This is a genomic window from Actinosynnema sp. NPDC023587 (assembly GCF_040640215.1).
Taxonomy (GTDB): domain Bacteria; phylum Actinomycetota; class Actinomycetes; order Mycobacteriales; family Pseudonocardiaceae; genus Actinosynnema.
On record NZ_JBFABG010000008.1, the window covers coordinates 115,343 to 346,028 of the forward strand.

203 protein-coding genes, 11 pseudogenes and 2 CRISPR repeat arrays (1 of these 216 only partly in view) are annotated in these 230,686 nt (G+C 70.8%); of the genes and pseudogenes, 89 read left to right on the forward strand and 125 right to left on the reverse strand.

Features of this window, described 5'->3' with window-relative positions; translation table 11 throughout:
* Positions 1-297, forward strand: partial view of a glycosyltransferase family 9 protein gene (locus AB0G01_RS21895; RefSeq protein ID WP_360948266.1) — the end only. Its footprint begins 567 nt before the window's first position; only the last 297 of its 864 coding nucleotides appear in the window; its start codon lies off the left edge, out of view; its stop codon occupies positions 295-297.
* A 43-nt stretch (positions 298-340) separates the two neighbouring features.
* Here the strand turns inward: AB0G01_RS21895 and AB0G01_RS21900 are convergent, their stop codons facing one another.
* From AB0G01_RS21900 to AB0G01_RS21930, 7 genes are read right to left on the reverse strand one after another with little or no spacing between them, the layout of a single operon-like run.
* Positions 341-1,642, reverse strand: a complete 1,302-nt coding sequence (locus AB0G01_RS21900) for an aldehyde dehydrogenase family protein (RefSeq protein WP_360948268.1) — start codon at positions 1,640-1,642, stop codon at positions 341-343.
* The gene (locus AB0G01_RS21905) at positions 1,639-2,319 is read right to left on the reverse strand and encodes an SDR family oxidoreductase (RefSeq protein ID WP_360948270.1); all 681 of its coding nucleotides are present in this window, start codon (positions 2,317-2,319) and stop codon (positions 1,639-1,641) included. The genes AB0G01_RS21900 and AB0G01_RS21905 overlap by 4 nt, the downstream gene beginning before the upstream one ends.
* Complete coding sequence (rfaE2, locus tag AB0G01_RS21910; RefSeq protein WP_360948272.1) at positions 2,319-3,623, reverse strand: D-glycero-beta-D-manno-heptose 1-phosphate adenylyltransferase; 1,305 nt, start codon at positions 3,621-3,623, stop codon at positions 2,319-2,321. Before rfaE2 ends, AB0G01_RS21905 begins: the two co-directional genes overlap by 1 nt.
* Positions 3,620-4,195 carry an SIS domain-containing protein gene (locus AB0G01_RS21915; protein ID WP_360948274.1) on the reverse strand — a complete coding sequence of 192 codons (576 nt, stop codon included), beginning with the start codon at positions 4,193-4,195 and terminating at the stop codon, positions 3,620-3,622. The genes rfaE2 and AB0G01_RS21915 overlap by 4 nt, the downstream gene beginning before the upstream one ends.
* Positions 4,192-5,406, reverse strand: a complete 1,215-nt coding sequence (locus tag AB0G01_RS21920; protein ID WP_360948276.1) for a glycosyltransferase — start codon at positions 5,404-5,406, stop codon at positions 4,192-4,194. The genes AB0G01_RS21915 and AB0G01_RS21920 overlap by 4 nt, the downstream gene beginning before the upstream one ends.
* Positions 5,403-6,278, reverse strand: a complete 876-nt coding sequence (locus AB0G01_RS21925; RefSeq protein ID WP_360948278.1) for a glycosyltransferase — start codon at positions 6,276-6,278, stop codon at positions 5,403-5,405. The genes AB0G01_RS21920 and AB0G01_RS21925 overlap by 4 nt, the downstream gene beginning before the upstream one ends.
* Positions 6,275-7,264: a glycosyltransferase family 9 protein gene (locus tag AB0G01_RS21930; protein WP_360948280.1), complete on the reverse strand. Its 990-nt coding sequence runs from the start codon at positions 7,262-7,264 to the stop codon at positions 6,275-6,277. Before AB0G01_RS21930 ends, AB0G01_RS21925 begins: the two co-directional genes overlap by 4 nt.
* 130 nt (positions 7,265-7,394) lie before the next feature.
* Between AB0G01_RS21930 and AB0G01_RS21935 the strand changes: the two genes are divergently transcribed.
* On the forward strand, positions 7,395-7,916 hold the full coding sequence (locus AB0G01_RS21935) for an HAD-IIIA family hydrolase (RefSeq protein WP_360948282.1): 522 nt from the start codon (positions 7,395-7,397) through the stop codon (positions 7,914-7,916).
* 15 nt (positions 7,917-7,931) lie between these two features.
* Here the strand turns inward: AB0G01_RS21935 and AB0G01_RS21940 are convergent, their stop codons facing one another.
* The 3 genes from AB0G01_RS21940 to AB0G01_RS21950 form a co-directional block, all read right to left on the reverse strand.
* Positions 7,932-8,825 carry an SDR family oxidoreductase gene (locus AB0G01_RS21940; protein WP_360948284.1) on the reverse strand — a complete coding sequence of 298 codons (894 nt, stop codon included), beginning with the start codon at positions 8,823-8,825 and terminating at the stop codon, positions 7,932-7,934.
* A gap of 301 nt (positions 8,826-9,126) precedes the next feature.
* The gene (locus AB0G01_RS21945; protein ID WP_360948286.1) at positions 9,127-9,771 is read right to left on the reverse strand and encodes a DUF6766 family protein; all 645 of its coding nucleotides are present in this window, start codon (positions 9,769-9,771) and stop codon (positions 9,127-9,129) included.
* A 305-nt stretch (positions 9,772-10,076) separates the two neighbouring features.
* On the reverse strand, positions 10,077-10,487 hold the full coding sequence (locus tag AB0G01_RS21950; protein ID WP_360948288.1) for a hypothetical protein: 411 nt from the start codon (positions 10,485-10,487) through the stop codon (positions 10,077-10,079).
* A 282-nt stretch (positions 10,488-10,769) separates the two neighbouring features.
* On the opposite strand from AB0G01_RS21950, the gene AB0G01_RS21955 reads away from it, so the two are divergent.
* Together AB0G01_RS21955 and AB0G01_RS21960 are read left to right on the forward strand one after the other, a co-directional pair.
* Complete coding sequence (locus AB0G01_RS21955; protein ID WP_360948290.1) at positions 10,770-11,414, forward strand: dihydrofolate reductase family protein; 645 nt, start codon at positions 10,770-10,772, stop codon at positions 11,412-11,414.
* 303 nt (positions 11,415-11,717) lie between these two features.
* A complete protein-coding gene (locus AB0G01_RS21960; RefSeq protein WP_360948292.1) occupies positions 11,718-11,954 on the forward strand; it encodes a hypothetical protein in 237 nt (78 codons plus the stop codon).
* A gap of 225 nt (positions 11,955-12,179) precedes the next feature.
* On the opposite strand, the gene AB0G01_RS21965 is transcribed toward AB0G01_RS21960, so the two are convergent.
* Entirely contained in the window at positions 12,180-13,331 is a 1,152-nt protein-coding gene (locus AB0G01_RS21965; protein ID WP_360948294.1) for a glutamate--cysteine ligase, read from the reverse strand.
* Between the two features lie 272 nt (positions 13,332-13,603).
* Between AB0G01_RS21965 and AB0G01_RS21970 the strand changes: the two genes are divergently transcribed.
* The 3 genes from AB0G01_RS21970 (at position 13,604) to AB0G01_RS21980 (ending at position 16,220) form a co-directional block, all read left to right on the forward strand.
* Complete coding sequence (locus AB0G01_RS21970) at positions 13,604-14,170, forward strand: dihydrofolate reductase family protein (protein WP_360948296.1); 567 nt, start codon at positions 13,604-13,606, stop codon at positions 14,168-14,170.
* Positions 14,171-14,346: 176 nt separating this feature from the next.
* Positions 14,347-15,552, forward strand: coding sequence for a DUF6357 family protein (locus AB0G01_RS21975; protein ID WP_360948298.1), 1,206 nt, complete (start codon positions 14,347-14,349; stop codon positions 15,550-15,552).
* Positions 15,549-16,220, forward strand: coding sequence for a hypothetical protein (locus AB0G01_RS21980; protein WP_360948300.1), 672 nt, complete (start codon positions 15,549-15,551; stop codon positions 16,218-16,220). Before AB0G01_RS21975 ends, AB0G01_RS21980 begins: the two co-directional genes overlap by 4 nt.
* A 45-nt stretch (positions 16,221-16,265) precedes the next feature.
* Here AB0G01_RS21980 and AB0G01_RS21985 read toward each other — a convergent pair whose 3' ends face one another.
* From AB0G01_RS21985 to AB0G01_RS22010, 6 genes are all read right to left on the reverse strand, one after another.
* A complete protein-coding gene (locus tag AB0G01_RS21985; protein WP_360948302.1) occupies positions 16,266-18,566 on the reverse strand; it encodes an excinuclease ABC subunit UvrA in 2,301 nt (766 codons plus the stop codon).
* Between the two features lie 149 nt (positions 18,567-18,715).
* Positions 18,716-19,654 carry an aminoglycoside phosphotransferase family protein gene (locus AB0G01_RS21990; protein ID WP_360948304.1) on the reverse strand — a complete coding sequence of 313 codons (939 nt, stop codon included), beginning with the start codon at positions 19,652-19,654 and terminating at the stop codon, positions 18,716-18,718.
* Positions 19,655-19,817: 163 nt separating this feature from the next.
* Positions 19,818-20,684, reverse strand: coding sequence for a hypothetical protein (locus AB0G01_RS21995; protein ID WP_360948306.1), 867 nt, complete (start codon positions 20,682-20,684; stop codon positions 19,818-19,820).
* A complete protein-coding gene (locus AB0G01_RS22000) occupies positions 20,684-21,037 on the reverse strand; it encodes a type VII secretion target (RefSeq protein WP_360948308.1) in 354 nt (117 codons plus the stop codon). The genes AB0G01_RS21995 and AB0G01_RS22000 overlap by 1 nt, the downstream gene beginning before the upstream one ends.
* A 10-nt stretch (positions 21,038-21,047) precedes the next feature.
* Positions 21,048-21,602, reverse strand: coding sequence for a YbaB/EbfC family nucleoid-associated protein (locus AB0G01_RS22005; RefSeq protein WP_360948310.1), 555 nt, complete (start codon positions 21,600-21,602; stop codon positions 21,048-21,050).
* 114 nt (positions 21,603-21,716) lie between these two features.
* Complete coding sequence (locus AB0G01_RS22010; RefSeq protein WP_360948312.1) at positions 21,717-22,571, reverse strand: hypothetical protein; 855 nt, start codon at positions 22,569-22,571, stop codon at positions 21,717-21,719.
* 346 nt (positions 22,572-22,917) lie between these two features.
* Here AB0G01_RS22010 and AB0G01_RS22015 point away from each other — a divergent pair, with 346 nt between their 5' ends.
* Complete coding sequence (locus tag AB0G01_RS22015; protein WP_360948314.1) at positions 22,918-23,541, forward strand: hypothetical protein; 624 nt, start codon at positions 22,918-22,920, stop codon at positions 23,539-23,541.
* A 24-nt stretch (positions 23,542-23,565) separates the two neighbouring features.
* Here the strand turns inward: AB0G01_RS22015 and AB0G01_RS22020 are convergent, their stop codons facing one another.
* Both AB0G01_RS22020 and AB0G01_RS22025 read right to left on the reverse strand, forming a co-directional pair.
* Positions 23,566-24,498, reverse strand: coding sequence for a hypothetical protein (locus AB0G01_RS22020; protein WP_360948316.1), 933 nt, complete (start codon positions 24,496-24,498; stop codon positions 23,566-23,568).
* Positions 24,491-25,084, reverse strand: coding sequence for a hypothetical protein (locus AB0G01_RS22025; RefSeq protein ID WP_360948318.1), 594 nt, complete (start codon positions 25,082-25,084; stop codon positions 24,491-24,493). The genes AB0G01_RS22020 and AB0G01_RS22025 overlap by 8 nt, the downstream gene beginning before the upstream one ends.
* A gap of 559 nt (positions 25,085-25,643) precedes the next feature.
* Here AB0G01_RS22025 and AB0G01_RS22030 point away from each other — a divergent pair.
* Positions 25,644-26,764 (forward strand): annotated as a pseudogene (locus AB0G01_RS22030) (amidase family protein).
* A gap of 140 nt (positions 26,765-26,904) precedes the next feature.
* On the opposite strand, the gene AB0G01_RS22035 reads toward AB0G01_RS22030, so the two are convergent.
* The 4 genes from AB0G01_RS22035 to AB0G01_RS22050 form a co-directional block, all read right to left on the reverse strand.
* Positions 26,905-27,285 (reverse strand): hypothetical protein, encoded by a 381-nt coding sequence (locus AB0G01_RS22035; protein ID WP_360948320.1) that lies wholly within the window; start codon positions 27,283-27,285, stop codon positions 26,905-26,907.
* 284 nt (positions 27,286-27,569) lie between these two features.
* Positions 27,570-28,064 (reverse strand): DUF3558 family protein, encoded by a 495-nt coding sequence (locus AB0G01_RS22040; RefSeq protein WP_360948322.1) that lies wholly within the window; start codon positions 28,062-28,064, stop codon positions 27,570-27,572.
* A gap of 221 nt (positions 28,065-28,285) precedes the next feature.
* Positions 28,286-28,756, reverse strand: a complete 471-nt coding sequence (locus AB0G01_RS22045; RefSeq protein WP_360948324.1) for a hypothetical protein — start codon at positions 28,754-28,756, stop codon at positions 28,286-28,288.
* A 420-nt stretch (positions 28,757-29,176) separates the two neighbouring features.
* Positions 29,177-29,299 carry a hypothetical protein gene (locus tag AB0G01_RS22050; RefSeq protein WP_360948326.1) on the reverse strand — a complete coding sequence of 41 codons (123 nt, stop codon included), beginning with the start codon at positions 29,297-29,299 and terminating at the stop codon, positions 29,177-29,179.
* A gap of 729 nt (positions 29,300-30,028) precedes the next feature.
* Here AB0G01_RS22050 and AB0G01_RS22055 point away from each other — a divergent pair.
* Positions 30,029-31,549 carry an alpha/beta hydrolase gene (locus tag AB0G01_RS22055; protein ID WP_360948328.1) on the forward strand — a complete coding sequence of 507 codons (1,521 nt, stop codon included), beginning with the start codon at positions 30,029-30,031 and terminating at the stop codon, positions 31,547-31,549.
* Between the two features lie 84 nt (positions 31,550-31,633).
* On the opposite strand, the gene hemA is transcribed toward AB0G01_RS22055, so the two are convergent.
* From hemA to AB0G01_RS22070, 3 genes are read right to left on the reverse strand one after another with little or no spacing between them, the layout of a single operon-like run.
* On the reverse strand, positions 31,634-32,842 hold the full coding sequence (hemA, locus tag AB0G01_RS22060; RefSeq protein WP_360948708.1) for a 5-aminolevulinate synthase: 1,209 nt from the start codon (positions 32,840-32,842) through the stop codon (positions 31,634-31,636).
* Between the two features lie 53 nt (positions 32,843-32,895).
* A complete protein-coding gene (locus AB0G01_RS22065; RefSeq protein WP_360948330.1) occupies positions 32,896-34,431 on the reverse strand; it encodes a long-chain fatty acid--CoA ligase in 1,536 nt (511 codons plus the stop codon).
* Positions 34,428-35,927 carry an AMP-binding protein gene (locus AB0G01_RS22070; RefSeq protein WP_360948332.1) on the reverse strand — a complete coding sequence of 500 codons (1,500 nt, stop codon included), beginning with the start codon at positions 35,925-35,927 and terminating at the stop codon, positions 34,428-34,430. The genes AB0G01_RS22065 and AB0G01_RS22070 overlap by 4 nt, the downstream gene beginning before the upstream one ends.
* 412 nt (positions 35,928-36,339) lie before the next feature.
* Between AB0G01_RS22070 and AB0G01_RS22075 the strand changes: the two genes are divergently transcribed.
* Together AB0G01_RS22075 and AB0G01_RS22080 are read left to right on the forward strand one after the other, a co-directional pair.
* The gene (locus AB0G01_RS22075; protein WP_360948334.1) at positions 36,340-37,575 is read left to right on the forward strand and encodes a cytochrome P450; all 1,236 of its coding nucleotides are present in this window, start codon (positions 36,340-36,342) and stop codon (positions 37,573-37,575) included.
* An 83-nt stretch (positions 37,576-37,658) separates the two neighbouring features.
* Positions 37,659-39,320: a carbamoyltransferase N-terminal domain-containing protein gene (locus AB0G01_RS22080; protein WP_360948336.1), complete on the forward strand. Its 1,662-nt coding sequence runs from the start codon at positions 37,659-37,661 to the stop codon at positions 39,318-39,320.
* 45 nt (positions 39,321-39,365) lie between these two features.
* Here AB0G01_RS22080 and AB0G01_RS22085 read toward each other — a convergent pair whose 3' ends face one another.
* From AB0G01_RS22085 to AB0G01_RS22105, 5 genes are all read right to left on the reverse strand, one after another.
* The gene (locus AB0G01_RS22085) at positions 39,366-40,304 is read right to left on the reverse strand and encodes a diiron oxygenase (RefSeq protein WP_360948338.1); all 939 of its coding nucleotides are present in this window, start codon (positions 40,302-40,304) and stop codon (positions 39,366-39,368) included.
* Between the two features lie 64 nt (positions 40,305-40,368).
* Positions 40,369-42,474 carry an aminodeoxychorismate synthase component I gene (pabB, locus tag AB0G01_RS22090; RefSeq protein WP_360948340.1) on the reverse strand — a complete coding sequence of 702 codons (2,106 nt, stop codon included), beginning with the start codon at positions 42,472-42,474 and terminating at the stop codon, positions 40,369-40,371.
* A complete protein-coding gene (locus AB0G01_RS22095; RefSeq protein ID WP_360948342.1) occupies positions 42,471-43,319 on the reverse strand; it encodes an arylamine N-acetyltransferase in 849 nt (282 codons plus the stop codon). The genes pabB and AB0G01_RS22095 overlap by 4 nt, the downstream gene beginning before the upstream one ends.
* Entirely contained in the window at positions 43,316-44,212 is an 897-nt protein-coding gene (locus AB0G01_RS22100) for a UbiA family prenyltransferase (RefSeq protein ID WP_360948344.1), read from the reverse strand. The genes AB0G01_RS22095 and AB0G01_RS22100 overlap by 4 nt, the downstream gene beginning before the upstream one ends.
* Before the next feature lie 10 nt (positions 44,213-44,222).
* A complete protein-coding gene (locus AB0G01_RS22105; RefSeq protein WP_360948346.1) occupies positions 44,223-45,395 on the reverse strand; it encodes a cytochrome P450 in 1,173 nt (390 codons plus the stop codon).
* 419 nt (positions 45,396-45,814) lie between these two features.
* Here AB0G01_RS22105 and AB0G01_RS22110 point away from each other — a divergent pair, with 419 nt between their 5' ends.
* The gene (locus AB0G01_RS22110; RefSeq protein WP_360948348.1) at positions 45,815-47,062 is read left to right on the forward strand and encodes a cytochrome P450; all 1,248 of its coding nucleotides are present in this window, start codon (positions 45,815-45,817) and stop codon (positions 47,060-47,062) included.
* Positions 47,063-47,135: 73 nt separating this feature from the next.
* Here AB0G01_RS22110 and AB0G01_RS22115 read toward each other — a convergent pair whose 3' ends face one another.
* The 4 genes from AB0G01_RS22115 to AB0G01_RS22130 form a co-directional block, all read right to left on the reverse strand.
* Positions 47,136-47,966, reverse strand: coding sequence for a methyltransferase domain-containing protein (locus tag AB0G01_RS22115; protein ID WP_360948350.1), 831 nt, complete (start codon positions 47,964-47,966; stop codon positions 47,136-47,138).
* Between the two features lie 185 nt (positions 47,967-48,151).
* Positions 48,152-49,060, reverse strand: a complete 909-nt coding sequence (locus AB0G01_RS22120; RefSeq protein ID WP_360948352.1) for a methyltransferase domain-containing protein — start codon at positions 49,058-49,060, stop codon at positions 48,152-48,154.
* 110 nt (positions 49,061-49,170) lie between these two features.
* Positions 49,171-49,554: a LuxR C-terminal-related transcriptional regulator gene (locus AB0G01_RS22125; RefSeq protein ID WP_360948354.1), complete on the reverse strand. Its 384-nt coding sequence runs from the start codon at positions 49,552-49,554 to the stop codon at positions 49,171-49,173.
* Positions 49,555-49,927: 373 nt separating this feature from the next.
* Entirely contained in the window at positions 49,928-50,482 is a 555-nt protein-coding gene (locus AB0G01_RS22130) for an EF-hand domain-containing protein (RefSeq protein WP_360948356.1), read from the reverse strand.
* 1,068 nt (positions 50,483-51,550) lie between these two features.
* Here AB0G01_RS22130 and AB0G01_RS22135 point away from each other — a divergent pair.
* A complete protein-coding gene (locus AB0G01_RS22135; RefSeq protein ID WP_360948358.1) occupies positions 51,551-51,724 on the forward strand; it encodes a CsbD family protein in 174 nt (57 codons plus the stop codon).
* A gap of 102 nt (positions 51,725-51,826) precedes the next feature.
* Here AB0G01_RS22135 and AB0G01_RS22140 read toward each other — a convergent pair whose 3' ends face one another.
* From AB0G01_RS22140 to AB0G01_RS22150, 3 genes are read right to left on the reverse strand one after another with little or no spacing between them, the layout of a single operon-like run.
* Positions 51,827-52,072: an acyl carrier protein gene (locus AB0G01_RS22140; protein WP_360948360.1), complete on the reverse strand. Its 246-nt coding sequence runs from the start codon at positions 52,070-52,072 to the stop codon at positions 51,827-51,829.
* Positions 52,065-53,738, reverse strand: coding sequence for a fatty acyl-AMP ligase (locus AB0G01_RS22145; protein WP_360948362.1), 1,674 nt, complete (start codon positions 53,736-53,738; stop codon positions 52,065-52,067). Before AB0G01_RS22145 ends, AB0G01_RS22140 begins: the two co-directional genes overlap by 8 nt.
* Positions 53,735-54,793: an SDR family oxidoreductase gene (locus AB0G01_RS22150; protein ID WP_360948364.1), complete on the reverse strand. Its 1,059-nt coding sequence runs from the start codon at positions 54,791-54,793 to the stop codon at positions 53,735-53,737. The genes AB0G01_RS22145 and AB0G01_RS22150 overlap by 4 nt, the downstream gene beginning before the upstream one ends.
* Positions 54,794-54,876: 83 nt before the next feature.
* Here AB0G01_RS22150 and AB0G01_RS22155 point away from each other — a divergent pair, with 83 nt between their 5' ends.
* A complete protein-coding gene (locus AB0G01_RS22155) occupies positions 54,877-55,434 on the forward strand; it encodes a hypothetical protein (RefSeq protein ID WP_360948366.1) in 558 nt (185 codons plus the stop codon).
* Positions 55,435-55,656: 222 nt separating this feature from the next.
* Here the strand turns inward: AB0G01_RS22155 and AB0G01_RS22160 are convergent, their stop codons facing one another.
* A complete protein-coding gene (locus AB0G01_RS22160) occupies positions 55,657-56,310 on the reverse strand; it encodes a response regulator transcription factor (protein WP_360948368.1) in 654 nt (217 codons plus the stop codon).
* Positions 56,307-57,425 (reverse strand): histidine kinase, encoded by a 1,119-nt coding sequence (locus AB0G01_RS22165; protein WP_360948370.1) that lies wholly within the window; start codon positions 57,423-57,425, stop codon positions 56,307-56,309. Before AB0G01_RS22165 ends, AB0G01_RS22160 begins: the two co-directional genes overlap by 4 nt.
* Before the next feature lie 186 nt (positions 57,426-57,611).
* On the opposite strand from AB0G01_RS22165, the gene AB0G01_RS22170 reads away from it, so the two are divergent.
* Positions 57,612-58,307: a DUF2306 domain-containing protein gene (locus AB0G01_RS22170; RefSeq protein ID WP_360948372.1), complete on the forward strand. Its 696-nt coding sequence runs from the start codon at positions 57,612-57,614 to the stop codon at positions 58,305-58,307.
* A gap of 63 nt (positions 58,308-58,370) precedes the next feature.
* On the opposite strand, the gene AB0G01_RS22175 is transcribed toward AB0G01_RS22170, so the two are convergent.
* Both AB0G01_RS22175 and AB0G01_RS22180 read right to left on the reverse strand, forming a co-directional pair.
* Positions 58,371-58,820, reverse strand: a complete 450-nt coding sequence (locus AB0G01_RS22175) for a hypothetical protein (protein ID WP_360948374.1) — start codon at positions 58,818-58,820, stop codon at positions 58,371-58,373.
* A 112-nt stretch (positions 58,821-58,932) separates the two neighbouring features.
* Positions 58,933-59,409 carry a DUF6098 family protein gene (locus AB0G01_RS22180; RefSeq protein WP_360948376.1) on the reverse strand — a complete coding sequence of 159 codons (477 nt, stop codon included), beginning with the start codon at positions 59,407-59,409 and terminating at the stop codon, positions 58,933-58,935.
* A gap of 204 nt (positions 59,410-59,613) precedes the next feature.
* Here AB0G01_RS22180 and AB0G01_RS22185 point away from each other — a divergent pair, with 204 nt between their 5' ends.
* From AB0G01_RS22185 to AB0G01_RS22195, 3 genes are all read left to right on the forward strand, one after another.
* Positions 59,614-62,118 (forward strand): nitrate reductase, encoded by a 2,505-nt coding sequence (locus AB0G01_RS22185; protein ID WP_360948378.1) that lies wholly within the window; start codon positions 59,614-59,616, stop codon positions 62,116-62,118.
* A gap of 3 nt (positions 62,119-62,121) precedes the next feature.
* Complete coding sequence (locus tag AB0G01_RS22190) at positions 62,122-62,580, forward strand: hypothetical protein (RefSeq protein WP_360948380.1); 459 nt, start codon at positions 62,122-62,124, stop codon at positions 62,578-62,580.
* A gap of 315 nt (positions 62,581-62,895) precedes the next feature.
* Positions 62,896-63,486 carry a hypothetical protein gene (locus tag AB0G01_RS22195; RefSeq protein WP_360948382.1) on the forward strand — a complete coding sequence of 197 codons (591 nt, stop codon included), beginning with the start codon at positions 62,896-62,898 and terminating at the stop codon, positions 63,484-63,486.
* A 128-nt stretch (positions 63,487-63,614) separates the two neighbouring features.
* Here AB0G01_RS22195 and AB0G01_RS22200 read toward each other — a convergent pair whose 3' ends face one another.
* Both AB0G01_RS22200 and AB0G01_RS22205 read right to left on the reverse strand, forming a co-directional pair.
* Complete coding sequence (locus AB0G01_RS22200; RefSeq protein WP_360948384.1) at positions 63,615-64,166, reverse strand: EF-hand domain-containing protein; 552 nt, start codon at positions 64,164-64,166, stop codon at positions 63,615-63,617.
* A 141-nt stretch (positions 64,167-64,307) separates the two neighbouring features.
* Complete coding sequence (locus AB0G01_RS22205; RefSeq protein ID WP_360948386.1) at positions 64,308-66,611, reverse strand: molybdopterin-dependent oxidoreductase; 2,304 nt, start codon at positions 66,609-66,611, stop codon at positions 64,308-64,310.
* A gap of 676 nt (positions 66,612-67,287) precedes the next feature.
* On the opposite strand from AB0G01_RS22205, the gene AB0G01_RS22210 reads away from it, so the two are divergent.
* From AB0G01_RS22210 to AB0G01_RS22220, 3 genes are all read left to right on the forward strand, one after another.
* Positions 67,288-68,787: an IMP dehydrogenase gene (locus tag AB0G01_RS22210; protein ID WP_360948388.1), complete on the forward strand. Its 1,500-nt coding sequence runs from the start codon at positions 67,288-67,290 to the stop codon at positions 68,785-68,787.
* A gap of 169 nt (positions 68,788-68,956) precedes the next feature.
* Positions 68,957-69,325 (forward strand): hypothetical protein, encoded by a 369-nt coding sequence (locus tag AB0G01_RS22215; RefSeq protein ID WP_360948390.1) that lies wholly within the window; start codon positions 68,957-68,959, stop codon positions 69,323-69,325.
* A gap of 33 nt (positions 69,326-69,358) precedes the next feature.
* Complete coding sequence (locus AB0G01_RS22220) at positions 69,359-70,582, forward strand: serine hydrolase domain-containing protein (RefSeq protein WP_360948392.1); 1,224 nt, start codon at positions 69,359-69,361, stop codon at positions 70,580-70,582.
* A 138-nt stretch (positions 70,583-70,720) separates the two neighbouring features.
* On the opposite strand, the gene AB0G01_RS22225 is transcribed toward AB0G01_RS22220, so the two are convergent.
* The 7 genes from AB0G01_RS22225 to ctaD form a co-directional block, all read right to left on the reverse strand.
* Entirely contained in the window at positions 70,721-71,311 is a 591-nt protein-coding gene (locus tag AB0G01_RS22225) for a TetR family transcriptional regulator (RefSeq protein WP_360948394.1), read from the reverse strand.
* The gene (locus AB0G01_RS22230; RefSeq protein WP_360948396.1) at positions 71,308-72,696 is read right to left on the reverse strand and encodes an FAD-dependent monooxygenase; all 1,389 of its coding nucleotides are present in this window, start codon (positions 72,694-72,696) and stop codon (positions 71,308-71,310) included. Before AB0G01_RS22230 ends, AB0G01_RS22225 begins: the two co-directional genes overlap by 4 nt.
* Before the next feature lie 27 nt (positions 72,697-72,723).
* Entirely contained in the window at positions 72,724-74,019 is a 1,296-nt protein-coding gene (gene nhaA, locus AB0G01_RS22235) for a Na+/H+ antiporter NhaA (RefSeq protein ID WP_360948398.1), read from the reverse strand.
* A gap of 565 nt (positions 74,020-74,584) precedes the next feature.
* Positions 74,585-75,727: a glutamate--cysteine ligase gene (locus AB0G01_RS22240; RefSeq protein ID WP_360948400.1), complete on the reverse strand. Its 1,143-nt coding sequence runs from the start codon at positions 75,725-75,727 to the stop codon at positions 74,585-74,587.
* A 317-nt stretch (positions 75,728-76,044) separates the two neighbouring features.
* Positions 76,045-76,800, reverse strand: a complete 756-nt coding sequence (locus tag AB0G01_RS22245) for a GAF and ANTAR domain-containing protein (protein ID WP_360948402.1) — start codon at positions 76,798-76,800, stop codon at positions 76,045-76,047.
* Between the two features lie 305 nt (positions 76,801-77,105).
* Positions 77,106-77,375, reverse strand: coding sequence for a DUF3040 domain-containing protein (locus AB0G01_RS22250; protein ID WP_360948404.1), 270 nt, complete (start codon positions 77,373-77,375; stop codon positions 77,106-77,108).
* 18 nt (positions 77,376-77,393) lie between these two features.
* Entirely contained in the window at positions 77,394-79,157 is a 1,764-nt protein-coding gene (gene ctaD, locus AB0G01_RS22255; RefSeq protein ID WP_360948406.1) for a cytochrome c oxidase subunit I, read from the reverse strand.
* A gap of 290 nt (positions 79,158-79,447) precedes the next feature.
* Between ctaD and AB0G01_RS22260 the strand changes: the two genes are divergently transcribed.
* Positions 79,448-79,708, forward strand: coding sequence for a hypothetical protein (locus tag AB0G01_RS22260; RefSeq protein ID WP_360948408.1), 261 nt, complete (start codon positions 79,448-79,450; stop codon positions 79,706-79,708).
* Between the two features lie 160 nt (positions 79,709-79,868).
* Here the strand turns inward: AB0G01_RS22260 and AB0G01_RS22265 are convergent, their stop codons facing one another.
* The 3 genes from AB0G01_RS22265 to AB0G01_RS22275 form a co-directional block, all read right to left on the reverse strand.
* Entirely contained in the window at positions 79,869-80,030 is a 162-nt protein-coding gene (locus tag AB0G01_RS22265; protein WP_360948410.1) for a hypothetical protein, read from the reverse strand.
* Positions 80,031-80,484: 454 nt separating this feature from the next.
* Complete coding sequence (locus AB0G01_RS22270) at positions 80,485-81,876, reverse strand: M20/M25/M40 family metallo-hydrolase (protein ID WP_360948412.1); 1,392 nt, start codon at positions 81,874-81,876, stop codon at positions 80,485-80,487.
* 169 nt (positions 81,877-82,045) lie between these two features.
* Positions 82,046-82,579 carry a hypothetical protein gene (locus AB0G01_RS22275; protein ID WP_360948414.1) on the reverse strand — a complete coding sequence of 178 codons (534 nt, stop codon included), beginning with the start codon at positions 82,577-82,579 and terminating at the stop codon, positions 82,046-82,048.
* A 204-nt stretch (positions 82,580-82,783) separates the two neighbouring features.
* Between AB0G01_RS22275 and AB0G01_RS22280 the strand changes: the two genes are divergently transcribed.
* Positions 82,784-83,518 (forward strand): GAF and ANTAR domain-containing protein, encoded by a 735-nt coding sequence (locus tag AB0G01_RS22280; RefSeq protein ID WP_360948416.1) that lies wholly within the window; start codon positions 82,784-82,786, stop codon positions 83,516-83,518.
* 45 nt (positions 83,519-83,563) lie between these two features.
* Positions 83,564-84,319 carry a GAF and ANTAR domain-containing protein gene (locus AB0G01_RS22285; protein WP_360948418.1) on the forward strand — a complete coding sequence of 252 codons (756 nt, stop codon included), beginning with the start codon at positions 83,564-83,566 and terminating at the stop codon, positions 84,317-84,319.
* Here the strand turns inward: AB0G01_RS22285 and AB0G01_RS22290 are convergent.
* On the reverse strand, positions 84,316-84,576 hold the full coding sequence (locus AB0G01_RS22290; protein WP_360948420.1) for a hypothetical protein: 261 nt from the start codon (positions 84,574-84,576) through the stop codon (positions 84,316-84,318). The genes AB0G01_RS22285 and AB0G01_RS22290 overlap by 4 nt on opposite strands.
* 168 nt (positions 84,577-84,744) lie before the next feature.
* Positions 84,745-85,749, reverse strand: a complete 1,005-nt coding sequence (locus AB0G01_RS22295) for a glycosyltransferase (RefSeq protein WP_360948422.1) — start codon at positions 85,747-85,749, stop codon at positions 84,745-84,747.
* A gap of 288 nt (positions 85,750-86,037) precedes the next feature.
* Between AB0G01_RS22295 and AB0G01_RS22300 the strand changes: the two genes are divergently transcribed.
* A complete protein-coding gene (locus AB0G01_RS22300) occupies positions 86,038-87,105 on the forward strand; it encodes a YbdK family carboxylate-amine ligase (protein WP_360948424.1) in 1,068 nt (355 codons plus the stop codon).
* Positions 87,102-88,103, forward strand: a complete 1,002-nt coding sequence (locus AB0G01_RS22305) for an iron-containing redox enzyme family protein (protein ID WP_360948426.1) — start codon at positions 87,102-87,104, stop codon at positions 88,101-88,103. Before AB0G01_RS22300 ends, AB0G01_RS22305 begins: the two co-directional genes overlap by 4 nt.
* 3 nt (positions 88,104-88,106) lie before the next feature.
* Here AB0G01_RS22305 and AB0G01_RS22310 read toward each other — a convergent pair whose 3' ends face one another.
* Complete coding sequence (locus AB0G01_RS22310) at positions 88,107-88,301, reverse strand: CDGSH iron-sulfur domain-containing protein (RefSeq protein ID WP_360948428.1); 195 nt, start codon at positions 88,299-88,301, stop codon at positions 88,107-88,109.
* On the reverse strand, positions 88,285-88,932 hold the full coding sequence (locus AB0G01_RS22315) for a HemK2/MTQ2 family protein methyltransferase (protein ID WP_360948430.1): 648 nt from the start codon (positions 88,930-88,932) through the stop codon (positions 88,285-88,287). The genes AB0G01_RS22310 and AB0G01_RS22315 overlap by 17 nt, the downstream gene beginning before the upstream one ends.
* A 310-nt stretch (positions 88,933-89,242) precedes the next feature.
* Here AB0G01_RS22315 and AB0G01_RS22320 point away from each other — a divergent pair, with 310 nt between their 5' ends.
* On the forward strand, positions 89,243-89,608 hold the full coding sequence (locus AB0G01_RS22320; RefSeq protein ID WP_360948432.1) for an STAS domain-containing protein: 366 nt from the start codon (positions 89,243-89,245) through the stop codon (positions 89,606-89,608).
* A 108-nt stretch (positions 89,609-89,716) separates the two neighbouring features.
* Entirely contained in the window at positions 89,717-91,180 is a 1,464-nt protein-coding gene (locus tag AB0G01_RS22325; RefSeq protein WP_360948434.1) for an ornithine decarboxylase, read from the forward strand.
* Positions 91,181-91,298: 118 nt separating this feature from the next.
* On the opposite strand, the gene AB0G01_RS22330 is transcribed toward AB0G01_RS22325, so the two are convergent.
* Positions 91,299-92,117, reverse strand: coding sequence for a GAF and ANTAR domain-containing protein (locus AB0G01_RS22330; RefSeq protein WP_360948436.1), 819 nt, complete (start codon positions 92,115-92,117; stop codon positions 91,299-91,301).
* Positions 92,118-92,220: 103 nt separating this feature from the next.
* Here AB0G01_RS22330 and AB0G01_RS22335 point away from each other — a divergent pair, with 103 nt between their 5' ends.
* A complete protein-coding gene (locus AB0G01_RS22335; RefSeq protein WP_360948438.1) occupies positions 92,221-92,877 on the forward strand; it encodes an MBL fold metallo-hydrolase in 657 nt (218 codons plus the stop codon).
* Here AB0G01_RS22335 and AB0G01_RS22340 read toward each other — a convergent pair.
* Entirely contained in the window at positions 92,867-94,099 is a 1,233-nt protein-coding gene (locus tag AB0G01_RS22340; protein ID WP_360948440.1) for an Nramp family divalent metal transporter, read from the reverse strand. The two genes, AB0G01_RS22335 and AB0G01_RS22340, sit on opposite strands and share 11 nt — an antisense overlap.
* Positions 94,100-94,129: 30 nt before the next feature.
* Entirely contained in the window at positions 94,130-94,990 is an 861-nt protein-coding gene (locus AB0G01_RS22345; RefSeq protein ID WP_360948442.1) for a manganese catalase family protein, read from the reverse strand.
* 204 nt (positions 94,991-95,194) lie between these two features.
* Between AB0G01_RS22345 and AB0G01_RS22350 the strand changes: the two genes are divergently transcribed.
* Both AB0G01_RS22350 and AB0G01_RS22355 read left to right on the forward strand, forming a co-directional pair.
* Positions 95,195-95,896 carry a bacterial transcriptional activator domain-containing protein gene (locus tag AB0G01_RS22350; protein ID WP_360948444.1) on the forward strand — a complete coding sequence of 234 codons (702 nt, stop codon included), beginning with the start codon at positions 95,195-95,197 and terminating at the stop codon, positions 95,894-95,896.
* A complete protein-coding gene (locus AB0G01_RS22355; protein ID WP_360948446.1) occupies positions 95,896-96,108 on the forward strand; it encodes a hypothetical protein in 213 nt (70 codons plus the stop codon). Before AB0G01_RS22350 ends, AB0G01_RS22355 begins: the two co-directional genes overlap by 1 nt.
* 186 nt (positions 96,109-96,294) lie before the next feature.
* Here AB0G01_RS22355 and AB0G01_RS22360 read toward each other — a convergent pair whose 3' ends face one another.
* From AB0G01_RS22360 to cynS, 8 genes are all read right to left on the reverse strand, one after another.
* A complete protein-coding gene (locus AB0G01_RS22360) occupies positions 96,295-99,072 on the reverse strand; it encodes a hypothetical protein (protein ID WP_360948448.1) in 2,778 nt (925 codons plus the stop codon).
* Positions 99,069-100,760, reverse strand: a complete 1,692-nt coding sequence (locus tag AB0G01_RS22365; RefSeq protein ID WP_360948450.1) for a polyprenyl synthetase family protein — start codon at positions 100,758-100,760, stop codon at positions 99,069-99,071. Before AB0G01_RS22365 ends, AB0G01_RS22360 begins: the two co-directional genes overlap by 4 nt.
* Positions 100,753-101,712: a hypothetical protein gene (locus tag AB0G01_RS22370; RefSeq protein WP_360948452.1), complete on the reverse strand. Its 960-nt coding sequence runs from the start codon at positions 101,710-101,712 to the stop codon at positions 100,753-100,755. Before AB0G01_RS22370 ends, AB0G01_RS22365 begins: the two co-directional genes overlap by 8 nt.
* Positions 101,713-102,087: 375 nt before the next feature.
* The gene (locus AB0G01_RS22375) at positions 102,088-102,369 is read right to left on the reverse strand and encodes a hypothetical protein (protein ID WP_360948454.1); all 282 of its coding nucleotides are present in this window, start codon (positions 102,367-102,369) and stop codon (positions 102,088-102,090) included.
* Positions 102,360-102,662 carry a serine hydrolase gene (locus AB0G01_RS22380; RefSeq protein WP_360948456.1) on the reverse strand — a complete coding sequence of 101 codons (303 nt, stop codon included), beginning with the start codon at positions 102,660-102,662 and terminating at the stop codon, positions 102,360-102,362. Before AB0G01_RS22380 ends, AB0G01_RS22375 begins: the two co-directional genes overlap by 10 nt.
* Positions 102,663-102,826: 164 nt before the next feature.
* Positions 102,827-103,009, reverse strand: coding sequence for a hypothetical protein (locus AB0G01_RS22385; protein WP_360948458.1), 183 nt, complete (start codon positions 103,007-103,009; stop codon positions 102,827-102,829).
* Between the two features lie 169 nt (positions 103,010-103,178).
* Positions 103,179-103,367 (reverse strand): DUF4926 domain-containing protein, encoded by a 189-nt coding sequence (locus AB0G01_RS22390; protein ID WP_360948460.1) that lies wholly within the window; start codon positions 103,365-103,367, stop codon positions 103,179-103,181.
* A gap of 581 nt (positions 103,368-103,948) precedes the next feature.
* Entirely contained in the window at positions 103,949-104,398 is a 450-nt protein-coding gene (gene cynS / locus AB0G01_RS22395; RefSeq protein ID WP_360948462.1) for a cyanase, read from the reverse strand.
* A gap of 292 nt (positions 104,399-104,690) precedes the next feature.
* Between cynS and AB0G01_RS22400 the strand changes: the two genes are divergently transcribed.
* Together AB0G01_RS22400 and AB0G01_RS22405 are read left to right on the forward strand one after the other, a co-directional pair.
* Positions 104,691-105,014, forward strand: a complete 324-nt coding sequence (locus AB0G01_RS22400) for a hypothetical protein (protein ID WP_360948464.1) — start codon at positions 104,691-104,693, stop codon at positions 105,012-105,014.
* 222 nt (positions 105,015-105,236) lie between these two features.
* Positions 105,237-105,740, forward strand: a complete 504-nt coding sequence (locus AB0G01_RS22405) for a GyrI-like domain-containing protein (RefSeq protein ID WP_360948466.1) — start codon at positions 105,237-105,239, stop codon at positions 105,738-105,740.
* A 1,451-nt stretch (positions 105,741-107,191) separates the two neighbouring features.
* A CRISPR array of direct repeats spans positions 107,192-108,874; the repeat unit is 28 nt; unit sequence GTCTTCCCCGCGCGAGCGGGGGTGGTCC.
* A 57-nt stretch (positions 108,875-108,931) separates the two neighbouring features.
* On the opposite strand, the gene cas2e is transcribed toward AB0G01_RS22405, so the two are convergent.
* From cas2e to AB0G01_RS22450, 9 genes are all read right to left on the reverse strand, one after another.
* Positions 108,932-109,291 carry a type I-E CRISPR-associated endoribonuclease Cas2e gene (gene cas2e / locus AB0G01_RS22410; protein WP_360948468.1) on the reverse strand — a complete coding sequence of 120 codons (360 nt, stop codon included), beginning with the start codon at positions 109,289-109,291 and terminating at the stop codon, positions 108,932-108,934.
* Positions 109,288-110,268, reverse strand: coding sequence for a type I-E CRISPR-associated endonuclease Cas1e (cas1e, locus tag AB0G01_RS22415; protein WP_360948470.1), 981 nt, complete (start codon positions 110,266-110,268; stop codon positions 109,288-109,290). The genes cas2e and cas1e overlap by 4 nt, the downstream gene beginning before the upstream one ends.
* Positions 110,269-110,291: 23 nt before the next feature.
* Entirely contained in the window at positions 110,292-110,957 is a 666-nt protein-coding gene (gene cas6e / locus AB0G01_RS22420; protein ID WP_360948472.1) for a type I-E CRISPR-associated protein Cas6/Cse3/CasE, read from the reverse strand.
* Entirely contained in the window at positions 110,957-111,691 is a 735-nt protein-coding gene (gene cas5e / locus AB0G01_RS22425; protein ID WP_360948474.1) for a type I-E CRISPR-associated protein Cas5/CasD, read from the reverse strand. Before cas5e ends, cas6e begins: the two co-directional genes overlap by 1 nt.
* Positions 111,688-112,827: a type I-E CRISPR-associated protein Cas7/Cse4/CasC gene (gene cas7e, locus AB0G01_RS22430; RefSeq protein ID WP_360948476.1), complete on the reverse strand. Its 1,140-nt coding sequence runs from the start codon at positions 112,825-112,827 to the stop codon at positions 111,688-111,690. The genes cas5e and cas7e overlap by 4 nt, the downstream gene beginning before the upstream one ends.
* Before the next feature lie 30 nt (positions 112,828-112,857).
* A complete protein-coding gene (gene casB, locus AB0G01_RS22435; RefSeq protein ID WP_360948478.1) occupies positions 112,858-113,523 on the reverse strand; it encodes a type I-E CRISPR-associated protein Cse2/CasB in 666 nt (221 codons plus the stop codon).
* Entirely contained in the window at positions 113,520-115,172 is a 1,653-nt protein-coding gene (gene casA, locus AB0G01_RS22440) for a type I-E CRISPR-associated protein Cse1/CasA (protein ID WP_360948480.1), read from the reverse strand. The genes casB and casA overlap by 4 nt, the downstream gene beginning before the upstream one ends.
* Positions 115,159-117,972, reverse strand: coding sequence for a CRISPR-associated helicase Cas3' (gene cas3, locus AB0G01_RS22445; RefSeq protein ID WP_360948482.1), 2,814 nt, complete (start codon positions 117,970-117,972; stop codon positions 115,159-115,161). Before cas3 ends, casA begins: the two co-directional genes overlap by 14 nt.
* Positions 117,973-118,097: 125 nt before the next feature.
* Positions 118,098-118,361 carry a hypothetical protein gene (locus tag AB0G01_RS22450; RefSeq protein ID WP_360948484.1) on the reverse strand — a complete coding sequence of 88 codons (264 nt, stop codon included), beginning with the start codon at positions 118,359-118,361 and terminating at the stop codon, positions 118,098-118,100.
* Between the two features lie 608 nt (positions 118,362-118,969).
* A CRISPR array of direct repeats spans positions 118,970-120,831; the repeat unit is 28 nt; unit sequence GTCTTCCCCGCGCGAGCGGGGGTGGTCC.
* Between the two features lie 1,051 nt (positions 120,832-121,882).
* On the opposite strand from AB0G01_RS22450, the gene AB0G01_RS22455 reads away from it, so the two are divergent.
* Genes AB0G01_RS22455 through AB0G01_RS22530 form a run of 16 tightly spaced genes read left to right on the forward strand, consistent with a single transcriptional unit; the run spans position 121,883 to position 138,485 of the window.
* Positions 121,883-122,965, forward strand: a complete 1,083-nt coding sequence (locus tag AB0G01_RS22455; RefSeq protein ID WP_360948486.1) for a hypothetical protein — start codon at positions 121,883-121,885, stop codon at positions 122,963-122,965.
* Entirely contained in the window at positions 122,955-123,476 is a 522-nt protein-coding gene (locus AB0G01_RS22460) for a hypothetical protein (protein ID WP_360948488.1), read from the forward strand. Before AB0G01_RS22455 ends, AB0G01_RS22460 begins: the two co-directional genes overlap by 11 nt.
* The gene (locus AB0G01_RS22465) at positions 123,473-124,897 is read left to right on the forward strand and encodes a glycosyltransferase family 4 protein (RefSeq protein ID WP_360948490.1); all 1,425 of its coding nucleotides are present in this window, start codon (positions 123,473-123,475) and stop codon (positions 124,895-124,897) included. The genes AB0G01_RS22460 and AB0G01_RS22465 overlap by 4 nt, the downstream gene beginning before the upstream one ends.
* Positions 124,897-126,216 (forward strand): AAA family ATPase, encoded by a 1,320-nt coding sequence (locus AB0G01_RS22470; RefSeq protein WP_360948492.1) that lies wholly within the window; start codon positions 124,897-124,899, stop codon positions 126,214-126,216. The genes AB0G01_RS22465 and AB0G01_RS22470 overlap by 1 nt, the downstream gene beginning before the upstream one ends.
* 11 nt (positions 126,217-126,227) lie before the next feature.
* On the forward strand, positions 126,228-127,394 hold the full coding sequence (locus AB0G01_RS22475; protein WP_360948494.1) for a glycosyltransferase: 1,167 nt from the start codon (positions 126,228-126,230) through the stop codon (positions 127,392-127,394).
* Positions 127,394-128,653: a hypothetical protein gene (locus tag AB0G01_RS22480; protein WP_360948496.1), complete on the forward strand. Its 1,260-nt coding sequence runs from the start codon at positions 127,394-127,396 to the stop codon at positions 128,651-128,653. Before AB0G01_RS22475 ends, AB0G01_RS22480 begins: the two co-directional genes overlap by 1 nt.
* Positions 128,640-130,544, forward strand: a complete 1,905-nt coding sequence (locus AB0G01_RS22485) for a hypothetical protein (protein ID WP_360948498.1) — start codon at positions 128,640-128,642, stop codon at positions 130,542-130,544. The genes AB0G01_RS22480 and AB0G01_RS22485 overlap by 14 nt, the downstream gene beginning before the upstream one ends.
* Positions 130,541-131,095, forward strand: coding sequence for an NUDIX domain-containing protein (locus AB0G01_RS22490; protein ID WP_360948500.1), 555 nt, complete (start codon positions 130,541-130,543; stop codon positions 131,093-131,095). The genes AB0G01_RS22485 and AB0G01_RS22490 overlap by 4 nt, the downstream gene beginning before the upstream one ends.
* Positions 131,035-131,955, forward strand: a complete 921-nt coding sequence (locus AB0G01_RS22495; protein WP_360948502.1) for an ABC transporter ATP-binding protein — start codon at positions 131,035-131,037, stop codon at positions 131,953-131,955. Before AB0G01_RS22490 ends, AB0G01_RS22495 begins: the two co-directional genes overlap by 61 nt.
* A complete protein-coding gene (locus AB0G01_RS22500) occupies positions 131,952-132,740 on the forward strand; it encodes an ABC transporter permease (protein WP_360948504.1) in 789 nt (262 codons plus the stop codon). The genes AB0G01_RS22495 and AB0G01_RS22500 overlap by 4 nt, the downstream gene beginning before the upstream one ends.
* Entirely contained in the window at positions 132,737-133,636 is a 900-nt protein-coding gene (locus tag AB0G01_RS22505) for a class I SAM-dependent methyltransferase (RefSeq protein ID WP_360948506.1), read from the forward strand. Before AB0G01_RS22500 ends, AB0G01_RS22505 begins: the two co-directional genes overlap by 4 nt.
* The gene (locus AB0G01_RS22510) at positions 133,629-134,900 is read left to right on the forward strand and encodes an acyl-CoA dehydrogenase family protein (protein ID WP_360948508.1); all 1,272 of its coding nucleotides are present in this window, start codon (positions 133,629-133,631) and stop codon (positions 134,898-134,900) included. The genes AB0G01_RS22505 and AB0G01_RS22510 overlap by 8 nt, the downstream gene beginning before the upstream one ends.
* Positions 134,897-136,132, forward strand: coding sequence for an aminotransferase class III-fold pyridoxal phosphate-dependent enzyme (locus AB0G01_RS22515; RefSeq protein ID WP_360948510.1), 1,236 nt, complete (start codon positions 134,897-134,899; stop codon positions 136,130-136,132). The genes AB0G01_RS22510 and AB0G01_RS22515 overlap by 4 nt, the downstream gene beginning before the upstream one ends.
* 15 nt (positions 136,133-136,147) lie before the next feature.
* The gene (locus tag AB0G01_RS22520) at positions 136,148-136,612 is read left to right on the forward strand and encodes an SRPBCC family protein (protein WP_360948512.1); all 465 of its coding nucleotides are present in this window, start codon (positions 136,148-136,150) and stop codon (positions 136,610-136,612) included.
* The gene (locus AB0G01_RS22525; protein WP_360948514.1) at positions 136,609-137,619 is read left to right on the forward strand and encodes an SDR family oxidoreductase; all 1,011 of its coding nucleotides are present in this window, start codon (positions 136,609-136,611) and stop codon (positions 137,617-137,619) included. The genes AB0G01_RS22520 and AB0G01_RS22525 overlap by 4 nt, the downstream gene beginning before the upstream one ends.
* Complete coding sequence (locus AB0G01_RS22530; protein WP_360948516.1) at positions 137,616-138,485, forward strand: methyltransferase domain-containing protein; 870 nt, start codon at positions 137,616-137,618, stop codon at positions 138,483-138,485. Before AB0G01_RS22525 ends, AB0G01_RS22530 begins: the two co-directional genes overlap by 4 nt.
* 90 nt (positions 138,486-138,575) lie before the next feature.
* Here AB0G01_RS22530 and ppk2 read toward each other — a convergent pair whose 3' ends face one another.
* The 6 genes from ppk2 to AB0G01_RS22560 form a co-directional block, all read right to left on the reverse strand.
* A complete protein-coding gene (gene ppk2, locus AB0G01_RS22535) occupies positions 138,576-139,559 on the reverse strand; it encodes a polyphosphate kinase 2 (RefSeq protein ID WP_360948710.1) in 984 nt (327 codons plus the stop codon).
* 231 nt (positions 139,560-139,790) lie between these two features.
* Positions 139,791-141,065, reverse strand: coding sequence for a hypothetical protein (locus AB0G01_RS22540; protein WP_360948518.1), 1,275 nt, complete (start codon positions 141,063-141,065; stop codon positions 139,791-139,793).
* Positions 141,066-141,243: 178 nt separating this feature from the next.
* Positions 141,244-142,137 (reverse strand): SDR family NAD(P)-dependent oxidoreductase, encoded by an 894-nt coding sequence (locus tag AB0G01_RS22545; RefSeq protein ID WP_360948520.1) that lies wholly within the window; start codon positions 142,135-142,137, stop codon positions 141,244-141,246.
* The gene (locus AB0G01_RS22550) at positions 142,134-143,330 is read right to left on the reverse strand and encodes a zinc-dependent alcohol dehydrogenase (protein ID WP_360948522.1); all 1,197 of its coding nucleotides are present in this window, start codon (positions 143,328-143,330) and stop codon (positions 142,134-142,136) included. The genes AB0G01_RS22545 and AB0G01_RS22550 overlap by 4 nt, the downstream gene beginning before the upstream one ends.
* Positions 143,331-144,126: 796 nt before the next feature.
* Complete coding sequence (locus AB0G01_RS22555; protein ID WP_360948524.1) at positions 144,127-144,534, reverse strand: RidA family protein; 408 nt, start codon at positions 144,532-144,534, stop codon at positions 144,127-144,129.
* 492 nt (positions 144,535-145,026) lie between these two features.
* Positions 145,027-145,416 (reverse strand): HPF/RaiA family ribosome-associated protein, encoded by a 390-nt coding sequence (locus tag AB0G01_RS22560; RefSeq protein WP_360948526.1) that lies wholly within the window; start codon positions 145,414-145,416, stop codon positions 145,027-145,029.
* A gap of 415 nt (positions 145,417-145,831) precedes the next feature.
* Between AB0G01_RS22560 and AB0G01_RS22565 the strand changes: the two genes are divergently transcribed.
* The 4 genes from AB0G01_RS22565 (at position 145,832) to AB0G01_RS22580 (ending at position 147,835) form a co-directional block, all read left to right on the forward strand.
* The gene (locus AB0G01_RS22565) at positions 145,832-146,074 is read left to right on the forward strand and encodes a hypothetical protein (RefSeq protein ID WP_360948528.1); all 243 of its coding nucleotides are present in this window, start codon (positions 145,832-145,834) and stop codon (positions 146,072-146,074) included.
* A gap of 119 nt (positions 146,075-146,193) precedes the next feature.
* Complete coding sequence (locus tag AB0G01_RS22570) at positions 146,194-146,445, forward strand: hypothetical protein (protein ID WP_360948530.1); 252 nt, start codon at positions 146,194-146,196, stop codon at positions 146,443-146,445.
* Between the two features lie 320 nt (positions 146,446-146,765).
* Positions 146,766-147,035: a hypothetical protein gene (locus AB0G01_RS22575; RefSeq protein ID WP_360948532.1), complete on the forward strand. Its 270-nt coding sequence runs from the start codon at positions 146,766-146,768 to the stop codon at positions 147,033-147,035.
* A gap of 131 nt (positions 147,036-147,166) precedes the next feature.
* Entirely contained in the window at positions 147,167-147,835 is a 669-nt protein-coding gene (locus tag AB0G01_RS22580; RefSeq protein ID WP_360948534.1) for an SMI1/KNR4 family protein, read from the forward strand.
* Between the two features lie 352 nt (positions 147,836-148,187).
* Here the strand turns inward: AB0G01_RS22580 and AB0G01_RS22585 are convergent, their stop codons facing one another.
* Together AB0G01_RS22585 and AB0G01_RS22590 are read right to left on the reverse strand one after the other, a co-directional pair.
* Positions 148,188-148,550: a hypothetical protein gene (locus tag AB0G01_RS22585; protein WP_360948536.1), complete on the reverse strand. Its 363-nt coding sequence runs from the start codon at positions 148,548-148,550 to the stop codon at positions 148,188-148,190.
* A 106-nt stretch (positions 148,551-148,656) separates the two neighbouring features.
* Positions 148,657-148,935 carry a hypothetical protein gene (locus AB0G01_RS22590; protein ID WP_360948538.1) on the reverse strand — a complete coding sequence of 93 codons (279 nt, stop codon included), beginning with the start codon at positions 148,933-148,935 and terminating at the stop codon, positions 148,657-148,659.
* A 411-nt stretch (positions 148,936-149,346) separates the two neighbouring features.
* Between AB0G01_RS22590 and wrbA the strand changes: the two genes are divergently transcribed.
* Both wrbA and AB0G01_RS22600 read left to right on the forward strand, forming a co-directional pair.
* The gene (gene wrbA / locus AB0G01_RS22595; RefSeq protein ID WP_360948540.1) at positions 149,347-149,952 is read left to right on the forward strand and encodes an NAD(P)H:quinone oxidoreductase; all 606 of its coding nucleotides are present in this window, start codon (positions 149,347-149,349) and stop codon (positions 149,950-149,952) included.
* A 331-nt stretch (positions 149,953-150,283) separates the two neighbouring features.
* Positions 150,284-150,427: a hypothetical protein gene (locus AB0G01_RS22600; protein WP_360948542.1), complete on the forward strand. Its 144-nt coding sequence runs from the start codon at positions 150,284-150,286 to the stop codon at positions 150,425-150,427.
* A gap of 140 nt (positions 150,428-150,567) precedes the next feature.
* Here the strand turns inward: AB0G01_RS22600 and AB0G01_RS22605 are convergent, their stop codons facing one another.
* From AB0G01_RS22605 to AB0G01_RS22675, 15 genes are all read right to left on the reverse strand, one after another.
* Positions 150,568-150,717 carry a hypothetical protein gene (locus AB0G01_RS22605; protein WP_360948544.1) on the reverse strand — a complete coding sequence of 50 codons (150 nt, stop codon included), beginning with the start codon at positions 150,715-150,717 and terminating at the stop codon, positions 150,568-150,570.
* Positions 150,718-151,180: 463 nt separating this feature from the next.
* Positions 151,181-153,364: an MMPL family transporter gene (locus tag AB0G01_RS22610; protein ID WP_360948546.1), complete on the reverse strand. Its 2,184-nt coding sequence runs from the start codon at positions 153,362-153,364 to the stop codon at positions 151,181-151,183.
* Positions 153,365-153,432: 68 nt separating this feature from the next.
* On the reverse strand, positions 153,433-155,676 hold the full coding sequence (locus tag AB0G01_RS22615; protein ID WP_360948548.1) for an SDR family oxidoreductase: 2,244 nt from the start codon (positions 155,674-155,676) through the stop codon (positions 153,433-153,435).
* Positions 155,673-157,007, reverse strand: coding sequence for a cytochrome P450 (locus AB0G01_RS22620; protein ID WP_360948550.1), 1,335 nt, complete (start codon positions 157,005-157,007; stop codon positions 155,673-155,675). The genes AB0G01_RS22615 and AB0G01_RS22620 overlap by 4 nt, the downstream gene beginning before the upstream one ends.
* A 31-nt stretch (positions 157,008-157,038) precedes the next feature.
* Positions 157,039-158,037 carry a hypothetical protein gene (locus AB0G01_RS22625; protein ID WP_360948552.1) on the reverse strand — a complete coding sequence of 333 codons (999 nt, stop codon included), beginning with the start codon at positions 158,035-158,037 and terminating at the stop codon, positions 157,039-157,041.
* 10 nt (positions 158,038-158,047) lie between these two features.
* Entirely contained in the window at positions 158,048-158,800 is a 753-nt protein-coding gene (locus AB0G01_RS22630; protein WP_360948554.1) for an SDR family NAD(P)-dependent oxidoreductase, read from the reverse strand.
* A complete protein-coding gene (locus AB0G01_RS22635; RefSeq protein ID WP_360948556.1) occupies positions 158,797-159,711 on the reverse strand; it encodes a diacylglycerol kinase family protein in 915 nt (304 codons plus the stop codon). The genes AB0G01_RS22630 and AB0G01_RS22635 overlap by 4 nt, the downstream gene beginning before the upstream one ends.
* Positions 159,708-161,144, reverse strand: coding sequence for a DHA2 family efflux MFS transporter permease subunit (locus AB0G01_RS22640; protein ID WP_360948712.1), 1,437 nt, complete (start codon positions 161,142-161,144; stop codon positions 159,708-159,710). Before AB0G01_RS22640 ends, AB0G01_RS22635 begins: the two co-directional genes overlap by 4 nt.
* Complete coding sequence (locus tag AB0G01_RS22645) at positions 161,137-162,540, reverse strand: cytochrome P450 (protein ID WP_360948557.1); 1,404 nt, start codon at positions 162,538-162,540, stop codon at positions 161,137-161,139. Before AB0G01_RS22645 ends, AB0G01_RS22640 begins: the two co-directional genes overlap by 8 nt.
* Positions 162,537-165,146: an SDR family NAD(P)-dependent oxidoreductase gene (locus AB0G01_RS22650; protein WP_360948559.1), complete on the reverse strand. Its 2,610-nt coding sequence runs from the start codon at positions 165,144-165,146 to the stop codon at positions 162,537-162,539. The genes AB0G01_RS22645 and AB0G01_RS22650 overlap by 4 nt, the downstream gene beginning before the upstream one ends.
* Complete coding sequence (locus tag AB0G01_RS22655) at positions 165,143-168,145, reverse strand: SDR family oxidoreductase (protein ID WP_360948561.1); 3,003 nt, start codon at positions 168,143-168,145, stop codon at positions 165,143-165,145. Before AB0G01_RS22655 ends, AB0G01_RS22650 begins: the two co-directional genes overlap by 4 nt.
* Positions 168,142-169,584, reverse strand: a complete 1,443-nt coding sequence (locus AB0G01_RS22660; protein WP_360948563.1) for an acyltransferase domain-containing protein — start codon at positions 169,582-169,584, stop codon at positions 168,142-168,144. Before AB0G01_RS22660 ends, AB0G01_RS22655 begins: the two co-directional genes overlap by 4 nt.
* A gap of 596 nt (positions 169,585-170,180) precedes the next feature.
* On the reverse strand, positions 170,181-171,377 hold the full coding sequence (locus AB0G01_RS22665; RefSeq protein WP_360948565.1) for an RICIN domain-containing protein: 1,197 nt from the start codon (positions 171,375-171,377) through the stop codon (positions 170,181-170,183).
* A 1-nt stretch (position 171,378) separates the two neighbouring features.
* Complete coding sequence (locus AB0G01_RS22670) at positions 171,379-172,908, reverse strand: RICIN domain-containing protein (protein WP_360948567.1); 1,530 nt, start codon at positions 172,906-172,908, stop codon at positions 171,379-171,381.
* A 137-nt stretch (positions 172,909-173,045) separates the two neighbouring features.
* Entirely contained in the window at positions 173,046-174,569 is a 1,524-nt protein-coding gene (locus AB0G01_RS22675; RefSeq protein ID WP_360948569.1) for an RICIN domain-containing protein, read from the reverse strand.
* A 584-nt stretch (positions 174,570-175,153) separates the two neighbouring features.
* Between AB0G01_RS22675 and AB0G01_RS22680 the strand changes: the two genes are divergently transcribed.
* Positions 175,154-176,293, forward strand: coding sequence for a glycosyltransferase family 2 protein (locus AB0G01_RS22680; RefSeq protein ID WP_360948571.1), 1,140 nt, complete (start codon positions 175,154-175,156; stop codon positions 176,291-176,293).
* Here AB0G01_RS22680 and AB0G01_RS22685 read toward each other — a convergent pair.
* The 7 genes from AB0G01_RS22685 to AB0G01_RS22715 all read right to left on the reverse strand — a co-directional run bounded on the left by AB0G01_RS22685 (position 176,255) and on the right by AB0G01_RS22715 (position 184,611).
* Positions 176,255-177,355 (reverse strand): hypothetical protein, encoded by a 1,101-nt coding sequence (locus AB0G01_RS22685; protein ID WP_360948573.1) that lies wholly within the window; start codon positions 177,353-177,355, stop codon positions 176,255-176,257. The two genes, AB0G01_RS22680 and AB0G01_RS22685, sit on opposite strands and share 39 nt — an antisense overlap.
* Positions 177,356-177,635: 280 nt before the next feature.
* Positions 177,636-179,651, reverse strand: a complete 2,016-nt coding sequence (locus AB0G01_RS22690; RefSeq protein WP_360948575.1) for an ATP-binding cassette domain-containing protein — start codon at positions 179,649-179,651, stop codon at positions 177,636-177,638.
* Positions 179,648-180,490, reverse strand: coding sequence for a hypothetical protein (locus AB0G01_RS22695; RefSeq protein ID WP_360948577.1), 843 nt, complete (start codon positions 180,488-180,490; stop codon positions 179,648-179,650). The genes AB0G01_RS22690 and AB0G01_RS22695 overlap by 4 nt, the downstream gene beginning before the upstream one ends.
* Positions 180,487-182,664, reverse strand: a complete 2,178-nt coding sequence (locus AB0G01_RS22700) for a cysteine peptidase family C39 domain-containing protein (protein WP_360948579.1) — start codon at positions 182,662-182,664, stop codon at positions 180,487-180,489. Before AB0G01_RS22700 ends, AB0G01_RS22695 begins: the two co-directional genes overlap by 4 nt.
* Positions 182,661-183,413 carry an HlyD family efflux transporter periplasmic adaptor subunit gene (locus AB0G01_RS22705; protein ID WP_360948581.1) on the reverse strand — a complete coding sequence of 251 codons (753 nt, stop codon included), beginning with the start codon at positions 183,411-183,413 and terminating at the stop codon, positions 182,661-182,663. The genes AB0G01_RS22700 and AB0G01_RS22705 overlap by 4 nt, the downstream gene beginning before the upstream one ends.
* A gap of 142 nt (positions 183,414-183,555) precedes the next feature.
* Positions 183,556-183,693 carry a hypothetical protein gene (locus AB0G01_RS22710; protein WP_360948583.1) on the reverse strand — a complete coding sequence of 46 codons (138 nt, stop codon included), beginning with the start codon at positions 183,691-183,693 and terminating at the stop codon, positions 183,556-183,558.
* A 267-nt stretch (positions 183,694-183,960) separates the two neighbouring features.
* On the reverse strand, positions 183,961-184,611 hold the full coding sequence (locus AB0G01_RS22715; protein ID WP_360948585.1) for a TetR/AcrR family transcriptional regulator: 651 nt from the start codon (positions 184,609-184,611) through the stop codon (positions 183,961-183,963).
* A gap of 90 nt (positions 184,612-184,701) precedes the next feature.
* Here AB0G01_RS22715 and AB0G01_RS22720 point away from each other — a divergent pair, with 90 nt between their 5' ends.
* Both AB0G01_RS22720 and AB0G01_RS22725 read left to right on the forward strand, forming a co-directional pair.
* Positions 184,702-185,667: a 2-dehydropantoate 2-reductase N-terminal domain-containing protein gene (locus AB0G01_RS22720; RefSeq protein WP_360948587.1), complete on the forward strand. Its 966-nt coding sequence runs from the start codon at positions 184,702-184,704 to the stop codon at positions 185,665-185,667.
* Positions 185,668-185,799: 132 nt separating this feature from the next.
* Positions 185,800-186,271, forward strand: a pseudogene (locus AB0G01_RS22725) (cytochrome P450); the annotation flags it as partial.
* A gap of 205 nt (positions 186,272-186,476) precedes the next feature.
* Here the strand turns inward: AB0G01_RS22725 and AB0G01_RS22730 are convergent.
* Positions 186,477-186,851, reverse strand: a pseudogene (locus AB0G01_RS22730) (phosphotransferase); the annotation flags it as partial.
* Between the two features lie 243 nt (positions 186,852-187,094).
* Here AB0G01_RS22730 and AB0G01_RS22735 point away from each other — a divergent pair.
* From AB0G01_RS22735 to AB0G01_RS22745, 3 genes are all read left to right on the forward strand, one after another.
* A complete protein-coding gene (locus AB0G01_RS22735; protein ID WP_360948589.1) occupies positions 187,095-187,427 on the forward strand; it encodes a DUF4342 domain-containing protein in 333 nt (110 codons plus the stop codon).
* A gap of 117 nt (positions 187,428-187,544) precedes the next feature.
* The gene (locus AB0G01_RS22740) at positions 187,545-187,892 is read left to right on the forward strand and encodes a hypothetical protein (RefSeq protein WP_360948591.1); all 348 of its coding nucleotides are present in this window, start codon (positions 187,545-187,547) and stop codon (positions 187,890-187,892) included.
* A gap of 746 nt (positions 187,893-188,638) precedes the next feature.
* A complete protein-coding gene (locus AB0G01_RS22745) occupies positions 188,639-189,496 on the forward strand; it encodes an aminoglycoside phosphotransferase family protein (RefSeq protein ID WP_360948593.1) in 858 nt (285 codons plus the stop codon).
* Positions 189,497-189,741: 245 nt separating this feature from the next.
* Here AB0G01_RS22745 and AB0G01_RS22750 read toward each other — a convergent pair whose 3' ends face one another.
* From AB0G01_RS22750 to AB0G01_RS22760, 3 genes are all read right to left on the reverse strand, one after another.
* On the reverse strand, positions 189,742-190,989 hold the full coding sequence (locus AB0G01_RS22750) for an MFS transporter (RefSeq protein WP_360948595.1): 1,248 nt from the start codon (positions 190,987-190,989) through the stop codon (positions 189,742-189,744).
* 21 nt (positions 190,990-191,010) lie between these two features.
* Positions 191,011-191,364 (reverse strand): ClpX C4-type zinc finger protein, encoded by a 354-nt coding sequence (locus tag AB0G01_RS22755; RefSeq protein WP_360948597.1) that lies wholly within the window; start codon positions 191,362-191,364, stop codon positions 191,011-191,013.
* A 369-nt stretch (positions 191,365-191,733) separates the two neighbouring features.
* Entirely contained in the window at positions 191,734-192,648 is a 915-nt protein-coding gene (locus AB0G01_RS22760; RefSeq protein WP_360948599.1) for a zeta toxin family protein, read from the reverse strand.
* Positions 192,649-193,134: 486 nt separating this feature from the next.
* On the opposite strand from AB0G01_RS22760, the gene AB0G01_RS22765 reads away from it, so the two are divergent.
* The 3 genes from AB0G01_RS22765 (at position 193,135) to AB0G01_RS22775 (ending at position 196,181) form a co-directional block, all read left to right on the forward strand.
* Positions 193,135-193,653, forward strand: coding sequence for a GNAT family N-acetyltransferase (locus tag AB0G01_RS22765; RefSeq protein ID WP_360948601.1), 519 nt, complete (start codon positions 193,135-193,137; stop codon positions 193,651-193,653).
* A 246-nt stretch (positions 193,654-193,899) separates the two neighbouring features.
* Positions 193,900-194,718 (forward strand): hypothetical protein, encoded by an 819-nt coding sequence (locus AB0G01_RS22770; RefSeq protein WP_360948603.1) that lies wholly within the window; start codon positions 193,900-193,902, stop codon positions 194,716-194,718.
* 281 nt (positions 194,719-194,999) lie between these two features.
* Positions 195,000-196,181: a condensation protein gene (locus AB0G01_RS22775; protein WP_360948605.1), complete on the forward strand. Its 1,182-nt coding sequence runs from the start codon at positions 195,000-195,002 to the stop codon at positions 196,179-196,181.
* Here the strand turns inward: AB0G01_RS22775 and AB0G01_RS22780 are convergent.
* From AB0G01_RS22780 to AB0G01_RS22790, 3 genes and pseudogenes are all read right to left on the reverse strand, one after another.
* The gene (locus AB0G01_RS22780) at positions 196,176-196,802 is read right to left on the reverse strand and encodes a hypothetical protein (RefSeq protein ID WP_360948607.1); all 627 of its coding nucleotides are present in this window, start codon (positions 196,800-196,802) and stop codon (positions 196,176-196,178) included. The two genes, AB0G01_RS22775 and AB0G01_RS22780, sit on opposite strands and share 6 nt — an antisense overlap.
* A 43-nt stretch (positions 196,803-196,845) precedes the next feature.
* Positions 196,846-197,344: pseudogene (locus AB0G01_RS22785) on the reverse strand (transposase); the annotation flags it as partial.
* A gap of 158 nt (positions 197,345-197,502) precedes the next feature.
* Positions 197,503-198,138, reverse strand: coding sequence for a TetR/AcrR family transcriptional regulator (locus AB0G01_RS22790; RefSeq protein ID WP_360948609.1), 636 nt, complete (start codon positions 198,136-198,138; stop codon positions 197,503-197,505).
* A 111-nt stretch (positions 198,139-198,249) separates the two neighbouring features.
* Here AB0G01_RS22790 and AB0G01_RS22795 point away from each other — a divergent pair, with 111 nt between their 5' ends.
* A complete protein-coding gene (locus AB0G01_RS22795) occupies positions 198,250-199,032 on the forward strand; it encodes an SDR family oxidoreductase (protein WP_360948611.1) in 783 nt (260 codons plus the stop codon).
* Between the two features lie 219 nt (positions 199,033-199,251).
* On the opposite strand, the gene AB0G01_RS22800 is transcribed toward AB0G01_RS22795, so the two are convergent.
* Positions 199,252-199,443, reverse strand: a complete 192-nt coding sequence (locus AB0G01_RS22800; protein ID WP_360948613.1) for a hypothetical protein — start codon at positions 199,441-199,443, stop codon at positions 199,252-199,254.
* Positions 199,444-199,770: 327 nt separating this feature from the next.
* The gene (locus AB0G01_RS22805) at positions 199,771-200,196 is read right to left on the reverse strand and encodes a hypothetical protein (protein WP_360948615.1); all 426 of its coding nucleotides are present in this window, start codon (positions 200,194-200,196) and stop codon (positions 199,771-199,773) included.
* A gap of 49 nt (positions 200,197-200,245) precedes the next feature.
* On the opposite strand from AB0G01_RS22805, the gene AB0G01_RS22810 reads away from it, so the two are divergent.
* Positions 200,246-200,746, forward strand: coding sequence for a hypothetical protein (locus tag AB0G01_RS22810; RefSeq protein ID WP_360948617.1), 501 nt, complete (start codon positions 200,246-200,248; stop codon positions 200,744-200,746).
* 128 nt (positions 200,747-200,874) lie between these two features.
* On the opposite strand, the gene AB0G01_RS22815 is transcribed toward AB0G01_RS22810, so the two are convergent.
* Positions 200,875-203,079 carry a tetratricopeptide repeat protein gene (locus AB0G01_RS22815; protein ID WP_360948619.1) on the reverse strand — a complete coding sequence of 735 codons (2,205 nt, stop codon included), beginning with the start codon at positions 203,077-203,079 and terminating at the stop codon, positions 200,875-200,877.
* Between the two features lie 33 nt (positions 203,080-203,112).
* Positions 203,113-203,273, reverse strand: a pseudogene (locus tag AB0G01_RS22820) (IS256 family transposase); the annotation flags it as partial.
* Between the two features lie 226 nt (positions 203,274-203,499).
* Between AB0G01_RS22820 and AB0G01_RS22825 the strand changes: the two are divergent.
* Positions 203,500-203,742, forward strand: a pseudogene (locus AB0G01_RS22825) (transposase); the annotation flags it as partial.
* Between the two features lie 319 nt (positions 203,743-204,061).
* Here the strand turns inward: AB0G01_RS22825 and AB0G01_RS22830 are convergent.
* Positions 204,062-204,304, reverse strand: a pseudogene (locus AB0G01_RS22830) (IS5/IS1182 family transposase); the annotation flags it as partial.
* Positions 204,305-204,527: 223 nt separating this feature from the next.
* On the opposite strand from AB0G01_RS22830, the gene AB0G01_RS22835 reads away from it, so the two are divergent.
* On the forward strand, positions 204,528-204,800 hold the full coding sequence (locus tag AB0G01_RS22835; protein ID WP_360948620.1) for a hypothetical protein: 273 nt from the start codon (positions 204,528-204,530) through the stop codon (positions 204,798-204,800).
* 218 nt (positions 204,801-205,018) lie between these two features.
* Here the strand turns inward: AB0G01_RS22835 and AB0G01_RS22840 are convergent, their stop codons facing one another.
* Positions 205,019-205,405, reverse strand: a complete 387-nt coding sequence (locus AB0G01_RS22840) for an SH3 domain-containing protein (RefSeq protein ID WP_360948622.1) — start codon at positions 205,403-205,405, stop codon at positions 205,019-205,021.
* An 869-nt stretch (positions 205,406-206,274) separates the two neighbouring features.
* On the opposite strand from AB0G01_RS22840, the gene AB0G01_RS22845 reads away from it, so the two are divergent.
* From AB0G01_RS22845 to AB0G01_RS22855, 3 genes are read left to right on the forward strand one after another with little or no spacing between them, the layout of a single operon-like run.
* Positions 206,275-207,426, forward strand: a complete 1,152-nt coding sequence (locus AB0G01_RS22845; protein ID WP_360948624.1) for an ATP-binding protein — start codon at positions 206,275-206,277, stop codon at positions 207,424-207,426.
* Positions 207,419-208,546, forward strand: coding sequence for a hypothetical protein (locus AB0G01_RS22850; RefSeq protein WP_360948626.1), 1,128 nt, complete (start codon positions 207,419-207,421; stop codon positions 208,544-208,546). The genes AB0G01_RS22845 and AB0G01_RS22850 overlap by 8 nt, the downstream gene beginning before the upstream one ends.
* Positions 208,522-209,193, forward strand: a complete 672-nt coding sequence (locus AB0G01_RS22855) for a response regulator transcription factor (RefSeq protein ID WP_360948628.1) — start codon at positions 208,522-208,524, stop codon at positions 209,191-209,193. Before AB0G01_RS22850 ends, AB0G01_RS22855 begins: the two co-directional genes overlap by 25 nt.
* A gap of 44 nt (positions 209,194-209,237) precedes the next feature.
* On the opposite strand, the gene AB0G01_RS22860 is transcribed toward AB0G01_RS22855, so the two are convergent.
* A complete protein-coding gene (locus AB0G01_RS22860; RefSeq protein WP_360948630.1) occupies positions 209,238-209,474 on the reverse strand; it encodes a hypothetical protein in 237 nt (78 codons plus the stop codon).
* A gap of 73 nt (positions 209,475-209,547) precedes the next feature.
* On the opposite strand from AB0G01_RS22860, the pseudogene AB0G01_RS22865 reads away from it, so the two are divergent.
* The 3 genes and pseudogenes from AB0G01_RS22865 to AB0G01_RS22875 form a co-directional block, all read left to right on the forward strand.
* Positions 209,548-209,640, forward strand: a pseudogene (locus tag AB0G01_RS22865) (IS5/IS1182 family transposase); the annotation flags it as partial.
* 303 nt (positions 209,641-209,943) lie between these two features.
* Complete coding sequence (locus tag AB0G01_RS22870) at positions 209,944-212,313, forward strand: phosphoketolase family protein (protein ID WP_360948714.1); 2,370 nt, start codon at positions 209,944-209,946, stop codon at positions 212,311-212,313.
* Between the two features lie 50 nt (positions 212,314-212,363).
* Positions 212,364-212,552, forward strand: a complete 189-nt coding sequence (locus AB0G01_RS22875; RefSeq protein ID WP_360948632.1) for a hypothetical protein — start codon at positions 212,364-212,366, stop codon at positions 212,550-212,552.
* A 128-nt stretch (positions 212,553-212,680) separates the two neighbouring features.
* Here AB0G01_RS22875 and AB0G01_RS22880 read toward each other — a convergent pair whose 3' ends face one another.
* Complete coding sequence (locus tag AB0G01_RS22880) at positions 212,681-213,679, reverse strand: nitroreductase family protein (RefSeq protein ID WP_360948634.1); 999 nt, start codon at positions 213,677-213,679, stop codon at positions 212,681-212,683.
* Between the two features lie 149 nt (positions 213,680-213,828).
* Here AB0G01_RS22880 and AB0G01_RS22885 point away from each other — a divergent pair, with 149 nt between their 5' ends.
* Positions 213,829-215,535 carry a GAF domain-containing protein gene (locus AB0G01_RS22885; RefSeq protein WP_360948640.1) on the forward strand — a complete coding sequence of 569 codons (1,707 nt, stop codon included), beginning with the start codon at positions 213,829-213,831 and terminating at the stop codon, positions 215,533-215,535.
* Positions 215,536-215,538: 3 nt separating this feature from the next.
* On the opposite strand, the gene AB0G01_RS22890 is transcribed toward AB0G01_RS22885, so the two are convergent.
* The gene (locus tag AB0G01_RS22890; RefSeq protein ID WP_360948644.1) at positions 215,539-216,186 is read right to left on the reverse strand and encodes a response regulator transcription factor; all 648 of its coding nucleotides are present in this window, start codon (positions 216,184-216,186) and stop codon (positions 215,539-215,541) included.
* 184 nt (positions 216,187-216,370) lie between these two features.
* Between AB0G01_RS22890 and AB0G01_RS22895 the strand changes: the two are divergent.
* The 13 genes and pseudogenes from AB0G01_RS22895 to AB0G01_RS22955 all read left to right on the forward strand — a co-directional run.
* Positions 216,371-216,943, forward strand: a pseudogene (locus AB0G01_RS22895) (universal stress protein); the annotation flags it as partial.
* 133 nt (positions 216,944-217,076) lie between these two features.
* Positions 217,077-217,175, forward strand: a pseudogene (locus AB0G01_RS22900) (universal stress protein); the annotation flags it as partial.
* Positions 217,176-217,353: 178 nt separating this feature from the next.
* Positions 217,354-217,923, forward strand: coding sequence for a hypothetical protein (locus AB0G01_RS22905; RefSeq protein WP_360948646.1), 570 nt, complete (start codon positions 217,354-217,356; stop codon positions 217,921-217,923).
* A 212-nt stretch (positions 217,924-218,135) separates the two neighbouring features.
* Entirely contained in the window at positions 218,136-218,633 is a 498-nt protein-coding gene (locus tag AB0G01_RS22910; RefSeq protein ID WP_360948648.1) for a universal stress protein, read from the forward strand.
* 190 nt (positions 218,634-218,823) lie between these two features.
* Entirely contained in the window at positions 218,824-219,306 is a 483-nt protein-coding gene (locus tag AB0G01_RS22915) for a universal stress protein (protein ID WP_360948650.1), read from the forward strand.
* Entirely contained in the window at positions 219,287-221,854 is a 2,568-nt protein-coding gene (locus AB0G01_RS22920; RefSeq protein ID WP_360948652.1) for an HAD-IC family P-type ATPase, read from the forward strand. The genes AB0G01_RS22915 and AB0G01_RS22920 overlap by 20 nt, the downstream gene beginning before the upstream one ends.
* A 112-nt stretch (positions 221,855-221,966) precedes the next feature.
* Positions 221,967-222,851 carry a hypothetical protein gene (locus AB0G01_RS22925; RefSeq protein WP_360948716.1) on the forward strand — a complete coding sequence of 295 codons (885 nt, stop codon included), beginning with the start codon at positions 221,967-221,969 and terminating at the stop codon, positions 222,849-222,851.
* On the forward strand, positions 222,838-223,299 hold the full coding sequence (locus AB0G01_RS22930) for an ice-binding family protein (RefSeq protein WP_360948654.1): 462 nt from the start codon (positions 222,838-222,840) through the stop codon (positions 223,297-223,299). Before AB0G01_RS22925 ends, AB0G01_RS22930 begins: the two co-directional genes overlap by 14 nt.
* Before the next feature lie 567 nt (positions 223,300-223,866).
* Positions 223,867-225,201, forward strand: coding sequence for a hypothetical protein (locus AB0G01_RS22935; protein WP_360948656.1), 1,335 nt, complete (start codon positions 223,867-223,869; stop codon positions 225,199-225,201).
* Positions 225,202-225,333: 132 nt separating this feature from the next.
* A complete protein-coding gene (locus tag AB0G01_RS22940; protein WP_360948658.1) occupies positions 225,334-225,630 on the forward strand; it encodes a helix-turn-helix domain-containing protein in 297 nt (98 codons plus the stop codon).
* Positions 225,603-225,674: pseudogene (locus AB0G01_RS22945) on the forward strand (hypothetical protein); the annotation flags it as partial. The gene AB0G01_RS22940 and the pseudogene AB0G01_RS22945, both read left to right, overlap by 28 nt.
* A gap of 130 nt (positions 225,675-225,804) precedes the next feature.
* Positions 225,805-226,038, forward strand: coding sequence for a hypothetical protein (locus AB0G01_RS22950; RefSeq protein ID WP_360948660.1), 234 nt, complete (start codon positions 225,805-225,807; stop codon positions 226,036-226,038).
* Between the two features lie 403 nt (positions 226,039-226,441).
* The gene (locus tag AB0G01_RS22955; RefSeq protein WP_360948662.1) at positions 226,442-226,984 is read left to right on the forward strand and encodes a hypothetical protein; all 543 of its coding nucleotides are present in this window, start codon (positions 226,442-226,444) and stop codon (positions 226,982-226,984) included.
* Positions 226,985-227,073: 89 nt separating this feature from the next.
* Here the strand turns inward: AB0G01_RS22955 and fxsT are convergent, their stop codons facing one another.
* Positions 227,074-229,812 (reverse strand): FxSxx-COOH system tetratricopeptide repeat protein, encoded by a 2,739-nt coding sequence (fxsT, locus tag AB0G01_RS22960; protein WP_360948718.1) that lies wholly within the window; start codon positions 229,810-229,812, stop codon positions 227,074-227,076.
* Between the last annotated feature and the right edge of the window lie 874 nt (positions 229,813-230,686).

Consider the following 230,686-nt stretch of genomic DNA (forward strand, 5'->3'; position numbering starts at 1 on the left):
TCGTTCCTCGACCTGGTGGGCGGCGCGCGGGTGCTGGTGTGCGGCGACACGGGAGCGGCGCACGTGGCCACCGCGTACGGGACCCCGTCGGTGGTGCTGTTCGGGCCGGTGCCCCCGGCGCACTGGGGAGCGCGGTCCGGGCCGCACCGCGCCCTGTGGCACGGCCGCCGGGGCGACACCTTCGCCACCGAGACCGACCCCGGCCTGCTGGAGATCGACGTGGCCGAGGTCCTGGACGCGCTGGGCAGTGTTCCCTGGCGCACCTCGGTGGCACCGGAGCGGGCGACGTCGACCTGACGCTCCCCCGCCGTTCCGCGTGCGCACACCGGAGGGCGTGAGGTCACCCCGGCCGGCCCAGGTGCACGACCTTGGTGGTCGTCATCTCGTCCAGCAACTCCGGCCCGTAGCCGTACCCCGTCCCGGACGCCCGGCGCGGCTGGGCGGCACCGCCGGGCGCGCCACCGAAGACCGCGTTGACCTTCACCGTGCCGACCGGCAGCGCCCGCCACGCCCGCTGCGCGTGGGCCATCGACCCGGTCAGGACCGTCGCCGCCAAGCCGTAGTCGTCGTCGGCGGCCTCCGTCAACGCCTGGTCGAACGAGGACACCACGCGCACCGGGGCGACCGGGCCGAACGTCTCCTCGACCCACACCCGCATCTCCGGCGTGCAGGCGGTGAGCACGGTGGCCGGGTGCAGGCGGCCGACCGGCGGCCCGCCCTCCAGGAGAACGGCCCCGGCCGCGACCGCTTCCGCGACGTGCGCGTGCACGGCGGCCGTGTGGCGTTCGTCCACCAACGGCTGCGGATCGGCGGTCCACTCGCGGGCCAGGCCGCACAGCGCGTCGAGGAAGGGCTCCGCGACCGCCTCGTGCACGTAGATCCGCTCGACCGACGTGCACAGTTGGCCCGCGTTGGTGAACGCGCCGAGCGCGGCCTGGGCCGCCGCCCACCTGGGGTCGACGTCGGCGTCGACCAGCAACGGGTCGTTGCCGCCGTTCTCCAGCAGCAGCTTGGCGCGGGAGGACCCGGCGATCGCCCGGCCCGCCGCCGTCGACCCCACGTGCGCGACCACGTCGACGCCGGGATCGGCGACCAGCGCCGCACCGACGTCCCCGCCCCCGTCCACGGTCTGGAGCACGCCGGGAGGGAAGTGCGGTGCCAGCACCTCGCCCAGCAGCCGCCCGGTGCGCGGGCTCCGCTCGCTGGGCTTGTGCACCGCGGTGTTCCCGGTGACCAGCGCCGCGCCCAGCAGCCCGCAGGCGATGGCCACCGGGTCGTTCCACGGGGTGAGGGCCACCACGACGCCGCGCGGTTCGGGGATCGCGAAGTCGGCCGCGTCGGGCGAGCCGTGCAGCGCCCGGCCCCGGTGGACCGGGCCGAGCTCGGCGTACTGGGCCAGCGTGCCCGCCCCGGCCAGCACCCCGTCCCGCCCAGAGGACGCCGGCCGCCCGGTCTCCTCCTCCAGCACGGCGGCCAGCTCGTCGGCCCGGTCCTCGACGGCGGTCGCGGCGGCCTTCAGGGCGGCCCCGCGCTCGGCGGCCGGCGTCGCGCCCCAGGCCGCCTGGGCGTCCCGCGCGGTGCGCACGCCCACGTCGACCCCCCGGCGGCCGTGGTAAGTGGTCGACACCTCTTCGACGCTCACGGCCAGGAACCCTCTTCCGCGTGGGCGACGACCAGTTCCCGGATCTCGCACCCGGCCGGCTGCCGCAGGGCGAAGACGATGGCGTCGGCGACCCGCTCGGGCGGGTTGAGCCGGCTGTCGTCGGGCGGGCGGTACCGCTCCTCGCGGTCGTCGAAGAAGTGCGTGCGCATCCCGCCCGGGACGACCAGGGTGACCCCGGTGCGCCCGGCGGTCTCGGCGGCGAGCGCGCGGGTGAAGCCGACCACGCCGAACTTGGACGCGCAGTAGGCCGTCGCGTCGCTCACCGCCCTGATCCCCAGGGTGGACGCGATGGTGACCACCCGGCCGCCGTCGAGGTGCGGCAGCGCCGCGCGCACCACCGCCGCGGTGCCGAGCAGGTTGACCAGCACCACCCGGTCCCAGTCCGGCCCCGGCACGTCGACCAGCCGGCCGCACGAGTCCGTGCCGGCGGCCGTGACGACCGCGCGCAGCCCGCCGTTGCGCTCCGCGATGGCCGCCACGGCGCGTTCCGCCGCGCGGGTGTCGGACAGGTCCACCGCCTCGAAGTCGGCCACGTCGTCCGAGGTCGGTGCCGCCTTGTCGAGCACCAGCGGCACACCGCCCGCCGCCCGTGCGGCGCGCACCACCGCCGCGCCCAGCCCGGACGCCCCACCGGTCACCAGCACCTGTCCCAGCATCAAGTCCTCCTCGCCAAGATCCCCGTGGTGGACCGACCCCGGTGGTAGGGCACCACCACGGTCCGCCCGCCCCAACCGCGCACCAGCTCCGCTTCCGGCAGGGACTCGGCCGAGTAGTCCCCGCCCTTGACCCACACGTCCGGCCGCAGCTCCCGCAACGCCCGCTGCGGGGTGTCGTCGTCGAACACCCGGACCTCGTCCACGCAGTCCAAGGCGCGCAGCAGTTCCGCCCGGTCGTCCTGCCCGGTCACCGGGCGTCCCGGCCCCTTGAGCCGGCGCACCGAGGCGTCGGAGTTCAGGCACACCACCAGGCAGTCGCCCAGCGCCCGTGCGGCCGTGAGGGTGCGGACGTGGCCCGCGTGCAGCAGGTCGAAGCACCCACCGGTCGCCACCACGACCCCGCCACGCGCCCTCACCGCGTCCACTGTGGACAGCGCGTCGGATTTGTCCACAGTGGACACCCCATCGCGGAGTCCGTCCACCCCGCCCCGTGCCAGGAAGTCCGCCGCGGCGGCGACACCGGCCGCCACCGCGTCGTCCGGCGCGGCCCCGGCCGCCAGCCGTGCGGCGGCGGTGGCGGCGAACCGGTCCCCGGCCCCGCACGGGTCGGTCACCGTGATCTTCGGCGCGGGCACCACGACGGGCGTGCCGCCCTGGTGCAGCAGCACACCCCGGCACCCCATCGTCACCACCACCGCACGCGCGCGCCAGCGGTCCCGCAGCGCTTCGGCCGCGGCGTAGGGGTCGGAGGTGCCCGCGAACGCGGACGCTTCCGCCAGGTTCGGCGTGACCAACCGGGCGTCGGGCGTCGGGGCCGGGCCGCGCGGGTGCGGGTCCCACACCACCGGCCGGCGGGCCAGCACCGCCCGCAGCCGCCGGTCGCGCACCAGCCCCCGCCCGTAGTCCGAGACCAGCACGAAGTCGGCCGCCGCCACCGCGTCGAGCATCTCGTCGGTCACCTCGGGTCCGCCGGGACCGCCGCCCCGGTCGACCCGGGCCACCGACGTGCCACCGCTGCGCAACCGGGTCTTGACCGGCGTGGCCGAGGTCGAGCCGCCCAGGACGGCGGGCACCTCGACCAGGGCGCGCAACCGACGGCCGTCCTCGTCGTCGGCGACCGCGCCGACCAACGTCACGTCCAGGCCGTCCGCACGGGCGAAGGCCGCCGCGAGCGCCGCACCGCCCGCACGGGCGTGTTCGGCGGTCACGTCCAGCACCGGGGCGGGCGCGTCCGGGCACACCCGCGCCACGACGCCCTCCACGTCCACGTCGAGCAGCGCGTCACCGACCACGACCAGTTTCACGACGCCCTCCGCTCCGTCGCGCGCAGCGCGCTGTCGAATGCCTCGCACAGGGCGTGGACGGCGACCAGTTGCGACTCCTGCACGTGGCACGCCTCTCCCGGCAGCGCCAGCACGTCGTCGGCCAGGTCGGCCAGCGGGTTGGGCGCGGCACCGGTCAGCGCCCACACCAGCGCGCCCGCCTCCTGCCCGGCCTGCGCCGCGCGCACCAGGTTCGGGCTCCGGCCGCTGGTCGACAGCAGCACCAGCACGTCCCCCGGCCGGGCGTGCGCGCTCACCTGGCGGGCGAACACCTCCTGGTAGCCGTAGTCGTTGCCGATGGCGGTCAGGCTGGAGGTCTCGGCGCACAGCGCGATCGCGGAGAACGCGGCCCGGTCGTCCCGGTAGCGGCCGACGAGCTCGGCGGTCAGGTGTTGCGCCTCGGCGGCCGACCCGCCGTTGCCGGCCGCCAGCAGGCGGGCACCGCCGGCCAGCCGCCGGGCCAGGGTCGCACCCCACCGGGCGAGCAGCGGGGCCTGCGCGCGCAGCCCGGCCAACGACTCGGCCAGCCCGTCCAGGTGGGCTTCGACGCTCACCGCGCACCTCCCACGGCCAGGTCGACCGGTTGTCCCGCGCCCGCGAGCAGGTAGACCCGCTCGGTGTCCTGGGCGATCCGGTCCCACGTGTAGCGCGCCGCCACGCGATCGGTGCCGGCGATGCCGAACGCCTCGCGGCGGCTCAGGTCGGCCAGCAGCGAGTTCAACGCCTTGGCCAGCACCCGCCGGTCGCGCGGGGGGACCAGGACCCCGGTCACCCCGTCGATCACGGTGTCGGTCAGTCCGCCCACGGCGGTGGCCACGACGGGCACCCCGCACGCCATGGCCTCCAGCGGCACGATCCCGAACGGCTCGTACCACGGCACGCAGGCCACGACGTCGGCCGACCTGAGCAGGGCGGGCATCTCCGCACGCGACACGCGCCCCAGCGGCAGCACCCGGTCCCGCACCCCGCACCGCTCCGCGTGGGCCAGCAACCGCGTCGCCTCGGGGTCGTCGTCGAGCCGGTGCGCCTCCGGACCGCCCGCGATCACCAGCTCGGTGTCCGGGATCGACCGGAGTGCGCCGATCAGGTCACCGAAACCCTTGCGGGGGACGAGCCTGCCCACGGACACGATCCGCCTGCGGGTCTTCGGGGCGCGCAGCCCGTGCGGGGTGAACAGGGTCTGGTCGACGCCGCACGGCACCACCGAGATCCGGGACCGGCGGACGCCCATCCGCACCAGTTCGGCCATCTCGTCGCGGCAGGTGGCCAGCACCCGGTCCACGTCGCGCCCGAGCGCCCGCTCCAGGCCGACCCGTTGCGGCGGGCTGGTGTCGGCCGGGCCCTGGTGCCGGCGCTTGACCGCACCCAGCGCGTGGTAGGTCTGCACGACCGGCACGACCGCCGTCCGGGCCGCCGACAGCGCCACCACGCCGGACATCCAGAAGTGGCCGTGCGCCACGTCGGGCGGCTCGGCGCTCCACTCCGCTGACAGGAAGCGGGCGAAGTCGCCCAGGTAGGGCAGCAGTTCGTCCTTGGGCACCTGACGGGCCGGGCCGGCGGGCACGTGCACGACCTCGTACCCGTCGGCCGCGCGCACCCGCTCGGGCAGCTCCGGCGCGTCCCGCCGGGTGTAGACGGTGACGTCGTGGCGCAGCCTGGCCAGCGCCGCCGACAGCGCGGCGACGTGCACGTTCTGCCCGCCCGCGTCCACCTCGCCGAGCTCCGCCAAGGGGCTGGCGTGCTCGGACACCAGTGCGATCCTCATCCGCTCACCTCCGCCAAGATCCGGTCCCAGTGACCCAGGAACGCGTCGATCCCGTAGCGCTCCAGGGCGAATTCCCTGGCCAGCGCCCCCTTCTGCCGCGCCAGCGCCGGATCCGCCACCAGTTCGGCGACGCCGCGCACCAGCTCGTCCACGTCCGTCGAGAGCACCCCCGCCCCCGGCGGCACCGCGCGCACCGCCTCCGTGCAGGCCAGCGCCACCACCGGCATCCCCAGGTGCATCGCTTCGACCAAGGACAGCCCGAGCGACGTCCACCGCGCCGGGTGGACGTACACCCGGCGTCGGGCGAGTTCCCGGTGCAGGGTCGGCAGGTCGTGGTCGCCCAGGCCCCCCGGCAGTTGCCGCGTGCCCATGCCGAACACGTCGAGCGGCGCGACCTCGGCGAACCTCGGGAGCAGGTCGGTGCCCACCACCCGGCCACGGCGGACCGGTTCGTTCACCACGATCGCGGCGCGGGCGAGCTCGCCGGTGTACCGGTGGCCCGGGTCGACCACCCCGTGCTCGACGACCGTCGTGCGCGTGGTGCCGCAGTCCCACATCAGGTCGTTGAAGTGGGTGACCTGCACGATCAGGCCGACGCGCCCGGCGGCCGGGTGGACCAGGTTCGGCCGCTGCGGGGTGTTGTGCTCCAGGTAGACCACCGGCACGCCGGCCGGCACGAGATCGAGCTGGTCGACCTCCTGCACCACGGCCACGTGCGCCCGGTCCGCCGTCAAGCCGACCTCCCGGGCGTTCGGCCAGTCGCGGCCGAGCAGGCCCTTGCCCTCCGGCGGTCCCACCACGAGGTAGTCGTGCGGGCCTTGGACGAACGCGTGCGTCCACGACCCGTGCACGTGCCACAGCAACACCTTCACGCGCGCACCCCCTTCAGTTCCGCGACGGCCGCCACGACGGCGGCCGGGGTCACGTCGTCGAGGCACGGGTGGCCCGGCACCGGGCATTCCCGCGCCCTGGTGTCGCGGCACGGCGCGCGCTGGTCGCCCAGCAGGACGTGCCGGCCGTGCGGTGCCCACCTGGTCGCGGGCACCACCGGCGAGAACAGCGACACCACCGGCGTGCCGACGGCCGCCGCCAGGTGGGCGGGTCCGGTGTTGCCGACCACCACCGCGTCCGCGCCGCGCAGCACACCGGCGAGCTCGGCGAAGGTCGTGCGCCCACCCAAATCCTGTCCGTGCACACCGGCGACGTGCGCGGTCAGCGCCGTCTCCCGAGGTCCCCCGGTGACGAGCACGCGGTGCCCGGCCTCGGCCAACGCCGTCACGGCCCGTGCCCACCGGTCGGGTGACCACGTGCGGGCGGGCGCGGTCGCGCCGGGGTGCAGCACGACGTACGGGCCGGGCACGGACGATTCCGGCGCGTCCACGCGCAGCCGGCCGTCGTCACCCGGTGGCAGGGCGAAGCCGGCCGCCCGTGCCACCGACAGCGCGCGCTCGGCTTCAGGCACGTCCGGGTCGTCCCGCAGCCGAACGTCGAGCAGCGCACCGGCGTAGTCGGTGCAGCGCGCCACCACCTTCGGCACACCCGCCAGCTTGAGCAGCAGGGCCAGCGGCAGGGGGCTCTGGTGGAACGAGGTCAGCACCAGGGCCACGTCGGCGGCCAGGTCCACCAGCACCGCCCGCAGCCATTCCACGTGCTCCGGCGAGAACTCGCCGGCCGGGTGGGCGATCCACGGGCAGTGCCACCGGACCACGTGACCGACACCGGGCAGCAGCCCCGCCGCACGTTCGCCGCGGGGTCCACAAAGGAGCACCACGTCACCGGACGCCGCAGCGGCCCGGATCGCCGGTCCGGCGAGCAGCACATCACCGTCGTTGTCCAGCCGTGCGACAACGATCCTCACCGGAGTACGTCGAACCTCATGCTCCACATAGGAGTCTTAGCCCCCACAACCGCCGACAAACGGTCACCGGACAACAGTTTCTCCCCCGCACGGATGGTTTAGCACCGTGCAAGCGGGCTAGGACTAACGGGTGGCCTTCGACGCGGTTCTGTTCGACCGGGACGGCACCCTCGTCCGCGACGTCCCGTACAACGGCGATCCCCGCCTGGTCGAGCCGATGCCGGGAGCGCGCGAGCTGCTGGGCCGGCTCCGGGCGACCGGGGTGCGGACGGGGGTGGTGAGCAACCAGTCCGGCATCGCTCGCGGACTGCTCACCCGCGCCCAGGTCGACACCGTCAACGCGCGGGTGGAAGAACTGCTGGGCCGCTTCGGTTCCTGGCAGGTGTGCCCGCACGGGCCGGAGGACGGGTGCCCGTGCCGGAAACCGCGGCCCGCGCTGGTGCGGGCCGCGTGCGCGGCGCTGGGCGTGCCCCCGGAGCGGACCGCCGTGGTCGGCGACATCGAAGCGGACGTCCACGCCGCCTTGGCCGCCGGTGCGCACCCGATCCTGGTGCCCACACCGGCCACGAGGCGCGACGAGGTGGTCCGTGCGCCCGTGGTCGCGGCCGACCTGCGCGAGGTGATGGCGCTGCTCTTCGGTCGCGGTCGGTGAAGCCGACGCCGTGACTCACGGCATCGGCACGCCCCCGGTCACCGCCAACACCGCGCCGGACACGTAACTCGACTCCCCGGAGGCGAGGAACACGTAGGCGGGCGCGAGTTCGGCGGGCTGCGCGGCACGGCCCAGCGGGGTCTGCGCGCCGAACGAGTCAAGCTCCTCGGTGGGCATGGTCGCCGGGATCAGCGGTGTCCACACCGGTCCGGGCGCGACGGCGTTGACCCGGATCGCGCGATCCGCCAGGTCTTGCGCCAACCCCTTGGTGAACGTGACGATGCCACCTTTGGTGGTGGCGTAGTCGAGCAGGTTCGGCGACGGCTGGGACGCCTGGATCGACGCGGTGTTGACGATCGCCGCGCCCCTCGGCATGTGAGGGACGGACTCCTTGCAGAACCAGAACATCGCGTACAGGTTCGTCTTGAGCACCCGGTCGAACTGCGCGGTGGAGATGCCGGCCAACCCGTCGGCCTGGGACATCTGGTAGGCGGCGTTGTTCACCAGCAGGTCGATGCCGCCCAGTTCCGCCACCGCCCGCCGCACCACGTCCGCGCAGTGCGCTTCCCCGGTGATGTCCCCCGGCACCAGCACCGCCCGCCGGCCCGCCTCGCGCACCCACTCCGCGGTGAGCTCGGCATCCTCCTGCTCCTCCTCCAGGTAGGACAGGACGACGTCCGCGCCTTCCCGGGCGTACGCGATGGCCACCGCGCGCCCGATGCCGGAGTCCCCGCCGGTGATCACCGCGCGCCGGCCGGTCAGCTTGCCGGAGCCCCGGTACGAGTGCTCGCCGTGGTCCGGCTCGGGCTCCATCGCCCGGTCGGTGCCGGGGTGCTCCTGCGCGCGTCGGCGCTGGTCGTCCGGACGCGGGTACTCGTCCGGAGCGGTGGGGCTGTGCTGGTCGGCCATGGTCGGGCACCTCCCGGTAGAGAACATCTCCCCCAGCGTTCCCAGAAGCGGACAGGTCAACCCGATCCGGTCCCCGGCCCGCCGATCGGCGCGATCGCACGCCCGGAAGTGGCGTCCCGTGCGCCGTTCCAGACCTTCCCGCCGACGCCAGGACGTGCCCCGATCACGCTGGGCAACCAGCCGCCCGCCAAGCGGGCCCGTTCAGGCGACCCCCGTCTTGGTGGACATAGGGCCGGTACCCCACCCATCACGGCCTCACCTCGTAGCGGTGCTCACCTTGATGCGTTATGCGGAGATCCGATCAGGGGCCGGTTTTGCGGTGCGGTGCGGCGACCGGCTTGGACTGCGAGGAATTCTTCTCCCGCAGCACGATCGACAGCACCACCAGCACGCCCACCGAGAGGAACTCGCTCTGCCAGTTCTGCATCGACTGGAACCAGAAGTCGCTGCTCGCGAGGAACTCGCCGACCGAGACGGGCGGCTTGCCGAGCAGGGCCTGCTGATCGTTGTACGCGGCGGTGCCGCCCAGCAGGTGCAGCAGGAACGCCCCCGCGAACAGCCCGAGCAGCACGATCGACAGGCTGTGCTCGTAGAGGCGCAGCAGCAGCCCGCCACGGTGCACGGGTCCCGGCGCGTCCGGGTCGTCGCTGCCCTGGCGGGACAACTTCTCCTCGTCGGCGTCGAGCGGTTTGGACTCCGCCGAACCGCGCTGCACCAGCCAGGCCGTCAGCAGCGCGTAGGAGCCCATCTGGAGAAATTCCGACTCCCAGTTCTCGAACGTGGCTTCGACGAAGTCACCGCTGCCCAGGTAGGCCAGGTAGGACTGGGCCGGCTGCCCGTAGTCGGCCAGGTCCGCATTCTGCGCCTGCCAACCGAACACGCTCTGCAACACCAGGAACACCAGGAACGCGCCGAACATCACCAGCGCCAGTCCGTTGAGGGTCATCCACCGCCGCATACCCCGGCCCGTCCTTTCGCAAGGTGCACGCGCCGTTTTCCGGCGCGCGAACACCGGGCATACCACCGGGGCCACCACGCCAACCCCCATGTCCGCAGAGCAGCCAGTACGGCGCTCCGAACGTATTCGCCGGCGGGCATCGAAATCCGGCGATCGCCCTGTCGAACACGTCGCTGTTGTCCTGTTCGACCTGCTTCCCACTTCGACCGATTCCGGTCGACGGCCCTCGATCACGGCCGACGCGGAGCGATGCCCGACCGGTGAGGATCGACCGGCCGGGCACCGCACTGCTACTAGGCGTAGCCGGTCTGCCAGTCGTCGCAGTCGTCGAACCACGCCTCGGAGATGCAGGTGCGGAACTTGACCGCCCGGTTCTCACCGAAGTTGTGGTCGTACTTCACCGGCACGCCGACGGTCGCGACCCCGTAGTGCGTGCCGGTCTGCGCCTGACCGTTGACCTTGATGTACGCGTACTCCACGTACGGCACACCGTCGTGGTAGTTCGACTTCTTGGTGATGGTGAAGCTGTCGCCGTACGCGGTGAACTTCGTGCGCGCCACGAAGTGGCCATCGATCATCAGGTCGCTGTAGGCGTCCTGGCTGAGCGCGGTCACCGGTTGGGCCGAGGCGGTGCCGGCGACGCCGGCGACTGCGGCGGCCACGGCGAAGAGGACCGCCGCGATGCGTACCCCCGTGGTTTTCATGTGTTCTTCCCCCTGGATCTGTTCGTGGACAACGTTCTCATCGGATCAGGACTGGTCCCACTGTGGCGGGGTGGTCTCGAATGGATCTGGGACGAGTCTGGGATCGTCCTGACCCGCACCCACGACGCTTGACCGAGCAGTTCGCGGAAGTGCCGGTGATCGCTGAACATCACGTACCGCTGTACGACCAAGCTGTCGACTCCAGCCGGTTGCGTCAGGCAATCAGCCTAACTAGGGTGCCTTCGGCTGCGGTCCGCAGTCGGAATTGTCCTAGGGGGACACATGCCGCAATTGCTCAGGGTCCAGTGCTTCACCGTGTCGCGTGACGGGTTCGGTTCGGGCGAGGGGCAGACCTTGGAGCGGCCATTCGGCCACGCGGACCCCGCCACGATGTTCTCCTGGGCGGGTGCCACCGCGAGCTGGGCGAACCGCACCGAACCCGGCGGCACGCGCGGCCTGGACGACTACCTGACCCGCGACATGCGCCACGGCATCGGCGCGGAGATCATGGGGCGCAACAAGTTCAGCCCCCAGCGGGGCCCTTGGGAGAACCACGAGTGGCAGGGCTGGTGGGGCGACAACCCGCCGTTCCACACGCCGGTCTTCGTGCTCACGCACCACGAACGCCCGTCCTTCACGCTGGCCGACACCACGTTCCACTTCCTCGACACGACCCCGGCCGACGCGCTGGCACGCGCGAAGGAAGCCGCCGGCGGCCTGGACGTGCGCCTGGGCGGCGGGGTCACGACCATCCGCCAGTTCCTCGAAGCGGACCTGGTCGACACGATGCACGTCGCCGTCGCACCCGTCGACCTCGGCAGGGGCGAACGCCTGTGGGAGGACCACACCGAGCTCCTCGACCGCTTCCACCTGGAATCGTTGACCGGCCGCAGCGGAGTGACCCACCTGCTGTTCTGGAGGCGATGACCACCTTCTGACGACGGCTTCCGGCCCAGGGTGAACCCGCCTCACCTCCTGGCCGCATTCCATGCGGAACACCGTGATGCTGTTACCGCCGATGCCGCCGCTCCAGTCCACGCACTGCCCGTTGGCCGCGCGGTATACCGGACCCGCGTAGGTCCCGTAGTCCCCGATGTCCTGCTGCCACTCGGACTCGTTCGACCTCCGCAGCCACCCGCCCACCCAGCGGCCGACGCAACACCGGGCACGAGCATGTTGTCCGACAGGGGCTTACGGGAGCTGACAACACGTCCGAACAGGGCAGGACGCATGACGGGCACCTTCCGCGCGATGGCGGGCCGGTCCGGCCGGATTTCCCACACGACGTCGCACGAATGCGTTTCCGGCAGCCGGCTGCCCTCGTGGGAGACGACCCGCGAGTTCGTGCGGTCCTGCGGCGAGGGCGAAGCCGAGTGGCAGGAGCGGTTGCCCTTGGGCGGCGTGGCAGCGTTAAGGGCACCGGAGAGTTGCGTGACGACGGCTTTCACGACATGCATGGTGAAATGAAAAAAGGTGGACGACGTCGGCGAGCCGTTCTTCCCGTCGTCCCGTCCCCTCTACTTCCTGGCGCGGGTCCAAACCTGAGCGATCTGATTCCACCGCACCTCGGCAGGCCCCGTCGGAGAACATCCCACCACCAGAGGCGCAGGTCTTTCGCCTGCTGTTACGGAAACGCCGTGCGGCGCGACCAAGCCATGGCTCGGCCGCGCCGCACGGCGTGACGGTCCGGTCTCAGGACTTCGCGCGCAGGGCGGCGGGCATGGCCGAAGAGCTTTCAGCGCACCCGGTCAAGGTCTGCGCGGCCAGGTCGTGCACCGCTCCCGACACGTCGGCGTCGCGGAACGCCTGGTGCTGGCGGTCCGAGCCGGTGCCGTCCCGGTCCAGTGCCGCCAAGAGGCGTTCGACCAGCTCCAGGTCACCGCTCGCGCGCAGCGCGTCGTGCACCACCTCGCGGAGCCGGTCGACCAGCGGGCGCGCGGGTACCAGCCGACCCGAGTACACGTCGAGCGCCTGGCCGGCCAGACCGTCCCGGGCCGCGCGCCACGACGCCGCGCGCAGCCATTCCGCGGGGACCGGCGAGGCTCGCACGCCGCGGTGCAGATCGGCCAGGGCGGTGGTCACCAGCGCGCGGGTCAAGGCGGCCAGCAGGACGGCTTCGTCCGCCGTGGCGGCCACGTCGGAGACGCGGACCTCGACCGTGGGCAGCCGGGAGGACGGCCGGACGTCCCAGTACACCATCCGCTCGTCGCGGGCCGCGCCCGACTCCGTGAGCATGGCGGTGGTCCGCTCGTAGTGCTCCAGCGACTCGAAGTACGGCGGCGGACCGGCGGACGGCCAGCGCGACCACACCACCGAGCGCCAACTCGCGTAACCGGTGTCGCGCCCCTGCGCGTACCGCGAGTTCGCGGTGAGCAGGCTGAGCACGGGCAGCCACGGCCGGAGGTGGTTGCAGACCTGCAAGGCGATCTCCGGGTCCTCGACACCGACGTGCACGTGGCAGCCGCAGATGGACTGCTCCTCGGCCAGCAGTCGGTAGTCCTCGTGCAGGCGTTGGTACCGGAGGTCGTCGCTGAGCTCGGACCTCGGCCCGCCGAACGGGGGTGCGCCGATCGCCAGGAGTCGCGCCCCGGCCCGGCGGGCCGACTCCGCGGCGACCGAGCGCAGACCCCGCAGTTGCTCCAGCGCTTCGGTCATGTCGTGGCACACGGCGGTGTTCGTCTCGACCTGCGCGGCGGACAACTCGGTGTCGAGCACGACGCCGAAACCGTCTTTCGCGTACTCCGCGACCTGTTCTCCTTGTGCGACAGGCCGCCCGGTGTCCGGGTGGACAAGCAAGAACTCCTCTTCGACGCCGAACGTCGGTACCGTGTGGTGCGCGTCCATCAAGACCCTCCAGGCGACAGGGGTTCACGGAGTACCCGGTTTCGCGAAATCCAAGCCCATTCGCGCCGACCGGTCGTCCGCCGCACACCAGCGCCCCAGGTCCCCTCACCCAGCATGGCTCATTTCGGCGACCGAAGTGGACTCACCATCGACCGGCCCCGGGACGATGCTGAAAGAACGACCACCGATCTGCCCCCGAGCTGACCAGCGGTTCGACACCGATCGTCACGAAGTTGCGCCGAACTCGCCCCGGTTTGGCAGTCTGTACAGCTATGGGAACGCTGACCTATGGCTTGAACGTCTCAGTGGACGGTTACACCGCCGACGCGAACGGCGGTCTCGACTGGAGCACGCCGGACGACGAACTGCACCAGTACTGGAACGACCGGACCGGGGACGTCGCACTGTCGCTGTACGGGCGGAAGTTGTACGAGCTGATGTCGGCCCACTGGCCGACTGCCGGCGACGCACCCGACGTGTCCCCGGTGGAGGCCGAGTACGCGCGGCTGTGGCTCGCGATGCCGAAGGTGGTCTTCTCGCAGACCCTGGAGTCGGTCGACTGGAACTCCAGGGTGGAGCGGGGAGACGTGGTCGAGGTCGCGAAGAGGCTCAAGGCCGAGACCGAGGGCCTGATGGAGGTGGGCGGTGCCACGCTCGCCGCGCCCCTGATCAGGGCCGGCCTCGTGGACGAGTTCCACATCCTGGTCACGCCGGTCGCGATCGGCGGCGGCACGCCGTTCTTCCCGTCGCTGGACAGGTGGTTGACGCTGGAGCTGGTGGGGAACCGCACCTTCCGGTCGGGCGCGGTCCTGCTGCGCTACAAATCCGTGCGCGCCTAGGAGATGCCGACGAGGCTCGTCGGCGTCGATCGGCTCGACGTCCAGCCGGAACCCTCCACTCCGTCACCGGTGTGGGTCGGGCATCCTTTGAGGCGGCATGCCGCCCGCGAGACGCGTCACGACCGCGCCGGCGACGTCCAGGGAACAACCCGTGACCCGACACACCAGGGATGACAATGAGGCCGCTGACCTTCAACGACGACAAGGGCAACGAACTGGACTGGCTCCCGGGTGGCCCTCACTCCGCCTACGACGCGTTCCGGGAGTTCATCGACCGGCACCGCGCCGACGACAACGCGTCGTTCTTCGTCGAGGACGAGGAGAACGAAGAAGCGCTGTTGCTCATGTTCAATTCCGGGATCATCTGCCGGGCCAAGGGGGTGCAGGACTCGCGAAGCGAGTACTTCCTCGTCACGGACGGCGATGACTACAGCACCCTGACCGACAACTTCATCCTTGGCGGCTTCACCGCGCTCGATGACCACGGCCCTTGGCTGCCGGACATCGCCGCCCTGCTGCGCGCGCGACTGCGATACGAGTTCGACGAGTCGGTGTTGCGGCGCACCCACCCGCGCGAGTTGCGCCGTCGACTGGAGATCCTGACCCGCGTCGACGGGCGCGAACCCACGACCGCCGCCGGCACCACCCACTTCGGCTACGGCAACGGCGAGGGCGACACCGTCAACGCCTGGTTCACCGCAGACGGACGCGGCCTGGTCGTCACCTTCGACCACACCAGCCCACTCGACTGCTCCAACGACCCCCACGCCCAGGCCGCCCTCTACGACGGCGTACCGGCAGACCTCCTCCACCCGGCGAAAAACGCACCGGAAACCGACACCACGCGCAACGTCCCCCACCCCGACGGCGGCACCCTCGTCGCCGCCACCGGCATCTTCACCCTCTCCGGCCCCTGCGCCATGGCCGACGGCCTGGTCGCCCGGTTGCAGGAAGCCCAGACCACCCTTGAGGACATCAGGGTCGCCCACCCACTGGAGGACTTCCTCGCGACCGAGGACTTCACCCCCGCCACCGTCGCCCAAGCGGCACAGTGGTGGAGCGCCGAGGACATCGCGAAAGGCTTCGCCGCGACCAGCGCACTCGCCCAAGAGCAGTTCACGACCGCGCCACTCGACCAGGAGAAGCTGACCCGCTTCCGCCGGATCTGGGCGGACTCCGGGTGCAACGACCGCTGGGGGGTGCACTACGTCCTCCTCGACGGCTGGACGCTCGACGAGGTGGGCGACGCGCGCGACGAACTCCTGGCACTGGTCCGGTCGCTCGGACTTGAGATCGTCGACGCACCACCGGGAGCCGCCGACGGCGAGGTGTGGGTTCGCACCGACCCCCGCGTCGACGCCGAACTCAAGAACTGGTCGTGACCGGTCACGACGTCGAGGACGAGGTCATGGCGAAACCGAAGCGCACCAAGAGGAAGCGGCCTCCGGCAGCCGCTCCGCAGGAGACCTTCGCGAACGCGCTGGGGCGACCGGTCGACAGCGCCGAGGCCCGGGTGGTGATCGACGCGTTGGGCGGCGTCCACGAGGTCCGCCTCCTCCCCCACTCGACTTCGCGCTATGACCCCGACCTCGCGCGGACCGTCGCCTGGGACTTCCCCTCCGCACCTCCCGCGAACCGCTGGACGGCCACGCACATCGGCGTCCGGGACGACACCGTCGTGTGGATCACCGTGTCTGCGGCACTCGTCGACGGGGTGGCCGGCGACCGGGGAGTCTTCCTGCGGCTGCCCGAGGGCGATGAGGAGATCTTCCGTCCCCGGGGAGAGGACTGGAACCGGGCTCCCGCGATCGTCCGGCGCGGAGCGGCGTACCTGCTCGACCTCGACGTCGGGCAGGGCCACTGGGACGGCAACTACAAGTTCCCCCTCACACCGCGTCAGGCGAGGAGTGTGCGGGCGGACCCCCTGCTGTACCGCGAGGTGTGGGACGGCCTCGTCCGGATCTGCCAGTCCAGGCGCTTCTTCGACAACCCGGCGACGCTGCCCGACGACGCGCAGGCCGTCATCGACGCCCGCTGCGGACGCGGCTGACGGCTGACAGCCCGCCGACGCCGGAAGCCGGGACTTCCCCGGTCCTCAGTGCACTGCTCGCGTCGCCGCCGCGAGTGCCAGACCGGTGAGCGAGTCCTGTCGCGCGACGAGTTCGGCGGGCGTGCCCTCGAAGACGAGCCGACCGCCCTCGGACCCCGCGCCGGGACCGATGTCGATGACGTGGTCGGCGCGGGCGACCACGCGCATGTTGTGCTCGACCACGACGAAGGTCGCTCCCCGGTCGACGAGGTCGTCGAAGAGCGCGTTGATGGTGTCGACGTCGTCGGGGTGCAGCCCCGTGGTCGGCTCGTCGAGCACGATCCGGTCGGCCGGGTCGCGGCGCGGATCGTTGAGGTGCCGGGCCAGCAGCAGCCGTTGCTTCTCACCGCCGGAGAGGGTGTCGAGCGAGCGGCCCACGGCCATGTAGCCGAGCCCCGTGCGCCGCACCCAGGACATCGCGCTCGCGATCCCCGCGTGATCGGCGAACAGCGCCGCGACGTCGGCGGGCACGGCGGCGAGCACGTCCGCGATGGACATCCCGTCCAGCCGCGCCGACAGGGCGGTGTCGTTGAAGCGCAGCCCACCGCACTCGTCGCACGGTGTCGAGACGTCGTCGAGGAACGCCAGCTCGGTGGTGATGTGCCCCTTGCCCTTGCAGGTGGGACACGCGCCGCGACCGTTGAAGCTGAACCAAGAGGGGTCGAGCCCCGACGCCGCGCCGAACGCGCCGCGAACGGCGTCGGAAACACCCAGCACGGTCAACGACATCGACCGGACCCCGCCGCGCAGCGGCTCCTGGCCGACGACCGCGAAGTCCGGATGTTGTCGCGGCAGCTCGACCGTGGCGAATGAGCTCTTCCCGGACCCGGCGACACCGGTCACCGCCGTGAGCACGCCGAGCGGCACATCGACGTCGAACCCGGTCAGGTTGTGCGATCGGGCACCGGTCACCCGCACGACGCCGTGCGCCGTGCGCGGCTCCGGCCGCAGGTGCAGGGGCTCGGCGAGCAGCCGGCCGGTGATCGTCCCGCTGTCGCGCAGGTCGTGCGGCGTGCCCTCGAACTCGATCCGGCCACCGCCGGCACCGGCACCGGGGCCGAGGTCGACGACGTGGTCGGCGACGGCGATCACCTGCGGGTGGTGCTCCACGACGAGGATCGTGTTGCCGCGGTCGCGCAGTCGCTTCAGCAGCACGACCAAGCGCTGGATGTCGGCGGGGTGGAGCCCGGCGCTCGGCTCGTCGAAGACGTAGGTCACGTCGGTGAGCGCGCTGCCGAGGTGCCGCACGATCTTCACCCGCTGCGCCTCGCCGCCGGACAGCGTCGACGATTCGCGGTCGAGGGTGAGGTACCCGAGACCGACCGAGAGCAGGGCGTCCAGCACGTGGCGGATGCCGTTGAGCGCCGGGGCCACCCTCGGGTCCGCGAAGTCGTCGAGCAGGCCGCGCAGGTCCGAGACGGGCATCCGCACCCAGTCGACGATCGACCGCCCGTCGATCAGGCTCGCCCGCGCCGCCGCGTTCAGGCGCGCGCCCCGGCAGTCCGGGCACCGGTGCGTGGTGACCACCTGTTCGAGCTCGGCGCGGACCGAGGCCGACATCTTGGAGCGCCCCTGCTTGAAGTAGACGTCGCGCATCCGGGTGATCACGCCGTCGAAGAGCGCGCTCTTCGGGAACTCCGGGTCGGGGTGTTCGAGCTTGTGCCTGTCGGCGTAGAGGAAGAGCTCCCGCTCCTCCGGCGTGTAGTCCTTCAGCGGCTTCGACCGGTCGAACAGGCCGGCGTGGGCGAAGCGCTTCCACCGGTACACGCCCGGACGGAACATGCTGAAGCGCACCGGTCCCTCGTCGATGCTCTTCTCGGGGTCGATGAGCTCGTCGACGTCGATGTCGAAGACGGTGCCGAGCCCTTCGCAGGTCGGGCACATCCCGGAGGCGTCGTTGAACGAGTAGGCCGGCGAGTAGCCCGCCGACGGCTCGCCGATCCGGGAGAACACCAGCCGGAGCAGCGAGGCGAGATCGGTGGCGGTGGCGACGGTGGAGCGCGAGTTGCCGGTGAACCGGCGCTGGTCGATGAGGACGGTGAAGGTCAGGCCGTCCATCGCCTGCACGTCGGGCGCGGGCATCTGCGGCAGCCGGGCCCGGATGAACGTCGAGTAGGAGTCGTTCACGAGCCTCTGCGACTCCGCGGCGATCGTGTCGAGCACGAGCGACGACTTGCCGGAGCCGGACACCCCGGTGAACACGGTCAGCAGATGCTTGGGCACCTTGAGGGAGACGTCCCGGAGGTTGTTCGTGCGGGCTCCGGTGACGACGATCGGTGCGCTGCCGGCGGGATCGACTGAGGCCATGGCCGAACGCTACTGGTGTCGCCGGCAGGACGCCGGGTCTGGCGAGCGGATGCGGGCGACACGGCGCGGCGTAAGGCTGTTCGTCACGAACACCCGACACAGTGGGGTGACGTTGTCCCCGTTCTGTCATGCGGTGTAGCCAGGTCGTTCTACTTCGGGAAGACCTCTCCGGCCGACCAGGGCTCGGTGGCTCGCCAGGTCTCCAGCGACGAGGCCAAGCCGTCGACCAGTAGCGGGAGTTGCGGGGCCATCGCCAGGCAGGCGACCATTTGCAGGTCGCGCAGGCGTTCCATGGCACGCAGCACGGCGGTGTCGACCGCGCGCAGACCCAGGTCCGCCGCAGCGGCGTTGTAAGCCGCGATCGCCTCCTCGCCCGTGTGCGCGAGGTCCCACTCGATCGGAGCGACGCCGACGTGCTCGTAGTCGGAGTACAGCACGGCGTCGGCGGTCTCGATCAGGTTGTAGAACGGGGCGTCGCCGTGGACCACCTGAACGGGAACGCCGGGAAACGCCTGTGCGAAAGCAGAAGGCGATGCGACGACGGGCGAGAGAGCAGCCCACTCGGCGCGGGCGCGGGCCAGGTCCACGGTGGACAGGAGGTCGTCACGGCCCTCCAGATCGCCGAAAGCCAGGTCGACGTACCCCTGGATGCCCGGGAAGAAACTGGTCCCACCCGGGTACTCGGCCAAGATCGAGTGCAGGCGGGCGACGGCGGGCATCCGCTTCACCGCGTCGTAGTCGGTGGGCACCACGCCCTCGACCTTCTCCCAGAAGGTCATCGCGAACCCGTCGCGCTCGACGGGTTCCGCCGCGACGAGCCCGCTCGGGACCACGGTCGGCTCGCCGCGTGACGCCATCCACCTCGACACGTCCAGTTCCGTGCGCTGGAAACCCGCAGAGGTGGTACCGCGCGGCACCACCACCGGCACACGCGCGACGACCGGCGATGGTGCGAGGTCCACCACCACCGAGAAGACGTCGTACACGATCGTCGCCTCGGACGCGTCCAGCCCCAACTCCGTCGCAGCGGCGACAGCGGCGTCACGGGCACGTTGCGAGCGAGCGGCGCGCTCTTCCTCGGTGATCACGAACGCCACTCTAGAAGATCGTCACGTCGAGCACCTGGCCCGGACAGTCGTGCGGCCCGGCCTTCGCCATCGCGACGGCGCACGTCACAGCACAGGCCGACCGCCCCGTCCCTCCGGCTTGGAGCGGTTCCGCTCGCAGGGTCCAGCGGTAGCCCCGTCGAGATCACGCCGGTGCGGTCGCCTGGCTCTTCTTGAGCTCGTTGAGCGCGCGCCAGAACCCGTCGAACAGGTCGCGCAACTGGACCAGCCACGTCAACGCGCTCGCCAGCGCCTTGCCCAGGGCCTTGAGCATCGAGGCGACCGTCCGCACCACCTGGGCGATCTTCGTGGTGGCCTGCGCGATCACGACCGGCGCGGCTGCGCCGACGGTGCAGGCCAGCTCGATGGCCCAGCTCACCAGCGCGCCGGCGAGGGTCGCCAGCAGGTCCCGGATCGCGACCCGGATGCCGCCGACCACCTCGGCCATGGCCAGCGTGATCCCGGCGATGCCGTGCGCCCCGCCGGCCGCGCCCTTGGCGATGCCCGCGACGGCGTCGGCCTTGCGCAGGTAGCCTTCCGCCGCCCGCCCGGTCCACGAGGTCACGCCGCTCTTGGCCGCCTGCTCGAACTCCTCGCCGAGCTTGAGCACCTCCTGCTCGATGTTGGTCCAGGTCGCCGCGTAGCCCTTGACCATGTCCGGGTTGCCGGTCAACGCGTGCAGCGCGGCGCGGGCCGGTTCGACGTGTTCGAGCATCCAGGAGAACAACTGCCCGGCGACGTAGGCGATCGGGTCGACCGCCGCGCTCACCGCGTCCAGGGCGACGCCCGCCACGCCGGAGATGATCAGTCCCAGGTCGTTCTGGTCGATGCCCTGGGCGATCGTCCAGCCGGCTTCGAACGCGGTGATGCCCGTCATGAACCCGGTGCTCCCGGCGTTCGGGTCGGGTGCGCCCATGTTCTCCAGGGGGTTGAGGTCCTGGAGGTAGTTCTCGCGCAGGTCGGACCGCTGGTCGACCAGCGGGTTGTCGCTGGAGTTGTCCACGTCGACCACTACCGTCCCCCTCGGATCACCGGTGCGGAGGCGACGGCGTCCAACTGCGCCAGCAGCGCCTTCATCACGGCCTCGACCTTCGCCTCGGCCTCCTGGTAGGTCTTCGCGCAGTCGTCGAGCCCGCCCACCATGTCGTGCAGGAGGCTCGCGGTGTCGCCCAGCGTGTCCACACCGCGCTGCTGCGGTTCCTTGAGCAGGCTCGCGAATGGGCGGCACAGCAGCCCGTACGCGTCGTCCAAGCCCGCCACGTGGCTACCGGCGTCGGTCGCGGTGTCGGCGCGACCGGCGAAACCGTCCACCGTGGTCGCGTGGGTCGCCAACTCCTCGGAGTCGACGGTGAATCCATCGCTCATGTTCTCCGCCTCAGCGCAGGAAGGACCGGTCGTCCCAGCCGTCGTCGTCGGGTCGGTCGGGTCGGTCGGGTCGGTCGGGTCGGTCGGGTCGGGGTGCGGCGCGCGGAGCGGGTGGCGGCACGGGATTCTCGTCCTCCACGCCGCCGATCTTCATCTCCCGCGTCACCTCGTGGGCCGGCCCGGCGTCGTCGCCCGGCACGTCGGGGAAGCGCTGCTCGTACTGCGCGAAGATGCCCCGGGCCGGTTCGTCATCGGCGGGGACGGTGGCCGCGATGAGGTCCTGGACCCGTCGGCGCAACGTCGCCTGCGCGCGCTTCATGCACGTCATGATCTGCGCCGAGACCTGCGCCGGATCGAGACCCCGGGAACGCTCGCCGAGCGTGATCTCGGTGGGCACGCCGTTGCTGTCGACCGTCACCCGCACCGCGCCGTCCGGAGAGGACTCGGTCGCCGTCGTGGTGTCCATGCGCTGTTGCAACTCGGCGTACTGCCGAGCGCGCTGCTCCAGCCCCGAGGCCCACTTCTCCAGTTCCTCGGAGGCTTTCACGGGATCAGAGCTGATCACCGAACTCTCCTTCTGCCTTCGTCGCAGCCGCCGGATCGCGGTCCCGCCCACGGCACGCTAGTCGGCGATCGGGCGCGATACGGGCAGAACGGGGATTCTCTTCACCCAATCGGGTTATCGACGAGCCTGCGTGTGACGGGATGCCCAGGTCACGCGCTTGTGCACCAGTTGGGCGACCAGCGCCGCGTCGTGCACGGGGATCATCCACTCCCCGGAATCCGCGACCAGCACCACGGCCGGTCCTGGCTGCGCGTAGAGCTGCGTCCCGTCGGGCATCGTCATCCACGGGCGCAACTCGGGGTGCCCGGACAGGACCACGGGCCGGACCTCGCGCAACCGCCCGAACGGAACACCCCCGGCCACTCGCGGCCCGGAACCGCGCCCCCGGTGCAGGCGAGCGCCCCACTCGACGCCGTCCCGACCCACGGTCACCCGGGCGCTCACCAGGTCGGGAGTGGTGATCGCGAACCTCACCGACAGGGCGACGACGAACGGAGTGGCCCCGAGATCCGCGACCACGGGAACCATCAGCGCGCGCTGCGCCCGGTGCGCGACCAAGACGGCCACGCCGGCGGCGACCCAGCACACCGCGAACAACACGCCGGCGGACGCCCGTGCGAGTGTCGACGCCGCGTTGGCCGCCGCGCCGTAGCCCGGGATGCACCCCAGGAGCAACTGGCAGCCCACGCACAGCCCGACCGCCCCCGTCCAGCCGGGGGGTTCGAGCACAGCCCGGCGCAACCACCACGCCAGCGCACCCGCGATGCCCACCGCGACCACGGCTGACATCGCGGCCCACCAGCGCAATCCCGACAGCACGAAGAACACCAAACACACCACGGCGAGCAGGCCCGGCACCACCAAGGCCGCGATGGACAACAACCGGCGGACCCGGGACCAACGCCCGGCCAACACCGCTGCGGCCTGCGGGTCGTCCACCTGTGGAACGGTTCGGGGGATCAACGCCATACCGGCAGCCTATGGCCACCGAGCGCCGGTGAGGTACCGAACGCCGATCCTGTCCTCCTATCTCCTCGTACCTCCTGTGCCTTTCGTGCACGACCGTCGTCACGAGTCCTGTTCGACGATCGCCGCGACCTCGGTCCGCTTCACCCGACTCGCCCGAATGATCGCGTAAGGCCCACGGCAAGAACCGCAGCTCGCGCCGCCGACGAGAGATCGAAAATCGCTGGCGTGGATGCGCGATGATGAGTTGGCCTCGGCACCGGCCAGGTCGGCGCGAAGCGCGTACGCCACGTTGGCGCGGGGACTCGGACGACCTGGGCGCGGTGCCGACTCCGAACCGGACGCGGCGGTGGTCGCGCTGAAGCGCCTCGGTCCGGTCGAGCACGTCGAACTGCTCCGGACGGGCCTTGATGCCGATCTCGACACGCCGGTCCTGTGGCAGGCCACTCGCGTCCGACCGCTCGCCGCCGCAGTGGGCCGACTCGATCCAGCGCTGCCCGAGCACGACCGGCTCGGCACGCTCACCGACGGCACCCCACTGCCGCGAACGCTGCGCGCGCTCGTGCGCCGCCCGGAGATCGCACCGGCCTACGCCATGGAAGTGGTGGCGCGGGCGGTCCGCGCTGCCGTAGGCGCGCTGGTGGGCGATCACGCGCTGATCCGATCGGTCGCACGCCTGCCCTCGACCGAGCTGGTGTGCGTACTGGCGATCACCACCACCTGCGCAGAACAGTCCACACAGGACGACACCGTTCAGGTGGTGGCGGTGAGAAGTACGACGGTTCCCGGCTTCCCTGTCAGCGATCTGGCCGACGAGCACGGGCCGTGGCAGTCGGCGCTGACCGCAGCGAGCGAGCTCGGCGTGCCCGTAGAGCTGTTCTGGCAGCGCATCGCCGAACACGGGCTGCTCGTCCCGGCCGCGCTGTTGGGCAAAGCGGGCTGGCCGGCCCTCTGGCGTCGAGCGCACCGCTGAACAGAACGCCTCAAGAGGTAGGGGTCACGCACGCTTGCCCTTGGGCTGGACGACCTCGGTCCACTTCCACCAGGGGTAGTGGTACTCCCCGTACTCGACCTGGAACCGCTTGCCACAGTCACCGCACTCGCAGATGCGGTCAGGAACCCATCGCCCGTCGTTGGGTACCGTTTCCACGACCCGGACGTGCCCCCGGCGCTCTTCCTTCGCGGGATCGTAGAACTGGTGCGAGAGGTAGGCGGCGCAGAGGCAGGTGCCCTTGCCGAAGAGCTCGATCCGGTCGAGTACGTGATCCAGGTGGGAGCTGTTGGACGCGAGCGCGCCGCCGAGTTCCGCGTTCGCGGTCGCCTTCGCAATGGCCGGCAACGCCCGTGTCAGCGGTACCAGGCTCGCGGGATCACGGGTCGCGAAGACCGCCCACACCGCAGCGAGGATGCGGCTCTTGTCGCCGGAGAGGAAATCCGCGACGAGTGGCGACTGGAGCCATTCCTCCTTCTCGGCGGCCGGCTTGGCCAGCCACGGTGCCGGCAGCACGAGCACGGCGGCTCTGCTGGTCGCCGGCGCGGTGGCCGAGTTGTCGACCAGGATCACGGCGTTCTTCCCGTTCCGCCACAACGCCGCGTTGTCCGGACCGAGCGCTCGCACCAGGCTCGCGGGCGCGCTGCGCGGGTCGACCGGATCGGTGTCGTCGTCGGTGAAGAGCGTCGCGTCGAAGCGGTAGCGGACGACCCAGCGCTGGTCGGCCAGCTTGACGAGAGGCGTCGTCAGGGACGCCAGGGCCGCCGCGTCCGAGGTGGCACCGAGGGGAAGCACGTGCGCGTGGACGCCGGTCTGCCCGGCGAGCCCGTCGATCTCCCAATCCAGCGACTCGTCGCCGTCCGGCCACGGCAGGTCGACCATCTGCTCGATCACGGCCATCACCTGCTCGGGACGGGCGTCGATGACGTCGTCAGGCATCCGGCTGAACTCCGGGTTCACCGTCCGCGAGCAACTCTCGGTAGCGAGTGACGTGGTGCTCTGCCGGGGTCGGCGTCACCGTCGGCTCCGGGAGCTCGGCGGGATCGTCGGCGCTGATCGTGACGCCCTGCGACCGGCACCGCGCAATCACACCGGCATACCCGTCGTCGGCCCACTGGCCGTACTCGTCGCTCAGGGCTTCGCTGAGGTTGGCACCCCGGAGGAGCTGGAACTGGCCCTCGTTGTCGAGGCTGACAATGGGTGCGGCGGCGAGCGGGAGAGCGTTCGGACCACGCCAGTAGCCGAACGCCTGGCCTTCGTCCTGGTCCTCGGCAACCCACGTGATCAGCGCGGCCGTTTCCTCGATCGCCCGGGTGTTGGCGACGATATCGGGATTCGCGAGGTCGTCGGCCGTCAGGTAGCCGGTGTCCAACGCCGCCGGCTGCTCGTTCTCGGCGAGCAGGCGCAGGCCATCCGACCAGGGGTTCGACTCGCCCGCGTCCTGCCGGCGACGCCAGACGGCGAGGTCTTCGGGAACCATCGGCATGCCTTTCGTGGTGGTGTGCGGCTCTCCGGTGGAGCGCACCGCAGTCTCGCACGGTAACCGCCACCGAACCGAGGCGGGAAACGAGTCCGGCACCCCAGGTCGTGCACAATGGAGGCCGCCTGGAACGAACCGTGCGCACTCGGCAGTCAACCGGCAACTTTACGTTACCCCTCCAGGTCGTTGCCGTTATATTCGCCACTGAGATCAATCTCGACCAATCCAACCCCTCCGAGGGGGTGTCTCACCATTGTGGTGACGTCGACGCGCTGAAGAAATTGGACGTCGATTTCCACCCCAGCTCCGACCGGCCACCGCCAAGAGTTGTGGGACGCGTGACGGCATCACCGTGTGCAGGTGGCCGGAGCACGAGGTTCCTCGTAGATGGCGGAGCCCATGCGATGCGCCGTTGTGAACGGCGCGACGGGTCCGGGAGCGGAGGGGTTCGGTGCGCTCGTCGGCAAGGAAGTCGGTAAGCGGTGTGGTGGTGGGGGTGGCGGTCAGCCTGGTCGGGCCTCCGGCGGCACAGGCCGGTGCGCTATCCGACTCCGTGCTGGGTGCCCTCGTGGAACGGGTCACCGTGGTCGACCTGCAACGCGGGATGGACTCCGGGCTGTTCACCTCCCAGCAGTTGACCAGGGGTTTCCTGCGGCGCATCGAGAAGGTGAACGCGCGTATCCACGCGGTGGTCCGGGTCAACCCCGACGCCGTCGAGTCTGCGCGGCAGAGCGACGCCCAGCGCGGGATGCGGGGGCCGTTGGAAGGGATTCCAGTGCTGCTCAAGGACAACATGGACACCGCCGCCCGGCAGCCGACCACGGCGGGCTCCACCGCTCTGGCCGGGTCGAAACCCGCTCGGGACGCGTTCCCGGTGTCACGGCGACCCGCAACCCCTACGTGCTCGACCGCAGTCCCTGCGGTTCGTCCAGCGGTTCGGCCGCCGCCACTGCCGCGAGCCTGGCCGTGGTGACCATCGGCACCGACACCGACGGCTCCGTCCTGTGCCCGGCCGCCGCCACCTCCACCGTGGGCATCCGCCCCTCGCTGGGTTTGGTGAGCCGCAGCGGTGTCGTGCCTATCACCTCACGCCACGACACCCCCGGCCCCATCGCGCGCAACGTCACCGACGCCGCGCTCACGCTCCGGGCGATGCACGCGACCGACACCGCCGACCCCGACACCGCTCCCGCCGCCGGTGCGCTGCCCGCCGACCCGCGCGGCGTACTCACCCGCGATGCGTTGCGCGGCAAGCGAATCGGGGTGTGGCGCACCGGGCACACCGGCCTCGACCCCGACATCGACCGGGTCTTCGACGCTCCTGTGAGCAAGCTCCGCGACCTCGGTGCCACCGTCGTGGAAGGAGCCGACGTCCCGAACACCGACGACATGGCCGCGAAACACCTGCTGCCCGCCCTGTTGACGGAGTTCAAGCACGACCTCAACGCCTACCTCGCCGCCACTCCCGGCACCCACCCGAAAAACCTGACCGGTCTGATCGACTACGGCAGGCGGCACGCCGACGTCGAACTGGCCGAGTTCGGCCAGGACTTGTTCGAGCTCGCCGACCAGACCGACGGCGACACCACCGACCCCGCCTACCGCGCCCACCGCGACGCCGCCACCACCGAGGCCAGGAAGGGCATCGACGACGTGCCGGCCCGCCACCGCCTGGACGCCATCGTCACCCCCACCGACCCGCCCGCCCCAGCCCTCGAACAGTGACGGCCTGCCCCTGGGCCTGTCCTTCATCGGCACCCGCTTCACCGACGCCCACCTCCTCGGCTACGCCTACGCCTACGAACAGGCCACCCACGCCCGCAAGGCCCCGCGCTACCTGCCGACCACCCGCTGAACCCCGCTGGTCAGCAGTTCACCGTCGACCCTCCGTTGTTCAGCGCGGAGTTCGAAAGCCATCCTCGACTGCCGTTGCTCTTGACGGCCATGGTCCAGTACCGCCCGTCATTGCTGCGGCGGCACATGTACTCCACGGTTTCACCGGGCGACACGTGCGCGTTTTTCGGGCAGGCGAAGTCCGGGCCCGCGTACAGGTCCGCATCGACCTTCAACCGCCCGGCGCGGGAGTCCTTGTCCGAAAATCCCGGGCGGAAGCAATCCAGGGTGGTGCCCGCAGAGGCCACGGACGCCTCGGACGATCCGGAAGCGGCGGCCACCCCGGACCCTGGCGACAGAAGGGCTCCGGCGACGACGACCGCGACAGCCAGCAGGCAGTTCGACGATTTCACGGAATTCTCCTTCTGTTGTGCCGCACAGGTTTCGTCCCTCGACCCCGACAGGTCGTGGCGAACCTGCGCGGCCTGTCCTCACATGGTGGGCTCATCGAGGCGAGCGCACCCGTGGCGTCACCCGATGTCACCGCATTCGCACCTATCGGATGTCGTCACGCCTCGTAACGGCACGCTCCGCACTTCGCGCGAGGGGCGAGGCGTTCGCCGTCGCGGATGCGGCGGTGGAGGCTCAGGGGCGGCCATGGACACGACCGTGGTGGAGATGGGCAGCGCTGATCGAGCTAACGCACCCGGCTCTCGACCAGCGGGAGCAGCGGCTCCAGGTCGTCGCAGGACGTACCGGTGTTCGCCGGCACCGCGATCTGGACGTGGACGGTTGCCTTGTCGTGGAAGGAGATCAGTGCACCGCACGCCTCCGTGCCGGGAGCGGGCTTCTTCTCGACGAACCGGACCACCTTGCGGCCGTTGACATCGGCGTGATCGGACACCGTGTAGCTCGCGTTCGCGGACTCCGCGAACGTGGAAGCGAGCACGGACATCGTCGACACCGTCACGGAGCGCACCTTCGACCCGGAGTCGCCCTCGGCGGACCAGCGGCAGAGCCGCCACTCCCCGACCGGTGCCATTTCGACACCCCGACCCAGCCCCCGCCCGCTCGTCTCCTCGTCCACCAGCACCTGACACGGGTCGACCTTCGCGATGTCGACCGGTGGAGGTTCACTGGTCCCGCATGCCGTCAGAGCCGCCACGGCGATCACTACACCCAGGATTCGCACACCGACACGCTACCGTCACCACAGCAGCGGGTGGGCGAACTCTCGCGCGGCGTTCTGCGGGCTCTGCTCCTCCACGTCAAGGAACCGGAGTCGCCGGCACGCCTGTTGCCACTCGCCCGTTCTGTCGAGACACGCTGGCGGGGTTGTCATGCTGCCCCAGCGGGGTTGCCGGTGATCGCGACGCTGATCGCGTGATCCGCCTGCGGCAGAACGGCGGGGCCTCACACCAGATAGATGTTCCACTGCTGGTCCGCACGGTCCGGGTCGCACGGCGCGAGCTCCAGTTGACCCGCCGGCCCGGTGTGCGTGGCGCAGTCGCCGCCGCCCGCGTTCGCGAACAGGGACGGGGTGGAGTTCGGATCGCCGATCGGCCTCCGCTCCCACCGCTGGGCGTCCACGTCGTCGCACGATGCCTGCCACAGCGCGCCATCGGCGGCTGCCAGGCACTGTTCGCTCGCCGCGTTGCGGAACGTGTCCTCGTCCGGGTCCCAGTACCAGTGCTGGGACGGGTCGTCGGTGAAGTCGCCGAGCGTCACGGACGTCCCGCCGGCGGCTTCCCACACACCGGTCCCCACGTCGACGCTCGCGAGGAAGACCAGGTGCTCGGCCGCGTTCGCCGCAGTCGGCGCGGCGGCGAGCAGGGTGGCGGCGAAAACAGCGGTGGTGGCTGCGGCGAGCGTGCGGTGTGCCATGTGCGGTGCTCCCGTCCTCGTTCGGTTCCTGCGCGAACTCAGCGCGTCCTGAGTATGTGCGCGGCCTCCGACGGGTGGCCATCGCCCATCCCCCGACCGTGACGGGAAACCACCTGCTTGGCCTACCAACGACCTGATCGACGGGGAGGCCGGTGGACCATCGGACTACCGGAGCTGCCGTGTCCCGCCGAAGAAATCAGCCAATCCGAACGACTCGGCATTCCGCTGTCAGCCCCGAGGCCGACTTGCCGCCACAGCTCAGCGAGCCGGCCACCTACGGCTCGCTGAGCGTGGACCTGAGTTCACCACCAGTCTCGCCGGAAACCTGACGAGAGTCGATCACCGTGATCGTGTGCCGGGAACGGGAAGTCGTTCTCCCTGCACTGCTCGGTATGGATGTTCTGGTCGTGCTGCCGGCGGCTAGAAGATCAGCACGACCAACAGGGCCACGGCCAGCACGACGGCGATCACGGTCGGGATGGTGGCGGGCGACCGGCGGTGGTGGGCCTGCACGCTGGTCGTGCGGAACCAACTGTGCGGCACCCGACGGCGATGACGACTGACCCAGGGCATGACTGCTCCGTTGTGGTTGTGTCCGAAGGAGTCGCCGCACCGGCACCCCGGCACGACACCGCGCCCGGCAGGCACGATCACGCTTGTCATACCCCGCGACACCGCGCCCGACACCTGTAGCCCAGAACCGGGGCATCCGCGCGCCGGCAAGCCTCCTGACAGAGTGGCGGCACTCGTCCAACCGGACGCAGCCCGGTCACCGGCACGCGTGGATCAGCGGCTCCGGTCGTGCCCACAGCCCCGACGACGACTCAGCCGAGGAATGCCCGGGAAGCGTCACCCGGCGACATCGCGGGCGTGGCCAAGACCTGCCTACGGATCGTAATAATGGAAATCGACCGAGCTCGCCGCGCACGTTCCCTCACGACGTGATCGCGGAATGAATCGCCTCCGAGGTGACGCTCCGCGCCGCTTCCGTCCCGAACGGTGACAAGTCCTGTCCGGCCAGTTCACGAACAGTCACAGGCCGGATAGGAGTCGGCCTCGGTGCGTTCACGCAGTTTGTCCGCATGCCCGATAGCGCGCCCACCCGGCACCTCGCGCCACAAGTGCCGTAAGACCTGAGCTCAAGCTCGTCACGGCACCACCTCCCGGGCGACCACCGGCCGGTTTCTTTCGTATATCCGAACGCTCGTCGCTTCCCAGGTTGTTTTCCACCCACCGCACATATGAGGTGGTGCCACGACCCGAGGAGTACTCATGAGAAAAGTTGTGGTGGCCGTGTCAGCGGTCGCCCTGGTGGCGACGCTCCCAGTCCCGGCGCAGGCCGGGGAGCAGGACCAACGGACCCCGCTGCACGCCCAGCGCCTCACCTGGGCACCGTGCGACGACATCCCCGAACCCACCCTGGAGTGCAGCACCTACACAGCGCCGCAGGACTGGCGCAGCCCCCGCGACGGCAAGACGATCACCATCGCGATCAGCCGCCTCAAGCCCAAGCCCGGCGGCACCAGGGGCAGCGTGGTGACCAACCCGGGAGGCCCCGGCGCGCCGGGTCGAATCCTGCCCCTGCACTTCCAGACCAGGTCGAGGCTCGTCGACAACTTCGAGATCATCGGCGTCGACCCGCGCGGAGTGGGTGCCAGCACCAACCTCACCTGCGCCAACGCCGACTCCCTGACGGTGACCGACCCCCGCGACCGGAGCCGGGAGAACGTCAAGCTGATCTACGACGCGGCAGAGCGCCACGCCGCCGCCTGCCAACGCCACTCCGGCGAGTTCGGCAAGGTCGTGAACACCGAGCAGACGGTCAAGGACTACGACCTGCTCCGCCACCTGCTCGGCCGGAACAAGATCAGTTGGATCGGCTACTCGGGCGGCACCTGGACGGGTGCCCACTACGCGACCTACTTCCCGCACCGGGTGGACAAGTTCGTGTTCGACTCGAACACCGACTTCACCACCACGTTCCAGAACTCCTCGGCCGAATTCGGTCCGGGCTTCGAGCGCAGGTTCCGAGTGGACTTCCTCCCGTGGGCGGCGAAGTACCACAGCCTCTACGGGCTGGGCACCACGGCGGAGCAGGTCCGCCAGAAGTACGAGGAAACCAGGGCGAAGCTGGTGAAGTCCCCGGTCCAGCGCCCCGACGGCACCGTCTTCAACGGCGTCATGCTCGACCTGCTCCTGATCCAGGGGTTGTACAGCAAGAACAACTTCCCTTACACGGCACAGACGTTCTCGGAACTCGCCCAGACCGCGACCGCACCGGCCGCCACCGCAGCCGCACCCGTGGTCCAGTACCCCGACGCCGCGAGCGCCACCGCCTTCGCCATCTCGTGCAACGACACGAAGTTCTCCGGAGGCCGTGACCACCTGGCCCGGGAAGCAGAACGCCTCGGCAGGCAGTACCCCCTGGCCGGCTGGTACCAGACGACAGCTCCGTGCGCGTTCTGGAAGCGACCGCCGCTCCAGCTCAAGGCCCCCACCGGCAAGGGCGTGCCGCCGGTCCTGATGGTGCAATCAGCCCGGGACCCCGCGACGCCTCTGGAGGGAGCACAGCGAGCCCACCGGAAGTTCGCGAACTCCCGCATGCTCACCGTGACCGACGAGGGTGACCACGGCGTCTACGCGTTCGGCAACCCGTGCGTGGACGACGTGGTCGAATCCTTCATCGTGGACGGGAAGATCCCGAGGAAGGACTCCACCTGCCCCGGCATCCCCCTGCCCGACCCGACCAGTCAAACCCAAGCCAAGACTTCACTGATCGCCAACCACTTCTAGTAACGTGTCGCGGGGGTCGAGCCGGTCGTCGGTCCTGTGGGCCGACGACCGGCCTGGCTCTTGCCTCCCGGAGCATCACCACGTTCACCACCGGATCAGTGCGTCCGCTCGGGGGATGTCCACTGCCCGCCAGACGTCGTCGAGAGCGACGGCGAAGCCGTGGACGGCCTCGGCGGTGTGTGCCGCGCTGGGGGCGACGCGGAGGATTTCCTCGCCCGCGCGGACGCTGGGAGCGTTGATCGACTGGACGTAGATTCCGTAGTCGCGCAGCAGTAGCGCGGACGCCTGCTTGCACTTCTCCTCGTCCGCCACGAACGCCGAGACGATGTGCGACTGGTCGGACAGGAACGGGATGCCGCGCTCGGTCAGCAGGGCGTGCAGCAAGCCGGCGTTGTGCGCCAACCGGTGCCGTTCGGTGTCCGACGCCCGCAGGTGCCGTACCGCCGCGAGCGCGCCCGCAGCGGTGGCGGGTGGCAGCGACGTGGTGAAGATGAAGGGACGGGACGTGTTGCGGATCGTGTCGACGATCCGCGCGGGGCCCGCGATGTAGCCACCCGCAGTGCCGAAGCCCTTGGCCAGCGTCCCCATGATGACGGTGAACCGGTCGGCGATGCCGAGGCTCGCGGCGATGCCCGCACCCTGCGGGCCGTACATGCCGACCGCGTGCACCTCGTCCAAGAACGTCACCGCGTCGTGCTCGCGGGCGATGTCGGCGATCTCGGCCAGGGGCGCGATGTCGCCGGACATCGAGTACACCGATTCGAGCACGATCAGCTTCGGGACGGCCGGGTCGACGGCGGTGATCAGCTCACGCAGGTGCGTGACGTCGTTGTGCCGGAAGATGTGCTTCTCCGCACCGCTGTGCCGCAGGCCGTCGATGATGGACGCGTGGTTTTTCTCGTCGGAGAACACCGCGCAGTTCTCCATGCCGCCGGCCAGCACGGTCAGCGCGCCGTCGTTGGCGCTGTAGCCGGAGACGAAGAGCAATCCCTGCTCTTTGCCGTGCAGGTCGGCCAGTTCCCGTTCCAGCACGTGGTGCACGTGGTTGGTGCCGGAGATGTTGCGGGACCCTCCCGAGCCGCCGCCGTACCGGTCGATCGCGTCCTTCATCGCCGCGAGCACCTGCGGGTGCTGCCCCATGGCCAGGTAGTCGTTGCTGCACCAGATGCTGATCTCGGTGGAGTCGCCCTGGTCGGTCCGCGTGCCGGCCGCCGGAAAACGCCCGGCGATGCGCTGCACTTCAAGGAATTCCCGCCTGCTGTCGGCGAGGAGTTCCACGCCACGCCCTAACACGTCCAACGGCTGCACCACTTGTCGGCCCTCTTTCCGGTCGTGCGCGGGGAAGGTCATTGCTCACTGAGATGGGGCGGAAGGTGGTGACGACCGCTGGCCGCTGATTCATCGAGCGCGGCCACCGCGCGGTACAGCTCGCGTTTGAGCACCTTGCCGCTGGACCCCAACGGGAACCCGGTGACGAACTCCACCCGGCGCGGGTACTTGTACGCGGCGAGGCGCTCCTTCCCCCACGTCACCAACTCCTGCGCGAGCTCGGCTCCGGGCGCGGCCCCGGACCTCGGCACCACCACGGCGCACACCTCCTCGCCGTGACGCTCGTGCGGCACGCCGATGACCGCGACCTGCGCGATTTTCGGGTGCCCCACCAGCACTTGCTCGACCTCGCGCGGGTAGACCTTGTAGCCCCCGCGCACGACCACGTCCTTCTTGCGGTCGACCAGGCGCAAGTAGCCCTCGTCGTCGAGCACGCCGACGTCGCCGGACCGCAACCAGCCGTCCACGAGCACCTCGGCGGTGGCCTCCGGCCGGTTGAGGTAGCCCAACATCACGTTGTGGCCGCTGATCACGACCTCGCCGGGCTCACCGGCGGGCAGCAGCTCGATCCGACCCTCGACCTCGGGCCGGGCGATGGCCACCCGCACGCCCCAGATCGGTTTGCCGACCGTGCCGGGTCTGCTCGGCCACGCCTTCTGGTTGTAGGCGACCACGGGCGAGGTCTCGGTCAGCCCGTAGCCCTCGTACACCCGGCAGCCGAAGGTGCGCTCGACGTCCTCCAGCACCTCGACCGGCAGGGCGGCACCGCCGGAGAAGACCCGGTCCAGCTTCGGTCGCCCCGAGGCAGTGGCGTCGAGCAGCGCGAGGTACATCGTCGGCACGCCCATGAACACCGTGCAGCCGTGCGCGATCATCAGCCGGATTGCCTCGGGACCGTCGAAGCGCGGCATCAGCACCATCGTCGCGCTCGCGGCGAAGCAGGTGAGCATGCCGCAGACCTGGCCGAAGGTGTGGAACAGCGGCAGAGCGCCGAGCAGCACGTCGTCCGGCCCGAAGTCGAACGGCGAGCGCACCGTGGTGCCGACGTTCAGCACGACGTTGAGGTGGCTCAGCATCGCGCCCTTCGGTCGGCCGGTGGTCCCCGAGGTGTAGAGCACCAGCGCGAGGTCCCCCGGTTCGCGCGGGAGGTAGGAGTCGATCGGTTCGGCCGGCGCGAGCAGCTCCTCGCACAGCACCTCGACCGTCCTCGGCGCGCTGCCCACAAGGGACGGATCGGTCGCCAGCGCAACGGCTCCGGAGTCCTCCAGCACGTAGGCGATCTCGGCGGTTCTGAGCAGCACGTTGACCGGCACCGGCACGGCACCGAGCGCGAGCGCGCCGAAGTAGACCGCCGCGAAGTGCGGGGTGTTCGGCAGCAGCAGCGCGACCCGGTCACCGGGCCCGACATCGTGCGCCCGCAGCACCGCCGCGCAGGACCGCGCCCGCCGCCACAGCTCGCGGTAGGTGACCCGCTCGGCACCGGACACGATCGCCGGGTGCTCCGGCCGCCGCCCGGCCGACTCGGCGAGGATCGCCGCCACGGACACGGTCATCGCAGCACCTTCTTGTCCGGCTTGCCCGCCTGGTCGAGCGGCAGTTCGGCGCGGAACCGGATGTTCGCGGGCGCGTGGCCGGGCGTCAACGCCTCGCCGACGTGGTGGATCAGCTCGTGGGACGTCACCTCGGAGCCGGACCGGGGCACCACCACGGCACAGGTGTGCTCGACCCGGTTCTCGTCGGTGACCCCGAACACCGCGGCCTGCCGCACGTCCGGGTGCGCCAGCAGCGCGTTTTCCACGGCGACCGGGTGGACCCGGATACCCTTGGTCTTGATCACCTCCGACATCCGGCCGCTCAGCGTCAGGTAACCGCGCTCGTCGAAACGGCCGAGATCGCCGGTGCGCAGCCAGCCGTCGCTGTCGAACGCGCTCGCGGTCAGCTCGGGGTCGTGCCAGTAGCCGAGCATCACCAGCGGTGAGCGCACCCGCACCTCGCCCACCTCGCCGATCGGCATCCGTTGCGCGGAAAGGGGGTCGCGCACCTCGACTGCGCCGACCACCGGCCGTCCGGCGGTGGCCAGCAGGCTCGCGTCGCGGTGGTCGGCGGGTGCCAGCTCGGTGATCGGCCCGACCTCGCTGGTGCCGTAGGCCTGGACGAGCACGTCGCCGAACACCCGCACCGCCTCGGCCAGCCTCGCCGGTGCCGCCGGGCAGCCCGCGTAGGTGAGGGTGCGCAGGCTCGTCAAGTCCGTAGTCCGCACGTCGGGGTGTTCCAGCAGCGCGTATAGCTGCGGCGGCGACACGGCCATCCTGGTGACCCCGTACCGGGCCACGGCGGCGAGCGCCGCGTTGGAGTCGAACCCGGGGTGCAGGACGACCGAACCCCCTGCGGCCAGCGCCAGGTCGGTGAGCGCGCCGCTGGAGTGGCTCAGCGGCAACGTGGACAGGTAGACGGTGTCCGGGTCCGCTGCCAACCCCCGCAGCACCGCCCGCCGCACCCCGAACGACATCGCGACTCCCTTGGGAGCGCCGGTGGTGCCGCTGGTGTAGGTGACCGTGGCCGGCCGCTCGGGCTCGACGTCCTCGACCACGGGCCGGGTGCCGGGGCCTGCCGACAGGTCGAGCACGTCGTCACCGAGTGCCTCCAGCGCCACCAGGCCCGGCGGTTCGGCGAGCGTCCCGCACAACGCCCGCGCGGTCGCCAGGTGGTCGGCGTCGACGGCGAGCAGCGCGAGCCGGGCGGTGTCCTGCAACGCGCCCACGTCGATGCGGTCCAGCGGGTCGACCGCGTTGGCCGTCTGGAGGTGCACCGCCGTGGCACCGATGAGGTTTGCCGCGTACCGCAGCACGATGGTGCCCGGCGTGTTCGTGGTCGTCAGCAGCCCTACCGCCGCTGGTCCCCGTACCCGGGCACGCATACCGCCTGCCGCACGGCCGATCGCGGCGATGAGCGCCCCCGCGCTGATCGCGTCCCCCTGCCACCACAGCACTGTCCGCGCGGGATCGCGGGCCAGCACCTCCACCAGGTCGCTGACGTAGTTCCCGCTCATGAGCCCGCTCCCCAGTCGCTGGATCCGCCTCGACACCGGTAAGTGGGCACGGTCTTCTTCGCTCCCGACTCGGTGCGGCGGGAGGTAGCTGCGATCCACGCCACTCACGATGCGATTTCCGTCCAGGCAGCGCCAGAGCACGAGAGCGGATCACTCCGACGAGCCAACCATCGGGTGAGCTGGTCACCGATTCTCACCGTGGGTGGCCTTCTCACCGTCTCATCGCCTCCTGCCGGTCTGTGGTCGATTCGGTGAGCACGAATCGGCGTACCGCGCGGCGCAGTTGGGTTTTTTGATAACCGTCGTTGCGGCGGCCGGTCGTCCTTGATATTGGTTCTACGAAGACGCCCGCACTCAAGGACACCACCGCGGATCACCTCGACCCCGGAGCCCTCGTTTCGAGGATGTGCCCATGGACCACGACTCCGCCCCGCTGGAACTCGATGACGCGTTCGTGCAGGACCCTTACCCGGTGTACGCGAAGCTCAGCGCCGAAGGCTCGGCGCACCGGGTGGTGATGCCGCCTGGAGCCCCGCTGTGCGGTGGATTGCGGGTCTGGCTGATCACCGGCTACGAGACTGTGCGCTCCGCACTGGCCGATCCCCGGCTGAGCACCGACCTCGCCAGGATCGACGGGCTGTTCGCGCAGAAGGAGCCGGATCGCGGCAAGCGCGGCGGTTTCTCCTCGGCCCTGGCCAGCCACATGATGCACACCGACCCACCGGACCACACCAGGTTGCGCAAGCTCGTGAGCAAGGCTTTCACCAGCCGCGCCGTCGACGCGCTCCGGCCGGAGATCGAGAAGATCACCCACGGCCTGGTCGACGCCCTCCCGGACCGCGAAACGGTGGACCTGCTGGACGCCTTCGCGTTCCCGCTGCCGATCCGGGTGATCTGCCTGCTGCTGGGCGTCCCGGTCGAGGAGCAGGAGGACTTCAAGTCCTGGTCCAGGAAACTCGTCTCCGGCGACTCCCCCGAGGCTGCCGCCGCCGCCGCGACCGCAGTGGCCGAGTACCTCGGCGAACTGATCGAGCGCAAGCGCCGCGCGACCACCGACGACGTGCTCACCGCCTTGATCTCGGCGCACGACGTCGACGACCGGCTGACCGGGACCGAACTGGTCTCGACGGCCTACCTGCTGTTCATCGCCGGTTTCGAGACCACCCTCAACGCCCTCGGCAACGGCACGCTCCACCTGGTGCGGAACCCGGACCAGTGGGAGGCACTGCGCGAGGACCGCTCCCTGCTCCCCGGTGCGGTCGAGGAGTTCCTGAGGCTGGAGAGCCCGCTGAAGCACGCCACCTTCCGCTGCGCGACGGAGTCCCTGAGCATCGGTGGCGTGGAGATCCCGGCCGGCGACTTCGTCCTGCCGGCGATCGCCGCCGCCAACCGTGACCCGCAGCGCTTCGGTGATCCACACGCGCTCGACGTCCGCCGGCCCGTCACCGGCCACCTGGCCTTCGGACACGGCGTGCACCACTGCCTCGGGGCACCGCTGGCCAGGGTGGAGGTGCAGGTGGCGTTCGATGCCCTGCTCGACGCGTTCCCCACCATGAGGCTCGCCGTCGACCCCGACGACCTGCGGTGGCGCAACAGCACGATCATCCGGGGGCTCGACTCACTGCCGGTGCGGCTCAACCGCCACTAGGCACTCCCCCGCACCGGCGTGCTGACCGGGTCCCCCCTGCCTTCCGGTTTTCAGGCTGCACGGCCAGAAAGGGCGACGCACCAATGCTCATCTGCGGGATCAAGGCATCACACGACGGCGGGGTCGCCGTCATCGAGAACGGTCGCCTCCTCTTCAGCCACGAGGTCGAGAAGCTGCGCAACGGCGAACGCTACAGCTCCCTCGGAGACCTGGAACGCGTGGCCGAGATCCTCGAAGCGGAAGGTCTGTCACCCACCGACGTCGACCAGTTCGTGGTCGACGGCTGGTACACGAAAGACGCCGCGGGCGAGTTCGCCGTCAACGTGCACGCCGGTGGCTTGCCGGTACAGCTCCGAGTCGCACCGTACGTCGAGAGCCCTGGCGACGGCGGTCCGCTACAACGCCACACGTTCAGCGGCCACGGTTTCGACCACTACGCCAGCTACCCCCACGTCGCCAACCACCTCATCGGCGCGTACTGCTCCAGCCCGTTCGCCGCCAGGGGCGAAGACGCGCTCGTCCTGGTCTGGGACGGCATGATCACGCCGCGCCTCTACCGGGTGCGGGCCGCGACCCGCGAAGTGACCTTCGTCGAAGCCCTCATGCCCGTCTTCGGAGGCAGCTTCGCGGCCTTCTGCGCGCGGTTCGAACCGTACCTGCGCGAGACCGACGACATGGCGTCGGACCGGGCCATCCGCCACCACCTCTCCGTCGCCGGGAAAGCCATGGCCTACGCCGCCACGGGCCGGGTCGAGACCGGTGCCTTCACCGTCTTCGACGACCTCATGGCCGAGTTCCGCGACCTTCCCGTCGACCGGGTGGGAATCCTGGGGGACAAGGTCGCCGCGAACCGGGACGAGCTGATGCCGGGCTTGTCGAACGCGGACCTCATCGCCACCTACCAGTCCTACCTCAGTGACCACCTGCTCAAGCGGCTCACCTCGGCGGTGCGGAGCCGCCTCCCGGCCGGTGGCCACAACCTGGTGCTCGGCGGTGGTTGTGCGCTGAACATCAAGTGGAACACCGCGATCCGGGCCTGCGGTGTCTTCCAGGAGGTCTTCGTCCCGCCCTTCCCCAACGACGCGGGGGCGGCGATCGGAACAGCGGCCTGCGAGATGTTCCGGCGTGGCCGGACGGCGCTGGCGTGGAACGTCTACAGCGGACCGCGCAGCACCACCGGCACCCTCCCCGACGGGTGGCGCGCACAACCCTGCGACGAGCGGCAACTGGCCGCCCTCCTGCACGCCGAGGACGAACCGGTGGTCGTCCTGTCCGGCCGCGCGGAGCTGGGTCCGCGCGCTCTGGGCAACCGCAGCATCCTCGCGACCGCGACCGGCACCCGGATGAAGGACCGGCTCAACGACATCAAGAACCGCGCCCGGTACCGGCCCGTCGCACCCCTCTGCCTGGAGGAACGCGCGCCGGAGGTCTTCGACCCCGGCACGCCCGACCCCTACATGATCTTCGAGCACCGCATGCGGCCCGGCTGGGCCGAACGCGTCCCGGCGGTCGTCCACCTGGACGGCACGGCCCGGCTCCAGACCATCGCGTCCACTCAGGACACCGCCACGGCGCGCATCCTCGTCGCCTACGCCGAGATCAGCGGAATACCCGTGCTGTGCAACACCAGCGCGAACCTGGAAGGGCGGGGCTTCTTCCCCGACGTGGAGTCGGCGGCCCGGTGGGGTGGAACTCGTTACGTCTGGTCGGAGGGGACGCTGTACACGAATCCCGACGCGGGATGAGCGCTCCATCGCTCGTCTAACCTCGCGATCACGTGATGGGTGAGGTCAAGTCCGGTTCACCTGCACCGTTTCGACGAGATCGTGACCGATGCCCAGGTCGTCGAGCAGCAGCCGCAGCGGTCCGGTGTCCCGCGCGGGTGCCGGACGGGACGCGGCCCACTCGCCCAGTTGGTCGACGCCGATTTCGAAACCACCTTGCGCCGCAACGGTCACCCAGGGTTCCAGGTCTGCGGAGCGGAACGCGGCCAAGCCACTGACGAGCGCTTCGCGGAACGTCTGCTGCTGCGCGCCGTCCAGGTTCCGGTAGAGCGAGCCGCACAGCTCGCGGAACACCACCGCGTGGCCGCTCTCGTCCCGCCGGTGCAGGTCGGTGGTGATCCGGTTCATCGGCTGGATCTCCTGGGCGGTGGCGAGCGCGGAGAGGAACCCGCTGATCGTCGTCTCGGCGGCCAGGGAGAACGCGATGTCGACGATGTCGCGGTCGAACCCGGACAGCCCGACCCGGGCGGCGGCCCGTCCCCTGACCACCGACCAGGCGTCCGGCGCGAACCGCACGCCGGCCAGGTCGCGCCGACGGCGGGTGACGCCGACGGCGTTGTGGCACATCAGGATGTGGTAGTGCTCGTCGATGATCGTCTGGTGCAGCGCGTCGACGGCGACGTCGTCACGCCGGACGGGAACGTCCTCCCGGAGCATCAGTCCGCAGGCCGGGAGGATGATCTCGTCCTCGATGGCGGCGGTCTTGGCGTTGTAGGCGATCCACGCGGCGGACAGGATGCGTGCGCGGGCGTCCCGGTCGAGTCGGTCGGCACCCGGCAGGCCGAGCACCGGCACGAGGTGGTCGGGGAAGTCGGGCAGCGCCGCGTCGAAGTGCCCGTCCAGGTCGAGTTCGTCCTTCTTGACCGCCACCTGTCCGCCCCAGCGACGGGTGAGCTGGACCAACAGGTCGCGCTCGTACTCCTCACGTGTCGCGGTACCGGGCATCGGGACCTCCTTCGGGTGTCGGCACGGGAGCCACCGGCCCCGCGCTGGAATCCGGCGTTGTCGCTCATCGCCGGAAGCCGTCCGCGTCCGACACCGCAGGCGCGCGCCAGGCGCGGAGCGACGACACCGCCTTGAGCACCATCTCCTCATACTCCTCCTGGGCGTCGGAGTCGAGCACGATCGCCCCACCGGCCCCGATGGTCATCCGGTCGCCGACCCGGACGGCCGTGCGGATCACGATGTTCAGGTCAGCGCCGCCGGAGAGGCCGAAGTAGCCGAGGGTGCCGGAGTACACGCCCCTGGCCTCCGTCTCCAGGCCGTCGATGATCTCCATGGTGCGCAGCTTCGGCGCACCGGTCATCGAGCCGCCGGGGAAGCACTGCCGGACGCAGTCCATCGCGCTGACCCCGTCCTTGAGCCGGCCGTGGACGGTGGAGACGAGCTGGTGCACGGTCTGGTAGCTCTCGACGGCCAGGTACGGGTCCACGTCGATGCTGCCCACCTCACACACCCGGCCCAGGTCGTTGCGCAGCAGGTCGACGATCATCAGGTTCTCGGCCTGCGTCTTGGCGCTGGAAGCGAGGGTGGCGGCGATCTCGGCATCGCGCACGGGGTCGGCGTCACGGGCGGCGGTGCCCTTGATCGGCTTGCTGGTGACCGTGCGGTCGCGCTCGATGCGCAAGAAGCGCTCCGGCGACGCGCAGAAGACCGTGACATCGCCGAGGCGCACCAGCGCGGCGTACGGCACCGGGTTCACCCGGCGCAGCCGTTGGTAGAAGGAGGTGTCGTCATCGTGGAACGGCAGGTGCAGCGTGTCGGTCAGGCAGATCTCGTAGCTCTCGCCCAGTTCCAGTTGCCGCCGGCACTCCGCGATGTCCGCCAGGTACTGGTTCCGGCCACGGACCAGGTGCTCCTCGACCTCCGGGGCCAGGTCGGCGGGCGGCATGACGACCGGCTCGGTGTCGGCCGGGCGCAGGCCGACCAGCTCTGCGGACGTCCGGTCCACCCACTCCCGCGCGTCGCGCGCGGTCTTCTCGTCGTGGACGGCCACCAGGTAGGTCAGTCCCTCCTGGTGGTCGACCGCGACGACCCGGTCGGCGAACATCCAGACGGCGTCGGGTGTTTCGGCGGTGTGACGGGCCTCGGCACCGCATTCGGCCTTGAGCTCGTACCCGAAGTAGCCGACGTAGCCACCGGTCAGGTCGAACGGCAGGGCCGGGTCGGGGATGCGCCGGTCGCGCAGCCGCTGATCGAGGACGTCGAACACGCTGCCGGTGGCGAGGCGGACGCCGTCGGCATCGCGCACCTCGACGACTCCGCTGCCGGCGCGACAGGTGAGGACCTCGCTGAGCGGCCCCGACGTGTCTCCGAGGAACGAGAACCGGGACAGGCCGTCCTCCACGCGGCTGCTGTCCAACCAGAAGCAGTGCGGCTGGTCGGCGAACAGCGTCAGGAAGATGGCCTCGGCGTCGGCGGCGGTCCGCACGACCCCGCTCACGACGCCCAGTTCCGCGACGTTGCCGGGGGTGTCGTCGCGTGGCGCGTCCACGGCCTCGGTGAGGGTGATCGACGGCCGCCGCCCGCCTCGCGCCTGGTGGGCCAGGTCGGTGAAGTTCCGCAGGATCTCGCCGCCGCACTGGGAAGCGATCGACTCGGGGTGGAACTGCACGCCCCACTGCGGCCGATCACGGTGGCGCAACGCCATGAGCACACCGTCGTCCGCCCACGCCGTGGCGATGAGCTCCTCGGGTAGCGGCTCCTCGACGCACAGCGAGTGGTAGCGCACCGCGACGAACTCGCGCGGAATGCCCGCGAACAGCGGGTCGTCGTCGTGGGAGACCTTGGCCGGGTGCCCGTGCCTCGGTTCGGGCGCGGCGACCACCGAGGCCCCGGCCAGGTGCGCGATCACCTGGTGTCCGAGGCAGACGCCGAGCACCGGCAACGTGGTGCGGCGCAGCAGGTCGCCGACGAAGCCGATGTCCCGGGCGTGCTGCGGGCGGCCTGCGCCCGGCGCGACGACGATGTTGTCGACGTCCTCCGGCAGCGGGCGGGACAACATCGGATCGTCGTTCACGACGACGACCGGCTCCTGGCCGTTGATCTCGGCGAGGAGCTGGTACAGGTTGAAGGTGTACGAGTCGTAGTTGTCCACCAGCAGTGTGCGCGTCATGGGTCGGCCAAGGTCTTCCCGAGGGTGCGGATGTCGCCTGGCCCCAGGGTGATCCCGAAGACCTCCTCGGGAGCGGACAGCGCCTCGGCCTCGTCGAGCTCGCGGGACGTCGCCGGCTCCCCCGGCCGGATCTCGGTGAGCACGGTGCCGACGAGGACGTGCCGCACCTCGGGCCGCGTGCGCTGGAGGACCATCCGGTGGTTGAACGGCGAGCGCGGGTGCGTGAGGCAGAAGTGGTTGAGGAGCTCGAAGTCCGACGGGTAGCGCACGTCCGTGGTGAAGCCGTAGAGCTCGGTCGGCCCCTCCGGTCGCAGGAACCGCAGCACGTGCTCGCCGGTCGGCTCCCGCACGAGGTCGAACGACCAGTCGCCGTCCGACCGCGCGTTCTCCACGAGCCGGATCGGCTCCTGCGGCCCGTAGCCACCGAAACCCACGTCGTGAAGCCACCGTTCACCGTCGATCTCCACGCACAGGGCCACGTGCAGGGCCGGTCCGAACCTGTTCCCGGTGCGGATGCGCGTCCTGCCGGCGAACGCCGTGAAGGTGAAGCCGATGCGGTCCAGCACGGCCGCCATCAGCACGACCTGTTCCAGGCACCAGCCCCCGCGACCCTGCCGCACGATCTTCTCCTGGACGCTGCCCAGGTCCAGCGGCACCGCCGTGCGCCCGAGCAGCGCGTCGAGGTTGTCGAAGGGGATCGCGTCGACGTGGGCGACGTGCAGGCCCCGCAGCGTGGCGAGGTCCGGAGCCACGTCGCCCAGGTAGCCCACGCGGGTCAGGTAGGCGTCCAGGTCGACGCCGCTCCCCTGCCACACCGACTCGGCCGCACGCGGTTCGTCCGTCATGTGAACTGCCCGGCGACCACGGCCGCGAGGATGATCCAACCGAAGTAGGTGTTGGCGACGAAGGTGTCCCAGCACGACTTCGGGTCGTCCAGGTCCACGCGCACGACCAGGTAGGACAAGAAGCACCCCGCGAGCACGACGATCAGGTAGAACGCCCACCCCACCGGCGTCCGGGAACCGGCCCACAGCACACCGCCGACGCTGAGCACGACGAAGACCGCGAGCCACGCCTTGGTGGCCTTGCCGAACAGCAGGGCGGACGACCTGACACCGATCTTCCGGTCGTACTCCTTGTCCTGGTGGGAGTAGATCGCGTCGTGCACCAAGGTCCAGAACGCCCCGCCGGCGTACAGGCCGTACACCGCAGGCGGGTGGTCCACGCTCCCGGTCACCGCTGTCCAGCCGACCACCACGTAGACGCTCATCACCATCGCCAGGAACGCCGAGGGCCAGAAGAAGACGCGCTTCATGTAGGGGTAGGCGACGATCAGCGGGTACGAGGCCCCGACGACCAGGGCCGCCTCCACGTTCGCCACCGCCAGGACCAGCAGCGCGGCCACGGCCTGTGCGGCGGCGAACAGGAGTGCGTTCCCGACGCCGATCGTCCCCGACGCGACGGGACGGGACGCGGTGCGGGCGACTCGGGCGTCGACGTCCCGGTCCACCGCGTCGTTGACCGAGCAGGCCGCGCCGCGCACCAGCACGGCGGCGACGGCGACGACCACCACCGCCGACGGGTCTGGTCGCTGCCCGGAGGCGAGGGCGACGGCCCACAGCCCCGGAAGCAGGTAGAGCAGGTACCCCGTGGGCCTGTCCAGTCGCATCAACAGCAGGTAGGGGCGGACCGAACCCGGACTTCTCGTGACCACGCCCGCAGACAGCTTGTGCAGCATCAGAATCCCATCACCACGTCACCGGAAGTCGGACCAGCCCGCCGATCAGCGTGTCGTGGCGCAACCTCAGCTCCTCCACACCGACTGCCAGGCGCATGGTCGGGAATCGCGCGACGAGCTGGGCCAGCACCACTTGCAGTTGCATCCGCGCCAGCGCCGCGCCCACGCAGTGGTGCGCGCCGTGCCCGAACGCGAGGCTGCCCGCCGTGTCGCGCGTGACGTCGACCCGCTCGGGGCCGGGGAAGGCCGTCTCGTCGTGGTTGGCCGCGATGATGTTCAGCAGCACGAAGTCGCCGGTCCGGATGGTGACCCCGTCGATCTCGAAGTCCGTCACCGCATAACGGGGCATGCCGCCGTTGTGCGGGTTCGGCATCGACCTCCGCAGGGTTTCTTCGACGGCACCGGGGACGAGGCTCGGATCGTCCAGCAACGCCTGCCACTGCTCGGGGTCGGCCAACAACAGCACCACGCAGGTGCCGATCCGGGCCACCGTGGTCTCATAACCACCGAACAGCAACAACGCCGTCAGCCCGAGGATTTCGTAGTCGGCGATCCCCTCGGTCGCGCAGATCCGGGAGAGCACGTCGTCGCCCGCGTCCTGCCGCTTGCCGGCGACGAGGTGCCGGCAGTAGCCGAGCAACGCGCCCACCCCCCGCTTGGACCTGACCGGGTCCCCGACGTCGGCGGCGTCCTGGATCCACCTGCCGAACCGGTCCTCGTCCTCCTGCGGCACGCCCAACCACTCGCACATCACCTGGATCGGCAGCGACACGGCCAACGCCCGGCGCAGGTCCACCGGTGACTCCTGCCCGGCCAGTTCGTCCAGCAGCCGCCCGGTCACCTTGTCGGCGTAGGACCGCAGCGCCGACATCCGCTCGGGCGCGAAGTGCGGCTCCAGCAGCGCGCGCAACCGGGCGTGGTCGGTGGCGAAGCCGCCCAGCAGGCCGGCGAGGAGCGCTGACCCGCCGTCCCGCGCCGCAGCCTCCGGATCGGGGTTCGAGCGGCTGAGCCGGTCATCGTCGAGCAACTGACGCACCCGGGCGTGCCCGGTGACCAGCCACGCATCGTCACCCCCGGGAGTACGAACCCGGTGGACCGCGCCCCGGGATTGGAGCGTGCGCAACCCTGGCGCGAGTTGCAGCACGTTCGCCTGCTCGAAGGGCAGTTGAACCGGGGTGCTCATCGACGACCTCCACCGGAACCGTGAACGGGCCCGCGCCCAGGTTCGCGGATTGCCCACCGAGGACCCGGCACCGCGTCGATCAGGCCACTGAGCACGCTCACGATCACCCCACATCACCTATTGCGCGGACAGCTCCCGACCTGCACGCAATCCGCATCCCCAGTGGACCTTGGGAATTGGGCGGTAGTTCCGACCGATATCCTGAACGACCCGTTCGGACGTGTCAACGACATGGCCTGAGCGTATTTCGACTTTAGGAAAAACCCCAAAGAAGGCGGCCCGAGACCCGGATCGGACTATTCTGCGGATTGGTGCCCGGTGGGCGACACCAAGGTCGACCGCACAAGTCGTACGCCGGGCGATATCGCACGACACGACCGAGCGCCACCGGGAATGGTTCACGGAGAAGCTGGAGCGAAATGGCTGTACCGGCCGACACCAGGCGCGTGCGGGAAGGCAGGCCGTTCGACCCGTATGGCGCACATCGCGACGACCCGTACTCGTTCCTGGCCGACATCGGAGATGCCGAGCCGGTGTTCTACGCCCCTCTGCTCGACGCGTGGTGCGTCACCCGGCGCGAGGACATGCTCGCCGTGCTGCGGGACGACCGGAGCTTCTCGGCACGCGACCACAACCCCCGCCCCACGGTCGCGCTGCCCGAGGACGTCAGCCGGATGTTCCGCACGTGGCGCGGCGCTGGTGCCGTGGCTGTCGGCTCGCTCGACCCGCCCGAGCACGCCAGGATCAGGGAGGTGCTCAACGCCGGTTTCACGCCGGCCAGGGTCAGGGCGTTCGAACCCGCGATGCGTGCGATCGCCACCGGCCTCCTCGACCGTGCTGCGGTCGAGGAGGAGTTCGACTTCATCTCGGCGTTCGCCGTTCCGTACTCCCTTGAGGTGATCTGCCGACGCCTCGGGGTCCCGAACGAGTACCTCGCCCGCTGCCGGACGTGGTCCGAGCAGCGCATCGAACTCATGATGTTGCAGCGCGAGGCCGATCCCGACCGGCTGCGCGCCTGCGCCCAAGGACTGGTGGACTTCGGGGCGTTCGCCCGTTCGCTCGTGCGGGAACGGCTGGCCTCACCACGGGACGACCTGATCAGCGAACTGCTCCACGACGGCAAGGCGGGCCACACGCTCACCGCCGACGAGGTTTCCGTGCAGGTACCCACCCTGATCTTCGCGGGACACATGACCTGCGCCGAAGCGCTGGGCACGATCCTCTTCCAGCAACTCCGGTCACCCGGCGGCTGGGCCGAGGTCGTCGACGGCACGATCGCCCCACGGGACCTCGTCGAGGAGGGGTTGCGGGTCGACAGCCCGCTGGCGGGCATGTACCGGACCGCGATCCGTGACGTGGTGGTCGGCGACGTCCACCTGGCTGCGGGGAGCCGGCTGCTCCTGCTGTACGGGGCGGCGGGCCGGGACTCTCGCGCCCACGCGTGTCCGGCCGCGTTCAGTCCGGGCAGCCGGTCTGCCACGCACCTCGCGTTCGGGCACGGCATCCACTTCTGCCTCGGAGCGGGCTTCGCCCGCGCGGAACTGGAGATCGCGGTACGGGCCATCGCCGCCGGGGTGCCGGGTCTGTCCCTGGTGCCGGGGCCGCCGCCACGTCATCGGCCGGTGTTCCCGCTGCGGGCGTTGACCGAGTTGCGGGTACGGCGGTGAGGACGGACATCCGCGTGCGTCGGGCCGACCCGCTCGGCCTGCGCCGAGGTGTGGCGCAGGCCGGGGACGGCGGTCACGCGCGGACTGCGGTCAGGAACAGGTAGCCGCTCTCCGGGGTGATCGCGGACAAACGCATGAAGTCGATGAGCGAGGTGGCCTGTTCCGCGCCGACCAGATCGACCAGCCTGTCGCGGACGGTGTCCACGGCGTCGGCCATGAGCGCGAGGGTGCGGGAGCAGTTGTCGCTGATGTCCCGGATCTCGACGTCGACGAAACCGTTGGCGGCCAACGCCGTCCGGTACTCGTCCACGGTGCCCAGGGAGCGCACCGCGTAGTTCTCGCAGATGTGGTCGAGGAGCAGGCGTCCCCGGGGGCTGACCGGGCCGCGCTCGATGACGTCGGCGACGGCGAGGCGTCCGCCGGGACGCAGGACGCGGGCGATCTCGGAGAGCACCTGGCCCCGGTCGGGCATGTGCCACATCGACTCCAACGCCCAGGCCGCGTCGAACGAGCCGTCGGGGAAGGGCATGTCCATCGCGTCCGTGAACTGGAACACGGCCCGGTCGGAGAGCCCGGCCGCAGCCGCGTGTTCCGTGGCCCGCGCCACCTGGACGTGACTGACGGAGATGCCCACCACGTTCACGTCACGAGCGCGGACGAGCCGCAGCGCGGGATGGCCGATGCCGCAGCCGACGTCCAGGACCCGTTGGCCGGGCCGCGCGGCGAGACCCGAGATCATCATGTCGGTCAGGCGGTCCGTGGCTTCTTCGACGGAGCTGTCGTCGGCGTCGTTCTCCCAGTAGCCGTAGTGGATGTTGGGTCCCCACGCGGAACCGTAGATCTGACCGATGCCGTCGTACATGTCGGCGACGTCGCTGGGAGCGGGAGACTGTCTGAGCGCCATGAAGAACTCCGTATCGTCGTGGAGGTGGCGGGAAGTCGGCGGCGGTGCGGCCTTGCCCGCGCGTGGTCGTGCCGGTGCGCCGGCGCGGATTTCGCGAGCCGACCGCCCGACGCTGTCGCCGTTCATCTCGATGGGGGGCTTGTCCGCTCCGCGCTCGGCCCGGAAACCCGGGCGAGCGCCTTCGCTCACGTCAGCTCGAAGCGCAGGAAACCCAGGCGCAAGCCCCCTGCCTGCCATTCAGCGCCCAACGCCTGGTTCGCCATCAGCGATATCCTCAACTGCCTGCGGTCCGCCGCCGAAAGGCTGCTGTCACCGTCCAGCACCGCCTTCGTCCAGGCGGTGCTCTCCTCCCAGAACGGGAGGGTCTCCGACGTGGCGTCGACTTCATCGACCAGTTCGAACCCCGCGGATCGCGCGGCTTCCGCGTAGTCGAGCACGGTGGCCGGCTTCGTGTAGAAGTACTCGGCCCACACGTCGGCCCCGCGAGGGCGGGTGAGGAACACCTCTTCGACGCACACGTTCCCGCCGGGGCGGAGCACGCGCGCCAGGCGCTCGAACCACCGGGTGCGGTTGAAGTACCCGCTGCTCTCGATCGCCACGGCCGCGTCGTAGGGACCGTCCACGGGGAGTTGCATCGCATCGCAGACCAGCGTGCGGACCTTCCGGTCCACTCCGCATTCCCGCGCGAAGCCGTCGACTATCGGCGCGTGTTCCGGCGCGTTGGTGACCGCCGTGACGTCCGCCCCGTATTCCTGCGCCCAGAAGATCGAGCCGCCGCCAAGACCGCAGCCGATGTCCAGGATTCTCCCGGACAGCCGGTGTTCGGCACCCCAGATCTTGGCCGCGTACCGCAACAAACCCTCTTGGTGGAGTCGAATGCTGCGACGGATGGCATCCGGCGTCGTGCCGCGAGCACGCAGCGGCCGTGCCGAGGAGGGGTAGTAACCCACGTGGTAGTGAATCCTGGGGCCGGGCCCGTACTTGCGCACGAGCCTGGCTGTTTTCTCGTCGTAGTACCGACCGACCAGTTTTACCTCGTCCTGCGGGTCCAGCAGCGTTTGCGGTGAACTTGAGAACTCATCCAGATCCGACACGGTCACTTCTCCAGGGCTCGGATGCCGACGAGGTCGGCCGACTTCAGGGGCACCTGACAACATGCTCTTCGCGCCTGACCGCCCGAACCGCAGTCGCGCACCACCGCGCGTCAGTTCACGGTGTCACAGGCAACACGCGGGGGCCACGAATCCGTTCGCAGCAGTTCGAGGACGAATGCCTTCGAGACCAGCGAGACCCGATTCGGCACCTGGAGCTTGTCGGACATGACGCGGACGTGGTAGTCGATGGTCTTCGCGCTGAAGTACAACTCCCTCGACAGCCGCCCGCTGGAGAAGCCGGCCGCGACACCCTCCAGGATTTTGGCCTGGAGGGCACTGAGCGTCCAGCAGGTGACCGGCCGGCGTGCTCCGTGGTCGGCAGAGCCGGCCATTCCCCCGACCACCGGACCGGAGAGCACCTGCCCGACACCGTCCTCCCGGGCGCAGCCCGAGCGGTGTTCGCAAATCAGCACGTCGTTCTGCCCGATATACATGACACCCATCCATTCCCGTACAGCCGGCCAGGTCAGGAGTGCACGACAAGTCCGCGCTGCACCGCCTCCCCGGGTACCGGACATGTCGTGGGGATATCCGGCGGAACAGCGCCTGACCGGCGCGAACCGAGCTCTCCGGAACTCGAACGCCCGCGTCGGCGGTGAGCGGCTTCGATCGAGACGCCCGAGTTGATGATTTCTTGCCGAGCACCGGAGTTCCGGCCGAAGCTGGACAAGTCCTGGTGCCGGTGACGAAGGCCGACCCGTCACGCTCGTGGAGGCAACGGGTCGGCGTCGGCGTCGAGGGGCGGCAGAGTCCGACGATCCACGGGCGGATGCGGAACCCCGTCCTCGGCCGTTCCCGACGTGCGGTCTACAGAGGGCCGTAGAGCCAGTTGCCGTCCGCGTCCGGGTCCTCGCTCGTCCAGAACTCGACGATGGCCGTGCGGACGTCCTCGGCCCGCAGGTGGCCGTCGGCGTCGCGGTCGAGACGACGGAACGCCTGCTCGTTGTCCTGGTGAGCAGTCCTGCCCATGCCCCGCGCCAGCGTGGTGTACTCGTCGAGGCTGAGGTGGTCCTCGCGTTCGGCGTCGAACAGGTCGTACCAGGCGGCGGCGCTGCGGTGGAGCGCGTCGACGAGCCCGTCGGAGTCGCGGTCGATGGCGGCGCGGATGCCGCGCTCGTAATCGGCCGCGGTCAGCTTGCCGTCGCCGTCCTCGTCCGCCTCCCGCAGGTACTGGTCCCAGACGTGGTGCAGCGACTCCTTCAGCTTCCGCACTTTTTCCGGCTGCGCGGAGAAGGGGGCGGCCAGGGCGTCGGCGCGGGCGGAAATGTCGTCCGCCGTCACGTAGCCGTCCTGATCACTGTCGAGCATTCGGAACATGTGTTGCAGCTTGCGGCTGAGAATGGAAGTGGTGGTAGTGGTCACGGTCGGTTCTCCTCGTCAATTCTTGATCGGCCGTGATGGCCGGCTTCGTTGGTCGCCCGGAAAAATGATCAAGGACCGGATGTCCGCCCGACGTGCGGCACAGTGCTCGAACCGGTCGTCGACGGTCGCTGCCGAGGTTGTGGAACCGACACTGGGACCGCATAACCCCGGTAAAGGATGTCGACACTGCCACATTGGCCGACACCCCCTGTCGAACTGCGCATTCCATGCGTTGTCGTGATCGAACCCGAACCGCCCGCCGAAGTCGAACGTGGCGATGATTTCGGGCCGACCCGCGCTCCAGCATGCGCGGCGCGTCGCGCTCGCGGAACGACGAAGCGCGCCCTCCACTCGAATGTGCGATGCGCGCGCCCGCCGGCCGTCACCATTGGCGCTTCACCTGAAAAGCCTAGTTGGCGACAGCCAGGGCCCGTCGGGCCGTGACCTGTTGTATGCGTTCGACCGAGCGCCTGCTCCACGTCGGTATGTCCGGTGCTCGATCGGAGTCCGGTCCCACCGGCAGTTGAGCACGCTCAGCAATCGAGGTCCGCTCGCCACATCCCCTGTTCGAGTTCACACCTTGACGCAGGGCGTCCCTGTGTCATTGCCGGCCAACAGCGGCACCGGCGTAGTTGCGTTGACCTGTCCGCCCTCATGAGGGGTCGCGTGGACCGCGCATCCCGGAAATTGGATGCCAGTGACAGTTAGTGCAACTGTTGTCACTCCCCGCTGCCCCCCCCAGTCACACAGGCACCGCCACCAGCTCACGCCGGAGCCGCACCCGAGTTCTCCGGGCAGGTGTTCCCGGCCGATGCCGGCGTGCAGCTCCCAGGATCAGGCCACGAGTGGTCACCGCAGCGGATGCGATCCCCCGTGCCGGAGGCTCCGTACAACGTTCGAGCAGGTCCTCACACCGCGACCCGAGGCCGTCGACAGTCCACAGTGGACCGTTAACCCCGGCTCCCGCGCGCCCACCGCGACGACACCCGGGGCACGGGCTCGTCGCTGTGATCTTGATCCTGTGCGCTCGACCGGTTTCGACACCGCGTCGGGCGGGCATTCGCGGGTATGAGCACCGACGACAAGTTCGACGCCAAGTCCGACGAACTCAAGGGCAAGGTCAAGGAGACGGTGGGTGACGCCACCAACAACCGCGATCTGGAGGCCGAGGGCCGGGGCGACCAGGTCAAGGGCAACCTCAAGCAGGCTGCCGAGAAGGTCAAGGACGCGTTCAAGAGCTGACGTGCGCGCGGATGGGGCCGGAGCGAGTCAATCGCCCCGGCCCCATCGACGTCGACAGGTGAAAACGGGTCCTGCGCACGCGGTGAACGAACCCCGCGCGGCTCACGGCCGGTCGAGCTGCGGGCCGAGGTGCGTCGTGATGGCGTCGATGCTCGGGAAGTCCCAGGCCAGCGTGGGCTCCACCAGGACGCCCCACCGTTCTTCGATGTCGACGCACAATCCCATGGCGTGCGCGGAGTCGAAGCCGAGGGAGCGCAGCGGCACTTCGGTGCCGACCTGGGACGGCGGCAGTTCCAGGTATCCCGCCACGGCGTCGACGAGCCAGGCCCTCAACGACTCGTCAGACATGGGACCCCTTCGAGGTGGCGACGATGGCGGCTACCGCAGGTGTCGGCACGCTGCGCAGTGCCGACAGCCCACCTTCGAGGAACAGGTCACGCATGTGCCCCCGGCGGACCTTGCCGCTCGTGGTGTGGCGGATCGTGTTCGACCGGACGACGACGATGCTCACGGCCACGCCGAACTGCCTGGTCAGGGCGTCGAGAACGGCCTCCGCGAACTCGCCCGGGTCGCCCCGCGCGGCGCGGCGCATCTCCTGCACCAGCACGACGTGCTCCCCCGAATCGGCGTCCCGCACGCCGAAGGCCGCGCCCCTGCCCGCGTCCGGGTGCGCCTCCAGCGCCGCGAACTCGATGTCGTGCGGGTACAGGTTCCGGCCACGGACGATGATGAGCTCCTTCAGCCGTCCGGTGACGTAGAGCTGTCCGCCGAGGACGAATCCCAGGTCGCCGGTCCGCAGCCACCGACCGTCCGGGCCGGTGACGAACGTGGCGCGCGTGGCGGCGGGGTCGCCGTGGTAGCCGGCCGCCAGGCTGGGCCCGGCCACCCTGATCTCGCCGATCGTGCCGTCGTCCACCGCGACGCCCGTGGCCGGGTCCGCGACGCGCACCTCCATCCCGCCCGGCTCGCCGCAGCCGACCAGCGGCACGCCGTCGGCGTCCGACGTGGCCACGACCTCGCCGGCGGCCAGCGACGCCGGGGTGAACGACCGGACGGTCGGCCCGAGGCCGCGTGAGGTGCAGGTGACCACCAGGGTGGACTCGGCGAGCCCGTACCCCGGGTTCAACGCGGTGCGGCGGAACCCGACCGGGGCGAACCGGTGCACGAACGCGTCCAGCGTGGCGGGCCGGACCGGTTCGGCTCCGCTGACCGCCATCGTCAGGCAGGACAGGTCGAGTCCGGCGAGTTCCTGGTCGCCGACCCGGCGGGTCGCCCACGCGTAGCCGAAGTCGGGGGCGGCGGTCCAGTCCACCCGGTGATCGCTGATCGCGCGCAGCCAGCGGATCGGACGGGCGATCACCGCTTCCGGGGAGAGCAGCACCAGGTCGGCCCCCGCGTGCAGGGCCTGCAACTGGAGCCCGACGAGCCCCATGTCGTGGTGGTGCGGCAGCCAGCCGCCGATCCGCCGGACCGGGACGTCGCCGCTGATCTTCCCGAACAGCTCCAGGTTGTGCGTCAGGCTGCCGTGGGTGACCTCGACGCCGCGCGGTCGGCTGGTCGACCCGGAGGTGTACTGGAGGTAGGCGACGGTGTCCGCGTCCACCTCGGGCAGCTCCCCGGGGGCGGCGGTCTCGTCGAAGGTGCGCGCCGACAAACCGCCCAGCGCGGCCACGTGCGCCTCGTCGGTGAGCACCAACCGCGCACCCGAGTCCTCGACCAGGCGGTCCACCCGGTCCACCCGCGAGGACCCCGACAGCGGCAGGGGCGCGGGCACCGCCACGGCACGCGCGTAGAGGCAGCCGAGGAACGCGACGAGGAAGTCCAGTCCGGCGGGGTAGAGCAGCAGCACCGGCTTGCCCGCCATCCCGGCTGCGGTCAGCCAGGCCGCCACGGCCCTGGCCCGCCGGTCGAGTCGGAGGTGGGTCAGCTCGACCGGCGGCCGTCCGTCGGGGAGGTGGGTGACCTTCCGGTCGGCGCGCGGGCGGGCCCGGAAGCGGGTGACGAAGTCCGTCATTCGGGGAGCCCTTCGCGGACGTACCAGGAGATGAGGAGGTCGAGGACCCGAGGGGTGACGGGTGGCGGCTCGGCGTCCTGGTGGGACTCGAACTCGTACTCGTGGCGGAAGTAGGGGGAGGTGAACTTGCACCGCATGTTGACGATCGCCTCGAACCTGCCGAAGGGCTCGGCTTCGACGTCCTCGGCGGTGGCGGCGACCAGCTCGACGGGCAGGTGCGCGGAGATCGCGGCGAACAGGTCGGCCACCGGCACCGCGACCGGGGGCACGAGGTGCCGCACCGGCCGGTCTGCCGGACCGCTCGCCAGCGCCAGCATCCGGTCCACGGTGCCGTCGACCGGGGTGAGGTGCAGGGCCGCCCCCGGGTGGCAGACGAAGCGGACGCGTTGGCCGGGGGTGCGTCTCGCGAACAGCGCGATGACCCGGAGGAAGTCGTAGATGCCGAGGTCGGACAGCGCTCGGCCGGTACCGGAGTGGCCGACCATGACACCCAAACGGGCGACCAGCACACCACCCTCTTGCACTAGTCCGGTCTGCGAGAGTGCGACTTCGGCCAGTCTCTTGGAGTGCTCGTAGTCATTTCTGAACTCGGACGGGTGACCGAATTCAGGCCATTGCTCCAGCGCTTTACCCTGAGTAGTGCCATTTTGGTAGGCCGTGCTGACGTGGACGTACCGGGAACCCGATTTCGCGTACTTCGCGAACGCGGCAGCGGTATGGGCCGAGCCGACCACGTTCACCGCGCGCAACTCGGCCTCACGACGCGGGAAGAACGTGATGAGGGCAGCGCTGTGCCAATAGGTGCACGGTTCCGCGAACACCTCGGACAGCGCGATACCGAGGTCGCTTTCCGCCAGCGAGAACGGTCTGACCTGCACCTTCTTCGCCATGGCGGGGTCCAGGTGCAGGGTGGCCAAAGCGTCGGAGACCTTCCTCCTGACTACTTCCTCGCTGGCGCGCGCCAAAGCGACCACCGAGTCACCGCGCGCCAAGAGCGTGCCGATGAGGTGGGAGGCCACGAATCCATTGGCTCCGTCTACCACGTGGTCAGCCACCGAGCCACCTTCGCGTGGTCGCATCGTGGACAGTAGCGTTCACGCGGCCAGCGTAATGCACCTCCGAGAAAGGACCGCACCCCGTGCTCAACGAACTGCTGAAGCGGAAACTCGCACACCTCTTCGCCCTGCTGGACGTGGATGACGACGGCACCATCGACAGGATGGACTACACGGCGTCCGCCGACCGGCTCGTCACCGCGTTCGGGTACGCGCCGGGCTCGCCCCAGAGCGAGCTCGTCCGGGACCGCTACAACACGCTGTGGGAAGCGGTCACGCGGCCGATGGACACCGACGGGGACGACCGCGTCGACGTCGACGAGTACTCCTCGGGCATGGACCGGTTCGTGACCACGTCCGAGGCGGGCTACCAGACCCACATCGCACCGATCGCCGACGCCTTCTACGACCTGATGGACGTCGACGGCGACGGCCGGATCACCAGGACCGAGTACGTGCGCATGACGGCCAGCGCCTTCCGCCTGTCCGAGGACGCGGGCAACGCCGCGTTCGACAAGCTCGACCTGGACGGCAACGGCCGGATCGACCGCGCCGAGCTCCACGCCGCCAACGAGCAGTTCTTCCGCAGCCCGGAGGAGGACGCCAGGGGGAACTGGATCTTCGGCCCGATCGCCGCCTGACCCGCCACCCCGGGACTCGGACCACTCCGGATCACCGCGGTCGGGCCGTACTCGGCGAGAACGCTCGGGGAAGACGCACCGGGCCGGGTGGTAGCGCCGGCGCTACGACCCGGCCCGAACCCGGAGGTCGTGCCCGAGAGGGGCCAGGCCGGAGGGCACCGTGCGCACGATCCACGGGCGCGACCGATCCCCGCCGGCGGCAGTCGGCCGGGCTTCCGGCGGTCAGCCTCCCGGGCGGACGAGTCCCGCGTCGTAGGCGAACACGATCGCCGCAGCGCGATCACGTGCGCCGAGTTTCGCGAACAGGCTGCCCACGTGGGTTTTGATCGTGGATTCAGCCAGGTTCAGCCGAGCCGCGATCTCGTGGTTGGCCGCCCCGCGCGCCATCAGGCGCAGTACGTCGAGTTCCCGCTCGGAGAGCGTGCCGGTGCGGTCGCCGCGACGATCCGGTGGCCGGCGCAGGCTCCGGTAGGAGTCGAGGATCGGGCCGAGCAGGGTGCCGTCGATCCAGGTACCGCCCGAGGCGACGGTGCGCACCGCTTCGATCAGGTTCTCGGGCGTCGCGGACTTGAGCTCGAACCCCGAGGCTCCGGCGTCGACCGCGGACCAGAGCATGTCCTCGTCGCCGAAGGTGGTGAGGACGCAGACCGGCGGCCCACCCGCGGCCCGCACCCGTCGCGTCGCCTCGATCCCGTCCACCTCGGCCATGCGCACGTCCATGCACACCACGTCGGGCGTCCACCGGGAGACGGCGCTGACGACCTCGCCGCCGTCGGCGCACTCCCCCACCACCCTGATGTCCGGCCGGGTGCCCAGGACCAGCGCCAGCCCGGCGCGCACCATCGGCTGGTCGTCCACCAGGAGCACGCCGATCACGCGGGCGCTCCGGACAGGCGGAGGGGCAGGCCGGCCAGGACCACCCAGCGGGTCAGCTCCGGCCCTGCCTCGAAGGTGCCGTCGACCGCCCCGACCCGGTGTTCGAGCCCGGTCAGGCCCATCCCGGCCCCGGCGCGCGGAGCACCTGCGCGAAGCGCGCTCTCGACCCGGACGGTGACCCGGTCGTGGGTTATGCCGATGCGGATCACCGCCTCCGGTGAACGGGCGTGCTTGGCGACGTTGGTGAGGGCTTCCCGCAGCACGTCGCGCAGCACGATGCGCGGTGCGGCCGACACCGCGTCCAGGTCGCCGTCGACCTCGACGCGGACGCGCATCCCGGCCGCGCGGTAGCCGTCCACCAGGAGGTCGAGATCACCGGGTTCGGCCGGTTCCAGCGACCGGGCACCCCGGTGCATGAGCATCAGTGCCTGGCGCAGTTCGTCCATGCCCCGCCGGCCGACGGTCTCGGCCTGCCGCAGTGCGTCGACCGCGCCGGCGGTCCGGGTGGGGGAGGAATCGAGGATCATCCGCGCTCCGGACAGGTGGAGGAGTACGACGCTGAAGCTGTGCCCGACGAGGTCGTGCAGTTCCCGCGCGATGCGCTGGCGGTCTTCGGTCACGGCGGCCTCGGCCAGCCTGGTGCGGGTGCGTTCCAGCTCGTCGATGAGGGCCCACTGCCGGCGGACCACGTGGCCGAGGCCCCAGCCGATCAGCAGCCCGCCGAGCCAGATCCAGCCGCCGATCCCCCGGTGCCAGCCGTTGGTGTCGAGGACCCGGATCAGGAACGGCGACACCAGGCACAGCACCGTCACCACGTGGTCGAGCCGGCGCGGTGGGCCGGCGGCGACCACGGCCAGCGCGACGGTCACCACGAGGTAGGCGCTCTGGGTCACCAGGGCGGCGTCGCCGACGACGGTCGGGACCGCCACCCAGGAGAGCAGCAGCCAACCGGGCATCGACCGCCAGAACACCCGCACGACCAGCGCCGGGAGCATCACCAGGGCGAGGATCCAGCCCCAGTCCAGGGCGTACGCGAGGTTGAGCACCCCGGCACCGGTGCCCAGCACGGCCGCACCGGCGACGAACCGGTCGCGATCGCGGAGCGGCGAGGGCATACCCCGGAATCCTAGGCCGCGCCCGACCCGGCACGCGCCCGCCTCCTCCTGCGGTAGGAGGCGCGACGTCGCCCGGTACCGGAGACCCGGTGCACGAGGTACCCAGCGCCGAGGACAACGGGTCCGGTGGCTCCTAGTTTTTGCAGGGCACTCATCGGCACCACCGAGGAACGGAGCTCGAATTCCGTGACCACCCCAGAACCCCGAAACCGGTCCCGACGTCGCGAACGCGTGCTGTGGGGGCTGGTCACGACGTCCGCGATCGCGATATCGGTCATCTCGGCGATCCCGTTCGCCACCTTCGACCCGTCGCAGAGCCGGATTCCGCTCGACCCCGCCGTGGCCGCGCACTACCTGTCCCTCGTGGTCCACGCCCTGCCCGGAATCCTGCTGCTGGCGATCGGGCCCCTCCAGTTCGCCAAGCGGCTGCGCGTGCGGTACCCCGGAGCACACCGCCTCCTCGGTCGCGTGTACCTGGTCAGCGTCGTCTTCGCCGCGATCGCGTCGGTTTTCGCGGCCACCTTCTCCGTGAGCGGTGTACCGGCGCAGACCGCTTTCTACCTGTTGGCCGCGGCCTGGGGTTACACCCTGGTCCAGGGTTACCGCGCCATCCGAGCCGGCGAGCTGCGATTACACCGCGTCTGGATGATCCGCAACTACGCGTTGAGCTTCGCCGCCGTGCTGCTGCGCGTCTTCCTGGGTGTCGGCGCGGCGCTCCGAGGGGCTTTTCCGTCGCTGACCTTCGACGACGTCTACACGACCAGCACTTGGGCCTCCGTGCTGCTCAGCGTGCTGATCGCCGAGTACTTCATCATCGCGCGGACGACCACTCCCCTGTTGCGCGACCAGCACCGCCGACCCGTGCCCGCCGGCACGTCCTAGTGCGTCGACCGACGCCCTACCGAGCGCCGGCACCACCAAGTGCGCAGCGAAACGGGCGCACGGTCAACGGCCGCCGCTCTCGACGTCGGCGAACCACGCGTCGCGCCACGCCTGCTGTTCCGCGACAGTCCCCAACTGCTCGACCGTCGCGTCCGCCAGCGTCTCGACGATGTCGCCGGTGCCGGCCTTGCGGCCCGGCCGCATGACGTAGACCCGCAGCCCGCCGCCCATGTCCCTGGCCATCCCGCTCGGGTAGGTGTCACGCCGCGCCCCCTGGACCGCGATCATCCAGCCGTCGGGTTCCAGTTGGCAGCGCAGCCGGACGAGCGATTCGAACATGTCCGAGGCCGTGGCGGTGTACCGGTCCCCACCGGGGAACAGTTCGATCCGGTAGAGCGGTCGCGGCCCGTCGTAGCCGTCCAGCCAACCGCGCAACCGCGCCCACTGCCGGTCGTCGCCCCGCACGAGCAGCACTTCTCTGTCTTCGAGCAGTTTCGGATAGTTCTCGCTCACCCGAACATCCAACCAGAGGACCGGACCAGAGGCGGGCGCGAACCGGGCAGGACGAACCGGCGGCCGGACCGCCGCGCGGGCCTTCCCCTCGTCGGCGGGGAAGCGCGGCCGGTCAGGGGTGCCGGCGGCGGTCCAGCGGGCCCCAGGTCGCGCTGCCCTGCTCCTCCACCATCTTCTCCGCCTCCCGCAAGACCTCGTCCGCGACCCAGGCCACGGGTCGGTCGCACGCCACCAGCGGCTCGTTGTCGGGACCGCGCCCCAGTTCACGGCCGTGCAGCACCCACGGCCGCACGCCCGGCCCCCGGAGTTCGCCGAGGTGCCGGTAGTCGTACAGCCGGCGAGCCAGCCACAGCTCCACCGACCGGTCGCCCCACCAGGGCTCCACCCGCAGCGAGTTGGCCGACAGGCCGGACAGGGGGACTCCGGTCAACTCGTCCCGACTGCGCGCGCTCGGACCCAGGTCCGTCCCCGGCCCTCTGGACCAGCGGACGTACAACTCGTCCTGCCGCGAGTCCCGGAGCAGGTCCGCCAGCTCCGCCAAGCCACCGATCACGGGCAGGTCCTCCGGTTCCTGTGGTTCCCCTGTCATGTCGGAGGTGTTCCCGCAGAACGGCAGTCGACACCAGCGGGACGGCGAATCGTCGGTCGTCCACACCACCGACGGGTGAACCGGAGGCGCACCGCAGCCGGTCGGTCCTGAGCGCACCCGGGCCGATCGGCCGGACGGTGGTTGGCGGTGGTCGACGCGGGTAGCCGACAGGCGGGCGCACACCGGATCGACGGAGGGGATCGCATGGCCGACCGGATCGCGGACATCTGGGGTGCGCGCACACCGCACGCGAAGGACACGCCGTGGCCGGTGCGGGTCGACCTGCACTTGGACCGCGACTTGACCGAGTCAGACGTGGACCGCTGGGTGCAGTCGGCGTGCGTGCTGTGCAGCAACGGTTGCGGTTGCGACATCGCGGTCAAGGGCGGCCGCATGGTCGGTGTGCGGGGTCGTGCGGGTGACGTGGTCAACCACGGTCGGATGGGCCCGAAAGGACTGTACGGCTCGTGGCAGTGGAACGGCCGGGACCGGTTGACCCGTCCCCTGGTCCGGCGCGGTGGTGAACTGGTGGAGACCGACTGGGACACCGCGATGGAACTCGTCGTGCGGCGGTCGCGCGAGCTGCTGGACGAGGTGGGGCCCTTGTCGCACGGCTTCTACACCAGCGGCCAGTTGTTCCTGGAGGAGTACTACACGCTCGGCGTGATCGGCAAGGCCGGTCTGGGCACGCCGCACATGGACGGCAACACGCGGTTGTGCACGGCGACGGCGGCGGCGGCGATGAAGGAGAGCTTCGGCTCCGACGGCCAGCCCGGCAGCTACAGCGACATCGACTCGTGCGACGCGCTGTTCCTGTTCGGGCACAACATGGCCGAAACGCAGACGGTGCTGTGGTCGAGGGTGCTGGACCGGTTGCACGGCCCCGACCGGCCCGTGGTGGTCGCGGTGGACCCCCGGCGGACCAAGGTGGCCGAGGCGGCGGTGGAATCCGGTGGTGTGCACCTGGCACCGCTGCCCGGCAGCAACCAAGCGCTGATGAACGGCTTGATCCGCGAGCTGATCGTCAACGGGTGGATCGACCACGACTACGTGGACGCCCACACCCTCGGCTACGACGAGCTGGCCGCCACGGTCGAGCCGTACACGCCGGAGCACGTCGCCGGCATCTGCCGGATCGACCCGGACGACCTGCGGCGTGCCGCGCGGATCTTCGGCACCTCCGGGCGGGTGCTCTCCACGGTTCTCCAGGGCTTCTACCAGTCCCACCAGGCCACTGCGGCGTCCTGCCAGGTGAACAACCTGCACCTGCTGCGCGGCCTGATCGGCAGGCCCGGTTGCGGCATCCTCCAGATGAACGGCCAGCCCACCGCGCAGAACACCCGCGAGTGCGGTGCGGACGGCGACCTGCCCGGTTTCCGCAACTGGGACAACCCCGAGCACGTCCGCGAGCTGGCCGAGCTGTGGAAGGTCGACCCGCTGACCATCCCGCACTGGGCACCGCCCACCCACGCGATGCAGCTCTGGCGCTACGCCGAGCAGGGGTCGATCCGGTTCCTGTGGATCTCGGCGACCAACCCCGCGGTATCGCTGCCCGAACTGCCGCGCGTTCGCGAGATCCTCGCGAAGAAAGACCTGTTCGTGGTGGTGCAGGACGGATTCCGCACCGAGACGGCCGAGTACGCCGACGTGGTGCTGCCGGCCGCGCTGTGGGGTGAGAAGCAGGGCACGTTCACCAACGTCAACCGCACCGTGCACCTGTCGGACAAGGCCGTCGAACCGCCCGGTGACGCTCGTCCGGACCTCGACATCTTCCTGGACTACGCCCATCGGATGGACTTCCGCGACCGCGACGGCGAGCCGCTGGTCAAGTGGTCGGACCCGGTGGGCGCGTTCGAGGCGTGGCAGGAGTGCAGCCGGGGCAGGTTGTGCGACTACACCGGCCTGTCCTACGACAAGTTGCGCGGCGGCAGCGGCATCCCGTGGCCGTGCGACGACGAGCATCCCGATGGGTGCGACCGGCTCTACTCCGATGGAGTGTTCCCCACCCACGCGGACGTCTGCGAGGACTTCGGCCACGACCTGCTCACCGGTGGCACCATCTCACCCGAGCAGTACAAGGCGCAGCGCCCTGACGGTCGCGCGTTCCTCAAGGCCGCCGAGTACACGCCCCCGCCGGAGCAGACCGACGACGACTACCCGTTCCTGGTCACGACGGGCCGCACGGCCTACCAGTTCCACACCCGCACCAAGACCGGTCGTTCCCGGCAGCTCCGCCGTGCCGCGCCGGAACCGTGGGTGGAGCTGTCCGTCCAGGACGCCGCCGCCCTTGGCGTGGCGGAAGGGGACTTGGTCCGCGTCGAATCACCGCGCGGCCACGTCAAGGCACCCGCGCGCGTCGGACGCGGTCGTGACGGCGTGGTGTTCGTGCCGTTCCACTACGGCTACTGGGACGCGGAGGACGGCGGGCATGGCCGGGCGGCCAACGAACTGACCCTGACCGAGTGGGACCCGGTGTCCAAGCAACCGCTGTTCAAGATCGCCGCCGCGCGGGTCACCAGGCTCGCCGAGGGCACTGGACCAGCGCCCGCCCCCACCACCACGGCGTCCGCCCCGCACGACCCCGCGAGCGTCCCGGCGACCACCGGCGAAGACGACGTCCACGAGGACGTGGCACCCACCGGACCGCCGCCACCGCCACCGACCCCGGATCACACGCCCCACGTGCCGCACGCCGAGGGGAAGGGCTGAACCATGCACCTGTCCACCTACCTGGGACTGCTGCACACCTCGCTGACCACGCTGGCCGACGCCTTCCGCGAAGTCGGTCGCGGGCACGGCGAGGAACCCGACGTGCACCTGACCTGCCAGGTCCTCGCCGGCCGGGTCGACCGCCAGGCCGAGGCGCTGGCACCGGTCGTGGAGCGCTACGGCGAGCACCGCGAGGACGAACCCGAACGTCTGCACGCGACCGGACTGGAGTCGGTCCGCAGCGGGGCGGTGGGCCTGTTGCGCGACCTCCAGGACCTCTACACCCTGGCCAGCCTGACCGACATCACCTGGACCGTCGTCGGCCAAGCGGCACGAGGGCTGCGCGACCGCGAACTGCTCGACATCGTCAACGCCTGCGAGCAGGACACCGCCCGCCAACTCGGCTGGTTGCGCACCCGCATCAAACAGGCCGCACCGCAAGCCCTCATCGCCGCCGAGTGAGCACCGGGGACGAGCCCGGCGGCAGGCCGGCGTGGGGCCGGACGCACTGCGTCACACAGCCACAGCCGGCATCACAGCACTGAACGCCCCCGCGCGTCCGTCCTCCCCAAGCCCCTGCGCCCGCTGATGCCCCAGGGCCGGTGCCGTACGGGAGTGCGGCTAGGTACAGTCCGGGCTGAATCTGTTCTGTCGACGGGGGTTGTCGTGCGTGGTGCGTTGACGGTGATGTGTGCCGTGGTGATGGTGGCGGGATGTTCGGCATCGGCAGACTCTCCACCGCCGACCGAGGACCGGGCCGCGGTCGCGATGGCGGCCGTGGAGAAGTTGGCGCTGCCGGAGCCCGTGACCACCCGGGCAGGTCTGACGCCGGTGGGCGACCCCGAGATCGGCGTGCAACCGCTGGTGTCGTGCCCGGACCCGGCGGCGGTGCCGGAACTGGCGGCGGCGACACCGGCGGCGGCGGGCCGGACCCAGCGGTGGCAGTGGTCCGCCCCGGACGGCACCACGATCCCGTACAGCCTCTACAGCGCGGTCTACGACGGGATCACCGCCCGGGACGCCGTCAAGCAGGCCCGTGCGGTCAGCAAGTGCCACCCGCGCCGGCAAGATCCGACGTGGCTGGACCGGCAGACCTACCAGGAGCAGACCCTGCCCTCGACCAAACCCATGATCGACGACCGCTACGGCTACTGCGTGCGGCGCGGTGAGATCGACTACACCGAGACGATCGAGGAACACCTGGCGTCCGACGTCGAAGTCGTCCACGACTGCGTCACGCTCTTCGCCAAGGGGCCGAAGCTGATGCGGTTGACCAGCGTCGAGCACATTCGCAAGGGCACCGAGTCGAACTACCCGAGCGTGTACACGATGGGGCAGGACATGGTCGACGTGATCGTCGCTCCCTGACCCCCACCGGCTCCGACGACACCAGCCCGGCAGGCGCTCGCCGAGTGCCCGCCGGGTGGCCCTCCACCGGTGTGCGGAAGGCCGCTCCCGCCCCGGAGCGCCAGGAGCCCGGGGACGGCTCGGCACGGTCAGCCGGTGAACCTGCCGAACAGGTGCGCGGCGGGGGCGTCCGGGTCGTCGCCGTAGAAGAACTCCGCGACCGCCCGGTGGAACTCGGCGCGGTCCAGCCCGCCCGAGCCGTCCAGGTCCAGCGCGGCGAAGACCGCGGCAGTGTCCTCTGAGGACACGTTGCCCGCCCGGCCGAAGATCTCCCCGAACTCCGCCTGGTCGATCCTGTTGTCACCGTCGAGGTCGACCAGGTCGAAGTAGCAGTCGGCCAACGGCCCGATCTGCTGCGGGTACCGGGCGGGATCGGCCAGCTCCTGCCGGAACCCCTCGGTCATCTCGCGCAGATCGACCTTCCCGTCGCCGTCCCGGTCCATCGGCGCGATCACGGTGGTCCAGAACGCGTCCATCCCCTCGTTCAGCCGGCGGACGGTGGCGGACTCCGGCGCGGCACCACGGGCGGCGATGTAGCGCTCACCCATCAACCGGACGTCCCGCTGGGTGATCACGCCGTCGCCGTCGACGTCCGCGCCCCTGAACCACTGGCGGTACTTGAGATCCTGAACTCCAGTCATGGCCGCGGAACGTAGTGAAGCCACCACGTGGTGTCCAGCGGCGCGACCAAGGGGGAAGATCGAATCATTCGTTCGGGTGGTGCCGCCGTCGACGTGGACGGCGGCACCCGGCTTCACCGACACGACCGGCCGTGGTGCGGGTCAACTGGGCGGCACGAGGCTCGGTGGCGTGAAGGCGAGCACGTCGGGAAGGGGGCCGTCGTAGCGCTCGACGTCGACCAGCGCGCTGTGGGCACTGGGTCCTTGGGAGAGTCGCGAGCACGGCCGGTCCGCCGTGAGGGCGTTCGGGTTGCCGTGGCGGTCCAGTGTTCCGCTCAGGCCCGGCTGCACCGGGTCCCACCACGCTCCCGTGGACAGTTGCACGACGCCCGGCATCAGGTCGTCCGACAGGATCGCGCCCGCGAGACAGCTACCCCGGTCGTTGTGGACGCGCACGACCATGCCGCTCTCGATGCCGCGCGACGCGGCGTCCGAGGGGTTGAGCGTCACCGGCTCCCGGCCACGGATCTTCGAGCCGAGGCTGTGGCCGCCGTTGTCGTACTGGCTGTGCAGGCGGGAGGCGGGCTGGTTCGAGATCAGGTGCAGCGGGAACCGGTCCGACAGGTCGGCGCGGAGCCACTCCACCGGTTCGAACCACGTCGGGTGCCCGGCGCAGTCGTCGTAGCCGAACGAGTCGATCTCCTCGGAGAAGATCTCGATCCGGCCCGACGGCGTCGCCAGGGGGAAGCGCTGCGGGTCCGCGCGGAGGTCCTCGAAACCGCCGGGAAACGGCCCGGTCGGTGGCGGCAGCTCGGCGGTGGAGCCTTGCCAGAAGTCGTCGAAGTCCGGCAAGGCGGCGGCGTCGCCGAGCTCGGTCCTCGTCTGCTCGTAGAGGTGCCGGACCCAGTCGATCTCCGAGCGCGACTCGGTGAACTCCCGCTCGAATCCGAGCCGGGCGGCCAAGGCGGCGAAGATCTGGTGGTCGGTGCGCGACTCGCCCGCCGGCTCGCGGACCTTCGGCATCGCGACGACGTGGGGGTCGAAGAACCCGGCGGCGAAGTCGTCGCGCTCCAGGCCGGTGGCGACGGGCAGGACGATGTCGGCGAACTTGGCCGTCGTGTTCCACCAGGCTTCGTGGACCACCACCGTGTCCGGGGTCTGCCAGGCGCGGGTCAACCGGTGCAGGTCCTGGTGGTGGTGGAACGGGTTCCCCCCGCACCAGTAGATCAGGCGGAGTTCGGGCAGCGTGAGCCGCCGGCCGTCGTAGTCGATGACCCGGCCCGGGTGCAGCAGGGTGTCGGCGATCCTGGCGACGGGGATGAAATCCGGAACCGGGTTGGGAACCGCCGGTATCGTCGCCACGAAAGCGCGGTCCCTGGCGACGCCCGTCGCGTCCATCGTCGCGTAGCCCGCGCCCCAGCCGCAGCCGGGCCGGCCCATCGAGCCCGACATGGCGGCCAGCACGACGGACATCCAGATCGGTTGTTCGCCGTGGTCCGCCCGTTGTACCGCGTAGTTGACCGTGATGAGGGACCGCTGGGTCGTGAGGCGGCGGGCGAGGTCGATGATCGTGTCGCGACCGATGCCCGTGATCTTCGCCGCCCAGGCGGCGTCCTTCGGGATGCCGTCGGGTTCGCCGAGCAGGTAGGAGGCGAAGCGGTCGAACCCGACGCAGCACCGGCGCAGGAAGTCCTCGTCGTGCCACCCGTTGACCAGCATCGTGTGCGCGATGCCGAGCATCGCGGCGGTGTCGGTGTTGGGGACGACGGGCAGCCACTCGGCGTCGAGGAAGCCGGCCGCGTCGCTGCGGATGGGACTGATGTTCACGAACCGCACCCCGGCCTCACGGCACCGGCGTTGCAGGTCCCGCGTCTGGTGCCGGGCCAGTCCCCCGGGGTTGATCTGGCTGTTCTTGAGGGCCAGTCCCCCGAACGCCACCACCAGCTCGCAGTTGTCGGCGATCTCGTCCCACATCGGCATCCGGCTCTGGTAGCTCCACGGATGACCGCCGATCACGTGGGGAAGGACGACCTCCAACGCCGCGAGGCTGTAGCTGTTGCGGGAGTCGGTGTACCCCCCGCCCAGCGCCAGGAACCGGTGGATCTGCCCCTGCGCGTGGTGGAACCTGCCCGCGCTCGCCCAACCGTACGATCCGCCGAACACCGCGCTGTCCCCGTGCTGGGAACGAACTCGACGGAGTTCGTCGCTCACCAGCGTGAGCGCCTGGTCCCAGCCCACCTCCACGAAGGCGTCCGTGCCCCTGGCCGCGCCGTGCACGCGGGGCTCGCCGTCCAGCCAGCCCTTGCGCACCGCAGGGCGTAACACGCGAGCGCTGTCATCGGCGGCGGCCACCATCCCGGGGCCGATGGGCGACGGCGCGGGGTCGTCCTGCCTCGGCTCGATTCGCACCAACCGGCCGGAATCGACCACGGCGACGAAACTGCCCCAGTGCGTCGCAACCGACACGCGTCGTTCCATCACGCATCAACTCCATTTCTGAAGTGTCCTGGCTCTCGGACAGTGGTCTCTTACGTCGCTGGGCGAGTCGCTGAGGTGATGGGTCGTAACGGAAGCGTGCCGCTCACGCCGTCCGACTGACGGGAAAGAACCGGTACCCGACTGCGCGAACGGGGAGGCCCCCGCGTGGAAGTCGCTCATCAGCGGAGCCCCCGTCCCGCCCCCGACGTACCGCGCGGTGCGGCTCTCGGCCGGCGACGTGACACCCACGGTAGCGCCGACCAGCACGCGGTAGAAGACGATGTCGAGCAGATCCTCCATCAGTGCTCGGCGGTCCCCACCAGATGCCGCGTCTGACCGCCGGCCTGAAGTGCGGCCACGTCACCACTCCCCCATGAACTGACAACCGGACAAAGCCGCCGACAGCCGCCGTCGTGACCGACGACGGCGTTGACACCGGAGAACCGTCGAATACCCAGGAAAACGCCGCTAATGGCAAGGCAAAACAATCGCCCACGATCGGGAAACGGTCCCGAAACTCATTCTTACTGGTCAGAACCCGAACCGGCCGCCGCACTGTCGGGATCACTGGCCGCCGGACCTCCACCCGTTGGACGAGGTGTGCGAGGCTGTGCGCACTTTTCGGAGCCGGAGTCCCGGCGTGAGTGGTTCGGAGTGAGTTCCCGTGGTCGAGATCGTGCCCGGCGTGTCGCGGACGTTCAACGAATTCCTGTTGCTGCCCAACAGGACGACAGCGGAGTGCACACCCGACCAGGTCCACCTCGGCACGTCCCTGGTCCGGCACGCGGTCGGTGCCCCGTCCTCGATCCGGCTGTCCGTGCCGTTCACGTCGGCGATCATGCAGGCGGTCAGCTCACCCGGGCTCGCGGTCGCGCTGGCCCGGTCGGGCGGCTTGAGCTTCCTGCACCACAACCAGTCCGTCGAGGACCAGGCCGACGCGGTGCGGTTCGTGAAGAACTTCAAGGCGGGCTTCGTGGTCAGCGACACCACGGTCCGCCCGACCGACGCGCTCCGGCACCTCGTCGGCCTGATGAAGGCCACCGGGCACAACACGGCGGCGGTCACCGAGGACGGTTCCCCGCACGGCCGGTTCGTCGGCCTGGTCACGGACCGCGACTTCCACCCCGACCGGCACGACCTGGGTCTCGCGGTCGGTGACCGGATGCGCCCGGTGGACGCGCTCACGTGCGGCAAGGAGGGCATCACCCTCTCCGAGGCCAACACCACCCTGTGGGAGGAGCGGCTGGACTGCCTGCCGGTCGTGGACGGCACCGGGCACCTCCAGCACCTCGTGTTCCGGTCGGACTACGCCGAGCACAAGCAGTTCCCCGGCGCGGTGGTGGACGCGGCCAAGCGGTTCCGGGTGGGCGCGGGCGTCAACACCCACGACTACCGCGACCGCGTGCCCGCGCTGGTGGCGGCCGGTGCCGACGTGCTGTGCCTGGATTCGTCCGACGGCTACAGCGATTGGCAGGCCGAAGCGCTGCGCTGGGTCAAGCGGGAGTTCCCCGAGGTGCCGATCGGCGGCGGCAACGTCGTGGACGGCGGTGCGTTCGAGTTCCTGGCCGACGCGGGCGCGGACTTCGTCAAGGTCGGCATCGGCGGCGGCTCGATCTGCATCACCCGCGACCAGAAGGGCATCGGCCGGGGCCAGGCGAGCGCGGTCCTGGACGTGGCACAGGCCCGTGCCGCCTACGCGCAGCGGACCGGCGAGTACGTGCCGATCTGCTCGGACGGCGGCCTGCTGCACGACTACCACATGGCGTTGGCGCTGGCGATGGGCGCGGACTTCGTGATGATGGGCCGCTATTTCGCCCGCTTCGACCAGTCGCCGGGCAAGAAGGTGCGCATCGGCGGCTCGGTGTTCAAGGAGTACTGGGGCGAGGGCTCCAGCCGCGCCCGCAACTGGCAGCGCTACGACCAGGGCGAGGACACGCTCCACTTCGAAGAGGGCGTCGACGGCTACGTCCCCTACGTCGGCGACCTCGGTGACGCCCTCGCCCTGACCGTGGCGAAGATCAAGGCGACGATGGCCTCCTGCGGCGCGGCGACCGTCCCGGCCTTCCAGTCCACCGCCCGGGTGACCCTGGTGTCTGAGCAGAGCTACCAGGAGAACGCCGCCGCCGTGGCGATCCGCGAGAGCACCGACACCACCCTGGACTGATCCCCCGGTGGCGGCACCCCCCGTGCCGCCACCGCTCCCGTGACACCCGCCTGACCTCACGTCCCCGGTGCTGTCAGGGCGGTGACTGCCCGGTGTCAGGGCCGCCGGTGATCGTGGTCCCCAGTGAACGGCCCGACCGACGTCGGGCCACGACCAGGGGAGACCAGTCATGCCCACCTTCGCCACGCCGAACCCCGTCACGGCGTCGCTGACCGTCGCCGGCACCGAGATCCGGGTTGTCGCCGGCGAGCGCGCCGACACCATCGTGAGCGTCGAGCCGGTCGACAGCACCAGCAAGACCGACGTCCAGGTGGCCGAAGGGATCAAGGTCGACTCCGCCGGCGGCGACATCACCGCCCGAGCCGCCGACTGCCCCATCCGCGTCGGCCACGTCACGCGCGGGCCCGCCGATGTGGACGCCGACAGCACCAAGGGTTTCGTGCGCAACTCCCTGCCCGTGCGGGAGAACCCCACCGACACCGTCGAGGTCCGCGCCCACACCCGTCGCGACGACATCGCCATCCACCCCGCCGCCTGAACCCGCTTTTCCCACCGAGAAAGGACTACCGCGATGAACAGCACGTTCGAACAGGTCGAGCAGGGCTGGGGCAAGGTCGCCGACGTGTTCCGCGCGAACTTCGAGGACGGCGGCGAGGTCGGCGCGGCGTGCTCCGTCTACGTGGACGGCCGGGCCGTGGTCGACCTGCGGGGCGGCCTGGCCGACCGCGAGGCGGGTCGGCCGTGGGGCGACGACACGATCGTCCAGGTCGCGTCGACGACCAAGGGTGCCACCGCGATCTGCGCCCACCTGCTGGCCCAGCGCGGCCAACTCGACCTGGACGCCCCCGTGACCCGGTACTGGCCGGAGTTCGGCGCGGGCGGCAAGGAGGACGTCCCGGTGCGCTGGCTGCTGTCGCACCAGGTCGGCCTGCCGATCGTGGACGGTCCACTGACTTTCGGGCAGGCGTGCGACTGGGACCCCGTCATCCGCGCGCTCGAAGCCCAGGAACCGTTGTGGCGACCCGGCACCGAGCACGTCTACCACAGCGTCACCTACGGGTTCCTGGTCGGTGAGGTCGTCCGCCGGATCACCGGCAAGTCGCTCGGCGCGTTCTTCGCCGACGAGGTCGCCGCCCCACTGGGATTGAGCGCCTGGATCGGTCTCCCCGAAGAGCACGAGGACCGCGTCTCCCCGCTCCACTACGCCGCCCCGTTCAGCGTGGAGGAGCTGCTCGACGGAATGATCAAGGCGACCGGCCTCGACGCCGACACGGTCACCGCGTGGGTCAACGCCGTGTGGGGCGCGGATTCGGTCCAGGCCCGCGCGGGCGAACTGGGCGGTGCGCTGGACCACACGAGCGCGTACTTCACCACCCGCGCCTGGCGCGCGGCGGAGTTCCCGGCCGCGAACATGATCGCCGACGCGAACTCGATCGCCCGGATGTACGCGGCCACCGTGAGCGACGTCGACGGCGTGCGCCTGCTCAACCCGCCGGCCGTGGAGCGCATGACGGAGATCCAGACCGACAAGACCCTCATGCACGGCCTGCCGCCGGGCCTCGACATCCCGGCAGACCGCTCGTTCAACATGTCCCTGGGTTTCTGGCGGGCGTGCCCCCCGATGCCGATGCTGGGCACGGGATCGTTCGGCCACCCGGGTTCCGGCGGTTCGATCGGCTTCGCCGACCCGGACGCGGGCGTCGGCTTCGCCTACGTCACCAACCTCTGGAACTTCCGCGCCGACGACCCCCGGGCGTCCACCCTGACCGCCGCCGTCCGCGCCTGCCTGAGCTGACCCCGTCCCCACGCTCACCGATGACGTCCGCCGGCCCGTGGAGCGGCGGACATCATCGCGTTCCCGGCCACCGGAACCAGTTCGCCGGGGCACCGGCGCGCGGCCGGCGAGGGCGCGCTCCGGTGCGTTCCACCGGGGTCATGAGCCCAGGGTCGTGAACGCCTCGTCGACCAGCGTGCGCAGGTCGTCTGCGCCGTCGTTGTCGACCCACGCGGTCAGTGCGGTGATCAGCGCGGCGGTGGCGGCGGCGGCCACCACCCGCAGCCTCAGGTCGACCGGGGACCCTTCGCGGTCGGCGAGCGCACGGGCCAGCAGTGACTCGGTGGTGGCTGCGTTGCGCCACTGCCTGGCCCGCAGGGCGGGGTGGGTGACGACGAGCCGGGTCCGGGCGTAGACGGCGTCCCGGTCGGCGGTCAGCACGGTGTCCAGGCCCGCACGTACCGCGCGGTGCAGCGCGGTCATCGGTGCCTCGGCGGCGGGTCGGGCGCGGACCAGTTCGGCGATCAGCGGGTCGTAGTCGTCGTCCTCGACCACGGCTTCCTTGGTGGGGAAGTAGCGGAAGAACGTCATGTGCGACACGCCGGCGGCGGCGGCGATCTGCTCCACGGTGGTCTCGTCGTACCCGCCGTCCAGGAACAGCCGCAGGGCGTGTTCCCGGATGGTGCGGCGGGTACGGGCCTTGCGCTCCTCGCGCAGCCCGCCCGCGGGTCGGCTCTGGTCGGCTCTCACCGGCCAAGCATGACCTCCAGGTCCCGGCGCAGCGCACCCGGCTCGCCGCGCCACGCCAGGTGGCCGTCGGGACGGACCAGCAGCGCACCACCGGTGCGGTGCACCTCCCGCACCTCGCCCAGCAGGTCACGCGCCACCGCCGCGCACGGGTGGCCGGGCGGCACGACCAGCGTCCACCGGAACTCGCCGTGCCCGGCGAACTCGGCCACCCGATCTCCCACGCGCGGGCGTCGCCCGAACCGGGAACGGCCGTAGCCGATCTTCAACTGGGACGCCTGTTCCCAGATCCTCCGCTGGACCGGTGCCAGACCCAGGAGCGGGAACAGCACCCGGTCGCGCACCAGGCGCGCGACGGCGGAATCGCCCAGGACCAGGCCGGTCAGGCCGCTGGTGGAGGCCAGCACGTCGACCGCCACGGGCCTGCGCTCGGCCTCGTAGCCGTCCAGGAGCCCGTCTCCGGCACGTCCCGACTCGACCAGTGCCAACCGCCACGCCAGGTTCTCCGCGTCACCCAATCCGGTGTTCATGCCCTGCCCGCCGAACGGGCTGTGGATGTGCGCGGCGTCGCCCGCGAGCAGCACCCGGCCCCGCCGGTAGGTCTCGGCGAGTCGTCGGTGGATGCGGAACACCGACGTCCACACCCACCGGTCGGCCTCGTCGACGCGGACGCCGGCGTGTCGTCGGGCCGCGTCCGCCAGGTACGCGGGGACGTCCTGGACCGCGACGCCCGGCGCGGGTGCCATGAACCGCCAGATCCCGTCCGGCAGCGGGAACGCCGAGAACACCTCCGCGCCGCGCACCCACACGCCTACCGCGTCGCGGGGCAGCGGCAGTTCGACCCGGACGTCGCCCAACACGAAGTTCTCCACCAGCGGCACGCCGGGGAACCCGATGCCGGCGGCCTTGCGGACCGCGCTGTGCGCGCCGTCGCACCCGACCACCCACCGCGCGTTCACAGCGCCGGCGGCGGTCGACAGCACCGCCCCTTCGTCGCAGTGCTCGATCCCCTCCACGCGCGTGGACCACTCGACCTCGACGCCGTGGGCCCGCAGCCGTTGCCGCAACCGCGCCTCGACCTCGGCCTGCGACACGATCAGGCCGGGCCGCCTGACCAGCTTCGTCGGCTGCCCGACGCGCAACTCCCCCGCCCGCCGCCCGCCGACGTGGACCACCACCCGGCCGATGCCCACCGACCGTTCCGGCAGGTCGTCCAGCGCGCCCAGCCGGGCCAACACCTCGGTACCGCGTGGTTGCAGCCCCAATGCCCGTGACGTCGTCGCCGGGCCGTCGGCTCCGTCCACCACCCGCACCGGCACGCCCTGCGACCGCAGCGCGCACGCCGCAGCCAACCCGGTCGGACCCGCACCCACCACCACAACAGCCATACCGCTAGTGTTAGCTACTAACAAGTGTTAGTCAATAACGTCTTTTTGGTAGGCGTCCGGGATGCCGTCCCGGTTCGCGTCGCGGGTCTCCTCCTCGTGGATGCGGCGGTACACGCGGTTGCGCCCGCGCAGCACGATCGTCGCGATGATCGCGGCCAACAGCGACCCGAGCAGGACGGCGACCTTCGCGTCGTCGTACTCGGCGCTGCCCTCGCCGAAGGCCAACTCGCCCACGAGCAGCGACACGGTGAACCCGATACCGCCCAGGACCGCCAGGCCCAGCACGTCCACCCAGGCCAGGTCGCTGTCCAGTTCGGCCTTGGTGAACCGGGCGACCAGCCACGTGGCGGCGGTGATGCCGATCAGCTTGCCCAACACCAGACCCGCCACGATCCCGAGCGTCACGGTGTCGGACAGGGAGGACACCAGCCCGTCGAGACCGCCGAACGCCACACCGGCGGCGAAGAACGCGAACACCGGCACCGCCACCCCGGTCGACAACGGACGCCACCGGTGCTCGAAGTGCTCCGCCAGACCGGGCCCCTCGCCCGCGCGCCGGCGGATCACCGGCACCGCGAACCCCAGCAGCACCCCGGCCACCGTCGCGTGCACCCCGGAGGCGTGCATGAACCCCCACGTCAGGCCGGCGAGCGGCAGCAACACCCACCAGGAACGGACCCGGCGCTGCACCAGCACCGTGAACAGCGCCAAGGGCACCAGCACGAGCAGCAACGGCACCACCGACAGCTCGTCGGTGTAGAACAGCGCGATGATCACGATCGCGATCAGGTCGTCCACGACCGCGAGCGTGAGCAGGAACGTCCGCAACGCCGAAGGCAGGAACCGGCCGATCACCGCCAGCACGGCCAACGCGAACGCGATGTCGGTCGCCGTCGGGACCGCCCACCCCGCCGACGCCTCCGGATTGCCCAGGTTGATCAGTGCGTAGATCAGCGCGGGCACCACCACACCACCGACCGCGGCGGCGACCGGGACCGCCGCCCGCCGGGGATCGCGCAGGTCACCCGCCACGAACTCGCGTTTGAGCTCCAGCCCGGCCACGAAGAAGAAGATCGCCAGCAGGCCGTCGGAGGCCCACTGGCCCACGCTCAGCCGCAGGTGCAGCGACTCGACGCCGAACTCCAGCCCGCGCAGCGACTCGTAGGCCGGTGCCCACGGCGAGTTCGCCCAGACCAGGCCCAGCACGGCGGCGGCGAGCATGATGACGCCGCCCACCGTCTCCATGCGCAGGACGTCGGCGATGCGCCTGGCCTCGGGCCAGGAGCCCCGGCTGAAGAGGTTGGTGGTGACACGGCGTTTCACGGGCGGCTCCGGGGGTCGTCGATCACGTCGCCGACCAGACTTCCCGGCACACCATGCCCCCGTGAGGGGCAACGGTGGGATTCTACCCGCCGGAGTCCGCTCCCGCTGCGCCGAGTGAACCACGCCACCAGCACGCGCGGGGCGATCGACGCGGCTTCCCGCGCTCACCGACCACCACGCACACCGTCCACAGTGGAGCAGCAGTGGGACGGCAGCATCGCGATCACGTCGATCGGAGGCACCGTGAAGGGCGGGCACGGTGCGAACCGCACGATGTCGCCCGGCTCGCACCGCGCAACCAGACCGCCGTGGGCGCTGTCTGCTCAACGACACCGCGCCGAGTCCGGCCTACCACTTACGCGGTCCCACCGGGCCTGCGAACAGGCCCGGCACCGGGCAGATTACCCAGCACGACCGCCTAAAACACCCTTCAGGCCGCCGATGTCGGTCGCGTACTCGGAGCCGCCGCCGCAGGCGCGGCCGACTCGCCGGGCACAGTCGCCGATGTCCGACCGCCCGACGGGCTCCTCCGGCCCACTTCCGATCGGCGTGTCGTTCCTCGCGGTCACGCGGCGGTGTCCGGTAGCCAGTCCTGGCCCGTGTCCCGGCTCAGGAGCTCCACCACGTCCTCGATCCGTCCGCGCCGCTGGAACGCCCGCCGTTGGCGGACGGCACCGTTGCCGTTGTGGAGGACCTTGGTGAACAGGGCGCTGACCGCGCGCAACTCGCCGGTGTGGCGCAGGGCCGGCCGGACGTGGCGGACCAGCCGGCGCAGCAGGTGGGCGGCCGGGACGCGGCGATGGGCGAACAGGTCGATGCCGTCGCCCTCGATGCCGTCGTGCGCGGCGCGCCAGTAGGCCGCGCTCACGGCCTCGGCGGCGACCGGCAGCCCCCGGTCACCTCGGCCGATCGCCCCGAGGGCGGTGGTGACCAGGGCGCGCACCAGGGCGGCGAGCAGGATCGATTCGTCGACCGTGGCGGGCACGTCGGACACCCGGATTTCGACGGCGGGCAGGTGGTCGGAGGGCCGCACGTCCCAGTACACCATCGCCGGGTCCGACACCTCCCCGCTGTCGACCAGCATGTCCAGCACGGCGTCGTAGTGGCTCGCGGACGTGAAGTACGGCGGCGCGCCGGAACAAGGCCGGCGGCTGGTGAGCACCGACCGCCGGCTGGCGTAGCCGGTGTCGACGCCCTGGTGGATCGGCGAGTTGGCGGTCAACGCGAGCAGGACCGGCAACCAGGGCCGCACGTGGTTGCACACCTGCACCGCGGTCTCCCGGTCCGGCACCGCGACGTGCACGTGGCAGCCGCACACGCCGTGCTCGGCCGCCGGCGGGCCGTAGCCCTCGTCGATCCGCTGGTGGCGGTCCGAGTCGCTGGAGGACTGCTCCGCCGGTCCGGCCAGGGGCACGCCGACCGCGAGCAGCCGCGCCCCTGCCTGCAAAGCCGCCGCCGAGGCCGTCGACCGCGCGGTCAGCAGGTGTCCGCGCACCTCGCGCAGCGTGCGGCACACCGGTGTGCCGCTCTCCACCTGCGCACGGGTCGGCTCGGGTTTCAGGTCCGCACCCAGCCGGTTGGCCAGGTCGACCACCTCACCGGCCACCGGAACGGGCAGACCGCTGCCCGGGTCGACGACCAGGAACTCCTCCACCACCGCCAGGGTCGGCACGTCGGTGCCCAGGAGGGGTTGCTCATCGTTGATCATGTTGTCCTCACCGCTCGCTGGTGGTCAGCACGCGAGTGCGCCCGCGCACCGTCCTGTCGCGAGCGTGACGACGCCACTGGCCACACGAGTCGTCCGCGTGGGTGTCGGCACGCTGTTTGACCGACGAGAAGTCCCTCCGGAGCCTCGTTCGAGTGGACCCGAGACCCCGTCGAGGGGCTCACGGAATACCACTCCGGGGTACGGACAAACCGAGTGGGACTGATTCGTCGGTCGCCACGGCGGAATCCGCTCGGAGGTTGCGCGTAGACGAGGTACCGGACCCCAGGGTGCTCCCGACCGGGGAATTGCCCGGTCCGTCAGTCCTCGATGGCCACGAGGTCGTTGAGGAAGCGCTCGGCGAGGTCGCGGAGCTTGACGTTCTCGCGCTGCGACCGGTCGACCAGCATCGCGAACGCCTCGTCGGCACTCACCCGGTGCACGGCCATGACGACGCCCTTGGCCTGGTCGATGACCGCCCGGGAAGCCAACGCGTGCCGCAGTTGAACCGCCTGCTCACGAGCGCGGAGGTAACGGCGGGCGTTGCGCAACGCCGCCTCGACCGCGGTCGAGTACAGCTCCAGGAGCGCCGCGTCGAGAGCCCGCAGACCGGCCGAGCGCTCGCTGTAGAGGTTGAGCGAAGCGGGTGTTTCCTCGTCGAAGCACAGCGGCACCGACAGGTAACCGACCACGCCGAACCCCGCCGCCTGCCCGGCGAAGGCCGGCCACCGGTCCGGCAGTTCGGCCGCCGCCGCGCGCACCACCTCACCGATCCGCGCGGCCTCCAGGCACGGCCCCTCCCCGGCCCGGTACTGCGCGATGTCCACCTCCAGCGCCTCCTGCCCGGTCGTCGCCCCGGTCACCGGGCCGTCGTCGGACAGCAGCGTCACGCTCACCAGGTCAGCGCCCGGGATGGCGTGCACCACCTGCCGGCAGATCCGGTCGAGGATGACCGACAGGTCCTCCTCCTGGTCCAGGACGGCGGACAACCCTTCCAACGCGCCGGTGACCTCGTCCAACCGCCGGATCAGCGTCTCGGCGGCCTCGTCGTCCTCCGCACCCCGCAGCCCGCCCATCGCCCACCTCCTCGGTCGGTACCGGCCTCCGTCGCGCTCCTGCGGACTGGCGTCGAAACCGCTGCCGTCACCCCGCTGATGTTCCCCCCTCGACACGTCGTCACACCTTCCGTGCCGTGGTCGACGCACCTGCCGTCGCCGCGCTCCGCGCTCCACGCAGAGTCCCGACAGCCGAAGTTCGTGACCGCGTCCACTGTGCGGCCCGCCGAGGAACCGCGCCCGCCAGGAGGCGGCCTCGACCGAGGCACCGGTCAAGGCACGCCTGCCTGACAGAGGCACGGGACCGACCACGACGAACGAACCTCTCAGCCCTGCGTTCCGGCCGACCGCAGGCGTGTGACGTGCAGGCAGGCCGCGGTCATCAGCAGCAGGAGGCCCACGAACACCAGTGGCAGGTGGACGAGTGCTCCGACAACCAGGAAGGTGATGCCGAGCAGCGTGACCCACACCCCGGTCGACGTACGTCGGGTGGCCGTCACGGGGTCCCTGCCCGCGAGCACCGAAGCGAGGGCCGGATCGGTATTCTCGAACCACCGCTCGATGCGGCGGAGTTGACGGCGTTCGTACCTGGTCACCGAATCCTCCGTGCGGTGTCAGTCGTCGTGCTTGGTTTCGCGGTCGGTGGGCGCGAGGTACTTCTCGGTGGTCGGGTCGACCTCGACGTCGTCCTGGTTCTTGCGCAGGATGGAGTAGTGGGACTCGTCGCGCATCCGTTCGACCATGTGCGGGTAGTGCAGTTCGAACGCGGGACGTTCGGAGCGGATGGGGGGCAGTTCGGTGAAGTTGTGCCGGGGCGGCGGGCAGGAAGTGGCCCATTCCAGCGAGTTGCCAAAACCCCACGGGTCGTCGTGCTCGGCGGGGTCGCCGTAGCGGTAGCTGCGGAAGACGTTGTAGAGGAACGGCAGCGTGGAGGCTCCCAGCACGAACGAGCCGATGGTGGAGACGGTGTTGAGGGTCGTGAACTGGTCGCTGGGCAGGTAGTCGGCGTAGCGGCGGGGCATGCCCTGGTTGCCCAACCAGTGGTGGACCAGGAAGGTCAGGTGGAAGCCGATGAACGTGGTCCAGAAGTGCAGCTTGCCCAGGCGTTCGTCGAGCATCCGGCCGGTCATCTTGGGGAACCAGAAGTAGATGCCGGCGTAGGTGGCGAACACGATCGTGCCGAACAGGACGTAGTGGAAGTGCGCGACGACGAAGTAGGTGTCGTGCACGTGGAAGTCGATGGGCGGGGACGCCAGGAGGATGCCGGACAGGCCGCCGAACAGGAACGTGACCAGGAACCCGACGCTGAACAGCATCGGCGACTCGAACGTCAACTGCCCCTTCCACATGGTGCCGATCCAGTTGAAGAACTTGATGCCGGTGGGGATGGCGATGATGAACGTGGTGGCGGAGAAGAACAGCATCAGCACCGCGCCGGTCGCGTACATGTGGTGCGCCCACACGATCACGGAGTACAGCGCGATGGCGATCGTGGCGTAGACCAGTCCTTTGTAGCCGAACAGGGGTTTGCGGCTGAACACCGGGAAAATCTCGCTGACGATGCCGAAGAACGGCAGCGCGACTATGTAGACCTCGGGGTGGCCGAAGAACCAGAACAGGTGCTGCCACAGGATCGCCCCGCCGTTGGCCGGGTCGAACACGTGTGCGCCCAGGTGCCGGTCGGCGAGCAGACCGAGCAGCGCGGCGGTCAGGATCGGGAACGCCACCAGCACCAGGATCGAGGTGATGAGGATGTTCCAGGTGAAGATGGGCATCCGGAACATGGTCATGCCCGGCGCGCGCAGGCAGACCACGGTCGTGATCATGTTCACCGCGCCGAGGATCGTGCCCAGACCGCCGACGGCCAGGCCGGAGATCCACAGGTCGGCCCCCACGCCCGGGGTGCGGGCGGCGCTGCTCAGCGGTGCGTAGGCGGTCCACCCGAAGTCCGGTGCGCCGGCGGGGGTGAGGAACGCGCTGACCGCGATCAGGCCGCCGAACAGGTACAGCCAGTAGGACAGGGCGTTGAGCCGCGGGAAGGCCACGTCCGGTGAGCCGATCTGCAACGGCAGGACGAAGTTCGCGAAGCCGAACACGATCGGGGTGGCGTAGAGCAGCAGCATGACCGTGCCGTGCATGGTGAAGAGCTGGTTGTACTGCTCGTTGGACAGGAACTGGAGGCCAGGCCGGGCCAGCTCGCCACGCATCAGCAACGCCATCAGGCCGCCGACCAGGAAGAACCCGAACGACGTGGTCAGGTACATCAGGCCGATCTGCTTGTGGTCGGTGGTGGAGAACAGCCGCAGCAGCGCCGAACCCTTCGGGCGGGGCCGCGCAACCTCGCGGGGCACGATCGGCGTGGGTTTTACCGTCGTCATGACCATCCTCGACTCAGTGGTGCGGTGCACGAACCCACCGGCGACAGACCGCCTCCACGTTGCGGACACCACCTCGAACCGCCGGTGACGCGCCCGACTACCCCACGTCGGTCCACCTACACACCGACACTCGCGATTTCACCTGTCCGCGCCGAAGTGATGTGCCGGTGACGAGTTCGGCCCGTTGGCCGGGAGCCGGACCCGGGACCTCGCGGGCCGACGCGGGTGTCGGCCCAGCCGTTGAGCGCCCCATGCGCCCTTTTCGGACACCGCTCGAACATCGTTTGACGATGCCCGGTCGGGCATACGAGCGGAATGCGACGCCCGCCGCAGCGCGGGAGCTGGTGGCGCTCGTGGACGGCTTCGCCACCCTTGGTCCCCGGCACTGGCGCGCCCGCGCCGCGCGGGGCAGGCGGGAGACGTGGCTGGGCGGTCTGGCGACGCAGGTGCGTGACGGCGCGCTGAGCGTGCCCGCCGGGTCGGCGCTGGAGGTCGTCAGCGCTCACCGGGGGAGGTCGACGGCGAAGAGCTGTCACCCCGGTTGCCGGTGAGCGGGCGGCGGGCGAGCCGGCCTGGCGTGGGGATCGCGTCCCGAATGACCAGTTCGCTGCGACGCGTCCCAGCACGACCGCTTCGTGGCGCGGACCCGGGATGGGGTGTCAGGCGGTGTTGTCCGCCGGGCAGCCGTCCGACCTGTGCCGGCTCTGGTGGTCAGTCCGGTGGTTCGGTTACGGCCTCGTCGTGGCTGACGTCCTGGTCGGCCGGTGTCGTGCGCTCGGCAGTCGGTACCTGCACATCCAGGTCGTCCATGCGCGGCGTGCCCGGGGAGTGGGGTGGGTCGGGGTTGAGCGGTGCGCTGTCGCCTTCCGTCATCGCAGACGGTTACCCGGGCGACCGTCGTTCAAGCGGCTCGATCGAGTGAGGTCCGGAACAGCACCGCCATCCCCGTCGACCCCTTCCTCCAGCGGGTGATGCAAGGCACTCCGGACGGGGAACACCGGGACGTGTGGTGCCGTTGTACGGAGAGGTCGGTGCGGTCCGTGTCCCCCGGGCCTCACCTACAACGCCTTCGCGGAACACCGTTCGGCTGGAGCCGCGTCGTGCCACTCGCCGAGAGGCGACCGCCGTACCGACCCCCGATCCCCTTCGACCCGCCCCGGCCGCTTGCTTCCCCCAGCGCGGCCAGGGCTGCCCGCCTCCGGCCGCCACTCCCCCCAGGGCGACCGGAGGCCGCTTCTTCTCCGGCGACGCCGGCAGACCCCGGCCCGGCGTGGCGCTCGTACCGCGCCGGGCCGTCCGGTCTTGGTGCGCGGGGTTGCCAGAGCGGTCAGCGGCGTTCGTGCGGTGTCGCGAGTCGTGGCCACAGGTGGGCCAGGGTGGCGGCTCCGGCGAGCAGCACGTCCACCGAGACCCGTTCGTCGCTGTCGTGCCACCGGTCCTCGGGCAGACCGGTGCCGAAGAACACCACCGGCACGTCCAGCGTGCGGGCCAGCAGCTCGGCCGGTCCGCCGCCCGCGTTGCCCATCCGGCCCGGCGGTGCGCCGAACCCCTCACGCATGGCGTCCGCGAGCGCGTCGAGCGCCGGGTGGTCCTCCGGGGTGCGGTACGGCTCCTGCCCGGTCTCCTCCGCGACGGTCAACTCGTAGTCGACGTGGTCTCCGATGTTCTCCGCGACCCAGCGCCGCAGCTTCCCGGCCACGTCGGCGACCTTCTGGTCCGGCACCGTCCGGATGCCCAGGTCGGCGGCGGCGACCGCCGGGATCGCGCCCGTCGGCGGCCCCACCGGATCGCCCGCGACCACGGTCAGCACCTCGACCGCCGGCCGGGTCCACAGCCGTTCCAGCACCGTGTACCCCTCCTCGCCGCCGATGCCGCGAGTCTCCGACCTGGTCAGCCAGTCCTCGTCGCTGAACGGCAGCGCGGCCAGGTCGGCGCGGGTGCGCTCGGACGCCTCGGCCACGTCGTCGTAGAACCCGGGCAGGGCGACGCGGCCCTTGTCGTCGTGCAACCGCGCCAGCAGCTCGGACAGCTCCAGCACGGGGTTGGGGGCCGGTCCGGACACCGCGCCGCTGTGCACGTCGCGCAGCGGACCGCGCACTTCCAGGTGCGCGAGCAACTGGCCCCGCACACTGGTGCAGATCGCGGGGTGGTCGACCCGCCACAGCACGGTGTCGGAGAAGACCACCAGGTCGGCGTCGAGCCGGTCGCGGTGCTCCTCGACCACCTGGGCGAAGTGCGGCGACCCGGCCTCCTCCTCGCCCTCCACCAGGAACTTCAGGTTCACCGCGGGTGCCGTGCGCCCGGTGGCGGCCAGGTGCGCCCGGACACCCCACAGGTGGGCCAGCACCTGCCCCTTGGCGTCGGAGGTGCCCCGCCCGTAGAGGCGGCCGTCGCGCAGGGCCGGTTCGAACGGCGGCGTCTCCTCCCACTGCCCGTCCTTCGCCGCGCGCACGTCGTGGTGGCTGTAGACCAGAACGGTCGGCGCGTCGGGCGTCTCGCACCACTCCGCGTAGACCGCGGGCCACCCCGTCGCCCCCCACTCCTCCACCACGGGGAACCCGGTGTCCCGCAACGCCCCCGCCAACCACTTCGCCGACCGGGTCAGGTCGATGTCGTGCTCGGACTCCCCCGCGACCGAACGCAGGCGCACCCACCCGGTCAGCTCCTCGACCACCCGGTCGCGGCGCTCGGCCAGATAGGCGTGCACCCGATCGGTCATCTCACCGTCCCCACCGGACCGAGGCGGTGTTCCTCCGTCGACCATCCCCCTCCTCCTCGCTGTTGTCGTTCCGCGGCTTCGGCCGGGGCACGCGGTTCCCCCGGTCCGGGGGCCTCGGGCGTGCCCTGAGGGCTGTGCGGGACGAGGTGCTCCCCTGGTGTGATCGAGGTCAGCGGCCGCTCGACACCGCGCGGCGCACCGGGCCGACATCCGTCCGCCGACCGGGGAGCCGCGCGGCGTGCCGCTGTCCCGGACCGGGTCCGCTCCGCGCGGCCAGCGCGTCGGCCACCGCTCCGGTCGCGAAGGCGTAGACCGACTTGTGCAGCAGGTCCACCACCAACTCCGCGCGCGGCCACGTCTGCGGCGGCGCGCCGACACCGGTGGCGTTCTCCAGGATCTGGTCGTTGGTCAGCCGCACGACGGTGAACATCGCCGACGCCACCGGACCGCGCAACCCCGCGTTGGCCATCAGCGACCGCACCACCCCGGCGAGCGCACCCTGACCGAGGTGCATGGCCAGGTTGACCACGCGCGGCTGCTTCCCGGCCTTCTCCGACATCCCCAGCAGCCGCTCCAGCACCCGGGCCGGCACGTGCGAGTCCGGCCGCCCGGTGACCCGCTGCTCCAGCTTCTCCCCGACGGTCATCACGACCGCACCGGCCGCACCGGCCACCAACCCCTGCCACAGCGCACGCTTCACCATGCCCACCGGCTACCCCGCGCCAGGCCGGCTACTCGCACGCCGGCGCGCCACCCGCCCGGTACCGCGCCGGCCAGGAGGCAGGTGTGCGGAGGGGCACCGGGCCGGGGATAATCGGATGCCCTGGTACTCCCGGGGCGCGTCCGCGACGTACTGCGTTCGTGCGCGAGATCACCGAGGCAGTGGTCACGGCTGGAACGTGGTCCGGTGCGGCGGTACTCCCTGCGGCAGCGAGGACGGGTGTTGGACGGGCAGCGTCGAGACCGGCTGGCGCGGATGGTCGCGGAACGCGTGGCGTCGCCTGGCCGCGCGGGCTGGGCGCGGGCGCTGTGCGTGGTCTGCGTGCGGGCGCTGGCCGGGGTCGACGCCGCAGCGGTGACGCTGCGCAGCGACCACCGCGCCCAGGAACTGCTCGGCGCGAGCGACCTCTGGGCCAGTGCGCTGGAGGAAGCCCAGTACACCGCCGGCGAGGGTCCCGGGGTCGAGGCGTTCACCACCGGCGGGCCGGTGCTGGTGACGGACCTGAGCGCGCACCGCGCGAAGTGGCCCGGATTCGCCGACCTCGCCGAAGACGAAGGGCTGGCGGCGGTGTTCGCCTTCCCCCTGCAACTCGGCGGCATCAGGCTCGGGACGCTGGGCCTCTACCGCCGACGACCGGGCGGCCTGCCGTCCGACGTGGTCGCCGACGCCGCCGTGCTGGCCGACCTGACGGTCCTGTCGCTGCTCGACCACAGCGGCAGCACCGACGGCGAGGTGCGTGTCGAGGTCTCCTACCAGGACGTCAACATCGCCACCGGGATGCTCTCGGCCCAACTGCGGATCAGCCTGGAGGACGCCTTCGCCCGGCTGCGGGCACACGCCTTCGCCGGCCGCAGGTCGGTGCTCGACGTCGCGCGCGACGTGCTGGCCCGACGCCTGCCCCTGGACCGGCTCGCGGACTGACCCGTCACCGCGCGCTGCAACCCCGGCGGGCCGTATGCTGACAAGGTGCCCGCTCCCGACCAGATCGCCGCCGCGTTGAGCGACATCACGGCGAAACTGGTCGACGGGCACGACGCCGACGCGGTGCTGCGCATGGTCACCGCCGCGTGCACGCGGCTGCTCGACGCCTCCGCCACGGGCGTGATGCTGGTCGACCCGCGTGGCGGCATCAAGGTCGTGGCGGCGTCCGACGAACGGGCCCGGTTCGTCGAGCTCCTGCAATCGCAGATCGAAGAAGGTCCCTGCGTGGACTGCATCCGCGACGGCACCGTGGTCAGCGCCGCCGACCTGGCCCGGGAACCCGACCGCTGGCCCGGGTTCACCCCGGCCGCGACGGCCGCCGGCTACCGCGCGGTCCACGCGATCCCGATGCGGTTGGACAACCGCACCCTCGGCGGCTTGAACGTCCTGTTCACCGGGACCGCGCACTGGGCGCGGTGGCAGGAGGACCTGGCCCGCGCCCTGGCCGACCTGGCCGTGCTGGGACTGTCGCAGGAAGGCGACTCCCGGCGCGTGGACCGGCTGGTCGAGCAGACGTTGACCGCCATGAACGACCGGGTGCGCCTGGCCCACGCGACCGGCCTCGTCGCGGGCGGCCTGGACCTCGACCCGGAGCGGGCGAGTGCGTTGATCCACGAGCACGCCGCCCAGCGCCGCACACCGGTGCGCGACATCACCCGTGCGCTGGTCGACGGCTCCCTCGACCCGACCTCCCTCGTCCCTCCTGCCGAAGTGCGCGCGGAACGGCCACCGGCCGGCTAGCGCCCGTCCCAGTCGGGATCGGCCCGTCCGTCGGCCGCCGCGTCCACGATCGCCGCTATGCGCGCCGCTTCCGCCCGGCAGCGGAGGTCGTCGTACCCGGCCGAGAACCGCTCGTCGGCCGACGCCGGATCGCCGCCGCCCACGCCGCCCGCGACGATGCCGACCGCCTCGTAGAACGCGCCACGGTTGACCACCTCGTCCACGATCCGCCGCGCCGCGGCGACGCGATCGGCGGAACTGCCATCCGGGTGCACCACACCTCCACCCTCCTCTTCATCCCACGCGAACACCACCCCATGACGGCGTGCCGCCGTCGCGATGGGACGGTGGTGACCACCGCCCGCGCCGGTGAACCGCTCGGCGGCGTCCCTCAACCGCCATGCCGGGGGAACACCGAGCACGGTGGTACGGCGGCACGGCCGTCCTCAGGAAAGTCCACAGTGGACTGCCGAGGCGTACACGCCGGCGATGTCACCGGCCGCGCGGTCGATGCCGTAACGGGCCAGGGCCCGGTCCGATCCGGCGACCGCGTAGGACTCGCGGCGGGCGTGGTCGGCCAGCAGCCCGCCCAGCAGGCGGGTCAGCCCGGCGGGCCCGCGCTGATCGGGGATCATGCCGGTGACCCGGTCCACGACCACGTCGGCCATCCCCCCGGTGGTCGTGGTGGAGACCACGGCGACCCGGCAGGCCATGGCCTGCACCGCCAGGACCGACGGCCGATCGCACCACGGCCCGCACACCACGATGTCGGCCGACCGGAACAACAGCGGCAGGTGGTCGGCGACGGTGGCCAAGCGCACGACCCGGTCGGCAACACCCAGCCGGGCGGCGAGTTCGTCGACCGACGGCGGACCGTCCAGCACCAGCAACTCGGCTTCCGGCAGGGACCGCAGAGCGGCGACGAGTTCCACGGGCAGGCCGTTCGGCGCGGCGGTGACGAGCCGGTGGGTCGACCCGCGCAGCGCCAGTGGTCCCTCCGGCGCGAAACGGCGGTGGTCCACGCCGTAGGGCACCACCGCGATCTTGGACCGCTTCACCCCGAGGCGCAGCAACGTGGGCAGTTCACCGCCCGACATCGCGACCACCCGCGCGACACCCCGGCAGACGGCGCGCTCCACGTCGAGCCGCCCGGAAGGTCCGTGAGTGATGTCGTGGAAGGTGTGCACGACCGGGATGTCCAGCGGCTGCGCGGCGAACAACGCCGCCAGCCCGGCCGTCCAGCTATGGGTGTGCACGATTTCGGGGCGGCTGTCCGACCACTGTTCCCGCAGGGTCGTGACGAACGACTGCAACCACTCCCCCGGCCCGTCGCCGTGCGGCACGACCCGCGCACTGTGGACGGCCACCTCGTGACCTTCATCGGACAGAGCACCGGACAGATCCACCACAGGGATGTCCGACTCGACCGAGGTCACCATCGCGATCCGCATACGCGCACCTTTCTCGCACAATGCGAAGAAGGCAGCGGCTGCTGGCTGAACCGTGCGACTTCACCATACCGAGCCGGGATCGGCGCGCAACTCGTCGCACGGCCACCGGGTCGACAGTGCCAGGTGTCGGCGGCCGGCTCCCACCCGCCTGGTTCGGCGGTGTGGCCACCGCAACCCCCTCGGCGGTGCCGAGCCGGCCGATAACATCCGTCGTGGCGGGGTATCCCCGCTCATGCAGACGCCTCCCACGTCGGTCGGAACCGGACGCGCGCCGCTCGGCGGTGCGGTGTGAGCACAGTCGGGGTCGAGGAGGAGTTCCTGCTCGCCGACCCGGTCACCCGCAGGGTGACCCCGCGCGCGGCGGCCGTGTTGAAGCGGGTCAACGGCCTGCCGGCGGGCGCGAAGGCCCATCGTGAACTGCTCGACACCCAGGTCGAGTTCGCCAGCGGGGTGTGCCAGGACCTCACCGAGCTGCACCACCAGTTGACCGCCGGCCGGCGCGCCCTGGTCGAGGCGGCCGGCGAGGAGGGCGCGCTGGTCGTGCCCTCCGGCACGCCGGTGCTCAGCGCACCCGTCCCGCCGCCCGGGGACGACCGCTACCGGGCCATCACCGACCTGTACGCGGGTCAGGTCGCGGACTACCACTGCTGCGGCTGCCACGTCCACGTCGGCGTACCGGACCGCGACACGGCCATCGCGGTCGTCAACCACCTGCGCCCGTGGCTGCCCACGCTGCTCGCGCTCTCGGTCAACTCGCCGTTCGCGCACGGCCGCGACACCGGTTTCGGCAGTTGGCGGATGGTGGAGCAGTCCCGGTTCCCGGGGTCGGGACCACCGCCGCGCTTCGCCTCGGCCGCCGAGCACGACACCGCCGTCGACCGGTTGGTCGACTGCGGGGTGCTGACCGACGCCGCCATGACGTTCTGGCTCGCCCGGCCCTCGCCCCGGTACCCGACGGTCGAGGTGCGGGTGGCGGACACGGCGGTGACGGCGGCGGACGCGGTCGCCCAGGCCGCCGTGACGCTGGCCCTGGTCGAGCGGGCGCTGGAGGACCTGGCGGCCGGGCGGGAGGCCCCGGAGTTCGACCACCAGGTGTTGGCGGCGGCCACCTGGACGGCCGCGCGGTTCGGCGTCGACGGACCGGCGGTGGACCCGTGGAGCGGCGTCGCGGTGCCCGCGCCGGTCCTGGTGCGCCGACTGGTGGACCACGTGGGCGGGACGCGCCTCAAGCTCTCCGGAGCACCGACCGGCGCGCACCGCCAGCGGGCAGCGGCCGAGAACGGCCCGGAAGCCCTGGTCGACTGGCTGGCGTCGGCGTGCATCACCGCGATCGGGCCGGGTACCCCTGCGCCGTGACGCACACACTGCACGCCTTGGGAGCGGCCACGCTCCCCGCTCCGCGCGGGCGGCTGTCCGACGCGGTCATCGCGGCTCTGCGGGCCGACCCGTCGGGGTGGTCCGCACCGGCCGGCGCGGGCGACACCGACCCGTACGGCGAAGACCTCCAGCTCGCACTGCACGTGTGCTACGAGCTGCACTACCGGGGGTTCCGCGACGCCGCGCCGGGCTGGGAGTGGGCTCCGGAGCTGATCCGCCTGCGCTCCGGCCTGGAGCGGGTCTTCCTCGACGCGCTGGCCGCCGACCTGCCCGGTCGCCCCGGCATCGACGACGTGCTGGACGAACTGCTGGTCGAGCCGGTGGACGGGCGGGGGCTGAGCCACCACCTGCTCGACCGGGGCGAGTGGTGGCAGGTGCGCGAGAACTTCGCGCACCGGTCGATCTACCACCTCAAGGAGGCCGATCCGCACGCGTGGGTGATCCCGCGCCTGACCGGTCGGGCGAAGGCCGCGCTGGTGGCGGTCGAGTTCGACGAGTACGGCGGCGGGCGCGGCGACCGGATGCACTCGCAGCTCTACGCGCGGCTGCTCGCCGGGGCGGGGATGGAGACCGGCTACCTGCACTACCTGGAGCACGTGCCCGCGCGGATGCTGGCGACGGTGAACCTGATGTCGCTGTGCGGCCTGCACCGCGAGCTGCGCGGGGCGCTGGTGGGCCACTTCGCGGCGGCCGAGATCACCACCGCGCCCAGCGCCACCCGGATGGCCAAGGCGCTGGAGCGCCTGGACGCGCACCCGGACTGCGTGGAGTTCTACACCGAGCACATCGAGGCCGACGCCGTGCACGAACAGGTGATGCGGCTCGACGTCGTCGGTGACCTGCTGGCCCGCGAGCCGGAGCTGACCGAGTCGGTCGTGTTCGGCGTGCGGGCCACCGGACTGCTGGAACAACGGCTGGGCGACCACCTCCTGACCGCCTGGGCCGAGGGGCGCAGCTCGCTGCTCAAGCCGGTGTGAGGATCACCGCCTGCGCGCCCGGTGACTGGTGTCGCAGAACGGGAACCGCTTGCTGCGGCGGCACGCGCACAGCGCCACGACGAACCGGTCGGACTCCACCGTGCTGCCGTCCTCCAGCACCAGTTCCACCGGCCCCTCCACGAGCACCGGCCCGCCGGGGACGATCGTCACCCGGCGCTTGTCACGCGACGTCGGCACGGATCACCACCAGTTCCTCCCGGTCCTGACCCGGTGCCAGGTAACCGTTGTCCCGCAACCACCTGGACCTCCTGCGCAGCACCGGGCCGAACGGCACGGTCCGACGCGCGACCACGGACGCCTTCAACCCGCCGTCCCGCAACCGGTTCAGCGTCAGATCGCCGTCGCACAACCCGGAGTGGACGATCAGGGCCATTCCCCGGTCGGTCAACAACGACGGCAGGGCCGTGCACAGCCGGTCGAGCACCGCCCGCCCCTTCTCCCCCGCGTCCCACGCCCGCGCAGCCCCCTTGGGCACACCCGGCACGCTGGGCACGTACGGCGGGTTCGACAGCACCAGGTCGAACCGCGATCGCCCCACCAGGCTCACGAAATCACCGCGCAACGCCTTCAGTGCGACCCCGCGCACCCAGCCGTTGATCCGAGCGGAAGCCACGGCGCGCCGGCTGATGTCCACGGCGGTCACCTCACCGGCCCCCGCCAGACCGGCCACCACGCCCAGCACACCGGTACCGGTGCACGCGTCGAGAACGCTCGCCCCCGACGGGACCCCCGCCTGGGCCAGCGCCCCGGCGAGCAACCACGTGTCCTCCTGCGGCCGGTACACCCCGGGCGGCCTCCACATCCACATGAAGATGACGTTCCCGGCGCGGAACGCTCCAAACAGGATCGGGCGGCGGACATGACGGCGTCGACGGCGGCACCGCCGGGTCCCGAATCCGCGTCCCGCACCGGGAAATCGGAGGATGTCCACGATCGGTGGATCGTCCCCATTGCCTGGAGCCGTGCGGTCCGCTTCCTGCCCTCGAAGGCGCGTGGGAACGTTTCCACTCGTGCGCGGGCTGGCCTGCGGACGACGAGGGCGCTACGGTGCAGGGGAGGTTGAGACCGCAGCCTGACGCGATGCGACCGATGTCGTCTGTCGAACCAGGTGGTGGATAATGATCGACTCGTCCTTGACGCTCGACATCTCTTCGGAGACCCTCGGCTCCACCGTCGTGGTGCGCGTGGCCGGTGATGTCGACATGCGCTCGGCACCGGAGTTCGAACGGGCGCTGATGGAGGCGATGTACCGCCTCGTGCCGCCTTCGGCGCTGGTGGCGGACCTGACCGGCGTCGAATTCATCGGTTCGCACGGCCTGGCCGTCCTGCTGCGCCTGCACCTCAGGTGCGCGGGCACCGGACGGCGGTTCCTCGTGGTCGCCGACCGGCGCGTGGTGTTGCGGCCCATGGAACTCACGTCGCTCCGGACCGCGCTGACCGTGCTGCCCACGCTGGTCGACGCCCTGGCCGAGCACGTCGCATAGCGACAATTCCCTGTCAGCCGGTCACGTCGTCGCCGGCACTGCGCCTCCCGGTTTCACCCGAAGGGGTCGGTCGGATTGCCATTCGCCACGACTGGTTACTCCTCGGCCATGGATCACAGCGAAGTGCCGGTGCTCGACGCGTTGCAGCAGTTCCGCGACCACGGTTACGTGCCGTTCAACCCGCCCGGCCACCGCCAGGGTCGCGGCGTCGACCCGAGGGTGCTCGACGTGCTCGGCGAGGCCCTCTTCGCCGCCGACGTCATCACGCCCAACGGCCTGGACGACCGCCGGACCACCGGCCGCGTGCTGGAACGGGCGCAGGAGCTGATGGCCGACGCGGTGCGCGCCGACCACGCGTTCTTCTCCACCTGCGGCAGTTCGCTGTCGGTCAAGAGCGCGATGCTGGCCGTCGCGGGGCCGCACGAGAAGCTCATCGTGCCCCGGCACGCGCACAAGTCGGTGATCTCGGCGCTGATCCTCAGCGGCGTCTCGCCGGTGTGGATCTCCCCGCACTGGGACGCCGAGCGGCACCTCGCGCACCCACCGGGCCCGGACGAGGTGCGCGCGCTGTTCCGGGCCGAACCGGAGGCCAAGGGGATGCTGCTGGTCACCCCCACCGACTACGGCACGTGCGGCGACATCCGCGCGGTGGCCGAGGCGTGCCACGAGTTCGACCGGCCCCTGATCGTGGACGAGGCGTGGGGCGCGCACCTGCCGTTCCACCCCGACCTGCCGCCGTGGGCCATGGACGCCGACGCCGACCTCTGCGTGACCAGCGTGCACAAGTCCGGCGCGGCCGTGGAGCAGAGTTCGGTGTTCCACCTCCAAGGCGACCGCGTCGACCCCGACGTGCTCAAGGCGCGCGAAGACCTCCTGGGCACGACCAGCGCGACCTCGCTGGTGTACGCGAGCCTGGACGGCTGGCGGCGGCAGATGGTGCAGCACGGCAAGGCCCTGCTGACCTCCGTGCTCGCCCTGGCCCACGCCACCCGCGCGGGCATCGACGCGCTGCCGGGCCTGCGGGTGATGGGAGAAGCCGAGTTCACCGGCCCCGCGCTCGCGAACTCCTTCGACCCGCTCAAAATCGTCGTGGACGTGTCCGGGCTGGACATCAGCGGCTACCAGGCCGCCGACTGGCTGCGTGACCACCGCCGCGTCACCGTCGGGCTGTCCGACCACCGACGGGTCGTCGCCCACTTCACCCACGCCGACGACGAACGATCGGCGGCCGTCCTGCTCGACGCGCTGCGCGCGCTCACCCGCGACGCCGACTCGCTGCCGACCCCGGAACCGGTGGACCTGCCGTCCCCGGAGGACCTGCAACTGGAGACGGTGATGCTCCCGCGTGACGCGTTCTTCGCCACCACCGAGCAGGTGAGCACCCACGACGCGGTCGGCCGGGTCGCCGCCGAGATGATCACCCCGTACCCACCGGGCGCGCCGGCCGTGCTGCCCGGCGAGGTCATCACCCGCGAGGTCCTCGACTACGTCCGCAGCGGCCTGGCCGCCGGCATGGTGCTCCCCGACCCCTCCGACGCGGAACTGAAATCGATCCGCGTGGTCGCCCGGTAACACGACCGGCCCAGCACCGCGAGGTCCCTGGACCTCTGACCAGTGTCCTGCCGGCCGAGCTCCCCGACCAGGGACGGCAACAGTCCACAATGGATACCGCGCCGGCCGCCCGGGTCCGTCACCTGTCCTCCGATCGGGTCACCGGGGTCACGCCCGGTTCCGGCCGGCGCGCCGTGGGGAGCGTGGTCCCGACGGTCCGGAGGACCACGCCCGGGTCGGCGATGATCACGGCCGCCACATCGCGGAGCTTGCGGTTGGTGTGCTGGGAGGCCGCCGTGAGCCAGCGGAAGGCGTCGTCGGCGGTCAGGTCCAGGCGCGCCATGACGATCCCCTTGGCCGTCGCGATGGCGTCCCGGCTCTCCAGCGCCGTCACCAGTTGCCCGGCCTGCCGCTCGGCGTCGCTCCAGTGCGACCCGGTGAGGACGATCGCCGACATCGCCGAGGTGAACAGGGCGATCAGGGCGGTCTCGACCCGGTCGAAGGCTGCCGAGCGCGCGCTCCACACGTTCACCGCGCCGGAGAGCTGCCCGTCCCGCGTCCGGGGCTTGCGCCCGGCACTCGCGTCCGGCACGAACAGCGGGCAGGACAGCGCCGTCCGGATGCCGAGCCCGACCGCCGCCGACGCCAGCGCGGGCCACTTCCCGTCCCCGTGGTCCAGCTCGGCGCGGACCACCGTCCCGGTGAGCACCGAGTCCAGGCAGGGCCCCGCACCGGAGGAGTACTGGACCTGGTCGAGCGCCGACGCGGTCGGCGAGGTGGAGGCTATGGTGCCCGGTCGGCCGTGGTCGTACAACGTCACCGACACCGCGTCGGCGTCGGCCACCACCCCGAGCACCCGACCGGCGACCCGCTCCAGCACCACCCCGCGCGACTCGTCGGGCCGCAGCGACCGCGCGAAGTCGATCAACGCCGCAGCGGGCTCGTGCACTTCGTCCATCGCGCCCCTTCGATGGTCGACCCGACGAGTGGAGCGGTTGCCACCACTCGACATCCCAGAGTCGCACACGGTAATCGCCACGACGAGTCCACGAGGGTGCGCCTTGTGCCACCGCGTCGGCGAAAGCGCCGTCGGGAGGGCCTGGCGGGGAGGAAGAGAACTGCGGCGGGAGGGGCCGCACCGCCGCATCGCCACCCACTCCCTCGACCGCGATCTGCCGATCCTCACCACCCCGCACGCCGCCCGCAAGCTGGGCCGGCGCGGCTTCCGGGAGACCGTCGGCCTGGGAACCTGGTCCGACCTCACCCTCACCCGCGACGGGGCCTCGCCGACCGTCACGTCCCTGCCCGGCCGGCACGCGCTGGGACCACTGGCGAAGCTGCTCCCGCCGGTCATGGGCAGCATGGTCGAGTACCGGCCGCACCCCGACGCCACGCCGCTGCGCGTCTACCTCAGCGGCGACACCCTGGTGCACCGCGAACTCCGCGAGCGCTACCCGGTCATCGACGTGGCCGTGGTCCACCTGGGCGGCACGAAGGCCCTCGGCCTGCTGCTGACCATGGACGGCAAACAGGGCGTCGACCTGCTGCAACTCCTCCAACCCCGGCACGCCGTCCCCGTCCACTACGACGACTACGGCCTGATGAAGTCCCCGCTGTCGGACTTCGTCGCCGAGGTCGAACGGCGCGAACCGCCCGCCGCGGTCACGTACGTCGACCGCGGCGGGCGGTTCACCTTCCCGTCACACCTCACCCGCTGAGCGTGCGGGCCAGCAGGAACAGGTTCAACGCCGAGATCACCACCGCACCCACCACGCCGAACAGGGTCGTGCCGCGCCGGTTCACCGCGCTGCCCATGACGTCGGCCCGCCGCCCCAGCAGCACCAGCGGCACCAGGGCGAACGGGATGCCGAACGACAGCACCACCTGGCTGAGCACGAGCGCCCGCGTCGGATCGACCCCCACCGCCAGCACCGCCAGGGCGGGCAGCATGGTCAGCAGCCGCCGCAGCACCATCGGGATGCGCCGGCGCAAGAACCCCTCCATGACCACCTGACCGGAGTACGTACCGACGCTCGACGCGGCCAGTCCGGACGCCAGCAGCGCCAACGCGAACGCCAACGCCGCGCCGGGCCCCAGCAGCGCGCCCAAGCCGGCGTGCATGTCCTCCAGCGACTCCCGCACGGGCCCCGTGCCGTGGAACGCACCCGCCGCCACGATGAGCATGCTCGCGTTCACCGCGCCGGCCACGCCCAGCGCCACCACGATGTCCGCCCGGCTGGCCCGCAGCACCCGCCGCCGCGCCACCGGGTCGGTGGTGTGGTAACGCTGGGTGAGCGCCGAGTGCAGGTAGATCACGTGCGGCATCACGGTCGCGCCGAGCATGGCGGTGGCCAGCAGCACGCTGTCCACCCCGGCGAACCCGGGCACGAGCCCCTCCAGCGCGCCGGTCGGCGGTCCCAGCCGCAGCGCCTGGTAGAGGAACCCGCCGAGCACCACCGCGAGCAGCCCGACGATCACCGACTCGAACCGCCGCCGGCGCAGCGGGGCCAGCGCGAGGATGCCCGCCGACACCACCGCCGTGATCAGCGCCGCAGGTAGCAGCGGGACGCCGAACAGCAGGTTCAGCGCCACCGCCGCGCCGACGAACTCGGCCAGGTCGGTCGCCATCGCCACCAGTTCCGCCTGCACCCACAGCAACCCGGTCACCGGTCGCGGGTAGTGCTCCCGGCACAGCTCGGGCAGGTTGCGCCCGGTCACCACGCCGAGCTTCGCGGACTGGTACTGGACGAACATCGCCAGCGCGCTCGCCCCCACGACCACCCAGAGCAGCAGGTGGCCGTGGGCGGCACCGCCCGCCATGTTGGTGGCGAAGTTGCCCGGGTCGACGTAGGCCACCGCGACCACGAACGCGGGCCCCATGACCACGGCCGCCGAGCGCAGCCGCGCCACGACCGGCGTCCGCGACGGGGTGTCGACCATGTCACCTCCTCCGAGTCACCGGTCCGGCGGTCAGGTGAGCTTGCGGATGGCCCTCTCGATCAGCCCGAGGTTGGTCGGGCTGGTGGCGTACAGCAGCGGGTCCGGCGCGGGCGCGGACGCCTGGTCGCCCAGCGGCTCCGGGTTCATCAGGTAGGAGAACTCGTGGGTCCCGTCCGGGGCGGGTCCGGACGCCCACCGGCCCTCCGGCCCGGCCGTGCCGTCGGAGTTGTGCCAGATGGTGCCCGCGTGCTCCTGGTGCTCCTCGTCGAACAGCGCGCTCGGGCTGATCGGCCCCTCCAGGCCGTCTTCCTGCAACTCCTCGATCGCGGCCAGCCACATGTTCTGGTGGGCGGTGTCGCGGGCGAGGTTGAACTTGAGCATGTCCCGCACGCCCGGGTCGTCGGTCATGTTGTAGAGCCGCGCGGTCTGGAGCCTGCCCTGGGCCTCGGCGGCGACGTTGGCGCGGAAGTCGGCCATCAGGTTGCCGCTGGCGACGATGAACCGGCCGTTCCACGGCACGCCGTTGCTGTCGGACAGCGTCGGGCCGCCGCCGCTGACGATCGCCTGCTGCGGGTCCATCCCGCCGATGACCGCCGCGACCACCGGGTCCTCCACGGCCTTGGCGGTCACCTCCGAGGGCGCGCCCTCCAGCAGGCGGGCCACCATCGTCGCGAGCATCTCGACGTGGCCGATCTCCTCGGTGGCCACGTCCATGATCAGGTCCTTGTACTTGCCCTCCATCCGGCAGTTCCAGCCCTGGAACAGGTACTGCATGGTCACGGTCATCTCGCCCCAGGCCCCGCCGATCAGCTCCTGGAGCTTGCGCGCGAACAGCGCGTCGGGCTGCGCGGGCTTGGCCTCGAACTGGAGCCTGCTGGTGTGCAGGAACATCGCCGCCTCCTCGGTTGGGTGCGACCGCGACGGTAGGCAGGGGGCGTGACCGGTCCGCGCCCGGAAACAGCACGACCGCGTCACCGACTCGACACCGGTGCAGGTCGACAGCGGGCGAATATTTCCGCGCGGTGGTGTGACCGCGCGATTCCCGGGCACCCGAACGGCCCGGCACCCGTGACGGCAGAAAGGGCGTTCGCGGCGATGAACGATCGACCCCGCACCACCGTCCACCTGCTCGACGGCTTCGGCCTGGACTTCGACCAGGCACGGGTGCACGTGGTACCGAGCGCCCGGAAGTTGGTGGCACTGCTGGCGTTGCGCGAGAGTCCGGTCACCCGATCGGTGGCCGCAGCGCTGCTGTGGCAGGAAACGACCGCTCGACGGGCGGCGGCGTGCCTGAGGTCCACGCTGTGGCGGCTGTCCGGACCGGGTCTGGTGAGCACCTCCGGTGACACCCTGTGCCTGCGCCCCGGTGTGGAGGTGGACTTCCACCACGCCCGAAGGCTGGTGGACGCCGTCACCTCACCGGAGCGTGTGCCGGGACCCGACGCGGTGGCGCTGCTGCGCACGGACCTGCTGCCGGGGTGGGACTACCCCTGGCTGCACGAGGAGCAGGACTGGTGGCGCGAGGCCCGGCTACGCGCGTTGGAGGCGCTGAGCGCGCGGTTCCGGTCGTCGGGCGACCGGCTGCGGGCCCACCAGGCGGCGCTGGCGGCGGTGCAGACCGATCCGCTGCGGGAGAGCGCCCACCGGACGCTGGTGGAGTTGCACCTGGCCGAGGGGAACCCGGCGCAGGCGGTGCGGCAGTACACCGCCTACCGGGTGCGGTTGCGCAGCGAACTGGGGTTGGAGCCGTCCCCGGAGATCCACCGCCTGGTGCGCCCCCTGCTGGGTGGCCGGTGATGGCGGGCCCGGCGGTGGGGCTGGTGTGCGCGGGGTTGCTGTGGCTGGCGGGGCTGGGGCTGTTCGTGCTGGCGTGCCGGTGGTCGGCGGCGGAACCACGCCGGGAGCGCGAGGCAAGGCGGATCGCGGCGTGGCTGCGGGCGGCCCCGTGGGTGTCGGTTGCCGGAGCCTTGGTCGTCGTGGCGGGTGCCGGACTGCTCCTGGTCGCGTAACCCCGGGAGCCATGTGCACACCGCCCTCCCAGCAGGGAATCCCCTAACGGCCTGTCACCCGAACGCTTATCGACCGAGTGAAATCCACGACCACCTTCGTGTGCCCATCGCACCGAGAGCACCCGAACGCCGCCGCGACACTTGTGGCCGCCGACCCCACCCGGGCAGCCTGCGGCCGAATGCGGACTACCGGTTACACCTGGCGGGTTCGTCCTTGTCGAAGACCGTGGCGTGCAGCGCGAGCGGGGCGGCGGCACCGATCTTGGCCTCGCCGTCGTCGTGCCGGCCCACCTCGGCGTCCTCGTCGGCGGTGAGGCCGAGGACGTAGGTCAGGTAGAGGCCCTTGGACGCCCTGAGCTCGGGCATCCCGGTGATCGTGAAGGTCGTGCCGCCGTCGGTGATCCGGTGCTCGATGTCGCCCTGACCGCCCTGGCTGTTCCGGCCGCCGCTGTAGTAGGAGTAGGAGATGTACCCGTTCCAGGTGAATCCGGCGGGCGCGCGGAACCGCTGGTCGAGGGTGCCCACCTCCTGCTTCCCGTCCTGCTCGAAGCCGACGGTGACGGCCAGGAAGCCGCTCTCGCCCTGCTTGACCTCCACCACGGCGGGCTGGATCACCGGCAGCCTGCCGTCACCGTTGGTGAACGACTGCCCCTCGTCGGCACCCTGCACGGTGGCGGTCAGGCGCAGCGGTGCGGAGTCGGCCACCAGGGCCTTGCCGTCGGTGCGACGGCCGGGCACGGCGTCGGGCTTCGCCTTGATCCCCAGGGCGTAGGCGAGCACGTAGCCCTCAGCGGACCTGAGGTCCTGCAACCCGGTCAGCCGCAGCCGCGTGTTGTCGTCCTCCAGGACGGGTTCCAGCGTGGTGTCCCCGGTGCCCACGGTCTGCCCGTTGGCGTTGTAGTGGGTGAACGTGATCGTGCCCGTCCACTCGAAGCCGGTGGGTGCGTCGAACACCAGCTCGGCGGCGGGCAGGTCGACGGCGTTGTCGTCGGGGTTGGCCACGCTGATGGCGATGTGCCCCTGCTCGCCGGGTTTCACCGAGACCACGCCCTGCTGGCAGACCTGGAGGTCGTCCTGGGGGACGTGGGCGGTCAGCCGGGTGGTGTGCGAGTCGGACCGGTCCTGGGCGGTGTTGCGGTGCTCGGGCGAGCCGATGCTCGCGGTGCAGGTGACCTGGCCGGTGGCGGAGCGCCCGGTGGTGCCGGTGACGGTGATCGTGGCGCTGCCGCCGACCGGCAGGTCCAGCCGCTGGGTGAAGTCCTGCCCGTCGGTGTTCCCCTGGCCCGCTCGCGCCCCGCCGTCGGTGCCGGTGACGGCGACGGTGGCGTTGGACAGCCCCGCGACGAGGGTGCCGGCGACCTCGGCGTTCGGCACGCTGTTGGGGCCGTCGTTGCGCACGGCGATCGTGTAGGCGATCTCGCTGCCCGCAGGAACCTCGTCGGGGCCCGTGACCCGCAACGGCATCTTCGCGGGCAGCGCGATGACCAGGTTGCGCAGGCTGTGCAACGACGTGTGGTACCCGGTGCTGCCCGACAGGCCGAACTTGAACGTCTCGGGCATGGCGTCCTGGCCCGGGGCCGGCTTCAGGTCGACGCCGTCGAGCACGGTGGTGGTCCGGCCGGCGCGGGTGAGGTGCACGGTGACCACCGCGTCCACGATGACGACCTGCACGTGCGCCTGGTCGTCCCAGGTCGCCGCCAGACCGCCCGGGGCGTCCGCACCGGTGAGGTAGTGGAAACCGTCGCGTTCATTCCCCGATCCGCGCAGCGCGACCTTGTCCGGTTGCCGGGTCGTGCCGCCGGAGGGCCCGGCCAGAGTGGTGGAGAAGTTGCCCCAGATGTCGAAGCCCACACCGAGGTAGCCCCGGGAGACCCCCTCCGAGACGATCTTGCCGCCGGGGTCGACGGTGAGGGAGTAGCCCAGGCCCGCGCCGTAGCCGCCGACCCCGGTGTCGTGGGCACCGTCGATGAGGTAGACGGCGAAGCCGTCGCCCTGCCCGCCCGAGGCGTAGTAGTCGAACTCGACGCTGACCCCGGACTCGGCGGGGAACGGCGTGCCGAGCAGCGCCGTTCCGGCCTTGTACTGCTCGTTCGGGGTCAGCCGAAGGCCGTCGTCACCGGTCAGGACGGCGTCGCCGAGCAACGTCCAGTCGTGTTCGAGGTCCTCGACCTCGGTGACCCGGAACGTCTCCTCGATCGGGAAGACCGTGGCCGAGGTCTTGGGCGCGGGGCTCGCCGCAGTGGACTGCGTTGCCGTCATGGTGTCGTCACCTTCGCTGTCGTCCCCGCTGTCCGGGCCTGCGTGGTCCGGGGTCGGCTCGTCTCCCTCGTCTCCCTCGTCTCCCTCGCGGGGCGGGGCGGGCAGGTGGGGGCCGACGAGGTCGAACAGGCCGAGCACGACGTCTTCGTACAGGTAGAACCCGCTTTGCAGCTCCGGCAGCGGGTCCTGGTCGGTGGCGTGGTCCGCGAGGTGGTCGTCGGGAGCGGTTTCCTGTGGTGGGGACAGCACCTGCTCGAAATCGCGCAGGGCGCTTTGCACGAAGGAGCGCGCCGTGGTGGCGAGCAGGCGCACCGGCAGGTTGAGCGCGGCGGTGGTGCGCCGCAACGGCGCGGGTGCCTCTGCGGCTTCGACGGTGGCCAGCAGCCACCGCACCGGCAACGTCAACAGTTCGTCGAGGTCGGCGCGGGTCAGCACTGCGGGAGGCGGGCCGTCGATCATCAGGTCTTCCCATTCGAGCAGGTCGAACAGGAACTGCCCGCCCTTGTAGAAGGGCCACGGGGCCAGCGCGTCGAGGATGCACCGGGCCCGGTCCGGCGTGGCCCGCCGCAGCGCGACCCCTCGGCGGGCCAGCGTGCACAACAGCTCGCGCAACCGGTCGTTGGTCCTGCGGACCAGTCGCAGCACCGCCCGGTCCTGCTCGTACAAGGGGGACGCGGCGTGCGGGTTCGCGGGTTCGGGGCTCACAACGGCCGGGTGGTGACGTAGTGGGCGATCTGTCGCAGCACTGCTTTCCCTTCGTTCTCCGGGATGATGCCCAGGTCGTTCTCGAAGCGGTCGATGCCCTCGGCGGCCAGCCTGTCCGCCAGGTCGATGGCGTAGTCGATGGAGCCGTGTTCGCGCATGGCGGCCAGCAGGAGCTCGGCGTCGGCCTGGGACTTCCGGCTGCGCGGCCGGTTGAGGACCCTCGCGAGCCGCTTGCGCTCGGCCGCCTTCGCGGTGCGGAACAGGTGGATCAGCATGACGGTGCGCTTGCCCTCCAGCAGGTCCCCCAGGGTCTCCTTGCCGTAGAGCGCCTCGTCGCCGACGAGGTTGAGGATGTCGTCCTGGATCTGGAAGGCGATGCCGATGAGCCGGAAGACCTCGTCGAAGCGGTTCAGCACGGCCGGGTCGGTGACCCCGGCGCAGACCGCGCCCATCCGGCACGGGCTGATGCAGGTGTACCAACCGGTCTTCTTGGTGCTCATGGTGAAGTAGTCCTCGTCCCGGGGCGGGACCGTGCGGTCGTGGATCCACCCCAGTTCCATGGCCTGGCCCTCGATGGACTCCCGGCACATGTGCATGACCTCCTGGATGAGGCCCAGCGTCCGTGCCAGCCCGAGCGTTTCCAGGTTCGCCAGCACCGCGTCCACCGCCAGCAGGTTGAGCCCGTCGCCGACGTTGACCGCCAGGCCGTTGCCGAACTCGGCGTTCATCGTCGGCAGCCCGCGACGGTGGGTGGACTCGTCGGCGATGTCGTCGTGGACCAGGAACCCGTTGTGGAACAGCTCCAGCGCCGCCGCCGCCCGCACCGCGTTCTCCGGCTTCTCCCCGAAGGCCGCGCACGCCGCGAACACCAGCGTGGGGCGCAGTCCCTTGCCCTGGCGCGCCGGGTAGGACCGCATGAGGTCGTACAGGGCCGCTTTCGGCTCGCGGTCGGGCATCAGGTCTTCCATCTGCCGGTTGGCCCGCGACCGGCACACCCGCATCGTCTCCACCAGGTCGGCGTCGCCGACCCGCTGGGTCTCCCACCAGCCGGAGCTGCGGCGGCCGTCCCACAGCGACCTCGGTGCCGTGCGCACCGTCCCGCCGATGAGCGCCCGCGCGCCCCCGTCCTCGTCCGCCTCCAGCGGTTGCCGGGCGGCGAGGAAGTCCACGGCGTGCCAGCCGGTCGGGACGTCCCCGTGCGGGGACAGCGGCGCAGCGCCGTCGCCGGCGATCACCCCCCACAGCCGGGGGGCCTGTTCGCGGTAGTCGCGCCAGAGCTGCTGGATGAACCGCAGGCCCGAGGCGCGTTGGGACAGCAGGGTGAAGGCCCGCCACACCGCCAGCACCCGCTCGCGGTCCCCTCGGACGTCCAGGCTCTGCGCCAGGACCTGCTCCACCGGGGGGCGCTGGGCGTCGAAGACCAGGTTCATCGCCCGGTCGTCGAAGACCACCTCGACCTCGGGTGCGCCCACCAGGTCCGGCTCGACCACCAGGCGGCTGTGGCGCACCGTCATCGTGGCCCGGCTGCCGTCGTGGAAGTGCAGTGCCAGCCGGATGCCGCGCATCTGGTCGGCGGCGGCCGCGACGATGGCCGGTGCGCGTTGCGACAGCGCTGTCACCGTCTCGGCCAGCAGCCGCGCACCCGTGTGCGGTGCCCGCTCGGCGACCGCCGTCCCGGTCTCAGTCATGGGCACCACCCGCGAACTCCACGATCCCGCCCGTCTCGAACTCGACCCGCCGACCGGACACCACGCCCTCGGCCGTGCACCGGCCCAGCAGCTCGTGCACGCTGAACGGCCGCAGGCTCGTCTCGGACGGGTTGGCGATCCGGGCGGCCGTGGTCGGCCGGAAGTCCAGCACCAGCCAGTCCGCGCCCATCCGGGCGGTGATCAGCAGCCGCCCCGGGACGAGCGGGGCCGGGGCCGTGGCGAGGGCGGCGGCCAGCGGCGGGACCAGCACCACCCGGTCCCGGTCCAACTCGCCCTGCACCGCGACCTCCAGGCGGCGGCGCGGGAAGTGCCGCACCATCCGGCCCTCCCGCCACAGCATGACCGAACCGTTGGCGGATTCGGCCGGGTACCGGGGCTGGATCAGGGTGAACACCACCGACCAGGGCGGCGGGCCCACCGCGTCCGCCGACGGCGCGTTGGCGAAGCCGAAGACCCAGCCGCCCAGCACCGGCCAACTCCACCGGCCGCGCACACGTTCGTGGTAACCCACCAGGTCGCACGTGACGTCCCCGTGCGCGGTGCGCAAGGTCCCCGAACCCCGAACACCGGGTTCGGACTGCCAGCGGAGGAACTGGTCGTACCCGAACGGGGCGCACTGCGACGTGCACGGCCTGCTGGTGCGGAACAACCGCAGGTCCACCGCAGGCGCGCCCGCCACCGCCGCGACCGGGAACGCACCGGCCACCCGGTGCCGGTGGGGCACCCGGAAGGCCGACCAGGGCGAATCGGGCTGCACGGCGTTGAACTGGCTGGACGACCAGCCGTGCACGGGGTCGAACACCAGCAGGATCGCCATCCGCTGCGGCTCCCACCTGGTCGACGCGCCGTCGTCCGGCTGCTCCGCGCCGAGCACCGACAGGTTCGAGATCAGGGCGTGGCCGCTGTCCGGCGACAGGAACGCGTAGTGCAACCACCTGCGGTCGAGGGGGTGGTGCAGTTCCGTTTCGGGAAACGGTCCAGGGACGCCCAACACGGCGAAACCCTCATCGCGCGCGGACGAATCGGTGTGCGTAGCGGACAGGGAACTGACCTCGACTCCGGACTTGACGTGACGGGAAGGCGGTTCTCGGACTGCGTCGACGAACACCGCGCCGCCGTTGCGACGACGCGCAACCGCCGCGCCACCGCTCTTCCACAGTGCGCCCGAACCCCGGACGGACGCTACCGCAGGTATTCCCGCGACTACCAGCAGTAGCACCCGAAATGGTGACGTCTGCGCGCCGTTCGGATGGCGCAGAAGCGGCCGGCCGAGGCGCTGACCCGCCTGGCGAAGGCACGGCCAGGGTTACGTCTCCCGCGCGGAGAGGGGACGTCGGCGAACGGTTCGAGTTGTTCGCGAGCGCGCTGGGCGACTGTCGGCACCCCACGGGGTGCGGCTGTTCGCCGACATCATCACGCTGCGCCTGCCGTCGCCGGCGTTCACGGTGCGCTTCAACTCCGCGAGCTGCGCCGCCTTCAGCACCTTTCCACCGAGCAGGGCCTGAAGAAACCTGTTGCCGTCCTCACCGGTCCCAAGCATCACGACGGCCGTGCCGGCGATCGTCGGGCTGAACAACGTCACGTCCACCCGCTAGCACCATCGGGGATAGGCGGACCCATGTCGATCCCCTTCCCGGCGAACATGCCGTAGCCCTTGACGTGCGGGTTCGAGATGAAGGGCGACTTGTGGAGCGCCGACGTGTTCCGCAGGCCGAGCGGACGGATGATCCACTCGGTCACCTCCTGCTGCCAGGTGCGGCCGGTGACCGCCTCGATCACCATGCCGGCGAGCAGGTAGTCGGTGTTGGAGCAGTAGAAGCCCGTGCAGGCTCGAAGCGCGGAGCCTTCGCCGGGCCGAGCCGCACACCCTCGGCGGCGCACGGTGATCTTGCGGCCGTCATCGCCGTTGCCCGAAACGACAACTCGGCAGCCACCGGTTCACTGCGTCCTCAAGGGACAGTCGGCCCTCCCCATGACCTTGAGGACCGTGATGGCCACGAAGCTCTTGGTGCCCGCTGCGCTCGTCACGGTTGCCGCGCGGGCTGTCAACCTCCACCAACACCCCCCGCGCGCCGCCCGCCGCCCGCGACGAGCGCGTCGGCGTCGCGCCGCAACTGTTCGATCAGGAACGACCGGCCGGCCGATACCGGCCCGGACGCCGTGGGTTCCAGTGCCACCGAGCCCGCACCGGTCGAAATCCCGACGGCCACGCACCAGGCCGTGGCCACCACGGAAATCCTTTCCATGACCGAAGACCCGGTGAGCACCCTGGGTCCAACACGGGCAGCTCCGAATCCCGACCGATCCCCCCTCGACCAGGCGGCACCAACCGCGAGACCACCGGTCACCCACAGCGCAGATCGTGACAGCATCACGATCACCACGCGAGAACAGCCATCAATCCTTCAGCCGTAGGCAATGGCGACGCATTGCAAGAATCGCCATCGTCCGCGTCTCACTGTCGATAAACTCCACTTCGCACGCATCCGAATCGGCGTATTCATCAACGATCGCACCGATCGCCCCTGCGCACAGACCTTCCTCGGGTACGTCGACCAGGAGTTCGACCACGTCATGGAGTTTCATGTGTTTTCCTTGCACGCCAAGAAATTTCCTCTCAACGTGAGCCCGTCAATCCTCTCACCACGTATCGCCCCAGGTACGCCAATCGCCTCCCGCACACCCGCAATGCCGTTTCAACCTCGATTGGGTCAGCGGTGGGTGGGCGGACGATCAATCATCGGAAGCGACCGACCACCGAACCTCGGTCTCGCGGGATGCCGAGCCGTACACCACCAGTTCGACGCTCGCGAATGCGACCACCCCTCGGACTTGACGCCACAACCTGTAGCGACCACAGGAACCGATTTCCGGCCAACTCATTGACCAAATATTTTTGAAGTCGCCGAAAACCCGGACATAAATTAATTTTCGAGACCAATGATCCTATATTGCGCCTGACATGCCCGCAGCCATATCCGATGCCCCCACCACCACACGACACGCACCCTGCGACGTCAGCGCAGATAGAGTCTCTGCGCCAGCTCGTAACACCCCAAGGTGGCAGTGTTGCCGGCCGGGGTGCTCGTGGTGGGATGCGGTCGCTGTGCGGTGGCTTGTGGCCCGCGAATCGGAGCTGCTCGGCCAGGTGGCGAAGCGGATCTGAGTCACCACCGGTAGTCGAGGAACTTGCCGTCGAAGGTGACCACCACCCGGTCACCGTCGGGGTCGGGGCGGCGCGCGATGTCAACCTTGAAGTTGATCGCGCTCATGATGCCGTCGCCGAACTCCTCGTGGATCAACTCCTTCAGCGCGGGCCCGTAGACCGACAGCGCCTCGACGAAGCGGTAGATCGTCGGGTCGGTCATCATGGCCGGGTCCGTGCCGCGAGCGGGCTGGCACCGCAGGCTCTCCGCGACGGCGTCGTCCAGGTCGAGAAGAACGCAGACCGTCTTGGCCTGTTCCGGCGTCATCGGGTGCTGTCCGAGCAGGGCGGCGGTGACCCACACGACCGGGGCACCGAGCTCATCGGCGATCTGCGCCCAGGTCAGGCCCTTGCGCATCCGGGCGGCGACCACCAGGTCGGCGGCATCGGACTTGCTCATGATCGGCGTCATGACGATCTCCTCTAGGTCGCGGCGTGCGCCCGGACTTCCTCAGGTTCGTTGCAGCGATGCAAACGATCACGCCGAAACCACCGACCTCAGGAGTGAGGCTGACGTGATCTGGTCCCCGCACAACGGTCACAAGGAGGTCACCCCCTGTGCTCCGACTTTATCACCACCGTAACCGAAGAAGCGATGTTCCACGATCTACGTCAACCCAACGGAGCTCGCCCGAAAGATGATCGACGCCGGTGACGGCCCAAGGCGTTCGTGTCCACATGCGACACCGTCATCCTGGGCGTTCATGGCCGGTGCGATCCCCGCGCTCGCTGCCACGTTCGCGGTCACGGTGCAGACCGGCGACGCGCTCGTCTTCACTCTCGTTCCACTGGCGTTGATCGACAAGCGGCCCAGTGCCCGGCTACGCACGGTCCTGCGTTACCGGTCGCTGGTGTTCGTCGGCAACCTCGCGGTCGCACTCGTCGTCGCGCTCATGATCGGAGGAATCGTCACCTTCAGATTCTCGGTGGAGCCGAACGAGGTCGGGCAGCCGCTCGGTGAGATCGGGTCCCCGCTGGAGCCGTCCTCTTCCTTGGTGGGCGGTGCCAGGTGCCGTCACGGCCGTTGACAGCCTGATGGTCATCGGCGAGTCGCCAACCGATGGGCCCCAACGAGTACGTCACCAAATGCTGCACGTTCGCTCGGCTGAGCCTGGTGCCCTCGGTGGACCTCGCCCAGTAGAACGCGGCTCCTTCGGTGAACGTCGCCTCGCCGAACCCGGCACGCCCCAGTGGTTGTGGCTCCGGCGAGCGTTAGCTGAGCGCCACTGCCGCAGTGCTAGCGTGCACGCGTGGAGATCGTCGACGGCCCCAGAATCGTGTCGAAGCCCGCGAGCCATTACGTGGGTATCCGTGTCGTCACACCGTTTCGAGGCATGTTCGCTGTCCGCGACAAGCTGATGGACGAACTTCACACGTGGCTCGACGCACGCGACGTGCCCCACCTCGGCCTCACCTTCTTCCGACTGCACGTGATCGACATGAACGGTCCGATGGACGTCGAACTGGGAACCGTCACCCACGAGGCACTCGAAGGCGACGACCGTGTCCGCGCGGGCACGCTGCCAGCGGGCCGGTACGCCGCACTCACCTACGTCAACCACGCCCGACGTGCCAACCGCACGCTGCTCGATTGGGTCCGAGACAACAACATCAGGCTCGACAGGTGGGACGAACCCGCTGGCGACCACTTCGCATGTCGTTACGAGGCATACCTCACCGACCCTCGATCCGAACGCATGAAGACCAAATGGCGCGTCGAGCTCAACATCCTCCTCGCCGAGGAAAGCGCCTGAGCAACTCTGCCACCTCCCCCGGCTATCGAGCGGACGCCACGGCCGGGGCCCAGAACCATTTTGAGCGCCGAACTGGCTGGCTATCGCGCTCAGCCGGGTATACGCGGACATCGGTCACCGAGTTCGTCGGAGGCAGGCCCTCCCGACAACGGAACCGTCTCGCTTCCAGCGTAGGTCGAGTATGTAGCCAGTCCGCCGTAGCCCGTGCTACCGAGCCCTGACAATCGCCCTCAGACAAGGGTGCGCCAGTATTCGGAGCCTCACTGGCACGGTTGCCATCCGCCGCGATGTTGGCCAGCACGGCACAACGGCCGGCCGTGCTGCTCCGATCGAGGAAACCTGGCGCTACGGCATCAGACCACCGTCCTGGAACGCCAACTGGGCAACGCCCGTCCACAACTCCCTCCCGGCGACCAAACGTTCGTCGCAGCACTGCCGCATGCACTCCCGATCGACGCACCTCGTCGACTCCGGTTATTCGCACGCCCGGAGACAGTTCCACGCCGGCGCAAGGACCTCCTCGACCGTCGGCATGCCGCCAAGTCCCCGGACCGACCACGGACCATTCACTCCACCCGGCTCCTGGTGCCGCGCCCACCGCAGGAGAACCCCGCCCGGGGGCACCGTGGCATCAAGGCATCGCCAACACCCGACCACTACAGCCGCTGCCGCACCCAGCCTCCGATCAAGCAGCGATCACCCGACTCAACATCCACTGACGACAGCGACTGGGCGACATCTGAAGTTCGCACCTCGCCTCATCACCGCTGCGCCGACTGGTCGTTGATGGGATTCTGGCAAAAGCCCATCGCCACGGTGCCGGTCGTTCGCCGACAGTCCATGTCCATGATCGTGAATGACTTTCACTCCTGGGTCAGTCGATCGACTGCACCCGCAATTCACCGACCACCAACCATCGACATCTCACACGCCTCCATCCAGAGACACGCACACATCACGCACGTCCCGTACCAGGTCGGCAAGAGGCACAGCAGCTTGCACTGGCCAGCCAGCAAAAGTCACAAACACCCCATCGGGTGGCCAGAAATTGGCACTACCACCGCGCTAACACGAACCCCGGCCGCGTACACGACTGCACCCCTGCGGCGCTGGATCATGCCCGTCGAACTGACCCTCGTCCTGACAGCCACTGCCCCGGCAAGCTGGTTGCCAGCGGACTGGGTGGCGAGAATCAGGTTCGGTGGCGGCCTGATCGCCCTTCACTTCACCCGGCGGCGGAACCACCAGCCAGCTCCGCACCAACCTGACCCGGTTACCCTTCGTACTCGATGCGACGTGGCGGACCGGCGATGTGGCCGCCTGGCCGATGGGAGCACTCGGCCGTCCGCAGGGTGCGCGTGCCACCGACCGGCGGCAGGCCGATTAAACGAAACCACGATGAACCGAATCAAAACCGGCACACCACGCTGTAAACTCACAGGTCAAAAAGGGTCTTCCCCGCGCGAGCGGGGGTGGTCCGACCACACGAGCGGGCGCGTCACCCGGTCCGGCGTCTTCCCCGCGCGAGCGGGGGTGGTCCTGCGCGCGGTGCGCCCGACCCACCTCCGCACGTGGTCTTCCCCGCGCGAGCGGGGGTGGTCCGATTTGCGTCGACCGTCATCGAGGGCCAGGCGGGTCTTCCCCGCGCGAGCGGGGGTGGTCCCTCGATCGCCTCGGCGTAGGCGTCGCTGCGGGAGTCTTCCCCGCGCGAGCGGGGGTGGTCCCGAGACCCGAGCGGCCCGTCACCACACTGGTGGGTCTTCCCCGCGCGAGCGGGGGTGGTCCCGCTCCCGAACCCGCGTTGTAGTGCACGTAGTGGTCTTCCCCGCGCGAGCGGGGGTGGTCCCAACTCGACGGTGTTCGCCGACCTCACCGGGATGGGTCTTCCCCGCGCGAGCGGGGGTGGTCCTCGATCCGGAAACCGGGAAGCGACAGCGGACCAAGTCTTCCCCGCGCGAGCGGGGGTGGTCCCAGTGCGACGCCGAGGGGACAGACCCTCTCCTCGTCTTCCCCGCGCGAGCGGGGGTGGTCCCCAGCCCGTCAGCTCGTGAACCTCCGTGGCGGCGTCTTCCCCGCGCGAGCGGGGGTGGTCCAACCCGTCCACTTTGATCACGAACCAGACGAGGGTCTTCCCCGCGCGAGCGGGGGTGGTCCCCTCACCGCCACCCAGTTCGGGTTGCAGTGGTTGTCTTCCCCGCGCGAGCGGGGGTGGTCCTCGGTTCGCGCAGGGCATCTCGTACGGCTGGATGTCTTCCCCGCGCGAGCGGGGGTGGTCCCACCTCTGTGGTCGACCGACGAACTGCGGTCGAGTCTTCCCCGCGCGAGCGGGGGTGGTCCAACCTGCGAACCGCGTCGCGCGCTTCCGGCGTGGTCTTCCCCGCGCGAGCGGGGGTGGTCCCACGACGTTCATCACCGCGTCGTGGGCGGCTTCGTCTTCCCCGCGCGAGCGGGGGTGGTCCCAGCGATCCGAGGACGGTCGCGCCCGCCGTCGCCGTCTTCCCCGCGCGAGCGGGGGTGGTCCCGCGCGAGCGCCGTGGCGCGACCGCACGGGTACCGTCTTCCCCGCGCGAGCGGGGGTGGTCCGTTTGGTGAGATCCTCACGTCGCCGGAGCGACGGTCTTCCCCGCGCGAGCGGGGGTGGTCCACCCCCCGGTTGAAGTGTGCGATAAGCAAGGTTGTCTTCCCCGCGCGAGCGGGGGTGGTCCCATCAGCACCACGCAGCTCGACGCGATCGTCCAGTCTTCCCCGCGCGAGCGGGGGTGGTCCCATCCTGCCGTGGCGGCGAAACCGCCAGGCCGAGTCTTCCCCGCGCGAGCGGGGGTGGTCCTACCTCGCCGCCGCCGGCCGCGAGCTCCGTCCCGGTCTTCCCCGCGCGAGCGGGGGTGGTCCACCCCCCGGTTGAAGTGTGCGATAAGCAAGGTTGTCTTCCCCGCGCGAGCGGGGGTGGTCCCATCAGCACCACGCAGCTCGACGCGATCGTCCAGTCTTCCCCGCGCGAGCGGGGGTGGTCCCATCCTGCCGTGGCGGCGAAACCGCCAGGCCGAGTCTTCCCCGCGCGAGCGGGGGTGGTCCTACCTCGCCGCCGCCGGCCGCGAGCTCCGTCCCGGTCTTCCCCGCGCGAGCGGGGGTGGTCCGTGTTCTCGTCTTCCTGCGGGCGGAGCTGGGGTGTCGGTTCGTTGGTGGTGTGGTGATCAGCGTTTGCCGTAACGGCGTCGGCGGGCCGCTGTGCTCCAGTTGCGGGTGCTGGGGGTTTGTGCGGTGTCGTCGGTTTCGTCGGGGTCTGCCGGTCGGAGCATGAGTTGGACGCCGTCGTAGTCGACGGGTTGCCAGTTGTGGTGGTGGACTTTGAAGTCCAACCCTTGTTCGTTGTCGGCGCGGAAGACCATGATCGCTCGTCCGGACTTGACCATGTCGAGGACCCTGACCCACATCAGGTTGCGCACGCGGGTGCTGACTTTGCCGACGAAGACCCCTGGGGAAATTTCGAGCAGCCAGCGAGTGAGGTGGCCGCGCAGGCCGACGGGGCAGGCAGCCACGACGATGACTGTCACAGGTCGTCCTCATCGTCGTAGTAGTTGGTGCCACCGGCGACAGCACGGCCGTTGTCGTCCCAGAGCATGACGACGTTGCGGGCTTCGTAGTCGGGGTCCTCGAAAGCCTCCGGTCCGTACTCGACCAAGCCGTCGTCCTCCTGGAGCAGGGTTTTGACGTCGCGGACGCAGGTTTCGAGGAAGGCACCGTCGCGCATGCGGTCGCGGACGGCACGGCGGGTTTCGGTGCCGATGTCGGCGACTTCACGAGAGGCGACGTCGAAGGCGACGGGGATGGTGATCTCGGCCTTGTAGAGGTCGGCGATGTCGTAGACGAAGGACCGCACGTGTCCGGTGTGGACGAAGCCGAGGCCGGGTGCGCAGCCGAGGGCGACGATGACGGCGTGCACGACACCGTAGAGGCTGGTGTTGGCCGCGGAGAGGGCCTTGTTGACCGGGGTGCCGGAGTCGAAGTCGGTGACGTCGTAGTCGCGGCGCTGCCACTCCACGCCGGTGCGTTTGGCGTGCTCGCGGTACAGCCGCCGCACGCGGGCACCTTCACGGCCGCGCAGTTGCTGCATGGTCAGGCCGTCGGTGTCCTCACCGGGGAAGCGCATCGCGTACATCTGCCGTGCCACGCGCAGCCGCGTGCGGGTGTTGGACACGAGGTTGGCCTGGGCTTCCAGCAGCCGGGAAGAAGCCGCCAGGGTGCGGCCGTGGGCGTAGTAGCGCACGCCGCGCTCACCGACCCACACGGCGGTGGAGCCGCTTTCGGCCAGCAGCACCATGGCCTGTTGGGTGACGTTGGTGCCCGGCCCCAGCAGGAGTGCGCCGAGGGTTGCGGCGGGGATGTGGACGGTGCCACGTTTGTCGGTGGCGGTGATCGCGTTGTCGTCACGGTTGACGACGCAGTGTTCCAGGTACAGGAACGACAGTCGGTCCTGGGCGCGGACGAGCTGGGACAGCGGGACCGGCTTGGCACCGGGGATGTCTGGCACGGAGCTCCTCGGGCACAGGTGCCTCAGACGCGGCGGACGGGGGCGAGGGTGAGCAGGCCGCAGCCGTAACCCTTGGCCGGGCCGATGCCGTTGACCAGGCCGGCGCGCAGCAGGTCGGCGTCGAGGACTTCCAGGTGTCCTTCGAACACCGCGGTGGACAAGGTGACGTCGGTGCCCTGGCGTTTGAACGTCACGTGCTCGCGCCCGTGCACCGCGACATCGGGTTCCTTGTGCTCACCGGTGACCACGGTGAAGCCGTGGCGTTCGGCGCGATCGAGCAGCCAGCCGGTCTGTTGGGCGACGGTGACGTGCCCGAAGCGCTGCGATCGGGTCGAGTCGGCGTTCTTGCGGCGGTTGCCGACCGGGTTGGCCCGGAGTCGGAAAGCCCACTGCCGGCCGACTTCGATCCGGTCGAGCAGGGCTTGGTAGTCGCGGGTGTCCCAGGTGTGGGTGGTGGGCCAGCCGACCTGCTCGACCAGGTGGGTCAGGTCGGGGCGGTGTGGTCCGACCAGGTAGAGCAGGACCTGGTGCTGATTGCGGTCCACGCGCCACAGCACCCGCCCGTCGGTCGGGGTGGGCGCGCTGGGCGGGAAGGCTGCCATGACCGCGGCGTGCAGCTTCTGCGGTGAGGCGAGCAGTGAGCGGGCTGCGCGGCGGGCTGCGTTGATCTCGAAACGGGTCAGGTACATCAGGCGATTCCCTCGAAGGCCGCCATGGGGTCGAACGGGTCCGCGGCGAAGGGTGGCGTGGTCGCGTCCTGCGGTGCGCGGTAGCCGGGGTTGGGCACCGCGAAGGGGTAGCGGTGGATCGAGCGCCACCCGTAGCGGCGTTCGCGCGGGTCGAAGCTGATCGGCTCGTCGCGCACGAGTTCCGCGTCCGGTTCGCCCGGCGGGCAGTCCAGCACGATGTCGAGTTCCTTGGTCGGGGCTTGATGGCGGCGCTGCACGGTGGGTGAGGCCAGCCACGGGTGCCGCTCCAGGCGCTCGCGCGTGGAGCCATCGGCCAGTCCGTGCAGCAGCCGCCCTGCGGGAGGGCATGATCGGCGTCCCAGGAACAGGGGGAACACCGGCGACCGCAGCGCCTGTTCCAGGCTTTCCAGCAGTGCCGGTTCGCCTTCGACGGCCGCAGCGAACACGGCGTCGGCGAGGTAGAAGCGGTAGGACAGCGGCATCGAGGCGGACCCGTCGCGGGTGCGGGCGGTCTGGAAATCGCGTTCCAGTTGTCCCGGCTGGTCGATGCGGACGCCGATGCGCAGGTCGAGCAGTTCCTCCAGCGGGTCGGTGCGACGACGGCCCTGGGCGGCGGCCAACAGGCCGAGAACACCGCTGCGACTGGGGACGCGGTCGGTGTTGCGGCGCACGAAGCGACTGCTGGTGCCCCAGGATTGCAACGGGGCACCCAGCCGCAGCAGCAAAGTGGTCACGCCTGCTCCGCGAGCCGCTCGGCCACCAGGGTGCCCACCTCACGCACGGTCGGGTCGAACGTGCTGCGCCGCGCCAGTTCGGCCAGCGGAGCCACCTTCTTCTCCCCCACCCCGAACACCCAGGCGTCCACCGGCTGCTCGTCGAACGCCTCGTGCAGTTCCCGGGCGTGCTCGGCCAGCCGGCCGATCGCGGTCACCACCCGTCCGCCGTCGGTGTCGTCGGGCACGACTTCCTCGAACGCCCCCACCAGGTTGATCGACTGCGTCTTGCGAACCACGACCAGGACCGCGTCGGGCAGGGTGCGGTTGGCGAAGGTGTTCTGCTTGCCGGTGGGCATGCTGGACACGAACGCCCGCACGAATGCCTCCACCGCCCGCCGCGTGGCTTCGGCGTCGCCGAGGTTGTCGTGCAACCGGTCGACGTCGACGGTGGCGTAGCGGTACAGGGTGGAGGAGTTGAACTCGATCGTGCCGATCATCCCAGCCCCGGCGTCCTCCTCCTCGTCCGCCTTCTTGTGGTCGTCGACCGCGGTGAAGTAGTCGTACTCGTTGTCCACCGCGTGCACGCTCAGCGCGTGGGCTACCTGGCAGGCGGCGTCGACGTTGAGGTCGGTGGCGTCGGCCACCATGCGCCCGAACAACGCCACGTCCACCGAATGCGCCTGGTCGGCCCGTGCCCGCGCCTCGGTCTTGGCGATTTCCGGCTTGCCCTCACCGGCCACGTCGGCGGCGTGGACCGCCAACTCGGCCAAGTTCTGGATCTGTCGGTTGCTCAAGAACAGCAGGTAGCCCGATTCCGGCAGGGCCTCCTTCTTGCGCGCCGGGCTGATCTTGATACCGGCCGCGGTGAGCACCGCCTCGGCCAGCTCCGCCGACCGCTGCGCCAGCTCCGGGCGCTGCCGGGTGATTTCCTCGCCCACGAGCTCCACCACCCGCTTGGTGCGCACCCCCAGCTCGGAGGGGTCGAGCAGTTGCTCGAAGGAGTCCCGGGTGGCGCGCTTCCAGGACTGGCTGGACACCCGCGCCCGCCGTCGCCCGCCGTAGACGGCGGTCTTGGGGCTACCGGTGTCGTCGCGGTTGATGTTGCTCGGCGGCACGGTCTGGACGACGTGGACGTCGACGATGGTGCGAGACATGGACAAGTCCTTCGGAACTGGAGGTGGGGGTCAGCGGGAGTCGGTTGCCGGGCCGGCGGCGGTGTGAGCGGCGGTGGCGTCGTCGACGGGAGCGGGGACGCGGTAGAACTCGCGGCCCCAGCGCAGGCGCACGATCGACGGGCCTCCACGGCGTTGCCATCGGGTCAGCTCGTCGGCCAGCAGAGCGTAGTCCAGAGGGATTCCCTTGTTGCGCAGCAGTTGTGCCATACCGCGCAGGTGGTGCACGAGTTCCTCCAAGCTCTGCGCGGTTCCCAATGCCTGGAACCGGCGCAGCACCGGTGGCACGAGCGTGCCGAAGTCCTCCGGGTGCAGCAACCGCACCGCTCGACCCAGGCCGTAGCCGCGTTGGTGCATCCGCTTGCGCTGCGATTGCTGGTGCGCCGCGTACAGGGTCATCGCCACGTGCGCGGCGGTCTCCGCCGGAGTCGGTTCGTCGCCGGCCGCAGGGCCCGCGAACTTCTCCGACACGGTGTACTGGAGGATCTCGTTCACGCTGCCCACGGGCTTGCCCACACCGCGCCGCAGCCGCGCCAACCCGGCCACGGCGTCGGACCGGTTGGCGAGCACGCCTTCCTGCAACGGCAGGATTCTGGCGTGGACCTCGGCACCGACCTCGGTCAGCTCGGCCCACTTCGGCTGCTTCGACGCAGCCGCCCGTTCCTGCGCGACGGTCACGACGCCACCTTGTCCTTTTCGGTGTCGGTCTGATCGGTTTCGGGGTATGCGTAGGGAAGCGCGTTGCGCAGCGCGGTGCGGAACCACCGGTCGGCGTGGGCCGAGGTGATCAGCCGGCCACCCACGACCCGGCCCGACCACGCCTTCATTGGAGCCTGCCGCAGCAGGTCCGCCCCCAGTGTCCGGACAGCTCGGTCGGCGGTGCTGTGCCATTCGGTCGCGGCGGCCTCCGGGTCGGTGGCCGGGCGCAGGTCGCGCAGCCACGTGCGGAACAGCGGGTCGAACTCGGCGTAGGCCGATTCGATGGCCCGCGCCCGAGGCGCTTCCTTCTCGAACTTGCCCGCACCTGCCGCCGTGGCGATGTTCTCGGCGAGCCTGCCCAGCGCCTGTGCCGCGTTTTCCGCGGCACGAACGCTGGTCACCGCCGTCTTCGCCAGTTGTGCGTCCTGCACGCGCAGCAGCACCGCCCGCATCGACAGCACGTCGTCGACGATGTCCGTGGTGGTCGCGCTCTGGGAACCGTAGGTCATGCCGATGGTGTGCAAGCGCACGGGGAAGTCACCGCCGATGACCTCCTCGACCTCGGCGATCCATTCCAGTACCCGTGGTGCCAGAAATGGGGCGGCTTCCCCGTCCTGGGCGCGTTCCGCGCCGGGCAGCATCGCCTGCAGCCCTCGCCAGACCGCTTTCTGCGGATCGTGTTCGCGCGGCATGTAGACCTGGGCCCGGCGTAGCTTCTTCTCCTGCGCCTTGCTGCGACGCCACCCGGTGTGCGGTTCGAAGTCGTGCTTGTCCTGCGGTGTGATGCGATCACCGTTGCAGATCAGCACGCGGGTCACCCGCTCACCGTCGCGGACCAGGCGCAGGCGTCGGCTCTGCCACGTGTAGAGGTCGACCGGGCCCGCCGGACGTCCGGCGGGCGCGTCTTCGTGAGGGCCCAGAGGGTCGCGTTCCCACGGTGGCAGGTCCGACGAGGACCGTTGCAGCACTCCTGCCCGCGAGGGGATCAGATTCAGCAGCAGGGTGTCGCGCAACGTCCGCCCCTCGGGCAGGACACCACCCAGGTAGCCGGCCCACCCGGTGCCGATCGGGTAACCCTTGCCGCTCTTGACCCGGTCGTCACCCATCGCGCCGGACTTGATCCCGGACGGGTCGAAGGCATGGCAGTGCACGACCCAGCGGGCGGCCTCGGCGAACGACAACGACACCTCCCCACCCAGTCGGGTGGTGAAGAACGGGTGACCGTTGGGCATGTCGGCGATCAGCTTGTTCAGCTCCGCCACCTCGCCCTTCTGCGTGCGCAAACCGGCGACCTGGAGGAACGGGGTTCGTTCGTGGAACAGGTCGAACCGCGCGCGATGGCGGTCCAGGTAGGCGCGCACGTCCCGGTGGGGAAGCTCGTCCCGCAGCCACATCTGTTCCCAGTCGTCCAGGTCCCTCGGCCCGTCGACCGCGCCGTGCAGCACGGCCAGCAGCAGCCGCGTCAACGCGAACACCTGGGTCGGCACGTCACCGACCAACCCGGTCAGCGTGTGGGCCCGTTCGAACACCTCGGCCAACGACAACTCGACAGGATGGCCGTCCACCGTACGTGCGGTCAGCCACGGCTGGTCGATCAGGTCGAACGGCCTCGGCTCATCGTTTTTCATGCACCAGTCCCCTGCGAGGGTCGTAAGTCAAGCCGAAGTGCGCTTTGCCGTGCTTGACCACGGCGCGGCGTTCGTCATCGAGGACCAGCACCAACTGCCCGCGCAACAACGGCGATGTCTCGAAGCTGGAGAAGTAGTTCTGCTGCAAGGCATCGATCACGTCGAGGTCGATCCCGGGGTGGCTCATCGCCGGTGGCAGCCTCAGTCCGCACGCCGCGACCACCCGGGCCTGCGCCGGTTCCATCTCCAGATCGGTGGGGATCGGCATCCCGCCGCCGCGTTCGATCCACTCGGGTGTCAGCAGACCTCCGGCGGCATCGCTCCGCACGACCAGGACCTCCAGCGACTCGGCACCGTCACGCACCTGCGCCGCACCGCGAGAGGAGTCGTCGGTGTCACCGATCCCCGCTCGTACCCAACCGACGAGTGACAACCTGGTCGAACCGACCTCGTCCAGCAGGAACGTCCGGGCAGCGGTGACCCGGTCGGCAGCCCGGCGAGCAGCGTCCTCGGCCGCGTCGACCATCGCCGCCCGCCACGAACCGGGGCCCAGGGGTTCGGTGCCGTAGGCGGACTGCACCAGTGGCGCGATGTCGGCGGGAAGCTCCAGCGCGTCGCGGTCGACCAGCAGCGCGGCCGACCGCAACAACAGGTGATCGCCGTAAACGCGCCGTGAGCCGGGCACCGCCCGCACGGGCTCCCCCGCCCAGTCCTCGACACCGACCAGCGCACAGCGCGCCTGCCGCACCGGCACGGGCCGTGTCCGCTGATGTCGGTGCAACCGCCCCAACCGTTGCAGCACGAGGTCCGCCGGTGCCAAGTCCGTGACCATCAGGTCGAAGTCCACGTCCAAGGACTGCTCGACCACCTGGGAGGCGACCACGACGTGCAGACCGGGACGCGCGCCTTCCGGTCCGAACCTGTCGAGCAACCCCTTGTCGATCCGCGCCCGGTCGCAGGCGAGGAACCGCGAGTGGTTGATGGTGACGTTGTCCCTGCCGAACTCGTCCTCCAGTCGTTCGGCGGTCTCCTGCACGCGCGTCACGGTGTTGCGCACGACGACCGCGCAGCCACCCTGGTCCAGGTGGGTGCGCAAGTAGGACACCAACGTGTCCAGGTCATCGGGCAGGCGGTCCAGCGCCACCGCTGTGCCGGTGTCCGGCAGCGGCAGCTCCCGGACCGGCAGGCCGCCGGACGCGGAGATGGACGGGTAACCGAGATCCGGTCGCACCTCGTGGGTGTCGCCGTCGTAAGCGGCGAGCAGTTCGGCCCGTCGTTCGGCGGGCAACGTCGCCGACAGCAGGACCACGGGGACGCCGTACGCGCCGAGCCAGTGCAGGACGCGGTTCAGGTACCGCGACATGTACACGTCGTAGGCGTGCACTTCGTCGATGACCACCACCTTGCCCGCCAAGCCGAGGTGGCGCAGCATCAGGTGGCGGCTCTTCAGACCCGCGAACAGCACTTGGTCGATGGTGCCCACGACGAAGGACGCGAGCACACCCTTCTTCCGACCGCTGAGCCAATAATGCGCCACGGCCGGCGTCTCGTCGTCTTCGCCGGCGGACGCGAACCGCCCCTGACGCATCAGTCCCGCGAACCGGTCGTTCAACGAGGCTTTGCCGTGGGCGAGCGTCACGCTCACCGAGCCGTCGCGGCCGGGCACGGCGCTCAACCACCTGTCCACCCGGTTGAACATGGCGTCGGTGGTCGCCTGCGTGGGCAGTGCGAAGAAAACCCCGTCGGCCCCAAACGCGGCGGCGAGTTCCTCCGCGGCCAACAACGCCGCCTCCGTCTTTCCGGCACCCATCGGAGCCTCGACGATCATCAAACCCGGCTTGGTCATGGCCTCCGCGGTCCGCACAGCCGCCGTCTGCACCGGCCGCGCACCAGCGGCATCACGCTTGAACCTGGAGCGGAAGGCGGAGTCGACATCGGAGCCGACGCGCTGCGGACGCCACCGCGAGGGCAGTCCGAGCTGGTTCCAACCGTCCTCCAGTCGAGCCTCCACGTCGAAGTCCTCGGGCGGCTCGTGCCCCTCCAGCAGTGGGAAGAAGTCGGCGTTGGACGCGATCCAGTCGGCCAGGATGACGATCGAGGTCAGCAACACCTGACCGGGCCTGCTCAACCGCACGTCGCGGTACCGGTCCAGAGGAACACCGGCCGAAGCGCGCTCCAGGAAGTACGCACGAGCCCGTTCCCAGGCACCCTCGCCGATCAGCTCGTGTTCATGGCTGATCTCCTGCAGCGTCAACCTCTCCGGCGGCACACCGTGGTGACTGCCCACGACGCCGGCCAACTGGTCGGCGATCACCGATCGAGGCGAGCCGTAGCGAGAGGCCAGGAAGTCGCGGACCACCACGTGACCCACCAGCTCGTGCCGCACCCGACGTCGTTCGGGATGCGAGAAAAGGCCCTCCCGCACGAACAATCCGGCATCTCGCATCCGATTGGCCAGAACCGGCACCTGAATGGAGAAAGCCCTGGAAGCTTTGCCGACGTCGTGCACTCCGGCAAGCCAACAGGCCAGAAGGCGAACACCTTCGACGCCGTCAGGAAGGTCCCGCGCGATTCGACCGACGACCTGCGGCGACAACCACTCGTCCACCAACCTACCCGCGACGGCGGCAGAGTCGTCGAGGTGCTGCTGCAAGGGCAACCAGTGCGTCAACCGGCCGTGCCGATCATGGACGGACTTCGCCCAGACCAGACGCCAGTCGACCACCATGTGCGAATGCCCCTTCCTGCGAACGGCGGTAAGCCGTGAACCACAGCGGGGACATATTCGAGAGTCCGGCAAGCGTTACTCACCGAGCTCCGAATACACCCGAATGAACCAATCCAGACGTATGCAAGCCGCAAAAGTAGGGCTACGGCGGGCCAATAGCCGGCCTCGGTCCGCCGTAGACCTACTCGACCGCCGGCCTATCCGATCCAGCGGCGCAGCACGTCGACGGTCGCTACGAACGCCAGAACGAACGCGGCGGAACCCGACGCACCGGTGGCACCGACCGCAAGCAGCGGGTTGACCAACTCGCGCACGTCAGCCCAGGTATCAAGGGCGGCACTCATTCCGATGCCGGAGGCGAGCAGCGCCGCGCAGGCCAAGATCGACAGGCGACGAGGCGTCAGGGTCATCGACTGGCTGACCGGTGGATCGTTGGTGGTGCTCGTTAAGATCGCACTCACCTTCTTCTCTGCGCACGTGGAGTTGGAGGTAGTACGGGCTCGAGGTCCAGTCGAGGCCGACCCCCTGCGGCGAGCGGCTGACCGCTCGCCGCAGGGGTTACAGACGGCATCACCGTCCACATCCCCGCTGGAGCAGGGAAGACTGCTAGTTCCAGCCGGTGCGATGTGCTGCGCGTCCCGCTGGATCACCCTGCCTTACGGCCGGATCAAGCACCCTCGACTTGTGGGCGAGGTGTGCCCAGTGAGTGCAGCTTACCGAGCAAGATCACAGGAACCAATCAGCAGGTGGGCTTAATGGTTGAACCTGTGTGATGAGCTACACGTCCCGCCTTTGTTCCTACGACGGCTTGCCTTGCAGTTGGCCCACCAGCCGTAGCTCAGACACGACTGCCAAGCAAGCGGGCCGGGCCGGCCAGTCCTTACTCGGGCGATACCCAGACCTCTCGGTACGGATTGCACGTAATCCGCAAAGACAGTTGAAGATGGTGTAGCGGTCCTTCAGTTAGGCAGTCCGACGGCAGCGGAAGCAGTGAAGCCACACAGGCCACTACGCGAACAAACCGATGCCAGAACACCGAGTCGCCCTGTAAAATGCCTGATCAACAAGTGTCTTCCCCGCGCGAGCGGGGGTGGTCCCCAGCGCCCACAGGTCCCACCCGGACAGTCCCCGTCTTCCCCGCGCGAGCGGGGGTGGTCCTTCGCCGACCGGACCGAGCTGGTGAACGTGTCCGGTCTTCCCCGCGCGAGCGGGGGTGGTCCCCACGTGGTTGCCGGGGCGTCGTGCCGGGGGTCGTCTTCCCCGCGCGAGCGGGGGTGGTCCGTAGGAGTACGGGTCCGTCGCCCAATCGTCGGGGTCTTCCCCGCGCGAGCGGGGGTGGTCCCGGAGTGCGCGCGTGCATGGTCAAGCTCTCCCAGGTCTTCCCCGCGCGAGCGGGGGTGGTCCCAGGCGGGACGTGCTGACGGCGGGAACCGTCGTGTCTTCCCCGCGCGAGCGGGGGTGGTCCCGACACGGGCCAGGCACTGCTGGCCGGATGGAAGTCTTCCCCGCGCGAGCGGGGGTGGTCCGTGCGGCGTCGAGTTCCGCCAGAAGTTCTGGGAGTCTTCCCCGCGCGAGCGGGGGTGGTCCTCACCCGGCCACGACCACTCCGTCGTGCCCACCGTCTTCCCCGCGCGAGCGGGGGTGGTCCCCACGGGGCGTCGGCGACCTGCTCGTCCCACGCGTCTTCCCCGCGCGAGCGGGGGTGGTCCCCACAGCGGCACGGCGGGCCGCGCGACGGGCGGGTCTTCCCCGCGCGAGCGGGGGTGGTCCGGCGAACGAGCTCGTGAGTTGGGTGGCGGGCCGGTCTTCCCCGCGCGAGCGGGGGTGGTCCGGCCGCGCGGTGGCCCGCCTGGTCTGCGATGGCGTCTTCCCCGCGCGAGCGGGGGTGGTCCCTCCCGGGAGTCCGAGCTGAAGGCCGAGCTGCGGTCTTCCCCGCGCGAGCGGGGGTGGTCCGTATCCGAACGAGTGCTGCCACGTCTGACCGGGAGTCTTCCCCGCGCGAGCGGGGGTGGTCCCCCACCCCCGGCCACCGCGCAAGAGTTTTCTAGCGTCTTCCCCGCGCGAGCGGGGGTGGTCCCTCCATTCTGGAGATAGTTCAATTCGGCGAGGTGTCTTCCCCGCGCGAGCGGGGGTGGTCCGGTCCTCGACAAGTACCGGCGGGCGCACGGGGCGTCTTCCCCGCGCGAGCGGGGGTGGTCCGTTGCTCGCGGAGCAGGGACAAGCAGCGGACCAGTCTTCCCCGCGCGAGCGGGGGTGGTCCGTGGGGGCAGCAGAACCACCCGCCGCTGTTCCCGTCTTCCCCGCGCGAGCGGGGGTGGTCCGCCGATTGCCAGACCCCGGCGCGGTGGCTTCAGGTCTTCCCCGCGCGAGCGGGGGTGGTCCCAGCGGCGTGTTCCCCACGCTGCGCCCCGTGCGGTCTTCCCCGCGCGAGCGGGGGTGGTCCCGCGCCCGTTCGCGTGTCGCGGGGGCCCGAGACGTCTTCCCCGCGCGAGCGGGGGTGGTCCCTTCACCACTACTGGACGTTGCGGCGGGTGCTGGCCTTCCCCGCGCGAGCGGGGGTGGTCCGCGTCACGCGAGAGCACCACAGCCGACCAGGGAGTCTTCCCCGCGCGAGCGGGGGTGGTCCACAACCAGCGACGGGTGCTCTGGAGCGCCTGTAGTCTTCCCCACGCGAGCGGGGGTGGTCCGCCACGCCGGCATGTCGCCCTGGTCGACCGCCAGTCTTCCCCGCGCGAGCGGGGGTGGTCCCACCTGCGCCTTCTGGTCCGCGCGGCGCTCCTGGTCGTCCCCGCGCGAGCGGGGGTGGTCCGCAGGGAAATCTGCACCCACTGTCACGATTGCGGTTTTCCCCACGCGGGCGGGGGCGGTTCGCGCTCCGGCTCCATCCCTCGCCGCACCGCTCTGTTTTCCCTGCGCGAGCGGGGGGTGGTCCCACATCGCAGTCCTGGGCGTCTTCGTGGTGGGCGTCTTCCCCGCATGGACAGGGATGATCCGTAGATCGGCCCGTGCACCTCGAACATCGCGCGGTCTTCCCCGCACGGGCGGGGTCCCCGCTCGTCGTCCAGCTTCGCCGCCTGGCCCTGGTCTTCCCTGCACGGGCCGGTGGGTGGCCCTGGCTTCGTCCGTTCGACCGAGCGACTTTCGCGTCTTTCCCGCAGGGGCGGGAATGGTTCGTGGGGTAGCGGTGTTTCCGGGTGACCAACGTGTTCGCGCTGCCACAGCGTCGTGGACGTGCCGGTGCCGATCTCGGTGGTGCCGTGAAGCAGCAGCGTGAGTTGGGTGCCGGGGTCATCAGCCCGGCCAGGCCAATCGGCGGACTCGATCGCGCTGTCCGCCAGAACGAGTCGGGTTTCAGGGCGAGCACGGCCAAGCCGATGGGCACGTTGAGCCAGAACACCCAACGCCATGGCAACGTCTCGCACACTTGGAGGCCGAGGACCGGTCTGAGGCTGGTCACCGCGCCCAAGGCGCTGAACAGTCGGCCGAGTTGGCCAGGGCGGGCGACCAGAGCCAGGACGGCCTGCACCCTCGCGCCGGCCAGCCCTGGATGACGCGGGCGGCGATCGGTACCGGGATTGATCCGGCCAGTGCGCACAGCGGAGCCCGCCACGAGCTGCCGGACCCGACCATGGCCAGCGCTAGCCATGCCGAAGCGGGCAGCGACTCGGTCAGGGTGAGCAGGTGGCCGGGAGTGCCCATGCACCACTGGGAGCGTCGAGTCGAAGTCGTCGTAGCCGCACGAGAAGTCGAGGTGGACGACCCGGCTTCCCCAACGGATGACAGGTGACCGCGAAACACCTCTCGCGATCACCATGCGTCGCGATAAGCATTGATTCCCACTCACCAGTGAATCTCGCGAGAAAACAGTGTTCCCGCTCGCACCCCGACGCGAGAGGTGATAGCCTCGCTCAGAGTGAACACATGGTAAACAAGTGTCGGGCACGTTCAGCGCCGAAGACGCCCCTTTAAACAATTAACAACATTGGCGCGTCCCTCTGTTAAACCCGGGTTCTATTCTTTGAAAAGGTGGAGGCCTGTGCCCTGTGACCGACGCGCGGAAAATCTGGAAAACTTCCTCGGTGCATCCCGAATGACGCGGGCACGGCTGGAGCAGGAGATCCACGACGCCGCCGGGGCAGAATGCGCCGCCTTTGTCGCGGGCTCCATCACGGAGGGGTACTCGAACGCCTACAGCGATCTCGACGTCCACGTTGTCCGCGACGCCGCCGCCACCTCACTACCCCTGATGGTGCATGTGGACTCCTGTCGGATCGATTTGGCGTTCCACACCCGGGAGAACACCGAGAAGGCTCTGCGCACGGCGGCGAAGGCTCCGGTGGCGGGTGCGGGTGAACTCACCCGGAAGATGTGGGAGCACAAGCGCAAAGCGGTCAGCGCGGCGTCCCGGCTGACGTGCTCGGTGCCGCTCTACGGCCAGGGCACACCGTGGGACGTCCGGTTGCCGGCCGAGGTGGTGCGCGACGGCGCGGCGGACTGGTGGCGGGCCGAGGCGCGCCGCCGACTGGTCGCCGCCCGTCTGCTCGCCACGAGATTCCCCCGAGTGGCCGCCCGGCGCTTCCACGAGGCGCACTCCGCATTCCTGGAAGTGCTGGCGACTCGGTGCGGAGAAGACTACTTCGGCTTCAAGTGGTTGCCGGAGAAGCTGAAACGACTCGGCTGGACGGACGACCTCGCTGCCTTTCGCGACGCTCTGCGGCAGTCCACGAAACCTGTTCCGGATTTCGACTGGTTCGAGCGCCGGATCGAGCCGCTCATCGCGCGCGACCAGGCGGATGAGAAGTACTCGGCCGTGTTCTCACTCGCTCCCGGCGTGAGCCTGACGAGGTTGGCCGGGCAGAGCCTCCTGAGCCGCTGGAACATGCGTGCCGCAGGGCTGTCTTCCGCGTTGTCCGGCCTGGTCCAGGAGGCCGTGGGGCGCGAGGACGGAATCCTCCACACCCACCACGACTGGCGGGACCGGGATGTCCCCGACGGCGTCGTCGAACTGTTCTCGGCGGATTTCCTCTGGCTCGGCGTGGGGATGCGTGAACACCGTGGACGTTGACTTGCACGCGGACTTGCGGAGAGAGGTCGCGTTCCGCGCGTTGGGTGCCGCCCGCGTTCTGCTGACGGTGGACTCGCTGCTGGACGACGTGCGCGGTGCGGCGGGGGCGGGGCAGGTCGAGGTGGCCGTCGACCAGGCCTGCGTCGTGATCGCGAAGCTGGCCGGCATCGCCGTGATGCGCACCGGCGGGGAGATCGACGACGCCGGCGACTACCTGGCCTTCGACCCGTACTCCGCGTTGCCGCCCGACGACGCCGAGAGGGTCACCGAGCTGTTCTCGCTCGCGGTCCGGGTGCTCGACGGCACCTCGGCACCCGACGAGCTGACGGACGCGCTCACCGCGTTCGCCACCGACCTGACCACCCGGATGGGCTACGAGCGGCTCCCGGAGCTGCGCCGGGCAGAGGGCCTGTTCCCGGCCCTGCGGCTCGCCAGGGAGTGGCTGCCGGTGGTGGACCTCCTCGGCTTGCCCGACCTCCTGCCGACGGCGTGGACGAGGGAGGTCCGGTGACAGCCGACCGGGAGCCGCCGGAGAACTCCCCCACCGCCTGGTCGGGTCCGCTGCCCGTGCTCGGCGACCTGGTGGAGGCCCTGGTGGAGGCGGTCGACCCCCGGCTGCCGGTCCGGTCCCTCGCGGCGGACCGGCACGACCTGGGGCCACGGGGCCGCGCGATGCCCTGGGAGTCGCGGCTGGAGGCGGTCGACCTGCTCCACGACGTCCTCGGCGACCTGCCCGACCCCGCTCCGGGCCACGCGCTGCGGGGCGGTGTCGCCGAGCTGACCGAACGGACCTGGCAGGCGTTGCGCGCCGCCGCCGCGCGGCGGCGCTGGGACGTGGCATTCGTGCACCCCGGCTACCAACCCGTTTCCCCGGGTGCCTACGAGACGTCGGGGCTCGGGGGCAACGAGACCTCGTTGGTCGTGTTGGCCGAGGCCATGGCTGCCGCCGGCCATCAGGTGACCGTCTACGCGGAGTGCGACCCGCAGGACCACCTGGGTGTCCGGTGGCGTGCGCGGGGTGCCTTCTCGCCGGAGACACCGCGCGACGCCGTCGTGTTCTGGGTGACTCCGGACCGTTCGTCGCTGCGGGTCAACGCCGAGGTGCGGGCGGTGCGGCTGGGCGGTCGGCGTCCCCCGGCCGGTCTGGCGGAGGCGATACGCTGTGGCGCGCTCAACCTCGTGCTCGGCGTATCGCGCCACCAGAGGGATCTGCTGGTCTCCCGGCACGGTGTCGTCGGCGACCACCCGTGGCTGTTGTCGTCCAACGGTGTCCGGCTGGCGGACTACGCGGTCCCGGTCGAGCGCGAGCCCGGCAAGTGCCTCTACTCGGCCGCGCCGTACCGGGGACTCGACCGGCTGCTCGACCTCTGGCCGCGAATCCGTGCCGAGGTGCCGCACGCCGAGTTGTACGTCACCGGGGGCTACCAGTTGTGGGGTGTGTCGCCGGAATCGTCAGCGGACCGCGTCACGACGCTGGTGGGCCGGATGCTGGCCGAACCGGGCGTGCGCTACCTGGGCGCGGTGCCCAAGCGGGATCTGCGGGCGCACCAGTTGTCCGCCCAGCTCTACCTGTACCCGACGCACTACGAGGAGATGGAGTGCGTGGCGTGCGTCGAGGCGGGCGCGGCCGGTGCGATCCCGGTGACGTCGCGCCTGGGTGCCCTTCCGGAACGGGTGGCGCACGGTGTCAGCGGCGTCTTGGTGGACGGGCACCCGGATTCGCCCGGGTACCAGGACGTGTTCGTGGCGGAGGCCGTGGCCCTGCTCCGCGACGACGACCGTCGGCAGCGGATGGCGGGCGCGGCCCGGGAACACGCCGCGCGCTACAGCGCCGACACGACCGCCGCCGAGTGGCTCGGCGGTTTCGAGTACGTCCGACGCCGCCGCTCGTTCACCGACGTCTCTCTGGCGAGATGGGGTAGGCAACCTTGATGGACCGCATCGCCGACCGCTTGTTCGTGTCCGACTTCGAGACCGGTGCCGCGCCTCCCCGTCCGGGTTTCGCGGTGCTCAACGCCTCGCGCGGAGTCCACGCCACACCGGTGGGCGCCGCCGACTACCGGCACCTGCCGCTGCTCTACATCGACGACCCGGGCTGGTGGTCCACTTTGGACGCCGGCGCGACCTGGATCGAGTTCTGGCGCGACGATCGCGGGCTGGACGTGTTGGTGCACTGCCGCGCCGGTCTCGACCGCTCGGTGGCCTACGTCGTCGCCTACCTGGTGCGGCAGGGCATGGAGGTGGACGAGGCGCTGGCGACCGTCAGGGCGGCGCGGGCGGTCGACGTCCGGGTTCCCGACCCGGACCTGGTGCGCGGGCTGCGTGCCTGGGCGGTCGCACGGGCACGTGCCGCTCTTCCCGCTCCGGGGAAGGCGGTACCCGGCGTGATGGTGGTCGGCACCACGGCGAGCATCGGGAAGAGCTTCCTCACCACCGCCCTGGCCAGGCACCTGTCCGACACCGGCCTGCGGGTGGGCGTGTTCAAGACCCTCGTGACCGCCGAGCGCCCGGCCCCGCACGACGCCGTGAACGGTGAACCGCCCGAGGGTGTCGTCGTGGCCGCGCTGGCGGCGCGCCGGCCGCCCCACCCCTCGATGAGCCCGGTCGTGCTCCACCCGGCGCAGTCCCACGTGGACGCGGACAACTTCGCCTACGGTCACCGCTTCACGTTGCTGGTGGACGGCGCGGTGTTCGGCGAGGACCTCACGTGGGCAGACCTCGTCGCCCACCGCGCGACGCTCGAAGACGTGCTGGTGCGCCGCTACCGCGAAATCGCCCTCGACAGCGACATCGTGGTCGTCGAGGGGGCCGGAGCGCTGGTCGAACCGCACAACCCGCTGTCGGCGCTGTTCAACCTGCGCTTCGCCGAGCGGGTGGACGCCAGGACGCTCGTGGTCGGCGACGTCTACCGCGGCGGCGGGGCTGCGGCGGTGGCGGGCAGCCTGGCGATGGTCTCCCCGGCGCACCGCGCCACCGTGCTCGGCACCGTGCTGAACCGGGCCGGCTACGGCTCCGAGTCGGAGTACGCCCGCGACTGCGGCGTGGCGCTGTCCCACGTGACGGGCACCCGCTTCCTCGGGGCGGTCTCGCTGCTGGACGGTGTCGGCCGCATCGCGCTGCACGAAGACCCCGCCGGCAAGGCGGTCACCTGGGACTCCGTGCTGCCCCTGCTGCCCGCGCACGTGCTCGACCAGCTCTCGCTCGACCTGAGGTCCGAGCTGTCCCCGTCGGAACTGTCCACCGCACAGTGATGGAGCCACCTGTGAGCAAGGTCGCGGTATGCCTGTTGGCGCACAACGAGTCCGAAGACGTCGTGCTGCGCAGCGTCGAGGCGGTGCGGCGCTGCGAGGGCGTGACGGTGGACGAGCTGGTGCTGATCGCCAACGGTCCCGCCGCGTCCGCGCTACCGGGCCTGGTACGGCGCTTCCCCGAGCTGAGGGCCGTGCGCATCGACGAGAACCTCGGCATCGCCGTCTCCCGGAACCTCGCGCTCGACGTCACGCGATCGCCGCTGGTGTTCTTCGTGGACGCGCACATGGTGCTCGCCCGGGACGCGCTCGCCATCGCCTGCGCCGAGCTCGAAGCCGGCGCTTGCGCGGTGTTCGGCACCTACCGGACCCGGGGCCGCGACGGGCAACTGACCCACCGCGACCTGCTCTACAGCGCGTTCGCCGGCAAACGGGACCGCCGGGAGCCGCTGGTCGTCTCCCACGACCGGTTCGTCGGCATGACCGGAGGGATCTGCGGAGTGTCTCGGCAGCACCTGGACGGGCTGCGATTCGACACCGAGTTCGCGCTGACCTCCATGGAGGACATCCACTTCCAGCTCCGACTGCTGCGCCGAGGCTCGCCGGTCGTGTACCTGCCCGGTATGGTCGCCGATCACCTGCACCCCTCGTCGCTGCGCGGTCTCGCCCGCAAACGGCTCAAGGACGCCAGGGCGTACGCGCTCCTGCGTCGCCGTGGTGCCAAGCAGGACCTGGTGCTGCCGCGTTCGCGCTACCTGTTCCCCGCACCCCTCGTTCCGCTGGCCGCGCTGCTGTGCGCGGTGACCAGAGGGGCACTGCGGCGCGTGGTGCTGGCGGCACTCGGGGTGAGCCTCGGCAGGGAGGTGCTGCCGCTGGTCCGGGCGGGTGGGCTGTGCCGGTCGCTGCCGATGGCCCTGCTCGACCGGGTGCTGTGGCAGTGCGGCACCCTGGCCGCCGTGTCACCGCTGGGTGCCGTGCTGCGGCCCCCGGCGCGGACGCTGCCCGCGACCGCCACGGTGTCCGAGGCCGATCCCGAGTCGGAGCGGTTCGTCCCCCTCGGCCTCCTGGTGCGCGACGACCAGCGGCACGACTACGTCCACCTGCTCGAACCCGTGAGGTCGGACCGGCTTCCCCTGACCGTCGTCGCCGCGCCGGCACCCCGTGTCGAGCGGGTGCCGTGATGGTCCTGCGCGTCCTGGTCGACGGTCCCGACTTCGCCGGCAAGTCCACCGTCTGCGCCGAGCTGGTGAGCGCGCTGCGCGACGACGGGTTGGCGGTGCTGCACACGATCGGTGCCGCGCACCCGTGGTTGGCCGGCACCGTCGGCGCGGTGCACCGGGCCGACTTCCTCAGGCCGGGTCTGCGCGGTGCCTTCTACCTGGTGTGCCCCGCGCTGGAGCGGTTGGCGACGCCGGGGCTGCGCCGTGCGGAACGGGGGCACCAGGTGCACCTGGTCGAGGGTGGGTACGACCGGGTCGCGGCCTTCCACCTCGCCCGAGGGCAACGCCTCCGCGCGCGGTGGGCGCGCCGGCTGGCCTGGCCGCCCGCCGATCTCGCGGTGTTCCTCGACGCCGACGACGAGGTGCGTGCCGCCCGCTACCGGGCCTCCGGGCAGGGCGACCAGCGGGACGGGGCCCGGTTCGACGGTTCCGCCCGCGCCCGGCACCGGGCTCACTGCGCCGCGTTCCGGGAGCTGGCGTCGGCCGGCGGGTACGTCCGGGTGGATTCCTCCGACGAGTCCCCGCAGCAGACCGTCCAGCGTTTCCGGAGCCTGGTCCACGAGAAGTTGCGGGACGGCGAGAAGGTGGCCACGAGCGGTGGCGCGCGTCCGAGCGTGCTGATCGAGGGCCACGACCTGTCCGGCAAGTCGACGACGGTGCGGCTCCTCGCCGAGCGGTGGCGGGGCGGGGCGGTGACGGTGCGCAAGGGCCCGTTGGTCCCGCTTCCGTTCTGGCGCTGGGTCGAGGCGGAGATGGGGCGGTCGCAGCCGCGCGAAACCCTGCTCGGCCTCTGCTTCGCCGTGCAGACCGTCGCCGACGGCCTGCGCGTGCGCACCTCCGCCCGTCGCCCGCTGGTCCAGGAGTCGTCGATCCTGCGAGCCGTCGCGCACAACTACGCGCGGCGCAAGTGGCTGACCTACGGCCTCCTCCGGGCGGCCTCCTCGGTCGGACCGCGGTTCGACCACCTCGCCGTCCTCATGGTCGCCGACCCGGAGGAGATCACCCGACGCGCGCACCGCCGCGACGCGCTCCGGTTCACCGACAGGCTGTTCGTGGAGGACGCCGAGTACCGCCGCCGCTGGTGCGCGGAAGCCCTGCGCCAGGCAGCGCGGTCCGCGCGGGTTTCGGTGGTGCTCCGCGACACCGGGGCCTGGCCGCTCGCCGAACTGGCCGCCGGCATCGTGGCCCAGGTGGGCGGTGGTCCCGATGCGACTGGATGACCTCGTGACCCTCCTGCCCGAGGACGGCGTCACCCCGCCGGAGGGCTGGCGCGGGGGACACCCCGTCGAGGGTGCCTACCGCCTGGTCGCGGCTGCTGAACAGACCCTGGCCGACGTGCTCACCACCGGCCGGGACGGCTGCGACGGCGAGGTGCTGCGCGCCGTGCGCGAGGCCGCTGTCACGCTCGCCGGCCACGTGCTCGACCTCGCCGGCGGGCAGCGGGCCGTGGACTCCCGGTGCGCGCGGGACGTCGTGGCCGCCCGAGAGGCCATGTGCCGGGCACGGGACCTGGTGCACCGCCGGCGCGCCGGCACCGCGCGCGTCGTCGGCGAAGATTCCTGGTTCAGCGGTGCCGAGGAACTGGTCAAGTCCCCGGAGTGCCTCACCAGCACGCCGACCGACCTGCTCGGCTACGCCACCGCCGCGACGACGGCGGCCACGACGACGGCCGCGCACCTGGTGATCGGGTTGCGGGGCTCCGGGAGCTACCTCGCGCCGTTGTGGACCGCCGCGTTCCGGCGTCACCGGCACGACACCACCTACCTGACCGCGCGGCCCCGCCGCCGCTACACCGAGGTCTCCACCCTCAGCGCCGAGGACCTCGGCATCACCCCCGAGGAGAGGGAGCGGGTGGCCCGCCGGATCGGCTCCGCGAACACCGACGTCCCGGTGCTGCTGATCGACGACGCGGTCAGCAGCGGCGGAACCCTCGCACCCGTGCTGGCCTGGTTGCGCGCGCTCGGCGCGACACCGATCACCGTGTCGCTGCTGCGCGACATCCACCTGGACCGGCTCTCCCCCGCCGTGCACCTCGACGGCGTCCACGTGCACGTCCACGGTCACGGTGGGGTGGTCACCCCGCCGCCGACCGGCGGAGCCGACCCGGCGTCGCTGTTCGGTCGCCTGCTCGACGAGCTGCCGGGCCTGCGCGGCACGACCGTGCACCGGGCCGTGCCGATGCCGCCCGGTTACTGGACCCGTTACGCCGCCGCCCACAGCACCCTCGACCCGGACAGCCTGCACGCCGTCGACCACCGACCGCGCAAGCACCGGTTCGTCCTGGACGCGACCCGCGACGGCCGGCCCTCGCGCCTGGTCGCCAAGTTCGTCGGCCTGTGGCCGTTCGACCTGGAGGAGACCCGGCGGTGGCACCGCTTCGACGTGCTCACCCCGCACTGCCACGGCACCGCCGGCGGCTACCTGTTCTACGACTGGGTCGACGGCCAGGTCGCCGACACCGGCACCGGAGCCGACGGCCTGGAGGACGACCTCGTCGAGCGGTTGGCCGACTACTGCGCCACCGCGCTGCGCCATGACAGCGGCGGCCTGCTGGCGGGCGCGCAGGTGCTGCGTCGGATCGAACGCGCCGTGCGGACCCTGGCCGCCGCGAACTGGCTGGACGACGACGGCGCGGCGGCGCTGGTCTCCGCCGCGCGGCGGCAGGAGCAGCACGTCGGGCGGCTCGTCCAACTGCCCCGAAACCAGGGGGCGTGGCACTTCGTGCGGACGCCGGAGCGCTGGTTCCGGCTGCACGCGGACGCCAGCCACTGGGAACGCAGGCTCGACGTGGCCGAGGAGATCGCCGCGGTCGGCACCGAGCTCGCCCTGCCGCACGAGGCGATCCGTGCCGTCTGTGCCCGGTACGGCGACCTGGGCGGCGACCGCACGGCGTGGGAGCGGGTGCGGTGGGCGGTGCCCCAACACCTCGCCAGGGTGGTCGCCGAGTTCGCCGAGCACGACCGTGCGGTCGCCCGCGTACCACGGCGCTACCGCAGGGCACCGGGCCAGGAGGCCGCGCGGTACCGGCTCAGGCACGATCGGCTGCGGGACTGCCTGCACGACTGGGTACCACGACTGCTCGAAAGCCCGGGACGGGAAGGAGACGGATGAGCCACCGCGTCACCTTCGGCGACGGCGAGTACCGGTTGACCTGGGTTCCCGGGGAGGTGCCGCCGCGCGACCACCCCGTGGTCCAGGCGTCGGCCGTGTGCTTCACCGGTCACCGCCAGGTCGTGCTGATCTCCACGGACGCGAGTTCGTGGGGGTTGCCGGGCGGACACCTCGAACCGGGTGAGACGCCGGAGGTGGCGATGTGCCGGGAGGTCTGGGAGGAAGCCACCGCCGAAGTCCTGCACGCGGTCTACCTGGGTGCCTCCCACGTGCACCGGCTGGACGCGGACGAGCCAGACTTCTACCAGACCCGCTTCTGGGCGCACGTCCGGCTGCGGGAGTTCCGCCCCAGCCGGGAGGCCCGCCACCGGCGGGTGTTCGACGTGGACGAGCTGGAGCGGCGGTTGAACTGGACGACCCGGGACGTCGCCGCCCGCCTGGCCGAGGCGGCGCGGGGCGCGGACGGCGATTACGACTACGAGGGGGGACGATGGACCAACCGACGGCCTGCCTGGACATCCGGGCCGTATCCAAGGACTACGGATCGGTGATCGCCCTCCGGGACGTCACCCTGACCGTGTCCCGGGGGGAGATCGTCGGCCTCCTCGGTGCCAACGGTGCCGGCAAGAGCACCCTCATCGGCATCGTCGCGGGCCTGCTGCGCCCCGACCGCGGCGAAGCCCTGGTCGAGGGTTTCGCGCCGAGCGCGCACTCCAGCCGGGCGCACCACGTCGGGCTGGTCCCGCAGGACGTCGGCGTGTACGAGACGGTGACCGTCGGGGAGCACCTGCGCCTGTTCGGCCGGCTGTACGGCGCGAAGGGCGAGCGGCTGACCGGCGCGATGCGCTGGGCGGCCGGGACGATGGGGCTCACCGGGCTGCTGGACCGGCGGGCGGCGCAGCTCAGCGGGGGGCAGCGCCGCCGGCTGCACGTCGCCTGCGCGCTGGTCGGCAGGCCGAGGGTGCTGCTGCTGGACGAGCCGACCGCGAACTGCGACGTCGAGTCCCGCGCGGCCATCCTGTCCGCCGTCGGCGCGCTGGCGGAACTCGGGATCTGCGTCATCTACACCACGCACGTGCTGTCCGAGCTGGACGAGCTGGCACCGCGCCTGGTGGTGCTGCGATCCGGGCGGATCGTCGCCGACCAGTCCCTCGCGCAGTGGCGCGACATGCTCGGCAGCGCGGTCGTGCTCACCTTCACCGGCGCGCCGCCCGAAGCGGCCCTGGCCATGGGCACGCCGGTGGACGGTCATTCGGTCCGGATTCCCTGCCAGGACCCCGGAGCGGACCTGGTCCGGTTGTTGGACCAGCTCGGCCACCGGCGACACGCGTTGCGCTCCGTGCAGGTGTCCAGGCCCACGGTCGAGCACGCCTACCGCGCGCTGTCGACGACGCCGGCGGGTACGCCGTGACGGCGGCGAGCAGGCAGCGGGTGGCGGCGCTGCTGGCGTTGGAACTGACGCTGCTGCGCCGCAACCGCAGTGTCTACATCGTCCTCGTCGTCGCCCCGCTGCTGCTGGCGATCTTCCTGGGGCCGCTGCTGCGACTCGCGCTGGCGCAGGAGGGCTACGCCAGCGCCACCGGTGCCGAGCAGGTCATCCCCGGTCTGGTGGTGATGTTCGCCTTCTTCGTCGTCGGCAACGTGGCGTTCGTGTTCTTCCGGGAGTACGGCTGGAAGACCTGGGACCGGCTGCGGGCCTCGCCGCTGACCACCGGGGAGATCGTGGTGGCCAAGCTGGTGCCGATGCTGGTGCTGGCCCTCGGCCAGCAGGCGGCCCTGTTCGCCGCGGGGGCGGCGTTCTTCGGCCTGCCGCTGCGCTGGGCCCAGGTGCCGCTGCTGGCCGCGATCGCCGTGTCGCTGACGCTGTTCCTGGTCGGCTTCGGCCTGCTGACGGTGGTGCTGGCGACCAACCTGCGCCAGGTCGGCGTGGTGGAGAACGTCGGAGCGATGCTGTTCGCCGGGTTGGGGGGTGCCCTCACCCCCGTCGCGCTGCTCCCGGGGTGGGCGCAGTCGTTGGCACCCGGCACGCCCACCTACTGGGCTTTGCGCGCCTACCGCGCCGTCCTGCTCCCCGATCGGCCGGACCTCGGCACGGTCGCGCTGTCGACCGGGGCGCTCTGCCTCGCCGCGACCGTGCTGTTCCTGATCGCGGTGACGCGTTTCGACGTCGGCCGCAAGAAAGTGATGTGGGTGTGATCACCGACCCTCCCGACCTCCCGGACGACGGTGCCGCGCGCGGGAACGGCCCGGTGCCGCCGGTGTCCACCTTCGCGCAGAGGCCCACCTCCCCGATGTCCTCGGCACCGCGCCCGATCCAGGTGGACCTGTTGCGCCGCAACGGCCCGCTGTGGTTTGCCCACCACCTGCTCGCCGTGACGGCGCAGGCGGTGGCCGCCCGCAACCTGGCCAGGAGCCGGGCGCTCGAAGAGCGTTACGGGCTGCCCGGCACGAACACCGTGCGCGTCAACCGGACCGTGTGGCAGCGCTGGGACTGGTCGAACGGCGGTCGGGAGTGGACCCCCTCCACCGAGTGGCAGACCGCTCTGGTCGAGGAGTTCGTGCTGGCCCACCCCGAGTCCGCCGGCACCGTGCTGGAGGTCGGACCGGGTGGCGGGCGGTGGACGGTGCCGCTGGCCGGACGGGCCCGTGACGTGGTGCTGGTCGACATCGCCCCGGCGGTGCTGGAGCACTGCTGGCGGCTGCTCGGCAGCGCCGTGCGGGCCGAGTACGTGCTGACCGACGGGCGCTCGCTGCCCGGCGTGCCCGACAGGACCGTCGACTTCGTGTTCTCCTTCGACTGCTTCGTCCACGTCGCACCCGCCGACTTCGCCGCCTACGCCGCCGAGTTCGCGCGGGTGGTGCGCGACGGCGGCGTGCTCGTGCTGCACCACCCCGACCGCCGCACCGGCCGGGGGTGGCGCAGCGCGCTGACCACCGAGCACGTGCGCAGCGCGCTCACCGCCCAGGGGTTCGCCGTGCTGCGGGTGTGCGACCGCTGGGGATCGCACGGCCAGTTCGGCGTCGACGGGTACCGCGACGCCATCACCGTCGCGCGCAAAAAGCCGGTCGGGAGGACCGAGACCGATGGGTGACCCCCTCTTCCCACGCCACTCGGTGTGGCCCGCCGTCGACCACCTGATCGACGCCGACACGCTCGCGGTGGTGGAACGGGACGCGGCGGCGGCCGACGTCCGAGGTGCCGTCGCCGACGAGGTGATGCGGGCGATCAAGGACACCGGGTACTGCGGCCTGCCGATCCCCGCGGCCTTCGGCGGCTCGGCGGCGTCCCTGGTCGAGTGCTGCGCGGTGCAGCGGGCACTGGGCCGGGTCAACCCGGGGTTGGCGGTCGCGTTGAACATGCACCTGTTCTCGGTCGGTGTGCTCGTGGAGCACTGGCGCGCGCGGCAGGACGAGAGCTGGCTGCTGATGGAGGCCGTCGCCACCCAGCGGCGGCTGGTCGCCAACGCCTTCGCGGAGCCCGCCCTCGCCGGTGCCCTCAGCCGGTCGACCTGCGTCGCGGTGCGCGGCGACACCACGTGGACGATCAGCGGGACCAAGACGCCGTGTTCCCTGGCCCGGCGCGCGGACCTGGTGTGCTTCCAGGCCGAGGTGGACGGTTCCGACGGCGAGCTGGTGCTCTGCCTGGTCCCGCTGGACGCCGAAGGCGTGCGGGCGCACGCGAGCTGGGACGCGCTGGGCATGCGCTGCTCGGAGTCCGACACCCTGGTGTTCGAGGAGTGCCGGGTGCCGGACCAATTGGTCTTCCACCGGGGGCGTCAAGCCGCCGACGGAGCCGGCACCGGTCCGCTGACGGCGGGGCTGGTCTGGTTCTGCCTCACCATCGCGGCGGTCTACCTCGGGCTGGCCGAACGCGCGCTGGGCGAGACGGCGGCGGGGTTGCACCAGGCGAAGGTCCGCCCCCTCGGTGCCGGTCGGCACGAGCTGACCTCCTACCAGGCCGAATTCGGTGCGCTGGTGTCCCGTCTGGCTGTGCTCGACGCGGCGTGCGAGTCCGCCGCACGGGTGGCGACCACCGGTCCGGGCGGTGCCGCAGCCGCCCTCGACCTCGCACTGGCGGTCAAGCACGAGGTGTGCCAGGGCACCCACGAGATCGTCAACGCGGCCTGCGGTCTCACCGGTGCGGGTGCCTACCGGAACGACTCGCCGATGTCGAGGCTGCTGCGCGACTCCGTGGCCGCCCGCTTCCACCCGCCGACCAGGCAGGCCACCACCCAGATCCTCGGCAGGCGGGCCCTCGGCCTGCCCGCGCCGCTGGAGCTCTTCGAGGTTCCCGCCGACCACGACCGGCTGCTCGACCGCATCAACGGCCACCACCCCGCGCGGGTGACGTCATGACCGACGACGTGGTGGCCGAGCTGGGCCGCTACCAGTCACGCGCTTGGCCGCTGCTGTTCCGGCTGGCGGGTCTGGTCGACGTGGAAGCCCACGCGGACGGTAGCTGGGTCGTCGGTGAATCCGGCCGCAGGTACCTGGACCTGGGCTCGTTCTCGGTCTTCCTGTTCGGCCACCGTCACCCGAAGGTGGTCGACGCGGTCCGACGACAGCTCGAACTGCTGCCCGTCTCCAGCCGCGCCCTGCCGACCCGCGGTGGTGCTGCGGCGGGGCGCGCGCTCGCGTCGCTGTTCCCCTTCGAGGTCAAGGTGCAGTTCCTCAACTCCGGCGCGGAGGCCGTCGAGGCCGCGATCCGACTGGCCAGGGCGGGCACCACGGGACCGGCGCGCCCGCTGGCCGCCGTGGCGGACGGGTACCACGGGCGCACCAGCGCCGCCTCGGCGCTGTCGGGCCTGGACGGCCCGCACGTCGAGCACGTGGTCCGGCTGCCCCGCGAGGACCGCGACCAGGCAGTCGACCTCATCGAGCGGACCGGACCGGCGGCGGTGTTCGTCGAGGCGGTCCAGGGCGAGGGCGGCGCGCGGCCCTTGTCCGACGACTACCTCGTCGCGATCCGGGCCGCCTGCGACACCACCGGGGCACTGCTCGTCTGCGACGAGATCCAGTGCGGGCTCGGCCGCTGCGGCACGACGTGGGCCTACGAGACGTCCGGCATCCGCCCGGACGTCGTGCTGGTCGGGAAGGCCCTGGGTGGCGGCGTCGTTCCGGTGACCGCGCTCGTGGCGACCGGTGCCGCCTTCGCGCCGCTGGACCGGGACCCGTTCCTGTGCACCTCGACGTTCGCGGGGAACCCGCTCGCCGCCGCCGCCGTGACGGCCACGGTCGCGTTGCTCGACGAGGAGGCCGTCGCCGACCGCTGCCGCGCCACCGGGCGGGCGCTGGAGCAGGTGCTGGCCCGGCTGCACGCGGACTTCGGCGCGGCGGTGACCGGGCACGACGGTCGCGGGTTGCTGCGGAGCCTCACCTTCGCCCGTCCCGACCTGGCGGGCGAGTTCCTGCACGCGGTGCTGGCGCGCGGGGTCCTCGTCACCCCGTGCCTGCGCGCGCCGCGCACCGTGCGCGTGACCCCGAGCGCGTTCCTCACCGCGGACGAGCTGGCGACCGCCGAACAGGCACTGCGCGCGGCTGCCGCCGTCGCCCGGTCCGTCATCGACAACGAGTCCGTACGTTCCTAGCGAAAGGGGCGCGACATGCCTTTGGTACTGGTGGAAGAGCTCATCGCCTCGCCCGTCGACCAGGTGTGGGACGTGATCGTCGACGTGGAGTCCTACCCCCGGATCATGGAGCCGGTGCGCAAGGTGGAGGTGCTCTCGCGCGCGGACGAGGAGGTCACCACCGAATGGGAGGTGGAGCTCAAGGGCAGCGTGCTCAAGTGGGTCGAGCGCGAGGTGCACGACCGCGAGAGCTGGCACATCTCCTACGAACAGGTCAGCGGCGACCTGGAGCAGTTCGGCGGCTACTGGCACCTGACAACGGTCGACGACGGCCACACCCGCGCGGTGCTCTGCGTGGAGTTCGAGATCGGGATACCCATGCTGAAGGACATGCTCGACCCGGTGGCCAGCCGCGCGTTGGAGCAGAACTCCCGTCTCATGCTGCGGTCCATCGGAGACATCGCGGCCACCCCCGTCGCGGTGGCCGGACGGGACGAATGACCGCGGTCCGCGCCATGCTGACCGGCGCGACCGGCATCATCGGTTGGGAGACCGGGGAAGTGCTCCGCCGGCGCGGAATCCGCACCACCGCCGTCTCGCGCCGGGGCCGGCCGGACCACGGCGTGCTGGCGTGGCACATCGGCAGCGCACCGGCACCGGCCGACGTGGTGGCGGCGGGCCCGTTCGACGTCGTCATCCACGTCGCGGGCGCGACCCGCTGGACCATGACCCCGGCGGAGGCGTTCGCCGCCAACGTCGCGCCGCTGCTCGGCCTGCACGCGCTCACCGGCCGTGACACCCACCTCGTCCTGGTGTCCACCGTCCGCGCCAGGGGCCTGGAGTCGCCGGAGCGCGGGCTCGCCGACTACAACAACGCCTACGAGTGGTCCAAGTCGATCGCCGAGATCGTCGCGCACTCCCTGTTCGACAGGGTCAGCGTGGTGCGCGCGTCGCTGGTGATCGGTCGCGGCGACGACGGGCACGCCGCCAAGTTCACCGGCGTGTACGACCTCGTGCGAGCGGTGTGCCGCGGTACGGCACCCGCCTTGGTCGCCGAGCCCTCGGCCCTGTTCGACGTGGTCCCGGTCGACGCGGTGGCCACGGCGCTGGTCGACGCCGCGTCGGTGGACGGGCCCGCCGCCACGGCCGTCGTCGCCCTGGGCGGCTACGCGCCGACCACCCTCCAGGCGTGGCGGCAGATCATCGGCGCGATCAACGAATGGCGTGACCAGCGCGGCCTGCCCGGCATCCAGATGCCCCCGATAGTGCCGGTCGACCAGTGGTACCGGGCGTTCCTCCCGCTGGCGATCGAGCACCTGTCGGCGAGCCAGCGGCGAGTCGTGGAGCTCCTGTCGGTCTTCGACGCCTACACCAGCTCCACCGACCCGATCGACAGCACGGTGGAGATCACCGACGTGCTGCCCGCGCTCGCCAGAGCCGTCACCTACTGGGCGGACCGCCATCCCGCCGTCGCCGCCGCGACGCCGCAGGCGTGGAGGGTCCGATGACCGCGGTGCCCGACGACGCGAGCAGGCAACGCCGCTACCACGACCACATGTTCGCGTCCCTGGGTGCCTGGGAGCACACCGGCGAGGTGATCCGCGACTTCACCGGCGAACTGACCGTGACCGGCGTGATGGGTCTCGACCAGATGGGCCACTTCGGTCCCCACGGCTGCGACCTGGTGGGCGCGGAGATCCTCGCCACCGACCGCCCGGCGCTCACCGTGCTCGAACTGGGCACCGGTTTCGGCGGCGTGATCCGCTACCTGGCCGACCTGCTCCGCCGGCACGGCCGCGTCGTCACCGCGCTGGGAGCCGACCTGGTCCCGGAACACGTCGCCGGCGCGGCCCGCATCGACCGCGCCCTCGCCGAGCACCCGACGCGCTACCTGTGCGCGGACGTCTCCCGACTGCCGTTGCGGGACAACACCGTCGACGTCGTCGTCGTGTGCGGCTCGCTGCCCCACTTCCGCGACCCGACAGCGGTCTTCACCGACGCCCACCGCGTGCTCGCCCCGGGAGGTCTGCTGGTGGCCACGGACGAGGTCGGGATGCTGCGCTCCCGCGCCAACGCACCGGCCCCGGAGTTCTTCCGCCGGCACCCGCCGGACGTCTTCTTCCAGACCACCCCGGCCGAACGCCGTGAGCAGCTCACCGACGCCGGCTTCCGCGACGTCGGCATCACCGAGCTGCTCCCCTGGGCACCGGATGTCATCGCGGCGAGGTTGGAGGCGCTGCGCCTGTTCAGCGGTTCGGCGGAGAACATCTACGGCACGCAGCCGGTAGCGGCCATCCAGCAGGTCCTGAGTGCGGCGGCGGTGGAATACGCCGAAGACCGGATCGTCCCGGGACTCCTACTGGCCCGACCATGACCCCACGAGCACCGTGACGCTCTCCCGGCAGCCCGCCGGCCGCGTCCGCCGGTCGGTGGAATCATTCGCCGTGGTCCACCGGAGCCCCGCTCACGCGGGTTCGCCGGGGTGCAGACCGGGTTCGTGGTTCATGTCGGCGGCGATGGGGGTCGGGCTGAGCGATGTGTCGTCCTCGCCCTCTTCGAGGAGGGTGTTCGCGGCACCGACGATGCGCCCGTCCGGCTCGCCGACGACGTCGCGGTCACGGTCGGCGTAGTCGAGGCGGGCCAGCACGCTGCGCATCGCCTCCAGGCGCGCGCGGCGCTTGTCGTTGCTCTTGACCACCGTCCACGGGGCCTCGACGGTGTCGGTGGCCCGGAACATCGCCACCTTGGCCTGGGTGTACTCGTCCCAGCGGTCCAACGAGGCCAGGTCGTTGGCGCTGAGCTTCCAGCGCCGGACCGGGTCGACCTGGCGGATGATGAAGCGGGTGCGCTGCTCGGCCCGCGACACCGAGAACCACAGCTTCACCAGGATGACGCCGTCGTCGACCAGCATCCGCTCGAACTCCGGCGCTTGGCGCAGGAAGCGTTCGTACTGCTCGTCGTCGCAGTAGCCCATGACCCGCTCCACGCCCGCGCGGTTGTACCAGGAGCGGTCGAACAGCACCATCTCCCCCGCCGTGGGCAGGTGCTCCACGTAGCGCTGGAAGTACCACTGCCCCCGTTCGCGCTCGGTCGGGGTGCCCAGGGCGACCACCCGGGCACCGCGCGGGTCGAGGTTCTCGGTGAAGCGCCGGATCGTCCCGCCCTTGCCCGCCGCGTCCCGGCCCTCGAACACGACGACCACCCGCCGGCCGGTGTCCTGGACCCAGTACTGCAACTTGAGCATCTCGATGTGCAACAACCGCTTCGCCCGCGCGTACTCCGCCCGGCCCAGCCGCTCGGCGAACGGGTAGTTCTCCCGCCACGTGTCGACCTCGGTCCCGTCCGGGCGCAGCAACACCGGCTCCTCCCCCTCGGGGAAGCGGACGTTGATCTCACCGGACAGCTCGGGGAACACCTCGGCCGCGGAGAGCAGGTCAGGCTCGGCCATCATGACCCGCGAGTACCCCCGTCCGATATGGGAGTAAACCGACATTCCACCTCGTACAGCGCGAGCAACTCCCGGGCGAGGTGTCCGGGACTGGACTCGATCACGCGGAACGGCAGTGGCGGGGCCGACCCACCTGCCCGGCCCGACTCCTCGACGGTGCCGTCCTGAAGACGGCGGGCCTGGCCGGCGGTACGGACGTCGGCGTGCCGTCGAGGCGGCGACGGACCGCGACTACGACCCGACCACCCCGTAGGCGCGGATGATGGTCTGATCAATGGCGTTGCCCGCGGTGTCGGCGGCGGTGACGTGGAGCGACACCGCTCCGGACGCGGGGTGCCGGAGCTGGGCCACGTAGTCGCCGCCACCCAGGTCGAGCAGCCGCATCGGGCTCCACGTCCGGCCGTCGTCCGACGACGCCCGGCCCGTCACCGACGCGATCGGCGCACCCGTCGCGCCGGTCGCGTGGCCCACGTGCAGGGCGAAGCCGTAGGACCCGCCGCCCGGTGCCCGGTTGTACTCGTCGAGCTGCGGCCGGTACGTCAACTCCAGCAGCGGGATGCGGTCGGTGCGCCCGTCCGCCGGTCGGGTGGAGCCGAAGGTCCACGTGGTGTCGGTCCGCGTCGAGTACTGCCACCAGGGTGCCGACCGCTCGTTGGTGTAGTCGAGGCGGTAGGTGGTGGGGTCCGGGCGCACGGGCACCGACATGATGGGGACGCCGGCGTGGTCGACCACCTGTTCACCGTTGGCGTGCACCGTGGTCCGGTGCACGTCGTGAGCGGCCACCTGGTTGTTCCAGTGACCCCCGGTGTCCACGTGCGAGGCGATGCGGAGGTCGAGGGTGTCGCCGGTGCGCGCGGCGGGCGGCACCAGGGCCCTCGGGCCCGGCCCGGTCGGGCGGCCGAACCACTCCTCTCGCAGCACCTCCCCGGGCCGGTAGGACGTGGGAGTGCCGGTGAAGTAGGCGAAGTCGCCCGGCATCCGGGTCATCGACACCTCGTGCGTCCACCGGACGTCGCCGGCGGAGACGAAGTAGGTCCGCTTCCCCGGCCTGGGCACGGTGCGCTGGAACTCCTTGCGGTGCCGGTAGTCCGGGCGCGCCGCCCACCGCACGTCCACGCCCGGCGTGTCCGGGGTGTCGGCCCGGTACCAGGTGTCCAGCGTGGCGGTGGTGGCCCGGTCGGCGCGGTAGGACAGCACCGCCGGCACGCGCTGCCGCTCCGGCAGGAACAGGTCGTACTCGTAGGCCGGCGGGCTACCCTGGTCGTTCGGCGGGGCGATCAGGTCCCACTTGCTGTAGAACTCGAAGTCTCCCCTGGTGACCGGCTCCGTGGGTGCCGCGAAGGCGGGTACGTCCCGGGTCGTCAACTGGCTGTCGCTGTCGTCCTGCCCGTCCAGGGCGCGGTGGAAGCCCAGCGCCACCCCGTTGGTCGTGGTGGGCAGTTCGGTGTCGACCACGATCCGGTTCGCCGTTCGGCCGTCGAGGGTGAGGGCGGTGTCGCCCGTCACCGCGCGCTGGAACAGGCGCTGGCCGGGGGAAAGGTACCTCGTTGCCCGCGCAGCAGCGAGTGCTGAGGATGATCACCCGCAGTCCGCACCGGACGGGGGCTATGCCGGCGGGCTGCCGTCGGCGTTTGTGCTCACACCCGGCCTTGGCGGTCGACCCCGCACCAGCAGCGTCGGACGATCACGGTGTCCGCTTGGCGGGCCAGTGCCCGTGTGCTCGTTCTCGTGCGGGGATCGGCTGGTGCACGTTGCCGGTAGTAGGCGGGAGCGTGGTTCGGGTCAGCGCCGCGAGCCGGAACAAGGGGCCGACCAGCAGGTCGTAGAGGCGTGGCAGGAGGCGGAACGCGGAGATGATCAGCGGGTTGGTCGGACCGACCGGCACGGACACGTGCCGTCGGGGCCGGTCCGCCAGGCGGGTGATCGCGGCGGCCACCCGTTCTGGACTCAGTACCGGGAACGGCGGTCTCGTGGTGCGACCGGTGTAGTTGGCGGCCTGGTAGTAGATCGGCGTGTTGATGCTGCCGGGGCTCACGATGCACACGTGTATCCCGGGTTCGTCGCGGGTTTCCTGTTGCAGAGTGCGCAATACGGCGCGCTGTCCCCACTTCGCTGCGGTGTAGGCACCCATGTGCGGAACGGTGACCGAGCCCAGCAGTGAGTTCACCCCGATGAACACGCCGGCGTGCTGACGGCGCAGGACCGGCAGGACCGCTTGAGCGAGTTGGACGGTGCTGTGGACCGCGATGTCCACCACCGTGGTGAACACGTCTGCGGGCATGGCCTCCACGGTGCCGTAGCCCATCACCGTGGCAGTGTGCACGACAACGTCGACGCGACCGTGCCGACTCAGGGTCGTCGCGACGATCCGGCCGGCGCTGCCAGGGTCGCAGACGTCGTCGGCGATGACGTCCACGGCGGCGGCTCCCGCCGACCGGCAGGCTTCCTCCGTGACGTCGAGTGCCTCGCGACTGCGCGAGACCAGCACGAGGTTGTCCGCACGCCGTGCGAACTCGATCGCGGTCGCCAGGCCGATGCCGCTGCTGGCACCCACCACGAGCACGACCCGCCCGGTCACGGGTTGAGCACCACCTTGATGCAGCCGTCGCTCTTCGCGCGGAACATCTCGTACCCCTCGGCGGCCTCGGCGAGAGGGAGGCGGTGCGTGGTCAGGTCGAGGGTGCCGAGCGGATCGGCCGGGTCCAGCACCAGCGGCAGGATCTCGTCGGTCCACCGGCGCACGTGGGCCTGCCCCATCCGCAACTGGATGCCACGGTCGAACATCTCCATCATCGGCATCGCGTCCTGCTCGCCGCCGTACACGCCGGACACCGACACCGTGCCGCCTCGACGCACTCCCTTCAGCGCGGCGTGCAGGGCGTCGAGCCGGTCGACAGCCAGCTTGTCGGTCACCTTCTGGGCGACCGCGTCGGGGAGCAGCCCGGTGATCTTCTGCGCCGCAGCGACGAACCGACCGCCGTGCGCTTCCATGCCGACGGCGTCGATGACGGCGTCCGGCCCGCGCCCGTCCACCATGTCGATCAACGCCGCCGCCACCTCCTCGGCACCCCCGAGGTTGTCGAGGTTGACCGGTTCGGCACCGTGGCGTTCGGCCAGCGCGAGCCGTTCGGAGACCCGGTCCACCGCGATGACGCGCCCCGCACCGAGGTGCGCGGCGATCCGGACGGCGAACTGCCCGACCGGACCGAGGCCGAGCACCGCGACCGTGCCGCCCGGCGGCACGTCGGCGTAGCGGACCGCCTGCCACGCCGTCGGCAGGATGTCGGACAGGAACAGGAATTGGTCGTCCGGCGTGCCGTCCGGGACGACGATCGGTCCGAAGTGGGCCTGCGGCACGCGCAGGTACTCGGCCTGGCCGCCCGGCACCGACCCGTAGAGCGAGGTGTACCCGAACAGGCTCGCGCCTTTGCCTTCACCGCGCACCTGCGTCGTCTCGCACTGCGCGAACAGGTCGCGCTCGCACATCCAGCAGTGGCCGCAGGAGATGTTGAACGGCACCACGACCCGGTCCCCCACCGACAGGTGCCCGGCCGCGCCGGCACCCACCTCCTCGACCACGCCCATGGCCTCGTGACCGAGCACGTCGCCCGGTTTCAGGTAGGGCCCGAGCACCCCGTACAGGTGGAGGTCGGAACCGCAGATCGCGGTCGAGGTGACCCTGACGATCGCGTCGGTCGGTTCCTCGATGCGCGGGTCCGGCACATCGACCACGCTGACCTTCTCGTTTCCTTGCCAGGTAAGAGCTTTCACGGCGACTCCTCGGATCAGGCGGTGGTCCTACGGACACCTCGTGCGCACTGGCCAGCGCCCCGGCCAGGGCACCGCGTGGATCGGCGGCGGGCAGGCAAAACAGGGTCGCGGCCATGAGCTCGGCGACAAGACCGTTGACCACCCGGTGCCACCGCAGAATCACGTGCTCGCCGCCGCGCACGACGATCGCTCCCACCCACGCGGCACGAGCTCAGCCGTTGTGCGACCGTCCTCTGTGGGCTCGCGACGCGCTCGGCAGTGCCGTGCACGACAAGCACCTGCCTACCGGTGGCAGCGAAATCGCCGTCATGCGGGTGGACCCACGGGGCCAACGCGATGACACTGTGCAGCACCACGACCGCCGCCTCCGGCATACGCGTGGTCAGGACGTACGCAGGGCGGATTCGGACGAGGCCGGCGGCGGGCGTCATGGCCTGGCTATACCCGTGGACACCGGTTCAAAACGATACGAACCGTTGTGGGGGAACACGAACGTGAAAGCGGCGAAGCTTCATGTACCCAAGGCGGGCGACAGTGCCGATAGGCGATCCCGCACAAGCACAGTGTCCACTTGAACGGTTCAGCTTTTCGAACATCGCCCCATCGCCTTGGTCCCAGGCGGACCCACGCGCCGATGTCCATGACGCGATCACCGAGGTCGGCGACACCGACACCCCAGACCACAGTGGACCGCGACCGGGTGCCGATGGCCCACAGGCCCAGCGCTGGTGTCGGTGCTGCACGACTCTCTGACACGACGACGGTGGACGTCACCGTCTGCGGGCTCCGAGCGGGGTCAGCGGGGTACCGCGACCAGTGCCTCGACCTCGACGGTCAACGGCGGGGCAGCCAGGGCGGCGACGACGATAAGGGTCTGCGGCGGGTAGTCGCCGCCGGGGAACCAGCGGGCGAAGGTCTCCGTCATCGCGGTGCGGAAGCCGGGCAGGTGCTCGGTGCCCGACACCATGCTGAACAGCTTCACCAGTTGCGCAGGCCCCGCCCCGGCCGCCTCCAGCAGGCGTTCGATGTTGGCGAACACGGCCCTGGCCTGGGACAACGAGTCCTCGCCCGCCAGGCTGCCATCGGGCAGCGTGCCGATCTGGCCGGCGAGCACCACCATGTCGTGGTCGGCGGACACGTGCGCCAGATGGCTGTACGGCCCGGCGGGTGCGGCCACGGTCTCGGGGTTCCAACGCCGAATCATGAGTTCTCCTCAGCTAGACGGGCTCGACGGAACCCTACGTCGTCGCCTCCCGGCCCGATCGCACGACCGTCGTGCGCGCACCGCCTCCGTCGAGGTCTTTCCCGCCCGCTTCCTGATGTCGTCAGGTCCGACACGGGGCGCGGTGCGGAATCGGACAACGGCCACTATGCGCACGACCTGTTGATGCGTCCATTGCCGGTCTGAGAGCCGGTGCCGGGCCTGGTCCGTCCACGGCGGCGTCAAGGGGAGCGGTGCGAGTGAGTCTCGGCCGGAGCGCGAGACCCAACTGAGCCAGCCGTCCCATAAGGCCGTCACTGTTGAGAGGGCGAACACGGAGCAGTGCTGCCATTGTCTCGGCACGCCGCTGGTAGGACTCCTCGCGGGCAGCGGCGTGCCGAAGGCCGGCATTCGTGCCGCCGGCAGGCGACTCAGTGCAGCGCCGACGATTGAGCTGTCGTCGGTCAGCTCGCTCAGGGTCCTCTGTGGCCTTGATCAGCCCCGAGGCGCGTCCTCGATCACGCCCACCTGATCCAGGTCTTCCGGAGGGGGCATGTGGCGGATGCTGTCGCTGCCCTTGTGGTCGTGGGCGCGGCTGTACTGGGAATCCAGCAGCCTCCCCAACTTGTGCGCCGCCCCGGCGTACGCGTCGTCCACCGTGGTCGCGTGGTGGGTGACCGCGACCGGCTGCTTACCCCCTGGCCGCGCCTCGATGACGCACTTCTTGTCCTCCGGCTTACTGCCCCCGTCCTCGCTGAGGTGCACCTCTACCCGCGTCAACCATCCGCTGAACCGGGACAGACCGCTCTCCAGGTCGGTGGTCACATAGGCAGCCAGTCGCTCGCCACCGTGGACGTTGTGGTCGGTGTTGACCTGAATCTGCATGAGCACCCTCCAAAACGGAACAGCAATGGTCTTAGCGGTACCACGAGATCGGCCTGCTCAAACCTCGCGGCGTTCATGTATCGCAGTAAAATAGTTCTATCAGGAGCTATTGGACGCGGTTCAGCGCCGTCCGACGCATCCAACGGCTCCCACGCAGCGGGGTGGGTGGCGTGATCGGCGAGGTGAGGCACACCAGATCCAACACTCAGTGTGAATCAGCCCGCAAGTGCTGCCCACCTTGCTGTTCGCGGCGCGCTCGTGGATCACGATGCCCACGAACGTCTTGCCTCGGCCCAACCCCGAACTTTGCGAACTTGCCCAAGGCATGGCACGGAAATGATGCCGGCGCAGCAACAGCCCGGCGTGCGGCCCCGATCAACGTGACAACCAGTAGTGTGGGAAGACGGCCCTCGCGGTGCACCTCGCTCAGCGGCTCGCCGAGCAGTACCCGGGCAGCCAGTACTTCATCGACCTCCACGGCTTCACCCCCGGTACGAACCCGCTGACCCCGGAGCTGGAGCCCGCGACGCTGGAGCGCCGCAGCGCGCTGTGGCGCTCCCACATATCGGGTGCTCGTGCCCCGCTGGTTGTCGACAACGCCGTGGACGCCGCGTATGTGCGGCCCCTGTTACCGGCCTCGCCGGGGAGCTGGTCCTGATCACCAGCAGGCGCAAGCTGGCAGAGGTCTATGGCGCTGATCCGCGACGAGCAGGAGTCCAACCTCGCGATCCACGTGTGGGGGTTATCGCCCTCCGGCTGAAGTGGGCAGGATTGGTGGTGGGCACGGCGCTGCACCTGTCGACAACGACGGTGCTGAGCCTGTTCGACTTCGGCATGTTCATGATCGGTGTCCTGGTCGTCGGCCCCTCGTCGGGAGTCGTGCGCGGCAGCGAGGGTGGGAGGCCCGGGTGGGCGGTGTGGTCGTCGAGCGGTTCGAGCCGGGGAGCGCGGGACGGGCGGGACCTGCGGTCGTATTATGGGATCGTTGCGGACTGCCAGACTTCGACCGGCCCGACGAACCCCGGTTGACCTACGACAACGTCATCGGCCGACTCGCCACCCCCTTTCCGGCCTCGGCCCGGCCGTCTACTGGCTCGCCTGGGACCAGGACCGGGTGGTAGGGGTGGCGAAGGCGCAGTTCCCGACCGACACGGACCGCACCCTGCTCACCATGAACCGCGACATCGGCGAACTGCCGTGACCCGCCTGCCCCCGGATCGTGGTCATGCCCTGCGGCGGACGGCCGAGTCAGAGGCGGCGCACAGGACCCTGGAGTACATCCGTCCACAGTAGACTTGCTTCCGTCATGCCCTACCGGGTGTTGCGCTCGACTTCAAGCCGAGTGCACCATGATCCGGAAGCTGCTGCCCATCCCGTCAGCGGTGTTGGGTAGCGAGGCGGCCAAGAACGCCGAACTACTCGCACTGCGATACGAGAACGCTGTTCTTCGCCGGCACCTCGCGCGTCCGGTCCGCTACGAGCTCGCGGACCGGTTCCGGTTCGCCGCCCTGTCCGGAGTAGTGGATCGTCGCCGGTGGTCGGAGATTTTCCCGGTCACGTCGGGCATGCCGGGCACCCTGCTCGCTTGGCACCGCCAACTCATAGCCCCATCACTGTGAACCCGGAGTCGGATCAACTCTGCTTGCGCCGCCGCTCACCATGACCGGAAATCCAGGCGTCAAACCGCTTTTGACCGTCGACCCGTTGAGACGGAACACTCCGCACCCTCACCGTTCGATGTTGGTGCAGAATGAACGCCGTGGTCGCATCAATAGTGGACTCGTGGCTTGGAATCAGGTCGTGGCTAGAGACTCGCGCACCTGCCACGTTCGCCGCACTCGCCCCTTCCGCTCCATCAGACGAGATACGGGCAGTGCGCGACGATGTCGGGCAGAACCTTCCGGATGACCTGGTCGCGTGGTGGCAACTGTGCGGCGGCACCAGGCTCAGTGATTGGGCCGGACCACTGTTGCCACCGTTCTACGAGCCGTGTTCTCTGCGCCAAGTCCTCGCGATGAGGGAGTTCGCGGTCGGCTCCGGTTCGCCCACCGCCATCCGCAACGCCGATGCCGGCGAGGCCGGCAGCCTCGCCGGGGCGTTCCTCGCCTCGTTCGTGCCCATCGCTGCCGACGGCGGTGGCGACTACCTGTTCGTAGACCTCCGCGCCGGTGCCCTTCACGGTTGCATCCAGCACTGGAGCGGCGACGACGGCGCGAACGGCGTGGTGTGGTGGACCGGTGTCGCCGAAATGCTCGCCGATGTAGCCGACGCTCTCCGGACCGGCTCCGAAGCACGTCGCGGCCACGTCGAAGCAGCGGCCAGGCAACATTTCCAGGCGGCCACGAGTCTCGCAACGGTCAGCGACGGACGTCTGGCCTGGGAACCCACGCCCGTAGACCCTCCACTCGCCGGCCGATGACCCCACACGACATCCCGCAATGGACGGCGGCCCGCATGCGCTGGACTGTTCTTGGGTGGCGCGGGGTTCGCACTGGTCCCACATCGCGATGGCCGGGCCGCGCGGGGTGTCGCGGATGACGCCCAGGTCGGCCGTGCGAGCCTCGACGCCGGCCAGCTTCACCGCCACCCTTCCCCGCAACCCGACGGGCGCGGTCGCGCCGTGCCGGTGGCGTCCGGCCTCCAGCAGGTCGGCGACCTCCTCCAGGGTGAACCTGAGCCGCTCGGCCAGCAGGCCGCGCCGCTCGTAGTAGCGCGACGGCTGGAGGTTCACCCCCGCCGCGTCCGCCAACTGCCCGCTATGCGCAAGCCGCTCACACCGCCGGCCCGGTCGCCGTGGATACCTGGGCGGCGAGTGCGTCGAGCACGTCTGCATGGGCCTGCGGCACCGTGATGGCCAACTCCAGGCCGTCGCCTGAGACCTTGAGGGAAAAGGCGAAGAACGAACAGCAGCCGCTCTCCCGGACCATCAGGTCCGCCGCCCGCGCGGCATGCTCCGGGATGCGCTCCAACTCCAACACCAGTGTGGTGCGGTCCCGCCGCTGCGCCTTCGTCACCACCGTGGCGAACAAGTCGTCGAACTCCGCGACCCGCAACGGCTGCTCCACCGTGGGCAGGGTGCACGCCTGAGGCACCCACCCCACCCCGCGCGGCCCTATCTCGATGTCAATGCCCATGCCGACGACGGTAAGCCTGTACCAGGTGCAGGATGCAACCCCCAGACGACGTGGTCCCGTTCAAGACCGGTCACAAAACGCGCGGCACGAGGACCCGGCCCACCGATCAGCGCCGGGCCGTCACGCCCAGGACTTCGCAGATCCGGGCCACGGCGACTTTGGTCATGGGGCCGACGCCGATCAGAGTGGCCGAGGGGTTGTGGTGACGATGTCGAACAGGGGCTTTGCCGTCGATCTCGTCGGGCAGGTAGCACGGTGGGCGTCGGATGATCCAGACCAGGTCGATGTGGCCGGCGAGATCGGCGGTGATCTGCGCGCCGAAATTGCTCCCGCCGACAATCACGACCCGTTGGCCGGTGAACTGGGCGGGGTTGCGCCAGTCCACGGTGTGGAGTTGGCGGCCGGGTAGGTGCCAGGCCGTGGCCGGCGACTGACCCACCACCCTCAAGAACCCGCGTATCGAAGGGGATGGCGCGCTCTCGGTCCCACCCCGCAATTGCGCGTCGTCCATCGCGGGTCGACCAACGTGACCGGCACCTGCATCGCCGTCCTGGCCGTCTCGGTGGTAGGCGGTGCGGGGACTGCGACCAGGACGAACCAGGTGATCGACTGCCCGCCGAAATGTGAAGCCACGGCCTCCGACAGACCCTTTCGGGTGGAACCGGGCCCTCGCCGCCGCACCGGCGAGCGGCGGTCCGGTCCGCTCCCTAGAGTGCGGACGAGAACGAACGACGGCCGTGCGCACGGCACTCGCCGAGTCCGCACGCGGACGGCCCGAGTGCCGAGGAGCACCCGCATGTCCACTGTGAAATTGGCGGTCGTCTACTACTCGTCCACCGGCACCGTCCACGCGATGGCCAAGCGCCTGGCCGAGGCCGGACGGCAGGCCGGGGCGGAGGTGCGGTTGCGCCAGGTCGCCGAACTCGCCCCGCAAGAAGCCATCGCCTCCAACGCCGCGTGGAGCCGGCACTTCGACGACACCAAGGACGAGCCCAAGGCCACCGCCGACGACATCGTCTGGGCCGATGCCGTCCTCTTCGGCACACCGACCCGCTACGGCAATGTCTCCAGCCAGCTCAAGCAGTTCCTCGACACGCTCGGCCCGCAGTGGTCGCAGGGCCTGCTGTCGGACAAGGTGTACGCCGGCTTCACCGCCTCGATGACGGCGCACGGCGGCCAGGAGTCCACGTTGCTCGCGCTCTACCACACCATCCACCACTTCGGTGGCATCATCGCCGCGCCGGGGTACACCGACCCGCTCAAGTTCGCCGACGGCAATCCCTACGGCGTCTCCCACGTGACCGGCGGCAACAACGACGCCCCGCTGGGCGAGGTCGAACTCGCCGCACTGGACCACCTGGCACAGCGGGTCGTCCGGATCGCAGGCAAGCTCAGCGCCTGACTCGATCACCCGGCGCGAAGTCGTCCTTCCCGGTTCGACCAGGACCCGCTGCGGCACTGACGCCAAGTCAGTGCCCTCGCGAACACCACGCCCTCGGCAGCAGATCAGCAACCTTGAACGCACCCGGACGCGGTTCTCCCCCGGCGATCCGGGGTGCCGGAGTGGTCACACAGCGATTCGTGCGTTGCCTACCATGGCCGGTGTGCACCGTGAGACGGCCACGGCGGTGCCCTGGGTGATCCACCTCGTGGTACCGGCCTTGCCATGTTCCGGGCCCCGCCCAGCGGCGTTTCCCGGCGCACCAGGCGGCCACGAGACCGGGAGGGAAGGTGTGGACATCGCTGTGGCCGAGCCGACCCGACGATCAGGTGCACTTCACCCCGACGAGCCCCCTGACCACAGCAAGACCGGACATCTCTGGCGGCGACTTGACCACCTGCTGTTCACCGACCTCTGCTTCTCCTACGGCCAGTAGACAAGACCATCACCGAACGTCCACTCATGCCGACGAGCGGTCGGTGACATCCGTCCATCCCCGTGCGGTCAGCCAGCGCGGACACCTCGGCTGCCGGTATACGCCCCCGGTCGCCCTGGACGAGCTCGGAAGTCGCACGATCAGTCTCGATCCTCGGGCTCCGCTTCCCGACTGTCCCGCTCGTCGACCGACGCGAATGGCCCCTCCGGAATCGGCGGGTTGGGTGTCTCGGACCACTTGGTCAGCGTGGTGAACACGGACTCCAGGAACTCGAAGACCACGAGCGCCACCCCCTGACGGTAATTGTGCCCGATCGCCACGGACCGCTCGTATCGGCACCAGGGCGAGGGGCGCGATCGGCAGCGCGACAACCACTCTCGTCTACGGGTTCACCACCCGCGCTGGGCGACCACGCCCACGGTGCCCGCCACGCCGCCGGCAGTCCGGTGCGACCACACCCCTCCCGGCATCAACGAGTATAGAAAAGCCACTTGACCAGCAGCGATGACTTTTCGAGCGCCGACACACGGCGTCGCGGTGACTCGGGCTGGACACCGATTCCACCGCGCCGGCCCGTGTAGGTGGCCGTGCGCCGAGGCCAGGAGGCAGGCATCCGGACGCAATACCAGGAGTGGAAACGGTTGCTGCCGTGGGAAGAACTCCGGCTGGCCGGTGGCGGCGAACGCTCGGCGTCGGTGAACCCTTACCGGCTACTTCGCCGACACCCCTCCCCCACCCACCGCGTGGTGCTCGTCAGCGTGACACCGACCCCTTTTCCGCGAGCTCGGCGTCGGTCGACAGCGTTGGCGGCGCGGGGTTGTCGGTGCCGCCGTCCTCCCGGATGCCGAAGCGCGTGTGCAGCGCGCGGAGCGGCTTGGGTGCCCACCAGTTCGCACGGCCCGCCAGCTTCATCGCGGCGGGCACGACCAGGGCCCGCACGATCGTCGCGTCCACCACCACCGCGATGAACATGCCCACGCCGATGAGCTTGATGAAGGTGATGCCGGACAGCGAGAACGCGGCCACCACGATCACGAAGAGCAGCGCCGCGTTCGTGATCAGCCCGCCGGTGCCGCTCAGCCCCCGGGCGACGGCCTCGTCGTTGTCGCCGGTCGCCTGGTAGTGCTCGCGCATCCGGGACAGCAGGAACACCTCGTAGTCCATCGACAGGCCGAAGATGATCGCGAACACCAGGATCGGCATGGACGGCTCGATCATGCCCGTCGGGGTGAAGCCGAGCAGGCCCGACAGGTGGCCGTCCTGGAAGATCCACACGAGCGCGCCGAACGTGGCCGACAGCGACAGCAGGTTGACCGCGATCGCCTTGATCGGCAGCAGCACCGATCCGAAGGCGAAGAAGAGCAGCAGCAGCGTGACCAGGACGATGATCAAGGCCATCCACGGCAGCCTGTCGCCCAGGTCGTCGAGCTGGTCGACGAGTTCGGCCGTCGGGCCGCCCACCAGGACGGTCGCACCGGGCGGGGGCGAGAGGGCGCGGATGTCGGTGACGATGGCGCGCGCCTCGCCGGACATCCGGTCGACCGGGTAGGTGACGGTGATGCGGGCGGTGCTGCCCGCGACCCCGGTGACGACGGCGTTGGCCACGTTCGGCAACTGGTCGACCCGGGCGGCGAACCCGGTGGCGGCGTCTTGTCGGACGTCCCGCAGGACGACCGTGACGGGGTTGGTCCCGTTGTCGGGGAAGCGCGTGCTCAGCGCCTCGGACACCGCGCGCGTCTCGGTGCCCTGGGGCAGCATCCGGGCGTCGATGCCGCCCCACGACACGTGCAGGAACGGCAGGCCGAGCGCCAGCACCAGCGCGACGGGCGCGAGCAGGAACAGCAGCGGGCGGCGCATCACGACCCGCGCCAGGCGCGCCCACCCGGTCCGCTCGCGGTCACGCCGCCGGGCCAGCCACTTCGGTGCGCCCGCGTTCACCTTCGGCCCGAGCACCGCGAGCAGGGCGGGCAGCACGGTGAGCGCGGCCAGGAGGTCGACCAGCACGGTGGCGACCCCGCCGAAGCCCATCGACCTCAGGAACGTCTGCGGGAAGATCAGCAGGGTCAGCAGGGACACCGCGACGGTCACGCCGGACACGGCCACGGTGCGGCCGGCGGTGGCGACGGTCCTGGCCACGGCGTCCTCGGTGGTGCCGCCTCGGGCGAGTTCCTCGCGGAAGCGCATCACCATGAACAACCCGTAGTCGATCGCGAGACCGAGGCCGAGCAGGGTGGTGACGTTGATCGAGTAGATCGAGACGTCGGTGAACAGGGTCAGCAGGTGCAGCACGGCGAACGAGCCGAAGATCGCGACCGCGCCGATGGCCAGGGACAGGCTCGCCGCGACGACGCTGCCGAAGATGACGATCATGACGACCAGCAGCACCGGCGTCGCGATGCCCTCGGCGATGCCGATGTCCTTCTTGACCTGGTCGGAGATGAGCTTCTGGGTGACGACCTGGCCGCCGATGCGCGTGGTCAGCCCTTCGGCGGCGGCCTTCTCCCGGATCATCGGCAGGTGCACGCGGCGGGCCTTCTCGTCCACGCCCTCCAGTTGCAGCACGGCGTAGGTGGACTTGCGGTCCTCGCTGACGAACTGCGGCGAACCGGTGTCGAAGTAGCCGCGCACCGACAGCACCTGGTCGGCGGGCAGCGCGGCGAGTGCCGCGGTGACGGCGGCGCGGTACTCCGGGTCGTCGACGGTGCGGTCGGCGGACTCGTAGAGCACGACCACGTCCGAGTCCCGGCGTCCGAGGTCGGCGGTTTCCGCCTCGGCGGACAGCGCGCTCTCACTGCCGGGCACCTCGAAGCCGCTGGACGAGCTGAGCGACCCGAAGACGCCCAGGCCCCACACGACGGCCGTGACCAGGACCATCGCGGAGCCGACCAGGATCGCCTTGCGCCTGCGGTAGACGAAGCGACCCCATGCGTCGAACATCCCTGCCCCCTCTGCTGCGAAAACCGTTGAATAACGGCGTTACAATCGCGTTGGTGAGAATAACGTGACTAACTCGGCACCCAGCGTGATTTCGACAAGCCGATCAGGGGAAAGTTCCCGGCCCCGGTCACCAGGAACGCGTCATCGGCCGCCGTGACCTCGCGCGCCGGCACGCCGGAGCCCACCCCGTGCAGGTCGAGCCGGTCCGCCCGCCACCGCACCGCCCCGGCGTCCGCGCGGGACACCGCCAGCGCCGCCTCCAGGTGTCCGACGGGCAGCCGGAACTCCGGCGGGTCGGTGCGCACGACCAGGTCGGCCGGGCGGGACGGGCGCACGGACGTCGTCCACCCGCCGGCACCCTCCCGCCACGGCCCGACGTCCACCGCGTAGGGCCGCCACCGGTAGTCCGCCCCGGACCGCCGGGGGCGCGCCGCCGGGGCGGGCGACCAGCGCGGCTCCGGGCGCGGGCCGAACGCGAACACCGCGCCGGCGACCGGCTCGCCGGCGCGCAGCAGTTCCACCCGCACGCGCCACGGGTTCGCCGTCCCGACGACCCGCGCGCGCCGCAGCAGCACGCACGACCCGTGCGGCACGGCGAGGCCGGGCGTCCACGCCCACAGGTCCTCCGCGGTCGCGATCGCGTCCGGACCGGTCGGCGGCGCGAGCCACTCCGCGCCCGCCAGCAGGTACTCCAGCGCCAGCGACACCGGGACGCCGGGCGCGCCGCCCGTGCGCACGTCGTCGAGGAACGCCGCCCAGCCCGCCTCCACCCGGTGCGCGGTGTCGAACAGCCGACCGGGCTGGTAGGCCGTCACCTCCCCGAGCAGGAACCGCCGGGTGAGCAGGGGTGCGCGGTTCGCCCAGTCCGACGGCACGACGAGGCCGGCGAGCTGCCCCGGCGTCACCGCGCCGATCTCGGAGAGGAACCCGACCTCGCCGCGACCCGCGTGCGCGAGCTCCGAGCGCCACGCCGCCAGGCCCGCCGCGACCGGGATCGGCCGCATGTACCGGGCCGCCGCCTCCAGGTTGGTGATCAGGCCCAGTCCGTCCCAGGTGGGCCAGGACAGCGACTTCACCGGGTACGCCAGCCGGTGCCCCGCCCACATCGCCAGCCGGGCCAGGCCGTCGTTGGCCGCCGCGTAGTCGACCTGGCCGACCATGCCGCCGTAGCGACCGGTGAGCGAGCCGACCGCGCACAGCGCTTTCAGCGGCCGGTCCCCCAGCGCCGCCAGCAGGTGGGAGAACCCGTCCACCTTCACCGCGATGACGGCGAGCACCTGGTCCGGCGTCTTGTTGGCCAGCCTGGTGGGCGCGTCGACGCCGGCGTTGTGCACCACGAACGCCAGGCGCGGCCCGGCCGACGCCACGAGTGCGGACACGCTCGCCGCGTCGGTCACGTCGCACACCTCGTAGCGGACCCTGGCACCGGCCGCGCGGGCCCTGGCGAGGTTGGCGACCACGCTCCGCGCTTCGCGCATCCGCCGGATCCGGGCGCGCACGGCGGGCAGCGGGTCGACGCGATCCCGGTAGGCGGCCTTCGTCAGCTCCTCGAAGCGCCCGTCGTCCGCCGTGGACCAGTCCTCGTCCGGGCCGGGCAGCGGACCGCGACCGCTGACCACGACCTCGCAGCCGGTGCGCGAGGCGACGTCGAGGGCGAACTCGAACCCGATGCCGCGCCCGCCGCCGGTGATCAGCACCAGGTCGGTCGGCTCGATGACGATCTCCGCGCCGTCGACGGCGGCGGCACGCGGCAGGATCGTCCACCGCCGGTCGCCGCGCACGCCGACCTCCAGCGGGCCGTCGGCGAGCAGCTCGGCGACCAGCGCCGCACCGGGGTCGTCCACCGGGCCGAGGTCGACCACCCGCACGCCGCACACCGGGAACTCCCGGGGGAGCGTCTTCGCCAACCCGGCCCACGCCCCGGAGAGCGGGAGCGCGTCCGGCTGGTCGGCCAGACCCATCGTGCCGCCCAGCGACGTGACCGCGAGGTACCGCAGCCTGCCCGCCGCCGACTCGTCCGCCCAGTCGCCGTAGACGGCGCGCAGCGCTGCCACGGTCCGCCGCATCGCGGGCCGCCAGTCCTCGCCGCCGGTGCCGCACAGCGCCAGGTCGACGATCACGTCCACGGGCCCGTCGGCGTCCTCCCGGACCACGCCGCCGAGCCCGCGCACGGCCTCCGCCACGGTCGCGCGCAGCGCCGCCGTGCCGTTGAGCACCAGAACGCTCCTCGTCGCCAGCACGCCCGGCGGCGGTGGAGCGAGGCGGCCCAGCGGGTGCAGCGACAACGTCTGCCGCAGCAGGCCCCCGGTCACACGCCCACCGATTCGCGCAGGCGCAGGCGGACGCGCACGCCGTGCTGCGGTCGCAGCGAGATCATCGACTGGCCGTACCGCAGGAACCGGCCGGGCACCGCCTCCAACCGGAACCGCCGCAGCACCATCGCGACGATGGTCCGCAGCTCCAGCAGCGCCATCTCCTTGCCCACGCACAACCTCGCGCCGCCCCCGAACGGGAAGTAGCTCAGCCTGGCGCGCTCCCGGCCCGCGTCGCCCGCGAACCGGCGCGGGTCGAACGCCTCCGGGTTCTCCCACACGTCCGGGTCGCGGTGGCTGACCAGCGGCGACAGCAGGATCGACGTGCCGCCCGGCACGTCGTAGCCGCCCAGCACGTCGTCGTCCACCGCGTCGCGCGGGAACGTCCAGATCGGCGGGTAGAGGCGCAGCGCCTCGTCGACGGCGTGTCCGGTGCTCTCCAGGCCGGGCAGGTCCTCGGCACCGGGCGCGCGGTCGCCCAGCACGCGGTCCACCTCGGCCACCAGCTCCTCCTCGACGTGGCGGTGGTTGGCGATGGCCCACAGCGCCCAGCACGCGGAGGTCGCGGTGGTCTCGTGGCCCGCGAGGTAGACGGTGAGCAGTTCGTCGCGCACCTGGCGGTCGGTCCACCCGGCCCGCTCGACGAGGTCGACGAGCCGGCCCTCGCCGGTGCGGGCGTGGTTGGCCCTGATGTCGTCGATCAGCGAGGTGAAGAACCGGTCGATGTGCCGGACCCGGTGGTTGCGGGCGGTCGGGGCCCAGCGGGGCAGGTACTCGGAGAGCAGGCCGCGCGGAAACATCAGCTCCATGCACGCGTCACCGATCCGCTTCATCGCGGGCACGGCTTCGGCGGGGTCGTAGCCGAACAGCGACCGGCTCAGCGTGACCAGCGTCAGCCGCAGCATCTCGTCGAGCAGGTCGACCGGTTCGCCCGCGCGCGCCTTGACCTCCCAGCGGTCGAGCATCTCCGCGGTCGCCTCGACCACGCTCGGCACGATCGCGTTCACCACGCCGCTGTGGAACGCGGGCTGCACCACGCGGCGGTGCGCCTTCCACACCGGGCCGTCCGTGGTCAGCAGGCCGTCGCCCATCACCAGCCTGAACTGCTCGTAGAGCTTGCCCCGCACGTAGTTGCGGTTGTTCTCCACCAGCACCCGGTACACCGCCGCCGGGTCGGTGACCAGGTGCATCGGGTAGGGGCCGATCTTGAGCCGCACGACACCGCCGTGGTCGCGACGCAGGCCGAGCAGGAACTCCGCGGGCGCGGCGCGCCACTGGGGCAGGTTGCCCAGCAGCGGCAGGCCGCGCGGTCCCGGTGCGATGGTGCTCATGGGTACTCCTCCACGGGATCTTCCACGGTGGTCAGACGGGGATGGGGCCTGGTGCGGCGGTCGGCCTGCCCGGCACGCCGTCGGGCAGCGCGCGCAGGTGGCGGCCCTCCAGCACGTCGAAGTAGCCGACGACGAGCCCGGTCACGTCCTTGAGCTGGGCGAGCACCCGGCCGTCGGGGGCGGCGGCGACGACCCGGCCGCCCGGCTCGGCACCGAGTACGACGCCGCGCGGGCTGCCGGTCAGGTCGACCACCCCGCCGAGCGCGCCCAGGGCGACGTCGTGCGCCCCCGAGTACAGGTCGACCCGGCCGACCCCGGTCGGCACGGACACCGGCACGTACCGGTCGTCGAGCAGCTCGACCCCGCTCAGCCTCAGCATCCCGTCGAGCAGCAGGGCGGGGGTGGTGAAGCGCTCGAACACCGAGCCGGGCCGGGCGGGCGCGGTGTAGGCGGCCCGCGCCCCCAGCGGGTGCAGGCGCGTGCCCGCCGTGCTGCGGAACGGCCCGGCGAGCCGGACGGGTGCCCCGTCGGCGTGGTACGGGTCGGGCACGGGCAGCTCGGCCGAGGCGGGCCAGGCGTCCCAGGTGGGCGGGCGGGGGTGCGCGTCGGCCAGCACGACCCGGACCGCGCAGTGCTGCCGGTCCGCGACCAGCACCTGCCCGGAGCGGGCCACCACGTCGGCCACCACGGTCACGTCGACCACGGTCACGTCCTGGTCGGCCGCCCGCAGTTCGGCCAGCACCCGCAGCGGGCCGCGCGCCGCCGCGCCGAGCTTGACGAACCGGTCGAAGGTCAGGTCGCGGAACCCGGTAACCACGCGGCCCGGCGCGAGCAGCGCGGCGGCCTGCGCGGCCATCTCGGCGGCGAAGCAGCCGGGCAGCGTCGGCACACCGTCCACGGTGTGGTCGAGCAGGTAGTCGTCGCGCCCGTCGAGCAGCCGGGTGACGACCGCTCCGGTCGCGGTGCGCTCCACGTGGTCCTGGTAGAAGCCGGCGGGTCGGGTGTCGGGTGCGCTTCCGGTGGCGGTCACCGCGGTGTCCTCACTCCTCGATCGCCGGTCGGGCGGCGGCGTGCAGGCCGGGGACGACCCGCCGGCCGGCAGCCGGCAGCCGCCACCAGCGCGGCACGTACCGCTCCGCCGTGCGTCGGCGCACCGACCGGGCGACGGCCTCGGCCACCGCGGTGTCGGTGGTGACGGTCCAGCGCCGCAGCGGGCTCGCCCGCCTGGCGCGGTGCCGGAAACCCTCGGTGCGCGCGTAGCCGGGCAGCACGAGTCCGAAGTGGACACCGCGGGGCCGCTCCTCGGCGTGCAACGCCTCGGTCCAGCCGCTGAGCGCGAACTTCGCGGCCGAGTACGCGCCGGACCCGGCCAGGCCGATCCGGCCGGCCACGCTGGACACCACGACCACCACCGACGGCCGCGACCGGCGCAGCAGCGGCAACAACTCCTCGGTGAGCCGGACGTGCGCCTCGAAGCCCAGGTCGAGCGCGCGGCGGACGTGGCCGCTGCCGGTCTCGGCGAACGTGCCGCCGAAGTGCGCCCCGGCGTTGTGCACCAGGACGTCCAGCCGGCCGAACTCCTCCTCGACCCGGTCGGCCACCCGCCGGGCGGCGGTGGGGTCGGTCAGGTCCTCGGCGAGCACCCGCGCGCCGCCGATCCGGGCCGCGGTCTCGGCCAGCCGGTCGGCGCGGCGGGCCACGAGCACCAGCCGCGCACCGGGTTCGCGGCCCAGGCGCACCGCGGTGGCCGCGCCGATCCCGCTCGACGCGCCGGTCACCAGGACCACGCTCACCGGTCGCCGTCCGCTCCGCCGGCCTGCGGCACGACCAGCGCGCCCGGTTCGCCGGTGATGGTGAACGGCGGCGGGGGCAGCGCCTCGCCGTCGGCGCAGACGAGCAGGCCGGGGTTGGCCACGTGCACCGACCGCACGCGGAACCTCCGGGTCGAGGTGTCCGACGCGCGGGGTACGCCGCTGAACAGCCGCCCCACCGTGCCGAGCGTCGCCACGAGGTTGTTGGGCCCCATCGTGGCGACGTCGAGCAGGCCGTCGTCGAACCGGGCCGACGGGCAGACGTGCAGCTTGCCGCCGAACCTGCGCGTGTTGCCGACCGCGAACAGGACGGCGGGCAGCGTCGCCGCCACGCCGTCGAGCTCCACCTCGTAGACCTCCGCGCGGAAGCTCGGGAGCTGGAGCACGGCGGCCACGTCGTAGCGGCGCGGGCCGGAGGGCCAGCGCAGCCTGCCTCCCCGCTCCGCGACCGAGGCCGCGTAGCCGATCATGAGCACGCTGGCGTACCGCACCGACCGGCCGTCCGGGTAGTCGATCCGCGCCAGGTCCACCTCCCGGGTGCGCCCGGCCGCCAGCGCCGCGCCCACCGACCGGGCGGCGTCGACGGGGTCCGGCGGCAGGCCCAGCGCGTCGGCCAGGTCGTTGCACGTACCGGTGGGCACCAGCCCGATCGGCGTCCGCCCGCCCGCGACGGCTTGCAGCGCGGTGTGGAACGTCCCGTCGCCGCCGATCGCGACCAGCGCGTCCGTCCCGCGCTCGACCGCCTCGCGGTAGCCGGCGAGCGCGTCGGCCGCGCTCCGCGTGGTCAGCACCTCCACGTCGACGTGCCGACCCAGCGCGTCCAGCACCGCGTCCAGCCGCGTGCCGTGCCGACCGCCGCCGGCGGTCGGGTTCAGCGCGACGGTGACCCTCATCGTCCTACCTCGTCCTTCTCTCGGAGGTCCTCGCCCGCGAGCGCGGCCCCGTCCCCGGGCAGGCGCAGGAACGCCGCGACCACCGCGCCGACCAGCACCGCGCCCGCGCCCATCCAGATCGCCGGGCGCACCGCCTCGACGAACGTGACGGGATCGGCCAGGCCACCCCGCCCGTCCGCCGTCCGCAGCACCACCGTCGTCATCACGGCCACGCCCAGCGTGAAACCGATCTCGCGCACGGTGGTGTTGGCACCCGACGCCTTGCCCCGCTCGGCGGGTCGCACGGAGGCGAGCACCGCGGCCGTCATCGGTGTGAAGACCAGGCCCATGCCGATCCCGCCGAGCAGCAGGACGGGCAGGATCAGCCGGTAGTCGACGGTCGGTTCGAGCAGCACCGCGCTCAACCCGAGCGCGACCGCCTCGCACCCCAGGCCGACGGCGATGAGCACGCCCGGCCGCACCCGGTTCGCCAGCACCCCCGCCGCCACCGCGACCAGCATCGGCATCGCGGTCCACGGCAGGGTCCGCACCCCGGACTCCAGGGCGCTGTACCCCACCGGGCCCTGGAGGTAGAGCATCAGCCAGTAGATGGAGCCGAAGACGCCGAAGAACATGGTGAACGACACCACGTTGCCCAGCACGAACGGCGTGATCCGGTAGAACCGCAGCGGCAGCATCGGGTGCGGGCAGCGCCGTTCCCACAGCACGAACGCGAGCCCGCCGACCAGTGCCGCGCCCAGCGGCACGAGAACCGACGGCGAGGTCCAACCGTCCCGGCCCGCGCGGGCGATGCCGAGCACCGCCAGCGCCACCGACACGGAGGTGAGCACCATGCCCGGCAGGTCGAGCGCGCTGTCGTCACCTCGGCTCTCCGCCAGCCGCCACCGGCACAGCGGCACGAGGGCGAGGCCGATCGGCACCAGCAGCCAGAAGATCCACGGCCAGCTCAGCCGCACCACGACCAGACCGCCGACCAGCGGGCCCAGCGCGATGCCGAGCCCGTTGACGGCGCTCCACAGCCCGACCGCCATCGTGCGCCGCCGGTCCGGGACGCCGGCGGCGAGCAGGGTGAGCGAGACGGGGTACACCGCCGCCGCGCCCGCGCCCTGCACGACCCGCGCCACCAGCAGCGCGGGCAGCGAGTCGGCCAGGGCGCAGGCGGCCGAACCGGCGGTGAACACGACGATCGCGACGATGAACACGCGACGCCGGCCGAACCGGTCGCCCAGCGCCGCGCCGGTGAGCAGCAGCCCGGCGAACGCCAGTGCGTAGGCGTGCACCACCCACTGCGACCCGGAGGGCCCCATCCCCAGTTCGCGGCTCATCACGGGCAGCGCGTTGGTGACCACGAGGTTGTTCAGCGACACCAGGAACATCGGTGCCGCGGTCGCGAGCAGCAACCAGCCGAACCCGCGCCGGTCGCGCTCAACCATCACGCCGGGAAACCTCCACCGGGATGCCGCCGGCCGGGAACCCCGGCGGGAACAGCGTGATGAAGGCTTCGGGCCACACCGATTCCCCGCCGTAGGGCAGTGCGAACCGGTACCGGCCGCAGACCGCCGCGACCGCCGCCACGAGCACGGCCACCGCCAGCGGCTTGCCGATGCACTGCCGCCGCCCGCCGCCGAACGGCAGGTACGCGAACTTCTGCCGCTGCGCGGCGGGAACGCGGAACCGGGCCGGGTCGAACGAGTTCGGGTTCTCCCACAGCGCGGGGTTGCGGTGCGTGCCGAACACGCTGACCATCACCGTCGTCCCGGCGGGCACGTGGCGGCCGGCGAGTTCGTCGTCCTGGACCGCGTCCCGGGGGAACTGCCACACCGACGGGTACAGCCGCAACGTCTCGTCCACCACCGATCGCGTCACCGGCAGCTCGTCGAGCCGGTCGAAGGTCGGCGGCGCGCCGGCGAGGACCCGGTCCACCTCCTCCTCCACCTCGCGCCGGACGGCCGGGTTGCGGGTCAGCTCGTACAGCGCCCACATCAGGCTCAGACCGGTGGTCTCGGACCCCGCGAGGAACATGGTGACGAGGTTGTCCGTCAACGCCTGGTCGGACAGGTCGGACTTCATGATCAGGCCGGCGACGTCGTCACCGTCCTCGCCGACGGCCCGGCGCTGCGCCACGACCCGGCCGATGATCCGGTCGAACACGCGGCGCGCGGCCTTCTTGCGCCGCTGGTAGCCGGTGGGCAGCCACTTCGGCAGCAGCAGCTCCTCCACGCTGCTGACGTTCTTGAAGATCACCTCCAGCGCGGAGGCGACGGACCGGGTGAACCGCTGCTCGGTGCGGGACAGGTCCTCGCTCACCAGGACCTCGCCGAGCAGCCGGCCGCTGAACGCCATGGTCTCGCGGACCAGGTCGACGCGGCGGCCTTCCCGGGCGGCCCGGTCCCAGGACCGGAACGCGTCGTCGAGCGCCGCCAGTGCCCGGTCCACGCCGTGCGCGACCCGCTCCGGGGTGAACGCGGGCTGCACCACCTTGCGGTGCGCCCGCCACTCGGCGTCGTCCAGCGTGAGCAGGCCCCGGCCCATGAACACGTCGAACGCCAGGTACAGCTTGCCGCGCACGTAGTTCGCGATGTTGGAGGCCAGCACCCGCTCGATGGCGGACGGGTCGGTGAGCTGGACGTACCCGCGCGGCACCAGGTCGACCCGGGCGACCTCGCCGTGGTCGCGTTGCAGGGCGAGGGTGAAGTCCAGCGGGTCCTTGGCGAGCTGCGGCGTGACGCCGAGCACCGGCACGCCCTTGGGCCCGCTGACCTCCCTGGGGCCGATCCCGGTCACGGGGCACCGCCCGGTCGCCAGGGCCGCGTCGTCGGTCGCCGTCATGTGTCTCTCCTGGTGGCAGATCCTGCACGGGCGGGTGCGCCCTCGCGGGCGGTGAAGCGGCCGGTGACCTGGTCGACGTGACCGAACACCCGGCCGGCGGTGCCCTCGATCCGGAGCAGCACGCGCCCGTCGGCGGTCGCCGCGACGCACAGGTTCGCGGCACCCGGGTCCTCCAGGTCGAGCCCGGCGGGCGTGGCGTACAGCTCGACCCGCTCGTCGAGCAGCGACAGGTCGTTGTGCGCGGAGAACACCTCGATGCGGCGGATCGAGCGCGGCACCGCGACCGGGGTGCGGTGGCCGTCCACGAGGTCGAGCACCGCGACCCGCGCCAACCCGTCGAGCAGCACGGACGGCACGAGCAGGTCCGGGAACCAGCGCCGGACGCCGTCCCGGTCGAGGGCGAGCCGGGCCCGCTTGCCCCGGTCGTGCAGGCGGGTGTCCGCCGTGGACACGAAGACGCCGGTCAGCAGCACCGACGAGTCCGGCGCGTGGTACGGGTCCGCGACGGACCGCGTCACGCCCTCGGCCCAGTGCTCCCAGCGGGGCGCGGGGCGGTAGCCGTCGCGCATCCGCACCGTGACGGCGAAGTGCTCGCGGTCCGCGACGAGCACCCGCCCGTCGGGCGCGACCACGTCGGCCAGGACCCGCACCCGCACCACGGACTCCGCCCCGTCCTCGCCCAGCAACCGGGCGTGGATCTTCTTCGGCTGGGGTCCGCGATCCGGGTAGAGCCGGAGGAACGCGCTCAGCACCAGGTCCTCGAACACGGCCGGCACCCGGTGCGGCACCAGCACCTTGGCCGCCTCGGCGGCCAGTTCCGGCACGAAGGTGCCCGGCAGGGTCGGGTACCCGTCGACCAGGTGCCCGGCGAGGAAGCCGTCGCGGTCCAGGTCGAAGGTGCGCGTCACGGTCACCTCGTCGGGGCCGGCCCGGGTGACCTCGTCGACGAACGGCAGCGCGGACGAGGTGCAGAAGTCCGCGTACTCCGGCACCACGGCCGCGATCGACACCCGCTCGCGGTCGCCGTAGACGACCGTGCCCACCGGCGGCACGGGGTGCCCGAGCTCCGCGAGGAAGTGCGCCACGCCCTCCTCGGTCGGCGTCGCGGTGAACTGGTTGGCGTTGGCCAGGAACGCGCGCATGACGGGTCCCGCGCCCAAGCCGGTGTCGCGCCACAGCGTCCAGCCGATGGTGAACTCGATCCCGCCCCGGTCCCGGGCGCACTCGGCGGCGGTGTTGAGGAAGTCGTTGGCCGAACCGTAGTCGGTCTCCCCGCGCTGACCGGTGAAACCGACGAACGAGCCGAAGTTGCACCACCGGCGCGGTGCCCGGTCGGCGAAGGCCGCGCGCAGGTTCAGGTAGGTGCGGACCTTGAGGTCCCGCACCGCCGTGAAGTCCGCGCGGGACTTGGTGCGGATGTCGGAGGCCCGGTTGGTGCCCGCGACGTTGAGCAGCAGGTCGACGTCACCGTGCTCGGCGAGCAGCGCGCCCACAGCGGTGCGCACGGCGTCGGTGTCCCGCAGGTCGCACCGCACGTAGTGCACGCGGCCCGGCCCGCAGATCCCGGCCAACCCGGTCAGCGTGCGACGCACGGACCGCGCCTCGACCAGCCGCTCGAACCCGGCGTTGGCCTGCGCCACGGTCGCCCCGCCGGCGGTCCGCGCCTTGATGTACCGGGCACGCCCGAGTTCCGGCGCGTCGTCGGGCGCGTCCAGCAGCGCCGGGTCGTGGGAGGCGAGGTCGGTGCTGCCGAGCACGACGATCCGCGGCCGGTGCGCGCGGGCCAGCGCCAGCAGCACGGCCGCGCCGATCCCCCGTCCCCCGCCCGCCGCGACCACCAGCGCGTCGGGCGGCACCAGCGGCGCGGTCGGCGTGGCGGGCACCGGCCTGGACCGCGTCACGAGCCGCCGGCCACCCTCGTGCCGCACCACGGGGAGCAGTTGGCGGTTGGCCAGTTCCGCGACCGACACCGCGAGCGCGGACGCCGGGTCGGCGTCGTCGTGGACGGTCGCCACGACCGGGACGCCGGGCAGTTCCAGCGCCAGGCTCTTGGTGAACCCGGTGAACAGCCCGGTGAACGGCGACGGCTCCGGGCTCACCACGGTGACCAGGAACGAGGCGGTCGGCAGGTCCGGGAACCAGCCGGCGCACCGCCGCATGACCAGGAACACCGACTCGTGCAGGTCCAGGACGCGGTGGGCGGCGGCGGACCACTCGGCCGACCGCAGCGCCGGGTCGGTGAGGTCCACGACGACCCGCACGTGCGCGGGCGTGCCGCCCCGGGCCCAGCGGTCGTCCTCGTCGACGTCGGCCGCGCCGGTGAGCACGATGGCGTCGGCGGGCAGCGGCAGCGCGGTCGGGTCGCCGTTGGTCAGCACGACCACCCCGCCCGGCAGCGCGGGCAACGGGTCGCGCACCGGCACCGCCGGCGCGTCCGCCCAGTCCAGCACGTGCCGCTGCACGACCCTGGCCGGGACCGGCGTCCGCAGCACGACGGCCCGGCCCGGCCCGGAGGAGGGCAGGCGCAGCGCCCGCCCGGGTTCCGCGCCGGCCAGCAGCGCGAGCAGTTCCGGGGCACCCTCGGCACCCAGGTACGTCCCGGTCACATCGCCTCCAAGTCGATCTCGGCGAGCACCGGCAGGTCGTGGGACTCGGCGTACTCGCGGCGGGTCACCGCGTACAGGAACGCGCCCTCGGCCACGTCGACCTCCGCGCCACCGGGCGTGGAGTCCTCGACGAGCCGCGACCACGACGCCAGGCTGTTGCCGTTGACGCCGGCGACCAGGGCGATGTCGATGTCGCCGAACTCCAGGTACCGGCCGGCCAGCCCGAACGCGTCGGCGAGCGATCCCTCTCCGCCGTCGACGGTGATGTTGAGGCCGCGCAGGTCGAAGTAGTTCGACAGCCGCGCCGCCACCACGTTCGGCATCTCGCCGGGGAACGAGTCCTCGACGGGGGCGGCGATGCGCTCGTAGGCGTGCTCCCGGAGCTTCTTGAGCATCGCCTGGACCTCTTCGGAGCTGCCCGCGACCCGTGCCGTGCGCATCAGCTCGTCGAGGTAGGCCCGCAGCGCGTAGAGCACCGCGTTGCGCGTCGGCCCCATGTGGCCGACGATGACGCCGGTCGTCGCACGGCTGGACTCGCACGCCTCGCGCACGCCGGCGGTCAACCGCTGCATGCACTCCATGATCATCAACTGGGTGCGGTCGGTGGCGCGCAAGGCGCTCGCGGGCATCCGCACCTTCTGGAACGGCGGCGTCGGGTAGGTCCGGCCGAACGAACGGCCGTCCTCGGGGACGTGCGAGGAGCAGCCGACGACCACGAGCCCGCCGGGGCGTCGCTCGCCGTAGCCGAACGTCGCGGGCTCGCCGGGTCGGTGCTCGCGCAGCAGCAGGTGCGCGTTCGTGCCGCCGAACCCGAAGCCGGACACGGCGACCGTGCGCACCCCGGGTCCCGGCGGCCACGGGACCGGCCGACCGGGCACCTGGAGCGTGTCCGGGCCGACCCCGAAATCGGCCGGCGCTTCGGTGAACCGCTGTTGCGCCGGGATGGTGCCGTGCCGCATCGCCAGCAGCGCGTGGATGACCGACACCACGCCCGCCGCCCACCCGGTGTGGCCGATGAGCGACTTGTTGGAGGTGACCGGGATGGGACCCGCGCTCGCGTAGGCGGCGCGCAGCGCGGTGAACTCGGCCAAGTCGCCCGCCGGGGTGCCCGTGGCGTGGGCGATCACCCAGTCCACTTCGGACGCGACCACGCCGGACCTGCCCAGGGCGCGCTCGATGGCGAGCTCCTGACCGCTGCTCGACGGCGCGTAGACGGCCTTGCCCTTGCCGTCCGCCGAGAGACCGATGCCGGACACCACGCCCAGCACGGTGTCGCCGTCGGCGACCGCCTTGGACAACCGCTTGAGGACGATGACGCCCGCACCGTCGGAGAACAGCACGCCGTCGGCGTCGCGGTCCAGCGCGCGCACCTCACCGCGCACCGACAGCCCGTGCAGCTTGGCGAAGAGGCCCGACCCGGCCGGGGCGAGCGCGAACGCGCCGCCGCACAGCGCGGTGTCCACCTCGCCGGCCACGATGGCGCGCACCCCGATGTCGATGGCGTACAACGAGGACGAGCACGCCGTGTCGACCACCGACACCGTGGTGCCCTCGGGGAGCAGGCCGCTCGCCGCGGACCGCACGACCCGGTGCGGCGGCTCGGCCCACCGGCCGCGCGGCAGGCACCGGTCGAGCAGGTCGACCAGGTCGGCGTCGTCGGCGGGCAGCCCGTCGCCCTCGGCGAACTCGACGACCTCGCGGCGGACCAGGGCCTCTTGGAGGTGCTGGCTGCCGTCCGGGGTGTAGCCGATGAAGAGGCCGAACCGGTCGGCGTCGGCGCGTCCCACGCCGTCCAGCGCCTGGTGGATGCCGTGCCGCAACCACAGGGTGGTGAAGTCGGTGTCCGGGGCGACGTCGAGGTCGGGGTGCGGCGTGAAGCCGGTGATGAACCCGGAGCGCCGCTGGTAGGTCTTGTCCGGCGCGGACGGGTCGTCGTTGTGGAAGCTGTCCACGTCCCACCGGTCGGCGGGCACCTCCACGAACAGCTCGGCCTGCCCGGACAGCAGCGACCAGAACTCGTCCGGGCTGGACGCCCCGGGCACCGCGAGCCCCATGCCGACCACGACGACCGGGTCGTCGTTCGCGGCGACCGGCTCCGGCACGACCTCCGCGACCGGCTCCGGCGAGGCGACCGGCTCTCGTGCGGCGACCGGCTCCGGTGAGGCGACCGGCTCTCGTGCGGTGACCGGCGCGGCTGACACCGAGGTTCCGGACGTGGTGATCCGGTCGGGTGACATGGCCTGCCGCAGCAGCGACAGCCCGCCGTCGGCCACCAGCGACTGGCCGGTGACGTACGAGGAGTCCGGTCCGACCAGGAAGGTGACCAGCGAGGCCAGTTCGGCGGGCGTGCACAACCGGCCGAGCGAGGTGGCCGCCGCGGTGTTCGCGCTGACCGACGCGAAGTCCGGGAACATCCGCCCGACCTCGTTGTCGATCAAACCCGCCGACGCCGTGTTGACCCGGATGCCGCGATCCGCGAACTCGGCCGCGAGGTAGCGGGTGAGGGCCTCCAGCGCCGCCTTGGTGATGCCCACGCCCAGGTAGTTGGCCGGTGCGTACAGCGCGCCGATGGACGACACGTTGACGATCGCCCCACCGGCGGACATCAGTTCCGACGCCCCGAGCGAGCACCACAGCGCGCCCTTGACGTTGGTGGCGTAGGCCCGGTCCAGGTGCTCGTCGGTCAACTCCGCGGTCGGCAGGAAGATCCCGGTGGCGGCGTTGTTGACCAGGACGTCGAGCCGGCCGTGGGTCAGCCGGACCTCCTCGAACATCCGCTCGACCTGCCCCCGCCGGGCGACCGAGGCGCGCACCACGTCGGCCCGCAGCCCGTCGGCGGTGAGGGATTCGACCAGCGCGCGCGCAGCGTCCAGGGAGTGGAAGCAGTTGACCACCACGTGCGCGCCCGCTTCGGCCAGCGCCCGGCTGATGTGCGCGCCGACGCTGCCCGCTCCCCCGGTGACGAGGGCGACCTTGCCGCCCAGGCCCCCCGCAGTCATCTGGCACCCGCTCGCAGCGAGCCGACGAAGAAGTCGACCACACCGCCGAAGGTCGGGTAGTCGGACACGCGCAACCCGTCCGGCCGCACGCCCATGCCCAGTTCCTGCCCGATCCGGGCGAACAGCTCGGTCTGCTTGACCGAGTCGACCCCGAGATCGGCCTCCAGCGCCGCGTCGTCCTCGAAGACGTCCTCCGGGTACTCCAGGACAGCCGCGTAGACGGATCGGACGCGCGCCGCGAGCTCCTCCCGGTCCACCGGTCCCGCCGCGACGGTCGCCTGGTCGGTGATCGCGTCGGCGGCCTCGTCCGGCGTCGGTTCGAGCGTCGGTTCGAGCGCCTGCGCGGTCTCGGGGGCGACCCGGGGGGCCGGCCGCGACTGCTCGACGCCGACCGGCCCGGCCAGCACCGGCACGTCACGCGAGGTGATCAGCGGCAGGCGGACCACCGAGCCGTTGACCTGCCGGACCTGCGCGTGGCCGGCGGGGGGTGGCCGCAGGAAGTCGACGACCTCGGCGATCGACGAGGTGCCGCTCGCCAGGGGTGCCAGGCCCAGGGCGTCCGGCCGGATGGCGCGCACGATGTTGATCAGCGTCCGGCCCGCTCCGACCTCGACCCAGATCCGCGCGCCGGCGGTGTGCAACCGCTCCACGGCGGCACCGAAGTCCACCGGGCACACCAGGTGCGACGACAGCGCGTCCGCCAGCCGTTCGCCCGCCCGGTAGTGGCGGCCGAGGATCGGCGAGTGGACCGGCACCGCGAAGTCACCCGCGCGGACGTCCTCGATGCGGTGGGCGAACTCCTCGCGGGCGCGTTCGAGCAGCGGTCCGTGGAACGGGTGGGGCGCGCGCAGCGACGTGGCCGCGACGCCGATGGCGGCGGCGATGGTGCGCACGCGGTCCATCTCGTCGGCGGTGCCCGAGACCGTCGTCTGGCGCGGACCGTTGCCGACCGCCACCACCGCGGTGGCGGTGGGCAGCAGTGCGATGATCCGTTCGGCCCGGTCGCGGTCGCAGGACAGGGCGACCATGCGCCCGCCGCTGGTGTCGCACTCCCGCAGGGCGACGATGCGGTGGCACAGCACCTCCGCGCCCCGGCTCGTCGACAGCGCGCCTGCCGCGACCAGCGCCGAGATCTCGCCCAGGCTGTGCCCGACGAGCAGTGACGGCATCACGCCCTCGGCGGCCAGCACCTCGTACAACGCGACCGAGGTGGCGAACGCCGCGACTTGCGCGATATCCGGCGCGGTGGCGAGCAACTCGTCCGCGGTGAGCGGCGTTTCGCCCAGGACCGGTTCCAGACCGTGCCCCAGCACCCGTCGTGCCACCGCGTCTACCTCGTGCACGACCTGCCGCGCCACGGGGAGTTCGAGCAGCACGGAGAACGAGCCGGGCGAGTAGGAACCCTGGCCCGGAAATACGCCGACAACGACCTCTCCCATGCGTAAAATCGTGACCTCCTAGAACGGGTAGCCGCTGCCGGCGCAATTCACGACGACCGTTGTGCACCGTTTTTCCGACAGCGATCGGACGGGCGTGGAGCCGGGCGGTCGATCAACACTGCGTGACGGTAGGGCTCGCGTTTGCCGCTGACAGTCGGCCGGGTGCGACGGACATTCACCTCGAACGCCCCCCTTGGTGACGTCTCGTTCACCTTGCCGACATCGGAAGTGTCGATCATCACCCACGAAGTCTTACCGCTTCCGGCATACATCACCCGATCGGACCATCAAGGGCACTAAAAGCTATATTCCGCTCTCATGAGGAATACTCACTGAACGTGCCGGAGTGGACACCCGCAGAACAACTGCCGCGAATTCCCGAACCGCCACGTTCCCCATGGGGATCGGAATTCCAAGACAGTTGCGTACCATAAGAGCGACCTCGCCCAGGGGCGAGGACGTCCGCGATTTCGGCCGGCTCGGGCAGCCATCGAGGTCACCGCCGAAGAGGCCGCGTTCCCCACCGGCGGGCCGTGCCTGGGTGGACGGTCGGGCGTTGGCCGGGACGCGGGCGCGGCCGGCCCGTGCGCGACCCCTCAGACGAGTGTGCGCCAGTGTTCGGGGACGGGTTCGGGGTGGATGGGGTCACCGTTGACGCGGTCGTTGTAGAACCAGTGGCGGAACTGCTCGGGGTCGACGATGCGGTTCTGGTAGCCGCGGTAGTTGTCCAGGTCGTCCTGCGCGGTCCGGTGGGTGGTGCGCGTCCGGTGGCGGCGGTGGCAGGTGTCGTAGTCCATGCGGTGCAGGTGGATCAGGTACAGGTGCGGGTCGTGGTTGGTCGCCTGGTCGGTGCGTTCGTGGAAGCCGCCCAGCCAGGTCATCGGCACCCGGGCGAGCAGGGGTTTGGAGTACAGGGGGTTGGAGAACCAGGTGGAGCGCTGGGCCAGGACGCCGCGCACGGGGTCGAGCGGGGGTTCGCGGTCGTGCAGGTGCAGGACTTCGTAGCCGGTGCAGTTGACGAAGTCCTGGTCGAACCGGTCGATGTAGTCGCCCAGGTGACCGGAGCGCGGGTCGGGGGCGACGATCTCGTCGACGTCGGTGCTGAGCACGACGTCGTAGCGGTCGACCAGGTCGTGCTGGTGCTGCTGCACGACGTCGCGGTGCCAGTCGCTGCTGAACTCGTCGTGGTGGATGGCCGTGCGCACGAACCGGTCGTCGGGTTCGAGGTCGGGTGGTGGTTGGTGGTGCAGGACGTGGATGTCCTGTGGTGCGAAGAATTTGGAGTAGTAGTCCAGCCAGCGGGGGAAGAAGTCCGGTTCGTCGCGGATGAGGGTGAGCACCGCCCTGGTGTGGGCGCGGTGCGGGGCGGGCCGCAGGGACCAGCGCTGCTGGGGGCCGTGCCAGAAGTCGTGCTGGGCGAGCCGGGGTTCGTGGCCGGTGTCGGCGTCCCACAGGTCCAGGTACTTGCCGCTGCCGACGTTGGCCAGGGCGTGTTCGCCCGACCGCAGCGGCACCAGCCGCCACTGCTGGTGCCGCTGCGCTGCGCGCGGGTCGTCCAGTACGACCGCCGCGCCGTTGTGGTCGGCACCGCCGACCACGGACAGCACCGTGCCGGTGGCGACGTTGTGCACGACGACGGTGTGCCGTGCGGCGGGGACGGGGGTCAGCCGCCAGTGCTGCGCCGGGTCGTCGACTCCCGGCCAGTGCTGGCGGACGTGCCGGCCGTCGGCGGTGAGGTCCTTGCCGCTGGCGGTGTTGACCAGCCTGAGCGGGGTGTCGTGCGGTGGTGTCATCTCAGATGCGCTCCAGCCGCCAGTGCTGGTTGTGGTTCTCCTGGTAGGAGGGGTGGTCGCCCCAGTAGAAGTGCTGGAACACCGGGGCGTCGCGCTGGGTGCTGCCGCCCTGGATGTCGAGGACCTTGCCGGTGTGCAGGTTCTGGATGCGGAACACCGCGCCGGTGGCGGCGGCCCCGACGGGCAGGAAGAGCCATTCTTTGTGCGGGCCGCCGGGATCGTCCCGGGTGAGGATCTCGGCACCGTCGGCGTGGGACATGCCGACCACTTCCAGGTAGCGGTCCCTGGCCGGGTCGCAGTTCTTGACGCGGTAGCCGCCGCCGGCGACGGGGACCAGTTCCCAGTGCTGGGCCTCCAGGCCGGTGTAGTCGTTCTGGTCGACGTTCGCGCCGTCCCCGGTCCAGTCCGGGTCGTCGAGTTGCAGGTACAGGTCGCTCAGGGTGCTCTGGATCTTGTACTTGCCCGTCAGGTCCGGCACGACGACCTTCACCGTGGTGGAGCCGGTCTGCACGCCGTCGACGGTCACGTCGACCTCGCCCTGCACCGCCATCTCCCGGGTCACCGCTGTGCCCGGGGGCGTGGTCGCGGCGGGGAACTCCAGCTCGAAGTCCAGGGTGGCCGGGTGGGCTCCGGTGAAGGGGCCGAAGCCCCCGGCGGGGTGGACGCGCACGAACGGGGCGACGGCCCGGTCGGGGACGAGACCGACGTTGCCCAGGGTCGTGATGCCGGCGGTGCCGAGGTCGATGATCGTCTGCACCACCGTGGCGGGCGTGATGCCGTCCCGGTACTCGCCGCCGGTCGCGGCGGCGATCCGCGAGCCCTGCCCCGCCATGCCGCCCAGGACGCCGCACAGGCTCTGGTACACGGTGCCCCCGGACACCGGCACCGGGTCGGCGTTGAGACCGGTGTTCGCGCCTCCCGAGGCGGTGCTGATGGTGAGCACGAAGATACCCTGCGCCTGGAGCTTGGCCGTGACCGACAGCTCGGTGACGTCGTAGGTCAGGCCGGACACGGCCTGGCAGATCGGGTCGTGGCCGGGTGCGTCGCCGATCCAGACGACGATCCGCTTGGCGTCGGTGCGCCAGCCGATCGACCCGCCCGGTGGTTGCGCGAGTTGGTCGAGGGCGTAGAACTGGCCTTCGGCGGCGGTGCTGCCGCCGCCTGAGGCGGACCAGTTGCGGATGCCGGCCGCGACCGCGCCGGGGGTCGGCCCCAGCGGCACCTGGTTGCGGAAGCGGTCGGGCTGGGGGTCCTCCATGTCCAGGTAGTTGCCGACGCCGAAGTGGACGTCCGCACCCACCCCGCTCGCGGCTACCACCAACCGGTTGACGATGTCCTCGACCCGGGCGCTCACCGCGGTGATGATGCCGCCCATGCTGCCGGTGTTGTCGGCCAGGAAGTAGACGTCGATCTTGGGGATCACCCCGCTCCCGGGCAGGTGGACCCGCACCTGCTCGCGGTGGCTGCCGGGCGAGTCGGGGTTCGTGGCGACGTCGACGCCGGCCGGGACGAGCGGGGTGGTGCTGGGCATGGAGGTCTCCTGATCGTGCGGTCGGACCGGCCCGCGGGCGCGGTCCCTGCCACCAGCGGTGTCGGTGCGGCCCTGTCGGCGGTTCCGGCAGGTGTCCGCGTCGGATCGGGGTAGGTGCTCGGCGCGCGACCGTGCCGTCAGACGCGCTCCAGGACCCAGTGCTGGTTGTGGTTCTCCTGGTAGGCCGGGTAGTCGCCCCAGTAGCCCTGCTGGCTCACCCGGGCGTCGGGGTCGAGGCTCTGGTTCCGGACGTCGAGGACCAGGCCGGAGTGCAGGTTCTGGATTCGGAACACCGGGTTGCCGCCGGCGGAGACCCCGGCGGGGACGAACAGCCACTCTTTGTGCGGGCCGCCGGGGTCGTCCCGGGTGAGGATCTCGGCACCGTTGCTCATCGACATGCCCACCACCTCCATGTACCGGTCGCGGGCCGGGTCGCAGTTCTTGACGTGGTACCCGCCACCGCTGACCGGAACCAGGTCCCAGCGCTGCGCGTCCAGGCCGGTGTCGGTGTTCTGGTCGACGTTCGCGCCGTCCCCGTTCCAGTTCGGGTCGTCGAGCTGGAGGTACAGGTTGCTCAGGGTGCAGCGGATCTTGTAGCGGCCGGCCAGGTCGGGCACGGTGACCTGCACCGGGATCGACCCGGTGGTCACGCCGTCCACGACCACGTCGACCGCGCCGTGCACCGCCTGCGGCCGGGTGACCGTGCCGGCCGTGCCGGGGTCGGCGGCGGGGAACTCCAGGTCGAAGTCCAGGACCTGTGGTGCCGTCCCGGGGAAGGGGCCGTAGCCGGCGGGCTGGATCTGCACGAACGGCGCGATCACCTTGTCCGGCACCAGGCGGACGGTGCCGATCGTGCTGATGCCCGTGGTGCCGAGGGTGATGATGGTGTCGACGACCGTGACCGGCGTGATGCCCTCGGCGTAGGTGCCCCCGGTCGCGGCGGCGATCCGACTGCCCTGGCCCGCGGCCCCGCCGATGGTGCAGTTGCCCCGGTAGGGCGTGCCGTCGGACAACGGCTTCGGGTCGACGTCCAGACCGGGTCCGCTCGACCCGGACGGGGTGCTGATCACCAGCGCGACGATGCCCTGCGCCTGGAGCTTGACGGTCACCGACGTCTCGGTGATGTCGTAGGTCAGGCCCGACACGGCCGGGCAGATCGGGTCGTGGCCGGGCGCGTCGCCGATCCACAGGATGATCCGCTTGGCGTCGGCGCGCCAGCCGATCGACCCGCCCGGCGGCTGGGCGAGGTGGTCCAGGGCGAAGAACTGCCCCTCGGGGGTGGTGGCACCGCCGGCGAGGTCCCAGGCGCGGATGCCGACGGCCGCCGCCGTCGGGTCGGAGGTCAGCGAGACCTGGTGGTGGAAGCGTTGGGCGACCGGGAAGCCCATGTCCCGGTAGTTGCCGACACCGAACCGGACGTCGGCCCCCACCGTGCCCGCCTCGCTCACGAGCCGGTTGAGGATGTCCTCGACGCGAGCGCGGACGGCGTTGATGATGCCGCCCATGCTGCCCGTGCTGTCGACGAGGAAGTAGACGTCGATCTGGGGGATCACCCCGCTCCCGGGCAACCGGACCTGCGCCGGTTCCCGATGGCTCGCCGGCGAGTCCGGGTTCGTCGTGAGCTCGATTCCGGCCGGCGAGAACGGTGTGGTGGTGGGCATGGTGTAGCGCCTCCTCATCCCTGGACGTCGAGTCGTCTCGCGAGTGCGGACCTCCGACCGATGATCACAATTCCGGTCCCGAAATGGAACAGCGAAACCTTCCTTCCAACCCGATGGTGTGCTCTCCGGCCGTCGGTGACTCGGCGGCGGAGAACCACCCGTGCAGGGCATCGACAACGACTTCCGCGCATCCGCGCGATGTCTGTCAATACCGCGGCACTCGGCCATGTCGGTGATTCCGCTCCGCCCTGCGGTGTGCACCGGCACCGGCACGCCCTGTCGCCTTCACCGTCAGCGACAGCACCACCGCCACCGCTCAACACCTGATTGAGGCATGTCGGGCCTGCGCCTCGCACGACGATGCTGTGTAGTGGGACCCGACATGGGGAGGGTTATGTCCTTGCTGGCCGGCACCGGCATCGGCGCGGTCCTGTTGACCGTATCGGCCTTGGTCCGAATCGGATTGGGAGCATCCTCGAATGAGGTCGGGACGAACGCGTCCGAAATCGGTCGGAAACGAAGAGACGCCGGATCCGAACCACTCCGCGCGAGGCAGGTGGTCGGAATTTCCGACCAGTGTGTCGATGGTGATACCGGCGCACAACGAGGAAGCGTCGATCGCGGGCACCATCCGGTCCTGCCGCGCGCAGAGCTACCCGATTGACCAGATCATCGTGGTCGCGGACAACTGCTCCGACCGCACCGCCGACATAGCCCGCGGCTTGGGGGTGGTCGTGATCGAGGGCAAGGGCGGGTCGAAGGCGTCGGCGCAGAACATGGCCTTGCCCCGGATCACCAGCGACGCCGTGGTCGCGCTCGACGCCGACGCCACCCTGTCCACCCGCGCGGTCGAGTTGATGATGGCCACCCTGCGCCGTGGCTACGCGGGGACCTGCCCGTCGGCGCTGCCCGGCGACACCGCTACGCCTTACAGCCGCTACCGCACGCTGTACCACGCGATCGCCAACGGCTGGACACGACCGTTGCAGGACGTGTTCGACCGGCAACTGGTGCTCAGCGGGATGGCGAACTGCCACCGCACCGACGTGCTGCGCGAGGTGGGCGGCTTCCCCGACGACAACATCACCGAGGACTTCAACCTCACCTGGACCCTGCACCGCCTCGGCCACCGCGTCGGGTTCACCCCCGAGGCGGTCGTCTACACCCAGGAACCCACCTCGCTGCGCGAGCTGCTGTCCCAGATGCACCGCTGGACGGCCGGGTTCGCCCAGACCATGATCAAGCACCGGGCACCGATGATGGACTCCGGCGCGTGCATCGTGATCGCCTCCCAGGTCCTCGACTCGCTCGTGGGCGGCCTGGCCACCTGCACCCTGCTGCCCTACCTCGCCCGGCGCGGACTGCTGCGCGGGCTGCGTAGCTGGTGGAGCCCGCTGTGGGTGCTCGTCGCCGCCGCGTCGGTGACCGTCGCGGCGCGTCAGCTCGGGTGGCGCACCACGCTGCGGTGCCTGCCCAGTTGGCTCGTCCTGCAATCCCTCACCGGTCCGCTGACCTCCTGGTGGCTGTTCCGCGAATGGGTGCTGGGCCGCCGCCTCACGACCTGGACCGGCCGGCACGGCCGCAAACCGGCGCTGACCCCGGTGACCCGACGCCGCAAGGCCGTGCTGGCGACGGGCCTCGCCGCGACCGTGCTGGCGGGCGTCGGCGGGCGGTGGCTGCGGCGCTCACCCGACCAGACGCCGCCACAGCCCCGACGCGGGTGACACCGCACCGGTCAGGTCCGAGGCCGGGAACCGGAGGCGGAAGTCGCGCAGGTGCCACTCGTACGCCTCGGCCGCGCGCGCCAGCAGCTTGCCCTGGGCCGGCCCGCCGTGGCTCTCGCCGGGCCGCGCCCGGCGGTCGCACCACGTCCTGACCGCCGCCTCGACCAGCATCGACACCCCGACCGCCGCGTGCCCCGCGTAGCGGCGGACCGCACGATCGCCGGGCACGGCGTCCACCACGCGTTGCAGGACCTGCTGCACCGCCACCGCCGTCACCGCCTGCGACAACCAGTTCGCCCCCACACCGGCGACCAGTGATCCGCCGCCGCCCGCCGCCCGCTCGGCACGACCGGAGGCCGTGCGCAGCACAGGGGGCAGCACCGACAACAACGGCACCAACGCCTGCCGCCCCGCGTCCTCCCCGACCACGCTGACCGGGATCAAGGCGACCGGCCCCGGCCCGTCCGGCCGCACCGACGACCGCCGGAGAACCGACACGAACCCCGCCTGCCCCAGCAGTGCGTCACGCACTTCGGACAGCGAGGCCCGATCCTCCAGCAGGTCCCACTTGGTCACCACGAACCGGACGACCCCGCCCTGGCCGTCGAGCAGCTTCCACACCCCGGCCATGGCCCGCTCGAACCCGTCCCGGTCCCCGTCGAGCAGCTTCGCGACCAACTCGCCGTCCACCACGCACACCAGCGCGGCGGCCCCCCGGACCCGGGCCGCCAGCGCCCGCCCCGCCGCGTGCCGGGCATCGGTGACGGCCGCACCGTCGTAGTCGACCCACCGCGTCTCGAACAACGGCTGCCCGTCGTCCGCCGCCGCCTCGAACCACAGGTTCACCAGAGCCCGGTGGTGGGCACCCACCGGGGCACCGGGCTCCGCCGCCCGCATCGACCGCCACGCCTCGGCGAGCACCGAAGCGGTCACCGGGTCCGGCCTGAGCCCCGGCGACACCGGCTCCGGCTCCCACTCCTCCAACCCCTGCTTCATCGCGGCCAGCAGACTCGTCTTGCCCGCTCCCGCCGGACCTACCGGAACAACGTCGAAGGACTGCACTTCCGCACCGTATCGACCCCGGACCACGCCGTCGGCCGGCGAAGAACCGCTCCACCCTCCACGCCGCTCACCCACCGCCACCCACGTGCGCCATCCGGGGCACGAGCGCACACCGCCCGAGCGAATCCGCGACACCCGCCGGGCACGCACGCCCTGGACACCGCGTCCGGACAGACCAGCGCCCCACCATCGGTGGAACCTTCGTCGGATACCCACCAGGCCGACGAAGGACGCCCACCAGCGGTCCGCCCCGATTCGCGGACTCCCTTGCCGGGCACCGTCACACCGACCCGACGGCCGGGTGCCCGACCACCTGCCGCGCGGCCAGCCGGTGGAACAGGCCGCCGGTGTCGGCGAACAGCTCGGCGAACGTGCCGGCCTGCACGACCCGGCCCCGGTCCAGGACGAAGATCCGGTCCGCGTCCCGCACGGTCGACAGCCGGTGCGCGACGACCACGCGGGTGGCGGCCGACCGGCGGGTGCCGGCGGTCACGACCTCCTGGGTGCGGTTGTCCAGCGCGCTGGTGGCCTCGTCGAAGAACAGCACCCGGGGCTTCGTCGCGAGCGCGCGGGCGATCAGCACCCGCTGGCGCTGCCCGACCGACAACGTGCCGCCGCCGGACGGCACCACGGTGTGGAGCCCCATCGGCAGCCGGCGGACGTCTTCCTCCAGCCCCGCCAGCCGGACCGCCTCCCACACCGCCTCGATCGGCAACGGGTCGGTGCCGCAGACGTTCTCGCGCAGGGTGCCGCCGAACAGCCGCCCGTCCTGGAGGACGACGCCGCACTGGCGGCGCACGGCCCCCACGTCGAGCCCCGCCAGGTCCTGCCCGTCGTAGCGCACCGCCCCCGTTTCGGGCCGTTCGAACCCCAGCAGCAGCCGCAGCAGGGTCGACTTGCCCGACCCGCTCGGTCCGACGAGGGCGACGAACTCGCCGGGTCGGACGTGGAGGGAGACGTCGTCGAGCACGGGCGCGGCCGAGCCCGGGTAGCGGAACGTCACGTCGCGGACCTCGATCTCGCCGGCGAGTTCCACCTGTCGCGCCCCCGGCTCGCTCTCCGGCGACGCGGCGAGCACGTCGGAGACCTCTTCGAGGCGGGGCAGCGCGGCGGCGACGTCGACCCCGGCCGCGCACAGCGCGACCGTCGCCTGCACCAGCAGCGCCAGCCCCGCGTTGGCGGTGAAGAACCGGTCGACCGGCACCTGCCCGCTCAGCGGACCCGACAGCACCGCCAGCAGCACCAGTTGGGCGCTGATCGGCAACGTCGTGACCAGCGCCGCCAACCCCGCCTGGACCCGCCGCACGCCCTGCACCCCGACCCGCGCCGCCACCGCGGCCTCCGCCCACCGGTGGAACGCCCGGGGTTCGGCGGCGGCGGTCTTGATCGTCGTGACGCCGGCCAGCACCTCGTCGGTGACCGAGGCGGCGCGGTGCTCGGCGGGCAGCGCGGCCCGCTGCCGGCGCACGACCGCCGCGCCGAGCGCGGCGCTCACCAGCGCCGTGCCGACGACCAGCCCGACCCCGACCTGGGTGAGCCCGGACTCCACGACGAGCAGCAGCCCGACCCCGGCGCAGGCGGTGCACGACGCGAGCAGTGCTCTCGCGGCCACCCCGTCCAGGGCCTGCCGCGCGTGGGCGACGCCGAGGACCCGGTTCGCCAGCGCACCGCTGGTCGTCCCCCGGAAGAACCCGGTGGGCAGCCGGAGCAGCCGGTCCCACAGCGCCAGGTGGAGGTTCGCCTCGAACCGGTCCTCGAACCGCAGCGCCCGCAGGTTCAGCACGACCTCCAGCAGCGCCGCCGCCACCGCGGTCGCCAGGTAGAGGACGACGTCCCAGGCCATCCCGCGCAGGTCGCCCCGGACGAGCCCGCCGAGGACCTGACCGATGATCAGCGGGGTCGCCAGGTGGAGGACCGCGACGAGCGCACCGGCCACCAGCATCCCGCGCAGGTCGCGGCCGTTGCCGGTGAACCCCCGGCGCAGCAGGTCCCGCAGGCGGGCGCGCGCGGGCAGCGGCAGGTGCGGGACGGCGGCGCTGTCGGTGAACGCGGTCGCGCCGGCCGCGTCCACCGGCGTGCGCGCCCCGGTCAGGGGGTCGACCACGTGGTAGCGGCCACGCGCGAACACCAGCGGCACCACGACGGGATCGCCCGTCCGGTCGGCACGCCGGCCGATCAGCGGTCCGACGTCACGCCGCCACCAGCCCCGGTCCAGCCGGGTCCGGCGCAGGCGTACCCCGGACTGCCGCGCGTGCGCCCGCAGCACCTCCGAGGGGTCCGCCGGCGGCGCGCTCACCGCCGCCACCCGGTCACCGCGCGCAGCACGTCGCGGGGCTCGCCGCCGGTCTGGTCCACCGGGCCGGTGCGGGAGCCCAGGCCCAGTTCGCCCAGGGCGCGGTGGGCGGTCGCGGCGATCGCGGACCGGTGGGCGCGCCGGCGTTCGGCGAGCGCGGCGAGGAGGCGTTCGTCGTCCGCTCCCGCCTGGTCCACGGCGGCACGGGCCAGGCGGGTCAGGTGGCCGCCGACGACCTCGGTGAGCCCGCCGGCGCGCAAGACCTCCTCCGTGGTGCGGAGGTCGAGGACGCAGTCGTCCTCGGCGCGGAGCCAGTCCCCCACCGCGAGCAGGACGGCGTCCCGCCCGGCGGTGACCGCGTCGCCGCCGTTGACCCGGAACCCGCCGCCGGCCCGCAGCCAGAGCGGGCGTCGGGCGCACCGCGCGCACCGGCCGGAGGCGAGCGTGCCCGGCCGCAGCGGCTCGCTGTCGCGCGGCGGGGGCGTCGGTCGGGTCCGGTCGGACATCGCCTGCAAGGCCCGGTCCAGCGCCGCGCCGAGCGCGGCGGCCCATCCCGGGAACGCCGGGTCGTGGAGTTCCCGCAGCCGGGCCCCGGGCAGCGGCACGGCCCACAGCTCCCACTCGCCGGTCGACGCGGGCGGCACGGCGCTGAACGCCGGGCAGCGCGCCACGAACAGGCGGCGGGACCGTCCGCCGCCGGGCAGCTCCCGCACCGCGAAGACGTCGACCGGGCCGCCTTCGACGAGGTGGGCGAGCCGCCACCCGTCGATCCGGCGCGGTCGCGCGGAGGCCACCGACGCCGAGGCGGTGAGGAAGTCCCAGTGCGCCGGGGCGTGGCTCACGACGTCACCTCCTGGGTCTGGTGGTGCCGGACGAGGTCGGCGTAGGCACCGTCGCGGGCGAGCAGTTCGTCGTGGGTGCCGCGTTCGACCTCCCGGCCGTGCGCCAGCACGACGATCAGGTCGCAGTCGCGGACGGTGGCCAGCCGGTGGGCGATGATCAGGCAGGTCGCCCCGCGTCGCCGGATGTCGGCGTCGATGAGCGCCTCCGTCGCGGTGTCCAGGGCGCTGGTGGCCTCGTCGAGCACCAGCAGCCGGGGCCGGCGGGCCAGGGCGCGGGCGATGACCAGGCGTTGGCGCTGCCCGCCGGAGAAGTTCCGGCCGCCCTGGCCCACCGGGGCGGCCAGGCCGCCGGGCCGGCGGGTCACCTCGTGCAGGAGCTGCGCGTCGGCCAGCGCGGCGAGGACCTCGTCGTCGCCGATGGTGGGGTCCCACAACGTCACGTTGTCGCGCACGGAGCCCTGGAACAGGGTCCCGTCCGGGTCGACCACCGCCGTGGTCGCCGCCCGCAGGTCCGGGTCCAGGTCGTCGAGGTCGTACCCGTCGATCGTGACGCGCCCGCGCCACGGCCGGTGGAGACCGGCGACCAGCCTGCCCACCGTGGACTTCCCGCTGCCGGAACCGCCGACGAGCGCCACCCGCGCGCCGGGTCGCAGGTCGAGCGAGAAGTCGGTCAGCAGCGGCCCGGCCGAGGGGGTGTAGCCGAAGGTGACCGACTCGACCACCACCCGGCCCTCCAGCGGCACGTCCGTGACGGGGTCCGGCGGGGGCGGGGGCACCGGGTAGTGCTCGACGTCCAGCAGCCGCCGGACGTCGACGCCGACTTCCGCCACCCGGGCGCTGACCTCGCCCAGGTCGTCGATCGGCCGGTTCATCGCCGTGACCAGGCTCTGCACCGCGACCAGCAGGCCCACGGTCAGGGTGCCCGCCACGACCAGCCCGCTGCCGACGGCCAGCAGCACGGCGGTGGTCACCGCCATCACCAGCGTCGGGACCACGCCGAGCACGGCGGCCGGGACCCCGGCCCGCTGCCGGCCCCCGCTCACCGCGGCCTGGCGGGCGGCGAACCGCCGGAAGGCCAGGTCCTCCTGCCCGTTCGCCTTCGTCGTCTCGATCATCGCGATCGTCGAGACGACGGTGGAGTACCAGCGGGCCCGTTCCGCCTGGACACCGGCGACGGCGGACGTGCGCATCCCGGACAGCCACCGCAGCACCACGACGTTGAGCCCGGAGCCCGCCGTCGCGCACAGCCCGAGCACCGGGTCGTACCAGCAGAGCAGGACGCCGTAGGCCAGCACCAGGGCGAGGTCGACGGCGGTCGCGGCGAGCCGGCGGGTGAACACCTCCGCCACCGCGTCGTTGGTCTCGACCCGGTGCGCGATGTCGGCGGCAGGCCGCTGGTCGAAGAACGCCTGCGGCAGCCGCAGCAGGTGCCGGAAGAACCGGGCGGCCCCGCTGAGCGCGACGGCGGTTTCCGCGCGGACCAGCAGGAGCCGCTGCACGAGCGCCGCGACGAACGTGATCGCGGTCGCGATCGCCAGCGCCGACACCAGACCGGTCGCCACGCCGGTGTCCCCGCCGAGCAGCACCCGGTCCACGAACACCCGCGACAGCACCGGGAGCCCGATCCCCACCACCGCCACGAGCAACCCGAGCAGCACGGTCAGCGGAACCACCGAGCCGAGGCCGCGCCACCGCCGGGCCACCGCCGCGAGCAGGCTGAACCGCCGGCCCTCGCGCCGGAACGCGGGTCCGGGGCCCAGGTCGAGCGCGATGCCGGTGAAGGAGCGCTCGAACTCGTCCCAGCGGACGGCCCGGGGCCCCAGCGCCGGGTCGTTCACCCGGACCCGGCGGCGGCCCATCCCCTCCAGCACCAGGAAGTGCTCGAACCGCCAGTGGAGGATCGCGGGCAGCCGCAGTTCGCCGAGGCCGGCGATCCCGCACTGCTTGCCCTTGGCGGTCAGCCCGTGCCGCCGCGCGGCCTTCACCACGCCGGACGCGGTGGAGCCGTCCCGCCCGACCCCGCAGTCCCGGCGCAGTTCCTCCAGCGGGACGTGCCTGCCGTAGTGGGACAGCACGATGCCGAGCGACGCCGCGCCGCACTCGGTCGCCTCCATCTGGACCAGCGTGGGCGTGCGGACCCGGCGGCGGGTGGGGCGCTCGGCGACGGCGGTCACGTGAGCAGCCAGTCGACCGGGTGTTCGTCGGCGAGCGTGATGCGGGCCGTGACGACGCCCTGCGAGTCCCACCGGTCCCGGGCGCGGTCACCGGACGGGTCGACGGTGACCGCCACGACCGGGCCGGCGGCGAGGAAGGGCGTGACGTCGCGGGTCCGGCCGAGGAAGGCGCGCAGCGAGTCGGCGGTCTCCGGGAACGAGCCGACCTCGCGCACCACGCCAGCGGCGGGGCCGGGCGCGCCGGTCAGCTCGACCGGCATCCCGACGCGCACCGACCGCGCCGCCGCAGCCGCGATGTAGACCACGGCGCGCACCCGGTGGTCAGGCGTGTCGAGCCGTTCGAGGTTCACGACACCGGTCCCGGTCGCCACCCACTGGCCGGGCGAGACCAGCGTGCCGACCACGTACGCGGTCCAGGGCGAGCCGATGGTGAGCGTGCCGCCGTCGGCGTCGGTCAGTTCGTAGAGCGCCTGGCCCCGCTCCACCCGTTCGCCGGAACGGGCCCGGACGGCGGTCACCAGGCCCGCGCGCGTGGCATCCACAGTGGACACACCAGCGGCGCGGGTGAGCACACCGGGCGCGGAAACGGTCTTCGGCACCGTGCCGAAGACCGACCAGGCACCTGCGGCGACCACCACCGCGGTCAGGGCCAGCGCGGTCAGCCAGGCGGGCACCGGGGCGAGGTGCGCGACCTCGTCCAACTGCTCCGGCGACGCCAGCGATTCGAGGGCGCGTTTCCGGAACCTCACCGACTCCTCCTCGGTCGACCGGGAACGCGGACCCGGTGGAAGAACGCGAACGGGCGCGTCGGGAGACGATCCCGGCGCGCCCGTCATCGTGCGGTGTGGTTGTTACGGCGACACCGGCACGACAGTCCGACTGGCGGTCTGCTTACGCGCGGGGGATGCGGCGACCGGCACCCATCTCGTAGTAACCGCCCGCAACGGTGTCCAGGGCGGCGTCGTCGAGCTCGACGACAGCGGTGATCTCGACGTCGTCGGAAATCGGGTTGATCTGGTCGTTCGCCATTGTTCTTCTCCTGGTCAGACGCGCTTCGGTCGAAGCCCATTGCGGATCCGGAGGTTGTCGTCCTCGCGGTGTCGCCTTTCGGCCACGGGGAAAACGTACGGGCCCGGTAGAGCGGTCGACCACGCAGAAGTCCAGGCGGAATAGAACTTCCGCCCCTTCTGCCGGTTCCGCCGGACGGGACGCTCCCCGGCATTTCGGCGGATACGCGTTGCGGCGCGGAACAGGAGATTAAGCGCAGGTGTCCAATAGGTACCGTGCAGGCGGGGTTCAGCGCAAGTCACCTTGCGAGTTCGCCGGTGCGACGTCGCGGTGTCCGCCGTTTCCGAAAGGCGGCCGGACGGGTCGGTGATGCAGCGGGTGGCGCAGCCCGTCGAGCACGAGGGTGATGACATCGTCGGCCTCGGCCCGCCAATCGGGGCGGTCATGGGCCGCGCCGATGCCGTGCAGCGCCATCATGACGGCACCGGCGTCCACGTCGTCGCGAACGGCACCCTCCTGGACGGCGGCGGCCACCAGGTCGGTGACAGCCTGCTCCAGCGCCCGACTGCCTTCGGCGAGGGCACTCGACCGATCGGCCATGAGCGTGGCCAACGTCCGGGCGAGGCCCTGGTGGGCGTCCATGTGGTCGACCATGCCGCGCAGGAAGGCCGCCAACGCCTCCGCTGCGGGCAGCGTGGCCTGTAGTCGGCGGGCGCGGTCGCACAGCGTGGCGACTTCCCCGTGGTAGACCGCCTCGGCCAGCGCCTCCCGGGTGGGGAAATGGCGGTACAGCGTGCCCGTGCCCACTCCTGCCAGGCGAGCGAAGTCGTCGAAGCGCAGGTCGAAGAAGCTCCCGGCGTCGAAGACCTCCCGGGCCGTGGCGAGCAGGGCTTCGCGCTTGCGCTGGGCGTCGGCCCGCAGCGGCTTGTCGGTGGTCATGCGCTACCTCGCGTTGACAAGTGGAGATGATCTCCATATGTTGAAAAGTGGAGATTGCCTCCAGATCGATCGTACCCCTTGAGGTGCAGCGTGAAGATCCTGATGTTCGGCCGAGGCGTGATCGCCACCGTCTACGGCTGGGCCCTGCACCAGGCGGGGCACGACGTCGAGTTCTACGTCCGGCCGGGCCGCGCGGCGACGTGCGGGGAAGCGATCGACCTCGACCTGATCGATACGCGGCACCGGGTGTGGGGGCAGCGCGTCGTCGAGCAGTGGCCGGTGCGCTACCGCGAGGAGCTGGAGCCGGACCACGACTTCGACCTGATCGTGCTCAGCGTGCCGCACCACCGCCTCGCGGAGGCGACGGCCTTCCTGTCCTCGCGGGTCGGCCAGGCCACGGTGCTGGTGTTCGGCAACATCTGGACCGAACCGCCGACCGCGATCGGCGCGCTTCCCGTCGACCGGATCGCCTGGGGCTTTCCCCAGGCCGGTGGCGGTTTCGGCGCGGACGGCGTGCTCCGCGCGGGGCTGCTGCCGTCGGTCGTCTTCGGCACCCTCGGCCGGCCCCCGACCGACCGGGAGCGGGCCGTGCGCCAGGCGTTTCGCGAGGCCGGGTTCCGGCTCAAGGAGCAGCCCGACTTCCGTGGCTGGCTGTGGGTCCACTTCGTGTCGGATGCCGGCCTGTTCTCGCAGGGCTTGAAGCTGGGTTCGCTGTCCGAACTGGCCGGGTCGACGAGCGCCTTCCGCGAGGCACTGCTGACTGGCCGCGAGTTGCTGCCGATCCTCCAGGCGCGCGGCATCGACCTGCGACGTCACCGGGGCGGTATGCTGCTGTTCCGGGCACCCACCTGGCTGATGGCACCCGTGCTCGCCTGGCTGACTGCTCATGTCACGCCGCTGCGCGTGAATTTCGAGGCGCACTCCGACCCCGACGCCGAGGAGCCGCGCGAGGTCTGCCGGGACACCCTGGCCGAAGCACGACGGTTGGGCATCTCGGTGCCGCGACTGGAAGCGGCAGAACCGAACTTCGCCCGTGAGGGCACGGGTCGAGCCTGAATTCGCCGATGTTGTCGGTCCCGGTGGTCCATCGCGGCTCCTTGGTCCGCCGCATCCCAGCGCCGACCGGCAGCATCTGAACTCCCGCAGCCAGTCGAGGACGAGGCGGGCGTCCCGGCGGCCGGACGAGGCTTCCGGCGGACGGCGCTGGCCGGCATGGACTTCCTGCTGCTGATGGCCTGCCACGAGACGACGACGAACATGATCTCACCGTCGCCGTGGCGTTCCTCCGCAACCCGGAGCAGGTCGCGATGATCAAGGACGACCCGGGTACCACGCTCAACGCGGTCAAGGAGATGCTGCGGTACTTCACGATCATCGACGTGGCGACGGCCCGGCTGTGCGTCGAGGACATCGAGCGCGGCGCACACCACCACATTGCGTCCGCGTTCGGACCGCACTAGTACCCGGGCCAGAACTTGGCTCGGATGGAGCTACAGATCGTATCCGACACGCTGCTCGGCCGCGTCCCCACGCTGGAGCTGGCGGTGAATGCCGACGAGCTGCCGTCAAGGACGACGCGAACATCTATGGCCTGTACCAGCTTCCGGTGACCTGCTATCGGACGGACTGCCATCCCACCCCAAGGAGGGCAGGGCCATGAGGATCGTCGCGGACACCGAGAAGCCAAAGGGCGACCTGGCCGCCGTGTCGGCAGAGCTCGTCATCCATTCCGGCATTTCGCAGTGTGAGGACTTGGACCTGACCCAATGATCAAGTGGTCCACTTTGGACAGATACCCGCTGATCGCGAGTTGCTGGAGCTTCGGCACTGGAACAGCGTTCGTGGTGATGGCGTGCTGCAAGCCGGGCGACGGTCTGCGGTGTTCCCCGGTAACGTCGCGCGGCGTGCCAGGTCGGCGGGAGGTCGACCTCCCGGAGACCGGTCGCGGCGGTGTCCCAGCCGGTCAGCAACACCGAGGAGTTGACGCGGTTCCACAACAGATTGTCGACCTGGGCATCCCCATGGACGAGTCCACGTCCCAGCGGCCAGTCGATCTCGTCCAGTTGGGCGCGCAAGGCGGGGATACGGGCGAGTAGCCAGTAGCGGTCGGCATCGGCCAGGACGGCGTGCGGGGCGTCGGCGACTGCTTGTTCCAACGACGTCAGGGGACGCCACGAGGGAAGACCGGCGGGCAGGAGTGTCGGCAAGGAGTGCAGTCGGCGGACCAGATCGCCGAAAATCGAGGGGAACTCGGCTTCGGGTTGGGAATGAGGTGCAGGTACCGGTTACGGAGCTTGAACAAGACCGGCGTGTGGCAGCGTCGCCGGCATCGGCCAAGCGGCCTAAACGCCGCCGATAGGGCCCGTTGGCCCAGGTCATGGCATCCACCCTGGTATGCAGCCGGTTGTGGTGAGCGGTGTCCTCAGGGCTGAATCAGGCGGGGATCAGGGGAATCCCTGATGGCAGGGTGCCCGACTGCGGACATGCTGGAGGCGTCAGGGGACATCCGCAGTTCGAGGAGAGTCATGAGCGAATTCAAGCCCGAATCCTCCCGTACCGCCGTCGACGCCGTGGTTGACGCCGTTCGGGGGTTGGTCGACGAGGGCATCAACCGCCGTGTGGTCGTGCGTGACAGCAAGAACGACGTGGTGCTGGAGGTGCCGGTGGCCATCGGGGTGGTCGCGGCGCTGGCCGCTCCGGTGGCCACCACGATCGGTGCCGGTGTCGCGCTGGTCGGCAGGTGCGGAATCAAGCTCGAAAGCCGCCAACAGCCCGGTAACCGGCCCGCGACGACGGTCAACACCGAACAGGTGTAGTTGGCAGTGCGCCACCGCGTGCCGTTCGACAACTTGCCGATGCAACCACGATCGCAGTGCTCTGCGGCGCGTGCCCGGAATGGCTCTGGTGGAGTTCCCGAGTACGGCGGTATCTCCTTGGGAAGCAAGGAAATCAGCCCTGAACGCTTCGAGCTGGACCATCCGCTCGTCGGGTTCGGGCAGGGCTTCGGCGGCCACGAGCGTCGACGCTGCCGGCGAGGCCAGGGGCATCGGCTGGCACTTCGCGGCCGTGCGGGCTCGGACATGGCGCGCGTCCTGGGGTCAGAGGAGCCGAACGACCGGCGCGGTGGCACAGGAGGACGGTCCGGCACGGATCGCTTCCCCGGCAAGGTGCTGACCTGGTTTTCCGGTTGGTCGTCCTCCGCGACCGGCGAAGCGTCACCGACTACGCCAGTATCACCCGGTACTGCGGACTCGATCATTCAGGAGTTCGCGGGCGTCTGAGCCAGACCCTGTCCGTGCGGGCAGCGCGCACCGCCCGCACGGACAGGGGACGAACTTGGCCGTACGCCCACGGGGGTGGGCACGAAAAGACGACACCCCACTCCCCAGGACGGTGGCTGCGAGCACGCCAGGGTGATCAGCCGGGCCTCGAACTCACCGGTCACCGCGGACGTCACCGGCGGAAGATCGCGCTTCTTGCGCGAGGTCGTTGCGTGAATGTCGCCGTCGGTCTCGGCGAACCGCCTGGTGACCAGCCGCAGCATCTCACCCGAGACCCCGAGACCCCGAGCCGAGCCGCGATCACCTCCTTCGCGTCGACCTCGCCTGCCGAGTATTCAACGCGAGCAGCACCCGAGCCCGTCTGCCGGAGCCACGTTCTCAACTACCGCCGCACAGTGCGGCGGGCGGAACTCGCGTGGACGACACTCATCGGATCGAGATGAACTCAGCGAGCTGGTCATGAGCGGTTCCCGCGCGGTCCGGTACCGGAATCAGGTGGCCAGACACGATCCGGCGCACTACACGGTCCAGCTCGACGATGTCCTCCTGCGGCGCACCCACCACGGCGCACAGATGTCCCAGTATCTCCAGCGGTAGGGCCAGTGTCGATGACCCGAACGCCCGCCAGGCTCATCACGCTCAAGCCGCCGCTGGGTACCCGTGTCCACCATCGGTTTCTCCCGCCGACCGGGGGCCAACGGACGCCCGCTCATGCCGATGAGTGGGCGCGTGCGAGGATTCACGGTGTGGAGGCGAAGATCGTTTCGCGTGCGATGACCGTGGCGATGGCACTGGCCGGGGATCTGCACCTGCGGGTCGACGACGTGGTCGTGATCCAGAATTCGAACATGCTCTCCCTGCATCTGTTGCCGTGCGGTGTTTTCGCCCGAGTAGCGCTGGTAGGGCAGGAGGTAGCCGCGTTCGAGGTCGAGCTTGCCGGGCGACTCGCCGCGACCCGGAGCCCCGTCGCGACGCTGGAGCCCCGGGTCGAGCCACGGGTCCACGAACGCGACGGCTTCGCCGTGACCCTGTGGACCCACTACGACACCGTGGCTCCCGACCCGGACTTCCCAAGCGCGTACGCAGACGCGCTCCGACGCCTGCATTCCGGCATGCGCAGCGTCGAGATCGCAGCTCCGCACTTCCTGGACCGGGTTGCAGAGGCCGAACGGCTGGTCACGAACCGGGACGCCACCCCCGCGCTCACCGGGACCGACCGGCACCTCCTCCTCGGCACGCTGCACAGCGCCCGCGAACAGATCTCCGGCCGCAGTCCCGCCGAGCAGCTACTGCACGGCGAACCGCATCCCGGCAACCTCCTCAACACCCGCGACGGCCCGCTGTTCATCGACTTCGAGACATGCTGCCGAGGACCCGTCGAGTTCGACCTGGCCCACGTGCCCGAGGAGGTCGCCGCGCACTACCCGGGCATCGACCACGTCCTGCTCGCGCAATGCCGGCGGCTCGTGCTCGCCCTGGTCGCCGCCTGGCGTTGGGACATCCACGACGACTTCCCCGACGGCCATCGACACGGCCGAAACATCCTGACCCTGCTCCGCAAGGGCCCGCCGTGGCCCCCACTCGGGGGTCTCACCACCGAGTAACAGAACGCACCCACATGCCGCAGCCCAGGCACCCGCGCACGCATGCGCATGCCTGCCGGCGCTTCACAGTACGAGGCGGCTAGAGCATGTTTCCCGGGTCACTGGACCGGGTCACGGAGCCAAATCCTGATCGACGCCACGTCGATGGTGCCCTGACAGATCACTTCAAGCTTGTCATAGGCCACCTCCGCTACAGGTGTAAAGACGGAGGCCGCGATGCGCAACAGACAGTGTTCAGAGTGCGGTCACGCGGACCGCTCGCCGTCCTTTGAGGACTTGTCGAGGCCACGCAGCGCACCGCTCCAGGTCGCCGCCACGGACAGCAACAGCACCCACGTGGCGAACACCAGCGACGTGGTGCGCGGCGACACCGCATCCAGCAGCAGGCCCACCGCCGCGCCGCCGACCGGGGTGGCGGTCCAGATCAGCAGGCTGAACGCGGTGCCGACCCGACCGCGCAACGCGTCCGGCGTTACCTCCATCTGGAAGGTCAGGGCGGCGATGCCGAAGCACGGCATGGAAATCGTGAACAACGCCAGCACGACACCGATCATGACCAGCGAGGTGGAGAACGCCATGAGCACCCACAGCGCGCCCTGCAACCACAGCACCGACAGCAGCAACCCGCCCAGCCCGAGCACTCGCTTGAGCCTCGGTGCCAGCAGGGCACCGACGACACCGCCCACACCGAGCGCGGAGAACAGCACACCGATCACCGCCGACGACGCGCCCGAGTCCCGCGCCACGACGATCGCGACCAGCGCGACGCCGGAGATGGCGATCTGGAGGCCGGCGGCGGTGATCGCGATCAGCCGGAGCGCCGAGTGCTCCCACAGCCACCGGACCCCCTCGACGACGTCCGCGCGCAGCGAGCCCTGTGGTTTCGGCTCATCCGCAGCCTCGTCGCGGAACCGCCCCTTCACAAAGGACAGGCACAACGCCGAGGCGAGGAAGGACAGCGCGTCCACCAGGAACGGCAGCCCGCGCGAGAAGTGGAGCAGCGCGCCGCCGATCGGACCGGCGATGACGCCGCACGCCGACTGCGCCGTCTCCTGCGCCGACACCGCCGAGGTCAACTGCTCCTTGCGCACCACGTTGGGCAGGACGGCACCCTCGGCTGCGCTGAAGAACACGTAGAGGACGCCGCCGAGGAACCCGGCCACGAACACGTGCCCGGGAGTGAGCGCGCCGACCAGCAGCGCGATCGGGATGGTCACCATGTTCAGCGCCCTGAGCAGGTCGCAGGTGATCATCGTGCGCTTGCGGTCCCACCGGTCCACCAGCGCGCCGGCGATCAGCCCGAGGAGCAGGTACGGCAGCGCGCGTACAGCAGCGAGGGCACCCGCCGCCGCCGGCGATCCCGTGATGGCCAGCATCAGCAGGGGATACGCGAGCTGGGACACACCGTTGCCGAACTCGGACAACGTCTGACCCGTCCAGACCAGCCGGAAATCCCTGGTGCGCCAGACCGAGGTCGCCTCGGCAGTCGTCACGCGATCACCTCCCCGGGAACGTCATCGCTTGAAGCGCTCCCACGCCGACTGGCGGGTCATGCCCAGCGCCTCACCGACTCGTGCCCACGTGACCCCGCGGGCACGCAGTTCGAGCACGCGCTCCCTCAGCCCGGCCTCCACCTGGCCGGCCGTCGCGGCGATGCGCGGCAGGTGGGCCAGCAGTTCGTCGTCGGTCATGGCTGACCACTCGGGCACGGTCGCTTCACCTCCGCCCCGGTCTGCGGCGAGGATCTCGCCACACGTGCCCACGCACCCGTCGCAGATGTAGACACCGGGACCGGAGATGATCTTGCGCACCTCGGCGGCGGCCTTGCCGCAGAACGAACAACGTGGTGAAAAAGCCCTTCCTGCCAACTCGGACCACTCCTCAACCTTGTCAGCCAGTGCCTGACAAGGTCGACAATAGCGCGGCGATCGGACCGGGACAACCTGGCATCGGCCAGGATGGTCCTGTGCCGCTCGAAAAGTCATCGATGCTGGTCAAACGGCATGTCTGTACTCGTTGACGAGTCCGCCGAGGATGCGGGTACGGAGCACCAGGAGAACGCGCTCGTCACGCAAGCGCTGGCAAACAGGTGCTCCTCGTCGGTGATCGATGCGACATGTGCAACTCAACCCCCGTCGTTGTGTGACCGGAGTGCGGACGTAGCGGAGATCAGCAGTGCAATCGCTGCTGGCGGTAAATCAACGAGGATTGCCACCAAAGCGATCGCCGAAACAGGGTCAGCCTTGGTCGACGAGGGTGGCGGGGATGTCGGTGGCGTCGTAGAGGTACCAGCGGTCGAAGCTCGTTTTGCGGTCTTCGAAGACGCGGCGGTTGACGCTGGTGTAGTCCGGGTCGGCTGCGCTCTGGATGTAGGAGGCGAGTACGTGGCGGCCTTCGCACCGGTCACCGTCGCGGTACTTCTCGTAGCCTTCGCGGTGGCGTTGGTCGACGCGCCGGAGGCTGACCTCGATCGGCACGTCGAGGAACAGTGCGGTGAACCGGTCGTAGCCTTCGTCGCGCAGCCGGTCGACCCGCCGGTCCACCCCGTCGTGGGAACTCATGGTGGTGTCCCAGATGACGTTCTTGTGGTCCTTCGCGGCCATCCCGGTGACCAGATCGGCGATCACCGAGGCTTCCTTCTGGACCAGTTCGGAGCCTTCGAGGGGCGCGATCCCGTCGACCTCCGGGACCAGGCCGTGCTCGCAGAGCTTTTCCTTGGCGTCGTCGGCGTTGAGCACCAGGTAGCGGGAGGGGTCCACGTCGGGGTTCTGATGCAGCGCTGTGGTCTTGCCCGCGCCGGGCAGGCCACCGGTGAACAGCACCTCGCCCTCGTCGGGAGCCCACGCGCCCCGCGCGTACAGCTCGGCGGCGATCTGGCGCTGCCACGCCGCACGTTCGGGGAGCCAGCGGACGCCGTCGCCGTCGACGGTGTGGGTGACGGAGGTGGCCCTGCCCTGCGCGAGCGCGTCGGCGACCTTGGCGTCGACCTCTTGGACGTGGGCGGTCCACTGCTCGTCGGTCAACGGAGCCGGGCTGGCGGGCGCGCCGGCCGAGGCGGTGGCCGGACCGGTGGCCAGCGAGAGCGTCGCCAGCACCGCGAGCGCGAGCCGCGACCACCGCACGCGCGCGGCCTTCTCCGACGTGGCAGCCATTTCCGCTCGACGCATCTGTCCCCTCCGGACGTCACCGGACACCACCGCCGGCACCCTGTGGGACGCATGATCGGTGCATGACGGGAATCCGGCCAGTCGGCAGGCCCCGCGTCACCCGGGCAGGTGGTGCCCCGCCGGGGTACCGGGTGAACGCCGCCACGCACGGTCATCAGCCGCCCGCCGACCTGCCGATCGATCTACAGGACCGGCGCGTGTCCTTTCCACGTCATTCACGAGACGCTCCGGCTTACCGCATCGGCTGCTGTGCACCGAGGGCACCGCGCAGACAGGGGTACTCGCCCGCACTCTGGTGTAGCGAACCTCCCGCCACTGCTCGTACCGCTTTCGGACGATCGTCAGGACGCCCCGTGCCAGGAGAACTACTGTGTGGAGCGAGCCGGAGACCCGAAAGCGAGATCGGCAGCGACCCTCGCTCAGTACGCCTCTCGACTTCCCCGACAACCACCCGAGTGATCCTCCCGGACCATGGAGGCGGCCCGCATGACCGGATCCCCCGTACGCCCCGCAAACCCCGAGGACGCCGACAAACTACTTCGCCTGCGCGTCGCGGCGTTCGACGGCACCCAACTCACCGACGACTGGTGGGAAACCTTCCGCAATGACATGCGCGACCGGCTCGGCACCGACCCGGACCTGCTCGCCTTTGTCGTTCCCGCCCCCGACGGCACGCTGGCGTCGTGTGCCATCGGCATCGTCTACCGCTGCTACCGAGGCCCCACCCACCCCGCCGGCCAGTGGGCGCGCATCCACACCGTGGCCACCCACCCAGCCCATCGGCGGCACGGTCACGCCCGCGCCGTCACCACGACCTTGGTGCACACACTCCGGCAACGCGGCTGCGACCCGATCGAACTGCGCGCCACCAAGGCCGGCACCCCGCTCTACCGCTCCCTCGGGTTCGACCTTGTCGACAACTACATGACGTTGCGATCGGGCGCTACCGGAATCCTCGACACCCCCATCTCACCCAAGACCTCGCCGTAGGCGCGACGCGAGGATCACGGCTCATCGAGCCGAAAGCTCTGTTACCAGACGTCGCTCTCTCCGCCTGGCAGGGCCGACTGACCCAGGAAAATCATGCCCCCTAACGCGAGCATCCCGGCCCCGGTCCCACCGGCCGGCACCGTCGTCGGCGTCCTCACTGGAGGAGCAAGCCGTGAACGCGACCGTTCCCTGGCGACAGGTGTCGACGTCGCGGAGGCACTGGTCACCCTCGGGCACCGGGTTCGCGTGATCGACACCGCCGATCCCGGGTTCCCGGACGAGGTGCGTGCGGTCGGCGTGGCCTTCCTGGCGCTGGCGGGTCGACACGCGGAGGACGGCAGCCTGCAAGGCTTTCTGGAGACCAGCGGCATCCCCTACACGGGCTCCGGTGTCCGGGCCAGCGCTCTCGCCATGCACAAGCCGACCGCCAAGACGGTGGCACGCGCAGGGGGCGTGCCCGTCCTGGCCGACGTCCTCGTGACGGACGCGGTGCCCGGCGGCGTGGCAGCCGACGACGTCATCACGCGGCTGGGCACCCCGGTCATCGTCAAAGCGCGTGACGAGGGCAGCTCGATCGGCATGGCGGTGGCCCGCGACAGGGTGGAGCTCGCGCGTGCCCTGGTGGGACTTCGCGCTGCGGGCCACAGCCTGTTCGTCGAACCGTTCGTCGAGGGCAGGACGGTGACGGTCGGTGTTCTGGAGAGCAACGGGACACCGGAACCCCTTCCTGCCGCCGAGATCCTCGCCGTCGGCGAGTTCTACGACCACACGGCGAAGAACCACCCGGATCTGCACTCCTTCACGTGTCCCGCCGACCTGCCGGACGGGACAGCGATCGGTATCGGAGAAGCCGCCCACAAAGCGCACATCGCTCTTGGCTGCTCATCCCACTCGCGAAGCGACTTCGTGATCGCACCGGACGGGCGCTTCCACTGGCTCGAACTCAACACCCTGCCGGCACTGCGCCGCACCGCCACCCTCCCCCTGATGGCCGCGACCGTGGGCATCGGCTACGAAGAACTGGTCGGACGGATACTGCGCCGGGCCTGCACACCACGCGGCTGAGACCGCATCGCCGAGAACGAGCCACAAGCATCGAGCTACGCGGGGAGCTGGTCCCCGCCCGCACGCCACCGCGTCCTCGGTGGTGGGTGTGCCCAAGGCGGATCACCAGGCGGTTGGTTCTCTCCGTCATCACTCGATCGGGTGGTACCGCGTCGGGCTTCCACGACGGTGCGCTTCGATGACACCGCCTACGTAGGTGATCGAAAACGGACAGCCGCCGGGAAGGGTTCATGATGGAGCGACTGCTCGCACCACACGAAGCAGCCATATTGGCCGGTGATGTGCGTGTTGTGCTGTGCAGCGATCTTGAGGGTGATCCCGACGAACAGGCGCTCGTCGACGCTCTTGAGCATCTGGTGGGCTGCTACCCGCTGTTGGCGGGAAAATTCTCCGAGCGGGACGGCCGACCCCTGGTCCGGATCGACGAGGACCGGCCTGGGAACGTGGTGCTCGGTCACGGCACGAGCCTGGCGGAGGAGATCAACGCCCCGCACACCTGGACACGAGGACCGTTGCTGCGGATCAGCCTGCTGCGTGAGCCCACCGCCGGCACCAGGCTGGTGATGACCCTGCCCCGGGCGTTCGTCGACGCTATGAGCTACCTCGCGGTGCACCGACGGTTCTGGGCGATCCACACCGCCGTGCGCACCGGAGGACCGGTGCCCGCCGAGGTCGTCCGGCCCGTGCTGGGGCCGGCGGTCGACGACCTGGTGGGTGCACGGTTCACCGCCGGGCAGCTTGGCGATTTCGTCGCCCAGCGCGCGCGGATGGACGCCGAGGACGCCGTGGCGGTCCTGCCCACCCTGGCCTCGGTGGACGGCGGCCCCGGCACCGACCTGTCGTTCGGGACCACCCGGGTCGACCTCGACCCCGACCGCAGTGCAGCGCTGACCCGCCTGGCGCACGACATGTCGCTCACCACGAACGACGTGGTCTCCGGTGTCCTGCTGACCGGTCTGCGCCATGTCCTGCGGCCACGGGAGGGCACCGTCCGGGTGCTGTGCACCTCGGCGGTCGACCTCCGCCGCCGGCTGGACCCGCCCATCCCCGACGAGGCGCTCCAGTCCGCGGCGACCACGACCTCCCTGCGCCTGGGGATCGACGCGTCCGCGAACCCGATCGACGTGGCCCGGCAAGTCCACCGCGACCTGCGCGCCAACATCGACAGCGGTGCCGCGGCGATGGAACTGGCCGCGTTCGCCCACATGATCGACCAGCATCCGCCCAGCCTGGTCATCACCAACATCGGCACCATCACCGAGCCCGAGCTGCCCGACGGACTCCGCGTCGACAGCGTGCGCCTGGTGCCGCTGGGCCACCTGCCCATGGTGTTCGCCGTCGTCAGCCGCTACCGGCACCGGCTCAACGTCGACCTCACCCACAGCAGGGCCTGGTACACCGACACCCAGATCCACGAACTCGCCGAGCGGGTATCGACAACCCTCACCCACCTCACCTCATGACCCACACCATCCCCATTCAAGGATGCCCGGCACCGCCTCTCCCGCCTCCACCCGAACGGGATCGTGACAATCCGATGCGCACCTTCGGGGTGTACGCCGGGCATCGGGGTCGTACCGGGAAGTTGCGGATGCCAGCAAGTCGTGCAGTTTGGTGAGAAACTCCGGCAACGTCGCCGCGACCACGCGGGCCCGGGAATCGTGGTTGTCGTACACACCGCGACGGTCGACCGCACTCGGCGGCAACGCGTACACGGGCACGCCCGCGAGCAGACCGAGCGCGAAATGCGTGCCACCGCCGTCAGACCCGAAGCTCACCACGTCGGTACCGTCCGGTCCCTCGATCCGGACGGGCAGCCTGCCGTCCCTGCCGTCCACCACCGCTCTGGCCGGCGACACGAAGTAGCCGTGCTGGAGGTCCGGCAGCGACACCTCGGACACGTTCCGGTAGAACTCGGCGAGCGGCGCGGGAAGCTCGTCCACCCCGTCCGGCAGCGGTCCTGCCGCGCGACTGACCCCGTTCTCGCCCGACGGGTACCCGAACTTCTCGATGAAACCGGAGACGAACCGGGCCGACAGGTCGTCCATCGACGCCAGCCAGCGCTCGTAGTCGAAGCCGTTCACGAACTGCACCTTAGAGCCGGTCTCACGTAGCGGTTTTGGCGAGCTATTTGCAGCAGATCAGTGTTGCGACGAGGGTGGCGAAGGCGCAGTGGTTGTCGGCGTGGCGTTCGTAGCGGACGACCAGGCGGAGGTGGCCGAACAGCCAGGCGAGGGTGCGTTCCATGACCCGCCGATGCCGGCCGAGCCGTTGAGGAGTCGACGCCCTTGCGGGCAATGCGCGGGACCGTGCCTCCGCTCCCATAACCATCGTCGGAGGTGGTCGATGTCGTAGACCTTGTCCGCACGGAGCTTCGCGGGACGGTCCCGGCGCGGTCCGCACCGGGACCGGACGCGTGGCACGGCGCGGAGCATCGGCTTGAGCGCCTGGCTGTCGTGCAGGTTGCCCGCCGACACCCCGATCGCGAGCGGCAGACCGGCGCGATCGGTCACCAGGTGGATCTCCGAGTCGGGCTTGCCACGGTCGACCGGACCCGGACTGGTCGGGGAGCCCCTTTTTACGCCCGGACCGACGCACTGTCCAGAATCGCCCGCCACCAGTCCACCCTCGGTGGGTGCGAGGTGGAAGATGGCGCTGTGCCGGTCGGTCTCGCACTCCCCCTCCCGACCAGCCCCTTTGCTCACAGCGTTCGTTGCGATGTCGGTCGGTCGGAGCAACGTTGCCAGCCCGCCGATCAACCTTCACGTGCTGCGCACGGCTGATTCAGTTGGTGGTGTTCGCCGCGCCGTATCTGGCCTCCATCATCAGTACGGCCTCGTCCACGACGTGTGCCATCGATGCGTCGTCGGGAGACCAGTTCATGAGCAGCATCCGGGGCCAGAGGACGTAGTTGGAGATCATCCCGAGGAACTGGGTCGCTGCCAGCTCCGTGTCGTCGAGCTTGGCCGTTCCCAGGGCGTTCTCGGTGTCGAGATAGCGGCGCACCGAGTCGAAGTAGGGCATCTTGCCTCGCTGGAAGTGGGCCTCGCCCAACTCGGGGAAGCGCGGCAGTTCGGCGATGACGATGCGGAAGAGGGCCGCCATGCCGGGCGAGGCGAGGAGGGCGACGTACCGGTGGCCGATCGCCGTCAGGCCCGCCCGGAGATCGCCCGTCGGTAGGCGGAGGTCGCCGTCGTCCTCGACCTTCCAGGACTCCGTCACGATCGCGTCGAACAGCGCCGCCTTGGTCGGGAACTGCTTGAACAGAGTCGCCTTCGACACCCCGGCCGTCTCGGCGACCTTGGCCAGTGACGTGCCGGCGTACCCGGCGTCGAGGAACAGCCGGGTGGCGGCCTCGATGATGGCCGCCCGCTTCTGCTCGGCGACGCGCCGGTGGTAGGGCGAGGGCTCCGTCGTCATGGGCACCATCCTACGCGAGGCGAGTCACTTGACTCACCATCTGTCGCGGTCATAACCTGATGGCGAGATGAGTCACTCGACTCACTACCGTTCCGCAGGAAGGACCGCGTCATGGGACGCTTCGACAAGCAGACCGTTCTTGTCACCGGTGGCACCGGTGGGCAGGGCACCAGCCATGTCCGGGCCTACCACGAGGAGGGGGCGAACGTCGTCATCGCCGCGCTTTCCGAAGGGCCGGGCAAGGAACTCGCCGCTGAACTCGGCGAGCGGGCACTGTTCGTCCGCCTGGACGTCACCGACGAGGACGCCTGGGCGGCGGCGGTCACCGAGACCGAACGCCGGTTCGGTCCGATCGCGGTTTTGGTCAACAACGCCGGCGTCCAGAACCCCGCGGTGCCGATCGAGGCCATCGAACGACGGGTCTGGGACCGCACCCTCGACGTCAACCTCACCGGCACGTTCCTCGGCATCAAGACCGTGACCCCGTCACTGCGCCGCAACGGCGGCGGAGTGATCGTCAACATCGCCTCCACGATGGCCCACGTCGGCACCCCGCTCTACGCGCCCTACACCGCCAGCAAATGGGCGCTGCGCGGGCTCACCAGGACCGCCGCGCTGGAGCTGGGTCGAGACGGCATCCGGGTCAACTCCATCCACCCCGGCGTCATCTCCACCCCGTTGATCAACGAGCCGATCGCGGGCCGGCCGCCCATCGCGGACTTCTTCTCGCCCGAGCCGTACGCCATCCCGCGGCTGGGCACCCCGGCCGACATCACCGCTCTGCTCCTCTACGTCACCTCGGCCGACGCCTCGTTCGTCACGGGCTCGGAGTTCGTCGCGGACGGCGGGCTCCTGCTCGGTCCCGCCCTTCAGCCCGACGCGACGGCGGCGTGACCGAATCGCCAGCCGCCCTGAACGTTCCCGTCGCCTCACCGACGCCACGGCGAGGCACACCCAGGGCGTAGACGAGGTCCGGTCAGGTTTCTGCGGGTCCTCGGTGGCGTGCGGATGACAGGGTATAGACATTGTTCGCGCTCGCGGTGATGGTGCGCAGCCGGGCGATTTCCTCGTGCTGTGCGGCCGGCCATGAGAGCGCTTGGGTACGAAACGCCGTTAGGTCGGCGCTTTCCTGCTCTTTGGCCGCCAACCCAGGTTCGCGAACTCCTCCGGTCCGCCGTAACGGCCAGCCTGGATGCGCTCTTCCGACTGCCTTCGCACCGTTTTGACGCCGATGCCACGCCACTGGGCCTGGTCGGCATCCAGCGCGGCGATGCCATCGGTGTCGATCCGGCCGGACAGGACCATGTTGACGGTGACCCCGTCTCCGGCGACCTTCCCGCGAGGGTCTTCAGGTACGCGGCGAGCCCCGCCCTGGACGCATTCGACTGCACGAGAAGAGGATGGACTGTTGGACGCCACTGGAGCCGACCGCCAGAATCCGCCCCCACCGCGTCGTCCACGGTGGCGGGCCTGACCAGGTCGAGCTCGACACCGATGGCGGCGGGCAACTCGGCCGGTCACCGTCCACACAGGACGACCTGTGCGTGCTCCCTGCCGAGGACTGGGCGATCGCGAGTCCCAGACCGGATGTCGAACCGGTGACCAGCGCGGTACGGCCCCTCAGATCGAGGTCTAGCACGCCACGTCCACGGTGGGCACCGAAGCGGATGCCACCCATGCACGGCGTTGTGTGCGCACGAGCAGCACAGCCAGCACCCCGGCGGCCACGAATGCGCCGGTGCCGATCCCGATGTAGCCGAACACACCCGTCGCCGAGTTCTCCGACGCGCCGCCGACGTCCACCCGGGTGGACCTGAGCACGGCCGCGCCGACGAAGTTCAGGATCACCGAACCGATCGCGATCATCACCATGACCAGACTGGACACCACCCCCTGCCGTTCGGCGGGCGCGAGCGTCGACGCCATGTTGAACCCGGACGTCACCAGCGCGCCGGCGGTGAGGCTCAACAGGAAGGAACAGACGACGGCGAGCGGGAGCGTGGACACCGCGGCGAACAGCCCCAGGGTCCTCGCCAGCCCGAACACGACACCAGCCATCAGCGTCGCGGCAGGTCCGGCACGGGTCGCGGTCGGCCCCTGGGACCTGGTGGCGGCGCACCTGGGATGCCACGGCGAAATCCTCGACGACGGCACCGGCGAGCGCGTGCTGATCACCGCCGACACCGGCGACACCGACGACGCCCTGCCCACCGCCAAACTGGCACGCAGGATCCTCAAGGGCACCAACATCCGACACCTGCTGCTCATGTTGGACACCTGCTACTCCGGTTGCGGCGGCAACGAACTGACCGCCGCCGCGCTCACTCGCTACTGGACGGCCGAGGACGCCGCCGGCCTGGTGGTGATGTCCTCCACCCAACCTGCCGACCAGGCCGAGGTCGGCGTGTTTCCGATGCTGCTGCGCGCCGTCGTCGCCGCCGAATCCACCGCCGGACACGCCCCGCCCAGCCTGGCCCTGGACGCCTTGGCAGACGCGATGCACACACCCGGCCAAGCCGGAATTCCAGCACGTCGACACGAGCTTGAACCACGCGCATCTCGACAGGGCAGACCTCACCAAGACCGTGCTCACCGGAGTGAAGCATGACAACACGACCATTGACGAGGTCCGGGTTCTCCCCCGCGCAGCGGGGCGGGTCGCACCAGTCGTGGCTCCGGTTGCGCCGGGACGTGTTCTCCCCGCGTGGCCGGAGTCGGTCGTCCTCGGCGTGGTCGTTAATCCGGGGGGTCGGCCAGATTGACCTGCCGGTCCGGCACCACATTGGTTGTGGTGCCGTTTGCTTGGAGAAGGTGCAGTCGAGTGCGCAGGTCCGGGATGCGGTGGTCGGCGTAGTCGTTATAGATTTCCAGTGCTCTGAGCCAGCAGTCTTCGGCACCTCGGGTGTCGCCGGTGTGGTACAGGGAGCTCCCGAGGGTGTCGAGAGTGGCGGCCAGGTCTGGGAGGTAGGCGTAGTCGCGGGTTGCGGCGAGGGCGTCCTCGCACAGTGCTATCGCCTTGGCGTGGTCTCCGTGCTGTTGCCATATCCGGGCCAGCTGGTTGAGGGTGAAGACGGTCCCTTCGTGGTCTTCGGCCTGGCAGTGCAGAACGAGGCTGCGCTCGGCGTGTTCCAGGGCGCGGTGGTACTGCCCGAGCCCCGCCAACGCGCTGCTGACGTTGCAGAGCACGAACGCCTCTTGCCGGCCGCTGTCGGTTCCCCGGCTGAGTGAGATGGCTGGGCCCAGATACTCCAGCGCCTCGGCATAGCTGTTCCGCCGCAAGCAGCCCATGCCAAGATCGTTGCGGGCGTACGCTTCCAAATACGGATTGTCCAGGCTGCGCGCCAGGGTCAGGGCGCGGTGCAGATCGTTGACGGCGTGGTCCCAACCCGATACCTGCAAACGCGCCCAGCCGGAGCGGTTGAGGAACCAGCAGTGGCTGGCACGGTCGCCGACACGGTCAGCGGCGGCGATCCCCAGGGCGCACACCTCGAACACTTCATCCCAGTAGGCGTCATGGTAAAGACAGGTTTCGAGGCTGTGCACGAGGGATATCGCCCAGTGCGCCATGTCGTGTTCGGCGGCGTAGCGGATGGCGGCGATCAGGTTCGCCCGTTCGGTGACCAACCAGCTGCGCGCGCCGGCTCGACCGTCCATGGCCGGCAGCCCGCCCCGTGACTCACCGAGGTCGGGGAACCAGCGCAGGTGGGCGGGGTAGACGAGGCGATCGGCGACCGCCGTGGTGTGCGCGTACCAATCCATCAGGCGTTGGACCGCGCGACCCCGGTCCTCGGGTGAATCGTCCTGCTCGACCCGCTCAGCGGCGTAGGCACGCAGCAGGTCGTGCAACCGGTAGCGGTCCGATGCTGTCGGCTCGATCAGGTGCACCTCGGCCAGTTCGCCGAGCAGTCGGCGGGTTCGGGACACGGTCAGTCCGGCAACCGCAGCGGCGGCGTGAACTCCGATCTCGGTCCCGGGATGAAGGCCGAGCCGGCGGAACAACCGGGCGTGCTCGCCGGCGAGCTTCTGATAGGACCAGCCGAACACCGCGCGGACAGCGGTCGCCTGGTCTGTCGAGGTGCTCAACGCATCCAGCCGACCGCGGCCATCTCTCATCTCGGCCACCACGTCGGCAACGTGCAGGTGGGGCCGGGCGGCGATGAGGCTGCCGGCGATCCGCAACGCCAACGGCAGCCGGTCGCACAGTCGGGTCAACTCCCGCACCGCATCCGCTTCGGCCTCCGCGCGCGACCGACCAACGGTCCCGTCGACCAACTCGACGGCCTCCTGCGCCGCCAACGGCGTGACCGTCACCCGGGTCGCCCCCGCAGCGATAACCAGCCCCATCAGGCTGTCGCGGCTTGCCACCAGAACCATGCAGCCCTGGCTGCCCGGCAGCAACGGCCGCACCTGCTCAGCCGAGTTCGCGTTGTCCAACACGATCAACATCCGTCGACCCGTCAACAGCGACCGAAACAGCCCAGCCCTCGCCTCGACCCCGATCGGGATACGCTCCGGCATCACGTGCAGTGCCCGCAAGAACCCGTCGAGCACCTCGCCGGGCGTGGCTGGTTCCCCTGGACCGTAACCTCCGAGATCTACGTACAACGTCCCGCCGGGGAAACGATCCTGCACCCGGTGCGCCCAGTGCACGGCCAGCGCGGTCTTTCCGACTCCGGCAAGCCCGTCGACCGCCGAGATCACCACCGCACCCGAGGCTCCACCATCGGCACACGCTGTCGACAGCAGCGCATCCAGTGCAGCCAACTGCTCGTAACGACCGACGAAGTCCCGCACGGCCAACGGCAACTGCCGCGGCGGTACCGGCGGTGGCTCAGACCGCGCAACTCCTGCCAGCGTCACGTGGTGGATCGACCCGGACTGCACCACCGTGCCCGTCACCGCCCCGCCGACCTCGTTTCGGCGACCCAGCTCCTCAGCCATGACCTCAAGTGTGCCCGCCCGCACCGCCGGCTGTTACTCGCGTCCGGCGGCGAGGCTGTCGTCGAAGACGATGAGGGCGGTTTTCCAGCGCATGGTCCAGCGTTTGCGTCCGGTGCCGGTCGGGTCGAGGCTCATGACGGCCATGACGCCGAACGGTTCGTCGGCACAGACAGACGCGAAGCCACCGACCGCCTGCCCATCATCAACGAACACCACCTGCGGGCAGTGGTGAACCGTTATACGGCTCACCACAACCACCGCCGACCTCACCAAGCACCGCAACTCACGCCACCACGACCGGACCAGCCCATCGCCGAGCCGGGCTACACGTCGACACGCTGCCGACCAGTCCTCAGCGGCCTGAGCAACGAGTACGAACCCGCAGCAGCATAAGCACAGGCCAGGCTGCGTGACCGACTTCTGACACCCCCAGGTCGTCGCGGACGCCGGGTCCGGCAGGGACTGACCGAGCGCGGTCTGACCTGCGTGCCGGCGGTCAACCCGATCGCCACCGCCCACCCAGCCGGGGCGTCGCCGGCGACGCCCTCCTACAACGGGGTCGGTCGCCGGCCGGTACCGCGCTACCCCGGCCCACCGACCGATCTGAAGACCCTGGTCATGACCGCCGGCAGGTCGGCGGGCCGGTTCGTGGTCTGGCACCACGGCTCCCACAAGAGCGCGGGCAACCCGACCGGGCGGATGCGGTCCCGGTTTCTGGCGCTGCGGATCCGACCCGCCAACCGGCACATCCCCAAAGACCCGGACGGCAACCTGCCCGAGTGCTGGCTGCTCGCCGAGTGGCCCACCGGCGCGGCCGAGCCCACCGACTACCGGCTCTCAACCCTGCCCGTCGACATCCGCCTGCGGGACCTGGTGAAACTGGCCAAGATGCGGTGGCGGATCGACCACGACTACCGCGAACTCAAGGACGGTCTCGGTCTGGACCACTTCGAGGGCCGCTCCTGGACCGGTTGGCACCGCCACCTTTGCGCGCGATGCGCAGGACGATGCAGCGGTGGCGTAACCAGCGGTGGAGGTGGTCGGTGTCGTGTGCCTTGTCCGCGTGGAGCTTCACCGGGCGTAAGCGCCGGGCCGGGAGCGGCAGGCCGGTCCGGTCGGCCACAACATGGATCTTCGAGCTCCGTTTGCCGCGGTCGACCGGGTTCGGCCCGGTCATATCGCCCCCTTTTGCCCATATCGAGACGGCGTCCAAGATTGCCCGCGAACAGTTCACAGCGTGTCGGCTGCCTGAAAACTGGAGTTGCCATCCGCAACGGACCGGGATGCCGGTGCCGGTTCGCCGGGCAGACGTTGGTGCGGCGTGATCCACAGCGCCGGTATCCGATCCTGGTGACGCTGCTGGCACGGTCGGCGGTGGACGTGCTGGACGAGGTCGTGCAGTTGTTCGACCAGGCTGTCTCGACTCGGGAGAGCAGGGCGGGCGGCGGATGCGCGACGCCTTGGCCGAACGCGGGAAGGTCGAGGAGGACCGGCAAGCGCCTCTGGACGCCATCCTGGCCGTGGTCGGTGACCCGGGCGTGTGGGTGGTCGACGGGCTGCCGGCGGTCGAGGGGAATGAGGAGATCCTGGTCAACCTGGTAGAGGACTTCGTCCCGCCGGGCGGGGTGGAACAGCTCCAGGGGCTCGCCGACCGCCTGGTCGACGACGAACCCGCCGTCTTCGACCGGGCGCACGACCTGCGGGTCGACCGGCCCTGCTGAAGCTCTCGTCGTGGCCGGTGCCCTCCCCCGACCGGACGGGGCCGACGTGCCCGTGGCGACCGGCCACGACGAGACTCGTCGACAACGCAAAGCCCGGCACCCCCCCATACACGGGCAGGAGCGTGCCGGGTCTTCGCGTCGTGGTCTATCGGCAGGCACCATGTCCGGCCGTCCTCGACGGTGGGCTCGCGCTCACCGCTTCGAGAATCCGGCGGGTGTTAGCAGGCGACGTAGCTGCCGTTGTCGCCGAGCAGGTTGTCGCGCACCCACCCGCTCCTGCCGTCGGTGACGTTGCGCGCGTAGGTCCAGGTGAAGCCGTCGTTACCGTCGGTGTAGCAGTGGTAGTCGAGCCGGTCACCCGCGCCCGCCACACCGTTGGTGGCGCATCCGGTGGACGATCCGTTGCGCATGTTCGCCCCGTACCCGGTGGTGTTCCACGAGCCACCGTCCTTGTCGGCAGGTGCGGATGCCCCGCACGCCGCGTGGGTGGCACCCACCTGCCCCGCAGAGGGCTTGACGGCCACGGCGTTGGCAGAGGCAGTGGTCATGAACGCGGCGGCGACCACGACCGACCCGACACCGAACGCCTTGAGAATGATTTTCACGATTATCCCCCTAATAACGATTTTTCAAATGGGATTCGAACATCGAATGGCGAAACCCCGCAGGTTGTCACGATCGAATGGCCAGCGTTTTCAACCTTCGACGAACACCCTGTCGTTCACCATGCACATGAAGCACGCGTAGTTCGTCCCAGTTTCACCCGAAAGAAGCACAGCGCCCCTGGTCAGATGCAACCCTGGTCATCGAGGCTTTCTCGTGGTTGGGTTCCCACCATGCGCGGCCAGGAACCTGGCGTCGTAACGGAAGGGTCCGTCGTCGGCCTTCCGCCTGATCGACTCGACGACCCGGGCGGTGATGCCCTGTTTGTGCGTAGCGGCGGAAACTGGTGCCCGGGTGAGTGTGGACCTGGCCTTTTCCTCCTGTCGCGTGCTTTTGTCTGGACCCGACGTCATCGCGTCCTCAGCGCGCTATTGGAACCGTAGCGCCGCCGCAACCACCGTCGCTGTGGGTCGTTCGCAGGTCGACCGAGTGCCCCACGCGTCTCGGCCGGACGGGTGAGAGTTGCCGCATCGAAGTACCGCAAACGGCTGCCGAATGTCGGACTCGGGGGCTACCCTTGACTTCATACGACTGTGACTGCGGAAAATTTTGAGCCGCCCGCCGGATGACTTCGTTCCAGGAGCCTGCATTGACCTTCGGCATGCCGCAGGATGGAGGGCATCCTGACTTGCGCGCCTGACCTGACTCGCTCATCCCACGCCAGTTCACCCGGTGGCCATTCCATGATCACTCCGCATGGATCGTCGGCAACTCTCGTCTACGCGATAGTCGGGACTACCGGTGCGTCACCCACCTCTTTCATGGCAGCAGGGCACGTCCAACAGTGCGCACTGCCTCGTTCGGGAGCTCGATGCAGAAGGATTTACGCGGTGATGGCGTCGTCGACGTTGCCATATCGTTCGAGAGGACCTACGTCGAGTCGACTTGGCGGTTGGCCTGTCTCATCCGCGCTTTCGTGGTTGCGGTGGTCAGCACCCTGGCGGCGAGCGCGACCCCGATCAGCGCCCGGCCACTCGCCTTGGCCCTCGCGGGCATTGGACTCGTCTTCGCCGTGGCGGACTGCCTGTCCGCCAGCGCCAAACGGACGTACTCGACGGGCTGCGCGACCGTGCTCTTCGCGGTGGCGGTATCCGTGCTACAGCCCGTACTCGCGTCGAGTCCCACAGCGTTCCACCCCAACGAATGGTCCTTTGCCATCGTCTCCATCACTGCGATCACCTTGCAGTGGCAGTGGCCGGCACCCGCTGCGGCTGCGGCTTGCGCAGTGCTCATCGTCGCCGACGCGTTCGGGCAACGCCCGGATGTGCCGTCGACGGCCCTCGCGTTCCGGATCGCCGCCGAGTCGGGGGCGGCGTGGTTCTGTACGTGGCTGGCGTTGCGCAACGCACGCAGGCTCGACCGCATGCGCGAAGAGAAACAGCAGATGGAACGGCAGATCGCACTCGACGTCTCGCGCCGCAGGCAGGAAAAAGAATATCTGGCGCTGTTGCACGACACCGCGTCGGCGACTCTGCTCGTCGCGGCGAGTACCCATTCGCGGCCCACTGCGGCGGAACTGAGCCGCTATGCGCGACGCGACCTGGAGATCCTGGGCCACCGCGTGGACATGCTCGCGACCACCGAGGTGGTGGACTCCACCGCGTTGGTCGACGCGGTCGTCGCGGAAAGCCCGTTGGCAGTAGAGGTCATCGGGACATGTCAGGCGATTTTGCCTTTGGGTCCGGCGCTCGCACTGCTGCGCGCGCTGCGTGAGGCGATGTCCAATGTGGAAAGACATGCGGAAGTGCGGCGGGTTCGGCTTCGGGTGGCCGCGGCAGGTCGTGGCGTCGTGCTCGAACTGACCGACAACGGAATCGGGTTCGACCCGGGGGCTGTACCATTGACTCGTCATGGCATCTCTTTGTCCATCGTGGACAGAATGGCGTCTTGTGGCGGGAAGGCCGAGGTGCGCTCCGAGCGTGGTCGTGGGGCGACTGTCCGATTGATGTGGCCCGGTGCGTGACGTGGCGGCCCTGACACCGAAACCCTCGGTCGAGCAATACGCCGGCGGTTTACGCATCATACTGCTCGTTGTCGCGGCATTCGTGCAGTTCGCGCTCAGCTCTCGTGCCTTGGCGACCTGGTTGCCCCACTACCGACCGGCATGGGTCGCTGTCACGGCTTTCGTGGTCATCGCGGCGGTAACGCTCGGCAGTGGGTGGTGGGTGCTGCGCCTACGGCCACTACCACCGGCCTTCACCGTCGTGGGGACGGTCGCGATCTTCGTCGCGTCCTCCGGAGGATCTCTCGCGGTGCCGCGTGACCGGTTCTTCGAAGACGCGCACTGGACCTTCGGCTTGGCCGGATGGCCGCTGCTACTCCTGCTCACCACGTGCACACTGCCGACGGTGGCGGTAGCGCTCGGCGCGAACGCCGCGATCAACCTGGTGCTCTACGTCCTGATCGCCCCGTTCACCGCCGCAGCGTTCGCGGCTGCGGGCACCGCCGTGTCCAGTGTCCTCGGTTTCCAGCTCGCTGTCGCCATCGCCGTCCACTTCTCCCGCGTGCGTGCCGCCATGGCTGCCGAGCTGGCTGTGCAGCGGGCGGGCCTGATCACGGACAAGCTGATCGCCGAAGACCTCGAACGCCGAAACCGGTCCAGGCGGGCCGATCAACTGGGAGGTGCATTGCCGTTGCTGGTGGGCCTCGCCGACCAGACCTTGGACGTCGAGGCGGAACAGAGCAGGCAGCTCTGCGCGCTCGGCGCGGCGCGGCTGAGGAGGTTGCTCGCGGAGGGCGACAGCGTCTCGGACTCGCTGGGGCACGAGCTGGCGGCGTGCGTCGACGTCGCCCAGCGAAACGGCCTCGTGGTAGAGCTGCGGATCAGCGGTCCCGCGCAAGCGGTTCCCGTGGAAGTCCGGCGTGCCCTGACCGAACCGGTGATGACGGCGCTGGCGATGGCCGTGAACACCGCTCACGTGACACTGCTGCGGACCGCCGGCACGACGAGGGTGGCCATCGTCGCCGGCACCAGCCGGGAGCACCTGACGATCCCGCACTCGACGGGGATCGAGATGACCAGTTCGACGGAGGATGGAACCTTGTGGGTGGAGGCACTGTGGAGACGGCAACCGAACGACTGACAGAGCGCCGGACGACAGCGGTCGTCATCGACGACCACCCGGCGGTGCGCGCGGGCGTCCAACTGTGGCTCACCACGGCCACCCCGCCGGTCCAGGTGGTCGACTCGTCGGCTGATGTCCGGGAGGCTTGGGTCGGTCCGGGGGCGCATGCCGACGTCGTGATCCTCGACCTCCAGCTCGACGGACCCCCGACCCTCCGTGAGGTCCGCAGGCTTGCCCGGACGGGCAGGCGGGTCATCGTCTACACCATGCACGCGAGCGACGATCTGGCGCTGCGCTCGCTGGAACTGGGTGCGCTCTGCTACCTCACGAAGGCCGAAGGCGAGAAGCACTTGGTCGACGCGGTGCGCGCCGCCGCCCAAGGCCGGGGCTACACCCCGCCGACCATGGCGGGAGCGCTGGCCGCCGACCGGAGATCGACCCGCCCAGCCCTGTCGGCCCGCGAGTACGAGGTCTTGGTCTCCTGGTTCCAGTCGGACTCGAAGGAACGGGTGGCGAGAAGGCTCGGCATCTCGGTCAGCACGGTCAACTCGCACCTGGAACGCGTCCGGATGAAATACGCGGACATCGGTCGCGAAGCTTCCACCAAAGCCGCTCTGGTGGCCCGTGCGATTCAAGATGAGCTCATTGACGTCGATCAGCTTTGAACACGTGGTCGTAGGAGTTGTCGTAGCTTCGGAGGATGTATCGGTCAGCCGTGGGGTGAGGAGCACACGCGTAGCAAGGCGTCGATCCGCCGCACGACGTTCTCCGCCATCTCGCGTAGCCGGATGTGTACGGCATTGCAGGCATTCACATCGCCCGGACGGCCGCCGATCGCCCACCTTGCGACCCTCACTACCCCACCCCGACACGCTTCGCTGCGCAGCAGCACCGCCGGGACGGACAGCGATCTCCGGGTCATCTTGTACAGCAGGGACACGATCACCCGGACATGCTCCCGACGCGGCGACACCCCCGCTCTGAGGGATGTCACGTAACTCGTGGAACGACCGGCTGGGATGATGCGGTCAGGACAGTTCCGCAAGCTGGTGCGCCTGGTGGCCGAACGCGGTGGCGAGTCGATCGCCGACGGGCGGCCCGGCCGCCAGAGGTGACTGGACCGCTCACCACGCCTCCGGCATGGCACGCCTGCACAACCCCACCGTCATCGGCTGACCGAGACAGACCAGGCACGACCCACAAGATCGGTTACGAGACATCCCTCAGGGAGAAGTGTCGTTGGCGTTGATCCACGCCTGACACGGCTGTGGGCCGTGGCGCATACCTCGGGCAGGGGGCTTAGGTCCCGGTCGAGCAGGGGCCGGCGGCACTGCTCATGGCTGCGGGTGCGGACGAGGGTGGTGGGCACACGGCCGTCCGACGGGCGGTCGAACCGACGAGGAGTCCCCGTGACGCTGACCGAACCGGCTCCCACCCGCACGCGGTCGGACCTGGAGTTGATCGACGCGTACTGGCGGGCGGCGAACTACCTGTCGGTCGGGCAGATCTACCTGCTCGACAACCCGCTGCTGCGTGAGCCGCTTTCGCCCGAGCACGTCAAGCCGCGGTTGCTCGGGCACTGGGGGACCACGCCGGGGTTGAACCTGTTGTACGCGCACCTGAACAGGGTGATCAACCAGCGTGATGTGAACGCGTTGTTCGTGACCGGTCCCGGTCACGGTGGTCCCGGCCTGGTGGCGAACGCGTACCTGGAGGGGACCTACAGCGAGGTCTACTCGTCGATCACCGAGGACGTCGAGGGGATGCGGGGGTTGTTCCGGCAGTTCTCCTTCCCCGGCGGCATCCCCAGCCACGTCGCGCCCGAGACGCCCGGTTCGATCCACGAGGGTGGCGAGCTGGGCTACGCGCTCGTGCACGCGTTCGGCGCGGCGTTCGACAACCCCGACCTCACCGTGCTGTGCGTGATCGGCGACGGCGAGGCGGAGACCGGCCCGCTGGCGGCGAGCTGGCACTCGAACAAGTTCCTGAACCCGATGACCGACGGCGCGGTGCTGCCGGTGCTGCACCTCAACGGCTACAAGATCGCCAACCCGTCGGTGCTGGCCCGCATCCCCGACGACGAACTGGCCGCGTTGATGCGCGGCTACGGCTACACCCCGCACTTCGTCGCGGGCGACGATCCCCTGACGGTGCACGAGATGCTCGCGGACACCCTGGACACCGTTTTCGACGACATCAAGACCATCCAGCGCGACGCCCGCGAAACCTCCGGACCGCACGAGCGCCCACGCTGGCCGATGATCGTGCTGCGCACGCCGAAGGGCTGGACGGGACCGAAGGAGGTCGACGGGCTGCCGGTCGAAGGCACGTTCCGCGCCCACCAGGTCCCGCTCACCGCCACGCGCACCAACGCCGAGCACCGCAGCCAGTTGGAGACGTGGATGCGCGGTTACCGGCCCGAAGAGCTGTTCGACCTCGACGGTCGGCTGATCCCCGAACTGCGGGCGCTCGCGCCGCGCGGGTCGCGGCGGATGAGCGCCAACCCGCACGCGAACGGTGGCCTGCTGCTGCGCGACCTGACCATGCCCGACTTCCGCGACCACGCCGTGCCGGTGGACCACCCCGCCGTCGAGTCCAGCGAGGCCACCAGAGTGCTGGGCGGGTTCCTGCGCGACATCGTCGTCCGCAACCCCGACCGGTTCCGGATCATGGGCCCGGACGAGACCGCGTCCAACCGCCTCTCGGCGGTGTTCGAGGCGACCGATCGGACCTGGAACGCCACCACCCTGCCCGGTGACGACCACCTCGCGCCCGACGGGCGGGTGATGGAGGTCCTGTCGGAGCACCTGTGCCAGGGGTGGCTGGAGGGCTACCTGCTCACCGGCAGGCACGGGCTGTTCAACTGCTACGAGGCGTTCATCCACATCGTCGACTCGATGCTCAACCAGCACGCCAAATGGCTCAAGACCAGTCGATCCATCCCGTGGCGCGCGCCGATCGCCTCGCTGAACTACCTGCTGTCCTCGCACGTGTGGCGTCAGGACCACAACGGCTTCTCCCACCAGGACCCCGGTTTCCTGGACCACGTCGTCAACAAGAAGGCCAAGATCGTCCGCGTGTACCTGCCGCCGGACGCCAACACGCTGCTGTCGGTGGCCGACCACTGCCTGCGCAGCAAGGGCTACGTCAACGTGATCGTCGCGGGCAAGCAGCCCGCCCTGACCTACCTGGACGTGGACGAGGCGGTCGCGCACTGCACGCGGGGTCTCGGGATCTGGCCGTGGGCGAGCACCGCCGACGGCGAACCGGACGTGGTCCTCGCCTGCGCGGGCGACGTGCCCACCGCAGAGGCTTTGGCTGCGGCAGAACTGCTTCGCACGCACCTGCCGGAGTTGAAGGTCCGGTTCGTCAACGTGGTCGACCTGATGAGGCTGGAGCCGGACACCGAACACCCGCACGGCTTGTCCGACCGCGACTTCGACGCGCTGTTCACCACCGACAAGCCCGTGGTCTTCGCCTTCCACGGTTACCCGTCGCTGATCCACCGGCTCACCTACCGGCGGACCAACCACCGCAATCTGCACGTGCGCGGCTACAAGGAGGAGGGCACCACCACCACGCCGTTCGACATCCTGATGCTCAACGACCTCGACCGCTTCCACCTGGTCATGGACGTCATCGACCGGGTGCCGTCACTGGGCGGTCGGGCGGCGGTCCTGCGCCGGCGGATGGCGGACGCCCGGCTCGACGCCCGCCGCCACACCCGCGAGCACGGCGAGGACGACCCGGCGATCTCGGGTTGGACCTGGTCCGAGCGGAGCTGACGTCGCGCCGGTCGGAACCGGGGGCGATCGTCCCGGCGCACCTCGTCGACGTGCTTCACGGACGGGGTGCGCTCGACGCGGTGGGCCACCGGGTCGGGCACGGCGGCACGCGTTTCACCGGCACGGTCCGCCCTGACTTGGTGCTGTGGCTGGAGGAGCGCGAACGCCTCGCGCCCCACGAGGTCGCCACCGCGCTGGAGCGGCGGTCCGGGGCTGCTGACGCTGACCGGGAGCGCTGACGTGCGCATGAGTCGAGGCGACCGCCGAACCCGGCCCTGATGCGGCGGCGGGCGGCCGAACCGGCTGGGATTCTTCGGGGCCACCATGGACACCGACCGCACCGGCTCCGTCCACGGCGATACCGACATCACGGCGCGCGGTTCGGTGCCATCAGCAGCTCGACGACGGGACGCCGCGATGTCGCGGGAACGGGAGAGCCGTATCCCAGGCGCAGCAGGGTTTGCGGGGCGAGGCTGCCGCCCAGCGCTCGCCGCAGCTCCTCGCGCACGTGCGGCACCTCGACGGCCTGGGACAGGAACGACGCGGTCAGCCCCAGGGTGGTCGCGGTCAGCAGCACCCGTTGCACCGCCTGGCCGGCGAGCAGTTCCGCGAGCGGGCCCTCGTAGAACGAGCAGAGCACGACCACCAGCGGATCGGACTCGTAGTCCTTGCCCGGCCGGCGTTCGTGCGTCGTGTCGGGCGCGAAGTCGCGCAGCACCCACTCGTCCTGGGGTTCCGGTCGTGGCCCGGCGGACCCGAGCGGAATCCCGGCATGGCCCCGACGTGACTCCGTCCACGCGCGCAGCTCGGCCAGCACGGCGGGGTCCGCGGCCTGCTCCTGGTGGGCGCGCAGCACGAGCCGTTGCAGTCTGGCCCGCTCGGAGTGGTCGTCCACCACGTGCAGCCAGCAGCGCTCCGCATCCGCGGCGCGCACCAGCGACGCGCGGTGGGCGTCCGGCACGGTCGCGTCGACGAACGGCCCCCGGTTGGTCCGCCGGGTCCGCACGGCGGCCAGCAACGCGAGCTCCTCCGCGCTGGCCGTCCGGGCGTCACCGCGCCGCACGACCGCCAGTGCCCCCAGCGCGTCCGCTCCGGGCAGCAGGCTGACCAGCGGTCGGATGCCCCTGCCTCGCAGGGCCAGGCGGAGGGTGAGCAGCGCGGCACCGCAGGACACCCGCAGCTCACGCCCGCCGGGATCGGTCGCGGGCAGCGCCCGGTCCGGGTCCGCGTGCAGCTCGATGCGGTCGGGGCGCAGCAGGAACCGCCACGGCTGGCTGTTGTGCACCGAAGGTGCGAGAGACGCCGTTTCCAGCACCGAGTGGACCTCCTCCTCGGTCAGGCCGAGAGCGGGAGTGGTCGTGATCATCGTGTGGTCACCTTCGTCCTGGGGTGTTCTGCCACTCTCCGCCGCCTCCTCGCGGGCGTACACCGTCGAAGGTCACCGTCGGCCAGGGCCGCTCGGCTTGGTGGTCCGTTCCCGATGTGCGAGGCTTCTCCCCTACGGCGGGAGTGCCGATGTCTCCGCAGAATCCCGATCCGACGGCCCGCGACGCGGTCAAGGGGAGCCTGGCGGGGTTGCGGCAGGCCGAACTCCTGGACGAGGTCCAGGACCGGCTCGTGGAGATCGGCCAGACCAGGGACCACGTGCAAGGGCTGCTCGACGCCGTCCTGGCGGTCGGCACGGGCCTCGAACTCGACTCGACGCTGCAACGGATCGTCCAGGCCGCGGTCGACCTCGTGGGTGCCCGCTACGGCGCGTTGGGGGTGCTCGGTGCCAGGGACGACCTGTCGGAGTTCGTCCACGTCGGCATCGACGGCGACACCCGGGAGCACATGGGCCACCTGCCGGAGGGCAAAGGGCTGCTCGGCCTGCTGATCGAGGATCCCCGCGCGATCAGGCTCGCCGATCTGAGCCGGCACCCGGCCTCGGTCGGCTTTCCCGCCAACCACCCGCCGATGCACAGCTTCATCGGCGTTCCGGTGCGCGTGCGCGACGAGGTGTTCGGCAACCTCTACCTGACGGAGAAAGAGGGCGCGGCGGAGTTCACCGTCGACGACCAGGTGGTGCTCCAGGCGTTGGCCGCGGCGGCGGGCGTGGCGATCGAGAACGCCAGGCTGTTCGAGCGTTCCCGGATGCGCGAGAGGTGGGTGGAAGCCACTGCGGAGATCAACTCCGAATTGCTGGGCGGTGCCTCGGGCGAGGCCGCGCTCCGGCTCATCGCCCAGCGCACGCTGGAACTGCTCGGCGCGGACCGCGCGCTGATCGTCCTGGGCGACGACGAGCGCACGCCGCACGTCGCCGCGGCGGCGGGCATGTCGGACGAGCACGCGGTGGGAACCGATTTCGTCGTGGGCGGCTCGGCGGTGCGGGAGGTGCTGCGCTCGGGTGCGCCGAAGTTGGTCGACGACCTCGAAGAACCCCCGGGCGGTGTGCCGGCGGTGTTCGGCCCCGGTGTTGCGGTGCCCATGCGAGTGGGTGCGGCGGTGACAGGTGTGCTGGTGGCCGCGCGGCGGGCGGGCGAGGTCCCGTTCCAGCCCGACCAGGTGCCGGTGCTGGCCTACTTCGCCGACCAGGCGGCGCTCGCGCTCGAACTGGCCGACAAGCAGCGTTCACAGCGCCTGCTCGACGTGCTGGCCGACCGCGACCGCATCGCCCGGGACCTGCACGACCACGTCATCCAACGGCTGTTCAGCGCCGGCCTGAGCCTTCAGGGCACGGTGCGGAGGTCGACCGACGAGGTGGTCAAGGCCAGGGTGCGTTCGGTGGTCGAGCAACTGGACCAGACCGTCCTGGAGATCCGCACGGCCATCTTCGACCTCCAGGACGCGGCGGGCGACGCGGGTGCCGGGCTGCGGCGCAGGCTGCTCGACCTGATCGCCGGGCTGAGCGAGGACGCTCCGCTGTCGCCGGTCGTGCGGATGTCGGGGACGGTGGACAACTCGGTGTCCGACGAGATCGGCGAGCACGCGATGGCCGTCGTCGGCGAAGGGGTCAGCAACGCGCTGAGACACGCCCGCGCGACCGAACTGGTCGTGACGGTGGAAGCCACCGACGAACTGGTCATCTCGGTGGTGGACGACGGTGCGGGTCTGCCGGCCGGGATCGCGCGCAGCGGGTTGCGCAACCTGGAGCAGCGGGCGACCGGGCTCGGCGGGTCCCTCACGGTGACAGGTGAGGCGTCGGGTGGCACCCGACTGACCTGGCGGGTGCCGCTGCGTTGAGGGTTACCGGTCGTCCTGCGGCCTGCGCAGCCGGGTGGCCAGCACGGCGGCCTGGGTGCGGCGCTGCATGCCGAGCTTGGCCAGCAGGTGTGACACGTAGTTCTTGACCGTCTTCTCGGCCAGTGACATCCGCTCGGCGATCTCGCGGTTGGTCAGGCCGTCGCCGATCAGCTCCAGCACCACGTGCTCCTGATCCGACAGCGTGCGGACCGGGTCGCCCTGACCGCGTTCGCGACGGATCCGGTTCAGCAGCGCGGACGTCGTGCGAGCGTCCAGCAACGACTGCCCGGAAGCGACCGTGCGCACGGCGTGGACCAGGTCGTGGCCGAGGATCTGCTTGAGCACGAAACCCGAGGCACCGGCCATGATCGCGTCGAACAGCGCCTCGTCGTCGGCGAAGGACGTCAGCATCAGGCAGCGCAGCCCGGAGTCGCGGGAGAGGAGTTCGCGGCACAGCTCGATGCCGCTGCCGTCGGGCAGCCTGATGTCGAGCACGGCCACGTCGGGTCCGGTGGCGGGCACCCTGGTGAGCGCCTCGGTCACCGACGCCGCCTCACCGACCACCACGAGGTCGGACTCGTCGCTGAGCAGGTCCGCGATACCGCGGCGGACGATCTCGTGGTCGTCGACCAGGAACACCTTGGTCGCCATCCGCACCCCCTGGAGTCCGACGGTACTCCCCCGCCGACCCCGTGGTGCGCCCCTGCCGGGCGGGCAGGGTACGAAGACCCTGCTCAGCGCGCCGTCCGGCGCGGTGCCAGGTGACTTGGGACGGCGGCCCTCGCCTCAGGTTCTTCCTAGCGTGGGAACCACCACCCCACCGGAGGAGATCGCCATGGGCCGCAACCCGGTCGCGCCACCCGTAGTCGGCGGCGTCGACGGTTCGGCTTCCGCACTCGACGCCGTCGTCTGGGCCGCCGACGAGTGCGCCCGCCACCACGTGCCGCTGAGACTCGTGCACGGCTGCTTCCCGCCCGTCCACGGCTGCCCGAACATCATCGCGAGCGCGCGGGACGTCACCGCCGCGCTCGCCGCGCAGGGCGCGCAGTGGCTCGACGAGGCGAAGGCCGCCGCCCACGCGGTAGCTCCGGGCATCGCGATCGAGGCCGAACTCCACGCGGGTCCGGTGATGACGCTGCTGATCGCCGAGAGCGCCGGTGCCAGGACGGTCGTCCTCGGTTCACGAGGTCTCGGTGGTTTCACCGGCCTGCTGGTCGGCTCGACGGCCGTGGCGCTCTCCGCGCACGAGCGCTGCCCGCTCGTGGTCGTGCGCACCCACACCGTGGCGGACGGCCCGGTCGTGGTGGGCGTCGACGGATCACCGGCGAGCGAGTCCGCCATCGGGTTCGCCTTCGACGCGGCCTCGACGCGCGACGCGCCCTTGACCGCCGTGCTGTCGTGGAGCGGGGTTCCGGCCGAGAGCGCGCACCGGGAGGGCCGCTTCTCGATGGACTGGGCCGAGTTCGAGGACCGGCAGCGGCGGTTGCCGGTCGAGCGCTTGGCGGGAGAAGTTCCCGGACGTCGTGGTCGACCGCGTGGTCGTGCTCGACCGGCCGGTCCGCGCTCTTGTGCGCGCCGGCAGCCAGGCGAGGTTGCCGGTGGTGGGCAGTCACGGACTGGGCGGGTTCGCCGGGATGCTGCCGGGCTCGACCGGCCACGCACTGGTGCACCACGCGCCGTGCCCGGTGGCCGTGGTGCGTTCAGGCCGACGATCCCCTGACGACGGCCCCCGAAGTCCTCCGCGTGACCGGGATCTCCGACTCCGGCGCGACGACCGCGCGACGACGAACACCGCTGATGAGCCAAGGAGACCACGTCATGTCCCTCAAGCACGATGCGAAGCCCGTCCTCGGGAAGCCGATCCCGACCACGCCGGCCAGTGGGAAGGCGTTGGCCGTGCTACGGCTCGCCATGGGATTCCTGTTCTCGTGGGCGTTCCTCGACAAGCTGTTCGGCCTCGGCTACGCCACCCCGTCCGGAGGGGCGTGGATCGGCGGAGGATCACCCGCCAAGGGGTTCCTCGGGCACGTGGAGGTGGGGCCGTTCCAGTCGCCGTTGCGTGGCATGGCCGGATCGGGGTGGGTGGACTTGGCCTTCATGCTGGGCCTCGCGGGTCTCGGCGTGGCGGTGCTGCTCGGTGTCGTGCTGCGGATCTCGGCGGTCGCCGGGTCTGTGCTGATGGCGCTGATGTGGATCGCCGAGTGGCCACTCGCCCAGCACACCTCGTCCGGGGCACCGAGCGGCTCGACCAATCCGTTGATCGACTACCACGTCGTCTACGCGCTGGTGCTGATCGTCCTGGCGGTCGCCCACGCCGGGCACGTGTGGGGCCTGGGTCGGAGGTGGGCGGACCTCACGGTCGTGCGCACCCACCCCTGGCTGCGCTGACCATCCCCCACCGCGCGCTCGCCATCGATGCGCGCGTTCGGTGTGCGCCGACGGGGCACGGACGAAATTGTCACGTGCGGGGGGGTGTTTTTCCTGTGCCGCCGAACGGATCTGGTGCCACGGAGTCGAAGGGCCCTGGTGTGACAGGGCTCCGGACACTCACCGGAGGGGCTCGGGATGGGAAGGCTCGGTGATGAGCACTGGAGGAACCGATGGCGAACGACATCGATGTCCGACCGATCGTGGTGGGCGTGGACGGGTCCCCGGCGAGCCGGGCCGCGCTGAACTGGGCGGTCGTGGAGGCCGAACGCCGCCGATGCCCGGTCGAGGCGGTGCTGGCCTGGCAAGAGGACTGCGGCATGGTCATCGGTGCCATACCGTTCGGAGTTCTCGCCGCGATGACCTCGCACGGCATGGACGAGGTGGGACGCCGTGTGCTGGACGACGCGATCGCCGAGCTGCACACCGATGTCGAGGTCCGTGCGGTGCTCACGGCCGACGACCCCCGGCACGCGTTGACGCAGGCGTCGGGCAACGCGGTGCTGCTCGTCGTGGGCAGGGCGACCGCAGGCCCGATCCGCCCGGCCCTGCTCGGTTCGGTGAGCCGGTACTGCGTGCGACACGCCTCGTGCCCGGTCGTGGTGCTGCGGGATCCGGCCGAGCACGCACGGGCGGCACCGCGTCCCGCCCTGTCCGGGGCGATGCTGTGATCGGCCGCGTCCCGGACCACGTCCGCGCATCCCGGTCGACCGGGCCTGCGCCGGTGCCCTCCGCCCGATCAACCCCGCACGCGGGCACCGATGTCGTAGCCGACGCTGATGGACTGCCGCACCGATTCCGGTCGGTGGGCAAGGTCTTCGCGCGTGGACCGCGCGCCGGTGAACGAGAGGCGGCAACGTCATGAAGGCGCACGACACCAATCCGATCGTGGTCGGCATCGACGGTTCACCCGCGGCCGACCACGCGCTGCGCTGGGCCCTGGACGAGGGGATCATCCGAGGCTGTCCGGTGCACGTGGTCAACGCGTGGGACTACGAGCCGCTGGCCGACTGGTCGCAGACGGCCGCGAAGACCGCGCTGACGAGGTCCAAGGCGCTGGTGGAGGAATCCTTGCGCGCCGCTGCCGTCTGGCGACTGGATTCTCCTGTCATCGTCCGGCGGAGCCTGCGGGGCGACGCGCCCTCGGTGCTCGCCGATGCCGCGCGCGGCTCCGCGCTCCTCGTCGTCGGATCGCACGCGGGACACCCGGTGCGCGATCTGGTACTCGGCTCGACGAGCACGCAATGCCTGCTGCACGCGTCGGTGCCGGTCGTGATGATCCCGGTCAAGGCCGCGCACGCCACTCCCGCGCTCGACGTCGATCATGCCGCTGACCACGGCTGACCGGCCGGAGGTCGGCCGCCACGCCATGCGCGTCACCGAGGTGGTGCGGCTCTTGGGGACCGACTCCGGTCACGGCCTCTCCGAGACGGCCGCAGCGCGCAGACTCGTCGAGCTCGGGCCGAACACCCTGCCACCGCAGCGCCGGCCGAGCTGGCCGGTCCGGCTGCTGGCGCAGGTGAACCACCCGCTGATCTACGTGCTGCTCGCGGCCGCGACGGTGACCGCCGCCCTCGGCGAGATCGTCGACGCCTCGGTCGTGTTCGCCGTCGTGGTGGTCAACGCCGCGATCGGGTTCATCCAGGAGTTCCGGGCCGGGAAGGCGTTGGACGCGCTGGTGGCGCTGGTCCACACCGAGGCGACCGTGGTGCGCGACGGGGCGGTCTCCAAGGTGCGGTCGGACGACCTGGTGGTCGGCGACGTCGTCGTGCTGGAGGCGGGCGACAAGGTGCCCGCCGACCTGAGGATCGTGCACGTGGAGGAACTCGGGATCGACGAGTCGGCGCTGACCGGCGAATCGATGCCGGTGACCAAGGACCCGCTCACCCTGCCACCGGCCGCCGTGCTCGCGGACCGACGCGACATGGCCTACACCAGCACCCTGGTGACCACGGGCGGTGGACGTGGCGTGGTCGTCGCGACCGGTGCCGACACCGAGATCGGCCACGTGCACCGGTTGGTCACCGATACCACCACGGTGCCGACGCCGCTGACCCGCAAACTCGCCCGCTTCAGCAAGCTGCTGACGGTGGTGGTCCTCGGCCTGGCCGCGCTCAGCGTGGTGATCGGTCTGCTGCGCGGGGAACCGCTGGGGACCACGCTGACCGCGGCCGTCGCGCTGGCCGTCGGAGCCATCCCCGAGGGGCTGCCCGCCGCCGTCACGGTCACGCTCGCGATCGGCGTCGCGAGGATGGCCCGCCGCAACGCCGTCATCCGACGGCTGCCCGCCGTCGAGACACTGGGCAGCACCACGATGATCTGCACCGACAAGACCGGCACGCTCACCGCGAACGAGATGACCGTGCGAACTGCGGTGGTGGCCGGTCGCCACCACGACCTGACCGGGATCGGCTACGACCCGGACGGCCGGATCCTCCCGCCCGCCGACGCCGCGCTGCGTGAGTGCCTGCTGGCGGGCCTCGCGTGCAACGACGCCCGGATCGTTCGCGAGAGCGGGAAGTGGACAGCGGTCGGCGACCCCACCGAGGCCGCGCTCGTCGTGTCCGCCCGCAAGGCCGGCCTCGGCCCGCAGGACGTGCCCGACCGGATCGACGTCCTGCCGTTCACCGCCGAGCGCCGCTACATGGCGACGCTGCACCCCGGTGGACTGGTGTACCTCAAGGGCGCGGTGGAGCGGATCGCCGAACTGGCGGGGACCTCGGCGGACGCGGCTGCCGCCGAGCTCGCGAACACCGGTCTGCGCGTGCTCGCGCTCGCCTCCGCGCAGTTGCCCGAAGACACCGGACTGACGGAGGAATCGTTGCGCGGCAGAGTGGTCGTGCTCGGTCTCCAGGCGATGCAGGATCCGCCGCGCCCGGAGGCCGTCGAGGCCGTGCGGGCCTGCCGCGAGGCGGGGATCGAGGTCCGGATGATCACCGGGGACCACCCGGACACCGCCCGTGCGATCGCCGCGCACTTCGACATCCCCGCCGACGCCGTGCACGCGAGGGTGTCGCCTGAGGAGAAGCTCCGGTTGGTCACGCGGTTCCAGGCCGAGGGCCACGTCGTGGCGATGACCGGCGACGGGGTGAACGACGCGCCCGCGTTGCGGCGTGCGGACATCGGTGTCGCGATGGGCGGCGGGGGGACGGAGGTCGCGAAACAGGCCGCGGACATGGTGCTGGCCGACGACGACTTCTCCACGATCCGGGCCGCGGTGGAGGAAGGGCGGTCGGTCTTCGACAACCTGCGCAAGTTCATCATCTGGACCCTGCCGACGAACATGGCCGAGGGACTGGTGATCCTCGCCGCGGTCGTGGCCGGCACCGCGTTGCCGATCCTGCCGGTGCAGATCCTGTGGATCAACATGACCACCGCCGTCGCGCTGGGGTTGACCCTGGCGTTCGAGCCGCGCGAACCGGACGTGATGCGCCGGCCGCCGCTACCACCGTCCCTGCCGTTGCTGACCGGCGAGGTGGTGAAGCGGATCGTGTTCGTGTCGACGATCCTGCTCGCCGGGGCGTTCGCCGCGTTCCACTGGCAGCTCACCTCGGGCGCGTCGCCGGAGCAGGCTCGCACCGTCGCGGTGAACGCGTTCGTGGCCGCACAGATCGCCTACCTGATCAGCTGCCGATCACTGGACGACCTCCGTCCACGGGCCGGGTTCCTGGGCAACCCCTGGCTGGCGGCCGGCATCGGCACGACCGTCGTGCTGCAACTGCTGTTCACCTACACCCCGACGATGAACACCCTCTTCCACACCGCGCCGATCGGGTGGAGCGCCTGGGCGTTCATCGCCGTGCTGACCGCCCTCGCCTACGCGCTCGTGGAACTGGACAAGTGGCGGCAACGACGCGCGAAGACCCGCATCGCCACCGCGTCCCCCAAGTGAAGCCACGCCGGCGCAGGTCACCCCCGGCCCTGTCGACGGCCCGCTGGACAGCGGTCGGGGGTGACGGAGGGTGGTACTCGGAATGGCACGGGCACTCGTGGTCTACGAATCGATGTTCGGCAACACCAGGGCGGTCGCCGAGACGATCGGTGCGGTCTTGGCGGGAGAGCGTGCGGTGGACGTCGTCGAGGTCGCCACGGCACCGGACGTGTTGCCGGAGGACGTCGACCTGGTGGTGGTGGGCGCGCCGACCCACGTCTTCGGCCTCAGCCGGGCGAGCACCCGCACCTCCGCCGCCGGCCGTGCTCCCGGTGGACTGGTCTCCACGGGCAGAGGGGTGCGGGAGTGGTTGGACATCCTGCCCGCCGCCGGGTCCGGGGTCCTGGTGTACGCGTTCGACACGAAGGTCAAGGTGGGATGGCTGCCCGGGTCGGCGGCGAAGGCGATCGCCAAGCACCTGCGCCGCCTGCGCTACACCGTCCCGGCCCTCACGTCGTTCTACGTCACCGGAACCCCGGACCACTGGTCGACGGCGAACTGGACCGCGCCGTGGCGTGGGCGCGGGGACTGCGCGCCGCGAGCCGGGCGTGACCGTGGTGCCCCGGCGGCGTCTGCGAGTAAAGGCACTGGCGCTGAACGAGCGACTCCTCGAAGTCCTCACTGCCGCGAGGAACGTCCGGCAGCGCGCCGGCACGTCCCCGAAGCGGACACCCGCCCACCGCCGGGGTTTCGATCATCACACCGTCTCGGCACGCCCGAAATGGATCTCCCGACCTCCGGCCGCCGCGATCTCTCGGACCTCCTCCGGAGAGTTGGAACCATGAGACGTACTTCCCGGGTTTCAGCCCCGGCCGCGCTGACAGCGAGTATTGCCGTCGTCGTCCCGGTTTCCGCGAACGCGGTGGCGGTCACTCCAGCCATTGGGCACTGCCACAGGCTTCGCGGTGCTCGGCACCACGACCGTGAACAACACCGGTGCGAGCGTGATCACCGGTGAGCTGGGGTCAGTCCCGGGTTGTCGGTGGTCGGATTCCCGCCTGGGGTGGTCGACGGGACCCATCCACGCCGATGATCCGGCGGCGACCCAAGCCCAGGGCGACGTCGCCACGGCCTATGCCTTCACCACCGCGCAGTCCTGCGATCAGGACTTCAGCGGCCAGGACCTGGGCGACCTGACCTTGCCCCCCGGCGTGCGCTGCCTCGCTTCCACTGCTCAGCCGACCGGCACGCCTAGGCTCGACGCGCAGGGGAACCCGTGCGGCCTGGCTCTTCCAGGTGACCAGCTCGCTCACCACCGCGAGCAACTCCGCGGTCGTGCTGATCAACGGCGCGGTCACCTTGGACGCCAACAGCGTGAGCACCTGCGCCGCCTCCGGCGAAGGCGAGCCCGACCCCCTCCGGCTCCGTCCCATCGGGCGGCGACATCTCCGACACCGTCCGGGTGATTGGCGCACCCGGAACCGTGACCGTCACTCGTGACTGGCGCGGCCGGCATCTGCAACTGGGTCGCGACCTACTCCGGCGACGCGAACAACAGCACCGCGCTCTCGCCGTGCGGCAGCGAAACCGTGATCGTCACCGCGCAGACGCTGACCGACTCCCTTGATCACCGTGCAGCCGACACCGGCCACCGGCTTCGTCTCCACCACCGCGTCGGTCGCGGACACCACCGTGGGCGTCCATCGCCTACCTCAAGGTCGGCGGCACCGATGACGGCCTGGGCGTCAACGCGATCCGCAGCACCGTCGACACACTCGACCTGGCCGCTGTCGACATCACCATCGCGTCGTCCGGGAACGACATCGACGGATGTCCGTGAAATTGTTCGGCAGAACGGGTAAATAAAAGAAAAGTGGAAGATCGACGTTTGACCAGGTTTTCTCGCAATGGGATGACAGCCAGCCGATTTCGTTGTCAACGTCTCCGGGAAAGCGCAGAGTTGCCGTGGGTCCGCGAACCTCTTCCGGTTCGGAGCGACGACTCGACCATTCACGGAGATATGGGGACAAGTCATGGGATCGACCACGCACAACACCACGGCGGTGCGCGTCCGACGTGCTCTGATCGGGCTGGGCACAGCAGCCGGGTTCGCCCTGGTGGCCCCCGGTGCCGCCCACGCCGCCGATCCGGCCGGTTGCGTCCGGACCGGTGAGAACGTGACCTGCACGGCGGGTGTCCCGGCCGGTCAGACCCTGCTGGGCACGGCCAACGCCAACATCGTCACCATCACCGGCGGCCCGGTCGCGGGCACCATCAGCACGTTGGCCGGCAACGACACCATCATCATCACCGGCACGGCCGGCATCGGCGGGGCGACAGGTCCGCCCGGCGCGAACGGCACGGCGGGCACCCCGGCGGGCACGGCCGGCGGCAACGGCGGCGTCGGCACCTCCGGCGGCGTCGCCATCGGCAGCACCGGTCTCGTCGACGGTGGTGACGGCACCGACCAGATCACGGTCGTCGGCGGTGCCGGTGGCAACGGGGGTACCGGCGGTGTCGGTGGAGCCGGGCTGAACAGCGGCGCGGGCGGTGCCGGCGGCAACGGTGGCGTCGGCGGCGTCGGCGGGGTCGCCAACACCGGGACCGTCACCGGGGCGGTCGGCAACGACACCGTCACGGCCACCGGAGGCAAGGGTGGCGTCGGCGGCGTCGGCGGGCTGGGCGGCAAGGGCGGTGCCACGGCAGGCGGTGCGGGTGCCGGCGGTATCGGTGGCGCTGCGGGAGTAGGCGGTGTCGGCAACTCCGGGACCGTCAACGGCGGCACCACGGATGCCGGCGTCGACAACATCACCACGATCGGCGGTGCCGGCGGTGCGGGTTCCTCCGGCGGTGTCGGTGGCTGCGGTAGTGGCGGTGGTGCCGGCGGCGTGGGTGGTGCCGGTGGCGCGGGCGGCATCGGCAACGGGGGCACCGTCAACGGCGGTGCCGGGGCCGACACCCTCAAGACGACCGGTGGTCTCGGCGGCAACGGCGGGCTGGGAGCCAAGGGCGGCAACGGCCTGAGCGCCACGCAGCCCGGCGGCGCGGGTGGCGTCGGCGGTGCGGGTGGTGCCGGTGGCGGCGGCAACTCCGGGAACGTCAACGGCGAAGCCGACAACGACATCATCACCACGACCGGCGGCAACGGCGGCAACGGCGCGGCCGGCGGCAACGGCGGCACCGGGTGTTCCGGTCCCGGCGGTGCGGGTGGCCTGGCCGGTGCCGCAGGTGCGGCCGGCACGGGCAATGCGGGAACTGTCAACGGCGGTACCGGTGTCAACACCATCACCAGTCCCAACGGCAATTCCGGTCTGGCCGGCTCCAATGGCGTGGCCGGTGTCAACAACGGTGGCGTCTGCACCTGCTGATCGGTAGCGGCAGCCTTCGTCACGAAGGGCCGGTGTCCCTGGTTGTGCCAGGAGCACCGGCCCGACGCGTGATCGGACCCGACCGGCCGGTCTCCTGAGTCAGGAGTTCTGTTCATACGTGGGCTGGGGTTGATGGCGCGCACCGGGCGGGCGAAGGCCGAGTTGGTGTTGACCCACGACGAGCGGGCGGCGCTGGAGGGGTGGGTGCGTCGTCGGTCGACGCCGCAGGCGTGGGCGTCGCGGTGCCGGATCGTCCTGGCGTGCGCGGAGGGCGCGACGACCAAGGACGTGGCCGCGCGGTTGGGGTCCACCCCGCACGCGGCGGGGCGGTGGCGGGCGAGGTTCCTGGAGTACGGGTCGCGGGGCTGGGCGACATGCCCCGGTCAGGCGGACCGCGCAGGATCGACGACGGGCAGGTCGCCGGACTGATTGCCGCGACGCTGGAACGCAAGCCCGACAACGCCACCCACTGGTCCACCCGGTCGATGGCCGAACACACCGGGCTGTCGCAGTCCACGGTGTCGTGGATCTGGCGGGCGTTCGGCCTGCGACCGCATCGCAGCGAGACGTTCACGCTGTGACCGGTCGCAGCCGGTGCTGCCGATGACGCCCGCAGTGCCCGAAAGACAGACCTCCGACTACGTCCGGCACGGGACAACGACCCTGTTCGTCGCGCTCGACATCGCCACCGGCAAGGTGATCGACTCGCTCGAACGACGACACCGCGCCGAGGAATTCAGGGCATTTCTGTCCACACTGGAGGTTCTGGCAGGGCTGGAGGTGCATCTGGTCTGTGACAACTACGTCACCCACAAGACCCCGGCGGTCAAACGGTAGCTGGTCTCGCATCCCAGGTTCCACCTGCACTTCACCACACCCGCCTGATATCTAAACAGAATTCCCGACTCAAAAAACCAGCGGACCTGCCTCCTGGCGTGGGACCGGGCGACGACGTCCACTCCCCTGCGACAACGACCTGGACGATCAACCCGGCCGGGCGCGGGCGCTGTCCAGAGGCCGGCGGGCGCGTGGGCGGGCAGCGGGCCGGTGTGGTCGTCGAGCCGGTCGGCGAGACCCGGTTGGACGAACGGCATTTGGCGAGTCGTGCTGTCGAACGCCACGATGGCGTTGCCGTCGAGCGGCGGTCGCCGGGCGTGACCTGGTGACCCGACCACGATGTGCCGGGCCGGATTGTCCGAGGTGCCGAGAGGAGGGCAGGTCGCGGCAGCCGGCCCGGGATGTGGACTTCGCCCACCCCGCGAGCGCCGCCGAGCGCTGGCGACGACCGAGGGAGCACCCGATCGACACCCGCGAGTTCCAGGCGATGTTCGGCGACGGAGTCGTCCGGGTGCTCCTGAACTGGCAACGCCTGCGCGAGCCCGAGTTCTGCGTGCGCCAGTCGTTCAGCCGCTCGGTGGAGCACCTGGGCAACCTGTTCACGGTGTGGTACTCCGGTGCCGACGGACGTGCGGTCGACTGGTCCGAGGAGGGCGCTCGTCCGATGCGGGTACGCGAGGCAGCGGCCAACGAGAGGAGTTGGTCCACGCGCCGGGCCGGACAGCTCGCGGATCTGGAGGAGCGGTTTCGTCGTGAGGAGCTGCCGGTGCAGCTCGTGCTGCCCGCCTACGCGGTCGGCGGCGACGACTTGGTGATCATCGACGGCACTCACCGGTCGGTGGCCGCTTACCGCGCCGACGTCCCGGTCCGCCTGATGCTCGTCGGGCTGCACGGCCCTCTCGATGCGGACGTGTTGCCGGACCTGCGCCACCACCTGGGCGCATAGCCCAGGCCGGAGCCGCCCGGACGGCAGCGGTGTCCGGCGGAGCGCTACTGCGCGGCGGGACGGGGAGCCGGGTGCCCGACGTGACCGCGTCACCGTCTCCGCGCGAGCTCTCGCAGCCGGCCGGCGCGTTCGGAAAGCCGATCGGCCTGCTCCGCCCGGCCCTGCGCCCTGGACAGCGCGGCCAGGTCCAGGAGGGCGGGTGCGGCGCGTGGGTAGTCGACGCCGTAGCGCTCGACGAGAATCCGCAGCGCCGCCTCCAGTGCTTCCTCCGCTTCGGGGAACTGCCCGGCCTGGTAGTGGTCCTCGCCCAGGCGTCTCAGGGCCTCCGCGTTGTAGGGGTGGTCCGGACCGTAGGTCCTGGTGAAGATCTCCCATGCCCGACGGTGGAGCGACATGGCCTCGCCGGTGCGCCCCAGCGCGCGCAAGACGTCGCCGAGGACGTTGAACCCGGTCGCGGTGTTCGGGTGGTCCGCCTGCCACCGCTCCAGCCCCTCGACGCCCTCGACCGCCTCCGCCTCGGCTTCCCGGGACTGTCCGTCGTGGAGCATTATCCTGGCCAGGCCGACCCGGTTGCGGGCCACGGCCATGGACCGGTGGCCGAATCGCCTGACGAGCAGGTCGCGCGCTTTCTCCTGGTGGCGTCGCGCCACGTTCACCGCACCCAGCTCCAGCGCCACCATCGCGACGAGTTCGTGGGCGTGCGCGGCGGACGCTCCTTCGAGGTCGTCGACCTCGATCGTCGCCAGCGCCGACACGTACAGATCGAGCGCCTTCGTGATCCGCCCCTGTCGCCAGTTCACGGTCCCCAGCCCGAGCTGGGCCTTCCAGACCAGCGGTGTGCCGTCGCCCTGGGTCGCCAGGGCGACGGACAGCGCCCGGGTCGCGAGGCCGTGGGCCCCGTCGAGGTCGGCCTGTTCCATCACGATGCCCGTGAGGCGCAGCAAGGGGTTCAGGGCCTCGAACGAGTCGCCTCCGTGCAAATCGGTCATGATCTGCAACGCGCGTTCGGTCCGGTCCCGGGCGTCGGGCAGCTCGGCCAGTCCGAAATGCGCTTGTCCACTGGCCGTGAGCAGCTCTGCCAGCGCGGTGGTGGGTTTGTCGCCCAGCATGCGGTGGGCCCGGTCGAGCAGATCGAGCGCCTGGCGTTCCTGTTGGCCTTCGGCAAGGTGCGCACCGCACCGCAGCAGCAGCGAGGCCAGCTCGCCCTGCGCGACACCGAAGTGGTGGAAGTGCCGGACGGCCATCGCGTGCGGCAGCCACCGCGTGCACTCCGGGTAGGCCCGGACATCGAGCGGGTCGGCGGGGAACAACGCGGCGACAACCCGGATGACCTCGGCGGCGAGTGAGCGGAACTCGTCGGGCCGCTCGTGCTCCATCCTGTCCCGTGCCACGGTCTGGACGAGGCGGTGCACGGTGAGCGTGTGCTCGTCCACGTCCAGCAGCGAGTACCGGCGGAGGACTTCGACCACCCGTCCGTACGCGAGGGGATCGGCCGCGACGGCACCCAGGCTCGTCGAGAACGCGGAAGCGTTGTCGCTGAACAGGGACCGGGGTATGCCATCAGGAGCGAGGAAGGAGCACGCGACGAGGAGCTGTTCGGCCGCCGGGCTGTGCTCGCGCACGTGCCCGAGCGCCAGGCCCAGCGTCGCCGCGATCGTCGTGCTCTGCTCCCGCCTGGATTCGTCGACGTCGACCGCGAGCATCTCGGGGAGCCGCCGCCGCAAGAGCTCCAGGTACTCGTGCAGCGAGCAACGTGTGCTGGCGACGTACCCGGCGGCCTGGTCGAGGGCGAGCGGCAGGTGGCCGAGCTCGCGGGCGATCGCGCGGATCTCGCTCTCGGTCTCGGCTTCGGCCCGCCAGTCGAAGCGCTTGCGCAGGAACGTGACCGAGTCCTCGGCGTCGAGGACGTCCAAGCGCAGTTCGCGGAGGGCGAGGTTCCGCCAGCCGAGGTTCCGGTTGCTGGTGATCAGCACGTGGCCGTCCTCGCCCGGCCAGTAGCGGTGCAGCACGTCGCGGTCCACGGCGTTGTCGAAGATGACCAGCCACCGGTCGAGCTCGGCGAGTTTCTGGCGCAGCCCGACGAGCATCGCCTGCGGGCTCTCGGTGTCCAGCACGCCCAACTGGTGGGCCAGTGACGTGAGGTCACTGCTGATGGTGGACGGCTCCTCGGCGATGACCCGCCAGACCAGGTCGTAGTGACAGCGGTAGCGGTGAGCGTATTCCAGCGCGGTCTGCGACTTGCCGACGCCGCTCATCCCCAGCAGCACGCACCCGCCGACCTGCGGGCCGTCGCGCAACAGCCAGTCGGCCATCGTGTCGAGCGACGCGATCCGGCCGGTGAAGTCCGGGTTGCGGGGCGGGAGGTTGTTGACCCCGGGGCCCCTGCCGGGATAGGCGGCCCCGACCGTGTCCGGACCTGGCAACTCCTCGTGCGGCCAGTCCCTGCGGGAAAGCCCGGCTGCCAGGCCGGCCAGTGCCTCGGCGTGGGAGTCGCTGCGGCGGATGGTGCTGTCGACGGGCACGGGAGCCGACGCGCCATCGACCTGGACGACCAACGTGCGCTCCCGTCCAGCCGGGTCCTGGAGCAGGCGCTGCGCCCATCCCCCGCTGTAGTAGGGAGATCGGACCGAGAGCGGGGAGTAGATCAGCACGATCCGGTCGCCACCCGCCAACAGCGCGTCGCGGTGGCGATCGAGGTCCTCGCCCGCCACGAACCGCCAGTTCTGCCTCTCGGCGGCGTATCCGAGCTCGCGCAGCACCGCACGAACCCATTCCGCCCAAGTGCGGTCACCACCGACCGCGCACACCAGTACCCGCCCGCCAGGCATCACCGGGGTGTCGACCTGCGCCACGTGCAGATGAACGCCCCCGTGGACGGCACCGGCCTGTACGACGTTCCCCGCCGCCCCTGACCACTCGTTGCCTCTTGGCGGGTCAGCGACAGCCACGCCCCACGCTCCGTCACCACACGGTCGTTACGTGCTGCCGAGTATGCACTCACCACCCCCCTCGGGCAGCCGCCGTTCGGGGCGGGATGCCGCGCGATCCCCGTCAACTTCCGCCTATACCGTCATCCGACGTGTTCTGCGCGCCTCCAGCGGTGCGCCTGCACGCAAAATCTGCGGCTCCCGCCGAATACGGGCTGACAGGGTTTCCGCCCACCTCGGGCAACCTTCCTTCGGCCGCCCACCAGAACGACACCGTTCTCTACGCGTGCGGCTCCAAGCCCAACTGCGTCAAGAACACGGCTCCCCAGGACGCCACCGGCCGCAGTGCTTCGACGGCGCGGGAAGGTCGGGCGAACCGCGCCCCTGCCGTAGCGGTGACGACGAGGGCGGAGCCCTGGCGGGAATATGAGGCAACAGTTCACTCATTCGGGAACGCGCTGACCGTAGTTCGAAGGATGGTATTTCGCCTGGCCGCTGCTTCGATGCCGATGCGGTGCCGTGGTGGAGCGGAACGCGTTGCGTCAGGTCGCGTCGAGGACGCCCGTCCCTCTCACCGCCAGGGCGACACCGCACCGCACGAGCTTCCCGACACTGCGTCGGCGACTGGTCAGTGAGTCGTCGGGTTGGCGGGCACGTCGGCGCAGGTGGCCGCAGCCCCCACCCCAACCGGTGTACCTGGTGGGGGTGGGGGACTTCGCGGTCCTGGCCGACGGTGGCGAACCTGTGGCCGCGCGTGGCAAACGGGCGTCGGTCG

Excerpts from the sequence above, each read along its gene's own strand:
- AB0G01_RS22515 (WP_360948510.1), top strand. The coding sequence starts at position 134,897 with ATGACCGACGACGTGGTGGCCGAGCTGGGCCGCTACCAGTCACGCGCT.
- AB0G01_RS22620 (WP_360948550.1), bottom strand. The coding sequence starts at position 157,007 with ATGAGCACCATCGCACCGGGACCGCGCGGCCTGCCGCTGCTGGGCAAC.
- AB0G01_RS22735 (WP_360948589.1), top strand. The coding sequence starts at position 187,095 with ATGCTGGAGGCGTCAGGGGACATCCGCAGTTCGAGGAGAGTCATGAGC.
- AB0G01_RS21905 (WP_360948270.1), bottom strand. The coding sequence starts at position 2,319 with ATGCTGGGACAGGTGCTGGTGACCGGTGGGGCGTCCGGGCTGGGCGCG.
- AB0G01_RS22105 (WP_360948346.1), bottom strand. The coding sequence starts at position 45,395 with ATGAGCACCCCGGTTCAACTGCCCTTCGAGCAGGCGAACGTGCTGCAA.
- AB0G01_RS22530 (WP_360948516.1), top strand. The coding sequence starts at position 137,616 with ATGACCGCGGTGCCCGACGACGCGAGCAGGCAACGCCGCTACCACGAC.
- AB0G01_RS22765 (WP_360948601.1), top strand. The coding sequence starts at position 193,135 with ATGGAGGCGGCCCGCATGACCGGATCCCCCGTACGCCCCGCAAACCCC.
- AB0G01_RS22315 (WP_360948430.1), bottom strand. The coding sequence starts at position 88,932 with ATGTGGATGTGGAGGCCGCCCGGGGTGTACCGGCCGCAGGAGGACACG.
- AB0G01_RS21940 (WP_360948284.1), bottom strand. The coding sequence starts at position 8,825 with ATGGCCGACCAGCACAGCCCCACCGCTCCGGACGAGTACCCGCGTCCG.
- AB0G01_RS22365 (WP_360948450.1), bottom strand. The coding sequence starts at position 100,760 with ATGACTGAGACCGGGACGGCGGTCGCCGAGCGGGCACCGCACACGGGT.
- AB0G01_RS21920 (WP_360948276.1), bottom strand. The coding sequence starts at position 5,406 with ATGAGGATCGCACTGGTGTCCGAGCACGCCAGCCCCTTGGCGGAGCTC.
- AB0G01_RS22100 (WP_360948344.1), bottom strand. The coding sequence starts at position 44,212 with ATGCTGCACAAGCTGTCTGCGGGCGTGGTCACGAGAAGTCCGGGTTCG.
- AB0G01_RS21955 (WP_360948290.1), top strand. The coding sequence starts at position 10,770 with ATGCCGCAATTGCTCAGGGTCCAGTGCTTCACCGTGTCGCGTGACGGG.
- AB0G01_RS21975 (WP_360948298.1), top strand. The coding sequence starts at position 14,347 with ATGAGGCCGCTGACCTTCAACGACGACAAGGGCAACGAACTGGACTGG.
- AB0G01_RS22640 (WP_360948712.1), bottom strand. The coding sequence starts at position 161,144 with ATGGTTGAGCGCGACCGGCGCGGGTTCGGCTGGTTGCTGCTCGCGACC.
- AB0G01_RS22490 (WP_360948500.1), top strand. The coding sequence starts at position 130,541 with ATGAGCCACCGCGTCACCTTCGGCGACGGCGAGTACCGGTTGACCTGG.
- AB0G01_RS22135 (WP_360948358.1), top strand. The coding sequence starts at position 51,551 with ATGAGCACCGACGACAAGTTCGACGCCAAGTCCGACGAACTCAAGGGC.
- AB0G01_RS22325 (WP_360948434.1), top strand. The coding sequence starts at position 89,717 with ATGGATCACAGCGAAGTGCCGGTGCTCGACGCGTTGCAGCAGTTCCGC.
- AB0G01_RS22525 (WP_360948514.1), top strand. The coding sequence starts at position 136,609 with ATGACCGCGGTCCGCGCCATGCTGACCGGCGCGACCGGCATCATCGGT.
- AB0G01_RS22270 (WP_360948412.1), bottom strand. The coding sequence starts at position 81,876 with ATGACCGATCGGGTGCACGCCTATCTGGCCGAGCGCCGCGACCGGGTG.
- AB0G01_RS22795 (WP_360948611.1), top strand. The coding sequence starts at position 198,250 with ATGGGACGCTTCGACAAGCAGACCGTTCTTGTCACCGGTGGCACCGGT.
- AB0G01_RS22020 (WP_360948316.1), bottom strand. The coding sequence starts at position 24,498 with ATGCCTGACGACGTCATCGACGCCCGTCCCGAGCAGGTGATGGCCGTG.
- AB0G01_RS22400 (WP_360948464.1), top strand. The coding sequence starts at position 104,691 with ATGGCCGGTGCGATCCCCGCGCTCGCTGCCACGTTCGCGGTCACGGTG.
- AB0G01_RS22180 (WP_360948376.1), bottom strand. The coding sequence starts at position 59,409 with ATGACAGGGGAACCACAGGAACCGGAGGACCTGCCCGTGATCGGTGGC.
- AB0G01_RS22220 (WP_360948392.1), top strand. The coding sequence starts at position 69,359 with ATGAACAGCACGTTCGAACAGGTCGAGCAGGGCTGGGGCAAGGTCGCC.
- AB0G01_RS22670 (WP_360948567.1), bottom strand. The coding sequence starts at position 172,908 with ATGCCCAGCACCACCCCGCTCGTCCCGGCCGGCGTCGACGTCGCCACG.
- AB0G01_RS22635 (WP_360948556.1), bottom strand. The coding sequence starts at position 159,711 with ATGAGGGTCACCGTCGCGCTGAACCCGACCGCCGGCGGCGGTCGGCAC.
- AB0G01_RS22495 (WP_360948502.1), top strand. The coding sequence starts at position 131,035 with ATGGACCAACCGACGGCCTGCCTGGACATCCGGGCCGTATCCAAGGAC.
- AB0G01_RS22275 (WP_360948414.1), bottom strand. The coding sequence starts at position 82,579 with ATGGTGAAGCGTGCGCTGTGGCAGGGGTTGGTGGCCGGTGCGGCCGGT.
- AB0G01_RS22920 (WP_360948652.1), top strand. The coding sequence starts at position 219,287 with ATGCCGCTGACCACGGCTGACCGGCCGGAGGTCGGCCGCCACGCCATG.
- AB0G01_RS22815 (WP_360948619.1), bottom strand. The coding sequence starts at position 203,079 with ATGGCTGAGGAGCTGGGTCGCCGAAACGAGGTCGGCGGGGCGGTGACG.
- AB0G01_RS22320 (WP_360948432.1), top strand. The coding sequence starts at position 89,243 with ATGATCGACTCGTCCTTGACGCTCGACATCTCTTCGGAGACCCTCGGC.
- AB0G01_RS22790 (WP_360948609.1), bottom strand. The coding sequence starts at position 198,138 with ATGACGACGGAGCCCTCGCCCTACCACCGGCGCGTCGCCGAGCAGAAG.
- AB0G01_RS21950 (WP_360948288.1), bottom strand. The coding sequence starts at position 10,487 with ATGAAAACCACGGGGGTACGCATCGCGGCGGTCCTCTTCGCCGTGGCC.
- AB0G01_RS22575 (WP_360948532.1), top strand. The coding sequence starts at position 146,766 with ATGATCCGGAAGCTGCTGCCCATCCCGTCAGCGGTGTTGGGTAGCGAG.
- cas6e (WP_360948472.1), bottom strand. The coding sequence starts at position 110,957 with ATGTACCTGACCCGTTTCGAGATCAACGCAGCCCGCCGCGCAGCCCGC.
- AB0G01_RS22665 (WP_360948565.1), bottom strand. The coding sequence starts at position 171,377 with ATGACACCACCGCACGACACCCCGCTCAGGCTGGTCAACACCGCCAGC.
- AB0G01_RS22935 (WP_360948656.1), top strand. The coding sequence starts at position 223,867 with ATGGGATCGACCACGCACAACACCACGGCGGTGCGCGTCCGACGTGCT.
- AB0G01_RS22075 (WP_360948334.1), top strand. The coding sequence starts at position 36,340 with ATGGACCACGACTCCGCCCCGCTGGAACTCGATGACGCGTTCGTGCAG.
- AB0G01_RS22835 (WP_360948620.1), top strand. The coding sequence starts at position 204,528 with ATGCGCGACGCCTTGGCCGAACGCGGGAAGGTCGAGGAGGACCGGCAA.
- AB0G01_RS22940 (WP_360948658.1), top strand. The coding sequence starts at position 225,334 with ATGGCGCGCACCGGGCGGGCGAAGGCCGAGTTGGTGTTGACCCACGAC.
- cas7e (WP_360948476.1), bottom strand. The coding sequence starts at position 112,827 with ATGTCTCGCACCATCGTCGACGTCCACGTCGTCCAGACCGTGCCGCCG.
- AB0G01_RS22660 (WP_360948563.1), bottom strand. The coding sequence starts at position 169,584 with ATGGGAGAGGTCGTTGTCGGCGTATTTCCGGGCCAGGGTTCCTACTCG.
- AB0G01_RS22245 (WP_360948402.1), bottom strand. The coding sequence starts at position 76,800 with ATGGGCGGGCTGCGGGGTGCGGAGGACGACGAGGCCGCCGAGACGCTG.
- AB0G01_RS22095 (WP_360948342.1), bottom strand. The coding sequence starts at position 43,319 with ATGACGGACGAACCGCGTGCGGCCGAGTCGGTGTGGCAGGGGAGCGGC.
- AB0G01_RS22010 (WP_360948312.1), bottom strand. The coding sequence starts at position 22,571 with ATGGCGTTGATCCCCCGAACCGTTCCACAGGTGGACGACCCGCAGGCC.
- AB0G01_RS22675 (WP_360948569.1), bottom strand. The coding sequence starts at position 174,569 with ATGCCCACCACCACACCGTTCTCGCCGGCCGGAATCGAGCTCACGACG.
- AB0G01_RS22915 (WP_360948650.1), top strand. The coding sequence starts at position 218,824 with ATGAAGGCGCACGACACCAATCCGATCGTGGTCGGCATCGACGGTTCA.
- AB0G01_RS22055 (WP_360948328.1), top strand. The coding sequence starts at position 30,029 with ATGAGAAAAGTTGTGGTGGCCGTGTCAGCGGTCGCCCTGGTGGCGACG.
- AB0G01_RS22710 (WP_360948583.1), bottom strand. The coding sequence starts at position 183,693 with ATGGCGAACGACCAGATCAACCCGATTTCCGACGACGTCGAGATCACC.
- AB0G01_RS22085 (WP_360948338.1), bottom strand. The coding sequence starts at position 40,304 with ATGCCCGGTACCGCGACACGTGAGGAGTACGAGCGCGACCTGTTGGTC.
- AB0G01_RS21945 (WP_360948286.1), bottom strand. The coding sequence starts at position 9,771 with ATGACCCTCAACGGACTGGCGCTGGTGATGTTCGGCGCGTTCCTGGTG.
- AB0G01_RS22185 (WP_360948378.1), top strand. The coding sequence starts at position 59,614 with ATGGCCGACCGGATCGCGGACATCTGGGGTGCGCGCACACCGCACGCG.
- AB0G01_RS22520 (WP_360948512.1), top strand. The coding sequence starts at position 136,148 with ATGCCTTTGGTACTGGTGGAAGAGCTCATCGCCTCGCCCGTCGACCAG.
- AB0G01_RS22950 (WP_360948660.1), top strand. The coding sequence starts at position 225,805 with ATGACGCCCGCAGTGCCCGAAAGACAGACCTCCGACTACGTCCGGCAC.
- AB0G01_RS22510 (WP_360948508.1), top strand. The coding sequence starts at position 133,629 with ATGGGTGACCCCCTCTTCCCACGCCACTCGGTGTGGCCCGCCGTCGAC.
- AB0G01_RS22230 (WP_360948396.1), bottom strand. The coding sequence starts at position 72,696 with ATGGCTGTTGTGGTGGTGGGTGCGGGTCCGACCGGGTTGGCTGCGGCG.
- AB0G01_RS21960 (WP_360948292.1), top strand. The coding sequence starts at position 11,718 with ATGACGGGCACCTTCCGCGCGATGGCGGGCCGGTCCGGCCGGATTTCC.
- AB0G01_RS22240 (WP_360948400.1), bottom strand. The coding sequence starts at position 75,727 with ATGATCAACGATGAGCAACCCCTCCTGGGCACCGACGTGCCGACCCTG.
- AB0G01_RS22910 (WP_360948648.1), top strand. The coding sequence starts at position 218,136 with ATGGCGAACGACATCGATGTCCGACCGATCGTGGTGGGCGTGGACGGG.
- AB0G01_RS22390 (WP_360948460.1), bottom strand. The coding sequence starts at position 103,367 with ATGAAACTCCATGACGTGGTCGAACTCCTGGTCGACGTACCCGAGGAA.
- AB0G01_RS22140 (WP_360948360.1), bottom strand. The coding sequence starts at position 52,072 with ATGTCTGACGAGTCGTTGAGGGCCTGGCTCGTCGACGCCGTGGCGGGA.
- AB0G01_RS22355 (WP_360948446.1), top strand. The coding sequence starts at position 95,896 with ATGGCGGGCCCGGCGGTGGGGCTGGTGTGCGCGGGGTTGCTGTGGCTG.
- AB0G01_RS22580 (WP_360948534.1), top strand. The coding sequence starts at position 147,167 with ATGAACGCCGTGGTCGCATCAATAGTGGACTCGTGGCTTGGAATCAGG.
- AB0G01_RS22190 (WP_360948380.1), top strand. The coding sequence starts at position 62,122 with ATGCACCTGTCCACCTACCTGGGACTGCTGCACACCTCGCTGACCACG.
- AB0G01_RS22555 (WP_360948524.1), bottom strand. The coding sequence starts at position 144,534 with ATGATTCGGCGTTGGAACCCCGAGACCGTGGCCGCACCCGCCGGGCCG.
- pabB (WP_360948340.1), bottom strand. The coding sequence starts at position 42,474 with ATGACGCGCACACTGCTGGTGGACAACTACGACTCGTACACCTTCAAC.
- AB0G01_RS22070 (WP_360948332.1), bottom strand. The coding sequence starts at position 35,927 with ATGAGCGGGAACTACGTCAGCGACCTGGTGGAGGTGCTGGCCCGCGAT.
- AB0G01_RS22925 (WP_360948716.1), top strand. The coding sequence starts at position 221,967 with ATGTTCGGCAACACCAGGGCGGTCGCCGAGACGATCGGTGCGGTCTTG.
- ppk2 (WP_360948710.1), bottom strand. The coding sequence starts at position 139,559 with ATGGCCGAGCCTGACCTGCTCTCCGCGGCCGAGGTGTTCCCCGAGCTG.
- AB0G01_RS22200 (WP_360948384.1), bottom strand. The coding sequence starts at position 64,166 with ATGACTGGAGTTCAGGATCTCAAGTACCGCCAGTGGTTCAGGGGCGCG.
- AB0G01_RS22350 (WP_360948444.1), top strand. The coding sequence starts at position 95,195 with ATGAACGATCGACCCCGCACCACCGTCCACCTGCTCGACGGCTTCGGC.
- casA (WP_360948480.1), bottom strand. The coding sequence starts at position 115,172 with ATGAAAAACGATGAGCCGAGGCCGTTCGACCTGATCGACCAGCCGTGG.
- AB0G01_RS22680 (WP_360948571.1), top strand. The coding sequence starts at position 175,154 with ATGGTGATACCGGCGCACAACGAGGAAGCGTCGATCGCGGGCACCATC.
- AB0G01_RS22845 (WP_360948624.1), top strand. The coding sequence starts at position 206,275 with ATGCAGAAGGATTTACGCGGTGATGGCGTCGTCGACGTTGCCATATCG.
- AB0G01_RS22885 (WP_360948640.1), top strand. The coding sequence starts at position 213,829 with ATGTCTCCGCAGAATCCCGATCCGACGGCCCGCGACGCGGTCAAGGGG.
- AB0G01_RS22145 (WP_360948362.1), bottom strand. The coding sequence starts at position 53,738 with ATGACGGACTTCGTCACCCGCTTCCGGGCCCGCCCGCGCGCCGACCGG.
- AB0G01_RS22125 (WP_360948354.1), bottom strand. The coding sequence starts at position 49,554 with ATGTATATCGGGCAGAACGACGTGCTGATTTGCGAACACCGCTCGGGC.
- AB0G01_RS22340 (WP_360948440.1), bottom strand. The coding sequence starts at position 94,099 with ATGGTCGACACCCCGTCGCGGACGCCGGTCGTGGCGCGGCTGCGCTCG.
- AB0G01_RS21970 (WP_360948296.1), top strand. The coding sequence starts at position 13,604 with ATGGGAACGCTGACCTATGGCTTGAACGTCTCAGTGGACGGTTACACC.
- cynS (WP_360948462.1), bottom strand. The coding sequence starts at position 104,398 with ATGACGCCGATCATGAGCAAGTCCGATGCCGCCGACCTGGTGGTCGCC.
- AB0G01_RS22165 (WP_360948370.1), bottom strand. The coding sequence starts at position 57,425 with ATGCCCTCGCCGCTCCGCGATCGCGACCGGTTCGTCGCCGGTGCGGCC.
- AB0G01_RS22610 (WP_360948546.1), bottom strand. The coding sequence starts at position 153,364 with ATGTTCGACGCATGGGGTCGCTTCGTCTACCGCAGGCGCAAGGCGATC.
- AB0G01_RS22560 (WP_360948526.1), bottom strand. The coding sequence starts at position 145,416 with ATGCAGATTCAGGTCAACACCGACCACAACGTCCACGGTGGCGAGCGA.
- AB0G01_RS22645 (WP_360948557.1), bottom strand. The coding sequence starts at position 162,540 with ATGACGGCGACCGACGACGCGGCCCTGGCGACCGGGCGGTGCCCCGTG.
- ctaD (WP_360948406.1), bottom strand. The coding sequence starts at position 79,157 with ATGACGACGGTAAAACCCACGCCGATCGTGCCCCGCGAGGTTGCGCGG.
- AB0G01_RS22265 (WP_360948410.1), bottom strand. The coding sequence starts at position 80,030 with ATGACGGAAGGCGACAGCGCACCGCTCAACCCCGACCCACCCCACTCC.
- AB0G01_RS21965 (WP_360948294.1), bottom strand. The coding sequence starts at position 13,331 with ATGGACGCGCACCACACGGTACCGACGTTCGGCGTCGAAGAGGAGTTC.
- AB0G01_RS22905 (WP_360948646.1), top strand. The coding sequence starts at position 217,354 with ATGTCCCTCAAGCACGATGCGAAGCCCGTCCTCGGGAAGCCGATCCCG.
- AB0G01_RS22800 (WP_360948613.1), bottom strand. The coding sequence starts at position 199,443 with ATGGTCCTGTCCGGCCGGATCGACACCGATGGCATCGCCGCGCTGGAT.
- AB0G01_RS22880 (WP_360948634.1), bottom strand. The coding sequence starts at position 213,679 with ATGATCACGACCACTCCCGCTCTCGGCCTGACCGAGGAGGAGGTCCAC.
- AB0G01_RS22760 (WP_360948599.1), bottom strand. The coding sequence starts at position 192,648 with ATGGCTGCCACGTCGGAGAAGGCCGCGCGCGTGCGGTGGTCGCGGCTC.
- AB0G01_RS22485 (WP_360948498.1), top strand. The coding sequence starts at position 128,640 with ATGCGACTGGATGACCTCGTGACCCTCCTGCCCGAGGACGGCGTCACC.
- AB0G01_RS22215 (WP_360948390.1), top strand. The coding sequence starts at position 68,957 with ATGCCCACCTTCGCCACGCCGAACCCCGTCACGGCGTCGCTGACCGTC.
- AB0G01_RS22805 (WP_360948615.1), bottom strand. The coding sequence starts at position 200,196 with ATGGCTGGTGTCGTGTTCGGGCTGGCGAGGACCCTGGGGCTGTTCGCC.
- AB0G01_RS22480 (WP_360948496.1), top strand. The coding sequence starts at position 127,394 with ATGGTCCTGCGCGTCCTGGTCGACGGTCCCGACTTCGCCGGCAAGTCC.
- AB0G01_RS22260 (WP_360948408.1), top strand. The coding sequence starts at position 79,448 with ATGCCCGGTCGGGCATACGAGCGGAATGCGACGCCCGCCGCAGCGCGG.
- AB0G01_RS22110 (WP_360948348.1), top strand. The coding sequence starts at position 45,815 with ATGGCTGTACCGGCCGACACCAGGCGCGTGCGGGAAGGCAGGCCGTTC.
- AB0G01_RS22330 (WP_360948436.1), bottom strand. The coding sequence starts at position 92,117 with ATGGACGAAGTGCACGAGCCCGCTGCGGCGTTGATCGACTTCGCGCGG.
- AB0G01_RS22715 (WP_360948585.1), bottom strand. The coding sequence starts at position 184,611 with ATGACCACCGACAAGCCGCTGCGGGCCGACGCCCAGCGCAAGCGCGAA.
- AB0G01_RS21985 (WP_360948302.1), bottom strand. The coding sequence starts at position 18,566 with ATGGCCTCAGTCGATCCCGCCGGCAGCGCACCGATCGTCGTCACCGGA.
- AB0G01_RS22295 (WP_360948422.1), bottom strand. The coding sequence starts at position 85,749 with ATGCGGATCGCGATGGTGACCTCGGTCGAGTCGGACATCCCTGTGGTG.
- AB0G01_RS22890 (WP_360948644.1), bottom strand. The coding sequence starts at position 216,186 with ATGGCGACCAAGGTGTTCCTGGTCGACGACCACGAGATCGTCCGCCGC.
- AB0G01_RS22655 (WP_360948561.1), bottom strand. The coding sequence starts at position 168,145 with ATGACTGCGGGGGGCCTGGGCGGCAAGGTCGCCCTCGTCACCGGGGGA.
- AB0G01_RS22115 (WP_360948350.1), bottom strand. The coding sequence starts at position 47,966 with ATGGCGCTCAGACAGTCTCCCGCTCCCAGCGACGTCGCCGACATGTAC.
- AB0G01_RS22000 (WP_360948308.1), bottom strand. The coding sequence starts at position 21,037 with ATGAGCGATGGATTCACCGTCGACTCCGAGGAGTTGGCGACCCACGCG.
- AB0G01_RS22065 (WP_360948330.1), bottom strand. The coding sequence starts at position 34,431 with ATGACCGTGTCCGTGGCGGCGATCCTCGCCGAGTCGGCCGGGCGGCGG.
- AB0G01_RS22585 (WP_360948536.1), bottom strand. The coding sequence starts at position 148,550 with ATGGGCATTGACATCGAGATAGGGCCGCGCGGGGTGGGGTGGGTGCCT.
- AB0G01_RS22045 (WP_360948324.1), bottom strand. The coding sequence starts at position 28,756 with ATGGCACACCGCACGCTCGCCGCAGCCACCACCGCTGTTTTCGCCGCC.
- AB0G01_RS22470 (WP_360948492.1), top strand. The coding sequence starts at position 124,897 with ATGGACCGCATCGCCGACCGCTTGTTCGTGTCCGACTTCGAGACCGGT.
- AB0G01_RS22345 (WP_360948442.1), bottom strand. The coding sequence starts at position 94,990 with ATGTTCCTGCACACCAGCAGGCTCCAGTTCGAGGCCAAGCCCGCGCAG.
- wrbA (WP_360948540.1), top strand. The coding sequence starts at position 149,347 with ATGTCCACTGTGAAATTGGCGGTCGTCTACTACTCGTCCACCGGCACC.
- fxsT (WP_360948718.1), bottom strand. The coding sequence starts at position 229,812 with ATGCCTGGCGGGCGGGTACTGGTGTGCGCGGTCGGTGGTGACCGCACT.
- AB0G01_RS22080 (WP_360948336.1), top strand. The coding sequence starts at position 37,659 with ATGCTCATCTGCGGGATCAAGGCATCACACGACGGCGGGGTCGCCGTC.